The organism is Lysobacter sp. P5_C4 (genome assembly GCF_054049695.1).
In genome coordinates this window covers 54,857-258,315 of sequence record NZ_JBFULX010000005.1, presented here as the reverse complement: position 1 = coordinate 258,315, position 203,459 = coordinate 54,857, and the positions used below count along the sequence as shown (strand labels likewise).

General features: G+C 66.7%; 186 protein-coding genes, 3 tRNA genes, 3 rRNA genes, 2 pseudogenes and 2 riboswitches (1 of these 196 cut by a window edge). Of the genes and pseudogenes, 89 read left to right on the top strand and 105 right to left on the bottom strand.

Going from position 1 to position 203,459, the window contains the following annotated elements; genetic code table 11:
- Positions 1-2,462, top strand: a 2,462-nt coding sequence (gene putA, locus ACXJJ8_RS13760) for a bifunctional proline dehydrogenase/L-glutamate gamma-semialdehyde dehydrogenase PutA (protein WP_499031091.1), incomplete at its 5' end; no start/stop codon positions are given.
- A gap of 70 nt (positions 2,463-2,532) precedes the next feature.
- On the opposite strand, the gene ACXJJ8_RS13755 is transcribed toward putA, so the two are convergent.
- Positions 2,533-3,921, bottom strand: coding sequence for an OmpP1/FadL family transporter (locus ACXJJ8_RS13755; RefSeq protein ID WP_499031089.1), 1,389 nt, complete (start codon positions 3,919-3,921; stop codon positions 2,533-2,535).
- Positions 3,922-4,130: 209 nt separating this feature from the next.
- On the opposite strand from ACXJJ8_RS13755, the gene ACXJJ8_RS13750 reads away from it, so the two are divergent.
- Positions 4,131-4,823: a rhomboid family intramembrane serine protease gene (locus tag ACXJJ8_RS13750; protein ID WP_499031086.1), complete on the top strand. Its 693-nt coding sequence runs from the start codon at positions 4,131-4,133 to the stop codon at positions 4,821-4,823.
- Here the strand turns inward: ACXJJ8_RS13750 and ACXJJ8_RS13745 are convergent.
- The 3 genes and pseudogenes from ACXJJ8_RS13745 to gpmI all read right to left on the bottom strand — a co-directional run.
- Positions 4,709-6,206: pseudogene (locus ACXJJ8_RS13745) on the bottom strand (S41 family peptidase); the annotation flags it as partial. The gene ACXJJ8_RS13750 and the pseudogene ACXJJ8_RS13745 overlap by 115 nt on opposite strands.
- Positions 6,207-6,316: 110 nt before the next feature.
- Entirely contained in the window at positions 6,317-7,552 is a 1,236-nt protein-coding gene (locus ACXJJ8_RS13740) for a murein hydrolase activator EnvC family protein (protein ID WP_499031084.1), read from the bottom strand.
- Positions 7,549-9,090 (bottom strand): 2,3-bisphosphoglycerate-independent phosphoglycerate mutase, encoded by a 1,542-nt coding sequence (gene gpmI / locus ACXJJ8_RS13735; protein WP_499031081.1) that lies wholly within the window; start codon positions 9,088-9,090, stop codon positions 7,549-7,551. Before gpmI ends, ACXJJ8_RS13740 begins: the two co-directional genes overlap by 4 nt.
- A 112-nt stretch (positions 9,091-9,202) precedes the next feature.
- Between gpmI and ACXJJ8_RS13730 the strand changes: the two genes are divergently transcribed.
- The 4 genes from ACXJJ8_RS13730 (at position 9,203) to ACXJJ8_RS13715 (ending at position 12,901) form a co-directional block, all read left to right on the top strand.
- Positions 9,203-9,886, top strand: coding sequence for a DUF4097 family beta strand repeat-containing protein (locus ACXJJ8_RS13730; RefSeq protein WP_499031079.1), 684 nt, complete (start codon positions 9,203-9,205; stop codon positions 9,884-9,886).
- An 84-nt stretch (positions 9,887-9,970) separates the two neighbouring features.
- Complete coding sequence (locus tag ACXJJ8_RS13725; RefSeq protein WP_499031077.1) at positions 9,971-11,731, top strand: M28 family metallopeptidase; 1,761 nt, start codon at positions 9,971-9,973, stop codon at positions 11,729-11,731.
- Complete coding sequence (locus ACXJJ8_RS13720; RefSeq protein ID WP_499031075.1) at positions 11,728-12,147, top strand: MAPEG family protein; 420 nt, start codon at positions 11,728-11,730, stop codon at positions 12,145-12,147. The genes ACXJJ8_RS13725 and ACXJJ8_RS13720 overlap by 4 nt, the downstream gene beginning before the upstream one ends.
- A 4-nt stretch (positions 12,148-12,151) precedes the next feature.
- Entirely contained in the window at positions 12,152-12,901 is a 750-nt protein-coding gene (locus tag ACXJJ8_RS13715; protein ID WP_499031073.1) for a 2OG-Fe dioxygenase family protein, read from the top strand.
- A 61-nt stretch (positions 12,902-12,962) separates the two neighbouring features.
- On the opposite strand, the gene rrf is transcribed toward ACXJJ8_RS13715, so the two are convergent.
- The 5 genes from rrf to ACXJJ8_RS13690 form a co-directional block, all read right to left on the bottom strand.
- Positions 12,963-13,075 (bottom strand): 5S ribosomal RNA (gene rrf, locus ACXJJ8_RS13710).
- 155 nt (positions 13,076-13,230) lie between these two features.
- Positions 13,231-16,103: ribosomal RNA gene (locus ACXJJ8_RS13705) — 23S ribosomal RNA — on the bottom strand.
- A 222-nt stretch (positions 16,104-16,325) separates the two neighbouring features.
- Positions 16,326-16,402: transfer RNA gene (locus tag ACXJJ8_RS13700), tRNA-Ile, on the bottom strand.
- A 22-nt stretch (positions 16,403-16,424) separates the two neighbouring features.
- A tRNA-Ala gene (locus ACXJJ8_RS13695) sits at positions 16,425-16,500 on the bottom strand.
- Positions 16,501-16,573: 73 nt separating this feature from the next.
- A 16S ribosomal RNA gene (locus ACXJJ8_RS13690) occupies positions 16,574-18,118 on the bottom strand.
- Together the 16S, 23S and 5S rRNA genes with 2 tRNA genes alongside form the textbook arrangement of a ribosomal RNA operon.
- Positions 18,119-18,607: 489 nt before the next feature.
- On the opposite strand from ACXJJ8_RS13690, the gene ACXJJ8_RS13685 reads away from it, so the two are divergent.
- Positions 18,608-19,063 (top strand): DUF192 domain-containing protein, encoded by a 456-nt coding sequence (locus ACXJJ8_RS13685; protein WP_499031070.1) that lies wholly within the window; start codon positions 18,608-18,610, stop codon positions 19,061-19,063.
- Positions 19,064-19,109: 46 nt separating this feature from the next.
- The gene (locus tag ACXJJ8_RS13680; RefSeq protein WP_499031068.1) at positions 19,110-19,955 is read left to right on the top strand and encodes a SirB1 family protein; all 846 of its coding nucleotides are present in this window, start codon (positions 19,110-19,112) and stop codon (positions 19,953-19,955) included.
- Positions 19,956-19,968: 13 nt separating this feature from the next.
- On the opposite strand, the gene ACXJJ8_RS13675 is transcribed toward ACXJJ8_RS13680, so the two are convergent.
- Entirely contained in the window at positions 19,969-20,157 is a 189-nt protein-coding gene (locus tag ACXJJ8_RS13675) for a rubredoxin (protein WP_498962516.1), read from the bottom strand.
- Positions 20,158-20,241: 84 nt separating this feature from the next.
- Between ACXJJ8_RS13675 and thiE the strand changes: the two genes are divergently transcribed.
- The 3 genes from thiE to ACXJJ8_RS13660 are packed head-to-tail and all read left to right on the top strand — an operon-like array spanning position 20,242 to position 22,750.
- A complete protein-coding gene (thiE, locus tag ACXJJ8_RS13670) occupies positions 20,242-20,859 on the top strand; it encodes a thiamine phosphate synthase (protein ID WP_499031065.1) in 618 nt (205 codons plus the stop codon).
- Positions 20,859-22,142, top strand: a complete 1,284-nt coding sequence (hemL, locus tag ACXJJ8_RS13665) for a glutamate-1-semialdehyde 2,1-aminomutase (RefSeq protein WP_499031062.1) — start codon at positions 20,859-20,861, stop codon at positions 22,140-22,142. The genes thiE and hemL overlap by 1 nt, the downstream gene beginning before the upstream one ends.
- Positions 22,139-22,750 (top strand): HAD-IA family hydrolase, encoded by a 612-nt coding sequence (locus ACXJJ8_RS13660; RefSeq protein WP_499031060.1) that lies wholly within the window; start codon positions 22,139-22,141, stop codon positions 22,748-22,750. The genes hemL and ACXJJ8_RS13660 overlap by 4 nt, the downstream gene beginning before the upstream one ends.
- A 1-nt stretch (position 22,751) precedes the next feature.
- Here ACXJJ8_RS13660 and ACXJJ8_RS13655 read toward each other — a convergent pair whose 3' ends face one another.
- Together ACXJJ8_RS13655 and ACXJJ8_RS13650 are read right to left on the bottom strand one after the other, a co-directional pair.
- Positions 22,752-23,171 carry a VOC family protein gene (locus ACXJJ8_RS13655; RefSeq protein ID WP_499031058.1) on the bottom strand — a complete coding sequence of 140 codons (420 nt, stop codon included), beginning with the start codon at positions 23,169-23,171 and terminating at the stop codon, positions 22,752-22,754.
- Positions 23,168-23,983, bottom strand: coding sequence for an SDR family oxidoreductase (locus tag ACXJJ8_RS13650; RefSeq protein WP_499031056.1), 816 nt, complete (start codon positions 23,981-23,983; stop codon positions 23,168-23,170). Before ACXJJ8_RS13650 ends, ACXJJ8_RS13655 begins: the two co-directional genes overlap by 4 nt.
- 53 nt (positions 23,984-24,036) lie before the next feature.
- Between ACXJJ8_RS13650 and ACXJJ8_RS13645 the strand changes: the two genes are divergently transcribed.
- On the top strand, positions 24,037-26,010 hold the full coding sequence (locus ACXJJ8_RS13645) for a bifunctional DedA family/phosphatase PAP2 family protein (RefSeq protein ID WP_499031054.1): 1,974 nt from the start codon (positions 24,037-24,039) through the stop codon (positions 26,008-26,010).
- On the opposite strand, the gene ACXJJ8_RS13640 is transcribed toward ACXJJ8_RS13645, so the two are convergent.
- The 3 genes from ACXJJ8_RS13640 to ACXJJ8_RS13630 are packed head-to-tail and all read right to left on the bottom strand — an operon-like array spanning position 26,007 to position 28,557.
- Positions 26,007-26,585: an LON peptidase substrate-binding domain-containing protein gene (locus ACXJJ8_RS13640; protein ID WP_499031052.1), complete on the bottom strand. Its 579-nt coding sequence runs from the start codon at positions 26,583-26,585 to the stop codon at positions 26,007-26,009. The genes ACXJJ8_RS13645 and ACXJJ8_RS13640 overlap by 4 nt on opposite strands.
- A 9-nt stretch (positions 26,586-26,594) precedes the next feature.
- Complete coding sequence (gene mpl / locus ACXJJ8_RS13635) at positions 26,595-27,959, bottom strand: UDP-N-acetylmuramate:L-alanyl-gamma-D-glutamyl-meso-diaminopimelate ligase (protein ID WP_499031049.1); 1,365 nt, start codon at positions 27,957-27,959, stop codon at positions 26,595-26,597.
- A gap of 19 nt (positions 27,960-27,978) precedes the next feature.
- On the bottom strand, positions 27,979-28,557 hold the full coding sequence (locus tag ACXJJ8_RS13630; RefSeq protein ID WP_499031047.1) for an adenylate kinase: 579 nt from the start codon (positions 28,555-28,557) through the stop codon (positions 27,979-27,981).
- 140 nt (positions 28,558-28,697) lie between these two features.
- Here ACXJJ8_RS13630 and ACXJJ8_RS13625 point away from each other — a divergent pair, with 140 nt between their 5' ends.
- Complete coding sequence (locus ACXJJ8_RS13625) at positions 28,698-29,954, top strand: 6-phosphofructokinase (protein WP_499031044.1); 1,257 nt, start codon at positions 28,698-28,700, stop codon at positions 29,952-29,954.
- A gap of 90 nt (positions 29,955-30,044) precedes the next feature.
- Positions 30,045-30,518, top strand: coding sequence for a hypothetical protein (locus ACXJJ8_RS13620; RefSeq protein ID WP_499031113.1), 474 nt, complete (start codon positions 30,045-30,047; stop codon positions 30,516-30,518).
- A gap of 38 nt (positions 30,519-30,556) precedes the next feature.
- Here the strand turns inward: ACXJJ8_RS13620 and ACXJJ8_RS13615 are convergent, their stop codons facing one another.
- Entirely contained in the window at positions 30,557-31,072 is a 516-nt protein-coding gene (locus ACXJJ8_RS13615) for a hypothetical protein (protein WP_499031042.1), read from the bottom strand.
- Between the two features lie 189 nt (positions 31,073-31,261).
- Here ACXJJ8_RS13615 and ACXJJ8_RS13610 point away from each other — a divergent pair, with 189 nt between their 5' ends.
- The gene (locus ACXJJ8_RS13610; RefSeq protein WP_499031039.1) at positions 31,262-33,319 is read left to right on the top strand and encodes a sodium-translocating pyrophosphatase; all 2,058 of its coding nucleotides are present in this window, start codon (positions 31,262-31,264) and stop codon (positions 33,317-33,319) included.
- 60 nt (positions 33,320-33,379) lie between these two features.
- Here the strand turns inward: ACXJJ8_RS13610 and ACXJJ8_RS13605 are convergent, their stop codons facing one another.
- Together ACXJJ8_RS13605 and ACXJJ8_RS13600 are read right to left on the bottom strand one after the other, a co-directional pair.
- On the bottom strand, positions 33,380-33,676 hold the full coding sequence (locus ACXJJ8_RS13605) for a putative quinol monooxygenase (RefSeq protein ID WP_499031038.1): 297 nt from the start codon (positions 33,674-33,676) through the stop codon (positions 33,380-33,382).
- 61 nt (positions 33,677-33,737) lie between these two features.
- The gene (locus ACXJJ8_RS13600) at positions 33,738-34,439 is read right to left on the bottom strand and encodes an RNA polymerase sigma factor (protein ID WP_499031036.1); all 702 of its coding nucleotides are present in this window, start codon (positions 34,437-34,439) and stop codon (positions 33,738-33,740) included.
- Between the two features lie 123 nt (positions 34,440-34,562).
- On the opposite strand from ACXJJ8_RS13600, the gene ppa reads away from it, so the two are divergent.
- Positions 34,563-35,111, top strand: coding sequence for an inorganic diphosphatase (gene ppa, locus ACXJJ8_RS13595; protein ID WP_499031033.1), 549 nt, complete (start codon positions 34,563-34,565; stop codon positions 35,109-35,111).
- A 33-nt stretch (positions 35,112-35,144) separates the two neighbouring features.
- Here ppa and ACXJJ8_RS13590 read toward each other — a convergent pair whose 3' ends face one another.
- Together ACXJJ8_RS13590 and thiC are read right to left on the bottom strand one after the other, a co-directional pair.
- Positions 35,145-35,825: an ion channel gene (locus ACXJJ8_RS13590; RefSeq protein WP_499031031.1), complete on the bottom strand. Its 681-nt coding sequence runs from the start codon at positions 35,823-35,825 to the stop codon at positions 35,145-35,147.
- A 47-nt stretch (positions 35,826-35,872) separates the two neighbouring features.
- Entirely contained in the window at positions 35,873-37,750 is a 1,878-nt protein-coding gene (gene thiC, locus ACXJJ8_RS13585) for a phosphomethylpyrimidine synthase ThiC (protein WP_499031029.1), read from the bottom strand.
- A gap of 46 nt (positions 37,751-37,796) precedes the next feature.
- A riboswitch (TPP riboswitch) is annotated at positions 37,797-37,889 on the bottom strand.
- A gap of 74 nt (positions 37,890-37,963) precedes the next feature.
- Between thiC and ACXJJ8_RS13580 the strand changes: the two genes are divergently transcribed.
- Positions 37,964-38,899, top strand: a complete 936-nt coding sequence (locus ACXJJ8_RS13580) for a homoserine kinase (protein WP_499031027.1) — start codon at positions 37,964-37,966, stop codon at positions 38,897-38,899.
- 64 nt (positions 38,900-38,963) lie between these two features.
- On the opposite strand, the gene ACXJJ8_RS13575 is transcribed toward ACXJJ8_RS13580, so the two are convergent.
- Positions 38,964-42,023: an efflux RND transporter permease subunit gene (locus ACXJJ8_RS13575; protein WP_499031024.1), complete on the bottom strand. Its 3,060-nt coding sequence runs from the start codon at positions 42,021-42,023 to the stop codon at positions 38,964-38,966.
- Position 42,024: 1 nt separating this feature from the next.
- The gene (locus ACXJJ8_RS13570) at positions 42,025-43,119 is read right to left on the bottom strand and encodes an efflux RND transporter periplasmic adaptor subunit (protein WP_499031022.1); all 1,095 of its coding nucleotides are present in this window, start codon (positions 43,117-43,119) and stop codon (positions 42,025-42,027) included.
- A 147-nt stretch (positions 43,120-43,266) separates the two neighbouring features.
- On the opposite strand from ACXJJ8_RS13570, the gene ACXJJ8_RS13565 reads away from it, so the two are divergent.
- From ACXJJ8_RS13565 to ACXJJ8_RS13555, 3 genes are all read left to right on the top strand, one after another.
- A complete protein-coding gene (locus ACXJJ8_RS13565; protein ID WP_499031020.1) occupies positions 43,267-43,950 on the top strand; it encodes a TetR/AcrR family transcriptional regulator in 684 nt (227 codons plus the stop codon).
- Positions 43,951-44,074: 124 nt separating this feature from the next.
- Positions 44,075-44,731 carry a protein-L-isoaspartate O-methyltransferase family protein gene (locus ACXJJ8_RS13560; RefSeq protein ID WP_499031018.1) on the top strand — a complete coding sequence of 219 codons (657 nt, stop codon included), beginning with the start codon at positions 44,075-44,077 and terminating at the stop codon, positions 44,729-44,731.
- 37 nt (positions 44,732-44,768) lie between these two features.
- Positions 44,769-46,169, top strand: a complete 1,401-nt coding sequence (locus tag ACXJJ8_RS13555; RefSeq protein WP_499031016.1) for a TolC family outer membrane protein — start codon at positions 44,769-44,771, stop codon at positions 46,167-46,169.
- Between the two features lie 53 nt (positions 46,170-46,222).
- Here the strand turns inward: ACXJJ8_RS13555 and waaA are convergent, their stop codons facing one another.
- Entirely contained in the window at positions 46,223-47,533 is a 1,311-nt protein-coding gene (waaA, locus tag ACXJJ8_RS13550; protein ID WP_499031014.1) for a lipid IV(A) 3-deoxy-D-manno-octulosonic acid transferase, read from the bottom strand.
- A gap of 74 nt (positions 47,534-47,607) precedes the next feature.
- On the opposite strand from waaA, the gene lpxL reads away from it, so the two are divergent.
- Positions 47,608-48,522 carry an LpxL/LpxP family Kdo(2)-lipid IV(A) lauroyl/palmitoleoyl acyltransferase gene (lpxL, locus tag ACXJJ8_RS13545; protein ID WP_499031012.1) on the top strand — a complete coding sequence of 305 codons (915 nt, stop codon included), beginning with the start codon at positions 47,608-47,610 and terminating at the stop codon, positions 48,520-48,522.
- Here the strand turns inward: lpxL and ACXJJ8_RS13540 are convergent.
- Genes ACXJJ8_RS13540 through ACXJJ8_RS13510 form a run of 7 tightly spaced genes read right to left on the bottom strand, consistent with a single transcriptional unit; the run spans position 48,513 to position 53,937 of the window.
- Positions 48,513-49,274: a glycosyltransferase family 2 protein gene (locus ACXJJ8_RS13540; RefSeq protein ID WP_499031010.1), complete on the bottom strand. Its 762-nt coding sequence runs from the start codon at positions 49,272-49,274 to the stop codon at positions 48,513-48,515. The two genes, lpxL and ACXJJ8_RS13540, sit on opposite strands and share 10 nt — an antisense overlap.
- Positions 49,271-50,566: an O-antigen ligase family protein gene (locus ACXJJ8_RS13535; RefSeq protein WP_499031008.1), complete on the bottom strand. Its 1,296-nt coding sequence runs from the start codon at positions 50,564-50,566 to the stop codon at positions 49,271-49,273. Before ACXJJ8_RS13535 ends, ACXJJ8_RS13540 begins: the two co-directional genes overlap by 4 nt.
- Positions 50,567-50,576: 10 nt before the next feature.
- Positions 50,577-51,695, bottom strand: a complete 1,119-nt coding sequence (locus ACXJJ8_RS13530; RefSeq protein WP_499031006.1) for a glycosyltransferase — start codon at positions 51,693-51,695, stop codon at positions 50,577-50,579.
- Between the two features lie 13 nt (positions 51,696-51,708).
- Positions 51,709-51,924 carry a zinc-finger domain-containing protein gene (locus tag ACXJJ8_RS13525; protein WP_499031004.1) on the bottom strand — a complete coding sequence of 72 codons (216 nt, stop codon included), beginning with the start codon at positions 51,922-51,924 and terminating at the stop codon, positions 51,709-51,711.
- Between the two features lie 59 nt (positions 51,925-51,983).
- A complete protein-coding gene (locus ACXJJ8_RS13520) occupies positions 51,984-52,694 on the bottom strand; it encodes a pirin family protein (RefSeq protein ID WP_499031002.1) in 711 nt (236 codons plus the stop codon).
- Entirely contained in the window at positions 52,691-53,278 is a 588-nt protein-coding gene (locus tag ACXJJ8_RS13515) for a YceI family protein (protein ID WP_499031000.1), read from the bottom strand. Before ACXJJ8_RS13515 ends, ACXJJ8_RS13520 begins: the two co-directional genes overlap by 4 nt.
- A 50-nt stretch (positions 53,279-53,328) precedes the next feature.
- Positions 53,329-53,937, bottom strand: a complete 609-nt coding sequence (locus tag ACXJJ8_RS13510) for a malonic semialdehyde reductase (RefSeq protein WP_499030998.1) — start codon at positions 53,935-53,937, stop codon at positions 53,329-53,331.
- A 122-nt stretch (positions 53,938-54,059) separates the two neighbouring features.
- Between ACXJJ8_RS13510 and ACXJJ8_RS13505 the strand changes: the two genes are divergently transcribed.
- Positions 54,060-55,028 (top strand): mitochondrial fission ELM1 family protein, encoded by a 969-nt coding sequence (locus ACXJJ8_RS13505; RefSeq protein WP_499030995.1) that lies wholly within the window; start codon positions 54,060-54,062, stop codon positions 55,026-55,028.
- On the opposite strand, the gene glnE is transcribed toward ACXJJ8_RS13505, so the two are convergent.
- The 8 genes from glnE to groES all read right to left on the bottom strand — a co-directional run bounded on the left by glnE (position 55,025) and on the right by groES (position 65,101).
- The gene (gene glnE / locus ACXJJ8_RS13500) at positions 55,025-57,799 is read right to left on the bottom strand and encodes a bifunctional [glutamate--ammonia ligase]-adenylyl-L-tyrosine phosphorylase/[glutamate--ammonia-ligase] adenylyltransferase (protein WP_499030993.1); all 2,775 of its coding nucleotides are present in this window, start codon (positions 57,797-57,799) and stop codon (positions 55,025-55,027) included. The genes ACXJJ8_RS13505 and glnE overlap by 4 nt on opposite strands.
- A gap of 157 nt (positions 57,800-57,956) precedes the next feature.
- Positions 57,957-59,573 carry a flavin monoamine oxidase family protein gene (locus ACXJJ8_RS13495; RefSeq protein ID WP_499030990.1) on the bottom strand — a complete coding sequence of 539 codons (1,617 nt, stop codon included), beginning with the start codon at positions 59,571-59,573 and terminating at the stop codon, positions 57,957-57,959.
- A gap of 56 nt (positions 59,574-59,629) precedes the next feature.
- Positions 59,630-60,421 (bottom strand): TorF family putative porin, encoded by a 792-nt coding sequence (locus ACXJJ8_RS13490; protein WP_499030987.1) that lies wholly within the window; start codon positions 60,419-60,421, stop codon positions 59,630-59,632.
- A 9-nt stretch (positions 60,422-60,430) separates the two neighbouring features.
- Positions 60,431-61,666 (bottom strand): S8 family peptidase, encoded by a 1,236-nt coding sequence (locus ACXJJ8_RS13485; RefSeq protein ID WP_499030984.1) that lies wholly within the window; start codon positions 61,664-61,666, stop codon positions 60,431-60,433.
- A gap of 3 nt (positions 61,667-61,669) precedes the next feature.
- Positions 61,670-62,326, bottom strand: coding sequence for a zf-HC2 domain-containing protein (locus ACXJJ8_RS13480; RefSeq protein WP_499030981.1), 657 nt, complete (start codon positions 62,324-62,326; stop codon positions 61,670-61,672).
- Positions 62,323-62,907, bottom strand: a complete 585-nt coding sequence (locus tag ACXJJ8_RS13475) for an RNA polymerase sigma factor (RefSeq protein WP_499030978.1) — start codon at positions 62,905-62,907, stop codon at positions 62,323-62,325. The genes ACXJJ8_RS13480 and ACXJJ8_RS13475 overlap by 4 nt, the downstream gene beginning before the upstream one ends.
- Positions 62,908-63,119: 212 nt before the next feature.
- Positions 63,120-64,757 (bottom strand): chaperonin GroEL, encoded by a 1,638-nt coding sequence (groL, locus tag ACXJJ8_RS13470; protein WP_499030975.1) that lies wholly within the window; start codon positions 64,755-64,757, stop codon positions 63,120-63,122.
- Between the two features lie 56 nt (positions 64,758-64,813).
- Positions 64,814-65,101 (bottom strand): co-chaperone GroES, encoded by a 288-nt coding sequence (gene groES, locus ACXJJ8_RS13465; RefSeq protein WP_156639549.1) that lies wholly within the window; start codon positions 65,099-65,101, stop codon positions 64,814-64,816.
- 611 nt (positions 65,102-65,712) lie between these two features.
- Between groES and ACXJJ8_RS13460 the strand changes: the two genes are divergently transcribed.
- The 14 genes from ACXJJ8_RS13460 (at position 65,713) to purD (ending at position 80,047) form a co-directional block, all read left to right on the top strand.
- Complete coding sequence (locus tag ACXJJ8_RS13460; protein ID WP_498962599.1) at positions 65,713-66,141, top strand: helix-turn-helix transcriptional regulator; 429 nt, start codon at positions 65,713-65,715, stop codon at positions 66,139-66,141.
- A gap of 64 nt (positions 66,142-66,205) precedes the next feature.
- Positions 66,206-68,410 (top strand): protein-disulfide reductase DsbD, encoded by a 2,205-nt coding sequence (locus tag ACXJJ8_RS13455; protein ID WP_499030972.1) that lies wholly within the window; start codon positions 66,206-66,208, stop codon positions 68,408-68,410.
- Positions 68,407-69,003 (top strand): TlpA disulfide reductase family protein, encoded by a 597-nt coding sequence (locus ACXJJ8_RS13450; RefSeq protein ID WP_499030969.1) that lies wholly within the window; start codon positions 68,407-68,409, stop codon positions 69,001-69,003. The genes ACXJJ8_RS13455 and ACXJJ8_RS13450 overlap by 4 nt, the downstream gene beginning before the upstream one ends.
- Positions 69,004-69,129: 126 nt before the next feature.
- Positions 69,130-69,582: a type II 3-dehydroquinate dehydratase gene (gene aroQ / locus ACXJJ8_RS13445; protein ID WP_499030966.1), complete on the top strand. Its 453-nt coding sequence runs from the start codon at positions 69,130-69,132 to the stop codon at positions 69,580-69,582.
- A gap of 8 nt (positions 69,583-69,590) precedes the next feature.
- Positions 69,591-70,064 carry an acetyl-CoA carboxylase biotin carboxyl carrier protein gene (gene accB, locus ACXJJ8_RS13440; protein WP_499030963.1) on the top strand — a complete coding sequence of 158 codons (474 nt, stop codon included), beginning with the start codon at positions 69,591-69,593 and terminating at the stop codon, positions 70,062-70,064.
- A gap of 10 nt (positions 70,065-70,074) precedes the next feature.
- The gene (gene accC, locus ACXJJ8_RS13435) at positions 70,075-71,442 is read left to right on the top strand and encodes an acetyl-CoA carboxylase biotin carboxylase subunit (RefSeq protein WP_156639553.1); all 1,368 of its coding nucleotides are present in this window, start codon (positions 70,075-70,077) and stop codon (positions 71,440-71,442) included.
- A gap of 64 nt (positions 71,443-71,506) precedes the next feature.
- Positions 71,507-72,190 (top strand): energy transducer TonB family protein, encoded by a 684-nt coding sequence (locus ACXJJ8_RS13430; protein WP_499030959.1) that lies wholly within the window; start codon positions 71,507-71,509, stop codon positions 72,188-72,190.
- Positions 72,187-72,876: a hypothetical protein gene (locus tag ACXJJ8_RS13425; RefSeq protein ID WP_499030956.1), complete on the top strand. Its 690-nt coding sequence runs from the start codon at positions 72,187-72,189 to the stop codon at positions 72,874-72,876. Before ACXJJ8_RS13430 ends, ACXJJ8_RS13425 begins: the two co-directional genes overlap by 4 nt.
- 122 nt (positions 72,877-72,998) lie before the next feature.
- Positions 72,999-74,273, top strand: a complete 1,275-nt coding sequence (locus tag ACXJJ8_RS13420) for a hypothetical protein (protein WP_499030953.1) — start codon at positions 72,999-73,001, stop codon at positions 74,271-74,273.
- A 28-nt stretch (positions 74,274-74,301) separates the two neighbouring features.
- The gene (gene prmA, locus ACXJJ8_RS13415; protein WP_499030950.1) at positions 74,302-75,222 is read left to right on the top strand and encodes a 50S ribosomal protein L11 methyltransferase; all 921 of its coding nucleotides are present in this window, start codon (positions 74,302-74,304) and stop codon (positions 75,220-75,222) included.
- A 33-nt stretch (positions 75,223-75,255) separates the two neighbouring features.
- The gene (locus ACXJJ8_RS13410; RefSeq protein WP_499030947.1) at positions 75,256-76,731 is read left to right on the top strand and encodes a DUF3426 domain-containing protein; all 1,476 of its coding nucleotides are present in this window, start codon (positions 75,256-75,258) and stop codon (positions 76,729-76,731) included.
- 97 nt (positions 76,732-76,828) lie between these two features.
- Complete coding sequence (fis, locus tag ACXJJ8_RS13405; protein WP_499030944.1) at positions 76,829-77,095, top strand: DNA-binding transcriptional regulator Fis; 267 nt, start codon at positions 76,829-76,831, stop codon at positions 77,093-77,095.
- Between the two features lie 65 nt (positions 77,096-77,160).
- Positions 77,161-78,732: a bifunctional phosphoribosylaminoimidazolecarboxamide formyltransferase/IMP cyclohydrolase gene (purH, locus tag ACXJJ8_RS13400; protein ID WP_499030941.1), complete on the top strand. Its 1,572-nt coding sequence runs from the start codon at positions 77,161-77,163 to the stop codon at positions 78,730-78,732.
- A gap of 22 nt (positions 78,733-78,754) precedes the next feature.
- Entirely contained in the window at positions 78,755-80,047 is a 1,293-nt protein-coding gene (gene purD, locus ACXJJ8_RS13395; protein ID WP_499030939.1) for a phosphoribosylamine--glycine ligase, read from the top strand.
- A 7-nt stretch (positions 80,048-80,054) separates the two neighbouring features.
- Here the strand turns inward: purD and ACXJJ8_RS13390 are convergent, their stop codons facing one another.
- Positions 80,055-81,914: an MFS transporter gene (locus ACXJJ8_RS13390; RefSeq protein ID WP_499030936.1), complete on the bottom strand. Its 1,860-nt coding sequence runs from the start codon at positions 81,912-81,914 to the stop codon at positions 80,055-80,057.
- Positions 81,915-81,947: 33 nt separating this feature from the next.
- The gene (locus tag ACXJJ8_RS13385) at positions 81,948-83,372 is read right to left on the bottom strand and encodes a hypothetical protein (RefSeq protein WP_499030933.1); all 1,425 of its coding nucleotides are present in this window, start codon (positions 83,370-83,372) and stop codon (positions 81,948-81,950) included.
- A gap of 90 nt (positions 83,373-83,462) precedes the next feature.
- On the opposite strand from ACXJJ8_RS13385, the gene ACXJJ8_RS13380 reads away from it, so the two are divergent.
- A complete protein-coding gene (locus ACXJJ8_RS13380; protein ID WP_499030931.1) occupies positions 83,463-83,858 on the top strand; it encodes a helix-turn-helix domain-containing protein in 396 nt (131 codons plus the stop codon).
- A gap of 34 nt (positions 83,859-83,892) precedes the next feature.
- Here the strand turns inward: ACXJJ8_RS13380 and ACXJJ8_RS13375 are convergent, their stop codons facing one another.
- The 5 genes from ACXJJ8_RS13375 to ACXJJ8_RS13355 all read right to left on the bottom strand — a co-directional run bounded on the left by ACXJJ8_RS13375 (position 83,893) and on the right by ACXJJ8_RS13355 (position 87,392).
- Positions 83,893-84,807, bottom strand: coding sequence for a hypothetical protein (locus ACXJJ8_RS13375; RefSeq protein WP_499030929.1), 915 nt, complete (start codon positions 84,805-84,807; stop codon positions 83,893-83,895).
- Positions 84,808-84,880: 73 nt separating this feature from the next.
- The gene (gene nudC, locus ACXJJ8_RS13370) at positions 84,881-85,786 is read right to left on the bottom strand and encodes an NAD(+) diphosphatase (RefSeq protein ID WP_499030926.1); all 906 of its coding nucleotides are present in this window, start codon (positions 85,784-85,786) and stop codon (positions 84,881-84,883) included.
- Positions 85,783-86,148, bottom strand: a complete 366-nt coding sequence (gene erpA / locus ACXJJ8_RS13365; RefSeq protein ID WP_499030923.1) for an iron-sulfur cluster insertion protein ErpA — start codon at positions 86,146-86,148, stop codon at positions 85,783-85,785. Before erpA ends, nudC begins: the two co-directional genes overlap by 4 nt.
- A gap of 84 nt (positions 86,149-86,232) precedes the next feature.
- The gene (locus ACXJJ8_RS13360) at positions 86,233-86,652 is read right to left on the bottom strand and encodes a bactofilin family protein (protein WP_499030920.1); all 420 of its coding nucleotides are present in this window, start codon (positions 86,650-86,652) and stop codon (positions 86,233-86,235) included.
- A gap of 5 nt (positions 86,653-86,657) precedes the next feature.
- The gene (locus ACXJJ8_RS13355; protein ID WP_499030918.1) at positions 86,658-87,392 is read right to left on the bottom strand and encodes a DUF6776 family protein; all 735 of its coding nucleotides are present in this window, start codon (positions 87,390-87,392) and stop codon (positions 86,658-86,660) included.
- A gap of 93 nt (positions 87,393-87,485) precedes the next feature.
- Here ACXJJ8_RS13355 and ACXJJ8_RS13350 point away from each other — a divergent pair, with 93 nt between their 5' ends.
- The 3 genes from ACXJJ8_RS13350 (at position 87,486) to ACXJJ8_RS13340 (ending at position 92,810) form a co-directional block, all read left to right on the top strand.
- Positions 87,486-88,091: a DUF4126 domain-containing protein gene (locus ACXJJ8_RS13350; RefSeq protein ID WP_499030916.1), complete on the top strand. Its 606-nt coding sequence runs from the start codon at positions 87,486-87,488 to the stop codon at positions 88,089-88,091.
- Between the two features lie 106 nt (positions 88,092-88,197).
- Complete coding sequence (locus ACXJJ8_RS13345) at positions 88,198-90,375, top strand: EAL domain-containing protein (RefSeq protein WP_499030912.1); 2,178 nt, start codon at positions 88,198-88,200, stop codon at positions 90,373-90,375.
- Complete coding sequence (locus ACXJJ8_RS13340; RefSeq protein WP_499030910.1) at positions 90,375-92,810, top strand: ATP-binding protein; 2,436 nt, start codon at positions 90,375-90,377, stop codon at positions 92,808-92,810. Before ACXJJ8_RS13345 ends, ACXJJ8_RS13340 begins: the two co-directional genes overlap by 1 nt.
- 3 nt (positions 92,811-92,813) lie before the next feature.
- On the opposite strand, the gene bfr is transcribed toward ACXJJ8_RS13340, so the two are convergent.
- From bfr to ACXJJ8_RS13325, 3 genes are all read right to left on the bottom strand, one after another.
- Positions 92,814-93,284 carry a bacterioferritin gene (bfr, locus tag ACXJJ8_RS13335; RefSeq protein ID WP_499030908.1) on the bottom strand — a complete coding sequence of 157 codons (471 nt, stop codon included), beginning with the start codon at positions 93,282-93,284 and terminating at the stop codon, positions 92,814-92,816.
- Between the two features lie 120 nt (positions 93,285-93,404).
- Positions 93,405-93,611 carry a (2Fe-2S)-binding protein gene (locus ACXJJ8_RS13330; protein ID WP_036170609.1) on the bottom strand — a complete coding sequence of 69 codons (207 nt, stop codon included), beginning with the start codon at positions 93,609-93,611 and terminating at the stop codon, positions 93,405-93,407.
- Between the two features lie 58 nt (positions 93,612-93,669).
- A complete protein-coding gene (locus tag ACXJJ8_RS13325) occupies positions 93,670-94,275 on the bottom strand; it encodes an RNA pyrophosphohydrolase (protein ID WP_499030906.1) in 606 nt (201 codons plus the stop codon).
- 131 nt (positions 94,276-94,406) lie between these two features.
- Here ACXJJ8_RS13325 and ACXJJ8_RS13320 point away from each other — a divergent pair.
- Positions 94,407-94,483: transfer RNA gene (locus ACXJJ8_RS13320), tRNA-Met, on the top strand.
- 39 nt (positions 94,484-94,522) lie between these two features.
- Here the strand turns inward: ACXJJ8_RS13320 and ACXJJ8_RS13315 are convergent.
- Both ACXJJ8_RS13315 and ACXJJ8_RS13310 read right to left on the bottom strand, forming a co-directional pair.
- Positions 94,523-95,248, bottom strand: a complete 726-nt coding sequence (locus ACXJJ8_RS13315) for a DUF1214 domain-containing protein (protein WP_499030904.1) — start codon at positions 95,246-95,248, stop codon at positions 94,523-94,525.
- Positions 95,226-95,609, bottom strand: a complete 384-nt coding sequence (locus tag ACXJJ8_RS13310) for a DUF1254 domain-containing protein (protein ID WP_499030901.1) — start codon at positions 95,607-95,609, stop codon at positions 95,226-95,228. Before ACXJJ8_RS13310 ends, ACXJJ8_RS13315 begins: the two co-directional genes overlap by 23 nt.
- Before the next feature lie 90 nt (positions 95,610-95,699).
- Here ACXJJ8_RS13310 and queD point away from each other — a divergent pair, with 90 nt between their 5' ends.
- Positions 95,700-96,056 (top strand): 6-carboxytetrahydropterin synthase QueD, encoded by a 357-nt coding sequence (gene queD, locus ACXJJ8_RS13305; RefSeq protein ID WP_499030899.1) that lies wholly within the window; start codon positions 95,700-95,702, stop codon positions 96,054-96,056.
- A gap of 10 nt (positions 96,057-96,066) precedes the next feature.
- On the opposite strand, the gene ACXJJ8_RS13300 is transcribed toward queD, so the two are convergent.
- Positions 96,067-96,666, bottom strand: coding sequence for an RES family NAD+ phosphorylase (locus ACXJJ8_RS13300; protein ID WP_499030896.1), 600 nt, complete (start codon positions 96,664-96,666; stop codon positions 96,067-96,069).
- A gap of 74 nt (positions 96,667-96,740) precedes the next feature.
- On the opposite strand from ACXJJ8_RS13300, the gene ACXJJ8_RS13295 reads away from it, so the two are divergent.
- Complete coding sequence (locus ACXJJ8_RS13295; RefSeq protein WP_499030894.1) at positions 96,741-97,757, top strand: magnesium transporter CorA family protein; 1,017 nt, start codon at positions 96,741-96,743, stop codon at positions 97,755-97,757.
- Between the two features lie 39 nt (positions 97,758-97,796).
- Here ACXJJ8_RS13295 and ACXJJ8_RS13290 read toward each other — a convergent pair whose 3' ends face one another.
- Complete coding sequence (locus ACXJJ8_RS13290) at positions 97,797-98,093, bottom strand: KGG domain-containing protein (RefSeq protein ID WP_499030892.1); 297 nt, start codon at positions 98,091-98,093, stop codon at positions 97,797-97,799.
- A 104-nt stretch (positions 98,094-98,197) separates the two neighbouring features.
- Complete coding sequence (locus tag ACXJJ8_RS13285; protein WP_499030889.1) at positions 98,198-98,845, bottom strand: DUF4142 domain-containing protein; 648 nt, start codon at positions 98,843-98,845, stop codon at positions 98,198-98,200.
- Positions 98,846-99,013: 168 nt separating this feature from the next.
- Here ACXJJ8_RS13285 and ACXJJ8_RS13280 point away from each other — a divergent pair, with 168 nt between their 5' ends.
- Positions 99,014-100,399, top strand: a complete 1,386-nt coding sequence (locus tag ACXJJ8_RS13280) for a sigma-54-dependent transcriptional regulator (RefSeq protein WP_499030886.1) — start codon at positions 99,014-99,016, stop codon at positions 100,397-100,399.
- A 21-nt stretch (positions 100,400-100,420) separates the two neighbouring features.
- Here the strand turns inward: ACXJJ8_RS13280 and ACXJJ8_RS13275 are convergent, their stop codons facing one another.
- Entirely contained in the window at positions 100,421-101,461 is a 1,041-nt protein-coding gene (locus ACXJJ8_RS13275) for a BON domain-containing protein (protein ID WP_499030884.1), read from the bottom strand.
- 198 nt (positions 101,462-101,659) lie between these two features.
- On the opposite strand from ACXJJ8_RS13275, the gene ACXJJ8_RS13270 reads away from it, so the two are divergent.
- From ACXJJ8_RS13270 to ACXJJ8_RS13255, 4 genes are all read left to right on the top strand, one after another.
- Positions 101,660-102,205, top strand: a complete 546-nt coding sequence (locus tag ACXJJ8_RS13270; protein WP_499030881.1) for a hypothetical protein — start codon at positions 101,660-101,662, stop codon at positions 102,203-102,205.
- A 216-nt stretch (positions 102,206-102,421) separates the two neighbouring features.
- Positions 102,422-107,776 (top strand): HAMP domain-containing protein, encoded by a 5,355-nt coding sequence (locus ACXJJ8_RS13265; RefSeq protein WP_499030879.1) that lies wholly within the window; start codon positions 102,422-102,424, stop codon positions 107,774-107,776.
- Entirely contained in the window at positions 107,761-109,485 is a 1,725-nt protein-coding gene (locus tag ACXJJ8_RS13260) for a response regulator (RefSeq protein WP_499030876.1), read from the top strand. The genes ACXJJ8_RS13265 and ACXJJ8_RS13260 overlap by 16 nt, the downstream gene beginning before the upstream one ends.
- A complete protein-coding gene (locus ACXJJ8_RS13255; protein ID WP_499030874.1) occupies positions 109,485-110,150 on the top strand; it encodes a sensor histidine kinase in 666 nt (221 codons plus the stop codon). The genes ACXJJ8_RS13260 and ACXJJ8_RS13255 overlap by 1 nt, the downstream gene beginning before the upstream one ends.
- A gap of 6 nt (positions 110,151-110,156) precedes the next feature.
- Here the strand turns inward: ACXJJ8_RS13255 and ligD are convergent, their stop codons facing one another.
- Positions 110,157-111,026, bottom strand: coding sequence for a non-homologous end-joining DNA ligase (ligD, locus tag ACXJJ8_RS13250; protein ID WP_499030871.1), 870 nt, complete (start codon positions 111,024-111,026; stop codon positions 110,157-110,159).
- 3 nt (positions 111,027-111,029) lie between these two features.
- The gene (ku, locus tag ACXJJ8_RS13245) at positions 111,030-111,926 is read right to left on the bottom strand and encodes a non-homologous end joining protein Ku (protein ID WP_499030869.1); all 897 of its coding nucleotides are present in this window, start codon (positions 111,924-111,926) and stop codon (positions 111,030-111,032) included.
- 214 nt (positions 111,927-112,140) lie between these two features.
- Between ku and ACXJJ8_RS13240 the strand changes: the two genes are divergently transcribed.
- From ACXJJ8_RS13240 to ACXJJ8_RS13230, 3 genes are all read left to right on the top strand, one after another.
- Positions 112,141-112,533 (top strand): phasin family protein, encoded by a 393-nt coding sequence (locus ACXJJ8_RS13240; RefSeq protein WP_499030866.1) that lies wholly within the window; start codon positions 112,141-112,143, stop codon positions 112,531-112,533.
- Positions 112,534-112,665: 132 nt separating this feature from the next.
- Positions 112,666-113,016, top strand: coding sequence for a PadR family transcriptional regulator (locus ACXJJ8_RS13235; RefSeq protein WP_499030863.1), 351 nt, complete (start codon positions 112,666-112,668; stop codon positions 113,014-113,016).
- Positions 113,013-113,927, top strand: a complete 915-nt coding sequence (locus ACXJJ8_RS13230; RefSeq protein ID WP_499030860.1) for a hypothetical protein — start codon at positions 113,013-113,015, stop codon at positions 113,925-113,927. Before ACXJJ8_RS13235 ends, ACXJJ8_RS13230 begins: the two co-directional genes overlap by 4 nt.
- Before the next feature lie 39 nt (positions 113,928-113,966).
- Here the strand turns inward: ACXJJ8_RS13230 and ACXJJ8_RS13225 are convergent, their stop codons facing one another.
- The 3 genes from ACXJJ8_RS13225 to bioD all read right to left on the bottom strand — a co-directional run bounded on the left by ACXJJ8_RS13225 (position 113,967) and on the right by bioD (position 119,139).
- Complete coding sequence (locus ACXJJ8_RS13225) at positions 113,967-117,110, bottom strand: multidrug efflux RND transporter permease subunit (RefSeq protein ID WP_499030858.1); 3,144 nt, start codon at positions 117,108-117,110, stop codon at positions 113,967-113,969.
- A gap of 6 nt (positions 117,111-117,116) precedes the next feature.
- Positions 117,117-118,298 carry an efflux RND transporter periplasmic adaptor subunit gene (locus ACXJJ8_RS13220; RefSeq protein WP_499030855.1) on the bottom strand — a complete coding sequence of 394 codons (1,182 nt, stop codon included), beginning with the start codon at positions 118,296-118,298 and terminating at the stop codon, positions 117,117-117,119.
- A 133-nt stretch (positions 118,299-118,431) separates the two neighbouring features.
- Positions 118,432-119,139, bottom strand: coding sequence for a dethiobiotin synthase (bioD, locus tag ACXJJ8_RS13215; RefSeq protein ID WP_499031109.1), 708 nt, complete (start codon positions 119,137-119,139; stop codon positions 118,432-118,434).
- A gap of 114 nt (positions 119,140-119,253) precedes the next feature.
- On the opposite strand from bioD, the gene ACXJJ8_RS13210 reads away from it, so the two are divergent.
- From ACXJJ8_RS13210 to btuB, 3 genes are all read left to right on the top strand, one after another.
- Positions 119,254-119,736, top strand: coding sequence for a GAF domain-containing protein (locus ACXJJ8_RS13210; RefSeq protein ID WP_499030853.1), 483 nt, complete (start codon positions 119,254-119,256; stop codon positions 119,734-119,736).
- Complete coding sequence (locus tag ACXJJ8_RS13205) at positions 119,733-120,110, top strand: TfoX/Sxy family protein (RefSeq protein WP_499030851.1); 378 nt, start codon at positions 119,733-119,735, stop codon at positions 120,108-120,110. The genes ACXJJ8_RS13210 and ACXJJ8_RS13205 overlap by 4 nt, the downstream gene beginning before the upstream one ends.
- A 35-nt stretch (positions 120,111-120,145) precedes the next feature.
- Positions 120,146-120,376: riboswitch (cobalamin riboswitch) on the top strand.
- A 121-nt stretch (positions 120,377-120,497) separates the two neighbouring features.
- Positions 120,498-122,378, top strand: coding sequence for a TonB-dependent vitamin B12 receptor (btuB, locus tag ACXJJ8_RS13200; protein WP_499030849.1), 1,881 nt, complete (start codon positions 120,498-120,500; stop codon positions 122,376-122,378).
- 52 nt (positions 122,379-122,430) lie between these two features.
- Here the strand turns inward: btuB and ACXJJ8_RS13195 are convergent, their stop codons facing one another.
- The 3 genes from ACXJJ8_RS13195 to glmS form a co-directional block, all read right to left on the bottom strand.
- Positions 122,431-124,158, bottom strand: coding sequence for a S8 family serine peptidase (locus tag ACXJJ8_RS13195; RefSeq protein ID WP_499030847.1), 1,728 nt, complete (start codon positions 124,156-124,158; stop codon positions 122,431-122,433).
- 11 nt (positions 124,159-124,169) lie between these two features.
- Positions 124,170-125,915, bottom strand: coding sequence for a YadA-like family protein (locus ACXJJ8_RS13190; protein WP_499030845.1), 1,746 nt, complete (start codon positions 125,913-125,915; stop codon positions 124,170-124,172).
- Between the two features lie 166 nt (positions 125,916-126,081).
- On the bottom strand, positions 126,082-127,920 hold the full coding sequence (glmS, locus tag ACXJJ8_RS13185; RefSeq protein WP_499030843.1) for a glutamine--fructose-6-phosphate transaminase (isomerizing): 1,839 nt from the start codon (positions 127,918-127,920) through the stop codon (positions 126,082-126,084).
- A gap of 224 nt (positions 127,921-128,144) precedes the next feature.
- Here glmS and ACXJJ8_RS13180 point away from each other — a divergent pair, with 224 nt between their 5' ends.
- The 7 genes from ACXJJ8_RS13180 to ACXJJ8_RS13150 all read left to right on the top strand — a co-directional run bounded on the left by ACXJJ8_RS13180 (position 128,145) and on the right by ACXJJ8_RS13150 (position 136,005).
- A complete protein-coding gene (locus tag ACXJJ8_RS13180) occupies positions 128,145-129,452 on the top strand; it encodes an efflux RND transporter periplasmic adaptor subunit (RefSeq protein ID WP_499030841.1) in 1,308 nt (435 codons plus the stop codon).
- 89 nt (positions 129,453-129,541) lie between these two features.
- Positions 129,542-130,261 (top strand): ABC transporter ATP-binding protein, encoded by a 720-nt coding sequence (locus ACXJJ8_RS13175; protein WP_498962704.1) that lies wholly within the window; start codon positions 129,542-129,544, stop codon positions 130,259-130,261.
- Positions 130,262-130,274: 13 nt separating this feature from the next.
- On the top strand, positions 130,275-131,594 hold the full coding sequence (locus ACXJJ8_RS13170; protein ID WP_499030840.1) for an ABC transporter permease: 1,320 nt from the start codon (positions 130,275-130,277) through the stop codon (positions 131,592-131,594).
- Between the two features lie 10 nt (positions 131,595-131,604).
- Positions 131,605-132,834: an ABC transporter permease gene (locus ACXJJ8_RS13165; protein WP_499030838.1), complete on the top strand. Its 1,230-nt coding sequence runs from the start codon at positions 131,605-131,607 to the stop codon at positions 132,832-132,834.
- Positions 132,835-132,923: 89 nt separating this feature from the next.
- Positions 132,924-134,267: a sigma-54-dependent transcriptional regulator gene (locus ACXJJ8_RS13160; RefSeq protein WP_499030835.1), complete on the top strand. Its 1,344-nt coding sequence runs from the start codon at positions 132,924-132,926 to the stop codon at positions 134,265-134,267.
- Between the two features lie 9 nt (positions 134,268-134,276).
- Positions 134,277-135,587 carry a sensor histidine kinase gene (locus ACXJJ8_RS13155; protein ID WP_499030833.1) on the top strand — a complete coding sequence of 437 codons (1,311 nt, stop codon included), beginning with the start codon at positions 134,277-134,279 and terminating at the stop codon, positions 135,585-135,587.
- Between the two features lie 211 nt (positions 135,588-135,798).
- Positions 135,799-136,005 (top strand): hypothetical protein, encoded by a 207-nt coding sequence (locus tag ACXJJ8_RS13150; RefSeq protein ID WP_499030830.1) that lies wholly within the window; start codon positions 135,799-135,801, stop codon positions 136,003-136,005.
- Between the two features lie 31 nt (positions 136,006-136,036).
- Here the strand turns inward: ACXJJ8_RS13150 and glmU are convergent, their stop codons facing one another.
- The gene (gene glmU / locus ACXJJ8_RS13145) at positions 136,037-137,407 is read right to left on the bottom strand and encodes a bifunctional UDP-N-acetylglucosamine diphosphorylase/glucosamine-1-phosphate N-acetyltransferase GlmU (RefSeq protein ID WP_499030827.1); all 1,371 of its coding nucleotides are present in this window, start codon (positions 137,405-137,407) and stop codon (positions 136,037-136,039) included.
- Positions 137,408-137,492: 85 nt separating this feature from the next.
- Here glmU and ACXJJ8_RS13140 point away from each other — a divergent pair, with 85 nt between their 5' ends.
- Complete coding sequence (locus ACXJJ8_RS13140) at positions 137,493-137,876, top strand: GtrA family protein (protein WP_499030825.1); 384 nt, start codon at positions 137,493-137,495, stop codon at positions 137,874-137,876.
- Between the two features lie 60 nt (positions 137,877-137,936).
- Here ACXJJ8_RS13140 and ACXJJ8_RS13135 read toward each other — a convergent pair whose 3' ends face one another.
- The 12 genes from ACXJJ8_RS13135 to ACXJJ8_RS13080 form a co-directional block, all read right to left on the bottom strand.
- On the bottom strand, positions 137,937-138,362 hold the full coding sequence (locus tag ACXJJ8_RS13135) for a F0F1 ATP synthase subunit epsilon (RefSeq protein ID WP_499030823.1): 426 nt from the start codon (positions 138,360-138,362) through the stop codon (positions 137,937-137,939).
- A gap of 12 nt (positions 138,363-138,374) precedes the next feature.
- On the bottom strand, positions 138,375-139,778 hold the full coding sequence (gene atpD / locus ACXJJ8_RS13130; protein WP_499030820.1) for a F0F1 ATP synthase subunit beta: 1,404 nt from the start codon (positions 139,776-139,778) through the stop codon (positions 138,375-138,377).
- A gap of 51 nt (positions 139,779-139,829) precedes the next feature.
- Entirely contained in the window at positions 139,830-140,693 is an 864-nt protein-coding gene (atpG, locus tag ACXJJ8_RS13125; protein ID WP_499030817.1) for a F0F1 ATP synthase subunit gamma, read from the bottom strand.
- A 13-nt stretch (positions 140,694-140,706) separates the two neighbouring features.
- A complete protein-coding gene (atpA, locus tag ACXJJ8_RS13120; RefSeq protein ID WP_499030814.1) occupies positions 140,707-142,257 on the bottom strand; it encodes a F0F1 ATP synthase subunit alpha in 1,551 nt (516 codons plus the stop codon).
- 48 nt (positions 142,258-142,305) lie between these two features.
- On the bottom strand, positions 142,306-142,842 hold the full coding sequence (locus ACXJJ8_RS13115) for a F0F1 ATP synthase subunit delta (protein WP_499030811.1): 537 nt from the start codon (positions 142,840-142,842) through the stop codon (positions 142,306-142,308).
- 10 nt (positions 142,843-142,852) lie between these two features.
- Positions 142,853-143,323 carry a F0F1 ATP synthase subunit B gene (locus ACXJJ8_RS13110; protein ID WP_499030809.1) on the bottom strand — a complete coding sequence of 157 codons (471 nt, stop codon included), beginning with the start codon at positions 143,321-143,323 and terminating at the stop codon, positions 142,853-142,855.
- A 93-nt stretch (positions 143,324-143,416) separates the two neighbouring features.
- Entirely contained in the window at positions 143,417-143,692 is a 276-nt protein-coding gene (gene atpE / locus ACXJJ8_RS13105; protein ID WP_498979906.1) for a F0F1 ATP synthase subunit C, read from the bottom strand.
- A gap of 92 nt (positions 143,693-143,784) precedes the next feature.
- Positions 143,785-144,612: a F0F1 ATP synthase subunit A gene (gene atpB, locus ACXJJ8_RS13100; RefSeq protein ID WP_499030807.1), complete on the bottom strand. Its 828-nt coding sequence runs from the start codon at positions 144,610-144,612 to the stop codon at positions 143,785-143,787.
- A gap of 27 nt (positions 144,613-144,639) precedes the next feature.
- Positions 144,640-145,008: a hypothetical protein gene (locus ACXJJ8_RS13095; RefSeq protein ID WP_499030805.1), complete on the bottom strand. Its 369-nt coding sequence runs from the start codon at positions 145,006-145,008 to the stop codon at positions 144,640-144,642.
- 286 nt (positions 145,009-145,294) lie between these two features.
- Complete coding sequence (gene lpdA / locus ACXJJ8_RS13090) at positions 145,295-147,106, bottom strand: dihydrolipoyl dehydrogenase (RefSeq protein WP_499030802.1); 1,812 nt, start codon at positions 147,104-147,106, stop codon at positions 145,295-145,297.
- 16 nt (positions 147,107-147,122) lie between these two features.
- Complete coding sequence (locus tag ACXJJ8_RS13085; protein ID WP_499030800.1) at positions 147,123-148,667, bottom strand: dihydrolipoyllysine-residue acetyltransferase; 1,545 nt, start codon at positions 148,665-148,667, stop codon at positions 147,123-147,125.
- Positions 148,668-148,717: 50 nt separating this feature from the next.
- Positions 148,718-149,473 carry a DUF2884 family protein gene (locus ACXJJ8_RS13080; RefSeq protein WP_499030798.1) on the bottom strand — a complete coding sequence of 252 codons (756 nt, stop codon included), beginning with the start codon at positions 149,471-149,473 and terminating at the stop codon, positions 148,718-148,720.
- A gap of 183 nt (positions 149,474-149,656) precedes the next feature.
- Here ACXJJ8_RS13080 and ACXJJ8_RS13075 point away from each other — a divergent pair, with 183 nt between their 5' ends.
- A complete protein-coding gene (locus tag ACXJJ8_RS13075) occupies positions 149,657-149,920 on the top strand; it encodes a hypothetical protein (protein WP_499030797.1) in 264 nt (87 codons plus the stop codon).
- Between the two features lie 191 nt (positions 149,921-150,111).
- Entirely contained in the window at positions 150,112-150,759 is a 648-nt protein-coding gene (locus tag ACXJJ8_RS13070) for an OmpW/AlkL family protein (RefSeq protein ID WP_499030795.1), read from the top strand.
- Positions 150,760-150,816: 57 nt separating this feature from the next.
- Here the strand turns inward: ACXJJ8_RS13070 and ACXJJ8_RS13065 are convergent, their stop codons facing one another.
- Positions 150,817-151,713, bottom strand: coding sequence for a DMT family transporter (locus ACXJJ8_RS13065; protein WP_499030793.1), 897 nt, complete (start codon positions 151,711-151,713; stop codon positions 150,817-150,819).
- A 77-nt stretch (positions 151,714-151,790) separates the two neighbouring features.
- Here ACXJJ8_RS13065 and ACXJJ8_RS13060 point away from each other — a divergent pair, with 77 nt between their 5' ends.
- A complete protein-coding gene (locus ACXJJ8_RS13060; protein WP_499030790.1) occupies positions 151,791-152,534 on the top strand; it encodes a DNA-formamidopyrimidine glycosylase family protein in 744 nt (247 codons plus the stop codon).
- Positions 152,535-152,543: 9 nt separating this feature from the next.
- A complete protein-coding gene (locus ACXJJ8_RS13055) occupies positions 152,544-153,077 on the top strand; it encodes a DUF1415 domain-containing protein (protein ID WP_499030788.1) in 534 nt (177 codons plus the stop codon).
- Here ACXJJ8_RS13055 and ACXJJ8_RS13050 read toward each other — a convergent pair.
- The 4 genes from ACXJJ8_RS13050 to ACXJJ8_RS13035 are packed head-to-tail and all read right to left on the bottom strand — an operon-like array spanning position 153,074 to position 155,937.
- Positions 153,074-153,772 carry a pseudouridine synthase gene (locus tag ACXJJ8_RS13050; protein WP_499030785.1) on the bottom strand — a complete coding sequence of 233 codons (699 nt, stop codon included), beginning with the start codon at positions 153,770-153,772 and terminating at the stop codon, positions 153,074-153,076. The genes ACXJJ8_RS13055 and ACXJJ8_RS13050 overlap by 4 nt on opposite strands.
- The gene (locus ACXJJ8_RS13045; RefSeq protein ID WP_499030783.1) at positions 153,769-154,809 is read right to left on the bottom strand and encodes a class I SAM-dependent methyltransferase; all 1,041 of its coding nucleotides are present in this window, start codon (positions 154,807-154,809) and stop codon (positions 153,769-153,771) included. The genes ACXJJ8_RS13050 and ACXJJ8_RS13045 overlap by 4 nt, the downstream gene beginning before the upstream one ends.
- Before the next feature lie 10 nt (positions 154,810-154,819).
- Positions 154,820-155,305 (bottom strand): hypothetical protein, encoded by a 486-nt coding sequence (locus ACXJJ8_RS13040; RefSeq protein ID WP_499030780.1) that lies wholly within the window; start codon positions 155,303-155,305, stop codon positions 154,820-154,822.
- Positions 155,302-155,937: an RNA polymerase sigma factor gene (locus ACXJJ8_RS13035; protein ID WP_499030778.1), complete on the bottom strand. Its 636-nt coding sequence runs from the start codon at positions 155,935-155,937 to the stop codon at positions 155,302-155,304. Before ACXJJ8_RS13035 ends, ACXJJ8_RS13040 begins: the two co-directional genes overlap by 4 nt.
- Positions 155,938-156,086: 149 nt before the next feature.
- Between ACXJJ8_RS13035 and ACXJJ8_RS13030 the strand changes: the two genes are divergently transcribed.
- Both ACXJJ8_RS13030 and ACXJJ8_RS13025 read left to right on the top strand, forming a co-directional pair.
- A complete protein-coding gene (locus tag ACXJJ8_RS13030) occupies positions 156,087-156,419 on the top strand; it encodes a hypothetical protein (protein ID WP_499030775.1) in 333 nt (110 codons plus the stop codon).
- A 141-nt stretch (positions 156,420-156,560) separates the two neighbouring features.
- On the top strand, positions 156,561-156,821 hold the full coding sequence (locus tag ACXJJ8_RS13025) for a hypothetical protein (protein WP_499030774.1): 261 nt from the start codon (positions 156,561-156,563) through the stop codon (positions 156,819-156,821).
- 19 nt (positions 156,822-156,840) lie between these two features.
- Here ACXJJ8_RS13025 and ACXJJ8_RS13020 read toward each other — a convergent pair whose 3' ends face one another.
- The 6 genes from ACXJJ8_RS13020 to ACXJJ8_RS12995 form a co-directional block, all read right to left on the bottom strand.
- Positions 156,841-158,166, bottom strand: coding sequence for a PQQ-dependent sugar dehydrogenase (locus tag ACXJJ8_RS13020; protein WP_499031107.1), 1,326 nt, complete (start codon positions 158,164-158,166; stop codon positions 156,841-156,843).
- A 60-nt stretch (positions 158,167-158,226) separates the two neighbouring features.
- Positions 158,227-160,299 carry a TonB-dependent receptor domain-containing protein gene (locus tag ACXJJ8_RS13015; RefSeq protein ID WP_499030771.1) on the bottom strand — a complete coding sequence of 691 codons (2,073 nt, stop codon included), beginning with the start codon at positions 160,297-160,299 and terminating at the stop codon, positions 158,227-158,229.
- Between the two features lie 41 nt (positions 160,300-160,340).
- Positions 160,341-161,546 carry an EAL domain-containing protein gene (locus ACXJJ8_RS13010; RefSeq protein WP_499030769.1) on the bottom strand — a complete coding sequence of 402 codons (1,206 nt, stop codon included), beginning with the start codon at positions 161,544-161,546 and terminating at the stop codon, positions 160,341-160,343.
- A gap of 81 nt (positions 161,547-161,627) precedes the next feature.
- Positions 161,628-161,930 (bottom strand): carboxypeptidase-like regulatory domain-containing protein, encoded by a 303-nt coding sequence (locus ACXJJ8_RS13005; protein WP_499030768.1) that lies wholly within the window; start codon positions 161,928-161,930, stop codon positions 161,628-161,630.
- A gap of 110 nt (positions 161,931-162,040) precedes the next feature.
- On the bottom strand, positions 162,041-162,832 hold the full coding sequence (locus ACXJJ8_RS13000; protein WP_499030767.1) for an NRDE family protein: 792 nt from the start codon (positions 162,830-162,832) through the stop codon (positions 162,041-162,043).
- Entirely contained in the window at positions 162,832-164,724 is a 1,893-nt protein-coding gene (locus ACXJJ8_RS12995) for an ABCB family ABC transporter ATP-binding protein/permease (protein WP_499030765.1), read from the bottom strand. The genes ACXJJ8_RS13000 and ACXJJ8_RS12995 overlap by 1 nt, the downstream gene beginning before the upstream one ends.
- A 93-nt stretch (positions 164,725-164,817) precedes the next feature.
- Here ACXJJ8_RS12995 and ACXJJ8_RS12990 point away from each other — a divergent pair, with 93 nt between their 5' ends.
- From ACXJJ8_RS12990 to ACXJJ8_RS12970, 5 genes and pseudogenes are all read left to right on the top strand, one after another.
- Positions 164,818-165,102: a DUF4031 domain-containing protein gene (locus ACXJJ8_RS12990; RefSeq protein WP_499030763.1), complete on the top strand. Its 285-nt coding sequence runs from the start codon at positions 164,818-164,820 to the stop codon at positions 165,100-165,102.
- Positions 165,103-165,137: 35 nt separating this feature from the next.
- The gene (locus ACXJJ8_RS12985) at positions 165,138-165,401 is read left to right on the top strand and encodes a DUF3297 family protein (RefSeq protein ID WP_499030761.1); all 264 of its coding nucleotides are present in this window, start codon (positions 165,138-165,140) and stop codon (positions 165,399-165,401) included.
- A 142-nt stretch (positions 165,402-165,543) separates the two neighbouring features.
- Positions 165,544-166,668, top strand: a pseudogene (locus tag ACXJJ8_RS12980) (PilT/PilU family type 4a pilus ATPase); the annotation flags it as partial.
- Positions 166,669-166,952: 284 nt separating this feature from the next.
- Complete coding sequence (locus ACXJJ8_RS12975; RefSeq protein WP_499030759.1) at positions 166,953-167,327, top strand: YciI family protein; 375 nt, start codon at positions 166,953-166,955, stop codon at positions 167,325-167,327.
- The gene (locus ACXJJ8_RS12970; RefSeq protein WP_499030757.1) at positions 167,324-167,701 is read left to right on the top strand and encodes an HNH endonuclease; all 378 of its coding nucleotides are present in this window, start codon (positions 167,324-167,326) and stop codon (positions 167,699-167,701) included. Before ACXJJ8_RS12975 ends, ACXJJ8_RS12970 begins: the two co-directional genes overlap by 4 nt.
- On the opposite strand, the gene ACXJJ8_RS12965 is transcribed toward ACXJJ8_RS12970, so the two are convergent.
- The 3 genes from ACXJJ8_RS12965 to ACXJJ8_RS12955 form a co-directional block, all read right to left on the bottom strand.
- Complete coding sequence (locus ACXJJ8_RS12965; RefSeq protein WP_499031104.1) at positions 167,691-168,452, bottom strand: ABC transporter permease; 762 nt, start codon at positions 168,450-168,452, stop codon at positions 167,691-167,693. The two genes, ACXJJ8_RS12970 and ACXJJ8_RS12965, sit on opposite strands and share 11 nt — an antisense overlap.
- An 11-nt stretch (positions 168,453-168,463) precedes the next feature.
- Positions 168,464-169,414 carry an ABC transporter ATP-binding protein gene (locus tag ACXJJ8_RS12960; RefSeq protein ID WP_499030756.1) on the bottom strand — a complete coding sequence of 317 codons (951 nt, stop codon included), beginning with the start codon at positions 169,412-169,414 and terminating at the stop codon, positions 168,464-168,466.
- A gap of 303 nt (positions 169,415-169,717) precedes the next feature.
- Positions 169,718-170,818: a sensor domain-containing diguanylate cyclase gene (locus ACXJJ8_RS12955; protein ID WP_499030753.1), complete on the bottom strand. Its 1,101-nt coding sequence runs from the start codon at positions 170,816-170,818 to the stop codon at positions 169,718-169,720.
- Positions 170,819-170,959: 141 nt separating this feature from the next.
- Here ACXJJ8_RS12955 and ACXJJ8_RS12950 point away from each other — a divergent pair, with 141 nt between their 5' ends.
- A complete protein-coding gene (locus ACXJJ8_RS12950; protein ID WP_499030751.1) occupies positions 170,960-171,658 on the top strand; it encodes a glycosyltransferase in 699 nt (232 codons plus the stop codon).
- Between the two features lie 3 nt (positions 171,659-171,661).
- Here ACXJJ8_RS12950 and ACXJJ8_RS12945 read toward each other — a convergent pair whose 3' ends face one another.
- The gene (locus tag ACXJJ8_RS12945) at positions 171,662-171,823 is read right to left on the bottom strand and encodes a hypothetical protein (RefSeq protein WP_499030749.1); all 162 of its coding nucleotides are present in this window, start codon (positions 171,821-171,823) and stop codon (positions 171,662-171,664) included.
- Positions 171,824-172,264: 441 nt separating this feature from the next.
- On the opposite strand from ACXJJ8_RS12945, the gene ACXJJ8_RS12940 reads away from it, so the two are divergent.
- Positions 172,265-172,801: a DUF3016 domain-containing protein gene (locus ACXJJ8_RS12940; RefSeq protein ID WP_499030747.1), complete on the top strand. Its 537-nt coding sequence runs from the start codon at positions 172,265-172,267 to the stop codon at positions 172,799-172,801.
- A 9-nt stretch (positions 172,802-172,810) separates the two neighbouring features.
- Here the strand turns inward: ACXJJ8_RS12940 and ACXJJ8_RS12935 are convergent, their stop codons facing one another.
- The gene (locus ACXJJ8_RS12935; protein ID WP_499030745.1) at positions 172,811-174,748 is read right to left on the bottom strand and encodes a PAS domain-containing hybrid sensor histidine kinase/response regulator; all 1,938 of its coding nucleotides are present in this window, start codon (positions 174,746-174,748) and stop codon (positions 172,811-172,813) included.
- Positions 174,749-174,907: 159 nt separating this feature from the next.
- Positions 174,908-175,480 (bottom strand): EF-hand domain-containing protein, encoded by a 573-nt coding sequence (locus ACXJJ8_RS12930; protein WP_499030742.1) that lies wholly within the window; start codon positions 175,478-175,480, stop codon positions 174,908-174,910.
- Positions 175,481-175,660: 180 nt separating this feature from the next.
- Here ACXJJ8_RS12930 and ACXJJ8_RS12925 point away from each other — a divergent pair, with 180 nt between their 5' ends.
- The 5 genes from ACXJJ8_RS12925 to pdeM are packed head-to-tail and all read left to right on the top strand — an operon-like array spanning position 175,661 to position 182,182.
- Positions 175,661-176,473 (top strand): TspO-related membrane protein, encoded by an 813-nt coding sequence (locus ACXJJ8_RS12925; protein WP_499030738.1) that lies wholly within the window; start codon positions 175,661-175,663, stop codon positions 176,471-176,473.
- A gap of 28 nt (positions 176,474-176,501) precedes the next feature.
- On the top strand, positions 176,502-177,503 hold the full coding sequence (locus ACXJJ8_RS12920) for a ligase-associated DNA damage response exonuclease (protein WP_499030736.1): 1,002 nt from the start codon (positions 176,502-176,504) through the stop codon (positions 177,501-177,503).
- Entirely contained in the window at positions 177,503-179,107 is a 1,605-nt protein-coding gene (locus tag ACXJJ8_RS12915; RefSeq protein WP_499030734.1) for an ATP-dependent DNA ligase, read from the top strand. Before ACXJJ8_RS12920 ends, ACXJJ8_RS12915 begins: the two co-directional genes overlap by 1 nt.
- A complete protein-coding gene (locus ACXJJ8_RS12910; protein WP_499030731.1) occupies positions 179,104-181,551 on the top strand; it encodes a ligase-associated DNA damage response DEXH box helicase in 2,448 nt (815 codons plus the stop codon). The genes ACXJJ8_RS12915 and ACXJJ8_RS12910 overlap by 4 nt, the downstream gene beginning before the upstream one ends.
- Positions 181,544-182,182, top strand: coding sequence for a ligase-associated DNA damage response endonuclease PdeM (gene pdeM, locus ACXJJ8_RS12905; RefSeq protein WP_499030728.1), 639 nt, complete (start codon positions 181,544-181,546; stop codon positions 182,180-182,182). Before ACXJJ8_RS12910 ends, pdeM begins: the two co-directional genes overlap by 8 nt.
- On the opposite strand, the gene ACXJJ8_RS12900 is transcribed toward pdeM, so the two are convergent.
- From ACXJJ8_RS12900 to ACXJJ8_RS12890, 3 genes are read right to left on the bottom strand one after another with little or no spacing between them, the layout of a single operon-like run.
- On the bottom strand, positions 182,183-182,509 hold the full coding sequence (locus ACXJJ8_RS12900) for a PilZ domain-containing protein (RefSeq protein WP_499030726.1): 327 nt from the start codon (positions 182,507-182,509) through the stop codon (positions 182,183-182,185).
- Between the two features lie 40 nt (positions 182,510-182,549).
- Positions 182,550-183,254: a PIN domain-containing protein gene (locus ACXJJ8_RS12895; protein ID WP_499030725.1), complete on the bottom strand. Its 705-nt coding sequence runs from the start codon at positions 183,252-183,254 to the stop codon at positions 182,550-182,552.
- Positions 183,255-183,302: 48 nt separating this feature from the next.
- Positions 183,303-184,574 carry an aminopeptidase gene (locus tag ACXJJ8_RS12890; RefSeq protein WP_499030723.1) on the bottom strand — a complete coding sequence of 424 codons (1,272 nt, stop codon included), beginning with the start codon at positions 184,572-184,574 and terminating at the stop codon, positions 183,303-183,305.
- Positions 184,575-184,693: 119 nt separating this feature from the next.
- Here ACXJJ8_RS12890 and ACXJJ8_RS12885 point away from each other — a divergent pair, with 119 nt between their 5' ends.
- A complete protein-coding gene (locus ACXJJ8_RS12885) occupies positions 184,694-185,296 on the top strand; it encodes a DNA-3-methyladenine glycosylase (RefSeq protein ID WP_499030722.1) in 603 nt (200 codons plus the stop codon).
- Position 185,297: 1 nt separating this feature from the next.
- Here ACXJJ8_RS12885 and ltaE read toward each other — a convergent pair whose 3' ends face one another.
- From ltaE to ACXJJ8_RS12855, 6 genes are all read right to left on the bottom strand, one after another.
- A complete protein-coding gene (gene ltaE / locus ACXJJ8_RS12880; protein ID WP_499030719.1) occupies positions 185,298-186,314 on the bottom strand; it encodes a low-specificity L-threonine aldolase in 1,017 nt (338 codons plus the stop codon).
- Positions 186,315-186,328: 14 nt separating this feature from the next.
- The gene (locus ACXJJ8_RS12875) at positions 186,329-186,913 is read right to left on the bottom strand and encodes a hypothetical protein (RefSeq protein ID WP_499030717.1); all 585 of its coding nucleotides are present in this window, start codon (positions 186,911-186,913) and stop codon (positions 186,329-186,331) included.
- A 14-nt stretch (positions 186,914-186,927) separates the two neighbouring features.
- Positions 186,928-187,200, bottom strand: a complete 273-nt coding sequence (locus ACXJJ8_RS12870) for a DUF4242 domain-containing protein (RefSeq protein WP_499030714.1) — start codon at positions 187,198-187,200, stop codon at positions 186,928-186,930.
- Positions 187,201-187,290: 90 nt separating this feature from the next.
- On the bottom strand, positions 187,291-188,520 hold the full coding sequence (locus ACXJJ8_RS12865; protein WP_499030713.1) for a lipopolysaccharide biosynthesis protein: 1,230 nt from the start codon (positions 188,518-188,520) through the stop codon (positions 187,291-187,293).
- A gap of 88 nt (positions 188,521-188,608) precedes the next feature.
- Positions 188,609-189,811 carry a metallophosphoesterase gene (locus tag ACXJJ8_RS12860; RefSeq protein ID WP_499030711.1) on the bottom strand — a complete coding sequence of 401 codons (1,203 nt, stop codon included), beginning with the start codon at positions 189,809-189,811 and terminating at the stop codon, positions 188,609-188,611.
- Between the two features lie 96 nt (positions 189,812-189,907).
- Entirely contained in the window at positions 189,908-190,948 is a 1,041-nt protein-coding gene (locus tag ACXJJ8_RS12855; protein WP_499030709.1) for a WD40 repeat domain-containing protein, read from the bottom strand.
- A 176-nt stretch (positions 190,949-191,124) separates the two neighbouring features.
- Between ACXJJ8_RS12855 and ACXJJ8_RS12850 the strand changes: the two genes are divergently transcribed.
- Genes ACXJJ8_RS12850 through ACXJJ8_RS12840 form a run of 3 tightly spaced genes read left to right on the top strand, consistent with a single transcriptional unit; the run spans position 191,125 to position 193,975 of the window.
- On the top strand, positions 191,125-192,270 hold the full coding sequence (locus ACXJJ8_RS12850; RefSeq protein WP_499031102.1) for an NADH:flavin oxidoreductase/NADH oxidase: 1,146 nt from the start codon (positions 191,125-191,127) through the stop codon (positions 192,268-192,270).
- Positions 192,271-192,299: 29 nt separating this feature from the next.
- On the top strand, positions 192,300-192,698 hold the full coding sequence (locus ACXJJ8_RS12845) for a hypothetical protein (RefSeq protein WP_499030707.1): 399 nt from the start codon (positions 192,300-192,302) through the stop codon (positions 192,696-192,698).
- Positions 192,699-192,757: 59 nt separating this feature from the next.
- A complete protein-coding gene (locus ACXJJ8_RS12840; RefSeq protein ID WP_499030705.1) occupies positions 192,758-193,975 on the top strand; it encodes an aminotransferase class V-fold PLP-dependent enzyme in 1,218 nt (405 codons plus the stop codon).
- Between the two features lie 63 nt (positions 193,976-194,038).
- Here ACXJJ8_RS12840 and ACXJJ8_RS12835 read toward each other — a convergent pair whose 3' ends face one another.
- Positions 194,039-194,239, bottom strand: coding sequence for a hypothetical protein (locus tag ACXJJ8_RS12835; protein WP_499030702.1), 201 nt, complete (start codon positions 194,237-194,239; stop codon positions 194,039-194,041).
- 338 nt (positions 194,240-194,577) lie between these two features.
- On the opposite strand from ACXJJ8_RS12835, the gene ACXJJ8_RS12830 reads away from it, so the two are divergent.
- Together ACXJJ8_RS12830 and ACXJJ8_RS12825 are read left to right on the top strand one after the other, a co-directional pair.
- The gene (locus tag ACXJJ8_RS12830; protein ID WP_499030700.1) at positions 194,578-195,486 is read left to right on the top strand and encodes an HNH endonuclease; all 909 of its coding nucleotides are present in this window, start codon (positions 194,578-194,580) and stop codon (positions 195,484-195,486) included.
- A gap of 355 nt (positions 195,487-195,841) precedes the next feature.
- Positions 195,842-196,378, top strand: a complete 537-nt coding sequence (locus ACXJJ8_RS12825; protein ID WP_499030697.1) for a DUF6630 family protein — start codon at positions 195,842-195,844, stop codon at positions 196,376-196,378.
- A 26-nt stretch (positions 196,379-196,404) separates the two neighbouring features.
- On the opposite strand, the gene ACXJJ8_RS12820 is transcribed toward ACXJJ8_RS12825, so the two are convergent.
- Together ACXJJ8_RS12820 and ACXJJ8_RS12815 are read right to left on the bottom strand one after the other, a co-directional pair.
- Entirely contained in the window at positions 196,405-196,959 is a 555-nt protein-coding gene (locus ACXJJ8_RS12820; protein ID WP_499030695.1) for a hypothetical protein, read from the bottom strand.
- A gap of 131 nt (positions 196,960-197,090) precedes the next feature.
- The gene (locus ACXJJ8_RS12815) at positions 197,091-197,879 is read right to left on the bottom strand and encodes a hypothetical protein (RefSeq protein WP_499030693.1); all 789 of its coding nucleotides are present in this window, start codon (positions 197,877-197,879) and stop codon (positions 197,091-197,093) included.
- A 142-nt stretch (positions 197,880-198,021) separates the two neighbouring features.
- On the opposite strand from ACXJJ8_RS12815, the gene ACXJJ8_RS12810 reads away from it, so the two are divergent.
- Both ACXJJ8_RS12810 and ACXJJ8_RS12805 read left to right on the top strand, forming a co-directional pair.
- Complete coding sequence (locus tag ACXJJ8_RS12810) at positions 198,022-199,194, top strand: hypothetical protein (RefSeq protein WP_499030691.1); 1,173 nt, start codon at positions 198,022-198,024, stop codon at positions 199,192-199,194.
- A gap of 35 nt (positions 199,195-199,229) precedes the next feature.
- On the top strand, positions 199,230-199,661 hold the full coding sequence (locus ACXJJ8_RS12805) for a hypothetical protein (RefSeq protein ID WP_499030688.1): 432 nt from the start codon (positions 199,230-199,232) through the stop codon (positions 199,659-199,661).
- A 76-nt stretch (positions 199,662-199,737) separates the two neighbouring features.
- Here ACXJJ8_RS12805 and aceE read toward each other — a convergent pair whose 3' ends face one another.
- Positions 199,738-202,425: a pyruvate dehydrogenase (acetyl-transferring), homodimeric type gene (gene aceE, locus ACXJJ8_RS12800; RefSeq protein WP_499030686.1), complete on the bottom strand. Its 2,688-nt coding sequence runs from the start codon at positions 202,423-202,425 to the stop codon at positions 199,738-199,740.
- A 127-nt stretch (positions 202,426-202,552) separates the two neighbouring features.
- Here aceE and ACXJJ8_RS12795 point away from each other — a divergent pair, with 127 nt between their 5' ends.
- Positions 202,553-203,459 carry the 5' portion of a glycosyltransferase gene (locus ACXJJ8_RS12795; protein ID WP_499030683.1) on the top strand. It continues 65 nt past the right edge of the window, so only the first 907 of its 972 coding nucleotides appear in the window; its start codon is at positions 202,553-202,555; its stop codon lies beyond the right edge, outside the window.

The window sequence follows — 203,459 nt, the reverse complement described above, 5'->3', positions numbered from 1 at the left end:
GCACCGATGTGTTCGCCGCCCCGTCGATCTCGGTGAAGCTCTCCGCCCTGCACCCGCGTTATGAACTGGCCAAGCGCGCGCGCGTGATGGCAGAACTCGTCCCGCGCGTGCTCGAGCTGGCGCAACTGGCGAAGTCGCACGGCATCGGATTCACCATCGATGCCGAGGAAGCCGACCGCCTGGAGCTCTCGCTCGACGTCATCGGCGCCGCATACGAAGACAAGTCGCTCGATGGTTGGGAAGGTTACGGCCTCGCCGTGCAGGCCTACCAGAAGCGCGCGCCGTTCGTGATCGATTGGCTCGCCGATCTCGCGCGCCGCACCGGCCGCCGCATTCCCGTGCGTCTGGTCAAGGGCGCGTACTGGGACAGCGAAGTCAAGCGCGCGCAGGTCGATGGCCAGGCGGGCTATCCGGTGTTCACGCGCAAGCCGAACACCGACGTGAGCTACCTCGCCAACGCGCGCCGCATGCTTGCGGCAAGCGATGCGATCTATCCGATGTTCGCCACGCACAACGCGCACACGATCGCGGCGATCCATCGCCTCGCGCGCAACGGCGAATCGCGCAGGAACTTCGAGTTCCAGAAGCTGCACGGCATGGGCGACGACCTGTACGCCGAAGTCGTGCCGGCCGACCGCCTCGACGTGCCGTGCCGCGTGTACGCGCCGGTGGGTTCGCATGAAGACCTGTTGCCGTACCTGGTGCGGCGGCTGCTCGAAAACGGCGCGAACTCCAGCTTCGTCAACCGCATCACCGACGACAGCGTGGCGATCGATGATCTCGTGAAGGACCCCGTCGAAATCGTCGACGGGTTCGAAACCATTCCGCATCCGCGCATTCCGCTGCCGCGCGACGTGTACCGCAGCCAAGCGCACGACATTGCAGACGAACGGGACAACTCCATGGGCCTCAACCTCGCCAACGACGCGCAACTGCGCGCGCTCGCCGAACAACTCAACGCCGCGGTGACCGGCGACTGGCGCGCGATGCCGCTCGTGCCGGGCATCACGACGGGCGGCGCCGACATCGCCGTGACCAATCCCGCCGACCGCCGCGAACAAGTGGGCACCTGGCGCGCCGCGGATGCGGCGACGGTCGAACAGGCGTTGCGCAACGCCGTCGCCGCGCAACCCGCGTGGGATGCCACGCCGGCCGCTTCGCGCGCGGCGATCCTCGAGCACGCGGCCACCTTGCTCGAAGCGCGCATGCCGCAATTCATGGCGATGTGCACGAAAGAAGCCGGCAAGACCATTCCCGACGGCGTCGCCGAAGTGCGCGAGGCGGTCGATTTCCTGCGTTACTACGCCGGGCAGGCGCGCAAGCTGTTCGCGCATCCGGAAAAACTGCCGGGTCCGACCGGCGAATCCAACGAGTTGCACCTCGGCGGCCGCGGTGTGTTCGTCTGCATTTCGCCATGGAATTTCCCGCTCGCGATCTTCCTCGGCCAGGTCGCCGCGGCGCTCGCCGCCGGCAACAGCGTGATCGCCAAGCCCGCCGAGCAGACCAACCTGATCGGCTACTACGCGGTGAAGTTGCTGCACGAAGCCGGCGTCCCGGACAAGGTCGTGCAATTCCTGCCGGGCGACGGTGCGACGGTCGGCGCGGCGCTCACGAAGGATCCGCGCGTGGCCGGCGTTGCCTTCACCGGTTCGACCGACACCGCGCGCGCGATCAACCGTTCGCTCGCCGCGCGCGATGCGGCGATCGGCGTGCTCATCGCGGAAACCGGCGGGCAGAACGCGCTGATCGGCGACTCCTCCGCGCTGCCCGAGCAGTTGATCAAGGACGCGTTGTCGTCGGCGTTCACCTCCACCGGCCAGCGTTGTTCGGCTGCGCGCGTGTTGTTCGTGCAGGAAGACATCGCCGACAAGACGATCGCGATGCTCGCCGGTGCGATGGCGGAACTGCAGGTGGGCGACCCCGGCCTGCTGTCGACCGACGTCGGCCCGGTGATCGACAAGGACGCGTTCTCCATGCTCGAGGCGCACGGCAAGCGCATGCGCGGCGAAGCGAAACTCATCGCCGAAGCGAAGATGGACGCATCGACCCAACACGGGACGTACTTCGCGCCGGTGGCCTTCGAGATCGATTCGATCGATCGCCTGCACAAGGAAGTCTTCGGCCCGGCGCTGCACGTCGTGCGCTGGAAGGGCGACGAACTCGACAAGGTGATCGATGCGATCAACGCGACGGGCTACGGTTTGACGCTCGGCATCCATTCGCGCATCGACGAGACGATCGACCACATCGTCTCGCGGGTGAAGGTGGGCAATGCGTACGTCAATCGCAACCAGATCGGTGCGGTCGTCGGCGTGCAGCCCTTCGGCGGACAAGGGCTGAGCGGCACGGGCCCGAAGGCCGGTGGCCCGCACTACCTGCCGCGCTTCGGCACCGAGAAGACGGTGACGGTGAACACGACGGCGGCGGGCGGCAATGCATCGTTGTTGACGCTGGGCGAATAGTCCCCCGCCGATATGCGCACAAAAAAAGCCCCGCTTTCGCGGGGCTTTTTCTTTTGCAGTGTCGCTGCGATCAGAACTTGTACTGGCCGCTGAGGCCCCACAGGTTCACGCTCGCATCGTACGTGCCGAACAGCGTCGAGCCGCTGGTGGCCAGCGACGGCGCCAGGGCGACCTGCGGGTCGTCCGTCTGGATGCGCGTGTAGCCGGCGCTGACTTCCCAATGTTCGCTCGGGGCCCAGGTGGCGCCGATCGAGAGCCACTGGCGGTCGGCGTCGGGCAGGCGCGGCGTGCGCGTCGCGGTCTGCGTCGGCGACTGGTCCTGCGCGTAACCGGCGCGGAGCGACCACTGGTCGTTGAGTTCCCATTCGGCACCGAGCGACCAGAACGAGGTATCCGTCCACTGGAATTCCTCGACGGCCGGGTTCGGCTGCTGCGCCGGGTTCTTGAACTGGATCGCGACTTCCTGCAGCGAAGACCACTGCGTGTACGACCAGTCGGCCAACAGCGTGAAGGTGTCGGTGATGCCGTAGGAAACCGAGATCGTGTCGACCGCCGGGGTCGTCAGCGAAGCCAGGGCACCGGTGTCGACGAACTGGCCCGGCGCGGCGCCGGCAAGCAGCGCGGAGATGTTCGCCGGCAGGGTGAAGTCGGCATCGCCTTCGATGTCGTGGTCGATTTCCGAGCGGTGCGACCAGCCCAGCGCGAACTTCTCGCTCGGGTGGATATGCATGCCCGCGATCCAGCCGATGCCGGTGTCGTCGCCGTTGACTTCGATCGTGCCGTCGTTCTTCTGCGGGCCGAACGGCGCGGTGGCCGGCGTGGGATTGATGCACGCCTGGATGTTGATCTGGCAGATGCGCGAACCGAAGTCGATGGCCTTCGACAGCGTGGCTTCGGCGCGCTCGTACACCAGGCCCAGGCCGAAGGAGACGTTGCTGCCGAAGTCGAACGAGGCGGCGAGCGTCAGGTCGGCGGTCTTCACTTCCGACTTGATGGCGGTGTAGCGGCCGACCCAGTTGGCGTCGTATTCGGTCTTCAGGCCGAACGGCGCGCTGACCATGGCGCCCAGGGTCACGCCGGAGTCGCCCATCGGGAACACGGCCGACAGGGCCGGGATCGCGGTGCTGTCGCCGGCGTCGCCGCCGTTGCCGCCATGCAGGGGCTGCTGCAGCGGCGAGCCCGCTGCGGCCGAACCGGCGCCGGTGAAGTCCGCCGACAGGTCGACCATGGTGACGTCGGCCTGGATCGCCGCGGTCTTGAACGTCGACATGGCGGCCGGATTGTTGGCCACGACGGAGGTGTCGCCGCCGGCAACCGCGCTGCCCGCGAAGGCGCGACCCATCGCCTTGACGCTGTTTTCCTTGAGCTGGAAGCCGGACGCGTGCGCCTGGCCGATCGCAAGACCGCCCGCGACAGCGAGCGCGAGTGCGGAGATGCGAATGACGGTGTTCGTTTGCATTGCGAGTTGTCTCCGGTGACGAATTTTTGGTTTTTAGGGCTCGGGCGGCTCTGCGGCCTGCACCGGCGCGTGCCGGAACCCCTCCCGACGTACGACGCCGTAGGGAAGATACACAACTCGTTAACCCGTTGCTAACGCCATGCTGCTTATTTCGTAACGAACGCTCGTTCGCTTTTCGGCCTTCCCAATCCCGGTAGGATCGGCCGGCCATGTTCGTACCCCTCCCCACACGCCAGAAGCGTGGCCTGCGATGGGCGACGCCGCTGCTGGTCGTCCTGCTGACCGGCGCCTTCCTGTGGGCGACGATGGGGACGAGCGGCGAGCAGCGGGCGCTGGTGCTTGGCTGGGGTGCGCTGTCCGGTGGGTTCATGTCGCCCGACGCCTGGCCCGCGGCCCTGCAGGACGGGCGCGCCCTGCGGCTGGTCACGGCGCTGTTCCTCCATGCCGATTGGGCCCATCTGGTCGGCAATCTGGTGTTCCTGCTGATCTTCGGCCTGCCTGCCGAACGGGCGATGGGGCCGTGGCGGTTCCTCGCACTGTTCCTGCTGGGCGGCGCCGTCGCCAACCTCGCGGCGGCGCTGACCATCGGTGCGCCGGACCGGATCATCATCGGCGCCAGTGGCGCGGTGTCGGCGGTGATCGGCGCGTACCTAGCGCTGTTCCCGCGGGCGAAGCTCGGCGTGGTGCTGCCGCTCGGGTTGTTCCTCGAATTCGTGCGCGCGCCGGCCTCGCTGCTGATCGGCATCTGGGCCTTGCTGCAGGTCGTGTTCGCCTACATCGGGCCGACGCTCGGCGCGGTGGCGTGGTGGGCGCACCTGGCGGGCTTCGCCTTCGGCATCCTGTTCGCCGTGGTGGTCCGTGCGGCGATCGCGCGCCGCCTGCGACGGCAGCGCGGTTTTTGAGCCGCGCCGGTCGCGTCAGTTCTTCTTCGGCGATGTCGGGGAGGGAGAGGTCACCGCCACGTTCTTCTTCAATTCGGTCAGCGCGGCCGTGATCGGCGCATCGCCGTCGAGCACTTCGCCCGCGTTGGAGCCCGCCATTTCCTGCTCGCCGCGCAGGTGGCCCGGCAGCGTGGCTTCGCTGTAACCGGCCTTGCCGCCGTTGACTGCATCCTTGGCAGGGTGCAACACGACATCGGGCTGGATGCCGAGGGCCTGGATCGATTTCCCGCTCGGCGTGAAATAGCGCGCGGTGGTGAGCTTGACCGAATCGCCGTTGTCCAGCGGCAGCAAGGTTTGCACCGAGCCCTTGCCGAACGTGCGGCTGCCGACGACGCGCGCGCGATTGTTGTCGCGCAACGCACCGGCAAGGACTTCCGACGCGCTCGCCGAACCGGCGTCGACCAGCACGACGACCGGCGCGCCGTTGAGGCGATCGCCCGGCGTCGCGCTGAATTGCGCATCGCTCAGTGCCACGCGACCGCGCGTGCTGACGATCTTGCCCTTGTCGAGCAGTTCGTCGGCGATCTGCACGGCGGCGGTGAGCAAGCCACCCGGATTGCTGCGCAGGTCCAGGACCAGTCCGCGCAATTTTCCACCGGCTTCGAGCGTGTCGAGGGCGCGCGAGAAATCCGCCGCCGTATCGGCCTGGAACGTCGCCACGCGGATGTAGCCGTAACCCGGTTCGAGCGTGCGCGAGCGCACGCTGGCCACGCGGATGCGTTCGCGCGTGAGCGTGACATCGAAGGGTTTGGGTTTGCTTTCGCGCACGATGGTCAGCACGACCTTCGAGCCCGGCGGGCCGCGCAGCGGCGCTGAGTTGCCGTCGGCATCCTCGTCGTCGGCGCTGTCCTCGGACGGGGCATCGGTCACCGACTTGCCGTCGATCGCGATGATGATGTCGTTGGCCTGGATGCCCGCGCGCGCGGCCGGCGTTTCGTCGATCGGCGACACCACCTTGAGCGTGCGATCGGGCAAGGTCATCAACTCGACGCCGACGCCGGTATAGGCGCCCTGGGTCTGTTCGTCGAAGGCGCGCGCGTCGCGCTTGGGCAGGTAGGCGCTGTGCGGATCAAGGTCGAGCAGCAGGCCGCGCACCGCCGAATCCATGAGCTTCTTGTCGTCGACGGGGTCGACGTAGGCTTCTTTCACCGCGTTGTAGACCCACACGTAGCGACGGATTTCGTCGAGCGGAATCTTCGTGGTGCTTTCGGCGGCATCGGGGTCGTCGCTGGTGGAGACTTCTTTCTCTGCCTGATGCTCCGGCGCCGCGGCCGCAGGCGCTTCCTGCGCGAGCACGCAGCCCGAGGCGAGCAGCAGCAGGAGGGCGTAGGTCGGATTGCGCATGTGGGGGTCCGTGGCGTGGGGGCGCGGGGTGGTGCGCGGAGGATCTGACAGGGATTATGCAAGCGTGGCGCGTTCTGGCGTTAAGGGCGCGTGGCGTTGGTCATCCGCGCTTACTGACGTTTCAGCCACGCGTCGGGATCCACCGGTTGGCCATCGCGGCGCAGTTCGAAATACAGCGCCGCGCGGCCCTGCGCGCCCGAGTTGCCGACGCTGGCGAGGCTGTCGCCGCGATGCACGGCGTCGCCTGCATCCTTCAACAACGCATCGTTGTGCGCATACAGGCTCATGTACCCGTTGCCGTGGTCGACGATGAGGATCAGGCCGTAGCCGTTCATCCAGTCGGCGAAGACCACGCGACCATCGGCGACCGCCTTGACCGTCGTGCCCGCGGGCGCGGCGATCAGCACGCCCTGGCTGGTGCGTCCGTCCGGCAGCGGGCCACCGTAGCGTGTGAGCAGGCTGCCCGACACCGGCCAGCTCAGGCCGCCGACCTGGAGCGCCGGGCCGGAGGTGGTGTTCCGGCGCAGCGGCGTGCCGGCGCCGGCGGTGGTCTTGCCCGCGGCCTTCGCGGCCTTCGCGGCCCTGGCGGCGGCACGATCGGCCGCGGCTTTCTCGCGCGCGGCCCGCGCCGCGGCAGCGCGCAACTGCGCGAGCAATTGCTGCAGCGCCTTCGCATCCTGGCCGAGCGCGCGTTCGCGGCTCGCGCGATCCTTGTATTTCGATTCGATCTGCTCGACCAGCTTGGCGCGGTCGGTGCGCGCCCCCTGCAGCGACGCCAGTTGCGTGCGTTGCTCGCGACGTGCGGCATCCAGCGCGATGCGACGTTCGACGATCTGTTGCTGGAGCGTGTCGACTTCCTGGATCTGCGCGGTCAGTTCGCGGATCCGTTGCGCGCGATCGCGCTGCGCATAGCGATGGTAGGCGAGCGTGCGCTGCGCTTGCTCCACGCTGTCCTGCGCGAGCAGCGCCTTGAGCGCGGTGTCGTCGCCGACCGTGTAGGCCGAACGCACCAGTTGGCGAAGTTCGGTGCGGCGCGCGGCGAGCCCCGCGTCGAGCGTGTCGCGACGCTGTTGCAGGGCGGCGAGCGCCGCCTGGTCGCGCGCGAGCGCGTGTTCGGTGTCGCGCACCGCGCGACCGACACGGCCCACGGCTTCATCTGCATCGCGCAATTTGCGCGACGCATCGCCGCGCTGCCCTTCCAGTTTCCGCCGCTCGGCCGCGACGTCCTTCAGCTCGCTGCGCACTTTCTTCAGCTGCTGCTCGGCGTCCTTGCTGTCCTGCGAAGACGCGGCTCCGGCTGTCAACGACAGCGCAAAGGCGACGATGAACGCGAATGCGGGTTTCAAGCAGGTCCGATGAGGCTGTGGCCGGTCATCTCGGCCGGTTGCGGGAGGCCAAGCAGCGCGAGCATCGTCGGCGCGACGTCGCGCAAGGCGCCGCCGCTGCGCAGCGATGCGATGGGCGGGCCGACGAAGATCAGCGGCACCGGCCCGACAGTGTGGGCGGTGTGCGGCTGGCCGGTGTCGGGATCGCGCATCTGCTCGAGGTTGCCGTGGTCGGCGGTGATCAGCAAGGCACCCCCGGCGCGACGCACGGCGGCTTCGACCGCACCGATCGCGATGTCCACCGCTTCGGCGGCCTGGATCGCGGCGGCGATGTTGCCGGTGTGGCCCACCATGTCGGGATTCGCGATGTTGCACACGATGACATCGAAGGCCTGCGAATCGATCGCGGCGACGAGTTTCGCGGTCAGTTCGGGGCAGCTCATTTCCGGCTGGAGATCGTAGGTGGCGACTTTCGGGCTGGGGACGAGGATGCGCGACTCGCCCGGGTAGGGATCTTCGCGGCCGCCGCTGAAGAAGAACGTGACGTGCGCGTATTTTTCGGTTTCGGCGATGCGCAGTTGGGTCAGGTTGTTTTCTGCGAGCAGCTCGCCGAGCGTGTGCCGCAGGTCGTCGGGCGCGAAGGCGACGGGGGCGTCGAGCTTCGCATCGTATTCGGTGAGACAGGTGAAACGCGCCAGTTGCGGGCGGCGCGCCGTGAATCCGCTGAAGTGCGGATCGACGAAGGCCGCGGCGAGCTGGCGCGCACGATCGGCGCGGAAGTTCATGAACACCACGGCATCGCCGTCGTGCATCGGCGTCGCGCCGGCGAGCACGGTGGGCGCGACGAATTCGTCGGTCTCGCCGCGTTCGTAGGCGTCGGCCAGTGCGGCCAGCGCATCGTGTGCGCGATGGTCGGCGCGCGCGTCGACGATGGCATCCCACGCGCGGCGCACGCGATCCCAGCGTTTGTCCCGGTCCATCGCCCAGTAGCGGCCGCCGACGGTCGCGATGCGCGCGTTGCCGAGTGCGTCGCACTTGGCCTGCAAAGCGGCGAGGCTGGGTTGCGCGGATTGCGGCGGCGTGTCGCGGCCGTCGAGGAAGGCGTGCACGCGGACGCGTTCGACGCCGGCCTGCTTCGCCAGCTCGAGCATCGCGCCGATGTGCGCTTCATGACTGTGCACGCCGCCCGGCGACAGCAGGCCCATGACATGCAACGTGCCGCCACCGGCGCGCGCGGCGGCGCAACTGGCCAGCAATTCGGCATTGGCGAAGAAGCTGCCGTCTTCGATGGCTGCGTCGACGCGGGTCAGGTCCTGATAGACGATGCGGCCGGCACCGAGGTTCATGTGCCCGACTTCCGAATTCCCCATCTGGCCGTCGGGCAGGCCGACGTGGCGGCCTTCGGTATGGATGAGCGTGTGCGGTGCGTTCGCCCAGAGGCGACGCCAGTTCGGAATGTCGGCCTGGGCCAGCGCGTTGTCGGTCGGGTCCTCGCGATGGCCCCAGCCGTCGAGGATCAGCAGGACGACGGGCTTGGGACGGGAGGGGGCGACGGGCACGGCGACTCCGGCTGGAACGAGGACTGCGGAGGATTGTAACGAAGGGGGTTAAACCGAAGCCCCCTTGGCCGCATCAGTAGACGGACACCTGCCCATTCCCAGGATCCGCCCCATGAAGCACGCCCGCCTCACGCTCGCCCTCGTCGTCGCTGTCGCAGCCCTCCCCGCCTTCGCGCAGCACCACGAGGAGGTCGACAAGGTCAATGGCAGCATCACTGCGCTTTCGGGCCAGACCTACGACGACCTGAGCACCGTCAACGGCAGCATCAAGGTCGAATCCAGCGCGCAGGCCGACGACGTGGAAACCGTCAACGGCAGCATCGCCGGCGGCGACGGCATCCGCGTGCGGTCGCTCAGCACGGTCAACGGCGGCATCCGCGTCGGCACGCAGGCGCAGGTGTCGGACACCATCGAAACCGTCAACGGCAGCATTTTCGTCGACCGCGGCGGCAACATCGGCGAGGGCGTCACCACCGTGAACGGTGCAATCGGCCTGGTCGACACGGATCTGGGCGGCGGCATCGAAACGGTCAACGGCGACGTGACGGTGGGCGTGGGTTCCCACGTGCACGGCGGCATCCACGTGGAAAAGAACAACAACCATGGCTGGTTCCAGATGGGCAAGCAGAAGCCGCCGCGCATCGTGATCGGCCCGAATGCGCGGGTCGACGGCGCGCTGATCTTCGAGCGCGAAGTCGTGCTTTACGTGCACTCCACTGCGAAGGTCGGCCGCATCAGCGGCGCCACGCCGATCGCCTTCAGCTCGCAGACCGCGCCGGACGACCGTCGCGACTGATGACTCCCGCATCGCGGGCCGGCACGGGCCGGCCTGCGATGGGCGTGCTTAAATCGCCGGGATTGCCCCACCCGGAGATGGCGGATGCCGAGCACGCAGGTTCGACCCTTGCTGGTCTTGATGGCTGGCGCGATGGCGCTGGCCGGTTGCAACCGCCCGCCCGAAAGCGCGGCGCCCTCCACGCCCGCTGCGGCATCGACCGCAACTGCGACGGCGCCCGCGCCGGCTTCCACTCATGCATTCGTTCCAGCGATCGCAGCCGGCGATTTCGCCGAACACGTGCGCGTGCTGTCGTCCGATGCGTTCGAAGGGCGTGCGCCGGGCAGCCCGGGGGAGCAGAAGACCGTCGATTACATCGTGGCGCAGTTCAAGGCGATGGGCCTGCAACCGGGCAACGCCGGCGCGTGGACGCAGGTCGTGCCGATGACCGAAACCACGGCCAGCGACAAGACGACGATGCAGGTGGTCGTGAAGGGCAAGCCGCATACGCTGAAGTTCGGGCAGGACATGGTGATCGGCACCCGCACGGGGCAGAAGCACGTCAGCGTGCAGGACAGCGACGTGGTGTTCGTCGGCTACGGCGTCCACGCGCCGGAGCAGCAGTGGAACGATTACGCCGGGCTCGACGTGAAGGGCAAGACGGTCGTCATCCTCGTCAACGACCCGGGCTTCCATGCGAACGACCCGACCTTGTTCGAAGGGCGCCGCATGACCTGGTACGGGCGCTGGGTCTACAAGTTCGAAGAGGCCGCGCGCAAGGGTGCGGCGGCGGCGCTGATCGTGCACGACGATGCCGGTGCGTCGTATGGGTGGGATGTCGTGCGCGGTTCGTGGTCGGGCGCGCAGTTCGATTTGCGCGCGAGCGACGATCCGGCGCCGCGCCTGCCGGTGCAAGGGTGGATCACCGGCGAGCAGGCAAAGGCGCTGTTCGCCGATGCGGGGCTCGATTTCGGGAAGCTGCGTGCGGCGGCCAACAAGCGCGGGTTCAAGGCGGTGCCGCTGGACGCGAAGGCGTCGGTCACGCTGGACAGCACGATCGTCGAGAAGACTTCGCGCAATGTCGTGGCGAAGTTGCCGGGCACGCAGCGGCCCGATGAAGCCGTGGTGTACCTCGCGCACTGGGACCACCTCGGCAAACATCCCGACGAAACCGGCGACAACATCTACAACGGCGCGATCGACAATGCGACCGGCGTGGCCGGGATCATGGAGATCGCAGGCCAGTTCGCGAAGACGCCGCCCAAGCGCAGCGTGCTGTTCCTAGCGGTGACGTTGGAGGAATCGGGCCTGCTCGGTTCGAAGTACTACGTCGCGCATCCCGCCGTGCCGCTGAAGGACACCGTCGCGGCGATCAACATCGATGCGATGTCGACCTTCGGGCCGTCGAAGGACATCGTGGTGACGGGCCTGGGCAATTCGGAACTCGACGACGTGCTCAAGACGATCGCCGACAGGCAGGGCCGCAAGCTGCACGCGGAAGCCACGCCCGAGAGCGGGTTCTACTTCCGCTCCGATCATTTCAACTTCGCCAAGGCCGGCGTACCGGCGCTGTATGCCGAAGGCGGCGAGGATCTCGTCGAAGGCGGCACCACGGCGGGCCGCAAGGCCTCGGAGGATTACACCGCGAATCGTTATCACAAGCCGGCCGACGAATTCGACGCGAACTGGAACCTGAAAGGCACGGTGCAGGATCTCGACACGCTGTACGCGGTGGGCCGCGTGCTGGCCGACGGCACGACGTGGCCGAACTGGCGCGCAGGCAATCCGTTCCGCGCGGCGCGCGACGCGATGCGCGCGGACGCGAAGGCCCCTGATCCATCATTCACCGAGGGAGACGCGAGATGACGATGGCCCTGGCGTATTGGTGCGTGTTGGCGGCGGCGCTACTGCCTTACGTGTGGACGACCGTGGCGAAGGGGAGCGGCGAGCGTTACGACAACCGCGATCCACGCGGCTGGATTTCACGCCAGACCGATCCGAAAGTGCACCGCGCGAATGCGGCGCAGCTCAATGCGTTCGAGGCGTTCGCGCCCTTCGCCGCGGGCGTGGTGATGGCGCACCTGGCCGGCGTGCCGGAAATGCACGTCGCGTGGCTGGCGGTGGTTTTCCTCATCAGCCGGGTTCTGCACGGGGTCGTGTACACGCTGGGAATGAAGCATTCGCTGCGCAGCCTGGTGTGGTTCGTCGGATTCGCCTGCGCGATGGCGTTGATCGCGCTCGCGGCGCTGCACGTCGGCGGCGCGGTGCGCGCAGCGGCCTGATGGCGTGAGCGGCACGTTCGCCATGGATGCCGAAGGCGCACGTTGCGTCGACGTGGTGCGGGAACAGGGGTTCTGTTTCGTGCATGGCGATGCAATGCGGGCGACGCTCGCGGGCGTCGGCGGCTTGGAGGATTGGGCCGGGTTCGCCGCGAGTTGGGAACTGCTCGGGCCGGATCCTTATCTCGCGCGCACTGGGCGCGCGCGGCGGCGGCGGCATGCGGTCTTCGCGGCTACAGCGGATGGCCCCGTGGATCGCGCCCCGAACCAGCCGCATTTCCAGACAACCGAGTACAACGCGCTGCAGGGCGACATCGAACGATGGTTCGAGCCGGTGACCGACGTTGTCGCCGGCGGCCCCTGTTTGCAGACGATCCTGCGCTATTGCGTCGGATTCTTCGGTGGGCTTGCGCCGGATGTCGCGCAATGGCGAATCGAAGTGCACCAGTTCCGCATCGAAGCACGCCCCGGCGAAGCCGGCGAGCCAACGCCGGAAGGCGTGCACCGCGATGGTGTCGATTACGTGCTCGTCCTGATGGTCGATCGGCGGAACATCGAAAGCGGCACGACGACGATCCACCTCGCCGACGGCACGGAGGTTGGGGCATTTACGCTGCAGGCCGCTTTCGACGCGGCGCTCGTGGACGATGCGCGCGTGTTCCATGGGGTCACGGCCGTGACCGCGCTGGATCCGACGGAACCGGCGCACCGCGACGTGCTCGTGGTGACGCTCAAGCGCGAGACGCGCCCCAAGTAAGGGTTAGTTGCTGCCGCCCAAAGAAGAACCCCGCCATTGCTGGCGGGGTTTAGGTGTAAGGCCCTGGCGATGACCTACTCTTGCATGCGGATGCACACTACCATCGGCGCGGCTGCGTTTCACTTCCGAGTTCGGAATGGGATCGGGTGGTGCCACAGCGCTATTGTCACCAGGGAGAGGGTGGAGGGTCGCGGTTCGATCCGTYCTGGGGATGCCAGGGGACCGGTCGCGCTCACGCTCTCAAGGGGTGGGACGTAGCGAGTTTGGGTGTTGCTTTTGGAGACAAATGCCATCGACGTGTTGTCGAGGATAAGGCGGCTTGAGGTGATATGGTCAAGCCTCACGGATCATTAGTACACGTTAGCTCAACGGATTGCTCCGCTTACACACCGTGCCTATCAACCACCTGGTCTTGATGGTTCCTTCAGGGGACTTGTGTCCCGGGAGATCTCATCTTGAGGCGCGCTTCCCGCTTAGATGCTTTCAGCGGTTATCGCTTCCGAACGTAGCTACCCGGCAATGCCACTGGCGTGACAACCGGAACACCAGGGGTTCGTCCACTCCGGTCCTCTCGTACTAGGAGCAGCCCCTCTCAAATCTCCAACGCCCACGACAGATAGGGACCGAACTGTCTCACGACGTTCTGAACCCAGCTCGCGTACCACTTTAAATGGCGAACAGCCATACCCTTGGGACCGACTACAGCCCCAGGATGTGATGAGCCGACATCGAGGTGCCAAACACCGCCGTCGATATGAACTCTTGGGCGGTATCAGCCTGTTATCCCCGGAGTACCTTTTATCCGTTGAGCGATGGCCCTTCCATACAGAACCACCGGATCACTAAGACCTACTTTCGTACCTGCTTGAGCCGTCGCTCTTGCAGTCAAGCACGCTTATGCCTTTGCACACAGTGCGCGATGTCCGACCGCGCTGAGCGTACCTTCGTGCTCCTCCGTTACTCTTTGGGAGGAGACCGCCCCAGTCAAACTACCCACCATACACGGTCCCCGACCCGGATTACGGGCCCAGGTTAGAACGTCAAGCACATCAGGGTGGTATTTCAAGGTTGCCTCCACCGAAGCTAGCGCCTCGGTTTCACAGGCTCCCACCTATCCTACACAGACGAACTCAACGTTCAGTGTAAAGCTGTAGTAAAGGTTCACGGGGTCTTTCCGTCTTGCCGCGGGAACGCTGCATCTTCACAGCGATTTCAATTTCACTGAGTCTCGGGTGGAGACAGCGCCGCTGTCGTTACGCCATTCGTGCAGGTCGGAACTTACCCGACAAGGAATTTCGCTACCTTAGGACCGTTATAGTTACGGCCGCCGTTTACTGGGGCTTCGATCAAGAGCTTCGCCTTGCGGCTGACCCCATCAATTAACCTTCCAGCACCGGGCAGGCGTCACACCCTATACGTCCACTTTCGTGTTTGCAGAGTGCTGTGTTTTTGATAAACAGTCGCAGCGGCCTGGTTTCTGCGACCGCTCCCAGCTATAGCCCGCATGGGCCACCAGAAGCGGTGCACCTTCTCCCGAAGTTACGGTGCCATGTTGCCTAGTTCCTTCACCCGAGTTCTCTCAAGCGCCTTAGAATTCTCATCCTGCCCACCTGTGTCGGTTTACGGTACGGTCTGCGTCAGCTGAAGCTTAGGGGCTTTTCCTGGAAGCGTGGGATCAGTGACTTCGGCCTAATGGCCTGGTCTCGCTGCTCGGCGTATGACCCTCCGGATTTGCCAAGAGGATCCGCCTACCTGCTTTCCCCGGGACAACCAACGCCCGGTACACCTACCCTTCTCCGTCCCCCCATCGCACTGACGCGAGGTGCTGGAATATTAACCAGCTTCCCATCGACTACGCATTTCTGCCTCGCCTTAGGGGCCGACTCACCCTGCGCCGATGAACGTTGCGCAAGGAAACCTTGGGCTTTCGGCGTGGGGGCTTTTCACCCCCATTATCGTTACTCATGTCAGCATTCGCACTTCCGATACCTCCAGCAGACTTCTCAATCCACCTTCATCGGCTTACGGAACGCTCCTCTACCGCGCACATTGCTGTGCACCCCAAGCTTCGGTTCATGGCTTAGCCCCGTTAAATCTTCCGCGCAGACCGACTCGACCAGTGAGCTATTACGCTTTCTTTAAAGGGTGGCTGCTTCTAAGCCAACCTCCTGGCTGTCTGTGCCTTTCCACATCGTTCACCACTGAGCCATGAATTTGGGACCTTAGCTGTGGGTCTGGGTTGTTTCCCTTTTCACGACGGACGTTAGCACCCGCCGTGTGTCTCCCGGATAGTACGTGCTGGTATTCGGAGTTTGCCATGGTTTGGTAAGTCGCAATGACCCCCTAGCCATAACAGTGCTCTACCCCCAGCAGTATTCGTCCGAGGCGCTACCTAAATAGCTTTCGAGGAGAACCAGCTATCTCCGGGTTCGATTAGCTTTTCACTCCTAATCACACCTCATCCCCTACCTTTGCAACGGGAGTGGGTTCGGGCCTCCAGTTGATGTTACTCAACCTTCACCCTGGGCATGACTAGATCACCCGGTTTCGGGTCTACTGCCTGCGACTATGCGCCCTTATCAGACTCGGTTTCCCTTCGCCTCCCCTATACGGTTAAGCTCGCCACAAACAGTAAGTCGCTGACCCATTATACAAAAGGTACGCCGTCACCCTTGCGGGCTCCGACTGCTTGTACGCACACGGTTTCAGGATCTATTTCACTCCCTTCACCAGGGTTCTTTTCGCCTTTCCCTCACGGTACTGGTTCACTATCGGTCGGTCAGGAGTATTTAGCCTTGGAGGATGGTCCCCCCATGTTCAGACAGGGTTTCACGTGCCCCGCCCTACTCAATTTCATCCGTACGGCCCTTTCGCATACAGGGCTGTCACCATCTACGGCCACGCTTCCCAGCGTGTTCTGCTAAAACCGTACGGACTTTTGGGCTGCTCCGCGTTCGCTCGTCGCTACTGACGGAATCTCGGTTGATTTCTTTTCCTCCGGGTACTTAGATATTTCAGTTCCCCGGGTTCGCCTTGCATGGCTATGTATTCACCATGCAATACCCTTGCGGGTGGGTTTCCCCATTCGGACATCGTCGGATCAATGCTTGTTGCCAGCTCCCCGACGCTTTTCGCAGGCTGCCACGTCCTTCATCGCCTCTGACCGCCAAGGCATCCACCGTGTGCGCTTATTCGCTTGACCATATCACCCCAAGTCGCCTCGGGGTCATACGTCGTTTGCGAACGTAAAACGACTTATCACTTCAAATAAAGGTGCTCTCGCACCTCGCCTTAGCCTCTACGACACGTCATGGACATTCGTCTCAAAACGCTCGCTACATCCCGATTTTCAAAGAACACGTCCCGGGCCTCAGCGCCAGGGACGTCTCTAATCTTTTTGTGTGCGCAATTTGTCATTCAGAGTTGGTGGGTCTGGGAGGACTCGAACCACCGGCCTCACCCTTATCAGGGGTGCGCTCTAACCACCTGAGCTACAGACCCAAAAGTCTTCAGCCCAGGACAGTGGTGGAGCCAGTCGGGATCGAACCGACGACCCCCTGCTTGCAAAGCAGGTGCTCTCCCAGCTGAGCTATGGCCCCGTGTGCCGGGACGCTCTGAATGCAGGTCACTTGTGCGGACGCCTGACAGGCAATCGCGCTGTCTTTAGTCTCTAAAGGAGGTGATCCAGCCGCACCTTCCGATACGGCTACCTTGTTACGACTTCACCCCAGTCATCGGCCACACCGTGGCAAGCGCCCTCCCGAAGGTTAAGCTACCTGCTTCTGGTGCAACAAACTCCCATGGTGTGACGGGCGGTGTGTACAAGGCCCGGGAACGTATTCACCGCAGCAATGCTGATCTGCGATTACTAGCGATTCCGACTTCATGGAGTCGAGTTGCAGACTCCAATCCGGACTGAGAAAAGGTTTCTGGGATTGGCTCACCCTCGCGGGTTTGCAGCCCTCTGTCCTCTCCATTGTAGTACGTGTGTAGCCCTGGCCGTAAGGGCCATGATGACTTGACGTCATCCCCACCTTCCTCCGGTTTGTCACCGGCGGTCTCCCTAGAGTTCCCACCATTACGTGCTGGCAACTAGGGACAAGGGTTGCGCTCGTTGCGGGACTTAACCCAACATCTCACGACACGAGCTGACGACAGCCATGCAGCACCTGTCTCACGGTTCCCGAAGGCACCAATCCATCTCTGGAAAGTTCCGTGGATGTCAAGGCCAGGTAAGGTTCTTCGCGTTGCATCGAATTAAACCACATACTCCACCGCTTGTGCGGGCCCCCGTCAATTCCTTTGAGTTTCAGTCTTGCGACCGTACTCCCCAGGCGGCGAACTTAACGCGTTAGCTTCGATACTGAGTGCCTAGTTGCACCCAACATCCAGTTCGCATCGTTTAGGGCGTGGACTACCAGGGTATCTAATCCTGTTTGCTCCCCACGCTTTCGTGCCTCAGTGTCAGTGCTGGTCCAGGTAGTCGCCTTCGCCACGGATGTTCCTCCCGATCTCTACGCATTTCACTGCTACACCGGGAATTCCACTACCCTCTACCGCACTCTAGGTCGCCAGTTTCCAATGCCATTCCCAGGTTGAGCCCAGGGCTTTCACATCAGACTTAACGAACCACCTACGCACGCTTTACGCCCAGTAATTCCGAGTAACGCTTGCACCCTTCGTATTACCGCGGCTGCTGGCACGAAGTTAGCCGGTGCTTATTCTTCCGGTACCGTCATAACCCACGGGTATTAACCGCGAGCTTTTCTTTCCGGACAAAAGAGCTTTACAACCCGAAGGCCTTCTTCACTCACGCGGCATGGCTGGATCAGGCTTGCGCCCATTGTCCAATATTCCCCACTGCTGCCTCCCGTAGGAGTCTGGACCGTGTCTCAGTTCCAGTGTGGCTGATCATCCTCTCAGACCAGCTACGGATCGTCGCCTTGGTGGGCCTTTACCCCGCCAACTAGCTAATCCGACATGGGCTCATCCAGTCGCGCGACGCCTTGCGGTCCGCCGCTTTCACCTTCCGGTCGTATGCGGTATTAGCGTAAGTTTCCCTACGTTATCCCCCACGACAGGGCAGATTCCCATGTATTCCTCACCCGTCCGCCACTCGCCACCCACAGTATTGCTACTGCTGTGCTGCCGTTCGACTTGCATGTGTTAGGCCTGCCGCCAGCGTTCACTCTGAGCCAGGATCAAACTCTTCACTTAAGTTTTGCGGCTCGGACCGAAGTCCTCGCCAATTTCTTGAGTGCAGTCGTCGTCCCAGGCTCGAAATCACTCGCTGGCTCACAATTGCTTGTTTGCCATTTGAATTGACTTGTTGCTCTGTTACGAACGTCTGCAAGATGGACAACGTATCCACCCGCCAGACGCCCGCACAAGTCACCTGCGCACACTGTCAAAGATCAAGGGGATCGGCCTCAGCGCCTTCTCCCGTCCCCCGCCGCACCGAAGTGCCCGAGGGAGCCGCACATCATACAGCCCTCCCGGATTCCGTCAACACCCCGTGACGGGGTTTTTTTCGGTCCGCCGGGGCCGTTGAACAGGCACCCGTCGAAGGGGCGCGCATTGTGCATAAGGCTGCAGAGCTTGGGAAGGGGGTCTGCATAAAATTCGTTCAAATGCGCAGGGCCGCCGCCCTCTTGACGCGAGCGCCGGCCCTCACCGATGTTCAGCGCCCCTGAAGGAGACCCAACGATGCGCCCCCATCTGCGCCGAGCCGCCCTGCTGTCCGCTTCGCTCCTGCTGCTTGCCGGTTGCGCCAGCGCATCCGGGCCATGGGTCGAACTCAACGGCAAGCGCTACAACATCGAGATTGCCGACGACGACGCCGAGCGCGCGCGCGGCCTGATGTTCCGCGACGCGATGGACGCCGACCACGGCATGCTCTTCATCCATGAAGTGCAGGCGCCGCAGGCGTACTGGATGAAGAACACGCGCATCCCGCTCGACATCCTCTACTTCGACGACGCGCACAAGCTCGTGTCGATGCAGCGTGACGTACCGCCGTGTTCGCTCGGCGACCAGTGCCCGCCGTATCCGAGCGCCGCGCCGGCGCGCTACGTGCTGGAGCTCAACGCCGGCGAAGCGGCGAAACTCAAGCTGGAAACAGGCTCGGAATTGAAATTCGGGCCGGGCGTCGCACAACCCTGACCCGCGCGGACTTGCAACGAACGCAACGCAGTTGCAGGCTTGCGACATGCACGACCGCTTCCCGCTGCCCGACTGGAACGACCTCGCCGGTTCCGACGATCGCACGCTCCCGCTGCTGGGCACCGCGCTGCTGATCGCCCGCGACGAATATCCGCACCTCGACGCGGACCATTGCGACGCGCAACTGCAGGCTCACGTCGACCACCTGCGCGCACAGGTGGAGTCGGTCGAGCCCTGGCCGCAGAAGATGGCGGCGATCAACCGCCATCTGTTCGAGGAAGTCGGATACGCCGGCGACAGCGAGCACTACTACGACCCGCGCAACAGCTATCTCAACGAAGTTTTCGAACGGCGCCTGGGCAATCCGATTTCGCTCGCGCTCGTGCAGATCGAAGTCGCGCGACGACTGGGCATACCGCTGGACGGTGTGTCGTTCCCCGGGCATTTCCTCGTCCGGCTGCCGGTCGACGATGGCGTGCTGGTCATGGATCCGTTCAACCGCGGCCGCCCGCTCGATGAAGACGAACTGCGCCAGCGCGCACGCCCGCACCTCAATGGCGAAGCGCCGGACGACCGCGCATTGTTCCAGATCCTCAACCCCGCGACGCACCGCGCGATCCTGATGCGCGTGCTGCGCAACCTGCACGGTGTGTACGCCGAACGCGACGACTGGGAACGCGCCGCGCGCAGCGCCGACCGCATCCTGCGCCTGGTGGCCGACAACGCCGACGCCTTGCGCGACCGCGGCCTGGCGTACATGAAGATGGGGTATCGCCAGGGCGCACGCACGGATCTCGCGCGCTACCTGCAACTGAATCCCGAGGCGCAGGATGCCGGCCCGCTGCGCGAACGGCTGGTCGAACTCAGCAGCGGTCAGATGCGGATGAACTGACGCGCGCGGCGCGTCAAACCACCATCATTTCGAAGTCGTCCTTCGTGACGCCGCAATCCGGGCACGTCCACGTATCGGGCACGTCTTCCCAACGCGTGCCCGGCGCGATGCCTTCTTCGGGCAGCCCCTTCGCTTCGTCGTAGATGAAGCCGCAGACGACGCACATCCAGGTGCGGTAGGCGGTGGCGACGGCGTCGGTCATCGGAGTCCGTAGAATGCTGTTCTGTAGAAGCCGCCATTGTCCCACCGACGAGCCGGCTTCGGAAGCGCACGCCAGGGAAACCGCATGCAAGCCGGCCTGTACCTGATCACGCCCGACGAGGCGGACACCGAACGCCTCGTGGCGCGCGTGAAGCCGCTGCTGCCTTTTGCCGAACTCCTGCAATATCGCAACAAGACGGCCGATCCGGCGTTGCGCGGCGTGCAGGCCGCCGCGCTCGCGCCGTTGTGCCGCGCGGCGGGCGTCCCGTTCATCGTGAACGATGACGCACGCCTCGCCGCCAAGGTGAAGGCCAGCGGCGTGCACCTCGGCGAACACGACGGCACCGTCGCTGCTGCGCGCGCGATCCTCGGCCAGGCCGCGATCATCGGCGTCTCCTGCTACGACGACCTGCAGCGCGCGCATGCGGCGGCCGAGGCCGATGCCGACTACATCGCGTTCGGTGCCTTCTTCCCGTCCTCGACCAAACCCAATGCGCGCCGCGCGACGCCCGCGCTCCTTGCGTCCGCGGGTGCGCTTGGCTTGCCGATGGTGGCGATCGGCGGCATCACCCCCGACAATGCGCCTCCCCTGCTGGCCGCGGGCGCAGACCTGCTGGCGGTGGTCGGCGGCGTGTTCGATGCGCCCGACCCCGTCGCCGCCGCGCACGAATTCCGGTCGCTCTTCACCGCTTCGAGGCCCTGATGGACACCCGCCGATCGCAAGAACTGTTCGCCCGTGCGCAGCAACTGATGCCCGGCGGCGTGAATTCCCCCGTGCGCGCGTTCAAGTCAGTGGGCGGCGAACCGTTCTTCGTGCAGAGCGCGAAAGGCGCATACCTGGAAGACGTCGACGGCAACCGCTACATCGATTACGTCGGTTCCTGGGGCCCGATGATCGTCGGCCACAACCATCCCGACGTCCTCGCGGCCGTGATCGAAACCGCGCGCAACGGCCTGAGCTTCGGCACGCCGAATCCGCTGGAAGTCACGATGGCGCAAGCCATCTCGCGCCTCGTGCCGAGCTGCGAAATGGTGCGCATGGTGAATTCCGGCACTGAAGCGACGCTCTCCGCGATCCGCCTGGCACGCGGCGCCACCGGCCGCGCGCGCATCGTGAAATTCGAAGGCTGCTACCACGGCCACGGCGACAGCTTCCTCGTGAAGGCCGGCAGCGGCGCGCTCACCTTCGGCGTGCCGACCTCGCCGGGCGTTCCCAAGGCACTGGCCGACCTGACGCTCACGCTGCCGTACAACGATTTCGACGCGGCGACTGCGTTGTTCGACGAAACCGGCGACGACATCGCGGGCCTGATCATCGAACCGGTCGTCGGCAATGCGAACTGCCTTCCGCCGCGCGAAGGCTACCTGGAGCACCTGCGCGCGTTGTGCACGCGCCACGGGGCACTGCTCATCTTCGACGAAGTGATGACGGGTTTCCGCGTCGCGCTCGGTGGCGCGCAGCAGCGCTATGGCGTGGCGCCGGACCTGAGCACCTTCGGCAAGATCATCGGCGGCGGCATGCCCGTCGGCGCCTATGGTGGCCGCGCGGACCTGATGCGGCAGATCGCGCCGTCGGGCCCGATCTACCAGGCCGGCACGCTGAGCGGCAATCCGGTCGCGATGGCCGCGGGCCTGAAGATGCTGGAACTGATCCAGGCGCCGGGCTTCCACGATGCGCTGGAAGCGAAGACGCATGCGTTGTGCGACGGCTTGGAAAACGCCGCGCGCGAAGCCGGCGTGCCGTTCACGACGCAACGCGTCGGCGCGATGTTCGGCCTGTTCTTCAGCGCCGAAAAGGTCGACACCTACGCGCAGGCCATCGCCTGCGACACCGCGGCGTTCAACCGCTTCTTCCACGCGATGCTCGAACGCGGCATCTACCTTGCGCCCTCTGCGTTCGAAGCCGGCTTCATGTCCAGCGCACACGACGAGGCCGCCATCGCCGCGACCATCGACGCCGCGCGCGCCGCATTCAGGACCTTGTGATCGCCACGCCGCCGTCGCTGGTGCTGTTCGACCTCGACGGCGTGCTCGTGTCCTACTCGCACCAGATCCGCGTCGAAACGCTCGGCGCCGCGATCGGCCGGGCGCCCGACGCCGTGTTCTCCGCGCTGTTCGACACCGGCATCGAGCCGCGATACGACGCCGGCCTGATCGACGACGACGCCTACTTCTCCGCGTTGTCCGCAGCGTTGGGTTGCACGATCGAACGCCCGCAATGGCTCGCCGCCCGCAGCGCATCCATGCAATGCCTGCCGACCACGTGCGCGCGCATCGCTGCACTCGCCGGCCACGCCGATGTCGCCGTCCTCACGAACAACGGCCCGCTCGTCCTGGATTCGCTGCCGGCGCAGCTGACCGACGTCCTCCCGCGCGACCGCATCTTCTGCAGCAACGTCCTGGGCGTGGCGAAGCCGGCGCCGATCGCCTTCCTCCGCGTCGTCGAAACACTCGGCCATGCGCCGGGACGCACCCTGTTCCTCGACGATAATTTCGCCAACGTGCAGGGCGCACGCAGCGCCGGCCTGCAGGCCGAACAAGTCCATGCACCCGGCGAAATCGCCGGCATCCTGCGCGATTACGGCCTGGACTGACTCACCAGGAACCGGTGTTGGGCATCGACACCCACGGTTCGGTCGGCGGCAGATGCCCCTCCTGCAGCAACTCGATCGACACCTTGTCCGGCGATTTCACGAACGCCATGTGTCCATCGCGCGGCGGGCGATGGATCGTGTAGCCCATCGACTGCAACCGTTCGCATGTCGCGTAGATGTCGGGCACGCGAAATGCGAGGTGCCCGAAGTTGCGTGCACTCCCGTAATCCTCGTCCGAGCCCCAGTTGTAGGTCAGCTCGATTTCCGCATTCGGTGTTTCGTCGGCGGCGAGGAACACGAGCGTGTACTTGCCCGCCTCGTTCTCCATGCGGCGCGTTTCGCGCAAGCCAAGGCCATCGACGAAGAAACGCAGCGTCGCGTCGAGGTCGTGGACGCGGATCATCGTGTGCAGGTATTTCACAGGAACAAGTCCGGCAGCGGCGTCTGGGAAGGATCGACGGCGTAGGGCGAGAACTCGGTGACGCCGGCTTCGCGCAACACGTCTTCGTCGAGCAGGAAGCGGCCGTGGAAGCCGCGCGCCTCGCGCACGAGCACCGCATGCGCGGCATCGGCGACGATTTCCGGCTTGCGGCAGCGCGCCATGTCGATTCCGGGAATCATGTTGAGCGCATCGGTGCCGATGATCGTGCGCGGCCACAATGCGTTCACGGCGACGCCCTGCGGCCCGAACTCCGCGGCCAGGCCGATCGTCACGAAGCTCATGCCCATTTTCGCCAGCGTGTAGCCGGTATGCGGGCCCCACCATTTCGGATCCAGGCTCGGCGGCGGCGCAAGGGTGAGGATGTGCGGGTTGTCCGACTTCACCAGGTGCGGCAGGCAGGCCTGCGCGCACAGGAAGCTGCCGCGCGCGTTGACTTGCTGCATCAGGTCGAAGCGTTTCATCGGCGTGTCGAGCGTGCCGCGCAACCAGATCGCGCTCGCGTTGTTCACGAGGATGTCGATGCCGCCGAAGGCCGCAACCGTCGCGGCGACGGCCGCCTGCACCTGGTCTTCTTCCCGGATGTCGCAACGCAGGGCCAGGCCCTTGCCGCCCAGCGCGTCGACTGCGGCCGCGGCGGCGTGGATGGTGCCCGGCAATTTCGGATTGGGCACCGTGGACTTCGCGGCGATGGCGACATTCGCGCCATCGGCCGCCGCGCGACGCGCGATGGCAAGCCCGATTCCGCGCGAAGCACCGGTGATGAAGAGTGTCTTGCCTGCGAGCGTTGGCATCGTCCGTCACCGCTACGTTCTGGAACCGTCATTCTGCTCCCTATAATTGGCCCATGCCCACCCACTGGCTCGAGGCCACCATCGCCTGGATCACCGCGCACCCGCGCGCGGCCGGGTTGTTGATCTTCGCGATCGCCTTCTGCGACGCATTGGCGGTCATCGGCATCGTGGTGCCGGCCTCCCCCCTGTTGTTCGCGGTCGGCACGATGGTCGGCCTCGGGCATATCGACGGGATCTATGCGATCACGTGCGCCTCCGCCGGCGCGTTCGCGGGCGATGCGCTGAGTTTCTGGATCGGCCATCGCTACGGCGCGCAGATGCGCGGTTTGTGGTTGTTCCGCCGCTATCCGCAATTGCTCGATCGTGGCGAACGCGTGTTCCGCCGGCACGGCAGCAAGGGCATCGTGATCGCGCGCTTCGTCGGTGCGGTGCGGCCCTTCGTGCCGGCGATCGCGGGCATGTTGCGCATGCCCTTGCGCCGCTACGCGCCGATGAGCGTGGTCGCGGCAGTCCTGTGGGCCGTGACGTATCTCGCCCCGGGCTGGATCTTCGGAAAGTCGTACGAGGCCGTGGCCGCGGTCGCCGACAGGCTGGCGCTCGTGGTCCTCGCACTCATCGCGGCGTTGCTGCTGGTCTGGGCCGTCGTGTTGTACACGTGGCGGTGGTTCTCGCGCCACGCCGATCGCCTGCTCGCACGTGCATTGAAGTGGACGCGCGCGCATCCGCACCTGGGGCGTTACGCCGGTTCGCTGATCGATCCCAACCGGCCCGAATCGGCCTCGCTGCTGATCCTCGCCGTGTGGCTGTTCGCGATCGCCTGGGCGTGGGGTGCGTTGCTCGCGTTGTTGTGGGCGCGCGGCGGGCCGCTGCTGCTCGACCACACCGTGCGCGACGCGATGGCTGCGCTGCGCAATCCGCTCGCCGATCGCATGATGGCGGCGTTCGACACGCTCGGCGATGCGATCGTGCTGGGCCCCGCGGCCCTCGCGGCGTTGCTGTGGTTGTTGTTCCGCAGGCGATGGATCGCGGCGGCGCACTGGGTGGCGGCGCTCGCGTTCGGCTTCGCGTTGACCTCGGGCCTGGCGTGGTTGTTGCCGGGCGATGCGCAGGGCACCGCGTTCGGCGTGCCTTCGGTCGAAGTCACGATGGCGACGATCACCTTCGGTTTCCTCGCCGTGCTGATCGCGCGCGAACTGCCGGGCCGCGACCGCCAATGGCCGTACATGATCGGCGGCGCCATCACCACGCTGCTCGGCTTTTCCGAGTTGTACCTCGGCGCGCATTGGCTCAGCGATGTCATCGGCGGGATGTTGTTCGGCATCGTGTGGGTGTTGGTGCTGGGAATCGCGTATCGGCGGCACGTCGCGCGCTCGTTCTGGATGCGGCCGCTCGCGCTCGGGTTCTACGGCGTGTTCGCGATCGCGGCGCTGTGGCACGCACCGCGCAGCATCGAAGCGACGCTCGCCGAACACGCGCCTGCGCCGCCGCCGCGCACGCTTGCGCTCGATGCCTGGTGGTCCTCGGCCTGGACGCAGCTGCCCGCGCAGCGCACCGAGAGCGATCCGCTGCGCCGCTGGGCGCTGGACCTCCAATACGCCGGGTCGGCAGGCGCATTGCAGCGACGCCTCGAGTCGCGCGGCTGGCGCGTACAAGCGCAGGCGGGCTGGATCGCGACGCTCGGCCTGCTCGACGACGACAAGACGCCTGCGCAGCAACCGGTGCTGCCCGCGACGCTCGATGGACGTCCCGAAGCCTTGCTGATGCGGCGCGCCCTCGGCCCGAACGATGCGCTCGTGCTGCGCCTGTGGCTCGCGCCGGAACAATTGCAGGGCGCGACGCCGCTGTGGATCGGCGCGACGCAGCAGATGCATTATTCGCGGCCGCTCCGTTATTTCGGCCTGTGGCGCCCCGTGGCCGATGGCGGCGCGTCGCACGCCGAACTGGTGCAAGACCTCGCAGGTTTGCCGCAACACTCCGGGCCGCATCCCGCCAGCGCGCTACCCGTGTTGCGCGTGCGCGAACGCTAGCTGATCCAGCGCAGCATCCAATCCAGGCGTGCGTGCGGGTCGTCCATCTGCAACAGCGCCTGGCGCTGCGATTCCTGCAGCGGCAGCAATTCGGCGAGGCGCCAGCCGACCCACGAGGCTTCGTCCATGCGCGCCGCCGGTGGGTTGGCGTATTCGCCGCCGACCTGTTCGAGGATGCGTTCGAGGATCAGGCCCATCGTCGCGTGCTCGGGGTGCAGCTCGTCGTCGGGATCGAATTCGCACCAGTCGACATCCGCGAGCAGCAGGCCATTGTCGCGCACGTGGGTGGTGTCGACGCGGAAGCGCCGGCCGCCGCGGATGCGCAGGTGCAACAGGCCGTCGTCGCCGGTCGTGAAATCCTCGATGCGCGCCTGGGTGCCGAATTTCGCCGGCGTCGCCGGCGCGCCGACTTCATCGCCGATCAGGATCAGGCACACGCCGAAGCCGCGCGATTCGCGCGTGCATTCGCGCACCAGGTCGAGGTAGCGGCGTTCGAAGACGCGCAGCGAAAGCGTCGCGCCCGGCAACAGGACGCTATGGAGCGGGAACAGGCCGAGCGTCGGCGAGGTGGGCATGACGGCGGCTCAATGACCCGCGAGCGCGGCGAGGAAACGCCGCGGCGCGCCGTCGAAGCCCCCGTTCGACATGAACACCACGTGGTCGCCCGCGCGCACATGCGTGCGCAGGTCCGCGATCAGCGTGTCGACGTCGGGCGCGGTCACGCCCTCGCCCTTCAGGCCGGCGACCACCTTGCCGGCATCCCATTGCAGTTCCGGCCGATGCAGGAAGACGACGACGTCCGCGCCATCCAGCGAAGGCGCGAGCGCATCGGCATGCGCGCCCAGTCGCATCGAATTGCTCCGCGGCTCCATCGCCACCACGATGCGCGCACCCCCGACGCGTGCCCGCAATCCGGCCAGCGTGGTCGCGATCGCGGTGGGGTGGTGCGCGAAATCGTCGTACACGGTGATCCCGCGCGCATCGCCGATCACTTCCATCCGGCGCTTCACGCTGCGAAAGCGCGCGAGCGAGGCGAGGACCGTCGAGACGTCGATACCGACTGCATTCACTGCAGCGAGCGCGGCCAGCGCGTTCATGACGTTGTGCCGGCCGAGCAAGGGCCAATGCACGTCGCCGATCGCGCGGCCGCGATGCACGACGGTGAAGTGGCTGCCGTCGTCGGCGCGCAGCTTCGCGCTCCAGTCGAACGCATCGCCGAACAGGCCGAAGGTCTCCACCGGCGTCCAGCAGCCCATTTCCAGCACTTCGGTGAGGTGCTTGTCTTCGCCGTTGACGATCAAACGCCCGCGGCGCGGCACCGTGCGCACGAGATGGTGGAATTGGCGCTGGATGGCCGCGACATCGGGAAAGATGTCGGCGTGGTCGAATTCGAGATTGTTGAGGATCGCGACCGTCGGCCTGTAGTGCACGAACTTCGAGCGTTTGTCGAAGAACGCCGTGTCGTATTCGTCGGCCTCGACCACGAACTCGCGGCCCGTGCCCACGCGCGCGGAGACGCCGAAATCCTCCGCCACGCCGCCGATCAAGAAGCCCGGCGCGCGGCCCGCGTTTTCGAGCAGCCAGGTGAGGATGGTGGTCGTGGTCGTCTTGCCGTGCGTGCCGGCGACGGCGAGCGTTTCGCGGCCCGGCAGCACGCGTTCGCTCAGCCACTGCGCGCCGGAGATGTAGCGCCGGCCTTCGTCGAGCACCGCTTCCACCGCGGGATTGCCACGCGAGAGCGCGTTGCCGACGATGATCTCGTCGCAGTCCCCCGAGATATGTTCGGGCGCGTAACCCTGGCGCAGTGCGATGCCGAGGTGTTCGAGCTGCGTGGACATCGGCGGATAGACCGCCTGGTCGCTGCCTTCGACTTCATGCCCGAGCTCGCGCGCGAGCGCGGCGACGCCGCCCATGAACGTACCGGCGATGCCGAGGATGTGGACTTTCAATGCAACTCCCGTGCGGGGCTCAGCCCACTTCCTTGACCGGCGCGATCGCCTCGAGGATGCGGGTGAACACCTCGTCCAGCGAACCGACACCGTCGACGACGGTGAGTTGGCCGTGCTGGCGGTAGTAATCGATCACCGGCGCGGTGGAGGCGGTGTAAACCTCCAGGCGCTTGCGCACCGCGTCGGGGCTGTCGTCGGCGCGGCCTTCGGCCTTCGCGCGGCCGGCGATGCGTTCGACCAGCAATTCGGTCGGGCATTCCAGCTGCACCGCATAGTCGAACGGCGCCTTCAGGCGGCCGAGCAACGCATCCAGCGCGTCGGCCTGCGCCAGGTTGCGCGGATAACCGTCGAGGATGAAACCGTTGCGCGTGTCGGGGCGCGAGAAGCGGTCCTCGAGCATGCCGAGCAGGATCGCATCGGACACCAATTCGCCGCGCGCCATGACTTCCTTCGCTTCCAGGCCGAGCGGACTGCCGGCCGCGACTTCCGCGCGCAACAGGTCGCCGGTCGAAATATGCGGCACCTGCAGGTGCTCTTTCAGGCGGGTCGCCTGCGTGCCCTTGCCCGAACCGGGCGCGCCCAACAAGACCAATCGCATCCAGGACTCCCGAGAAAGCCATTCCATGTCGGCCGCGACGCGTTGACAGGGGGCGGCGCTACACTCGCCCGCCCACTCCCACGCATGCCGCCGTTTCGTCGGGCACTTTACCCCAACCCGGCCCCGGCCCACGACCTCACATGGCCAACGGAACCCTGCTGTACGCCCAGTCGGGCGGCGTCACCGCCGTCATCAACGCCACCGCGTCGGCCGTCATCACGGCCGCCCGCGCCCGCAAGGTGAAGGTGCTGGCCGCGCGCAACGGCATCCTCGGCGCATTGCGCGAGGACCTGATCGACACCTCGAAGGAGCCGTTGTCGGCCATCCGCGCCCTCGCCCATACGCCGGGCGGGGCGTTCGGCTCGTGCCGCGTGAAGCTCAAATCGCTGGAGGCCGACCGCGCGCGCTACGCGCGCTTGCTCGAAGTGTTCAAGGCGCACGACGTGCGGTGGTTCCTTTACAACGGCGGCAACGATTCGGCCGACACCGCGTTGAAGGTCTCGCGCCTGGCCGAAGAATTCGGATACCCGCTGACCTGCATCGGCGTGCCGAAGACGATCGACAACGACCTGGCGGTCACCGATTGCTGCCCGGGCTTCGGCTCGGCGGCCAAGTACACCGCGGTCTCGATCCGCGAATGCGCGCTCGACGTGGCCGCGATGGCCGACACCTCGACCAAGGTCTTCGTGTACGAAGCGATGGGCCGCCACGCGGGCTGGCTGGCAGCGGCCGCGGGTCTGGCCGGACAGGGCCCGAACGATGCACCGCACATCATCCTGTTCCCGGAGCGCCCGTTCGAAGAAGCGGCATTCTTCGCCGAAGTGAAGAAGACGGTCGAACGCGTGGGGTATTGCGTCGTCGTCGCGAGCGAAGGCATCCGCACGGCCGACGGCACGTTCGTCGCCGACGCCGGCGGCGGCAAGGACGCCTTCGGCCACACGCAACTCGGTGGCGTCGCCTCGCACCTGGCCGCGCGCGTGAAGGACACGCTCGGCTACAAGGTGCATTGGACCCTGCCCGATTACCTGCAGCGCTCGGCGCGCCATGTCGCGTCGAAGACGGATCTCGAACAGGCGCAGGCCGTTGGAAAGGCCGCCGTCGACTACGCGCTGAAGGGCATGAACGCGATGATGCCCGTGATCCAGCGCATGGCCGAAAATCCGTACCGCTGGAAGGTCATGCCCGCGAAGCTGGAAGACATCGCCAACCACGAAAAGACGATGCCCGCCAATTTCCTGCGCAAGGATGGTTACGGGATCACGACCGCCGCGCGCCGCTACCTCGAACCGCTGATCCGCGGCGAAGCGCCCCCGCCGTATGGGCGCGACGGGTTGCCGAAGTACGTCGTGCTGAAGAATGTCGCGGTGAAGAAGCAGTTGCCCGGGTTCGAAGGCTGAAGCGATGGGCGTGACCGACGGCGTTCACACTGCACGATGAATGCGCGGGGTTAGGCTCCCCTCTTCCCAAGGTTGAGCAAGGAGCCGCCCATGTCCCATCGCATCCTGAAATGCATCGCCGTCCTGGTATTTGCGGCGGCGGCGCTGCCGGCGTTCGCGCAGAAGGTCAAGATCGAAAACCAGGGGCAGGCCGCGGTCGATGAGGCCGCGCACGAGCTCAACGCCGCGGCGGTCGAGCAGGACATCGGCAAGGCGCCGGCCGGCAAGGCGCAGGTGGTGTTCTTCCGCTCGGCGACCTCGCCCGGCGATCCGATCGGCGTGCGCGACGCCGCCGGTGGCATGTCGCTGATCGACATCGAACCGGGCATGTACTTCAAGTCCACTCCGCCGCCGGGTCCGCGTGCTTACGCGACCGCCGACACCGGCCCGTTCTCGATGGACCTGGATGCCGGTCGCACGTACTACGTGCAGGTGATCCGGAAGCGGGGCGGTGCCGCGCAGTTGATTCGATCGAGCGCGGAGAAGTTCATGCGCGCGGGGAATGCGAACAAGGCAACGGATTGAAGCGACGCTCCCCGCCAGCAAGGCTGGCGGGGAGAAGGTCATTTGCCGCAGGCCTTTCCTTCAACGGCCATGGCCACCGCGAACATCGGAACAGACGGCGCCTTGGCCCGCGCCTTGTCCGTCGCGTCCTTCAGGTAGATCCGCGAACGCCCCTGCGCATCGAGGTCCGGCGGCGTGGCGTCGGCCGGTTTGCGCCACACGCGCACGACGGCTTCCTGCGACGGGCACGACGCGCTCGGCACGCGGATCACGTCGTTGAAGATCCATCCTTCCTTCGTCGAAGGCTTCACCTTCGCCGCATCCACCAGGCGTGCACGCGGCTGGCAGTTGGCGCTGGTGCGCGCCAGCGTGAACTTGTACGGGTCCGCCGCCTGGCCAGTGAACTGGCCTTCGATGCGCGCGCAGGCTTCGGGAATCGTGCGCAGCGTGTGCGCCTTCCCGTCGGCCTGCGCCGTCGATGCCTGGCGCGTGATTTCGGGTTTTGGGTCCTGCGCCGCGCACGCCAGGCAAGGCGCGAGGGCAAGCAGCAGCAGCGAGCGTAGGGGGAAGCGCATCGTGTCTCCGGGGGGCGCGATTCAAGGGCGGCAGGCTGGCATGCGCGGTCTGAACACCGGCTCACGGCACGCGGCCGCGCGGCTGTGCGATAGTCGGGCCGTTGCCGCCAAGTTCCACTGTTTTTGACGCGGCGCAACAACAATCCATCGAGTTCATCCGTCATCCCATTGTCGCCCCGGGGAGGGTTCATGCTGGAGCAGTACGGTTTGATCCTGGCGCTGTCCTGCGCCGTCGTCGCCATCCTGTACGGACTGTGGTCCGCTTCATGGATCAACTCTCGCCCCGCCGGCAACCAGCGCATGCAGGAGATCGCCGGCGCGATCCAGGAAGGCGCACGCGCTTACCTCAATCGGCAATACATGACGATCGCGATGGCGGGCGTCGTGCTCTTCGTCCTCATCGGCTTCTTCCTCGGTTGGCATACGGCGATCGGCTTCCTGATCGGCGCGGTGCTGTCCGGTGCGGCGGGCTACATCGGCATGAACGTGTCGGTGCGCGCCAACGTGCGCACCGCCGAAGCCGCGCGCAGCGGCATCGGTCCGGCGATGGACGTCGCGTTCCGCGGCGGTGCGATCACCGGGATGCTCGTCGTCGGCCTCGGCCTGCTCGGCGTCGCCGGTTACTACATGATCCTGCTGCAGATGGGCCTGCCGGAAGAACGCGCGCTGCATGCGCTCGTGGGCCTCGCGTTCGGCGCTTCGCTGATTTCGATCTTCGCGCGCCTCGGCGGCGGCATCTTCACCAAGGGCGCCGACGTCGGCGCCGACCTGGTGGGCAAGGTCGAAGCGGGAATTCCCGAAGACGACCCGCGCAACCCCGCGGTCATCGCCGACAACGTCGGCGACAACGTGGGCGACTGCGCGGGCATGGCGGCGGACCTGTTCGAAACCTACGCGGTCACCATCATCGCCACGATGCTCCTCGGCGGCCTGATGGCCACCGAAGCCGGGACGCACGCGGTGCTGTATCCGCTGGTGCTCGGCGGCGTGTCGATCATCGCGTCGATCATCGGCGCGTTCTTCGTCAAGGTGAAGGCCGGCGGTTCGATCATGGGCGCGCTCTATCGCGGCGTCATCGTCTCGGCGGTGCTCGCGGCGATCGCGTTCTACCCGATCACGCAGAACCTGATGGGCGACTTCGCGCAGGGTTCGCTGAACCTGTATTACTGCGCGCTCATCGGCCTGGTGCTCACCGGCGCGATCGTGTGGATTACCGAGTACTACACCGGCACGCAGTTCAAGCCGGTGCGGCACGTCGCGCAAGCCTCGACCACCGGCCACGGCACCAACATCATCGCGGGCCTGGGCGTGTCGATGAAGTCGACCGCGCTGCCGGTCGTCGCGGTGTGCCTGGCGATCTGGCTCGCCTTCCACTTCGGTGGCCTGTATGGCATCGCGATCGCCGCCACCTCGATGCTGTCGATGGCGGGCATGATCGTCGCGCTCGACGCCTATGGCCCGATCACCGACAACGCGGGCGGCATCGCCGAGATGGCCGAACTTCCTCCGGAAGTGCGCGCCGTGACCGATCCGCTCGATGCGGTCGGCAACACGACCAAGGCGGTGACGAAGGGTTACGCGATCGGCTCGGCCGCGCTCGCCGCGCTCGTGCTGTTCGCCGACTACACGCACAACCTCAACATCGCCGGTGCCGCCAAGGCCGCGGCGGCGGGTGTGTCGTTCGAGGCGTATCGCTTCGACCTGTCCGACCACGAGGTGATCATCGGCCTGCTGATCGGTGGCCTGATCCCGTACCTGTTCGGCGCGATGGCGATGGAAGCGGTCGGCCGCGCGGCCGGTGCGGTGGTGGAGGAAGTGCGCCGCCAGTTCCGCGACATCCCCGGCATCATGCAGGGCACGGGCAAGCCGCAGTACGACAAGGCGGTCGACATGCTCACGCGTTCGGCGATCAAGGAAATGATCGTGCCCTCGTTGCTGCCCGTCGCCGTGCCCGTCGTGGTCGGCCTGCTGCTCGGCCCGAAGGCGTTGGGCGGCGTGCTGATCGGCACGATCGTCACCGGCCTGTTCGTCGCCATCTCGATGACGACCGGCGGCGGCGCGTGGGACAACGCGAAGAAGTACATCGAGGACGGCAACTTCGGCGGCAAGGGCTCCGAGGCGCACAAGGCCGCGGTGACCGGCGATACCGTCGGCGATCCCTACAAGGACACTGCCGGCCCGGCCGTCAACCCGCTGATCAAGATCATCAACATCGTCGCGTTGCTGATGGTGCCGTTGCTCAACTGACGGCGATATGTGGCATGCGATACGGACGGCGGCCTTCGGGCCGCCGTTTTGTTTTTGCGGTCAGTTCTTCGCGGCCATCAAATCGATCTTGTCGATCGTCGGCGGCATGGCGAGCAGACGATCCGCGTTGTCCATCAGCGCCTTCGCGATCTGTCCCTGCAGGTGCGCCTCGCGCCCGTGTTCGTCCTCGAAGGTATCGAAGATGCCGAAGGAGGTCGGACCGGAGCGGAACGCATACCAGGTTCGCGTTTCGTGTTCGCCCTGCGCGATCGGCAACGCCCCGGCGAGCAGCGTCGCCACCTCGCGTTCCATGCCGGGCTTTGCCTCGAGTTTGGCGAGCAAACCGTACTTCAGCATGGCGGGGACTCCGGCGTGGGGAACCCGACGCTAGCAGGCGATACGTTGTTTCCGCGTCGAATCAATCGCGCAGGCGCGCGTCGATCCGCTCGAGCACGCCGTTGGTCATGCGGTCGCAACGCGCGCCAAGGAAGGGGAAGGCATCGGTCATCGTCGTGGCGAGGCGGTCGTGCAGCGCCGTGCGCAGCATCCGGCGCGCGCGATGCAGGCGCGTCTTCACCGTTTCAGGCTTGAGGCCCAGGCTCGCCGCGGTGTCCTCGACGCTGCACTCCTCGATCTCACGCATCACGAACACCAGGCGGAACGGCTCGGGCAACGCGTCCACCGCATGTTCGAGCAGGCGACGGATTTCGCTGCGCGCGGCGCTCGCGGCGGGGTCTTCGCTTCCGAAACGCGACGGGAATGCAATCACGCGCCCTCCTTGCTGCAGCGCTTCGATGGCGTCGAACTCGACCGTGGGCTTGCGCGCTCGCAAGCGGCCGTTGGCTTCGTTGAGGACGATGCGGGTGAGCCAGGTCGCCAGCGAGGCCTCGCCGCGGAAATCGGCCAGGTGTTCGAAGGCCGAGACGTAGGCGGCCTGTACCACGTCCTCGGCTTCGGCATCCTCGTGCACCGCGCCCCGCGCGATGCGGAACAGGCGCCGATTGCAGCGCTGCATGATCTGGCGGAAGGCTTCCCGCCGGCCGGCGCGCGCGAGCGCCACCAGGGTGGCGTCGTCGAGCTTCGCGAAATCGACCAGGGGGCCGTGATCCTGCGGAACCATGTGGTTTCTCCCGTCCTTTTCCATCCGATGCGCCGGAAGGCGGGAGGTTCCCGCCTATAATCCGCGCCCTCACTTCCCCCGCCGGCCCCCATGGGCCGCGCCAGCACGTCGGAGCAACACGCAATGGGCCTGGACCTCGTCCCCACCGGCAAGAACCCGCCGGACGAAATCAACGTCATCATCGAGATCCCGAAGGACGCCGAACCGGTGAAATACGAGGTCGACAAGGCCTCCGGTGCCATTTTCGTCGATCGCGTGCTGTCCACGCCGATGCGCTATCCCTGCAATTACGGCTACGTGCCCCACACCCTCTGCGGCGACGGCGATCCCGCGGACGTGCTCGTGTTGATGCCCCTGCAGCTGATCCCCGGTTCAGTCATCCGCGTGAGGCCGGTCGGCGTGCTGCGGATGCAGGACGAAGCCGGCAACGACGAAAAGATCCTCGCTGTCCCGGTCACCAAGGTGTACCCGGGTTACGCGCATATCGAAGGCCTGGACGACGTCCCGCAGCATTGGCGCGACCGCATCGCGTACTTCTTCGAGCACTACAAGGACCTGGAACAGGGCAAGTGGGTGAAGCTCGACGGCTGGGGCGACACCGCCGAAGCAAAGCAGATCATTGTCGACTCGATCGCGCGTTACAACGAAAGCGAAGAGAAGCCGAATTTCTGATCGGCGATCAAGGGGGCGCTCCGGCGCCCCTTTTCATTTTTGGCGCTGCTGGATGATCGTCAAACCGATCAAGCGCGACACCACCGTCGCGATGTACCCCACGCCCGCGATCTGCTCCAACATCGACAGCACGCGCGCAGGCGCATTCACCGGTAGCACGTCGCCCAGGCCCGTCGCCGACAGGTTGCTGACGCTGAAGAACAGCAACTCCAGCCAGGTGCGTTCGCGCTCGGGTTCGAAGCCGGTGAAGCTGTCGGGATACCACGCCTGGCAGACGAAGTACGCGTAGGCGAATCCCCACGCGATCAGCGTGAACGTCGCGCCCGCCGCGAACAGTTCGTCCGCGGTCACGCGAACGTCGCGCATCATATACGCGATCAACCCCGCGGCCGCATAGAAATACAACAGCGCTTCGAGGGCGGCAGCCAACGGCAACAGCCGCATGTCGTCGGTCCAGCACACCCAGACGGTGAGCAGCAACGACGGCACCGCAAGCATCCACGCGAGGATGTTGAGCGCGGGACCGCGGCTCACCGTCCACACTGCCAGCGGCACCACCACCACCGCGACGCCGCCGAAGAGCATGCGCCCCTCGGCGGACTGGTCCATCAGCGGATACAGCAACAGGCTGAGCAACTGCGCCGCCAGGAGGAAGGCGGACGGGTGGCGGCGCGCGAGCATGCGCCAGAGCGACCAACGGAGGGCGACGTGCATCGGGCGATCTTAGCGGCTCGCGTGAACGCCGCGTATTGCCCGAAGGGTCATTCCGGTCGGTAGACCTCCGCTCCTTGCGCGCGGAATTCTCCCGCCTTCTCCGCCATGCCTGCCTCGATGGCCTGCGCTTCATCCACGCCATGTTCGGCCGCGTAGTCGCGCACGTCCTGCGTGATCTTCATCGAACAGAAGTGCGGGCCGCACATCGAGCAGAAATGCGCGAGCTTGTGCGCATCCTTCGGCAGGGTTTCGTCGTGGAAGGCCTTCGCCTTTTCCGGATCCAGCCCGAGATGGAACTGGTCTTCCCAGCGAAACTCGAAGCGCGCCTTCGACAAGGCGTTGTCGCGCACCTGCGCACCGGGATGGCCCTTGGCCAGGTCCGCCGCATGCGCCGCGATCTTGTACGCCATGATGCCGTCGCGCACGTCCTCGCGATCGGGCAGGCCCAGGTGTTCCTTCGGCGTGACGTAGCAGAGCATCGCCGTGCCGAACCAGCCGATCATCGCCGCGCCGATCGCGCTGGTGATGTGGTCGTAGCCCGGCGCGATGTCGGTGGTCAGCGGGCCGAGCGTGTAGAACGGCGCCTCGCCGCATTCGGCGAGCTGCTTGTCCATGTTTTCCTTGATCAACTGCATCGGCACGTGGCCGGGGCCTTCGATCATCGTCTGCACGTCGTGCTTCCACGCGATCTTGGTCAGCTCGCCGAGTGCCTCGAGCTCGCCGAATTGCGCGGCGTCGTTCGCATCGGCGATGCAGCCCGGGCGCAAGCCGTCGCCCAGCGAGAAGGCGACGTCGTAGGCCTTCATGATTTCGCAGATGTCTTCGAAGTGCGTGTAGAGGAAGTTCTCGCGATGGTGCGCGAGGCACCACTTGGCGAGGATCGAACCGCCGCGCGACACGATGCCCGTCACGCGCTTCGCAGTCAGCGGCACGTGGCGCAGCAACACGCCGGCATGGATCGTGAAGTAATCCACGCCCTGCTCGGCCTGTTCGATCAACGTGTCGCGGAAGATTTCCCACGTGAGTTCTTCGGCGCGGCCATCGACTTTTTCCAGTGCCTGGTAGATCGGCACCGTGCCGATCGGCACCGGCGAGTTGCGCACGATCCACTCGCGCGTCTCGTGGATGTGTTTGCCGGTGGAGAGGTCCATGACCGTGTCGCCGCCCCAGCGGATCGCCCACACGAGCTTCTCGACTTCTTCGGCGATGCCCGAGGACACGGCGCTGTTGCCGATGTTCGCGTTGATCTTGGTGAGGAAGTTGCGGCCGATGATCATCGGCTCGCTTTCGGGGTGGTTGATGTTGTTCGGCAGGATCGCGCGGCCGCGGGCGATTTCGTCGCGCACGAATTCCGGCGTGATGCGTGCCTGGATCGACGCGCCGAACGCCTGGCCCTTGTGCTGCATGAGCAGCCCGGCGTCGCGCATCGCGTCGAGGCGCTGGTTCTCGCGGATGGCGACGAACTCCATTTCCGGCGTGACGATCCCACGGCGCGCGTAATGCATCTGCGTGACGTTGGCGCCACTGCGCGCGCGACGCGGCAGGATGCGGCCCGGAAAACGCACGGCGGCCAGGCGCGGATCGTGTTCGCGCGTGCGGCCGAATTCGGAGGACAGGCCGGCGAGTGTTTCGGTGTCGTTGCGTTCTTCGATCCAGCGCGCGCGCAGCGCAGGCAGGCCGGCGGCGAGATCGATGGCAGCGGCCGGATCGGTGTAGGGGCCCGAGGTGTCGTAGACGGTGATCGGCGGGTTGTCTTCGCCACCGAACAAGGTCGGCGTGCGCTGCTGCGCGATCTCGCGCATCGGCACGCGCAGGTCGGCGCGCGAGCCCTCGACGAAGATCTTGCGCGAGCCGGGGATGGGGCGAACGACTTCTTCGGACAACGCCTGCGCGTCGCGGATGAGATCTGAAGGCACAGCGTTCATGGGCATCGTCCAAGGGAGATTCACGGGACGAAGCGGGCGACGGACCCTGGGTCCGACGAAGGCTCCCTACGGCGGTTTCAACCGCGTCAGGTTCGAAGGGTGTGTCTCAACCGGCGTGCCGGTACCCCCGCTTCGGGGCCTATTCCAACACGCCGCGCCCCGCGGGGCCACCTTGGCGTCGATAATGGCCGCTTCCGGTCTTCACGCGCGCCCATGGCCACCAACCGTCTCCAAGCCACCGCGAGCGCACCCGCGGGCGTCGGCAACATCGGCGTCGGGTTCGATTTGCTCGGCCACGCGATCGCGGGCCTGTCGGACCGTGCGACCGTGCGCCGGATCGACGAGCGCGAAGTGCGCGTGGTCGCCGTGCGCGGCGCGGGGGATGTCTCGGCGATTCCACACGACACCGAGCGCAACACCGCCGGGCGCGGCGTGCGTGCGCTGCATGAAGGCCTCGCCTTGCCGTTCGGTTTCGAAATCGAACTCGACAAGGGCATTCCGATCGGCGCCGGCCTCGGTGGGTCGGCGGCCTCCTGCGTCGCCGCATTGATCGCGGCCAATGCGCTGCTCGATGCCCCGCTGACACGCGAGGGCCTGTATCGCTTCGCGATGGAAGGCGAGTACGCGTCCAGCCGTAGCCACCAGGGCGACAATGTCGGGCCGATGCTCATCGGTGGGATTGCATTGGCGACCGCGACACGACTGATGCCCTTGCACGCGCCGACGTGGTTGCACGCAGTCGTCGTGCATCCGGACCAGGTATTGGAAACGAAGCGGTCCCGCGAAGTGCTTGCCGATCCGTTCCCGCTGTCGACCGTCGTTGCGCACGGCGCGCGCCTCGCGCAGTTCCTGTTGGGCCTGGAACGCGGCGACGTGGATCTGATTCGCGATGGTTTGCAGGACGTGCTCGTCGAGCCGCGCCGCGCGCCGCTGGTCCCCGGCTTTTCGCAAGTCAAAGCCGCTGCGATGGATAACGGCGCGCTCGGTTCGAGCCTCTCCGGTGCAGGTCCCAGCGTGTTCGCGTGGTTCGCGTCCGAAGCCGAAGCGCGAATCGCGGCACCGGCGATGCAACGCGCCTTTGCCGATGCCGGGTTCGCTTCACGCGCTTACCTCTCGCCCGTCGCGGGACCACGGGCCGACGTCGTCTAGGAGACGGCGCGACGACCCCGGTGACAACGCTCACCGAAACATCGTGCCGCATCCGCGCGCGTGCTTACGAAACGTCCTCCGCGCGCGTCACCTTGAACCACGCTGCGTACAGCGCCGGAAGGAACAGCAACGTCAGCACCGTCGCCACGATCAGGCCACCCATGATCGCCACCGCCATCGGCCCGAAGAACGCCGAGCGCGTCAGCGGGATCATCGCGAGCACCGCGGCGAGCGCCGTGAGCACGATCGGGCGGAAGCGCCGCACCGTGGCTTCGATGATCGCGTGCCATCGGTCGTTGCCGTGCGCGATGTCCTGCTCGATCTGGTCGACGAGGATCACCGAATTGCGCATGATCATGCCGGCCAGCGCGATCGTGCCGAGCATCGCCACGAAGCCGAAAGGCACGCGGAACACCAGCAGGAACAGCGTCACGCCGATGAGGCCGAGCGGCGCGGTGAGCATCACCATCGCCGTGCGCGAGAAGCTGCGCAACTGCACCATCAGCAGCGTCACCACCACGAACAGGAACAACGGCAGGCCCGCGTTGATCGAGTTCTGCCCGCGTGCCGAATCCTCGACGGTGCCGCCGGTTTCGAGCAGGTAGCCTTCCGGCAGATCGGCGCGGATGCCCTCCAGCGTCGGCAGGATCTGCGCCACCACCGTCGGCGGCGTGAGCGCGTTGCGGATGTCCGCGCGCACGGTGACCGTCGGCAGGCGATTGCGATGCCACACGATGCCGTCCTCGAACACGTACTTCAGCGTCGCGATCTGCGAAAGCGGAACGACGGTGCCGTTCTGCGTCGGCACCGACAGGCTGCCGAGCAGATCCAGGCGCGTGCGCTCATCATCGGCGCCGCGCAGCAGCATCTCGATCAATTCGTTGCCTTCGCGATACGTGCTGACGTGCAGGCCGGACAGGGAGCCCGACAGGAACTTCGACAACCCCGCCGTGCTTACGCCGAGCGCGCGCGCGCGTTCCTGGTCGATCTCCAGTCGCACGACCTTGCTGGGTTCGTCCCAATCGAGGTTGACGTTGGCGACGTTCGGATTGGCACGCACCTTCGCTTCGACCTGCCTGGCGTATGCACGCACCCGATCGATGTGTTCGCCGGACACGCGGAATTGCAGCGGGTAACCGACGGGTGGCCCGTTCTCCAGGCGCGTGACGCGCAACTGCAGCGACGGGAATTGCGGTGCGACGTCATCGATCAGCCACTTGCGGACCTCCTCGCGCGCGTCCGAATCATGCGTGCGCACGACGAACTGCGTGAAGTTCGCCGCGGGAAGTTGCTGGTCGAGCGGCAGATAGAAGCGCGGCGAACCGGTGCCGACGTAGGCGACGTAATTGTCGACGCCCTCGCGCTTGCGCAGCAGCGCTTCCAGGCGCCTGGCCTGCGCTTCGGTGGCCTTCAGCGAAGAGCCTTCCGCCAGCTCCATGTCGACCATCAGCTCGGGCCGCGTGGAATCGGGGAAGAATTGCTGCGGCACGAAGCGGAACAGCAGGATCGATGCGACGAACGCCGCCACCGTCATCGCGATCACCGTCTTGCGATGCACCAGGCACCAGTCGAGCAGACCGCGGAATCGCTGGTAGAAGCGCGTGGCGTGCGGGTCGTGCGCCTGTGCATGCTTCTTGTGCAGGTCGGGTAGCAATCGATCGCCGAGATAGGGAATGAACAACACCGCCGCGATCCACGACACCACCAGCGCGATGGTGACCACCTGGAACAGCGACCGCGTGTATTCGCCCGTGCTCGAGGCCGCGGTCGCGATCGGCAGGAACCCCGCCGCCGTCACCAGCGTACCGGTGAGCATCGGGAACGCCGTGGTGTCCCACGCGTAGCTCGCCGCCTTCAGGCGCGAGAAGCCCTGCTCCATCTTGATGGCCATCATCTCCACCGCGATGATCGCGTCGTCGACGAGCAGCCCGAGCGCGAGCACCAGCGCGCCGAGTGAAATCTTGTGCAGGCCGATCCCGAAGTAATGCATGACCGCGAAGGTCATCGCGAGCACGAGCGGGATCGACACGGCGACCACCAGGCCCGTGCGGAACCCGAGCGAGAAGAAACTCACGACGAGCACGATCGCGACGGCCTCGGCGAGCACCTTGACGAACTCGCCCACCGATTCGCTCACCGCGTGCGGCTGGTCGGACACCTTGCGCAATTCCATGCCCGCCGGCAGCGAACCCTGCAGGCGCGCGAACTCGCGTTCCAGCGTCTTGCCCAGGCGGAGGATGTCGCCGCCGTCCTTCATCGCCACCGCGATGCCGATGGCGTCCTCGCCCATGAAGCGCATGCGCGGCGCGGCGGGATCGGAGAAACCGCGTTCGATCGTCGCGATGTCGCCGACGCGGAACGTGCGATCGCCCACGTGCACAGGGAAGTCGCGGATCTCGTCGACCGAGCGCAGCGCGCCCGTGACGCGGATCTGGATGCGGTCGCTCCCGGTTTCGAAGAAGCCCGCGGGCACGACCGCGTTCTGTTCGGACAAGGCGTCCTGCACGGCGCTGAGTGGAATGCCGAGCGTGGCCAGTTTCGTGTTCGACAACTCGATCCAGATCTTCTCGTCCTGCAGGCCGACCAGTTCGACCTTGCCCACGTCGGGGATGCGCTGCAATTCAAGTTCGACGTGCTCGGCGTAGTCCTTCATCACCGCATAGTCGAAATCCTTGCCGGTGAGCGCGTAGATGTTGCCGAAGGTATCGCCGAATTCATCGTTGAAGAACGGACCGACGGTCCCCTCCGGCAAGGTCGGCTTGATATCGGCGACCTTCTTGCGCACCTGATACCAAAGCTCGGGCACGTCCTTCGACGGCAGCGAATCGCGCGCCATCATGATCACCTGCGACTCGCCGGGCCGCGAATAGGCGCGGATGAATTCGTACTTGCCCGTGGTCATCAGGGCTTTCTCGATGCGGTCGGTGACCTGCTGCGAGACTTCGTCCGCACTCGCGCCCGGCCACACCGTGCGCACGACCATCGCCTTGAACGTGAAGGGCGGATCCTCCGATTGCCCGAGGCTGCGATAACTCATGAAGCCGAGCACCGCGAGCACGAGCATCGCGTACACGACGAGCGTGCGGTTGCGCAGCGCCCATTCCGATGCGTTGAAGGATGGCATGTCAGCGCGCCTTCGACAGCGGGCGATTCTCGCGATCGACCGGCGCGACGACCTGGCCTTCGCGCAACAGGTGCCCGCCCGCGGCGACGACACGGTCGCCCGCGTGCACGCCGGACAGCACGGGCACCGATTCAGCGCCGAAGGGGCCGACGCGCACGGGGACGCGCTTCAGCGCATTCGTGTTTGCATCGACGACCCACACCGACATCTCGCCCTTATCCCCGCGTTGCAGCGCGGACAACGGAAGACGCAGCGCGGTCGTCGTCGCGTTCGGTTTCGCGGCGGCGATGTACACGCGCGCGCTCTGTCCGAGTTCGACATTCTTCGCGGCGTTCGCGTCGAGCGCAATGCGCGTGGCGTACGTGCGCGCCTGCGGATCGGCGGCGGCGCTGATTTCGCGGATGCGGCCGGGCAGACGCTCGCCGGGCTGGCTCCACAATTCGACCAGCACCGGCTGGCCGACGGTGAAATCGCGGATGCGCGATTCGGTCAGCGCGATCGCCACTTCGCGGCCGGTATCGCCGGCGAGCGTGTAGATGGCCTGGCCGGCGGTGACGGTCTGGCCGGCTTCGGCCTCGCGCGTGGCGATCACGCCGTCGCGCGGCGCGCGCAATTGCGTGTACGCCGATTGGTTGCGCGCGACGTCGCGTTGCGCGCGCGCCGCACGCGCGTTGCCCGCGGCGGCCGCGTAGGCGGCGGTCTGCGCATCGAGCGTCGAGCGGCTCACCAGTTGTTCGTTCGCCAATCGCTCGTAACGTTGTTTGTCCGATGCGGCGCGTGCGAGCTCTCCTTCCGCGGCGGTGACTTGCGCCTGCGCGGCTTCCGCTTGCGCGCGCAAATCTTTCGGATCGAGTTCGGCGAGTACGTCGCCGCGATGGACGCGATCGCCGGAATCCACGAGTCGGCGGACGATCTGCCCACCCACGCGGAACGACAACGGGCTTTCTTCCCGCGCGCGTATTTCGCCGGCGAAGGCCAGCGGTGTCGCATCCGGGCCCTGGCCCGGCGTCACGACCAGCACGGGGCGCGGCTTTTCGACCGCGGCCTCATCCTTGCCGCAGGCCGCAAGTGCGACCGCGGTGCATGCGGCCAGCACGATGGATCGAAAAAATAGGCGATCGGTGGGGGGATGCCGGGGCATCCTGCGCAGCATGGCCATGAGGGTCTCGACGGGCGCTTATTGAACTGCCCGGTAGACTATAAATAGCGAACCCAACAGTCCAGTATTGATATAGTGCCGAGCATGTCGCAGCGATCGAAAAACAAGCCCACCTATGCCGATGCCCTGGTCGCGCCCGAGAAACGGCAGGCCGGTCCCGGCCGCCCGAAAGACCTCGGCAAGCGGGCCGCGATCCTCGAAGCGGCCAAGCGGCTGTTCGTCGCGCAAGGTTTCGCGGGCGTCAGCATGGATCAGATCGCAGCCGACGCGGGCGTTTCGAAACTCACGGTCTACAGCCACTTCGGCGACAAGGACGCATTGTTCGCCGCCGCCGTGCAGGCGCATTTCGAACAGCAGCTCCCCGAATCCCTTTTCGCCGCGGCCGATGCCGCACCGCTGCGCGACGGGCTGATGCAGATCGCGCGGGCGTTCTTCGCGATGATCATGGATCCCGATGCGCTGGCCGGGCATCGGATCATGTGCACGCCGCAGGTAGTCGAGACCGGCATGACGCAGCAGGCCTGGTCGGTCGGCCCACAGCGCGCGATCGACCGGGTGGCCGATGTGTTGCGGCACCACGTCGAGAGCGGGGAACTGGAAATCGCCGATGTCCCCCGCGCGGCGTCCCAATTCCTGAGCCTGGCCAAGGGCGACCTGCATCAGAAAGTCATTTTCGGCTGCGGCCCGGCGCCGGACGCGAACGAGGTGAAAGCCCAGTTGGAAAGCGCCGTGGACATGTTCCTGCGGGCTTACGCGACCCGGAAGTGACAGTCGCGGGGCACCGCATGACCATGGGCCCGCTGACTTCCGGCACTGAGTTGGAGTGTGCTACCACAGCGATGCTGTGCCTGCCGGGCGTAAAATGCCCGGCTTTCTTTGCGAGACGAACGAGATGACGATGGACTACGCCAAGGCCCGCGAGATGATGGTCGAACAACAGGTTCGCCCGTGGGACGTGCTCGATGCGCGCGTGCTGGATGCGCTCGTGTCGATTCCGCGCGACGCCTTCGTCCCCTCGGAACATCGCGCGCTGTCCTACGCCGACGTGGCGCTGCCGCTGGGGCACGGCGAATTCATGATGAAGCCCGTGGTCGAAGGCCGCGTGCTGCAATCCATCGCCGTGCAGGAAGGCGAGGACGTGCTCGAGATCGGCGCCGGCAGCGGGTTCCTCACCGCGTGCCTCGGCCGCCTGGCGCGCGAGGTGCACAGCATCGAGCTGCACGCCGACTTCGCCGACGCCGCGCGCGCCCGCCTGGATGCGCTGGGCCTCGGCGCAAACGTGCGCATCGACATCGCCGATGCCTTCGCCTTCGACACCGAGCGCCGCTTCGACGCCATCGTCGTGACCGGCGCCGTCGACACGCTGCCCCCGCGCTTCCTGCAATGGCTGCGGCCGGAAGGCCGCCTGTTCGCGGTCCGCGGCGCCTCGCCGGCGATGGAAGCGGTCGTGGCGCGCAACGGCGTCAACGGTCCGCGTATCGAATCGTTGTTCGAAACCGACCTGCCTTACCTAGTGGGCGCCGCTCCTGCGCCTGTCTTCAAATTCTGACCTCCCCTTTTTGTCATTTGATCCGGAAGGAACCCGCATGAGCCGTCGTCCCCTCGTCATGGCCTTAGCCTTCGCCTTGTTGCCGTGCGCCGTGCATGCCGAAGACCTGTTGCAGACCTACGAGCTGGCACGCGCCGGCGATCCGCAGTTCTCCGCCGCCGAGTCCAACCGACTCGTCATCAAGGAAGGCCGCGTGCAGGCGCGCGCGCTGTTGCTGCCGCAGCTCGGCGGCCAGGCCAGCTACTCCAAGTCGAACGAAGACAGCAGCGGCCAGCAGGTGTTCGCCGGCACGCCGCTGGGCAACAACGATTCCACCAGCGACTCCACCACCCGCCGCTACGGGTTGACACTGGACCAGATGGTGTTCGACGGCGCGCGCATCTCGCGCCTGCGCAGCGCGAACGCGCTGAGCGAAGCCAGTGACTACAACCTCGAATCGGCAGGCGACCAGCTGATCACGCGCACGTCGGCCGCCTACTTCAACGTGCTCGTCCAACTGGAAAACCTGGCTGCCGCGGAAGCCGCGGAGACCGCGCTGAAGAAGCAGTTCGACTTCGCGAGCAAGCGCCTGGAAGTCGGCCTCGCGCCGATCACCGACGTGCACGAAGCGCGCGCCCAGTACGACACCGCACGCGCCAACACCATCACCACGCAGAACCAGGTCGCCGACGCCTACCAGGCGCTGGCCGAAATCACCGGCCGCCCGGTGGCCAACCTCAAGGGCCTGCCGGAAGACTTCCAGCCGCAGTTGCCGGAACACGCCGACGAAGATGCGTGGGTGAAGACCGCATTCGACAACAACCCGGCCCTGCGCGCGAAGGAACTGCAGGTGAAGTCGGCCGAACAGGATGTCTCCACCGCGCGCGCCGGCCACCTGCCGACGCTGTATTTCGGCGGCGACTACGGCAACACGCACAGCGACGGCGACACGACCAACAACCTCAGTGGCGCGGAAACTGCGTTCGACAACGAAAGCCGTTCGCGCTCGTTCGGCCTGACGCTCAACGTGCCGATCTTCGCCGGCGGCGCCACGCAATCGGGCGTGCGCGAAGCGCTCGCCACGCGCGACATCCGCCAGGACGAACTCGAGCAGGACAAGCGCTCGCTGGAACGCGCCACGCGCAATGCCTACCAGGTGGTGGTCGCTGGCGTGAGCGAAGTCGAAGCCCGCCGCCTCGCAGTGGTCTCGGCGAAGGCGGCGTACGAAGCCTCGCAGGTCGGCCTGGAAGTCGGCACGCGCACCGTGCTCGACGTGCTCGTCAACCAGCGCAACCTGTTCCAGTCGCAGCAGGCCTTCGCGCTGGCGCGCTACAACTTCCTGCAGAGCGTGCTGAACCTCGAACAGGCCGCGGGCACGCTGGACGTCGATGACGTGCAGCGCGTCAATCGCTTCCTGACGGTCAACGTCTCGGCGGCGGTGCAGCAGCGGACGCAGTAAGCGTTTCGATTTTCGCTATCCCCGAAGCCCGCCGCAAGGCGGGCTTCGTCGTTTCAGCGTGCGCCGCCCGGCAGCACCGGCGCGACCATCGCCAGGCTGCGCGCGAGTGCGCCTCGCCCTTCCTGCACGAGCTGCAGGCCGGCGTCGACCATCCGTTTGCGCGCAGCGTCATCGCCGAGCAGCGCATCGACGTCGGCGAACACGCCATCGACGTCCTGCGCGATGCGCACCGCGTGCGCTTGTTCCAGACGCCGCGCGATGTCGGCGAAGTTGTGCAGGTGCGGCCCGGTGACGATCGCCGTGCCGACGGCCGCCGGTTCCAGCAGGTTGTGGCCGCCGATGGGTTGCAGGCTGCCGCCCACGAACGCCACCTGCGCGCACGCATAGAACGCCATCAACTCGCCGAGCGTGTCGACGACGAACACATCGTCCTCCGCGCCGGGCCATCGCGTGAGGCGGCGCGTGGCGACGTTCCATCCGGCCGCGTGCGCATGGTCGACCGCCGCGCGAAAACGTTCCGGATGCCGCGGCGCCCACAGCAGCAGCAGGCCCGGGTGTTTCTCGCGCAAGCGACGGTGCAGCGCCATGACATCGGCCTCCTCGCCCTCGTGCGTGCTCGCGGCGATCCACGCCAGGCGATCGCCCGCATGTGCGCGGAATTGCGCAAGCAAATCGGCGAGCCCTTCGGGCACCGGCGTATCGAACTTCAGGTTGCCCAGGTCGACGACCTGCTCCGGCCGCGCGCCCAGCGCGACGAAGCGCTGCGCATCGTCCTGCGATTGCGCGCCGACGCGACGCACCGTGCGCAGGGCGCGGCCGACGATCGGCGCGAGCACGCGATACCCACGCAGCGAGCGCGCCGACAGGCGCGCGTTGAGGATGTACGTCGGCACGCCGTGATCGCGCGCGCCGAACAACAGGTTGGGCCACAGCTCGGTTTCGAGGATGAGCCCCGCGCGCGGGCGGAAGTGTTCGAAGAAACGCCGCACCGCGCCCGGAATGTCGTAGGGCAGATAGACGTGCTGCACCGACTCGCCCCACAACGCGCGCACGCGCGCCGACCCGGTCGGCGTGATCGTCGTGACCAGCAAGGGCAGGTGCGGATGCAACTTGCGCAAGGCATTGACGAGCGGCGCGGCGGCGTTCACCTCGCCGACGGAGACCGCATGCACCCAGAGCGTGTCGCGCGGCGCATCGTCGTCCTGCAACCCGCGATACGCCGCATAACGCTCGTTCCAGCGGCGAAAGTAGGCCCGCTGCCGGAACCCGCGCCAGATCAGGTGATAGGCCGTGACCGGCAACAACACGTACAGCGCGACCGAATACAGGCCGCGCAACACGCGCTCGATGGGGTCGCTCCGCATCGCGGCAGGATACGGGGGAGCTTGCGTTGGCGGAAGCACGCTGCCTGCCGCGCGCGTCCCCTAGAATCCCCTGCATGACGCAACCGCCCCCCATCGATCGACCGCCGCTCGGCCCGAGGCATTGGCCGACCTGGATCGGCATCGGCGCGATGGCCGCCCTCGCGCGCCTGCCGTGGGGGCTGCAGCGCGGGCTCGGGCGCGCGATCGGCGCCCTGTTGCGCGTCGCGATGCCGGCGCGACGCCGCATCGCCGCACGCAACCTCGAACTGTGTTTCCCCGAGAAAGACGCCGTCGCGCGCGAGGCACTGCTGCGCGAGCACTTCGCCTCGCTCGGCATCGGTCTGTTCGAATTCGCGCGCGCCTGGTGGGGATCGGTCGACCCGATGCGCAAGAACCTTGTCGTCGAAGGCCTCGAACACGTGCAGGCCGCGCGCGACGGCGGACGCGGCGTCATCGTCGTCTCCGGCCACTTCACCACGCTGGAAATCTGCGGCCGCCTGATGTGCGACCACGTCCCGCTCGCCGGCATGTATCGCCCGCACGCGGAACCTGCGATGGAATGGGCGGTGAAGCACGGCCGCCTGCGCTACGCCGCCGCGATGTTCACCAAGCAGGAATTGCGCCCGGCGGTGAAACACCTCAAGCAGGGCGGCTTCCTGTGGTACGCGCCCGACCAGGACCCGAGCCGCGGCGACACGGTCTTCGTCCCGTTCTTCGACCAGCCTGCGAACAGCCTGTCCTCGACGCACCAACTCGCGCGCCTGTCGGGTGCGGTCGTCGTTGCCTTTCAGCACCTGCGCCGCGCGGACGGTGGCTACACATTGCGCATCGTGCCCGCGCTCGACGACATTCCGTCGAAGGATGCCACTGCAGACACCGCGCAAGTCATGGCCGCGATCGAATCGATGGCGCGCGCCGCGCCCGACCAGTACCTGTGGATCCATCGCCGCTTCAAGCGGCAACCCGACGGCAGCTCGCCCTACGCTTGATCCTTGCCGCGCTGCGATTCCAGCACCTTCGCGTACTTGAGGAACGTGTAGAAGGCCTGCGTGCGCGCCGCGAGGTAGCCGGCCCACCCGTCGAGGAAATAGCGCTTGCCCAGATAGAGCTTGAGGAAAGCGACCGTCGGCTGGAACAGGATGCGCGCCCCGAGCCCGCGGATGCCGCGGCGATGCTTGTGCACGACCAGTCCGCTCGAATAACGATTCACCTTGTCGACGCGGTCGGCCAGCCGCGGTTCGCCGTAATGGCGGAACGGCGCGCGAAGATCGCGTCGCACGCCATCGACGACGGGCGCGGCATGCACCGGCACATCGTTCATGCGACCGCGCGATTTGCGGAACAGGCGCAGCTGCCAGTTCGCGCGCGTCCCCAGGTGCGCCCACTTCCAGAACAGCCACTCCTGCCGCGGGAGTCGATAACCGTCGGCACGCGGCGCATGCAATTCGCGCTCGATCCGTTCGCGCCCTGCATCGGTGAGATGTTCGTCGGCGTCGAGCAACAGGATCCAGTCGTGCCGCGCCAGGTCGATCGCGCGTTGCTTCTGCAGACCGTAGCCTTCGAAGGGATGCTCGGCGATGCGGGCGCCGTGGCGTGCCGCGATCTCGCGCGTGGCATCGGTCGAACCCGAATCCAGCACGATGCGCTCGTCGCAGAACGCAAGGCTGTCCAGGCACGCATCGAGCGTGGTGGCGTTGTTGAACGTCGTGACCACGCCGGAGATCGGCGCGCGCGCGGTCACGCGCGCGCTTCCGCAGGCTCGGCGTCGCGCGCGAGCAGGCTGCCGGCGTAGAGCGCGGCGAGCAGCAGCACCAGCCCGCCCCAGAATGTCGAATACGACGCCAGATGCGTGTTGAACGGGAACAAGGTGACGACGAGCGCGAGCATCGCAGGCCGCGCGTGTTCCCGCGCCAGCGCGTCGGCGTACCGCCATGCACGCCAGCCGAGCGCGAGCCCCGCCAGCCACAGCACCAGGCCGAACGTGCCGGTTTCACTCGCCACTTCGAGGATCCACTGGTGCGCGTGCAACGCGGGGCCTTCGCCCCATGCCGCAAGGCTCCCCTTGCCCGGGTCGCAGGCGCCGAATGCATCGCGGAACCCGCGTGCGCCCACGCCGTTGAACCAGTGCGCGCGATACATGCACGTCGCCGCCGACCAGATGCGCGTGCGGCCGGACAGCGCCGTGTCGACGTTGGCTTCGTTCGTCGACGCCAATTGCGTCGTACGCTCGATGCGTTGCGCGACCTGCGGCACGAAGGTCCCGAGCACGACGAGCGTGATCGCACCGACGGCGAACACGACGAGCAGGCGCTTGAACCCGAGCACGCGCCAGCCCGACCACAGCAGCACGAGCGCAAACGTGATCCACGCCGCGCGCGCGCCGGCGAGCAACACGACGGTACCGATGCCGAGCGCCGCCACGCACCAGCCCGCGACGCCGAAGCGTTTGGCGGCGTAATACAAACCGAACGGCGAAAGGCTCGCGAGCATCGGCCCGAACTTGAGGTTGCACGGCCCGAGGATGCCGCTGAGGCGGTCGAGCGCCTGCTCGGCCTCGCTCGTGCACATGCCATGCCCGCTGATCGCATGCTTGACCGCATCGATCGCGAAGAACAGCGGGCTCGTGCCGACGACCGCCTGCAACAGCGCGTCGAGCGTCCAGATGCCGACGATGATCGCCAGCCCGCCGAAGGTGATGCGTCGGCCACGCGCATCGGCGACCGCGGCCGCGACGAGCCACAGGAACGGCAGGTAGCGCAGATCGACGGCCGCCTCGCGGAACGCGCGCGCCGGATCCACCGCGTCGAAGGCCGACACCGCTTCGGGCAACCAGTACGCGAAGAACAACACGCTGGTGAGCGCCCACGCGGGCGCGCTCAGCAACTGCGCGCCGCCGCGGAAGCGGACGAGGAGCAGCTTGAAGATCGCGGCGAGCGCGCCGAGCACGAGCACGCCTTCGGCGTAGCCGGGCGCAGGCCACAAGGCGACGAAGGCCAGCACCCAGGCCGGCGCCCAGCGCCAACCCCCAGCCATTTGCGCAGTGTCAGTTCCGTTCGAGTTCCGCATAGACCGCGAGCGTCGCCTCCTGCATCGCACGCAGGGTATGGGGCATCGTAACCGGACGCGGCGGCGATGCGTCGAGCAACGCGCTCGCCGTGCGTTCCAGCAGCGTCCCGTCGAAAGGCGGCACGGCCCCGCGCGGGTCGAAGCGATGCAGCAATTCGCCGACGCCGCCATGGTCCCAGCCGACCACCGAGCGCCCCGTCACGATGGCTTCGAGCACGGTGCGTCCGAAGGCCTCGGGCCGGCGCGAGAGCTGCAGGACCAGGTCGCTCGCGGCGTACGCGTCGGCGATCGCGTTCGTCGGCGGGGTGAAAGCCACGACTTCGCTGATGCCCAGCTGCGCGGCGAGCGCGTGCAACTCGCCCAGGTAGCGGGCGCGATCATCCTCGCGGCTGCCGGGCGACCACAGGCGCGCGTCGCGCCCGTTCGCGCGCAATGCCGCGAGCAGCGCCAAGGCATCGGAATGCCCCTTCAGCCGCGTGCCGCGGCCGGGCAACAACAGCAACGGGCCTTCGCCGCCGAGCGCGGGATGCAAGGTGGCCGCGCGACGCCGCGCATCGCGATCCGGCCACGGACGATGCGGGAAGGCGGCGACGTCGACACCGCGCAGGATCACGCGCAGCTTGTCCGGATCGGTGTGCGGATAATGCTGCATCACGAAATCGCGCACCGTCTGCGACACGCAGATCACGCGCTCGCCGCTGGTCATGATCGCGCTGTAGCGCGACGGCGAATTCAACCCGTGCACGCTGGTCACCCAACGGGGCGCGTCGGCGCCCATGCCACGGATCGCGCGCCAGCCGAGCCATGCGGGCAAACGCGAGCGCGCGTGCACGAGGTCGGCGCGTTCGCGTTCGAACAAGCGGCGCAAGGTCGACACGTGACGCAAGGTGAGTGGTGATTTGCGGCCGATGTCGAGGGTGACGTGTTCGGCGCCGACCGCGGTCAGCCGCGGCACCAGGCGCCCGCCGCCGGACACGACGATCGCGCGATGGCCGGCGCGCACCAGCGCGTCGGCGATTTCCAGGGTGGAACGTTCGACACCGCCTGCATCCAGTGCAGGCAGCAATTGGACGATCGTCCGGCGTGTGCCCGGCATCGCCCCGCGAACGTCAGTCGACCAGCACGAAGTGCGCGCCGCAATACGGGCACTGGCTTTCCCCGCCGTCCGCCTCGATGGGCAGGTAGACGCGCGGGTGCGAATTCCACAACGCCATCTCGGGCAGCGGGCAGCTCAGCGGCAGGTCGGCGCGGCGCACGTCGTAGCGCGTCTTCGCGTTGGCGGGGGCACCGGCGACGGACGGATGGGACTGCGGGGATTCGGCCATGGCGCGTGCACTTGTGTGGGAATGGTGCGGGCCGGGAGTCTAGCAGCCGGCCCGTTAGCTTATGCGGGCAGATCGAAGAACAGGACGTCGGCCGGTTCCGTGCCGCCGCCTTCCAGCCGATGTGTTCCGCTTTCGACGGCGAAACCGAGCGCATCGCCCGCGGTCAGCGCGCGGCCGTCGAACGCGACATCGCCGGTGGCCACGTGCAGCCAGTATTTGCGCGCCGGATCCAGGACGACATCGACCGATTGCCCCGCCGACAGCCGCACCGCGCGCAGCCAGGCTTGCTGGCGCACCGGAAGTCCACCTTCGGCGCCATCGGGCGCGGCGAGTGTCTGCCAGCGGCCATCCCGCGCGGCCGGGTCGAATGCGCGCTGCTCGTAGGCCGGTTGCGCGTTGAGCCGGTCGGGCTGGATCCAGATCTGCAGGAAATGCACCGGCGCATCCTTCGCACCGTTGAACTCGCTGTGCTCCACGCCGTGCCCGGCACTCATCCATTGCACTTCGCCGGGACGCAGCACGCCTTCGCCGCCACTGTTGTCCTTGTGCGCAAGCGCGCCCGCCAACACGACGCTCAGGATTTCCATGTTCGCGTGCCGGTGCGGCGGAAACCCGCCGCCCGGCGCCACGATGTCTTCGTTGATCACGCGCAGCGGCCCGAACCCCATCCATTGCGGGTCGTGGTAGTGGCCGAACGAGAAGGTGTGGCGGCTGTGCAACCAGCCGGCCGACACTTCGCCGCGGGCCGACGCGGGCCGCTCGATGATCATTTCTTCGCGTCCTCGGCCTGCGGCACGGTGGCTTCGGTCGTGATGCGCAGCTGGATGTCGTCGCTGACGTTCGGGATGAACTTCGCGATGCCGAATTCGCTGCGCTTGATCGTGGTGGTCGCGTCGAAGCCGACCTTCGCCTCGCCGTTGCGGCCCTGGCCGGCCTTGTTGAGCGTGACATCGAGCACGACCGGCTTGGTCACGTCGCGGAGCGTCAGATCGCCGGTGACCTTGAGCTTGTTGCCCGCACCCTTCTCGACCTTCGTGCTCTTGAACGTCGCGTTCGGCCATTTGCCGGCATCGAAGAAATCGGCGCTCTGGATGTGCTTGGTCAAGTCGGGAACGATCGCATCCAGGCCCGACAGCGGCAGCGTGACGGTCACGCTGGAAGCTTCGACCTTGGCCGCGTCGTACACGAGCGTGCCGTCCACGTCGCCGAAATTCGCCACCGGGTTGGAATAACCGAAGTGGCTCCAGCTCGCGATGACCTGCGTGTGGTTCGGATCGAGCTTGTAGGTGGCGGGCGCGGCCTGCGCGAGGCCGGCGGCCAGCAGGAGGGACGCGAAAAGCAACTTGCAGCGCATCGTGCGATTCCTTTGAAGGGGGTTGGAACAAGAGATACGAGGCGAGCGGTTCAATCGATGCGGCAGGCTTCGTCGAAATTCAAACGCGGCGAGCGCGGGAAGATCGATGCCGCATCGCCCTTGCCGAGGTTGACGAGGAAGTTCGAGCGCCACGACGTGCCGGGGAAGAACGCCGCATCGACCTTCGCGTTGTCGAAGCCCGACATCGGCCCGCAATCCAGGCCGATCGCGCGCGCGGCGAGCAACAGGTACGCGCCCTGCAGGCTGCCGTTGCGCAGCGCGATGGTGCGCAGGTCGCCCTCGGGCTTGGTGTCGAACCAGCCACGCGCATCCGTATGCGGGAACAACACGGGAATTTTTTCGAAGAACGCCATGTCGTAGGCGACGATCGCCGTGCACGGCGCGGCCATGGTCTTCTTGTAGTTGCCTTCGTCCAGCGCGGGGCCGAGCTTGGCCTTGGCTTCGGGCGAACGAACGAAGACGTAACGCGCCGGGCAGCTGTTGGACGTGGTCGGGCCCCACTTCAACAGGTCGTAAAGCCTGTGCAGGGTCGCATCGTCCACTTCGCCGGTGAACCGGTTGTAGGTGCGGGCCTGGCGGAACAGCTGGTCGAGCGATGCGTCGGGCAGCGTCGGCTTGAAGGCGTTGTCGTCTTGCATCGTGGTGAGCGGTCCGTGCCGTGGGGCGCAGTTCGCGCCGAGAGACGCAGTGTAGAGTGTCGCGCGTCAAGCGGCGCTGACGTGGCCGCAACGCACCCATACGACCGGTGGAACATGCACTGATGGCGCAGCCCCCTGCCGCTTGCTGGACGCTCACCGACGGCCGCGCGGGCAACGTGCGGCAGGCGCGCGCGCTGGCCACTGCGATGGGCTTCGCCGATGCGCGGGACGTCGCGCTGCGCCCACGCGCACCGTGGCGCTGGGGCGCGCCACGCGCCCTGCCCGGCAGCGACCACGCCTTCGCGGGCTTCGCCCCGCTGCTCGAGGCTCCGCCGTCGATCGCGATCGGCTGCGGACGCCAGGCGGCGCTCGCCACGCGCCGGTTGCGCGAACGCGGCGCGCGCGCGGTGCAGATCCTCGACCCGCGCCTGCCGCCATCCCTGTGGGACCTGGTCGTCGCGCCCGAACACGATGCACTCACCGGCGCCAACGTCGTCACGTTGGTCGGCAGCCTCCATCCCGTCGACGATCTGTGGCTCGCGCAAGCACGCAGCGATTATTCGATCCTCGCGCCGCTCGCCTCACCGCGCACCGCGTTGTTGCTCGGCGGGCCGAGCGATCACACTACCTACGACATCGCAGCGCTATCGCGCGACCTGCAACGTCTCTCCGCCCGCATCCGCGAGGACGGCGGCAGCCTGCTCGCCACTACTTCGCGCCGCACCCCGCCCGATTGGGCACAAGCGCTGCGCGCGCAGTGCGGCGAGATTGCGGGCCTGCGGTGGTTTGCACCGTCGAGCGCGAACGGCGACGACAGCGACAACCCGTATCCCGGCCTGCTCGCCTGGGCCGACCGCATCGTGTGCACGGGCGACTCGGTGAACATGCTCAGCGAAGCGTGCGCGACGCGTGTGCCGGTGTTCGTGCTCGGCGGCGATGCCGTGCGTGGCCGCGTGCAAGGTTTCCACGCAGCGCTCGATCGCATGCAGCGCGTGCGCCCCTTCGACGACACGCTCGCGCCCTACGCGGTCGAACCCTTGCGCGAAACCGCGCGCGTCGCCGCGGAAGTGCGCACGCGGCTGGGCCTTTAGTCAGCCTGCGAAAGCAGCAGCCCCGAACGCAACGTCGCTGCCTGGATCGCAACGCGCGCCGCGGCGATCGCCTCGGTCTGCGCCATGATCCGCGGCCTGCGATCCAGCGTGCATCGCAACCCCGCTTCCAGCAACGCCGCATGCGCCGCGAGCAATGCATCGCACGTCGCACGATCCACCGCCGCATCCTCGCATGCAGTCCGCAGCAATCCGGGCGTATCCCGTGGCGCAAGCCAACGCGCGTCGTCGTCAGCCCGATCGAGTACGCGCCACTGCAACAGGAATTCCAGGTCGACCAACCCGCCCTGCCCCTGCTTGAGGTCGAACCGCGCCGCGTCGCTGCGATCGAGCTCGGCCCGCATGCGTTGCCGCATCTGCACGACTTCGTCGCGCAAGGTCGCCGGATCGCGTGCACGCGCCAAGGTTTGCGCCCGCACCGTTTCGAAGTCGGACAGCAGCGACGCATCCCCCGCGACGCCGCGCGCGCGCACGAGCGCCTGGTGCTCCCACGTCCATGCGCGCTCGCGCTGGTAGTCGGCGTAACTGGCGAGGCTGGAGACCAACAAGCCTTTCGCGCCATCGGGACGCAAACGCACGTCGACTTCGTACAAGCGTCCCGCACCCGTAACCGTGCCGAGCAGTGCAACCACCTTCTGCGCCAGCCGAGCGAACCAGCGCGAAGCATCCAGCGCACGCGCGCCGTCGGACTGCGCATCGGGCGCTGCGTCGTACAGGAACACGAGGTCGAGGTCGGAGCCGAAGCCCAGTTCTTCGCCGCCCAGGCTGCCGTAACCGAGCACGGCGAAACGCGCATCGGGCACGCGACCATGCGCGTGTTCGACTTCGCGCTTCGCCAGTTCGAGCACGACGACGACCACGGCATCGGCCAGCCACGCCAGTTGCCGCGCGCTGTCGTGCGCGGACTGCCGTGCATCGAGGGTCGCCAGGGCGATGCGGAAGCTCAGCGCCTGGCGCACTTCGTTGAGCGCCATCAGGGCAGCTTCGGTATCGTCGTCGCGCAGCGCCTGGTTGCACGCGGCGGCCAGTGCTTCGCGATCCGGCAAAGCCTCCGCATTGCGGCGATCGAGGAGTTCGTCGAGCAACAACGGGTGCGCGGCGATGCGTTCGGCGAGCAACGCGCTGCCGGACACGACATCGACCAGTCGCGCGAGGGCGGCCGGTTGTTCGTCGAGCAAGGCCAGGTAACTCGCGCGGCGCAGCAAGGTGTGCAGCAGCGGCAGCAAACGACGCAAGGCCGCGTCGGGTTGCGAGGACCGTGCGGCCGACGCGAGCAGCGCGGGCAACACGCGATCCAGCCGCGCGCGCGTGGCATCGGATAGCGTACGCACGCCGGGGGCGCGCGCGAAATCGCGCAGGCTCCCGTCGAGGGTTTCGGTATCGCGAAAGCCCGCGTCGGCGAGCGCCTGCACGTCGCCGGCGTCGGGCAGCGCGCGCCAGTAGGTCGCGAGCTCGCTGGGCGCCACCGCGCGACCGCGCGGGGCGAGCAATGCTTCGAATTCCGTGGACACGCGGGCGCGATGCGTGTCGAGCGCGGTGCGCAGCGCCATCCAATCGACGAACCCGAGCCCGCGCGCGATGCGGTGTTGGTCCAGCGCGTTGGAGGGCAGTGCGTGCGTTTGCGCATCGCGCAGCATCTGCAGGCGGTTTTCCAACCGACGGTGGAAACGATACGCATCGGCCAGCGCGACGCCGGTTTCCGGCGCGACTTGTCCGGTCTGTACGAGCGCATCGAGTGCCGGCAACAACTGGCGTTCGCGCAACACCGGCTCGCGACCGCCGCGGATGAGTTGCAAGGCCTGCACCAGGAATTCGATTTCGCGAATTCCGCCGGGGCCGCGCTTCACGTCGTCGGCGAGTTCCTTGCGCGCGACTTCCGCGGCGATCGCCGCCTTCATTTCGCGCAGGCCATCGAGTGCGCCGTAATCCAGGTAACGGCGATAGACGAAGGGGCGCAGTGCTTCGAGGAAACGCAGGCCCGCGCCGATGTCGCCCGCGACCGGCCGCGCCTTCTGCCATGCATAGCGCTCCCAATCGCGTCCTTCGCGCTGGAAGTACTGCTCCATCGCCGCGAACGGCAGCGCCACGCGTCCGGCGTTGCCGAAGGGACGCAGGCGCAGGTCGACGCGATGCGAGAACCCGTCGGCCGTCGTTTCGTCGAGCAACTTCGCCAGTTGTTGACCGAGTCGCGCGAAGTGGTCTTCCGCCGCGAGCGCTCGTGCACCGTCGCTTTGCCCGTCGTGCGGATACGCGTAGACGAGGTCGACGTCGGAGGAGAAGTTCAGTTCGCCGCCGCCGAGTTTCCCGAGGCCGAAGACGACGAGGCGCTGGACGGTGCCATCGGCCGCGCGCACGAGACCGAATCGTTCCGCGAAATCACCTTCCAGCGCCGCCAGTGCCGATTGCAGGCAGGTTTCGGCCAATCGCGTCGTGCCGGCGAGTGTCGCGTCGACGTCATCCAGGCCCGCCACGTCGCGCCAGATCAGGCGCGTGGACTCGGCGGTGCGATGACGGCGCAGCATCGCCGGCCAGTCGTTGCGCGATTCGCGTGCGAGCACGAGCGGGGGCGTGGGCGCGTTGGATGCGAACGCCGCCACGAGCCCGGGCTGTTTCAACAAGGTTTCGATACCGAAGTCGCTCGCGCGCGCGAGGGCATGCAAGGTCGGTTCGATGTCCGGCGCCCAGGGCGTGGGCACGGTGGCGCGCAGGCGTTCGAGTTGGCGCGCGGCGTAGGCGTCGGCGGGGTCCGTCATCGCTCCATGATCGCATCGCAAAAGAAAAAGCCCGCCCCGGACGAACCGGTTGCGGGCCTGCTCCCTCCCCCACGTCGGGATGCGTGGCGAGAGTGAAGGAATCGTTAGGTGGATTGCACGCTGCACTGCAAAAAAGGACTATCGAGTACAGGAAGCCTTACGCCAGGCGCACCACTTTGCGCCCCTGAATGGGGGAAAGCGCGGCCGCGGCGATCCCCGTGACCTGCGCGATGACCGCTTCGGCGGCCAACTGTCCCGACTCGCAACCGCCTTCCATGAAGCCCTGCGTATCGAGTGCGCAGTGTTCGCCCGCGAAGAAAAGCGGTCCGACGGATTCGCCCATCACGCCACGCAGCGTCGACCAATCCCTCGGACGAAAGCATGCGTAGCTGCCCATCGACCACGGATGCGTCGGCCAATGGAAACGTGCTTCGCGCGGATTTGTGCGCAGGGCGGCGAGACCGGGCCACACGCGATCGAGCGCGGCCGTCGCCGCATCGGCCTGCGCGCGTGGCGTGCCCTGGCCCAAGGCCATGCCATGCCTGCCGCCGGTGAAGTTGGTCAGCGTGCCCGTCGGGCCGATCTGCTTGCGCGTGGTGTCCCACGTGGTCTGGTACGGCAGGTCCGACATCGAGGCACCGTTCGCGCCGTGCGTGCGCCATTGTCGACGGTCGTAGCCGATCATCAACTTCGCGTTGGTGCCGTAGGCCAGGTGCTCGATGGCGTTGCGTTTGCGCGCGGGCAGCGGGAAATCGATCCGCACCCTGCGCAACATCGTGAAGGGCAAGGCGAGGATCGCCTTTCCCGCACGCACCTCGACGCTCGCGCCGTCGCGCCGGAAGGTCAGGCGCACGCCGTCGCCGTCGGCGCGCACGGCCTCGAGCACGTGGCCGGTCTCGATCGACGCGGCCATCCGCGCGGCCAGCATGCGCGGGATCTGGTCGTTGCCCCCGCGCACGTGGAAGCGTTCGTCGCTTTCGCCGAAGACCTTGAACGCGTCCGCGTCCTGCGTGCCGATGAAGGTGAGGAAATTCAACGCGCTTTGCTGGTCGATCTCCAGGCCCATCTCCGTGGTGTAGGCCACGTCGATCAGCTTGCGCAGCCAGCCGGAAACGCCGTGCTTGTCCAGCCAATCGGCGATCGACATCGCATCGAGCGCGCGGAATGCGGGGTTCCTGTCGCTGTAGTCCAGCGCGCCTTCGCCCAGGGCCGCGACGTCGGTCGTGATGGCCGGCACCAGCGGGGCGAGGGCATGCACGATTTCCGCTTCGTCGATGCGTCGCCCATCGAACCACCACGTATCCGCGGCCGTTTCGCCTTCCAGCAGGTCGTCGAGCACGAGCCCCATGTCCTGCGCGAGCTTGCGCATGCGCACGTGGCCGGTGTCGATCAACTCGCCACCGAGTTCGATCACGTGCCCGTTCGGGAAATGGTTGCGCAGGCTGAGCATGCGGCCGCCGACGCGCGACTGCGCTTCGTAGATGCGCGACGCCATGCCGGCCTCGCGCAGCCGCCATGCGGCGCTCAGGCCCGCGATGCCCGCGCCGACGATGACGATGTCGTCGGTCGCGCGCGTCGGTTTGTGCGCAACAGGTGCGCACGCGGTGAGGGCGAAACCGGCCGCCGCGCCCTGCAGCAGGCGGCGACGCGTGGTGTCGACGCGGATCTGCGTTCCGCGCCCGTGGAATTCGTCGAGCGGCATCTCGAGGTTCGCCGCGTTGCGCGCGATGCGCGCGGCACGTTGCAGCAGGGCGAACAACGGCGTGCGTGCCATGGCGGGCTCCTCGGCGGTCGATACCTTCGAACGCAGAGCGTACGTGCGACGGGCCATTACCAGCGGTGCACGCAGCCCAGGACCCAGCCCGCGCGATCGCCGGGGTCGAAGGGTGCGGCGTATGCGGTGGCATCCTCGCCGTCGACATGTTGCCAGGTCAGTTGTACGTCGCAGGCCCGCGTGGTGAGCGCCAATCCGGTGCGGACATCGACGCGCGTGCGATCGTCGTTCGCTGCTTCCGGCCCGTAGGGCGCGTAGGTCGCGTGTTGCGCGCCGTAGGCCGTGGCCGGGTACGACCGCGGCACATACGCGCGTTCGTTCGATTCGCCGCTGCGCGAGACACCCGCATGCCACAGCCAGCGGATGCGCGCGCCGAGCGGCACGCTGCCGTCGGCTTCGAAATACCAATTGGACACCTGCCCGAAATAGTCGGGCGCGTAATGCGCGCGGAATGCGGCGTGGCGCAAGGCGACGCCGACGTGCGCTTCCAGGTAACTCGCTTGCGTCTCCGCGGAGAAGTGCGAGTAGCGAAGGCCGAGGTCCCAACTGCGGCCCTGCTTGTCGCGCCGCGCATAGCCCACGTAGGGAATGCCCTGCACGCCGGAAGCCCCGGCGTATTTCGTACTCGATGCGAACATGCCCGCGTAGGCGCCGCTCGCCCAATCGTAAGCAACGCTCGCCTGCACGGCGGGATCCGACGCGCTCAGCGAATAAGCGCGATAGCGATAGTCGGACACGACGCCGACGCTGCCCGATACCTGCGCATGCGCCGACCACGCGCAGCACAACGCCAATGCGGCGAACGCGCATCGCAGTCGGCGGGTCTTCCGTTCCCTGGCCTCGCGCACCACCTGCCCTCAGTGGCGCGGCGTCTCCTGTGCGTCGGCAAGCCTGCAGCCGCAGGCACATCCGGGGCCCGCGCGCGCGAAAGCGGCACAGGCGTCGATCGGCAGGGGTCGCGCCGTCGCCGAGACTAGCGCAGGTACGTCCGCAAGGGCGTCACGCACGCGGCTGCCGCGGAGCTTCGGTGCGGCGTCGCGCAACAAGGCGACGAGCCCGCTCACCTGCGCAGCGGCGAAGGAGGTGCCGTTCACCAGCCCCCACCCGCCATCGACGGTCGTGGTGGGCAAGGCGTCTGCAGGGGCAAGGAAGGTGCGAATGGGCCAGGCGCGCGAGGGATCGCCGGCCACCGCGATCACGCCCGGCTGCGAAGCCGGGAACCCCGCGTCGGGTGCGTGCGGATCGACGGCCGCGACCACCGATGCACCGCGTGCGAGTGCGACGTCGATCAAGCGTCCCAGCAAGACGTCCCGCGGGCCGCCGAGACTGAGGTTGATCACCTGCGCGCGCTCCTCGATCGCGAACTGCAACGCCTTTGCGAGCGTGAAACTGTTGCAGCGCGCGCGACCGTTGCCATCGGGCTGCCAGCACGCGCGCAGGGCGAGCAGCCGTGCCTGCGGTGCGACGCCGGCGATGCCCAGTGCGTTGTCGGCGCGCGCGGCGATCAGGCCGGCGACTTCGGTGCCGTGCGTTTCGGGGACCACGCGTGGGCTGTCGTCGTCGACGAAATCCCGCGACGCGGCGACCTGGCCGCGCAAGTCGGCATGCGCCGCCGCAACGCCGCTGTCGATCACGGCAACGGTGACGCCGCGTCCGGTCGCATGCCGATGCACTGCATCGAGGTTCCAGAGTTTCCGCGCAGGCTGCGCGGGCGCGAGGGGATCGTCGCCGAGCACTTCGAACTGTTGCATCGCCTGTACGGATTCGACGCGGGGATCGCGCGCCAGTGCTTCGACGGCCGCCGCGACCGCGCTTTCGTCGCGCGCCTGCAGCACGTAGCAGTCGACGCCGAGCGCGGGCATCGCCCAATCGTTGCGCATCGTCAAACCGTTCGCCTTCGCGAGTTTGCGCGCGATGCGTTCGCGCGCCTGGCGGCCCGGTGCGTTGCGATAGTCGCCGACGTAACCCGCTTCGGGCGTGTCGTGCACGGCCGGGGCGCGCAACATCACGAGCAGTTCGCGCGCCGGGTCCGGCGGCGACGCGAGCGCGCCACCGGAGCAGATCACGAGCAGCAGGAGGAGCAGCCCGCGCACGTGCTACTCCGGGGGCGCGAGGCGTTCGGCCATCGCCACGCCCGGCGATGCGCGCAAGGCGTTGCGCACCAGGTCGACCTGGCCCGGCGGCACGGCCACGACATAGGCGCCCGCCGCGTTCGGCCCATCGACGATGCGCGCGCGGCTCGCGCCGAGCAACTCCCGCAGCTGCGCATCGGTGGTTCGGGGGTCGAACACGACGAGCAGGGTGTCGCGCGAAGCACGCGGCGCCGGCGTCGCGGAGAGCGTCGTATAGGTGTGCGGCGCCGGTTGCGGGCCGCCGAGCAGGAACATCGCAAGCACCGCGATGAAGGCGAACTGCGCTGCGACCGCGACGCGCAACCACGCCGGCGTGCCGGACCAACCGGCGCGCACGCGGCGCCAATCCAGGCGCGCACCCGGCGTGCGGCGTGCGGCGTGCAGGCGTTGGTGCATGCGCGCCCAGCCGCGATCGATTTCGCGCGGGTCGTTGACGGCAGGCGCGAGCGCCATCACGCCGCGCAGTCCGGCGAGTTCGGCGCGACATGCGGCGCAGTCGATCAAATGTGCGCGCACGCGCGCTTCCTCGTCCGCATCGAGCGTCGCGTTGGCGTACCACGGCAGCAGGCGCTCGACGTCGCGATGCGCATGGCCTTCGAAGGGGAGCACGTGTCCGCTCACAGCGCCTGCGCTCCTTCTTCGCCGAGCAAAGTCTTCATGTGGCGGCGCGCATAGAACATGCGCGTCTTCACCGTCGCCACCGGGCAACCGACGACGTCGGCGATCTCCTTGCAGCTGTAGCCATGGAAGTAGGTCATTTCGATCACGGCGCGGTGTTCGGGCGAAAGCTGGGCCAGGACGGCGTCGAGGCGTTCGCGCAGTTGCGCGTGCGCCAGTTCGCGGTCGGGCTCGCCTTCGCGGGGTGCTGCGGGTTCGTCGACCGGATCGGGCATCGACCAATCCATGCGGCGCAGCGCCTTCAATGCCTGCCGATACGCGATGGCGAACAACCATGTCGATACGCGCGAGGTCGCATCGAAGGTGTGCGCCTTGCGCCATGCGACCAGCATCGTATCGTCGAGCACTTCATCCACCATCGTCGACTGGCGCAACATGCCGCGCAGGAAACGGCGGAGCCTGGGGTGATAGGCGCGGTAAAGCGCTTCGAACGCGCGCATGTCCTCCATCGCCACGAGGCCGACCAGGTCGGCTTCGTCCATCGCGATGGTGCGGTCGGTCCCGTCTTGTGGGCCCTGCGGCATTCGACCCTCCTGTCGCCCGTCAGTACCGTGGCGGGGGCGGCCGGTTCAAACCATACGCCCAAGCGTGAGGGCAAAAGAAAAGGCCCGCTTGCGCGGGCCTTCTCTCTGGAGCAGCGGCTCTTTGGACTAGCCCCCAAGTTGGGGGCGGTGCCGGCCGAAGGCCGGCAAGTCGGGGATGGCGCTGCGCACATCTCTGATCTTGCGAAGCAAGATCAGAAATCCATGCCGCCTATGCCGCCCATGCCGCCGCCCGGCATCGCCGGTTCGTCCTTCTTCGGCTGCTCGGCCACCATTGCTTCGGTGGTGATCATCAGGCCGGCGATGGACGCTGCGTTCTGCAGCGCGGTGCGGGTGACCTTGGTCGGATCCAGGATGCCCATGGCCACCATGTCGCCGAACTCACCGGTCTGCGCGTTGTAACCGAAGTTGCCCTGGCCTTCCTTGACCTTGTTGAGGACAACCGACGGCTCTTCGCCGGCGTTGGTCACGATCTCGCGGAGCGGGGCTTCCATCGCGCGCAGGGCGATCTGGATGCCGTGGTTCTGGTCTTCGTTGGCGCCGGTGATCTTGCCCACCGAAGCCAGCGCGCGGATCAGCGCAACGCCGCCGCCCGGGACCACGCCTTCTTCCACCGCAGCACGCGTGGCGTGCAGGGCGTCTTCGACGCGCGCCTTCTTTTCCTTCATCTCGATCTCGGTCGAAGCACCGACCTTGATCACGGCCACGCCGCCGGCGAGCTTCGCCACGCGTTCCTGCAGCTTCTCGCGGTCGTAATCGGAGGAGGTCTCCTCGATCTGCGCCTTGATCTGCTTGATGCGCGACTCGATGGCCGAGCTTTCGCCCGCGCCGTCGATGATCGTGGAGTTTTCCTTGGTGACCTGGATCTTCTTGGCGCGGCCGAGATCCTTGATCGTCGCCTTCTCGAGCGAGAGGCCGACTTCTTCGGAGATCACGGTGCCGCCGGTCAGGGTGGCCATGTCTTCCAGCATCGCCTTGCGACGGTCGCCGAAGCCCGGTGCCTTCACGGCGCAGACCTTCACGATGCCGCGGATGGTGTTGACCACCAGCGTGGCCAGCGCTTCGCCTTCGACTTCCTCGGCGACGATGAGCAGCGGCTTGCCGGCCTTCGCCACGCCTTCCAGGACGGGCAGCAGGTCGCGCACGTTGGAGATCTTCTTGTCGTGCAGCAGGATGAAGGGATCATCCAGCTCGGCCGACATCGACTGCTGGTTGTTGATGAAGTACGGCGAGAGGTAGCCGCGGTCGAACTGCATGCCTTCGACGACGTCGAGTTCGTTCTCGAGGCCCGAGCCTTCCTCGACCGTGATCACGCCTTCCTTGCCGACCTTCTTCATCGCGTCGGCGATGATGTTGCCGATCGACTCGTCGGAGTTCGCCGAGATCGTACCGACCTGCGCGATCGCCTTGTCGTCGGCGGTGGGCTTGCTGATGTTCTTCAGCTCGGCGACCGCGGCGACGACCGCCTTGTCGATGCCGCGCTTGAGGTCCATCGGGTTCATGCCGGCGGCGACCGCCTTCATGCCTTCGCGGATCAACGCCTGGGCCAGCACGGTCGCGGTGGTGGTGCCGTCGCCGGCGTTGTCGGAGGTCTTGGACGCGACTTCCTTCACCATCTGCGCGCCCATGTTCTCGAACTTGTCGGACAGCTCGATCTCCTTGGCGACGGACACGCCGTCCTTGGTGATCGTGGGGGCGCCGTAGCTCTTCTCGAGCACGACGTTGCGGCCCTTCGGGCCCAGGGTGGCCTTGACGGCATTGGCGAGCACGTTGACGCCGCGCACCATCTTGGCGCGCGCGTCCTCACCGAAACGAATTTCCTTGGCAGCCATTGCGAATTACCTCAGTAGAAGTTTGCTTGTGTACGTTGGAATGCGAAGGGCGACGCTCAGCCGAGGACGGCGAGGATGTCGTCTTCCTTCACCACGAGGTATTCGGTGCCATCGAGCTTCACCTCGGTGCCGCTGTACTTGCCGAAGAGCACCTTGTCGCCGGCCTTGACCTTCGGGCTGCGTACCGAACCGTTGTCGAGGACCTTGCCTTCGCCGACGGCGACGACTTCACCCTTGATCGGCTTCTCGGTGGCCGAGTCCGGGATCACGATCCCGCCGGCGGAGAGCTTTTCTTCTTCCATGCGCTTGATGACCACGCGGTCGTACAGCGGCTTGATGTTCATTGAAACCCTCGCAAGTGCTTGATGCGGTTGGTGAAAGACCGCGATTCTAGCAGTCGTCCGGAACGAGTGCCAAGAAATCGCGCAAATGAAACCCGCGGTGCGGGTCTGCGACTCTAATCGGGTTGCGGCAGCCCGCTTTCAAGGGCGCGATGCAATCGCAAACGAAGGGAACCCCTCCCCCGCAGGCGCAGGGGGGAAGGGCGAGAGAGGGGTTCCGCGGAGACGATGCTCCGAAAAAAGGGCGCGCACGTGGCCGTGCGCGCCCCGGGGTCGGGAGTTGCCGAGTCCGTGGCGGGCGATCCCTCGCCGTCCTCCACCCCCAGTCCGTTGCCTGGCCGAAAAGTTCCTTCGACGGCGCCGAGAATTGCGGACTTCGTCCCCGTTGTGAAGGGTGGTAGCGGCCGTGAAACGGTGCGCATTGGTAGCTAAAACCAGTGTTTACAGCCTGAGCTCCAGTCCCCGGCTCACGCCAGCTACCAAAAGTAGACAGGTTGCTGCCATTATCATTCACCCGGTGAACAGCGGTAACATTGGCGCTTCATACCAGCAGTTTGCGTGTGTAACGTGCGGACACGCCTTCACATGGCACAGATTTTTCTACGCAGCCCATCATGACGTCCCAGCAACGCATCCGTCTCGCGCGCCGACACGCCGCCATGTCGCAAACCCAACTCGCGCAAGCGGTGGGTGTGCAGCGCAGTGCCGTGAGCCACTGGGAAGCTCCGCAGGGCAAGAATCCGAGCGTCAAGCACCTGCGCGAAATCGCGATGGTGACCGGCGTGCAATTCGAATGGCTCGCCACCGGACGCGGGCAGATGGCGCCCTCGCGCGAAACGGTGCTCGACTCCGTCGCCGCGGTCGACGCCCTGCTCGTCGACGACTCGCTCGAACAACGCTTGCTCGTCGCCTTCCGCGAGGCGCCGGTGCGTGCGCGCCTGGCGCTCGTCGAGCTCATGGAAGAACTCGCCAGCCAGCGCACGGGGCGCCCGCGCGCGAAATCGCTCATGACCAGCGACGCCTATTACGACAGCCTCGACTGACGCCGGCACTTAGCCCGGCCCCGCGACACGAGTACGCTATGGCGCCCCGTTCGGCGCCTTTTTCGTGACCGCACTGTTCCGCCGCACCACCCGATTCGCCGCGCTGTCGCTGTTCGCCCTGTGGATGGGGACCGCGTCGCTTGCGGCGAACGCGGTCGACGAGAAAGACCTCCTGCCGGTCGACCAGGCCTTCGCGTTCGACGCGAAGGCGACCTCGCGCGAATCGATCGCGCTGACCTGGCAGATCGCGCCGGGTTATTACCTGTATCGCCATCGCACGAAGGTCGACTCCCCCGACTTCGCGGGCGCCGCGCTGCAGATGCCGGCCGGCAAGCACAAGCACGACGAATTCTTCGGCGACGTCGAAACCTATCGCACCTTGCTCGAAGCGAAGGTGGTGGGCGCGCCCGCCCCCGACGCGCGTTCGGTAACGCTGCAGGTGAAATACCAGGGCTGCGCGGATGCCGGCGTGTGTTATCCGCCGCAGATGCGAAGCGTGCAGGTGGCCTTGCCTTCGACGCCCGGCAGCCTGCTCGATGCGCCCGCCCCCGGCGGCCTGCTGCCATTGCGCGGCGGAAAAGGCGAGCCGCTGCCGGAACAACAGGCCTTCCGGATCGAAGCGATCGCCAACGGCGGCAACGCGCTGCTCGTTCGCTTCGCACCGGCGCCGGGCTATTACGTCTATCGCGACAAGACGCAACTGAAGTTCGATGGCGAGGGCATCACCCTGCGCGCGCCGCAATGGCCGCCGGGCAGGCAACACCGCGACGAACACTTCGGCGATGTCGTCGTGTATTTCGATCCGGTCGACGTCAACGTGCCGGTGCAGCGCGCGCATGCGGGCGCCGTCGACGGCACCTTGCGCGTCACGTTCCAGGGCTGCCAGGACGGCGGCATCTGCTATCCGCTGATGACGCGCAGCTTGCCGGTGTCGTTGCCGGCCGGCGCGGTGTCGGGCGCGAAGGTCGACGATGGCAGTCCGCTCGCCGAAGACCAGCGCCTCGCACAAAGCCTCGGCGGCCAACATCGCGCGTGGGCGTTGGTGTTGTTCTTCGCATACGGGCTGGGCCTGGCGTTCACGCCCTGCGTGTTGCCGATGGTGCCGATCCTGTCCGGGCTCATCGCCGGGCGCGGCGAGCGCGTTGGTGCATGGCGCGGGTTCTCGCTGTCGACCGTCTACGTGCTCGCGAGCGCGGTGGTGTTCACCATCGCCGGCATCCTCGCCGGCTTGCTCGGCGCGGCGGCGAACCTGCAGGCCGCGATGCAGAACGCGTGGGTGCTCGGCGCGTTCGCGTTGTTGTTCGTCGTGTTGTCGCTGTCGATGTTCGGGCTGTACGAGTTGCAGATTCCGGCAAGTTTGCGCGCCCGCCTGGGCGCGGCCAGCGATCGCCAGCGCGGCGGTTCGTGGGTCGGCGTCGCAGCGATGGGTGCGTTGTCGGCGTTGATCGTGGGGCCCTGCGTCGCGCCGCCCCTGATGGGCGCGGTGCTCTACATCGCGCAGGCGCGGGATCCGGTGTTCGGTGGCGCAGCCTTGTTCCTGCTCGCGCTCGGCATGGGCGCGCCCCTGGTTGCCTTCGGCATCGCCGCGGGGCGCGGGATGCCGACCAGCGGCCCGTGGATGATCGCGGTGCAGCGCGTGTTCGGTTTCGTGTTCCTCGGGCTTGCGATCTGGATGTTGTCGCGCGTGCTCCCCGCCGCGTGGACGCTGGCGCTGTGGGGCCTGCTCGCCCTCGGCGCGGCAACGTGGGCGTTCACGCTCGGCAGCAAGCCGGGTTCGAAGATGGCCGCACGCTTCGCCGGGTTGGTGCTGGCGGTCGTGGGTGCGGCGCAGTTGCTCGGCGCCTTCGCCGGTTCGCATGATCCGTTGCGCCCGCTCGCCGGGTTGCGCGGCGCGCAGGAAGAAGCGATCGCGTTCAAGCGCATCAAGTCGGTGGACGATCTCGACCGCGAAGTCGAAGCCGCACGCGCCGCGGGCAAGCCGTTGATGCTCGACTTCTATGCCGACTGGTGCGTGAGCTGCAAGGAGATGGAGAAGTACGTCTTCACCCAGCCGCAAGTGCACCAGGCGATGCGCGATTACGTGCTGCTGCAGGCCGACGTCACCGCCAACGACGCGCAGGACCAGGCCCTGATGCAGCGCTTCGGCATCATCGGGCCGCCGATGTCGCTGTTCTTCCACGACGGGCAGGAACGCCGCGGGCTGCGGTTGACGGGCTTCGAGGAGACGGACAAGTTCGTCGAACGCGTCCGGCGCGGGGCCGCGCCTTGAATGCGTCGACGAAGGTCGTGCTGGTCGCGATCCTGGCGGGAACGCTGGGGGTCGTCGCCAGCCTGCTGACGTCCGGCCCGGGGCCCGTGTGGCGCACTGAAGTCGGTCAGCGTGCGTTGAATTCCGCGATGCAGGCCTCGGCGCCACCGGTGCCGGAGGGCATCCCGGTCGCGAAACGCGGCGAACGCGTGCCGAACTTCCCGTTGGGCGCCCTGGATCGCACGCAGATCGACATACCGGCGCACTACGCCGGCCGGCCCGTGCTCATCAACGTCTGGGCCAGCTGGTGCGGCCCGTGCGTGAAGGAGATGCCCGCGCTGCAGGCCTTCGCGAAGGAACAAGGCAGCAACGGCGTGCAAGTGGTCGGCATCGCGCTGGATGACGCACCTGCGGTGCGCGCTTTCGTCGAGCGCACCGGCGTGACGTATCCGATCCTGGTCGACACCCCCGGCCCCGCCGATGCCGGCGTTCGCCTCGGCAATCCGAAGGGGGTACTTCCGTATTCGGTGTTGGTCTCTTCCGAGGGCCTGCTGCTGAAACAACGCATCGGCCCCTTCGAGGAAGGGGAAATCGCAGGCTGGGCAAGGGATTAGAGGGCTTACTCAAAGGTCGGCATAAGTCCCGCGAACTTCGTCGATACGGTAGAGAACTGCGGCTTGAGTTCTGGACACCCGGGGTCGGTTCCGCCAGACTGCGCGTCCGCACCCCCGGCCCCACCGATGGCGAAGCTGCTGGTCCTGCATGGCCCCAACCTCAACCTGCTCGGCACGCGCGAGCCGGAGGTCTACGGGCGCACGACCCTCGCCGAAATCGACGCCGACCTCGCGCGGCGCGCGCAAGCCGCCGGCCACGAACTCGAGAGCCTGCAGTCCAACGCCGAGCACGTGCTCGTCGACCGGATCCAGGCCGCGCGCACCGACGGCACCGCCTTCGCCCTCGTGAACCCCGCCGCGTTCACCCACACCTCGGTGGCGATCCGCGACGCCCTCGCCGCGGTGGCGCTGCCCTTCATCGAAGTCCATCTCTCCAACCCGCACGCACGGGAACCGTTCCGCCGGACCAGCTACTTCAGCGATCTCGCCATCGGCGTGGTCGCGGGGTTCGGCGCGGCGAGCTACCGGCTCGCGCTCGACGCCGCATTGCAGCGGCTTTCCACCGACACAGCACACTGAGGCCCGCCATGGACCTGCGCAAAATCAAGAAGCTCATCGATCTCCTGGAAGAATCCAACCTCGCCGAGATCGAGATCAAGGAAGGCGAAGAGTCCGTCCGCCTGGCGCGCGTGCCGCGCGGCAGCGTGTCCGTCGCCCCGCAGGTGATGCCGATGCACGTCGAATCGCGCCCCGCGCCGGTGATGCCGATGGCGGGCCCGACCGAAGGCGTCAGCGGCGGCAGCGCCAAGGCCGCCGACCTGCCGGAAGGCCACGTCGTCCGCGCCCCCATGGTCGGCACGTTCTATGCCTCGCCCTCGCCCGACAAGCCGGCGTTCGTCAGCATCGGCCAGGCGGTCAAGGCGGGCGACACGCTCGGCATCATCGAAGCGATGAAGATGTTCAACCCCATCGAAGCCGACGTGTCGGGCACGGTGCTGAAGGTCCTCGTGGAAAGCGGTCAGCCGATCGAATTCGACGAACCGCTCTTCGTGATCGGGTGAGGTCGCACTGATGCTGGACAAAGTCGTCATCGCCAACCGCGGCGAAATCGCACTGCGCATCCTGCGCGCGTGCCACGCGCTGGGCATCCGGACCGTCGCGGTGCATTCCACCGTCGACCGCAACCTCAAACATGTCGCCATGGCCGACGAATCGGTGTGCATCGGCCCCGCGCCGTCCACCGACAGTTACCTCAACATGGCCTCCATCATCGCCGCGGCGGAAGTCACCGACGCCCAGGCCATCCACCCCGGCTACGGCTTCCTCAGCGAGAACGCCGACTTCGCCGAACGCGTCGAGAATTCCGGCTTCGTCTTCATCGGCCCGAAGGCCGACACGATCCGCCTGATGGGCGACAAGGTCGAAGCCATCCGCGCGATGAAGGCCGCCGGCGTGCCGTGCGTGCCCGGCAGTGGYGGCCCGCTCGGCGACGACCCGGCCACCAACGTCAAGATCGCGCGCGAGATCGGTTATCCGGTGATCGTGAAGGCCGCGGGCGGCGGCGGTGGCCGCGGCATGCGCGTGGTGCATACCGAAGCGCATTTGCACAACGCGATCCAGACCACGAAGACCGAAGCGAAGGCCGCGTTCTCCAACGACATGGTCTACATGGAGAAATTCCTGGAAAACCCGCGCCACGTGGAAATCCAGGTGCTCGCCGACGGCCAAGGCAACGCGATCCACCTCGGCGAACGCGACTGCTCGATGCAGCGCCGCCACCAGAAGGTCGTCGAAGAAGCGCCTGCGCCGGGCATCACGCCCGAGCAGCGCGCGGAAATCGGCCGTGTCTGCGTGGAAGCGTGCATCCGCATCGGCTATCGCGGCGCGGGCACGTTCGAATTCCTCTACGAAAACGGGCGCTTTTACTTCATCGAAATGAACACCCGCATCCAGGTCGAACATCCGGTGACCGAAATGGTCACGGGCATCGACCTGGTGCGCGAGCAGTTGATGATCGCCGCCGGCCACAAGCTGTCGATTCGGCAGGAAGACATCGTGCTCAACGGGCACGCCATCGAATGCCGCATCAACGCCGAGGATCCGGACACGTTCATGCCCTGCCCCGGCCTGATCCAGCATTTCCACGCACCGGGCGGCCCGGGCGTGCGCGTGGATTCGCATATCTACGAGAGCTACCGCGTGCCGTCGAACTACGACTCGATGATCGGCAAGCTCATCGTGCACGGCCCCGACCGTGCGACCGCGATCGCCCGCATGCGCGTGGCGCTGAGCGAAATGGTCGTCGACGGCATCAAGACGAACATCCCGTTGCAGCAGCGCATCCTGGCCGACGGTGGATTCCAGCAAGGCGGCCAGAACATCCACTATCTCGAAAAGCGGCTCGCAGAACGGAAAGAGAAGTCGCTGTCGATCGTCTAACGCGTCGCGGACGGGGCTTGGAATGGCGAGATGGCTGCTGCTTGGCATCTTGTTTGCGACGGCCATGGCCGTCGCCGACGACACCGTGCCCCCGGTTTCCGCCGCGCCGACGGAATGGCGCACCGTGGTCCTGCATGCGGGCACCGACCTGGTGGGGTTCCACAAGGCCCTGACGCATTTGAATTCCCCGGATCGGGAGGATGTCTCCATCCTGTCCCGGCTCCAGGCGGACGGTGGTGACCCGCTTGCCGATGTCTTCGATGGATGGCGTTTCGTCGAGGACGAGACGAGAGAACATCGCCTCGGCTTGATCCGGCTGGTCGATCGGTCGACACCCGCGCATTACGCCGTCGAGCTCCATGTCTATTGCGACACGGAAGCAAACTGCGGGGCCTCGCGCGCCCGTGCGCTGACCTATGCCGCACCGAAGCCGAAATCCGCCGCGCCGGCATCGACGGTGATGCAGGAATGGTGGATGCTCGTGATGAACGAGGCGTGCGAACCGGGGCCGATTGCAATGCCGACACCGACACCCCCACTCCGGCGCGACAAGGACATTCCCGAAACGGGCATCGTCAGGATCGGTATCGTGAGCAATCCATGCGGTGAGATCCGTGACGCCTGGATCGTGCAATCCTCGGGCAACGACACCTTCGATCGTTCGACACTGCGCACGATGCGTAGTTGGCGAATCCCGCAGAAATCGGTGCGCGGCATAGTCCCCATCGAATATCACTTGCCTCAATGAGCCCCGGCGACTTCCGCCGCGAAGCCAAGACAGAACTCGACAAGACCGTCGTCGGCATCGAGCTGACGCTGATCTCGATCATCCAGGGCCTTGCGCTCGCCGTGCTGGCCACCGCGGCCGTGCAGCCGCTGCTGCAACTGCAATACACGACGTGGCCCTACATCTTCACCGGGCTGCTCGTGATCCTGATCTTCTGGTCGCGTTCGCTCATCCATACCCTGAGCTTCATCGGGTGGCCGCTCGAGTTCGGGCACACGTTCGGCTACTTCGGCGCGACATTGATCGAAGCCGCGGCACTGACGCAGGTGGCCGATCCCAGATCGTGGTTCGCGCTCAACGCCTGCTACGCGGCCGCGGTGTGGGGCCTGTATGCGTGGGACCTGCGCGTGGTGCGCAAGCAGGCGCACGACGCGACCGACGCAGAGCGCCTGCTCTACGCGGACATCGTGCGCGACCAACGCGCGAACATTCTGGCGTTGATGCCGGCCGCGGTCGCGTTCCAGGGTCTGGCGTGGTGGCTGGTGCATCGCTACCCCGATGCGATGCTGCGCGGCCATTGGCACCTGCTGCTCATCGGCCTGACGATCGCCTTCAGCCTGCACTACCTGCACGACGGCGTCCGGATCCTGCGACGCAGGCGCGATTGGATCCTCGCGCGCCAGGCGCAGGAGCGCCGCGAAGGCTGAACGAACCCCGACATTGGCCGGTGCCCGGCATGGCCGGTTCGCCCGTAAACGCGCGTTCCCCTGATCACACCCGCCAGCTTGCGGGTGTTTTCGTTCCCGGTCTTCAAGTCGAGGTCGTTCGCATGTCCCGCTCTTCGATCATCCGCAACACCAAACGCGCATTGCTCGCCACGGCCCTCGTCGGCGCGCTGATCACGCTGCCCGCCGCCAGCCAGTCGGGCAAGTTGCCGAAGACGCAACTGTGGATGGACGTGGCCACGCACACGATGTCCGGCGTGCCGGGCATGTCGGAAACGGGCGGCGGCATGGGCGGTTTCGCGATGCGCATGTTCGGTGGCGATGCCGCGCAGAACCATTACGGCGCCGCGCAGACGCCGGGCATGCCCGGTCGTTACCTCGATGTCGCGCTGCTCAACCAGCTCAATCCCGGCGCCGAGGCCGAAGACCTGATTCCCGCCGGAATGCAGCTCGGCAAGACCTTGCCGCTGGTCCCGCCGAAGGCGCAGGAGCCCTCGCAGCCCGGCGGTCATTCGACGCCCGGCATGAACGACGGCAACGCCAAGGCGCGCATCCTCATCTACTGGGGCTGCGGCACCGAAGTGCGCGCGGGCCAGCCCCGCGAGATCAAGTTCGAAATGAAGAACGGCAAGGTCACGACCAGCGGCACGCAGTACGCCAGTGCGATGTCCGGCCGTTACGCGCCCAACCGCGATGCGAAGGTCGATCCGCGTTACGCGCTGTGGCCCAACGAGAAGCTGCGCAAGATGGTGCCGGCCGGCGCGTCGCTCGTCGGCAACCACGACATCGACGGGGTGAAGGTCCCCGAGTCGATGAAGTTCGATCTCACGCAGCAACAGGATTTCATGCCGGCCATCGCACTGAGCAGCACCGGCACGCTGGCGACGGGGCAGACCTGGAACTGGAAGTCGGTGGATCGCGCGAAGGGCTATTTCCTCGCGGCCTTCGGCACGCAGGACGATGCGATGGTGTTGTGGAGCAGTTCCGAAGTGCCGGATGCCGGCATGCAGATCATCGATTACGTGGCGCCCAACACCGTCGAGAAGTGGATCAAGGAAAAGGTGGTCCTTGCGCCGACGGTCACCTCGTGCGCGATGCCGAAGGGCATCTTCGCCGGCAAGGAAGGGCAGCCGGGCGGCGGCATGCTGTCGATGATCGCCTACGGCCCGGAAACGAACATCGCGTATCCGCCGAAACCGGCCGACCCGAAGACGCCGTGGAATCCGGAGTGGAACGTGCGCGTGCGCAACAAGTCGACGACGATGGCGATGCTCGGCCTGTCGATCGATGCCGGACAGTCCGCGCAGCAGGAAGGCCAGCCGCAACAGCCGCCCGAATCCAAGGGCAAGCGTTTCCTGAAGGGCTTGCTCGGCCACTGATCGGCAGCGGGCGGTTAAACTGCCGCCCATGCCTTGGCTCGAACTCACGCTGCGCTGCCGCGAACAGGACCAGCCGCGTTACGAACGCGCGCTCGAAGACAGCGGCGCGCTGGCAGTGACGCTGCTCGACGCCGACGTCGATACCCCCAACGAACACGCGATCCTCGAACCCGGCGTTGGTGAAACGCCGCTGTGGGGCGAGATCGCGTTGTCGGCGTTGTTCGATGCCGACAGCGACGCACTCGTGCTGCTCGCCGCGCTCGAAGCCTTCGATCCGGAATTGGCGTGGTCGAACGCCAGCTTCCGCCGCGTCGAGGACCAGGACTGGGAGCGCGCTTGGATGGATCAGTACGTGCCGCTGGCCTTCGGTGCGCGCACGTGGATCGTGCCGTGGAATCGCGCGTTGCCGCTCGAAGCACAGGCACATGACGCCGCCGTCGTGCGCCTGGATCCGGGCCTGGCGTTCGGTTCGGGCACGCATCCGACGACGTCGTTGTGCCTGCAGTGGCTCGATGCGCTCGCCGATGCCGGGCAACTGGATGGGTTGACGGTGCTCGACTTCGGCTGCGGTTCGGGGATCCTCGCGCTTGCGGCCCTGAAGTTGGGCGCAGCGCGCGCGGTGGGCGTCGACAACGATCCGCAGGCTTTGCTCGCCACGGCCGACAATGCGAAACGCAACGGTGTCGACGAGCGAATGAACGTGTTCCTGCCCGACGACGAACCCGTCTCGCAGTATCCGATCGTCGTCGCCAACATCCTGGCCTCGGCGCTGGATGCCCTCGCCCAGACGCTGGCCTCGCGCGTGGCACCGGGCGGTCGGATCGCGCTGTCGGGCATCCTCGCCGGCCAGGAAGACGCGCTGCTCGACCGCTACGGGGAATGGTTCGACGCCCTGGCCGTCGCGCAGGAAGGTGACTGGATTCGCATCGACGGCGTGCGCGCGGCCTGAGCCCGGTGCGTCGCGGCGTGCTTGAATAGCCGCATGTTCGTCCTGTGTCCCCACTGCCAGTTCCTGGTGACGGTCGATCCGCGCAGCGGTCGGCCGCCGGAGGTCTGTCCGAATTGCGGGAAGCCGTTGGACGCGCAAGTGCAGGGAGCGGTCGAAACCACCGACGCGCCGTCCGAACGCCCCGCGCAAGTGGAGGCAGCTGCGGCACCCCCCGAGCCGCCGGCAGAATCCGAAGCCGCAACCGAACCCGAAGCCGCACCGCCGCAAGCCCAACGCAGCGAGGATGCGGTCATCGCCTTGATGGCGCAAAAGCCGCCGCACAAGGCGCGTGCATCGCAAGCCGCCGAGAAGCCCGCGAAGCGCAAGCGCGAAAAGCCGGCGACGCCGGCGCCCGTAGCGAAGCCACCCGCGCCACCGAAACCGCAGCGGCCTGCCGGCCCCACGATGTCCGTGCGCCTGGCGGCCTTGTGGTCCTCGATCAAACCCAAGGCCAAGCCGAAGGTCGAGAAGGCGGTGGTCGAAACGACGCCACCGGCGGAGGAGGCGAAGAAGAAAGCCACCGTAAGACCCGTGCCATCCTTGCGCGAGCGCGCCGCGAAGCGCGCGGCGGCGGCCGCGCAGGACGCGGCAGTCGTCGAAACGCCTGCGGTCGAGACACCGGGCGTCGCAACGCGCTCTGCCGAATCCCCCGATTCCGCAGCGCCGCTCGAACCGGCCGGCATCGAAGCCCCGCCCATCGAATTCATTCCGCTCGCGCAAACACCGGTCGAAGCCGCGCTTGCGGTCGAAGCCTTGCGCGCGACGGCAACACCCGTGGTCGCACCTGCACCTGCATCTGCACCTGCACCTGCACCGGAACCGAAACCGGAACCGGAACCGGAACAGCAGCGCACCGCGCCCGAAGGCGTCGCTCCGGTACCGGAACCTGCATTACCGCCCGTCGTCCCTCAGCCACCCGCGCTCTCCCCGGCACCGAAACCGCGCGCGGCGCTTAACGCTCCGAGTTTCGCGCGCACGCGTGCAGGCTTGCGCGGTGCGATGCCGACGCGCTGGACGTCTTTGGCCGCCATCGGCGCGTTGTCGTTGTTGCTGATGCTGCAATTGCTGCTCGCGCAACGCGATGCGCTCGCCGAAAACGCGCGCTGGCGCCCGGCGATGTCCGCGCTGTGCAGTCTGTTGCAATGCACGTTGCCCGCGTGGCGCGATCCTGAAGCCTTCACGATGCTCAGCCGCGACGTGCGCCCGCATCCGAGTGCAGCGGGCACGCTGCAGATCGACGCGAGCTTTCGCAACGATGCGCGCTGGGCGCAAGCCTGGCCGCGCCTGGTGGTGAGCCTGTCGGACATCGACGGGCGCGTGCTCGGTTCGCGCGCGTTCACTGCACGCGAATACCTGGGCGATGTTTCCACTACGCAAACGACGCTCGGCCCCGGCCAGACCGCGGCGATCACCCTGGCGGTTGTCGAGCCCGCGCCGGGTGTCGTCGCCTTCAGTTTCGAATTCCGCTGAGCGGTCATCGCGGGTGATGCAACGCGCCCCGCCGCCGCGCTAGACTCCCCCTCCCGTTCGGATCGAGCGGGCGCGCCATCGCAGCAGGGGAAGTCGTTTGAACGCCGCCGCCGACCGTCAAGACAACCGCGGCTCGCGTCCGCCGCTGCGCGAGCACGTCGCCAATTCCGTTCGCCGCTACTTGCGCGACCTGGACGGATGCGAAACCGAAGACCTGTACAACATCGCGCTGCGCGAGCTCGAAATCCCGCTGTTCGCCGAAGTGCTGAACCATTGCGAAGGCAACCAGAGCCGCGCGGCCACGATGCTCGGCATCCACCGCGCCACGCTGCGCAAGAAACTGCGGGATTACGGGCTCGGCTGAGCCCGCGCGGCGGGCGATGCGCCCACGCCGCTATAATTCGCGGCCCCACATCCCGGGTTCCCCCGATGTCCGCCGACCGACTGCCCGTTCGCCGGGCCCTGCTCTCCGTTTCCGACAAGACCGGCCTGGTCGAACTGGCGCGCGCGCTGGCGAAGCTGGGCGTCGAACTGGTCTCCACCGGCGGCACGTCGAAAGCCTTGCGCGACGCGGGCCTGGCCGTGCGCGATGTCAGCGAGCTGACGCAATTCCCCGAAATGATGGATGGCCGCGTCAAGACGCTGCACCCGCTGGTGCATGGCGGCTTGCTCGGCCGCAGCGGCACGGACGATGCAGTGATGGCGCAGCACGGCATCGCGCCGATCGACCTGCTGGTGCTGAACCTGTATCCGTTCGAAAAAGTGGCGATCGACCCGAACAGCACGATGGAAGACATCGTGGAGAACATCGACATCGGCGGCCCGGCCATGCTGCGCTCGGCGGCGAAGAATTTCGCGCGCGTCGCCGTGGCGACCGATCCGATGCAGTACGCCGGCCTGGTCGAGGAGCTGACGGGGCACGGTGGCACGCTGTCGGCGCGCACGCGTTTCACGATGTCGGTCGCCGCGTTCAACCGCGTCGCGCAGTACGACGCGTTCATCAGCGATTACCTGTCCTCGATCAACGAGGACGGCACGCGCGCGCATTTCCCGGCGCAACAGAACAGCAACTTCGTGAAGGTCATGGACCTGCGCTACGGCGAGAACCCGCACCAGCAGGCCGCGTTCTACCGCGACCTCTGGCCGGTGCCGGGCACGCTGGCGACGTTCACGCAGCTGCAGGGCAAGGAGCTCTCCTTCAACAACCTGGCCGACGCCGACGCGGCTTGGGAATGCGTGCGCCAGTTCGAACGGCCCGCGTGCGTGATCGTCAAGCACGCCAACCCCTGCGGCGTGTCCGAGGCGGTGGATGTCGGCACGGCATATGAATTGGCGTACGCCACGGATCCGACCTCCGCGTTCGGCGGCATCATCGCGTTCAACCGTGCACTGGATGGCGCCACGGCGAAGGCGATCCTCGACCGCCAGTTCGTGGAAGTGCTGATCGCGCCGGAGTTCGACGCCGCCGCGCTCGACTACGCGAAGAAGAAAGCGAACGTGCGCGTGTTGCGCATCCCGCATGGCGATGGCCGCAACAACGCCGACGTCAAGCGCGTGGGTTCGGGCCTGCTGATGCAGACCAGCGACATCCGCGAAGTCACGCGCGACGAACTGAAGATCGTCACCCGGCGCGCGCCGACCCCGCAGGAACTCGAAGACCTGCTCTTCGCCTGGCGCGTGGCCAAATACGTAAAGTCCAACGCGATCGTGTATGCCCGCGACCACCGCACCATCGGCATTGGCGCGGGCCAGATGAGCCGCGTGGTGTCGGCGAAGATCGCCGCGCTCAAGGCCGAGGAAGCGGGCCTGGCGGTGCCGGGATCGGCGATGGCCTCGGATGCGTTCTTCCCGTTCCGCGACGGCATCGATGCGGCGGCGGTGGCCGGGATTCGCACCGTGATCCAGCCGGGTGGTTCCATGCGCGACAGCGAAGTCATCGCCGCCGCGGACGAGCACGACATCGCGATGGTGTTCACCGGTATCCGCCACTTCCGCCATTGATACGCCAGCGACGGAGCAACGCATGAAGATCCTCCTCATCGGTTCCGGCGGCCGCGAACACGCGCTGGCCTGGAAGCTCGCGCAATCGGCACGCGCGACCGAAGTGCTCGTTGCGCCCGGAAATGCGGGAACGGCGACGGAAGCCAAATGTCGCAACGTCGGCGTGGATGCGCAGGACATTGACGGCTTGCTGGCGCTGGTCGAACGCGAAGGTGTCGCAATGACCGTCGTCGGGCCGGAACAACCGCTCGTGGCCGGCGTCGTCGATCGCTTTCGCGCCGCAGGCCATCGCATCTTCGGGCCGACCGCGGCCGCGGCGCAGCTGGAAGGCAGCAAGGCGTTCGCAAAGGATTTCCTGGCACGCCACGGGATTCCGACCGCGCATTACGCGGTGCACACGAAGATCGACGAAGCGCTCGCCTACGTGCGTTCGAAGGGCGCACCGATCGTGGTGAAGGCCGATGGTCTGGCCGCCGGCAAGGGCGTGATCGTCGCGATGACGCTGGCCGACGCCGAGCACGCGATCGAAGACATGCTGTCGGGCGAAGCCTTCGGCGCCGCCGGCGCGCGCGTGGTGATCGAGGAATTCCTCGAAGGCGAAGAAGCGAGCTTCATCTCGATGGTCGACGGCACGCATGCGCTGCCGATGGCGACCTCGCAGGACCACAAGCGCGCGCGCGATGGCGACACCGGCCCGAACACCGGCGGCATGGGCGCGTATTCGCCCGCGCCCGTGGTCACGCCCGAAGTGCATGCGCGCGTGATGCGCGAGGTGGTCGAACCCACCGTGCGCGGCATGATCGCCGATGGCGCGCCGTTCACCGGTTTTCTCTATGCAGGCCTGATGATCGATACATCCGGCGCGCCCAAGGTCATCGAATACAACGTGCGTTTCGGCGACCCGGAAACGCAACCGGTGATGCTGCGCCTGCGCTCGGACCTGGTGGACCTCGTTGAAGCGGCGATCGACGGCACATTGTCGACGACGCAAGCCGATTGGGACCCGCGCAAATCGCTCGGCGTCGTGATGGCGGCCGAGCACTACCCCGCCACGCCGCGCGTGGGCGACACGATCAACTCGATCGACGTCCCCGACGTGGAAGAGACGAAGGTCTTCCACGCCGGCACGCGCATCGAAGGCCAACACGTCGTGACCTCCGGCGGCCGCGTGCTGTGCGTTTGCGCCCTGGGCGATACGGTCGAACAAGCGCAGCAGCGCGCGTACGCGGAAATCGCGGGGATCTCCTGGCCGGGCGAATTCCATCGCCACGACATCGGGTGGCGGGCGATTGCGCGGGAGCGTGGGGAGGGGTGATCACCCTTTACGCCGCGTCCCCTCTCAACGCACGCACCTTCGCTTCCAGCAAGTCCGCGGTCGCGACCTGACCGGCGATCGGCGCATCGGCGATCACTTCGATATGCGCGCGGAAGCGCCTCGGCACGCGCATGCGCTGCAGGCGGCTGTCGCGCTTGCTCCACATGCTGGCCCACATGCCGCGCAGGGCCATCGGAACGACGGGGACTTCGCGGCGTTCCAGGATTTTTTCAATGCCCGATTTGAACTTGCTCATCTGCCCATCCTTGGTCAGCGCGCCTTCCGGGAAGATGCCCACGAGCTCGCCTTCGGCCAGCGCGGCGTCGATTTCGTCGAATGCGCGTTGCATCAGTTCCGGGTGCTCGCGTGCGCCGGCGATCGGGATCGCCTTCGCGGTGCGGAAGATCCACCGCATCACCGGGATGTTGAAGATCTTGTAGTACATGACGAAGCGCACCGGGCGCGGGATGGTCGCGGCCAGGATCAGTGCATCCATGTAACTGACGTGGTTGCAAACCAGCAACGCGGGACCCTCGTCCGGGACGTTCTCCTCGATGCCGCGTGCGCGCAGGCGATACAGCGCGCGCACCAGCACCCAACTGAGGAACCGCATCAGGAATTCGGGAACGACCGTGAAGATCCAGAGCGCAACGAGCGTGTTCGCGATCGCCAGCGCGAGGAACAACTGCGGGATCGTGAGGTGCGCGTACTGGAGGCCGACGATGCCGAGCACCGCGGCGAGCACGATGAAGCCCGCGTTCTGGATGTTCATCCCCGCGATCACGCGGGAAAGCTCGCCCTTGGGCGTGCGGCTCTGGATCAACGCGAACAGCGGCACGACGTAGAAGCCGGCGAACAGGCCGATGCCGCCGAGCGCGACGATCGTGTGCACCAGGCCATGCGCATACGTCGCGCCCGCTTCCGGCAGCCAGAGCGCCAGCACGAACAGGAACACGCTCATGCCGAAAGCGCCGAGCGGCACGAGGCCGATTTCGACCGTGCGCGCCGAGAGCTTTTCGCACAGCACCGAACCGATGCCGGTCGCGATCGAGAACACCGCGAGCAGGACGGTGTAGGTCGAGACGTCGCCGCCGAGGTTTTCGTCGCCGTAGGTCGGCAGTTGCGCAGTGAGCATCGTGCCGACGAACCAGAACCACGACACGCCGAGCACCGAATTGCGCACCGCGATTTGCTTGCGCACCAGCGCGAGGACGCGAATGGATTCGGGGATCGGATTCCAGCCGACCCTGAGGTCCGGTGCGGCGGCCTCGGTCGGGGGGATCGCGCGACTGACGAGATTGCCCGCGATGGCGAACAGGATGACCGCCGTCGCCGCGACGATCGGCCCGCTCTGGCCTGCCACCTGGAAGATCATGCCGCCGAGCAACATGCCGACGAGGATCGACACCGACGTTCCCATCTCGACCAGGCCGTTGCCGCCCGTGAGTTCCTCGGGTTTCAGCACCGAAGGCAGGATCGAATATTTCACCGGCCCGAACAGCGCCGATTGCACGCCCGTCGAGAACAACGCGATCAGCAGCAGCACCATGTTCTGCATCACGAAGCCGACCGCGGCCGCCGACATGATGACGATCTCCATCATCGTGGTGATGCGGATCAGGCGCGACTTCTCCAGCTTCTCGGCGATCTGCCCGGCCGTGGCGGAGAACAGGAAATAAGGAAGGATGAAGATCGCGGGCGCGAGGTTCGTATAGAAACTGCGCTCGCCGCTCGCCACCCCCATGTAGAACAGCAGGCCGATGATGGCCTGCCGGAAGACGTTGTCGTTGAAGGCGCCGAGCGACTGGGTCGCGAAGAACGGCAGGAAGCGCCGCTGGCGGAGGAGTTCGAACTGGTTGTGCGCCATTCCGTGCAACCGCCGCCGGGGATGGCGCGGAGCCTAGCAGAGCGCCTCGACCTGCGCGCTGGCCGGCGCCCGCGCGGGGACGGCATGCGCTTGCGCCGGTCCGGCAGCGGGATCGGCATGGACGACGAACAGCAACTCGCTCGCGCGCCCCTGGGCATCGAGCGCGCGGATGCACACGCGGCGTGGCGCGAGCTGCCATGGGAGGCGCAGTCGGACGGTGCGAACGCCGGCGTGCGCATCGCGCAAGGCATGCCACGCACCATGGAAGACGAGGCCGTCGTACGCAGGATCGACTGCCCACTCCACGGGCGGATCGCCGCGCGTTTCGCCAAGCTGCACGACGAGCCATTCGACATCGGGGGTGCCGCGCGAGCGTTCGCGGTCCACCCATGCCCGGGCCAACCCGCCGACCGCGGTGAACCCCCTCGGATCGACCCGCAACGATGGCCCGCGTTCGCCGCGGGGATGGCAGCGGATGCCGAGCACGTCGATGCGTGAATCGCAGCGCATCGCCAAGTGTTGCGACAACGTGGGCGTGAAGTGCCAGCCCAGCACGATCACGCGCGGATAGTGGCCATGTTCGCGGCGGGTGATCGCGCGGCTCAGCGTGGACTCGCCGGTGCGGCGATCGGGTGCGTCCACCCACACCAGCGTGGGGTCGCCGTCGCGCACGATTTCGCCGAGCAGGACGTCACCGCCTGCGCGGCGCCGCCCCGCGGGCGTCGTGCACACCGCCGGCAGCGGAAGCGCTTTCGCGCCGAACGCGACGAGCGCCGCATGCATGGCGTTGACCGGTTGCGCCGCGGCGTTCCGGCGCGTCCATTCGGCGGGCGTGGCGCCGACGGCGTCGATGCGGAACGTGGTGTCGCCACGCAGCAGCAACGTGCGACGCAACGCGGCGCAACCGGCAGCGTCGCGGGCGCAGGCGACCCACGCCGTGTGCGCAAGTGCAAGATCCGCCAGGCGCGCCGCATCGTCGGCGAGCAACAGCGCGGTGGCATCGCGCCCGGCCGCATTGCGGCTCGATTCCGGCCAACCGAATGCATCGAGCACCAGTTGCACGGGCGCATTCTCGTTCGGCGGAGGATCGATGAACAAGGCCGCCCGCGGCGCCAGCGTGCGCAACAATGCGAAACACGGTGTCCACCGCACCAGGCGCATCGCAAGCGTGTCGTCCTCGCCCGCCGGATGCAGGTCGAGCACGATGCGGCCCGGCGGGGCGCCGATGCCTTGCCGTTGTTCGGCGATCAGGGCGGCGACGCACAGTGCCGGTGCGCCGCACAACACGCGGCGCACGGGCGCGCGATGCTGTTGCGCGGGGTCGTCGGGCGCGTGCACCAATTCGACCGGCACCGCGCGTTCGCGATTCCGCCCGTCGGACGATTCCATCAGCCGTTGTGCTTGCCGGCGCCCATGCGCGACCAGGCGCGGCAGCCGTTCGAGAAGCGAGGTGGCCATCGCGAATTACCTGCCATGAACCCGATTGGTTCGATGAGGATAACGCGATAATTGCGAGGCGTTCGCGCGCCAGCGCCTAACGTCGGCGCCATGAAACGCGAACAGGCCCTGTTCGGCGAGCGCCTACGAAGTGCATTGAAAGCCGCTGGTTATAGGCAGAGCGCGTCGGAAATCGCTTACCTCCTTGCCAGGCATGGCGGTGATCCCACCACGCCGCAAGCGGTTTCGCGTTGGTTGAACGGAAAGAGCATCCCGCGTCAGCGCAATCTCATCGTGTTGGCGCACCTGCTCCGTATCGAACCTACCGCGTTGCAGTATGGAACGGAGGCGACTTCCCGCGTTCGCGAGACGCGCGTCGAATTTCGCATTCCGGCGATGGATCAACATGCGATCGACGCGTTCATCGCATTGCCGCCAAAGGCGCGCAAGGTCGTGCGGGAATTGATCGAGACGCTGCGCGAGAACGAGCAGAAGCGGAAACGCTGAGCGCGGCGCGCAGCCGACGCCGTTCAATGCGTGGTCACGCCACCCATCCGGCGATCACGAACAACGCCAGCACCGCCAGCCACAACAGCAGGATGCGCCACACCAGGCTCATCGCGTCGCGCAATTCGGGCAGGCCGGGCATGCCGCGCGAAACGGCCACGCCCCCGTCGGCAACGTATTCGGTATCGATCTCGTCCAGCGCTTCGTCCGCCAGCTCGCTGCGCACGCTGGCGCGCGCGGCGGCCGCGAGGAAGCGCGTGTCGCCCGTGTAACCCGCGCCGCCGGCGGTCTTCCAGGCCTGGAACACGCTGTCGAAATTGCCGACCAGCGCGAGCGACAGTGTCATCAATTGCGCGACGGGCCAATCCAGGAAGGCGAGCAGCGTGCGCGCCGCCTGCGACGCGCCCTCGGGCAAGCGCCTGCGCGCTTCGCCCTGCGCGCACAGGGACACCAGGCGATACAGCAGGGCGCCGAACGCACCGAGCAGCAGGAACCAGAACAACACGCCGAACCAACGCCACAGCGCACAACGGAACACCGCTTCGACCAGCGAACCGCCGTCGAGCACGGGTTCGACTTCGTCCGGGAACAGCCGCGCGGCGGCCTCGCGCCGCGCAACGGGATCGGCGGCGCTCACCACCGCTTCGACATCGTGGTCCAGGTCGCGCGGGCCCCACGCATAGAACAACGCGGCGAGCGCGAACAGGAAGGCGGGGAACCCGTAGAAATCGTGCCGCAAGGCGATTTGCAACAACGCGACCAGCAGCAGCGGCGGGCCGATCGCGAACAACATGCCGCCCGCACCGCGCCACGATGCGTTGTCGCCCAGTTGCGCAGCGAGCCATTCGAGCCAGCGGATGAACCAATCGTAGCGACGCAACGCGACCAGCGCCGGCATCGAATGGCCGACGATCAGCGCGATGACGACGGCGATCAACGTAATGGACATCGACGACCTCGGGCGAGCGGATCCGCGACATCGGACCCGTCAGCGGGATGATACGGAATCATCCCATGCGCATTCAGCGCGTGACGGATGCCAACCACGACTGGATCAACCAACGGGCGATGGAAATCGGCGCGGACAACGCGATGCCGCCTTCCTCTTCCTCCGGTCCCACGGCCCAGTCGCGCGCCAGTCCGGCTTCGATGGTATCGGCATCGAACCAGCGCGCGTCGTCCAGCTCTTCCCCCACCACGGGGACATCGGGGCCCGCTTCGGCGAGGAAACCCAGCATCAGCGAACCGGGGAACGGCCAGGGTTGCGATGCGACGTAACGACACGAGCGCACGCGCACGCCGGTTTCTTCGAGCACTTCGCGGGCGACGGTTTGTTCCAGCGATTCGCCGGGTTCCACGAAACCGGCGATCACCGACCAGCGCCGCGGCGGCCAGTTGCGCTGACGCCCGAGCAGCAGGCGCTTGCCGTCGGTAACCGCGGCGATGATCGCCTGGTCGGTACGCGGGTAATGTTCGCTGCCGCAGCGCGCGCACTGGCCGAGCCAGCCGGCGCGCACGAATCCGAGTTCGCCGCCGCACACGCCGCAGAACCTGTGGCGCGCGTGCCAGTGCAGCATCGCGCGCGCTTGCGCGAATACGGTGGCTTCGAAGATCGGCCATTGCGTTGCGGCACTGCGCAGGTCGATGCGCCCCGGTGCGTCGAACCCGACGGTCTTCGCCGACTGGGCAAACCACGCCTGCCCGTCTTTCAGGCCGAGGAAGATCGCGGTGCCGGGCCCGCCACCGAGCGACCAGCCTTCCGGCGCGAGCAGGGCATCGTCGCTGTCGGCGAATGCGCGGCCGTCTTCTTCCAGCACGACGATCCGGGCCTGCGGCCAGAGCGTTGCAAGGGTTTCGGCGTCGTCGCGAAGATGGTCGGCGCGATCGAGCGCGCCGTCGACGAAAGCGAAAGGCGACGGCTGCGTCACACCGTGAAGCTGCTGCCGCAGCCGCACGTGGTCTTCGCGTTGGGATTGCGGATGACGAACTGCGCGCCCTGCAGGCTCTCGCTGTAATCCACTTCCGCACCCATCAGGTATTGCAGGCTGAGCGGATCGACGAGCAGCGTCACGCCGTCGGTTTCCACGGCGATGTCGTCATCGCCGCGCGATTCGTCGAACTCGAACCCGTACTGGAACCCCGAACACCCGCCGCCCTGGATGTACACGCGCAGTTTGAGGTCGGCGTTGCCTTCCTCCGAGATGAGCTCGCGCACCTTGGCGGCCGCCGCCGGCGAGAACTGCACGGGGGCGTCCAGCTGCTGCCAGGTGGGGAATTCGATCAGTTCCATCGCGACAAGATGCGGGCCGAAGGCGCCGCAATCAAGCGGCGCGCGCGGAAACGCCGCGAAAACAGGAATTTACGCCCACCGGCTTCAGGCGACGGCCACGAGTGTCGGTGGCTCATGCGCGGCGGCAACGGTGGCATCGACGTGGACGAGCTGGCCCGTCAGCTGGGCGCCGGCATGCATCTCGACCACGCGGTAGTGCACGTTGCCCTGCACCCGGGCCTTGGCCGCCAGCTCGATGCGCTCGGAGGCATGGACATCGCCCTCCAGGCGGCCGTCGATCATCACGACCGGTGCGCGCACCTCGCCGACGATGCAGCCGTGTTCGGACAGCATGAGCACGGCCTGCGTGCCCTCGGTGGCGGTGACGCGGCCGATGATGCGGCCCTCGACGTACAGCCCGCCGCTGAATTCGATATCCCCGCGAACCGTGACCTGCGGGCCGATGAGCGTGTCGACGGCCTGGCCGTCGCGCGCGGAAGGCTTTGCTTGCGAACTCTTGAACATCCCACTTACTCCCCGGGTGTCGACATCTGTGTCCACGCGAGCGCCATGTCGACGTTCGCGCCCTTGCCGCGCAGCGCCACCTTGACGCGCTGCGGCGTGAATCCGGCGGGCAACACGATGCTGCCGCCGAGCCGCTGGAAATAGCGGAATTCGTATTGTTGCCCCGTCGCCGCGGGCTTTTGTTGCATCTCGTCCCACTTCACCGTCGTCAGGCGCCCTTCCCTCACCCCTTCGACGTCGAACTTCATTTCGCCCTGGCTCACCGCGCCGCGATTGAGGCTTTGCGTGAGCACCACCTGGTAGCGCCAACTGCCGCCGGCCTCGCGTTCGAATTCGGCCGAATGCACCGACAGGCCCTTGCGCTCGCCGCCGCTGCCGACGAAACGTTCGTAGAACGCGACATCCGCGCGCAGGCTCGAGATCTGTTCGTCCTTGTCGGCCAGCATCGCCTGCACGTCGCGGTTGGCGTCCCGGGTGATCTCGTCGGAACGTTTCAGGGTGCTGACGCGTTGTTCAAGTTCGGAGAGCTGGGCCTGCGCGGCTTTCAGGCGGCCCTCGCTTTGCGCGATGCGGGCTTCGGGCGACCCGATCGCGGGTTTGCCGAGCCACCACGCCAATCCGCCACCAACGAGCAGGCCGAGCACCAACGCCGCCACGAGCCAGCCCCAGGACGGCGGGCGGCCGCGGCCTTCACGCGGGACGATCTCGAATTGCGGGCTGGGCCTGGGGGTCGGCTCCATCGGCGGGCTCCACGGGACGACACGGGGACCGTGCCTATACTCGGGCCGGCGAGTGTACGGCCTTTGCCCGCCGGCCGATGGAGGAAAACTGCCATGTCCGAAGCGCACCTTTTCGCGATCGGGATCCTGCTGGCGTGGCTGGCGGGAATCCGCGTGTACCTGACGGTGTTCGGCATCGGCCTGGCCGGCGCGATGGGCTGGCTCGACCTCCCCACCGCGCTCGAGCCGACAACCTCCCCGTGGGTGCTCGGCACCTCGGGCGTGCTCGCGGCGGCGGAGTTCTTCGCCGACAAGATCCCCGGCGTCGACTCGGGGTGGGACCTGTTGCACACCGTGCTGCGCGTGCCCGTCGGCGCGTTTCTCGCCGCGGCGACGCTCTCGCCGGACGGCCACCTGGGGGCGGGCATGCTCGCCACCGGCGCGGGCGTGGCCTTGACCAGCCACGTGCTGAAGTCCGGCAGCCGCGCGCTACTGAACACATCCCCCGAACCGGTGAGCAATTGGACCGCCTCGGTGACCGAGGATGCCGCGGTGGTCGGCGGGCTCGCGCTCGCCTTCGCGCATCCCTGGATCGCGTTGGCGATCGTCATCGGGATCAGCGTGCTGATGGCCACCGCGGTGTGGTGGGTGTGGCAGCGCGTGCGCCGCGCGCTCTTCGGGCCCCGCACGGTGCCGGCGGCAACGAATGTGCCGCATTGAGCATCGCGTCACGGCTTGCAAGCGGCTGGCCGAAGGCGTATCCAGTTTCCGTGCTCTTCCCTTGATGGGGAGCAAGGGATAATGGCGGCACACGCCGGGGGAGCCGATGCCCGCCACCAAAAAACGCCAACAGGCGTCGACTGATCCGCTGTCGCAGTTCCGCGACGGCGTCGACGGGCTTGCGCAACATTTGCGCAGCCGCCGCGCGATGGGCTGGGACCCCGGCTCGTTCGAACAGATCGCGCACGAAATCGACCGCCTCCACGGGCAGGCCGTGCGCCTCGACCAGCGCTGGGCGGGCATGCTCGCGCAGTTGCACGCGCAGATGTCGTCGGCGCGCGTCTCGCAGCACATGCCGGACGCCGCTTCGACCGCGCAGCTGATCTCGGTCGCCGAAAACCTGCTGCTGCACTTGCCTTCCGCCACCAAGGCGGCCGAAGACGAGGCGGCCGCGCGCGCTGAAACGCCGCCGCAAGCCTATTGGCGCCGCTGGAGCGAAGACGCCCCGCCCGCGGGTACCGCGCAGGACGCGGCCTCGCAGGACGCCTCGCCCGAATCGTTGCAAGCCTCCGCTTCCGATGCATCGGCGTCGGCAACCGTTCCCGACAATGTCCCCCTTCCTCCGCTGGGCACGGGCGAAGAACCGCCCTACCGCGTGCTGATCGTCGAGGACGACCGCGCGCAGGCGATGTTCGCCGAAGGCGTGTTGAACGGCGCCGGCATCGAAGCGGTCGTCGCCGCCGAATCGCGCGACGTGCTGGACATGATGCAGCGCGTCAAGCCCGACCTCGTGCTGATGGACCTGCACATGCCCGGCATGTCGGGCACCGAACTGACGACGATGATCCGCGCGCACGAATCGTTCCTGCATACGCCCATCGTCTTCCTCACCGGCGATCCGGATCCGGAGAAGCAGTACGAAGTGCTCGAAGTCGGCGCCGACGATTTCCTGCAGAAGCCCATTCGCCCGCGGCATCTGATCGCCGCCATCGAAAGCCGCGTCAAGCGCGCGCGCATCCTCGGCAAGCAACGCATGACCGAAGGCAGCCGCCACCCGGCGACGGGGCTGATGGCGCGCCCGGTGTTGCTGCAGCAGTTGAGCACCGCGTTGCCCGCGAGCGCCGGCGGCATTTACTTCCTCGAGATCGAAGGCACCTCGACGTTGCGCGAACGCTTCGGCTACGCCGCCCTCGAACGCCTGATGACCGAAGCCGGCCGGCGCCTGGGCGCCCTCGCCGGGGCGCATCCGGCCACGCGCCTGAACGACCACTCGTTCCTGGTCTACACGCCCAGCCTGGAAGACCTGGCACTCGACCGCCAGGCGCGCGTGTGGCGCGACGGGCTGTCGCAGAAGCCCTTCGACGTAGACGGGCATGTCATCAAGTTGCGCGTCACGGTGGGCTACACCGCGCTGCGCCATGGGTTCACCGATGCCGGCGGCGCGCTGGAAGCCGCCGAACAGGCCTCGCGCCACGCGCGCTCGCAGGCGCTGGGCATCTTCGCGTTCGAACCGCCGGACCACGGCCAGACCAGCGACTTGTCCGACTACCTGCGCGACGCACTCGCGGATGATCGCTTCGAGTTGATCTACCAGCCGATCGTCGCCGTCGCCGGCGGCGACGAAGCGCAATACCAGACGCTGCTGCGCATGCAGGCCTCCGACGGCACCTTGCACAACGCCGCCGAGATCGTGCCCGCCGCCGAGCAGGCCGGCATGATCCACGACATCGATCGCTGGGTCCTGGAGCGCGCACTCGACGTGTTGCAACAGCGCCGTGCGCAGAGCCGGCCGGTGCGGCTGTTCGTGCCGCAGTCGTCGCGCACGCTTGCGCGCGATGCGTATTCCGAATGGCTCGCCTCCGCCATCGCGGTGCGCGGGCTCGAAGGCCCCTCGCTCGTCATCGACATCCGCCTGGCCGATGCCTTGATCCACGCGGTCACGCTCAAGACCTTCTGCGATCAACTCGTGCCGGTGGGCGTGCAGTTCTGCCTGAGCCAGTACGAGCATTCGCCGGATGCCGATGCGTTGCTGTCGCAGTTGCCGCTCGGCTACATCCGGCTCTCCGCGCGTTATGCGCACGCCGACGGCGGCGCATTGCGCGATGCCATGCGCACCTCCATCGATCGCGCGCATCGCCAGGGCCTGCAGGTGATCGGCCACAGCGTTGAAGATCCGCAAGCCGCGGCGACGCTGTGGATGAGCGGCATCGACTTCATCCAGGGCAACCTCGTGCAACAGGCGGCGAGCGAGCTCGACTTCGACTTCAAGAACGCGGTGCTCTGATGCCCGAACGCCAGGCCACGAGCCGCTGGCTCACGATGCGGTGGCTGGCGCTCGGCGCCGCCGCCGGTGCGGCGGTTTCACTGGCGCTGGAGGCGGGCGGGATCGAGGGGCCGTGGCAGTTCGCCGCGATCCTCTTCGTGCTGACCGCGCTGATCGCACTGATGGCGGTCGTTTACGTGTTGCATCGCCGCGACCAGCAGATGGCGGCGATGGAGGACAAGGCCGAGCGGGGACAGTTCCAGGTCGACCAGTTGCAGCGCGAAATCCAGCGCCACCACGAACTCGAACAGCAATTGACCAAGGCCAAGCAGGCGGCCGAATCCGCGGTCCTGGCCAAGGGCGAATTCCTCGCCACGATGAGCCACGAGATCCGCACGCCGCTCAACGGCATCGTGCCGATGCTCGACCTGCTGCTGCACGCGCGCCTGCTCCCCGACCAGCACGAACTAGTGCGCACCGCCTACACCTCGTCGCAGCAGTTGTTGCGCATCGTCGACGACATCCTCGACTACTCCAAGCTCGAGGCGAACAAACTCGAACTGGAAACCACGACCTTCAACCTGCGCGACCTGCTCGAAGCGGTCATGCAACTGATGGAGCGCCCGGCCGAATCCAAGGGCCTGCGCCTGCACCTGCACCTGGATCCGGGCGTGCGCCTGCCGGTGCGCGGCGATCCTGTGCGCTTGCGCCAGGTCCTGACGAACCTGATCAGCAACGCGGTGAAGTTCACCGAGCGCGGCTCGATTTCGGTCAGCGTGCGCCGCGTCGGCGAAACCACGAGCCAACATCAATTGCGCTTCGAAGTGCGCGACACCGGCATCGGCATCGCAGCCGATGCGCAATCGCGCTTGTTCCATGCATTCACGCAGGCGGATGCGTCGACCACGCGCCTGTACGGCGGCACGGGCCTGGGGCTGGCGATCTGCCATCGCATCGTCGACCTGATGGGCGGGCGCATCGGCGTGCAATCCGAAGCCGGCCACGGCGCGACCTTCCATTTCGAAATCCCGCTGTTGAAAGTGCTTGGCGACATGCCGACGCGCGAAGCCGACCTCAGCGGGCAGCGTTTGTTGCTGCTCACCTCCGATGCGCGCCTGCGTACGCGACTGAGCATGCTGCTGCCGAACTGGGGCCTGCGCGTCACCACGGTGGAGACGACGCAGGAGGCGCTGGATCGCCTGCGCGCAGCCGCAACGCAGGGGCCGCCGTGGACCTACGGCGTGGTGCTCGCCGACCTGGCGAGCATGCGCAATACCGCGATTGCGTTGCATCGCAACGTCGGCCGCCACGCGAGTTTCGGCGACGTGCGCCTGGTCTATCTGTATTCCGACGAGGAAGTGGCGCAGGAACTGCACACCGGCGCGACGCTGCTGCCCCGCCAGGCACCGGATGCGGAGCTGCGCGCGGCGCTCGCACTGCGCGCCACGCGCGGCGAGACGACCGAAGAGCGCAAGGCCAGCGACAGCGACAAGCCCGCCCGGCATTGGCAGGCGCGCGTGCTACTCGTCGAAGACAATCCCGTCAACCTGCTCGTCGCGCAGCGCCTGCTGAGCGTGCTCGGCCTGGAGTGCGACACCGCCACCAACGGCGAAGCGGCGTTGATGCGCATGCGCGATGGCAACTACGACCTCGTGCTGATGGATTGCCAGATGCCGGTGCTCGATGGGTACAGCGCCGCGCGCAAATGGCGCGAGATCGAACTGGCCGATCCGACCGGCCCCCATCTGCCGATCGTCGCGATGACCGCGAACGCCATGGCCGGCGACCGCCAGCGCTGCCTCGACGCCGGCATGGACGATTACCTCGCCAAGCCGGTGACGCGCGGCCAACTCGAACATTGCCTGCGACGCTGGCTGCAGGAAGCGCCGCGCGCGCGCGCGCCGTCGGCGGCTGCGTACGCGGATGCGAATGCGGGGCCGTCGATTCCCGCCACGCCGGTCGCGCCGATGCCGGCGCCGGCGCGCGCGCAATCATTCGCGATGCCGACCGTGGAGTCCGCCGACATGCCCGTTGCGCCGCCGAAGCCGCCTGCCGCACCGACCGAGCCCACGCCGACCGTGATCTTGTCGGCGCCGATCGATCCGATCATCGACGACAGCGCGCTCGACGAGCTCTACGCCGTCATCGGCGCGGACGCCTCGCGCATCGTGCAAGTGTTCCTGGAAGACGCGCCGCACCTGCTCGCACAGCTCGAACGCGCGGCGCTCGCGCCCGACTTCAATGCACTGCGCGAAGCAGCGCACTCCTTGAAATCCTCGAGCGCGAACCTGGGCGCGATGGCGTTGTCGGCCGCGGCCAAGCGCATCGAACTTGGCGCGCGGATGGAAACGCTGGATCGCCCCGCGGTCGCGGTGACGATGCTGACGGATGAATTCGAGCGCGCACGTGCGGCGTTGCAGTTGCGACTGCGCAAACGCCGCACGGCCGAAGTCTGAGGCTTACTCCTCGATCTTCGTCAGCAAGTAGTTCGCCTCGCCCAAGCGGTCGATCAACGCCAACTGCGTTTCGATCCAGTCGATGTGCTCTTCTTCCGAATCCAGGATGTCGGTGAACAACCGGCGGCTCACCGAGTCGCGGATGCTCTCGCAATGGGCGATCGCATCGCGCAGGGTCGGCAACGCTTCGAGTTCGAGCGCGAGGTCGGCTTGCAGCACTTCGCGCGGGTTCTCGCCGATGCGCAGTTTGCCGAGCGCCTGGAAGTTCGGCAGGCCTTCGAGGAACAGGATGCGCTCGGCCAGGCGATCGGCGTGCTTCATCTCGTCGATCGATTCCTTGTACTCGTGCTCGGCCAGTTCCTTCAGGCCCCAGTTCTTCAGCATCTTGGCGTGCAGGAAATACTGGTTGATCGCGGTGAGCTCGTTGTAGAGCGCCCGATTGAGATGTTCGATGACCTTGGGGTCGCCCTTCATGCCAGTGCTCCGTGCGGGAATGCGCGGATGCTAGCGCTCTGGCGCACGCGACGACGAAACGCGAGGCGTTTGCATCAACGCAGCGGAACCGGGCAGGTGGATGGCGAAGTGGCGGCCGCGTCAGGCGGCTTGCAGCACCGGGAGTTCGGCGAAGCCAGGCTCGGCCGGCGCGTGGCGGGCGAGCAGGTCGGCGGCCATGTCCATGCAGCTGCCGCAGGTGGAACCGGCGCCGGTGCGCATCGTCAGCTCGGTCACGCTCGTGCAGCCGTTTTCCGCGGCTTCGCGAATCGTGCTGTCGGTGATGCCGTGGCAGATGCAGACGAACATGGGGGAGAACCGCAGGCCGGGGAGGACGGCCACATTTCCCCATAAATGCGAATCATTGTCAATTCGCGTCGGGTGCGGATCCCCCGCTGCGTTCACCCAAGACCGCACGCCGACGGGGGCGCTGCCGGTTGTCGCCCCTCAGCTCGGCGCGCTGCTCCTTGGTCGGATGCGGAACGGCCGTGGCGCCCGCCACCTGCCGGGCGAACGGCGCCAGGTGCCCCAATGCGCTGGCATACACGCTGCGCTTGAAGTTCACCACGTGCTCGACCGGGTACCAGAAGTCCACCCAGCGCCAATGGTCGAATTCAGGTTTCTCGGTGCCGTCCAGGCACAGGTGGCATTCCTCGCCCGTGAACTGCAGCAGGTACCAGACCTGCTTCTGCCCGATGCAGACCAGCTTGTCGTTGCGGCGAATGGCCCGTTGCGGCAGGCGATAGCGCAGCCAGCCGGGCGTGACGCCCAGGACCGCGACATGGTCCGGCAGCAGGCCGGTTTCCTCACGCAGCTCGCGATACATCGCCTCGAGCGGCGTCTCGTCGGTATTCATCCCGCCTTGCGGGAACTGCCAGCCGTCGCGGTGGACACGGCGCGCCCAGAACACCCGTCCATCCGGGTGCATGAGCACGATGCCCACGTTGGGCCGGTAACCGTCCGGATCGATCACGATGCGGACTCCTCAATGCACTGCGACCGACTCTGACACGCCCCCGTCGCCCCCACAAGCGGACATTGGTGAAGCATTGCGAGCATTGACGCGGCAGGCCCCCGCCGTGAATAATTCGCGGCTCTCCGCGTGGCTATGTAGCTCAGCCGGTTAGAGCACAGCACTCATAATGCTGGGGTCGGTGGTTCGAGTCCACCCATAGCCACCACATGTCGAAGGCCGGCCTTGCGCCGGCCTTTTGCTTTTTTCAGCCCTGCACCGGCGTCGCTTCGGGGAATTTCCACGACCCGTCGAGCACGGCCGCACGCGGCCGATACAGCCGCACGAGGTAATTCCAGCCCGGCGTGATCGGCAGGCAATTGGGCACCTTGCCGTCGCAACCGCCGAACTGGATCGCGATGGAACCGTCCGGCGATTTGCGCGCGGTGAGGTTGTTGAAGGAATACGCGTTCAGCGGATTGGCCTGGAAGAACCCTTTCGCGTCGTACACCGTCACCGACCAGAAGCCATCGACGGGCACGTCTTTCACCACGAGCTCGTAAACCGTGTCGCCATCGTTCTTCGCCGGCGTGAAGTTGAGATACGTCGCTTCCTTCTCCGGATTCCCGCCCCACGCCGTCGCCACGCCGATCAGTCGCCGCACGGGATCCACGTCGGCCTTCCTTCCGAACATGCGGTTTTTGTCGGGCAGGGTGTCGCCGAGCACGGTCAACGCATCGGTGAGTTTCTTGTAGTCGGCCATGTTCCATTTCGGTATTTCGAACTGGCCCGGCCCGCCGGGCTGCTCGACCTTGATCGCGTCCTGCAGCGCGTGCACCGCTTGCACGTCAACGGGCTTGCTCGGATCGACCAGCGTTCGAATCGCGATGAGCGCATAACGCGTTCCGATCTCCTTGCGCGTGATCGCGTAGGGGCCTGGCTTGTAGGCCACCACGTGCGTGTACTGGTCTTCATCGAACACCTGCAGCGACATGTCGCCCGCCTGCATCGGGCAAGGTCACCGTCACGGGCCCGGCGTCCAGGTCGAACACGCCGGACGAGTACAAGGTGTCGCGGTTCTGGCGCACGACCAGTTGCTTGTCCAGCGGCGTGAGTTCGCGGTTGTGGTCCAGCTTGCCGAAGCCGCCGTGTTTCGCGGCGTTGGCGAATGCCAGGTCGCTTGCGGCACGGCCGAAGTTGTCAGCCGTGACCGGCACCGAACCGGGCTCGGCAACCGGCGCCTCCGCGATGGGCGCAGCGGGTCGCGTGGAAGTCGAGGGCGTCGCGGTTGGCGCTTGCGTGCGTTGGCACGCGGCGAGCGCGAGGACGAGGGACGAGATCAGGATTGCGCGCATGGGGCGAACGCCTGCCGGAACCGGTCGGCAGGATGACCGTGCGCCAACGTTTGCGCCTCAGTAGTTCTACGGAGAGATAGAATCGCCGCCATGGACATCTTCAAATCCTTCACGCTGGAAGCAGCGCACCGCTTGCCGAACGTCCCGCCCGGGCACAAGTGCGCGCGGTTGCACGGGCATTCGTTCCGCGTGGCGATCCACGTCTCGGGCGAGCCCGGCGCCGACACGGGCTGGGTCATGGATTTCGCCGACATCAAGTCGGCGTTCCGCCCGCTGTACGACCAGCTCGACCACCACTATCTGAACGACATCGAGGGCCTCGACAACCCGACGAGCGAAGTGCTCGCGAAGTGGATCTGGACGCGGCTGAAACCCGCGCTGCCGCAGTTGTCGGAAATCGTCGTCAACGAAACCTGCACGTCCGGTTGCCGCTACCGCGGCGATTGAGCCGCTCGCGTCAGATGCGCAACCGTGGATCGAGCTTGAGCGGCGTCAGGTGGTCCAGGCGCAGTTTCGCGAAGTCGGGATGCTGCGGATTCAGCACGATGTTGCACTCGCCGTCGCACAGTGCGCTCGGCACGCGAAGCGCGAGCGAATCCTGCGCCTTCGCCCAACGGTCGCCGATCTGTCGCACCGTGTCGCGATAGGGGCGTTCCTTCCAGTCGCTCGGCAGATCGAGTTGCGCGAGCACGCTGCTCATCGGCAACGTCGCCCGTGCGAGCAACAATTCATCCGGCGTCTCGCCTTCCAGGTGCACGAGGTATTCGAGCATCGCGGCGGCCGGCGACAACGAGGCGTACACGCCGGGCGTGCGGGGCGAGGTCCAGCGTCCACCCGAATCCGCACCGGAACCCGAAAACGGCTCCGACGCCTTGCGCGGCTCGATCACGCGATACACGTGCAATTGATCGCCCGTCAGGCCCAGTTCGTGCAAGGGCACCTGCGATTGCGTCGGCGTCGCGGTGACCGGTTGCGATTGCGACGGCGGATCGCTGGCGGGAAACGAATCGGCGATCGACATGTCCAGCGCCTGTTCTTTGGACTTGGTGGTGCTCATGCAGCTAGCGTCGTTCCGCGCCCGTTGCGCACGCGTGAATACGCCCTCGACAGGCGGCTGTTACAACGCGCGGGATGCACAGCCACGACGCTTCGGCCAATGATCGCCGACCGTCCGCGCGCGCCCTGCTGTTCGATGCGAACGGCGAGGACCGCCCGGTGGAAGATCCGCGCGCGCTCGACCTGGACGGTCTGACCGACGAAGAACTCGCGTGGATCGACATCGTCTCCGACGGCCGGGAGTCCACCGAAGCGCTCATGCGCGAACTCGGCCTGGAGCCGCACCTGATCGCACCGTTGTTCGACACCCACGGCGATCCGCTGGTCATGCGCAAAGGTTGGTACGCCGTGCGCGCCATCGCCCCGCGCTGGGTCGAGAAGGATGCGAACGTCCACGGCACGCCGTGGCTGCTCGTGGTCGGCCCCAATGTCGTGTTCACCGCGCATCGCGATCCGATCCCGTTCCTCGATGCGGTCGTCGCCCATCACGACCCGGCCTCGCACATCGGCGACCTGGACGCGGACAGCTTCGCCATTGCCCTGCTCGATCGCATGCTGACGGCGTACCACGCGGCGCTCGACGCGTTCGAAGCGCGCGTGGACCACATGGAGGTCGCGATGCTGCGCGGTGATGTCCGCGATGATTTCGCACGCGAACTCGGCGGCCTGCGGCGTGCGGTGGCGCGCTTTCGTCGCCTGCTCGGCTCGCATCGCGATCTGTTCGACGCGCTACGTCGCGCGGACTTCCGACCCGAGCAGGACGAACTCGTGCAGAAGCGCTTCCGCAGCGTCAGCGACCGCTACGAACGCGCGATGGACGCGGTGGAGAACGCGCGCAACCTGGTGGTCGGCAGTTTCGAATTGTTGGACACGCGGCTGTCGCAACGCACCAACGAAACGATGCGCCTGCTGACGTTCGTGACGGTGCTGCTCGGCACGCTTGCGGTGGTCGCGGGCATGCTCGGCATGAATTTCCACGCGAGCCTGTTCGACAGCGGCACGCGCGGCTTCTGGATCGCGGTGGGCGTGATGGTCGCGGTGCCGGTGTTCGCGCTTGCGCTCGCGCGATGGCGCGGGTGGTGGAAGCGGTGAAACATGGGGGCGGCGACATCGCGGTCGCCGCCCGCCCCATCACAGATGACCGCCCCTTGGCAGTTCATCGGACAACGTGTGCATCGGGCTGGCCGCCGGCGGTTCCTGGATGTCGCGATCGGCGCTTGCGAGGTTGGCGGCGCGCGAGGCGGCGCTCCTGCTGCTGCGCGCCTGCCCGCCCTTGCGTCCGGCGGCGCGTGCTTCTTCCGAATCGAACTCGTGGGCCACGCCTTGCGCATGGGCGGCTCGCCCGCCTTGCGCGGCGATGGTGCGTTGCTTCTCGGGATCCATCGATGCGAACCCGCGATTGCTGGTTCCTGTGCCTCGTGTTGCCATTGACGTTCTCCTTCACGCGCCCGGGGGATGGAGCGGCTCTTCAGTGACGCACGAACCGGGCCATTCATCCACGCGATGCGGAATGCGAGGCTCGTGCGGGAATTTCATTCCGCCGCTTCCGCCGCCTGGACGGCTGCCAGGTGGCTCTTCAGCTTCGGCAGGGTGTCGCTCGCGAGCAGGCGGACCGATTCGCTGAGCGTCCGGTCGGTGCTTGCCTGCGTGAACATCTGGATCGCCTTTTGGTGCTGGTCGCGGAACGTTGCGATCAAGCGTCCATCGAAGGCTTCGCCCTGCAGGTCGCCAAGATCCTTCGGCGCCTCGACGGTGGGCGGCGTGCCGAGCGTCGGCGCGATTGCAGTGACCTCGTCGCGCAAGGCGACGTGGTCGCCGTTCAACATGCGCGAAAGCTCCTTGTTTTTCGCGCTGCCGCGCGACATGCCGAGTTCGGTGGTGGCGATCTCTTCTTCGTTCGCGCGCGCTGCCGCCGACAGGAAGGACAGGTCTCCGGGATTGAGCTGCGCAGTCCCTGGCGTCGCGGCGCCCGGCGCCGCGGGTGCAATCGTCGAGGCTGTCGCGATCGTCGACGAGGACGCCGTGCCGCTGCGCGCGTCGCTGGTGGTGTCCGGCGCGGTGTTGCCGGTGCTGGGAGAAAGGTCGCCGTCCTCGCCCTGCTTGCGCCGATCGCAACCGCTCGTCGCAACGCACGTCGCCAGCAACAGCCACAGGTATTTGTGAGGGATGTGAAGACGCATCGGGCGGACTCCTGCTTTTCGGGGGATGCCTTCACGACGCAATCGCCATGCCTGCAGGCTGAATGCGCCGGAAAATAGTTCCGGGTGCGGAAAAAGTAGCTCGGCCTTCACCTCCGGATCGCTTACTGCGGAGTAAACCGCAACGCGTCCCCCGCCCCCGAGCCAGACATGGAAGCCTCCCAGTCGTCCGACAGGACGACGAGCGAAAACAACGCGATCCGCGCGCCGTCGCTGCTCATCGTCGACGACGATGTCGGCTTCGTGCACGCGACGGCGGAGGTCGCGCGGCTGGAAGGATTCGAAATCACCATCGCGAGCGAACTGAACCAGGCGCTGCATCGCATGCGCCAGCGCGACTACGATCTTGCGCTCGTCGACCTCGACCTGCCCGATGGCAACGGACTGCGATTGCTCGACGACATCGACGCGCAACGCACGCGCGCGGTGATCGTCACCGGCCGCCCTTCGGTCGAGTCGGCATTGCATTCGCTGCGCAGTTCCGTCGTCGACTATCTGGTCAAGCCCATCTGTCCCGAGCGACTGCGCGAACTGCTGCAGGCGGCCGCAACCGGCCGCCGGATCGCGCCACCGGTCGCCGCCACCCCGAACCACGGCATGGTCGGCGCCTCCCGCGGCTTCCAGTCGGTCTGCCGCATGATCGAAAAAGTCGCGCCGACCGACGCCGCCGTGCTCGTGCATGGCGAGAGCGGCGTGGGCAAGGAACTCGTCGCGCGCGCGATCCATGAAGCAAGCGGTTGCACGGGGCCATTCGTCGCGGTGAATTGTGGCGCGGTCGCCGGCGAGTTGCTCGCGAGCCAGCTGTTCGGCCACGAGAAAGGCAGCTTCACCGGTGCGTTCTCGCGGCACCTGGGCTTCCTGGAGCAAGCCGCGCACGGCACGCTGTTCCTCGACGAAATCACCGAGATGGCGCCGGTACTGCAGACGCATTTGTTGCGCGTCCTCGACTTCGGTTGCTACCGCCGCGTCGGCGGCCACGCGGACTTGCCGGTGGAAGTGCGCATCGTCTCGGCGACCAACCGCGACCCGCGCGATGCCGTCGCGAGCGGCCGTCTGCGCGAAGACCTGTACTACCGGCTCAGCGGTTTCGACATCGCGGTTCCGCCGCTGCGCGAACGCGACGGCGATGCGGTGCGACTGGCGAATGCGTTCCTCGCCGAACTCAATGCACGCGGTGGCACGCGCCACGCGTTTTCACCCGACACCATCGATGCGATCGCCCGGGCGGCGTGGCCAGGCAATGTGCGCGAGTTGCGCAACGCGGTGCAGCGCAGCTACATCCTCGCCGAGGACGGGATCGTGCGGCTCGCCCCACAGTCTTTCCCGAAACCGGCGGAGGAGTCGTCGCACACGATCACCTTCACGATCGGCACGTCGTTCGAGGAAATGGAACGACGGATCCTGCGCAAGACCTTGCAGCATTACGGGAACAACCGCCGGCGCGCAGCGGCTGCGTTGGGCATCACGGCACGGACGATCCGCAATCGCCTGGCGCGGGAACGTGGAGGCGTGGCGACGGAGGATGAGGAGGGCTAGGCGCCCTCCCCATCGATCGGATCAGTGGCGCTTGTTCTCTTCCTTCGTCTTGTCGGTTGATTGCGCCGCCGACGGCGCCTGCGAACGCGCCTGTTCCTGCGATTGCACGCGCAGCTGGTTGTTGATGTTCGACACACCGCCGATGCGCTCGACGAGGTCCTCCGCCGCATAGCGCATGCGACGTTCGTTGACGGTGCCGCTCAGGGTGACGTTGCCTTCGTTGACGTCGACCATGATCGAGCGCGCGTCGATGACGTGGCTGTCGGTCAGGCGTTCGTAGATGTCGTCGCGGATGCGTTCGTCGGAGCGCTTGTAATTCGCCGGTCCCATGCCGCGGAAGGAGGGCTTCGAGGGCGCGCCGCCGGTGTCGCGCTGTTGCGTGCCGAGATCCCAGCCGCTGCGGCTGCCGTAACCCGACGACGATCCATAACCCTGCCCGAACTCGGGTTCGCGTCCGGTCCGGCCACTCCCGGCCGATCCCAGGCCCATGCCGGTGCCGACGCGGAACTGGTCGTCGTTCCAGCGCTGCGCCCCGCTGTCGAAGTCGTCGTCCCAACCGGATGTCTCGTAACCGGTGTTGTAATCCTGCGGTGCATTGCGCTGCGGTTCGTTGCGCGACTGCGCGCCGTAGCCGGACGGGTTGGGTCGCCCGACGCCAGTGGTGCGCTGCTGGTAATCGCGTTCTTCGCGCATGCGCGACTGATCGCGTTCGCCGTAATCGCGCCCGCCGAAATCGCGGTTGGTGCCGGCGCCCTGGCGGCCGTAACCCTGCGTGTTCTCGCCCCACTCGCGACCGCTGCCGGCGTAGCTGCCGCGACCGCTGCCGCCGTACCCGTACTCGTTGCCGCCGTATTGGCTGCCGCCGATGCCGGATTCGAACTGCTGGTCGTCGCGTTGTTCGCGATCCTGCCGCAACCACTGCGGCTCGGGGTTGTAAGTGTCGCGCAAGCCCCGCGTGAAGCGCTGGTCGTCCTGTTGCGACCGTGCTTCTTCGTTGCGCTGGCGCTCCGTGTCGCGGCCGCCGTGACGGCCCTGCTGATGATCTCGATCTCGATGGTTCATGCAAATCTCCTGCTGGCGTTGTCGTGGACTCCGCGGGCCGAAAATACGAGCGGCGCGGTTACGCGCCGATGAGGTCATCCGGGTGCCGTCGCAACTGAATGCAGGGCGCCGGAAAGCGCTTCCGCCTCACGCCGGTTCCACATGGGGTTGGCGAAAGTGCACAGCTTCGCGAGACGAGCTCTCCACCGAGGGAACGCCGTGACGCAACCCGACGATGACCACGACGCCACCCCGCACTCCTTGCGCGATGGCGTTCACGACTTGCGCAACGTCCTGAATGCCGTCCAGATGAACGCCTACGCCGCGCGCCAACTCGTCGACGAGCCTGCACGCACCCTCGCCTGCCTGACACGCATCGAAGCGGCGGTCGAGCGCGGCAATGGCGTGCTTGCGCACCTGCCCGCGGACGAAACCCTGTCGACGGCCGCGCTGATCCTGCGCGAGCGCCTGCACGGCGACATCGATGTCGCCTGCGATGGCGACGAATCGGCGACCGTCCCCGGCTTGCTTCGCCAGGCCCTGTGCGTGGTTGCCGTCGAAAGCCAGGCCCTGGGCGCCAATGCATTCCGCCTGCGCGCGCGCGGCGGCGCGAACGGCGAACTCACCTGCGATGCGCACGGCCTGGCCGCGCCCGGCCCGATCGCAACGGCATTGGCCGGATCGAAAGTGACGGAATTGCGCGTCAGCGCCGAGCGCGCAGAGGGCGGATGGACATTCCGTTGGGCCCTGCCGCCCCTACAGTGAAGAGCGCCTTCACACCGCCCCTACCCGCGTGACGATAGCGTGCGCATCTGTTTGCCCGTGGGGACGGGCACCGGAGGTTCAGTGAACAACGAAAGCCAGCCCGCCCGGCGTCCACGTCGCGGCGCAGCCACAGCAACGCCGGCAGAAACCGTCGTTGCACCATCGCCTGCCGTCGACGCCAACGTCGCCGAACAACTGCAACAACTCCTGAGGGCCATGAACTCGGTCCGCGAAGGCGACTTCTCGGTCCAGTTGCCGCCGCATTGGGAAGGGTTGTCGGGCAAGCTCGCCGATGCCTTCAACGACATCGTCACCCAGAACAAGCGCCTGGCGAACGACCTTGCGCGCGTTGCGCAACGCGTCGGCGGCGAAGGCCGTACGCGCCAGCGCATGCCCGCGGCGAATCGCCAGGGTGCGTGGTCGGACATGGAGTCGTCGGTCAACGGGCTCATCCGCGACATGGCGCGCCCGATCGAAACGATGACCGAGGCGATGGCCGCGGTCGCCAAGGGCGATCTGTCGCGCACCGTGCCGCTGGATTCCGACGGCCGCCCGCTGCAGGGCGAATTCCTGCGCGCGGCCGGCATCGTGAACCGGATGCTCGAACAGATGTCCGAGTTCTCCTCGGAAGTGACGCGCGTGGCGCTCGAAGTGGGTACCGCCGGCCGCCTCGGCGGCCAGGCGAAGGTGAAAGGCGTGTCGGGCGTGTGGAAGGACCTCACCGACTCGGTGAACCAGATGGCCTCCAACCTCACCGCGCAGGTGCGCAACATTTCCGAAGTGACGATCGCCGTGGCGAACGGCGACTTGTCGCGCAAGATCACCGTGGACGTGCGCGGCGAGATCCTGCAGCTGAAGGAAGCCATCAACACGATGGTGGACCAGTTGCGCGGCTTCGCCTCGGAAGTGACGCGCGTGGCGCGCGAAGTGGGTACCGAAGGCAAGCTCGGCGGCCAGGCGATCGTGCCGGGTGTCGCGGGCACGTGGAAGGACTTGACCGACTCGGTCAACGCGATGGCCTCCAACCTGACCTCGCAGGTCCGCAACATCGCCGAAGTGACGACCGCCGTTGCGAAGGGCGACCTCTCGCGCAAGATCACGGTGGACGTGCGCGGCGAAATCCTGGAACTGAAGAACACCATCAACACGATGGTCGACCAGCTCAACGGCTTCGCGGCGGAAGTGACGCGCGTTGCGCGCGAAGTGGGTTCCGAAGGCCGCCTCGGCGGCCAGGCGCAGGTGCCCGACGTCGCCGGCACATGGAAGGACCTCACCGACTCGGTGAACTCCATGGCCTCCAACCTGACCTCGCAGGTGCGAAACATTGCAGAAGTGACCACCGCGGTGGCGAAGGGCGACCTTTCGCGCAAGATCACCGTGGACGTGCGCGGCGAAATCCTCGAGCTCAAGGACACCATCAACACGATGGTCGATCAGCTCAACGGCTTCGCGGCGGAAGTGACGCGCGTTGCGCGCGAAGTGGGTACCGAAGGCAAGCTCGGTGGCCAGGCGCAGGTGCCCGGTGTCGCGGGCACGTGGGCGGACTTGACCGACTCGGTCAACGCAATGGCCTCCAACCTCACCTCGCAGGTTCGAAACATCGCCGAGGTGACGACCGCGGTGGCGAAGGGCGACCTCTCGCGCAAGATCACGGTGGACGTGCGCGGCGAAATCCTGGAACTGAAGAACACCATCAACGTCATGGTGGACCAGCTCAACGGCTTCGCGGCGGAAGTGACGCGCGTTGCACGTGAAGTGGGCACCGAAGGCAAGCTCGGCGGCCAGGCGCAGGTGCCCGGCGTCGCCGGCACGTGGAAGGATCTCACCGACAACGTCAACTCGATGGCGTCCAACCTCACGGCGCAGGTGCGCAACATCGCCGAAGTGACGACCGCCGTGGCGAAGGGCGACCTCTCGCGCAAGATCGCGGTGGACGTGCGCGGCGAGATCCTGCAGTTGAAGGAAACCATCAACACGATGGTCGACCAGCTCAACGGTTTCGCGGCAGAAGTGACGCGCGTGGCGCGCGAAGTCGGTACCGAGGGCAAACTCGGTGGCCAGGCGCAGGTGCCCGGCGTCGCGGGCACGTGGAAGGATTTGACCGACAACGTGAACTCGATGGCGTCCAACCTCACCACGCAGGTGCGCAACATCGCCGAAGTCGCGACCGCGGTGGCGAAGGGCGACCTTTCGCGCAAGATCGCGGTCGATGCGCAGGGCGAAATCCTGCAGCTGAAATCGACGATCAACGTGATGGTGGACCAGCTCAACGGCTTCGCGGCGGAAGTGACGCGCGTTGCGCGTGAAGTGGGTACCGAAGGCAAGCTGGGCGGCCAGGCGCAGGTGCCCGGCGTCGCCGGCACGTGGAAGGACCTCACCGACAACGTCAACTCGATGGGCGCCAACCTCACCACGCAGGTGCGCGGCATCGCGAAGGTCGTGACGGCGGTGGCCAACGGCGACCTGCACCAGAAACTGACGGTGGAAGCGAAGGGCGAAATCGCCGAACTCGCCGACACCATCAACTCGATGACCGAGACGCTGGAAATCTTCGCCGACCAGGTGACGACGGTGGCGCGCGAAGTCGGCGTCGAAGGGCGCCTGGGCGGCCAGGCGAACGTGCCGGGTACCGCGGGCATCTGGAAGGACCTCACCGCGAACGTGAACCAGCTCGCGGCCAACCTCACCACGCAGGTCCGCGCGATCGCGGAGGTCGCGACCTCCGTGACGCAGGGCGATCTCACCCGTTCGATCCAGGTGGACGTGCGCGGCGAACTCGCCGACCTGAAGGACAACATCAACGCGATGATCGGCACGTTGCGCGCAACGACCGAATCCAACCGCGAGCAGGACTGGCTGAAGACCAACCTGGCGAAGTTCTCGGGAATGATGCAGGGCCAGCGCGACATGATCACGCTGGGCCACATGCTGTTGTCGGAACTCGCGCCGCTGGTCTACGCGCAGCAAGGCGTGCTCTACATCGTCGAAATCGACGAACGCCGCGGCCGCAATCGCCTGCGCCAGCTGGCCGGTTATGCCGACGCGAGCGCCAACGACGACGAACCGCGTTACGTCGAGTTCGGCCGCGGCCTGATCGGGCAATGCGCCGCGCAGGCCGAGATGATCGTGATCAACGACGTGCCGGCCGGGACGGTGCAGATCGAATCGGGCCTGATCAGCGCGGTACCACGGAGCGTCGTCGTGCTGCCGGTGCTGTTCGAAGACCAGGTCAAGGCAGTGATCGAACTGGCCTCGCTGACGGAGTTCACGCCTTCGCAGCGTGCGTTCCTCGAACAACTGTCCGGCTCCATCGGCATCGTGCTCAACACCATCGAAGCGACGATGCGCACCGAGCGCCTGCTCTCGCAGTCGCAGCAGCTCGCCGGCGAACTGCAGTCGCAGCAGAAGGAATTGCAGCAGACCAACGAGGACATCGCGCTCAAGGCCACGTTGCTGGCCGAGCAGAAGACCGAGGTGGAGCGCAAGAACCAGGAAATCGAACAGGCCCGTCGCGCGCTGGAGGAAAAGGCGGCCGAACTGGCGCTCACGTCGCGCTACAAGTCCGAGTTCCTGGCGAACATGTCGCACGAACTGCGCACGCCGCTCAATTCGATCCTCATCCTCGGCCAGCAGTTGGCCGAGAACCCGGACGAAAACCTCAGCGACCGCCAGGTCGAATTCGCCAAGACGATCCATGCCGCCGGTTCCGACCTGCTGCACCTGATCTCCGACATCCTGGATCTGTCGAAGATCGAATCGGGCACGGTCACCGTCGACAGCGAAGAGATCGCCTTCTCGCACCTGCGCGAAAACCTGGAGCGCGGTTTCCGCCACGAAGCCGAACGCCGCCGCCTGGATTTCTCGGTCGACTTCCCGACCGATGTCGGCCGCGTCTTCCATTCCGACCCCAAGCGCCTGCAACAGATCCTCAAGAACCTGTTGTCCAACGCGCTGAAGTTCACCGAGCGCGGCAGCGTGCGCCTCGCCGCGCGCGTGGCCACGCACGGCTGGACCGAAGGTCACCCGGTGCTCGACAGCGCGCCGACGGTCATCGCCTTCGACGTGACCGACACGGGCATCGGCATCTCCTCGGAGAAGCAGCGCATCGTGTTCGAAGCGTTCCAGCAGGCCGATGCGGGCACCTCGCGCAAATACGGCGGCACGGGCCTCGGCCTTGCCATCTCCCGCGAAATCGCGGGCCTGCTGGGCGGCGAATTGCGATTGCAATCAGCGCCGGGCAAGGGCTCGACGTTCACGCTGTACCTGCCGCTGGATTACGTGGGTTCGGGCGAACCGGTCCGCAACGTGCTCGGCCAACAGACGCAGGCGGTCACCGCCGACCAGAGTTTCCCCGAACTGATCGAAGTGGCGGACGACCGCGATCAACTGCATCCGGACAAGCCCATCCTGCTGGTGATCGAGGATGATCCGACTTACGCGGCGATCCTGCGCGACCTCGCACGTTCGCGCGGCTTCCAGGTCCTCACCGCCAACCGCGGCGCCGAAGCGTTGCGACTGGTGCGCGATTTCGCGGTCAATGCGATCACGCTCGACATCTTCCTGCCCGACATGCTCGGCTGGACGGTGCTGGCGCGCCTGAAGCAGGACTCCACGACCCGCCACATCCCCGTGCAGATCGTCACCATCGAAGAAGAGCGGCACCACTCGATCGAGCGCGGTGCATTCTCCTACCTCGCCAAGCCCTCGAACCCCGAGTCGATCGAACAGGCGCTGGAACGCATTCGCGAATACACGCTGCCGCGCACAAAACGGCTGCTCATCGTGGAGGACGATGATCGCGAACGGATGAGCATCGAAGAACTCTTGCGCCACGACGACATCTCCATCGACACCGCACAGACCGGCGAACAGGCGCTCCAGTCGCTCGCCGACAACGACTACGATTGCGTGGTGCTCGACCTGCGCCTGCCCGACATGACCGGCCTGGACCTGCTGGACCGCGTGCAGGAACAGCCGAAGCTGCACGAGCTGCCGATCGTCGTGTTCACCGGCAAGGAACTCACCGCTGCCGAAGACGCGTACCTGCGCAAGGCTGCGCGCAGCGTGGTCATCAAGGGCGTGGAATCGCCCGAGCGGCTGCTGGATGAAACCGCCCTGTTCCTGCACCGCGTGATCGCCGACCTGCCACCGCAGAAGCAACGCATGGTGCAGCGCCTGCACGAAACCGACGACGCGCTGAAGTCCAAGCGCGTGCTCGTGGTCGACGACGACGTGCGCAACATCTTCGCGCTGTCCAGCGTGCTCGAACGCCACGGCATGAGCGTCATCACCGCCGGCACGGGGCACGAAGCGATCGAAAAGGTCGCCGAAGACCCCGACATCGACCTGGTGCTGATGGACATCATGATGCCCGGCATGGACGGCTACGACACGATGCGCGCGATCCGCGGCATGCCCGACGCGCGCGCCTTGCCGATCGTCGCGCTCACCGCGAAGGCGATGAAGGGCGACCGTGAAAAGTGCCTGGAAGCCGGCGCGTCCGATTACCTCGCCAAACCCGTCGTGACCGACCAGCTGCTCGGAGTGTTGCGCCAATGGCTGCATCGCTGACACCCCTGCCCCTCGGGCCGGGCCATACGCCGGTCAACATCCTGCTGGTCGACGACCAGCCGGGGCGCTTGCTGACGTATCGGGCGATCCTCGAGCCGCTCGGCGAGCGGCTGGTCGATGCGAGCAGCGGCCCGGAGGCGCTGCAGAAACTGATGCAGGACGAGTTCGCGGTGATCCTGCTCGACGTCAACATGCCCGGCATGGATGGCTTCGAGACGGCGAGCCTGATCCACCAGCATCCGCGTTTCGAACGCACGCCGATCATCTTCGTCACGGCCGTCAACGTCTCCGACCTGGACCGCATGCGCGGTTACAAGCTCGGCGCCGTGGACTACGTGATGGTGCCGGTGATCCCGGAGATCCTGCGTTCGAAGGTGGTCGTGCTTGCCGAGCTGTTCCGCAAGCGCCGCGAACTGCAGCTGGCCAATGAGCGCCTCGCCGCCGCGAACGAAGCGCTGCGCACCGAAAAGGCGCGAGAGCTGGAGTTGCTCAACGAATCGCTGCGCCTGGCGAACGTGGAACTCGCGCAGCGCAACGTGGATCTGCAATCGGAGATCGGCGAACGCGCGCGCGCCGAAGCACAGTTGCGCGAACTCGATCGTCGCAAGGACGAGTTCCTCGCCACGCTCGCGCACGAATTGCGTAATCCGATCGCGCCGCTGCGCAACGCGGTCAGCATCCGCAAGCTCACCGGCAGCGACGATCCCTTCCAGGCCATGATGGAACGCCAGCTCGGTTTGCTGGTGCGCCTGATCGACGACCTGCTGGACGTCGCGCGCATCAGCCGCGGCAAGCTGGTGCTGAAACCCGAGCCGACGACGCTGCAGCAGATCCTGCACGCGGCGATCGAAACGGCATCGCCCGTCCTCGAAGCCGGCGCGCATCCCTTGCAACTGGCGTTGCCGGAAATGGCGTTGCCGATGCTCGCCGACGGCGAGCGCCTGTCGCAGGTGTTTTCGAACCTGCTCAGCAACGCGGCGAAATATTCCGACGCCGGGCGGACGATCGAAGTCGTCGCGCAGCGCGATGGCCAATTCGTCACCGTCAGCGTGCACGACCGCGGCATCGGCCTGACGCGACAACAGATCGACGAAGTCTTCGAACTGTTCGCCCAGGTCGACACGTCGGTCGAACGTGCGCGCGGCGGCCTGGGCATCGGCCTGACGCTGGTCAAGCAACTGGTCGAGATGCACGGCGGCGCGATCCGCTGCGAAAGCCCGGGCCTCGGCCACGGCAGCGTGTTCACCGTGACCCTGCCCTTGCGCGACGTCGCCATCGAGACGGCGCATGCACCCGCACCCGCGATTGCGGCACCCGCGCGTACGGTGCGCGCGCGTTCGCGCCGCATCCTGGTGCTCGACGACAATCGCGACGCGGCCGACACGCTGGCGATGATGCTGGAGATCCTCGGGCACGAAGTGACGCGGCTCTACGATCCGCACCAGGCGGTCGCGGAAGTCGAGCGCTTCGATCCCGACCTGGTGTTCCTCGACATCGGCATGCCGAGCCTGAGTGGCTATGAGCTTGCGCGCCAGTTGCGGGCGCTGCCGGGCGGCGCGCGCCGCGTGCTCGTGGCCGTCACCGGTTGGGGCCAGCCCGATGATCGCCGGCGAACGGCCGAAGCCGGCTTCGACCATCACCTGGTCAAGCCGCCGGACCTGGATATCGTGCGCAGCATCTGCGACGAAACCGAAACACGGACCGCGTGATGGCGCACGAAGAGCCTCGCAGCGGCAGTCCGTGGTTCAATCGGCTCGCACACGATCTGCGCAGCCCGCTTTCGTCGCTGCAGACCGCGGCCTACCTGTTGCGCACCGACCCCGGCGGCGCGACGGCGAAGGAGTTGTCGGACATCGTCGTGCGGCAGTCGCAGCGCATGGCGCGCATGATCGACGAGCTCGACGATTGGTCGCGCGCGCAACAACAACGGCTGGTGGATCGACGCGAACGCGTCGAACTGGGCGGCATCCTCGACATGGCGGCCGGTTCGGTGCACGGCAGCAACGTCGATCCTTGCTATGCCGACGGATCGGCGGACGCGATGATCCTTGCCGATTCGTCTCGCCTGGCCCAGATGTTCCGCACGTTGCTCGAACAGTCCCTGGCGCGCGATGCGCAGGGCGCGCGTGTCGACGTGTCGTCGAATGGCACCACCGTCGAAGTCGTGTTCGCCGACAACGGGCCTGCCGTGGACGAGGCCGTGCGTGCGCAATTGCTGGAAGCCCCACAGATTCCGCCGCCCGACGAAGGACTCGGCCTGCGGCTGCTGATCGCCAAGGCGATCATCGAAGCGCATGCGGGCACGTTCATGATCGAAGGGCCCGGCGAGGGCGCAATGCAGCGCTTGCGTTGCGTGCTGCCGGTCGCGTCGTAACGCGCTTCAAAGCTTCGGCAGCTTCTGGTCCTTCGCGCCGGCCAGATCCCAGATCGGCGCGTCGACGCGCTGCATCGCATCCTTCAACTTGAAGCGATCCGGCGCCCGCACCTTGGCGAACTCATCCCACGTCACCGGCATCGCCACCGGTGCGCCGGGCCGCGCGCGCAGCGAGAAGCTCGACACGGCGGTGGCGCCGCGCCCGTTGCGCAACCAATCGATGAAGACCCGTCCTTCGCGCTTGGCCTTGCTCATCGTCGCGACGTAGCGCTGCGGCGCGCGTTCTTCCATCGCATGCGCGAAGCGGTCGCAGAAATCTCGGGACTGGTCCCATGTGTACCGCTTCGCGATCGGCACGACCAGATGCACGCCCTTGCCGCCGCTCAGGCGCGGGAAGGATGTCAGCCCGAGATCTTGCAGTGCATCGCGCAGCTCGCGCGCCGCCGCCTTGATCTTCGGCCAGCCGATGCCCGGATCCGGGTCGAGATCGAAAATCAGGCGATCGGGCTTTTCGAGGGTCTTCACCTTCGAACCCCACGGATGGAATTCGATGACGTTCATCTGCGCGAGCGACAACACGCCGGGCAGGTCGTCGAGCCATGCGTATTCGGCGCGCTTGCCGTCGTTCTCGGCGATTTCGATGCGATGCAGGGCCTTGCCGAACGCGGGCCCCAAGTGTTTCTGGAAGAACCGCTCGCCCTGGATGCCGTCAGGACAACGCACGACCGACATCAGGCGCTCGCCCGAATCTTCCAGCAAGCGCTGCGCGACGGTTTCGTAATAGTTGAAGACCTGCCGCTTGGTGATGCCGACATCCGGATACACCACGCGGTCGGGCGAAGACAGCGTCGGCAGCGCCGGCTTGCGTGCGGCCACGCGTCAGGCGCTCTTCTTGCTCTTGCTCGTGGACTTCGCAGGCGCCTTCTTCGTCGCGGGCTTCTTCGAGGCCTTGCGCGCGGTCGCCTTGGCCGGCGCCTCGCCCTTCTTCTCCAGGCTCTTCTTGAGCAGGGACATGAAGTCGACCACGTTGGTCGTCGCTTCCGGGGCCGCCGCCTCTTCTTCGACCGTCGTCGTGGCGCCCTTCTGCTTCAGGCGCTTCTTGATCGCGGCCGACAGGCGTTCCTTGAATTCGTTCTTGTAGTCTTCGGGATTGAAGTCGCTGGCCATCGATTCGAGCAGCGTCGTCGCCATCTCCATTTCCTTCGGCGTGACATGCCACTTGGTCGCGTTGCCTTCGGGAATGTTGTACTCCTCGAGCGGGACGACCTCTTCCGGGAAGCGCAGCAGCATCAGCATCAGCGCGTCGTCCTGGGGAAGTACCATCGAGAGGTATTCCTTCGTGCGGATCACCACGCGGCCGATGCCGACCTTCCCGGTCTTCTTCAGCACTTCGCGCAGCAGCACGTAGCCCTTCTCGGCTTTCTTGCCGGGCACCAGCACGTAGGGTTTCTCGATGTACGCCGGGCTGATCTGTTCGCGGTCGACGAAGGCCTCGATGTCGATCACCTCGCGGTTTTCGCTCGCCGCGTTGGCCAGGTCCTCGGGTTCGAGCACCACGTAGTTGCCCTTGGAGTATTCGAAGGCCTTGACGATTTCCTTCCAGGGCACTTCCTCGCCCGTCTCGGCATTCACGCGCTCGTACTTCACCGGCGCCTTGTTGCGCGCATCCATCATCCGGAAATGCAGCTCGGTGCGTTTTTCGCCCGTCATCAGCTGGATCGGGATGTTGAGGAGGCCGAACGAGAGGGTGCCGTTCCAGATCGGGCGGGCTGCCATGACCGCGAACTCCAGGGGCGGGTGGGCTGTGAAGCGTCGCGCCGTGCAGGTGGGGGCGGCGTGAATGGCTCTGCCTGACGTAACAGGCTGATTTCACGCAGGTTACGGATTCCGGAACGAGGCGACGAACGGTTGTTGCACTGCACCATGGATCGGCCTATGCTGCGCCGCACCATTCGGTAATCCGCCGAGTGGACCCACGTGGAGTCCCCCCATGTACCAGCAGATCAACGAGCAGTTGGCTGCCGCCTCGCGCCAGTTCGCGGACACCGCGGCCCAGATCAACAAGCTCGCCCTCGACAACGCCACCCAGGTCTTCGGCCTGCAGATGGCCGCGCTCGAAGCCGGCGCCAACGCGACCTTCGCGTTCTTCGGCGAAGTCGCCGAAGCCCGCAACCCCGACCAGTTCAAGGCCGTTTGGCCGAAGGGCCTGCAGGTCGCCCGTGAGAACGCCGAGCGTTCGATCGCCACCGGCCAGGACGTCATCGGCCGCACGCTGAAGACGAACGAAGCCATCGGCCAGGTCGCCAAGGCGCAGTTCGAAGCGCAGGCGAAGAACGCGACCGACCAGGTCGCGAAGGCGGCGCAGGCCGGCAAGGCCAAGTAAGACCCGGTCCTTCCCGCGCAAGTGGGGATCGACCCCGAAAGCCTCCCCCGAAAGAGGGAGGCTTTTTGTATTGACGTACTGTGTGCCGCAATGTACCGTGCGCCGCAAGTCACAAGGCGAAGCACCGTGGACATGCGCGAGACCACTGCTGTCGAGAGCGCGGGACCGAAGCTGGAAGGCGAACTCCGCCGCGGCGCACTGGTGCTCGCCGTCCTCTCGCAACTGCGTGAGGTGCAGTACGGCTATTCGCTGCGGCAGGCATTGGCCCAGCGCGGCATGCCGATCGAGGAAGGCACGCTCTACCCGTTGCTGCGCAGGCTCGAGGCGCAGGGCGTGCTCGCGTCGGAATGGCGGATCGAAGAAGGCCCGCCCCGCCGTTACTACCGCTTGAACGACGCAGGCGAGGCGTTGCTCGCCGAACTGACCGGTACGTGGAATGCCCTGGTGCACACCATGGCCGGCCTGATTGGGAGCGGGAAATGAACCCGAACGCCGTCATCGAATCCTACGTGGAAGACGTCATGCGTCGCGTGCCGATCAAGGAACGCAACGACATCGGCTTCGAGCTGCGTGCACTGCTCACCGAAATGCTCGACGACCGCGCGCAGACCGCAGGCAAGCCCGCGGACGATGCCATGGTGCTGGCGATGTTGCGCGAATTCGGCCTGCCAGCCGACATCGCCGCGCGGTACCGCGCCCCTGGCTTCGTGTTGCTTCCGCCGGAACGCACGCGCGCATTCGCGTGGTTGTCGCTCGGCGGCATCGCGTTGCAATGGGCGCTCACCCTTCCGCGCGTCGCCGAAGGCGAATCCATCGGCACGTGGTGGCTGACCTGGGGCCTCGGCGCGTTCTGGTGGCCGGGCTTCATGTCGATGATGGCGTTGATCGGCGCCTGGATCCGCCAATGGCGCACGACGACGCCGGCGTGGTCGCCGCGCGACGTCGATCCGGATCGCGTGAACCGCGGCGCGCTTGCCTTCGGGCTGACATGGATCGCGATCGGCGTGACGCTGATGATCGGGCTGCCGTGGATCGCCGCGCAGTTGCCCGAACCCTTCCCGAAGATCTTCGCGTTCGACCCGGCGTTCCTGCGCACGCGCGCGTGGATGATCCTCGCGCTGTGGCTGGGTCACTTCGCGCTGTTGGTGTCCGTCCTGGCGAAGGGGCGCTGGTCGCCTGCGACGCGGCGCATCGACTTGTTCTCCAGTGTCGCGTGGCTCGCGATGCTCGGCTGGCTGATCGTGTCCGGGCCCATCTTCAGCGCGCACCTGACCACGCAGGGCGCGCGATTCGGGCTGTGCATCGTGTTCCTCTGCGTGCTCGTCGACGTCGGCGTCAAGGTGTACCGCATGCAGCCGCGCCTGCATGTACCGAAGATCGCCGCGCGGCACTGAAGAAAAAAACCCCGGCATTCGCCGGGGTTTTTCGTTGCGTCAAACGTCGTCGACGTGCTGCGTGATCTTCGGCGGCTCGTCCAATTTGTCGCCGAGTGCGCGGCGCACGATCGCGTAGAACACCGGGATGAAGAGCAAGCCGAGGAAGGTGGCCGCGAGCATGCCGCCGATGACGCCGGTGCCGATCGCGTGCCGCGCGTTCGCACCCGCACCGGTGGAGATCGCCAGCGGCAACACGCCCATGATGAAGGCCAGCGAGGTCATCAGGATCGGGCGCAGTCGCAGCTTCGCCGCCTCGACGACGCCTTGGGCGAGCGGCTTGCCTTCCTTGCGCTCCTGGATCGCGAACTCGACGATCAGGATCGCGTTCTTCGCCGCCAGGCCGATGACCGTGATCAGGCCGATCTTGAAGTAGATATCGTTCGGCAGGCCGCGCAACATCGACAAGGCCACCGCGCCGAGGACGCCGACGGGCACGACGAGCAGCACCGCCACCGGCACCGACCAGCTTTCGTACAACGCGGCCAGGCACAGGAACACCACCACGATCGACAGGATCATCAGCATCGTGGTCTGGCTGCCGGACAGGATTTCCTGGTGCGATTGCCCGGCCCAGTCGTAGCCGAACCCCGGCGGCAACTTGGTGTCGACGATCTTCTGCATCGAGCTCATCGCTTCGCCCGAGCTGTGGCCCGGCGACTGCGAACCCACGATCTCCACCGCCGCGAAACCGTTGTAGCGCGTGAGCGTCGGCTCGGCGACTTCCCACTTGGACTTCACCACGTTGGAGAGCGGGATCATCGTCGGCAGGCCGTTGGCCTGTTTGTCCGGCGATGGCGTGTAGAAGTGCGACAGCGACTCGGCGCCCGTGCGGTACGCCGCATCGGCCTGCATGTGCACGCGCTTGACGCGCCCGCCCTGCACGAAGTCGTTGACGTACACCGGCGCGAGCATCAACTGGATCGCGCTGTAGATGTCGCCGACGGACAGGCCCATCGCTTCGGCCTGCACGCGGTCCACGTCGAGCTTGAGCTGCGGCGAAGGCGCCAGCGAATTCGGACGCACGCCGACCAACGCCTTGTCTTGGGCGGCCTGTCCCAGCAAGGTGCCCATGGCCGCGTTGAGCGCGTCGCGCCCCTGGCCCGAGCGATCCTGCAGGTACATGTCGAAGCCGCCGAACTGGCCCAGGCCGTTCACCGTCGGCAGGTTCATCACGAAGATCTGCGCGTCGCGAATCGGGTACAAAGCGCCGTTGGCCTGCGCGATGAAGTCCGTCGCGGTGATCTTTCGTTGGTCCCACGGTTTGAGCTTGATGAACGCCATGCCGACGTTTTCGCCCTGGCCGATGAAGCTGAAGCCCGACACCTGCATCATGCCGTCGAAGCCTTCGAGCTTCGCGACAGCCGGCCGCATCTGGTCGAACACTTCGTTCGTGCGGCGCAGCGTCGAGCCCGGCGGCAGCTGCACGATCGCGAACGCGTAGCCCTGGTCTTCTTCCGGCAGGAAGCTGCCCGGCATCCGCCAGAACAGGAAGCCGCACGCGATCGCCAGGCCCAGGAAGGCGACCATCCATCGCGGCGCATGGCGCACCGCGCCGCCGATGTGGCGCACGTAGGTGTTGCTCATCTTCCCGTAGTACTTGTTGAAGATGCGGAACACCGGGTTGCGGCTTTCGTGGTGCGTGCTCGGCTTGAGCAGGCTGGCGCACAGCGCGGGCGTGAAGCCCAGCGCGAGGAAGGCGGAGAACAACATCGCCATCGCGATGGTCAGCGCGAACTGCTTGTACACCGCGCCGGCCGAACCGGTCTGCAGCGCACTCGGGATGAACACCGCCGCCAGCACGATCGTGATCGCGATGACCGCGCCGGTGATCTGGTGCATCGCCTTGCGCGTGGCTTCCTTCGGCGACAGCCCTTCCTCGGTCATGATGCGTTCGACGTTCTCGATCACCACGATCGCATCGTCGACCACGATGCCGATCGCCAGCACCATGCCGAACAGACTCAGCTGGTTGATCGTGAAGCCCAGCACGTACATGCCCAGGAACGTACCGAGCAACGCGACGGGAATGACCAGCGTCGGGATGAGCGTGGCGCGCAGGTTCTGCAGGAACAGCAGCATCACCAGGAACACCAGCACCATCGCTTCGGCGAGCGTCTTGATCACCTCGTCGACCGAGATGCGCACGAAATCCGACGTGTCGTAGGGCGAGAACCACTCCACGCCCTTCGGGAAGCTCGGCTGCAACTGCGCCATGCGCGCCTTGACGGCGGCGGCCACCGCGAGCGCGTTCTCGCCCGGGCCCAGCAACACCGCGAACGCAGCCGTCGGCTGGTCGTTCCACTTCAGGTCGAAGCCGTGCGCTTCACCGGAAATCTCGATGCGCGCAACGTCCTTCAGGCGAACGGCCGCGCCATCGGGCGTCGTGCGCAGCAGGATCTGTTCGAACTCTTCAGGATGCGAGAAACGCCCTTCGGCAGAGACGGGCGCCGTGAACATCTGCGTGTCCGGCGACGGCTCGCCGCCGACCTGGCCGGCGGAGAACTGCACGTTCTGCCCGCGTACCGCGGCGAGCACGTCGGTCGCCGACAGGCCATAGGCATGCAGCTTGTCCGGGTTGAGCCAGATGTTCATCGCGTACTGGCCGCCGAACAACTGCGTGCTGCCCACGCCCGGCACGCGCGCGACCTGGTCGAGCACGTTGGAGGCGATCAGATCGGACAGCTCGTCGCGGTTGATCGCCGGATCGTTGGACTTCAGCGCGACGACGAGCAGGAAGCCGCTGTTGGACTTCGATACGGTGACGCCCTGCTGCACGACGTCTTCAGGCAAGCGCGGCGTGGCCTGCGACACCTTGTTCTGCACCTGCATCTGCGCGGTGTCGGGGTTGGTGCCGGGCTTGAAGGTCAGGTTGAGCGAAGCGCTGCCGTCGGACCCGGACGAGGCGCTGAAGTAATCGAGGTTGTCGATGCCGGTGAGTTGTTGCTCGATGATCTGCGTCACCGCGCGTTCGACGGTTTCCGCGCTCGCGCCCGGATAGAACGCGTTCACGCCCACCTGCGGCGGTGCGATGTTCGGATACGACTCGACGCCGAGCCCGCGGATGGCGAGCACGCCGGAGATCACGATCATGATCGCGATCACCCAGGCGAAGACCGGATGGTTGATGAAATAACGGGACATGGTCGGTCAGCCCTGCGGTTGCGCGGCGGGGGCGGCGGTGTCGGCGGCCTGCTTGTCCGGCGTCCACGGCACGGCCTTCGCGGGCGCGCCGGGCTGCACGCGTTGCAGGCCCGAAACCACCACCTGATCCCCCGGCGCAACGCCGGAACCGACGACCCAATCCGCGCCTTCCTGGCGTTGCGTCGCGACGTTCTTGCGCGCGACCTTGCCGTCCTTGCCGACCACCATCACGTAGGAGCCCTGCACGTCGCGCTGCACGGCGATCGCGGGCACGCGATACGCGTTGTTCTGCATGCCGAGCGTGGCGCGCACGGTGACGAACGTGCCCGGCAACAGCAGGTGTTCCGGATTCGGGACGCGCGCACGCAATGCGACCGCACCGGTCGAGGGATCGACCGTATCGGCGCTGAAGTCCAGTGCGCCGTCGTGCTTGTACGTCGAACCATCGGGCAACAGCACCTGCACCCGGCGCGTACCGGTCGTGTTGGCCTGGCGCACCTGCGTGAGCTCGTCGACGCTCATCGAAAAATCGACGTACATCTGGTCGAGCTGGTCGACGGTGGTGAGCAACGTCGCGTCGGCCTGGCCGACGAGCGCGCCTTCGGTCACCTGCTGCTTGCCGGCGCGGCCGTTGATCGGCGAACGCACCGAGGCATAGCCCAGGTTGATGCGCGCGGCGGCGACCGATGCCTTCGCCGATTGCTGCGCGGCGGCGGCCGAACGTTCGGCCGCGAGCGCATTGTCGAGATCGGACTGCGAGATGAACTTCTGCGGCGCGAGGTTGCGCGCACGCGTCGCGGCGGCGCGCGCATTCGCGTAATTGGCTTCCGCCGACGCCTGCGATGCGACGGCCTGGCCCAATGCGGCCTGCAGCGGCGCCGGATCGATGACGAACAGCAGCTGGCCTTCCTTCACGTCGCTGCCTTCCTCGTACACGCGACGCTGCAGCACGCCGGGAACGCGGGCACGCACGTCGGCGCTGCGATACGCGGCGAGGCGGCCGACGAGATCTTTCACCAGCGGCACGGAGGCCGGGCGCACGGTGATGACGCCGACTTCGGGAGGGGGTATGTTGCCGCCGCCCGCTGCATTCGGGTCGTCCTTGCCGCACGCCGCCACCGCGATGGCGACTGCGAGCACACCCGCGATGCGAGCGTTCGTGCCGTTGCTTCCAAGCTTGCGGGCCATGCGCGGTGCCTCTCATTCCGTTTTCTGTACGCGAGAGTTTACCTTGCGCGCCGGGGCACGGAACCCCTGTCGTTCGTCACCCGTCCCAGCGGAACAATCGAATTGGTTGCGAATGCACCGCGTGGCGAACCCGTCAGCGCCCCATCGGTGGCCAGTGCAGGTGCCGCGACATGCGCGAAGGCACGGGCACGGTGACATGCGGCAGCACGCCCCAGCACGGCGCACGCAGGCGCGCTGCGAGCAGGGCGAGGTTGTCGTCGGCGCGCGCCATGTCCGGATCGATCGCGGTTCCGATCCATCCCGCCAGGCGGCATCCATCGGCGGCGATCGCGCGCGCGGTGAGATACGCATGGTTCAGGCAACCCAGCCGCAACCCGACGACGAGCACGACGGGAATCCCGAGCGCATGCACGAGATCGGCCTGCATCAGGTCGGTCGCAAGCGGTGCCATCCAACCGCCGACGCCCTCGACGACGACGCAATCGGCCTGCGCGCGCAAGCGGTCGTGCGCATCGAGGATGGGTTGGAGCGACACCGCGATGCCTGCATCGCGCGCGGCGAGTTCGGGCGCGAGTGGATGTTCGAGCGCGAAGGGATTGACGTCTTCGTAAGCCACGGGGAACGCGCCCGCATGTTGCAGCGCGAGTGCGTCTTCGTTGCGCCATGCGCCGTCGATGCGTTCGCAGCCGCTCGCCAGCGGTTTCATGCCCACGGCGCGAATGCCCGCATCGCGCATCGCGTGCAGCAACGCGGTGCTCGCGAGTGTCTTGCCGACGCCGGTGTCGGTGCCGGTGACGAAGAGGCCGGTGATCGCCTCCGCGCGCGTGGCCTGGCCGCGCATGCGGAAGCCTTGATCGACCGGCAATTGCGACGGATGCATCAGGCGCCCCTCGTCGCGACGCAGCGTCGCGGCCACGGCGCCATGGTAACGCCGGCGCGCTGCTAGACTCCGGGGATGTTCACCGCCTCCACGCTGTCCGGCAGCAAGCCCGAGCAATACGCCCAGCTCCTGGCGCAGGCGCGCGCCCTGCTCCACGGCGAGCCCGACCGCATCGCGAACGCGGCCAACCTCTCGGCGCTGGTCTACCACGGGCTGCCGCAACTCAACTGGGCCGGTTTCTATTTCTTCGACGGCACCGAGCTGGTGGTCGGTCCTTTCCAGGGCTTGCCCGCGTGCGTGCGCATCCCGCTGGACAAGGGCGTGTGCGGTGCGGCGGCCAGCACGCGCACGACGCAGCGCATCGAAGACGTGCACGCCTTCCCCGGCCACATCGCCTGCGATGCGGCCTCGCGTTCGGAACTGGTGGTGCCTTTGGTGCGCAACGGTACGCTCGTCGGCGTTTTCGACCTCGATAGTCCGGTTCCCGCGCGCTTCGACGTTGAAGATCAACAGGGGCTCGAAGCAATCGCCCGCCTGTTCGAGGAGTCGTTGATTTGAGCACCGCCAAGCTGCGCAACATCGGTCCGAAATCCGCCGCCTGGCTGCGCCAGGTGGGGCTGCGTTCGCGCGAGGATCTCGAGGCGGTGGGCGCGGTGGATGCCTTCATGCGCGTCAAGCGCGCAGGCTTCCGGCCCAGTCTCAACCTGCTGTATGCGCTGGAAGGTGCGTTGCTCGACTGCCACTGGCAGGAAGTCCCCGAAGCACGTCGCAGCGAACTGGTGAACGCCGCCGAGGCCGCCACGGCCCTGCTTCCGCCGCCCCGCAATCGCCCGGCCGCCGCGCCCGTCACGACCACGCAGATGGCCGACACCGAAGACGCCGCGCCGGCGTTCGATCTGCTCGACGAGCCCGCCGGGCACGACGCGGACTGACGCGGGGTCCTTCCGCGCTCGCAGCACCCCAGTTACACTCCCCGCCGCTTGAGGTGACCCGCGGACGTACGTCCAAGGGTTGAAACGGGAAGCCGGTGACCGATCGCATTCGCGACCGCATTCCGGCGCTGCCCCCGCAACGGTAAGCACGCAAGGCCAACGCATCCGCCACTGTGCACGCGCACGGGAAGGCGCCGCGGCCCGGATCGCCTTTCATCGGCGACCAGCGCGCCAGCCCGGAGACCGGCCTCGATGCAGTCCTGGTTGCGATGCGGAGGGCATCGCGGCGGCAGCGCCGTCGCACGCGCCTCCGCTGTGTTTCTCCTTCCCCGACGCGACTCCTTGTGAACCCAAGGCGCGCGGGCGTGCGCGCCGGAGAAACGATCCATGTCGCGCAAGACCCTCGCCGCCGCCGTCGCGGTGGCACTGAGCTTTCCTGCTTCGTTCGCGTTCGCGCAGGACGCCGATCAACTCGACAAGGTGCTCGTCACCGGAACGCGCACCGCGGTCACCGTCGATGATTCGCTGTCCGCCGTTGAAGTCGTCGATCGCGCGGAAATCGAACGCACGCAAGCGCAATCGGTACCGGACCTGCTGCGCGGCCGCGCCGGCATCAATCTCGTCAACCAGGGCGGCGCGGGCAAACTCACCACGTTGTTCCTGCGCGGGTCGGAATCCGACCACACGCTGTTCCTGATCGACGGCGTGCGCGTGGGCTCCTCCACCTCCGGCCTCACCGCGTTGCAGGATCTGCCGGTGGAATTGATCGAACGCATCGAGATCGTGCGCGGCCCGCGTTCGAGCCTGTATGGCTCCGATGCGATCGGCGGCGTCATCCAGATCTTCACCCGCCAGCCGAAAGCCGGCGGCGTGCGCCCGCGCTTCAAGCTCGGCGCCGGCAGCAACGACCTGCGCGAATTGAGCGCGGGTGTCGACTTCGGATTCGATCGCGCGTGGTTCGGCGCCGATTACAGCCACCAGTCGACCGACGGCCACAACTCCTGCACGGGCGCGACGACACCGGAATTCGCAGGGTGTTTCATGGACAACCCCGATCCGGATGCCGACGGCTACGAGAGCAACGCGGTGTCGGTGCGGGCCGGCGTGCGGCCCGTCGACGGCGTGACGATCGACGTGCACGCACTGCGCAACGAAGGGCGCAACGAAATCGACGCCGATCCGCAGTTCGGCCTCGGCGACGTGTCGAATACGACGCAGCAATTGGTCGGCGGCAAGGCACGGTGGGACATCGGCGCGGCGGCGCTCACACTGTCGGGCGGCAGCAACCTCGACCGCTCCCTGCAAACACGCGACGACGCATTCGCCGACTTCTTCGAGAGCCGTCGCGACAGCGCGTCGTTCCAGGCGGATTTCAAGGTCACCGACGGGCAGCTTGCGACGGTCGGTTACGACTGGCAGCGCGACAAGGCCTTCGCGAACGACGCGTTCGGCACGCTGGTCTCGCCGGACGAAGGGGCATTGCGCCACAACCGCGCGGCGTTCGCGCAGTACCAGGGCGCGTTCGGCAAGCAGGATGTCCAGGCAAGCGTGCGCCGCGACGACAACGAACAATTCGGTGGCCATACGACGGGCAACCTTGCGTGGGGGATGGACCTGCCCGCGCAGTTCCGCATCACCGCGAACGCAGGCACGGCCTTCAAGGCGCCGACGTTCAACGAGCTGTATTTCCCGTTCTACGGCAATCCGGAGCTGCTGCCGGAGACGTCGGACACGTTCGAAGTCGGCATCGGCCAGCGCCACGACGCGTGGCACTGGGACGTGCACGCCTACCAGACGCGCGTGGACGACCTGATCGTGTACGACGCCAGCATCTTCGTTGCGAACAACCTGGAACAGGCGCGCATCCGCGGCGGCGAGGTCACCGGTGGATTATCGCTCGAGGCCTGGAACATCAGCGGCGCTGCCAGCTTCGTCGATCCGCGCAACCGCAGCAACGGCGACAACTTCGACAAGGTGTTGCCGCGTCGTGCGCGTTCGAGCGGGCGCGTGGATGTCGATCGCGCGTTCGGTGATTTCTCGGTGGGCGCGACGTGGATGGCGGAAGGGCGCCGGTTCGAGAACGTCTCCAACTCGCTGGAACTCGGCGGATACTCGACGCTCGACCTGCGCGCGCAGTGGGCGCTCTCGGAAACCTGGACCCTGCAGGCGCGGGCGAGCAACGTGTTCGACCACGACTACGAAACGGCCGCGTATTACCCGCAGCCGGGACGCGCGTTCGGGTTGACGGTGCGGTACGGGTCGAAGTAGTCGGCGCATGCAGGAAGGGCGCGTCGATCCCGCGATCGACGCGCCCCGCGATTCAGTCCACCGTCGCGAGCAATTGCAGGCCGCTGAATGCCTTCGTGCCATGCACGGCGACGTAATACTCGCCGGGGGCAGGCGCATCGATCACGACGATCCCGTTGTTGCCTGGACGCTCGGACTTCGCGTCGTGCTCGCCCGGCAAGGCGTGGGCGCCACGACGTACGTAGAGGTCCGCATCGCCGGTCCCGCCGAAGCTGCGCACCGTCAGGCGCGTCGCATTCTCCGGCACGGAGACGACATAGTGACGTGCCAGCGCTTGCCTCGCGTAGATGTGCCGGGTTGGGCCGTACAGGCTCAATGCCAGCGGAGATGGCAGCGGCACTTCACCAAGGACGGCCGCAGCGACGGCTCGGCCCGCATCGACGATCCCCGCGCCGATCGGCTTGTCGATGGCCACCGGAAACATGCGCGTCGAGTCTGCGAGCAGCGTCGCGATCGCCGCCGGGGTATGCGGCGAAGGCGCCGCGCCCTGCATCATCGCGACGACCGCAGCGACATGCGGCGCAGCCATCGACGTCCCGACGTTCGCCCCGATGGCCGGGCCTTCCGGCCCTTCCTTGCCGACGTTGACCGTCGACCAGATGAACCCGTGCGGCAACCATTCCTCGCCATTGGCGTGGTCCTGGCGGAAGCGTCCCCCGCCGGGCGCCGAGACGCTGACGCCGTTGCCATGGTTGGAGTAGTACGCGCGCTTCCCGGTGTAGCCGCTCGACCCCACGACGATGACGTTGTTGCAATTGGCGGGGGCAAAGCTCGATACGTCGCGGTTGCTGTTGCCGGCCGCGACGACGATGGTCGTACCGCGCGCTACCGCGCCATCGATCGCTTCCTGCATGTACGGTTCGCAAGCTGCAGGTCCGCCAAGACTGAGGTTCACGACTTCCGCGGGCGTCGGGTTGTCGGGCACGCCTTCGACACTGCCGCCCGACGCCCAGGTGACCGCATCGGCGATGTCCGACATGTACCCGCCGCAATGGCCGAGCACGCGCACCGGCAGCACCTTCGCGCGATGGGCCATGCCGGCGATGCCGATGCCATTGTTGGCAACCGCGGCGATGGTTCCCGACACGTGCGTGCCGTGCCAACTGCTCGTGCGGGCAGGGCATTGACCCAGGTACGGCGGCAGGTGCGTCCAGTCGCCGGGATCCCAGCCTCCGGGGGTGCGCGATTCGTCGTCGCGGCCCGAAAAGAAGGTGTCGGTGATGAAGTCGTACCCCGCCCCTTCGACGATGTTCGCGTCCAGGTCCGGGTGCGCGGTGATACCCGTGTCCACCACGGCGACGACGATGCCCTCGCCCGTCGCGCCCTGCGCCCACGCGGCAGGCGCATCGACGCCGCCAAGGGGATCGTAGAGATCGGCCTGGAAACGGGAATACTGGTGAGCGCCGACTTGGACGTAGCCCTCGTACCACGGATCGTCGACGACGGCGCGCTGCAGCACCGGATCGCGCATCGCGTACTGCACGTCGGGATGGGCGGCAAGGCGAGCGATCGTCGCATCGGCATCGCCGGGATCGACGCGCAGCACCTGTGCGCCGTTGGCGAGGCGGAAGACGGGCCGCGATGTGGGTGCAAGCGTCCGCAATGCGACCGAAGGTTGCGCACGCGCCAGCGTGTGATCGTGGAATTTCACGACGACACGGCCCGCGGGATCGAAGGCGTGCGCACTGCCCGTGGCGCAAAGGACGGCGAGGGCAAGCCCGAAACGAAGTGTGTTGTGCATGTGTGGTGTCCTCACAGGTCGATGCCGAAGCCGACGCCCGCCGACTGTTCGTCGCTGCTGAACGCCCCGCCCAGGCTGAGCGAGACGCGATCGGAAATGTTGCGCGCGTAGCCGATCGACAACGCACTCTCTCCGTTCTGCCAGCCCGCGCCGGCGGCGAGCCGACCGCGGTCGCTGCGACCCTGCGCCGCATTGATGGCCATGCTGGACATCGCGGCGGACATCGCACCGATACGGTCGATGCGGTCGTCCTGCCGATCGACGCGATCGCTGAGGTCGACGAATTGATCGGACAGGGCCTGTACGCGCTGGTCGGTGTAGGCGCGGGCTTCGTTGAGCGTGGAGGCCTGGGCGGCCTGCATTTGCCGCAGGTTCACCGCATCGGTTGCGGCGATCGCGTCGTCGACGTGCACCACGCGACGTTCCGAACCCGCCGCCCCCACGGAAACCGTGCCGGCCTGGTCTGCGATCGATCCCTGCCCCAATGCCGCGGAGCCGGCGACCGCGCTACTGCCCGTGCCCAGGGCCGTGCCTTCGCCCGTTCCCACGCCGGGAATCGCCGGTGGCGTGGTCGGCAACTGGCCGAAGGCCGCCTCCAGTGCATCCATCCGCGAATGCAATCCGCCGAGCCCGGAACCGAGCGTGCCGTCCAATCCGGCGATCGCCTCGTCGAGCTGCGCCTTGATCACGACATCGTTGGCTTGCGTCCCCGCGGCGACGTTGACGATCTGCCGGAAGATCGGCCCGTGCTCGCCGTCGTCTTCATCCCACCATGTGGTCGAGGAGCCCACCGATACGGTGTTCGCGCGCAGCGACTGCGACCCATGTCCGATCGCGACGCTTCCGTCCGCGCGCGCGTCGCTGAACGCACCCAGTGCCGTGCTGCGCGCATTGATCGCGCGCGCATAGGCCCCGAAGGCCGACGCATCGACGTCCCAGCCGAGCGCGTGATTGCCGAACGCCGACGCATGCGAGGCGATCGACCATGCTTCGGCGCCCACCGCCGTGGCCTGGATCGCCGCGCGTGCGTTGGCGCCGATGGCGACCGCCGCGATTTCCGCATTGCTGCGGACACCGAGCGCAACCGCGAGATCGCCGGCGCGCGCAAACGCGCCCACCGACGTGCCGTCGTACTTCGCGTAAGTGGCATAGCCCAGCGCCGTGGTGTTGAAGCTGTCCGCGATGCTCCCCGCGCCGTAGGCTGTCGCGCCGCCGCCGGTGGCCTTGCTCGCGGTCCCGATGGTCGTGACGTACATGCCCTCGGCCACGGTGTCCGCGCCGATGGCGATGCTCGCCGTGCCCTGGTTGCTGACGCCACGGCCGATCGCGACGCTGAAGGGATACAACGCGAGCGCGTGGTGGCCGATCGCCACACCGGCCTCGCCGTGCGCCTCCGCGTGCATGCCGAATGCGAGCGCGGCGTTGCCCAGCGCGACACTGCTCTTGCCGAACGCCATCGCATACAGGCCCAGCGCGGCGCTGTCGGTGCCGAAGGCGAGACTGCCTTCGACGTCCGCCATCGCGTTGTAACCGAACGCGATGCTGCCGGCACCACCCGCGCGGCTCCATTCGCCGATGGCGATGGCCTGGTCACCTGGCGCTTCGCTGTCGTCGCCGATCTCGATCGCGCCGTCGCCCGGGTTCGCCGACTGCACGACGGCCTCCGGAGGCGCATCGACGGTCGTCGCCGCCCGCGCGACCCCCGTCCCCAACAGCGCGCACACCGCGCCGATCCATACGGCCCACTTCGCTTCCATGGCAGCCCCTCCGGCGGCGCCGGATGCCGAGGATCGGCATCACGACCGACGCACGCTCGGGACCATGCTCGACGCAACGCGGCGCGCGGCGTAAGCGGCGCCGAGCGCCGATGCGCTGCGGAATTTGCCTAGGAAACGCGCGACGCCGCAGTTGCGGCGCAAGCGATTATTCGACCGTCACCGACTTGGCGAGGTTGCGCGGCTTGTCGACATCCGTGCCGCGCGCAAGCGCGGCGTGGTACGCCAGCAACTGCACGGGGATCGCATGCACGATCGGCGACAACACGCCGACGTGACGCGGCGTGCGGATGACATGCACGGCTTCGGATTCGCCGAACTGGCTGTCGGCATCGGCGAAGACGAACATCTCGCCGCCGCGCGCGCGCACTTCCTGGATGTTCGACTTCACCTTTTCCAGCAGGCTGTCGTTCGGTGCGATCACCACGACCGGCATCGCGCTGTCGACCAGCGCCAGCGGACCATGCTTGAGTTCGCCCGCCGGGTAGGCCTCGGCGTGGATGTACGAGATTTCCTTGAGCTTGAGCGCGCCCTCGAGCGCGATCGGGTAGTGCATGCCGCGCCCGAGGAACAGCGCGTGCTGCTTCTCGGCGAACTTCTCCGCCCAGGCGACGATCTGCGGCTCCAGGTTCAGCGCGTGCTGCACGCTGCCCGGCAACTGGCGCAGGGCATCCAGGTGCGACTGCTCGCGTTGCGCGTCGAGCTTGCCGCGCAGCTTCGCGAGCGTGCACGTCAACGTGAACAAGGCGACGAGCTGCGTGGTGAAGGCCTTGGTCGAAGCCACGCCGATTTCCGCGCCGGCGCGCGTGTAGTAGACGAGCTTGCTCGCGCGCGGGATCGCGCTCTCGGGCACGTTGCAGATCGACAGCGTGCGTTCGTGGCCGAGGTTCCTGGCGTACTTCAACGCTTCCATCGTGTCGAGCGTTTCGCCCGACTGCGAGATGGTGACGACAAGCTGTTTCGGATTGGCGACGACTTCGCGATAGCGATATTCACTGGCGATGTCGACCGCGCACGGAATGCCGACGATCGATTCGATCCAGTACCGCGCGACGAGCCCGGCGTAATAGCTGGTGCCGCACGCGAGGATCTGCACGGCTTCGACGTCGCGCATGACGGCGTCGGCCTGCGCGCCGAACAGGGACGCGGAGAACCCGTTGTTGTCGATCACCGCTTCGATGGTGTCGGCCACGGCGCGCGGCTGCTCGTGGATTTCCTTCTGCATGAAGTGGCGGTACGGGCCGAGTTCCAGCGAGGCGAGCGAGACGTCGGAGACGTGCACGTCGCGTTCGACGGGCGCACCGCTGCTGTCGAACACCTTCGCGCCATCGCGCGTGAGTTCGGCGGTGTCGCCTTCTTCCAGGAAGATCACGCGGCGCGTGGAGGAGACGATGGCCGAGACGTCGGACGCGACGAAGTTTTCGCCTTCGCCCAGGCCCACCAGCAGCGGGCAGCCCATGCGCGCGGCGACCATGATGTCGGGATCGCGTTTGTCGATCACGGCGATGGCATAGGCGCCGTGCAACTCCTTAACGGCCTTCTGCAACGCGTGCAGCAGCGAGTCGCCCTGCGCACGGTAGTAATGGACCAGGTGCGCGATGACTTCGGTATCGGTCTGCGATTCGAATTCATAACCGAGCTTGCGCAGGCGATCGCGCTGCTGCTCGTGGTTTTCGATGATGCCGTTGTGCACCAGCGCGATTTCGCCGTGGCTCACGTGCGGATGCGCGTTGCCTTCGGTGACGCCCCCGTGCGTGGCCCAGCGCGTGTGGCCGATGCCCAGTCGCGAGGAAAAGTGTTCGGCCTGCGCGGCCGCTTCCATCTCCGCCACGCGACCGGTGCGGCGCACGCGGCGCACCTCGCCCGCGTTCGCGTCCACGACGGCGATGCCCGCCGAGTCGTAACCGCGATATTCCAGCCGCTTGAGGCCTTCGATGAGGACCGGAACCACATCGCGATCCGCGATCGCGCCGACGATGCCGCACATAAGGGGGTTCGACTCCTGCAGAAGGCCCACAGTCTAGTGGACGCGTGAATGTGTGGCCCGAACGCGGCCGCAATGGATGAGCTGCGGACACTGTCCGCCGGACGGTGTCGTGTCCGCGTGGACACCCGGACAGTGGCGTGTCCGGCCTTACGAATCAATGGCTTGGCGCTGGCACGTTTCGTGCTGCTAATCCCGTAGTCACTTTTTGCGAGCCGCCTCCCACCATGGCCATCCGCGACACCTCCGCACAGGATCGTCCGCTCTCTCCTCCCCCCGCCCGCGTCGCCGGCGGCACATCGTCGCGCCGCCTGCCGAAGATCAAGCGGTCCTGGCTGATCGCCGGTGGTGCGGGCCTGGGGTTGCTGCTGCTCGCTGGGTGGGTCGCCTCCGGTTGGAGTGCGGGCAATCGGTCGGTCGATGCCTCACGCGTCCGCATCGCGCAAGTCACGCGCGGCGACCTGGTGCGCGACATCTCCGCCGACGGCCGCGTCATCGCCGCCAACAGCCCGGTGCTCTACGCGATCGCCGGCGGCACGGTCACGCTCAAAGTGGTCGCGGGCGATGCAGTGAAGAAGGGCCAGGCGCTCGCCGAGATCGACAGCCCCGAATTGCGCAGCAAGCTGGCGCAGGAAGAAGCCACGCTCGCCAGCCTCGAAGCCGAAGCCAGCCGCGCCGGGCTCGATGCGCAGCTCGCGCGCGCCAATGCACGCAAGGCGCTCGACGAGGCGGAAATCCTGCGCCAGGCCGCCGCGCGCGACCTCGAGCGTTACCAGCGGGCGTTCGAAGGCGGCGCGGTGGCGCAGGTCGACGTGGCGAAGGCGCAAGATTCGCTGAAGAGCGCCGACATCGGCCTGGCGCACGCCAAGGGCGACGTTGGCCTGTCCGGCAAGGGCGCCACGCTCGACACCCAGAACAAGCGCCTGCTCGCCGATCGCCAGCGCGCGGTCGTCGTCGAAGTCCAGCGCCAGGTCGCCGCGCTGACCTTGCGCGCGCCCTTCGACGGCCAGGTCGGCCAGGTGCAGATCGCGCAGCGCGCGAACGTCGCGCAGAACGCGCCGGTGCTCAGCGTGGTCGACCTGACCGAATTCGAAGTCGAGATCCGCATCCCCGAAAGCTTCGCGCGCGATCTCGGCATCGGCATGCCGGCGGAGATCCGCAGCTCCGGTGGGGCGCCGTACGAAGCGCATGTCGCCGCGGTGTCGCCGGAAGTCGTGAATGGCGAAGTCACCAGCCGCCTGCGTTTCTCCGGCAAGCAGCCGCCGGGCCTGCGCCAGAACCAGCGCCTGTCCGCGCGCATCGTGATGGACACGCGCAAGAACGTGCTGCAGGTCGAACGCGGCCCGTTCGTCGATGAAGGCGGCGGCAACACCGCGTGGGTCATGGATGGCGACACCGCCGTGAAGAAGCCCGTGCGCCTGGGCGCCAGCAGCATCAGCGCGGTCGAGATCATCGACGGCGTCAAGGAAGGCGACCGCATCGTCGTCTCCGGCGCCGACCAGTTCGGCGACGGCGAACGCATCGCCGTGAATTAGCCCTCGAACGCGCAGCTCTCAAACACGCGGCAGCAACCCTTTTACCTCCCCAAGCATCCACGCACGAACCCAGAAGAAGGAACACCGTCATGCTCGACATGCGCCAGGTCACCAAGGTCTACCGCACCGAACTCGTCGAAACCCACGCGCTGCGCTCGCTGGACCTGCACGTGCGCGAAGGTGAATTCGTCGCCGTCACCGGCCCGTCGGGCTCGGGCAAGACGACCTTCCTCAACATCGCGGGCCTGCTGGAAACCTTCACCGGCGGCGAGTACCACCTCGACGGCCACGACGTGCGCGGCATGTCCGACGACCAGCGCAGCAAGCTGCGCAACCAGAAGATCGGCTTCATCTTCCAGTCCTTCAACCTGATCCCCGACCTCAACCTGTTCGACAACGTCGACGTGCCGCTGCGCTATCGCGGCATGACCGCCGCCGATCGCAAGGCGCGCATCGAAGATGCGCTCTCGCGCGTGGGCCTGGGCTCGCGCATGAAGCATTACCCGGCCGAACTCTCCGGCGGCCAGCAGCAGCGCGCCGCCATCGCGCGTGCGCTCGCCGGGTCGCCCCGCCTGCTGCTCGCCGACGAACCGACCGGCAACCTCGACTCGCAGATGGCGCGTGGCGTCCTGGAATTGCTCGAAGAGATCAACGCGGCCGGCACGACCATCGTGATGGTGACGCACGATCCCGAACTCGCCGCGCGCGCGCAGCGCAACGTGCACATCGTCGACGGCATGGCGACGGACCTGTCCGTCGAACCCAGCCTGACCCGCGTCGCCGCCGCCTCGCTCGCCGAAACGCCGTAAGAGGGCCGCAACCATGTTCGCCTATTACTTCGACCTCGCATTGCGCAGTTTCCGGCGCAACCGCGTCCTCACCGCACTGATGGTGCTGGCCATCGCGCTCGGCATCGGCGCGAGCATGACCACGCTCACCGTCTTCCACGTGCTCTCCGGCGATCCGATTCCGCAGAAGAGCGCGAGGCTTTTCACCGTGCAGCTGGATCCGCAGAGCATGGATGGCTACACCCCGGGCGAAGAACCCGAGGACCAGGTGACGCGCTACGACGCCGAGCAGCTCCTGCGCGAAGCCAAGGGCGACCGCCAGGTGTTGATGACCGGTGGCGGCGTGGCCGTGCAGCCGGAGAAGCAGGGCCTGACGCCGTTCGGCCTGGATGCGCGTTACGTCTCGGCGGATTTCTTCCCGATGTTCGAGCCGACCTTCCTCGCCGGCAACGGCTGGAGCAAGGCGCAGGACGATGCGCACGACCGCGTCACCGTGATCACGCGCAAGCTCGCCGAGAAGTTGTTCGGCACCGTGCAGGCGGTTGGCAAGACGGTGCGCATGGACAACGCCGACTTCCGCATCGTCGGCGTGATGGAGGATTACCGCCCGAAGCCGAAGTTCTACGATCTCAACTCCGATCGCTACGGCGAAGCCGAACAGATCTACCTGCCCTTTTCCACCTCGCGCGATCTCAAGATGGGTCGCAACGGTTCGATGAACTGCTGGGACGACCACAAGGACGGCCCGGACGATCCAGAAGGCGAAACCGGCGTCAACTCGCCGTGCACCTGGATGCAGTACTGGGTGCAGCTGGACACGCCGGAAAAGGCCGAAGCCTACAAGCGCTACCTCACCAACTATTCCGACCAGCAGCATGCCTCCGGCCGCTACCAGCGCCCGACCAACGTGCGCCTGCGCTCGGTGATGGAGTGGCTGGACTATCGCAAGGTCGTTCCGAGCGACGTGCGCCTGCAGGTGTGGCTCGCCTTCGGCTTCCTCGCGGTGTGCCTGCTCAACACCGTCGGCTTGCTGCTCGCCAAGTTCCTGCGTCGCTCCGGCGAAATCGGCGTGCGTCGCGCGCTCGGTGCTTCGCGCAGCGCAATCTTCTCGCAGTGCCTGGTCGAGGCGGGCACCGTCGGCCTGGCAGGCGGCGTGCTTGGCCTGGGTCTTGCGATGCTCGGCCTGTGGGCCGTGCGCCAGCAGCCGGTCGGCTACGCGGACCTGGCGCACCTGGACCCGACGATGTTCCTCGTGACATTCGCGCTCGCCATCCTCGCCAGCGTGCTCGCAGGCCTCGTGCCCGCGTGGCATGCGTGCCAGGTGACGCCGGCCGTCCAACTCAAGTCGCAGTGAGGGCATGACCATGGAACTCCGACCCATTCTTTCCACGCTGCGCCGCCACAAGACGGCCGCCTCGCTGATCGTGCTGGAGATCGCGCTGAGCTGCGCCATCATCTGCAACGCGCTGTTCCTGATCAGCGGGCGCCTGGAAGCGATCAACCGCATCAGCGGCTTCGACGAAACGCACATCGTGCGCGTGCAGCTCGGCGGCATCGGCACGGACGACAACGCCGGCGCGCTGACGCAAACCGACCTGGCTTCGCTGCGCACGCTGCCCGGCGTCAAGAACGCGACCGTCACCAACCAGGTGCCGTTCAACAACAGTTCCTGGAACAGCAGCGTCAACCTGACCAAGGACCAGACGCACCAGAACCTCAACGCCACCGTGTACATGGGCGACGTGCAGTTCCTCGACACGATGGGCCTGAAGCTCGTCGCGGGCCGCGACTTCACCGCAGACGACATCGTGACGTGGGAGGACATGGACAAGCCCGACAGCAAGGTGCAGCCGCACGCCGCGATCCTCACCAAGGCCACGGCCGACAAGCTGTGGCCGGGCGAGAACCCGATCGGCAAGCAGTACTACAGCTGGGGCGAGGAGCCCACGCGCGTGGTCGGCATCGTCGAGCACATGGTGCGCCCGAACAACAACGGCGGTTTCGGCGAGTTCGAGTACGCGCAGTTGCTCCCGGTGCGCGTGCCCTACACGGTCGGTGGCAACTACGTGATCCGCATCGACGATGCGGGACAACGCCAGGACACCCTGGATGCGGCGGAAAAGATGCTGCTGAAGAACGCCAACAACCGCCTGATCGTCGAAAAGAAGACGATGTCGGAAATGCGCGACGAGTTCTTCCGCGGCGATCGCGCGATGGCGTGGATGCTCGGCAGCGTGTGTATCGCGTTGCTGATCGTCACCGCGCTCGGCATCGTCGGCCTGGCGAGCTTCTGGGTACAACAGCGCACGCGCCAGATCGGCGTGCGACGCGCGCTCGGTGCGACGAAGGGGCAGATCCTGCGCTACTTCCAGACCGAGAATTTCCTGCTCGCCACGCTCGGCATCTTCCTGGGCATGGTGCTCGCCTTCGGCATCAACCAGTTGTTGATGGGCAAGTACGAGTTGCCACGGCTGCCGCTGATGTACCTGCCGGTCGGTGCGGTCGTGCTGTGGTTGCTCGGACAGATCTCGGTGTTCGGTCCCGCGCGGAAAGCCGCCGCGGTGCCGCCTGCGGTGGCCACCCGCTCGGTCTGACCTGCCAACTGGGGTTTCCCGGCCTCCCACGGGCCATCGGGGGCCGCGCCGGATGCGGCGCGGCCCCTTTCTTTCGGTACGCTTGCGCCATGCCCACGATCCTGGTCATCGACGACAACCCCGCGGTCGCCACGGCGCTGGAGACGCTGTTCTCCTTGCACGACATCGACACGCGCTCGGTCACCACGCCGGACGACGGGCTGAAGCTGCTCGCGCGCGAGCCGATCGACCTGGTGGTGCAGGACATGAACTTCCACGCCGACACCACCTCGGGCGAAGAAGGCGTCGCCCTGTTCGGCGCGATCCGCGAACGCCACCCCGACCTGCCCGTCATCCTGCTCACCGCGTGGACGCACCTGGAATCGGCCGTCGACCTGGTGAAGGCCGGCGCCGCCGATTACCTCGCCAAACCGTGGGACGACCGCAAGCTGCTCGCGACGGTCAACAACCTGCTCGAACTGGCGTCCACGCGCGACGAACTGCAACGCCATCGCAGCGGCGAACGCCGCCGGCGCGATGCGCTGCTGCGCGAACACGATCTGAAAGGCCTGGTGTTCGCCGATGCAGCGAGCGAAGCGACGCTGATGCTCGCCTGCCAGGTCGCGCGTTCCGATCTTCCGGTGTTGATCACCGGCCCGAACGGCACCGGCAAGGAAAAGTACGCCGAGATCATCCACGTCAATTCGAGCGTGCGGAACGGCCCGTTCGTCGCGGTGAATTGCGGCGCGCTGCCGGGCGAATTGATCGAAGCGGAGTTGTTCGGCGCCGATGCGGGCGCCTACACGGGTGCGAACAAGGCGCGCGAAGGCAAGTTCGAAGCCGCCGATGGCGGCACGCTCTTCCTCGATGAAATCGGCACGCTGCCGCTCGCCGGGCAGGTGAAGTTGTTGCGCGTGCTGGAAACGGGCCGCTTCCAGCGCCTGGGCAGCAATCGCGAGCGCGAAGTGAAAGTGCGCGTGATCAGCGCGACCAATGCGGACCTGGCCTCGCTCATCGGCGCCGCGCAGTTCCGCGAAGACCTGTTTTACCGGCTCAACGCGATCGAGCTGAAATTGTTGCCCCTCGCGCAACGGCCCGATGACATCCTCCCGCTCGCGCGCCACTTCCTGCCCGCGGGCAAGCGCCTGGGCGCGGCGGCGGAACGTGCGCTGCGCGCGCATGCGTGGCCCGGCAACGTGCGCGAGTTGCGCAATACCCTGCAGCGCGCGGGCCTGCTGGCGCGCGAAGACGAACTCACGCCGACCGACCTCGGTTTGCAGGCGCCGCCGGTCGCCGCACCGCCCACGTCGCCGAGCGACGAACCCGACCGCGGCGCGATCGAATCCGCGCTCGAGCGCGCCGGCGGCGTGCTGGCGCAAGCGGCGAGCGAACTGGGCATGTCGCGCCAGGCCTTGTATCGCCGGCTCGACCGCCTCGGCATCAAGCGCGACTGACGGCGCCCCGTGACTTCCCGCCGACTGACGCTCAGCGTGACTTTCACGATCCTGGCAGCGGCCTATCTGTTGCTGACGTCGATCGTGGCAGTGCTCCTGGCGGCAGTGCTCGAACAACCGTGGTGGGCGATCCTGATCGCACCGGCGGTGTTGCTGCCCTTGTTGTATTACCACGTGCGTCGCGCCTTCGCGCCGATGCGCTCATTGTTCCGCGCGCTGGCGGGTACGGTGGCGAGCTATCGCGACGGCGATTTCGGCTTCGGCCTGTCGTGGCATGCGAAGAACGAGCTCGGCGATCTGGTCGACGCGCACAACGCGTTGGGCGATGCCTTGCGCGACCAGCGCCTGGCGCTCGTGCAACGCGAGTTGCTGCTCGACACGATGGTGCAGCACACGCCGGTGGCGATGGTGCTGGTCGATCCGCACCATCGCGTCGTGCACGGCAATCTGGCGGCGCGCAAATTGCTCGGCGATGGCAAGCGGGTCGAAGGCCGGTCGTTCGACGACATCCTCGATCACGTGCCGGACGCCTTGCGCGAAGCGCTGCAGCGCGGCGCCGACGGCATGTTCACCGTCGGCGACGAAGAACACGAAGAGATCTACCACCTCTCGCGCCGCACCTTCCGGCTCAACGGCCGCAAGCACGAGTTGGTCCTGCTGCGCCAGCTCACCGCGGAACTGCGCCGCCAGGAAGTGCAGACGTGGAAGAAGGTGATCCGCGTGATCAGCCACGAGTTGAACAACTCGCTGGCGCCGATCGCGTCGCTCGCGCACTCGGGTGCGGAGCTGGTTCGCCGCGGCCAGTACGAGCGATTGCCGAATGCGCTGGCGACGATCGAGGATCGCGCGCGGCACCTGGAAGGCTTCATCCGCGATTACGCACGCTTCGCCAAATTGCCATCTCCGCGCGTGGAAGCGGTGGATTGGAAGCGCTTCGTTGCACAATTGCGCTCGCAGGTGGAGTTCGTCTACGACGGCGCGGACGAACCGGGCGTCGGTCGTTTCGATGCGGCGCAACTCTCGCAGTGCCTGCTCAATCTGTTGAAGAACGCGCACGAATCCGGTTCGCCATCGAGCGATGTTGCGCTGGCGCTCAAGCGCTTGCCGGAGACCTGGCGCATCGAAGTGCTCGACCGCGGCACCGGCATGAACGAAGCGGTGCTCGCCAACGCGTTGTTGCCGTTCTATTCGACCAAGCGCCACGGGACGGGGCTTGGGCTGGCGCTGGCGCGCGAGATCGCCGAAGCGCACGGTGGACGGATCGCGTTGCTCAATCGCCAGGGCGGTGGCCTGTGCGTGGCGATGACGTTGCCCGCCTGAGCGCGTTGGCCTGAAACTGTCGTTAGTTCGGCAGGGGACCGCTGCGCGTCTGGTTGTTCTTGCACGCAGCGAACAGCGCGAGCGCGGCGACGACCGCGATCAGGGAAGCCTTCAGCACGGCGCGCATGGCGTCCTCCTCAGGGCATCGCGTTGTCGGTGAACGGGTTGGCGTAAGCATTCCGCAACCGCCATCCCTGATTGCGCGACCGGCGTGATCGACGCGCACCCGGGTATTTCGCATCCGGCGTTGTGCGACGCGAACGGCTTCTTCTGCTGCGAACCGGGCCCCGCAGGCTCCGATTCGCCGCGCTGCGGCGGGATCGGCAAGATCGAATCGGCGCCGGATTGCCGCGGCAGCGGAATCAAGGCGCTGATGCGCCAGCCCGGCGGATGCTACGAGGTCGACGAGCCGTTCTGATCGGATCGTTCGCGCCGAAGGATCGGCGCGATCACTTCGGCTTTTTCACGGGTCGTTGCCAACCCTCGACCGTGTGCTGCTTCCCACGCGCGATCGTGAGCTGCGATTCGGGTGCATCCTTCGTGATCACCGACCCGGCACCGATCGTCGCATTCTTGCCGACCGTGACCGGCGCCACGAGCGCGGTGTTCGAACCGATGAACGCGCCATCGTGGATCGTCGTCGTCGACTTGTTCGCGCCGTCGTAGTTGCAGGTGATCGTGCCGGCGCCGATGTTGACGCCCGCGCCGACGATCGCATCGCCGAGATAGGTGAGGTGGTTTGCCTTGCTGCCGACGCCCAGTTTCGCGTTCTTGGTTTCGACGAAGTTGCCGACATGCACGCCGTCGGCGAGCACGGTGCCGGGGCGCAGGCGCGCGAACGGGCCGATCATCACCGTGCCTTCGGTGCGCACACCATCCAGATCGCAATGCGCGCGTACTTCGGTGCCGGCGGCGAGCGAGACATCCTTCAGACGACAGAACGGGCCGATGCGCACGCCATCGCCGAGGACGACGGTGCCTTCGAACACGACGTCGACGTCGATCTCGATGTCGCGACCGACTTGCACGTCCCCGCGAATGTCCACGCGTGCAGGATCGGCGAAGCGCACGCCTTCGACGCACAGTGCGCGTGCACTGCGCAATTGGAAGGCGCGCTCGAGTTGCGCGAGTTGCCAGGGGTCGTTGGCGCCTTCGGTTTCGAGCGGATCGGGCGCGACGACGATTTCGGCGGCACTGAACTCCGAGGCGGCTTCGCGGAAGACGTCGGTGAGGTAGTACTCGCCCTGCGCGTTGTCGTTGGACACGCGTTCGAGCCAGCGTTTCAGCGCCGTGGATTCGACCGCGATGACGCCGGTGTTGACCAGGCGAATCTGGCGTTCGTCTTCCGTGGCGTCCTTGTGTTCGACGATGGACGCGACGCGGCCTTCGGCGTCGCGCATGATGCGGCCGTATCCGGTGGGATCCGCGAGTTCCGCGGCAAGCACCGCAAGACGGCCGGGCGTTGCGAGCAAAGGCCGCAATGTCTGCGGCGTGATCAACGGGACATCGCCGTACAGCACGAGCACTTGCGCGCCGTCGGGCACGTTCGGCATCGCCTGTTGCACCGCATGTGCGGTGCCGAGTTGCCTGGCCTGTTCCGACCAGTGCAGGTCCGGCTGGTCTTCGAATGCGGCCCGCACCTGTTCGCCACCGTGCCCGTACACGACGTGGATGCCTTCGGGCGACAGCGCGCGCGCGGCGGCGATCACCTGCGCGAGCATCGGCTTGCCGCCGATGCGGTGCAGCACCTTCGGCAGCGAGGAGCGCATGCGCTTGCCTTCGCCGGCGGCGAGGATGACGACGTGCAGGGGTGCGGGCATTGGATCCGATCCGGGGAAACGTGTCGACGGATTCTAGCGGTGGTCGCTGCTAGGATGCGTCGGCCTTTCCTTCACGGACGAACGCATGACGCTGGGGCGGCACGCACGCGGATATCTGATCATCGGCATCGTGCAGTGGCTGGTGGACTGGGGCGTCCTGGTCGCACTCAGCGGCTGGGGGATGCCCATCAAGCCGGCCAACGTGCTCGGCCGCGTCGCCGGCGCGTGCCTCGGGTACTGGCTCAATGGGAAATTGACGTTCAGCGGCGACGACACCGTGGTCGGCCGCAAGCAGCTCGTGCGCTTCGTGCTGATGTGGATCGGCACCACCATCGTCAGCACGTGGTCGATGGGCATGATCGACCACCACCTGGGGTTGCAGTGGGCGTGGCTCGCCAAGCCGGGCGTCGAGGGCGTGCTCGGGGTGACGGGGTTCCTGTTGTCGCGGCACTGGGTCTACAAGAAGTAGTCGCGCAAACGAAAACGCCGGCACTGGGCCGGCGTCGTTCGTCGCAGTTTGTCGGCAACCTCAGTGCTTGAGGTTCTTGCGCAGTCGTTCCAGCGCCTGCAGCTGCGCGGTGACTTCCGCCAGGCGGGCCTGCGCTTCGGCGATTTCCATCGCTTCGCCACGGCGCGCGAGGATGCGCTCGGCTTCTTCCTTCGCGGCGCGGACCGCGGCTTCGTCGATGTCCTGCGCGCGCACCGCGGTGTCGGCCAGGACGGTGACGACCTGCGGCTGCACCTCGAGGATGCCGCCGGAGATGGCGAAGTCGAGCTTTTCGCCGCCCGGCAAGGTCACGACGACCTTGCCCGGCTTGAGGCGCGTGATGAGCGGGGCGTGCTTCGGCGCGATGCCGAGTTCGCCCAACTCGCCGGTCGCGACGATCAGTTCGGCTTCGCCGCGGAAGATCTCGGCTTCGGCGCTCACGATGTCGCAGCGGATGGTGGATGCCATGCCAGGTGCTCCTTAGGCCGCCATCTTCTTGGCCTTCTCGACGGCCTCGTCGATGCCGCCGACCATGTAGAACGCCTGCTCGGGCAGGTGGTCGAGTTCACCGTCGACGATCATCTTGAAGCCGCGGATCGTGTCCTTCAGCGACACGTACTTGCCCGGCGAACCGGTGAACACTTCGGCGACGTGGAAGGGCTGCGAGAAGAAGCGCTCGATCTTGCGGGCGCGCGACACGGCCTGCTTGTCTTCTTCCGACAGCTCGTCCATGCCGAGGATCGCGATGATGTCCTTGAGCTCCTTGTACTTCTGGAGCGTGGACTGCACACGGCGCGCGGTGTCGTAGTGTTCGTTGCCGATCACGTTCGGGTCGAGCTGGCGCGAGGTCGAGTCGAGCGGGTCGACCGCCGGGTAGATACCCAGCGAGGCGATGTTGCGCGAGAGCACGACGGTGGCGTCCAGATGCGCGAACGTCGTCGCCGGCGACGGGTCGGTCAGGTCGTCCGCGGGCACGTACACGGCCTGGATCGAGGTGATCGAACCGGTCTTGGTCGAGGTGATGCGTTCCTGCAGCACGCCCATTTCCTCGGCGAGCGTGGGCTGGTAGCCCACCGCCGACGGCATGCGGCCGAGCAGCGCCGACACTTCGGTACCGGCCAGCGTGTAGCGGTAGATGTTGTCGACGAACAGCAGCACGTCGCGGCCTTCGTCGCGGAAGTACTCGGCCATCGTCAGGCCCGTGAGCGCCACGCGCAGGCGGTTGCCCGGCGGCTCGTTCATCTGGCCGTACACCATGGCGACCTTCGACTTCTCCGGCTCGGCCACGTTGACGACGCCGGACTCCTGCATCTCGTGATAGAAGTCGTTGCCTTCGCGGGTGCGCTCACCCACGCCTGCGAACACCGACAGGCCCGAGTGCTCGGTCGCGATGTTGTTGATCAGTTCCATCATGTTGACGGTCTTGCCCACGCCGGCGCCGCCGAACAGGCCGACCTTGCCGCCCTTGGCGAACGGGCACATCAGGTCGATGACCTTGATGCCGGTTTCCAGCAGTTCGTTGCCGGCCGACTGTTCTTCGTACGACGGGGCCGCGCGGTGGATTTCCCACTGCGTGTCGGCCTTGACCGGGCCCGCTTCGTCGATCGGCGTGCCGAGCACGTCCATGATGCGACCCAGGGTGCCCTTGCCCACCGGCACGGAGATGCCGCGGCCGGTGTTGTCGGCGATCAGGTTGCGCTTCAGGCCGTCGGTCGAACCGAGGGCGATGCAACGCACGATGCCGTCGCCGAGCTGCTGCTGCACTTCCAGCGTGATCTCGGTGTTCTGCACCTTGAGCGCGTCGTACACCTTCGGCACGCTCTCGCGCGGGAATTCGACGTCGACGACCGCGCCGATGATCTGAACGATCTTGCCCTGGTTCATAGCCATAGCCTCAGTAATAACTCTTGATTGCTTGCAGAAGTGCAGCGCGGTTTACACCGCGGCCGCACCACCCACGATTTCGGAGATTTCTTGCGTGATCGCCGCCTGGCGGGCCTTGTTGTAGACCAGGTTCAGCGTGCCGATCAGCTTGGTGGCGTTGTCGGACGCGGACTTCATCGCGACCATGCGCGCGGCATGTTCGGAAGCCACGTTCTCGAGCACCGCCTGGTACACCAGCGATTCGATGTAACGCGTCAGCACGTGCTCCAGCACGGCCTGCGCGTCGGGTTCGTACAGGTAATCCCAATCGTGCTTTGCGACCTGCGTTTCCGACGCCGGCAGCGGCAGCAACTGGTCGAACGTCGCCTTCTGCGTCATCGTGTTGACGAAGTCGTTGTAGGCGAGGAACACCTTGTCGACCGAACCGCCCTGGTAGGCATCCAGCATCACCTTGATGACGCCCACCAGCTGCTCGACGTGCGGCGTGTCGCCCAGGTGCGTGACCGAGCCCAGCATGCCGACCTTGATGCGACGGAAGAACACCGACGCCTTCTGGCCGATGGTGACCACGTCGACCTCGACACCCTGCTGCTGCCACTGGCGGAACTCACCCAGCAACTTGCGGAACAGGTTGTTGTTGAGGCCGCCGGCCAGGCCACGATCGGACGAAACGACGATGTAGCCCACGCGCTTCACGTCCGCGCGTTGCACGAGGTAGGGATGACGGTATTCGGAGTTCGCCTGGGCGAGGTGGCCGATCACCTGCTTCATCGCACGCGCATACGGGCGCGAGGCCTTCATGCGGTCCTGCGCCTTGCGGATCTTGGACGCCGAGACCATTTCGAGCGCGCGCGTCACCTTGCGGGTGTTCTGCACGCTCTTGATCTTGGTTTTGATTTCGCGACCACCAGCCATCGTACGTCTCCGATTACCAGGTGCCGGTCGAGCGGAACTCTTCGATGCCCTTCTTGAACGAAGCCTCGAGCTCGTCGTTCCAGTCGCCGGTCTCGTTGATCTTCGAGATGACGTTGCCCATCGTGTTCGCGAAGTGGGCCTGGAGGGCGGCTTCGAACGCACCAATCTTGGCGACCGGCACATCGTCCATGTAGCCCTTGTCGACGGCGTAGATCGAGAGCGACTGCTCGGCGACCGACATCGGCGCGTACTGCTTCTGCTTCATCAGTTCGGTCACGCGCTGGCCGCGTTCGAGCTGCTTGCGCGTGGCGTCGTCGAGGTCGGAAGCGAACTGCGCGAACGCCGCCAGCTCACGGTACTGCGCGAGCGCGATGCGGATGCCGCCCGAGAGCTTCTTCATGATCTTGGTCTGCGCCGCGCCACCCACGCGCGACACCGAGATACCGGCGTTCACGGCCGGGCGGATGCCGGCGTTGAACAGGTCGGTCTCGAGGAAGATCTGGCCGTCGGTGATCGAGATCACGTTGGTCGGCACGAAGGCCGAGACGTCGCCGGCCTGGGTTTCGATGATCGGCAGCGCGGTGAGCGAGCCGGTCTTGCCCTTGACGGCGCCGTTGGTGAACTTCTCGACATAGTCCTCGGACACGCGCGCGGCGCGCTCGAGCAGACGGGAGTGGAGATAGAACACGTCGCCCGGATAGGCTTCGCGGCCCGGCGGGCGGCGCAGCAGCAGCGAGATCTGGCGGTAGGCGACTGCCTGCTTCGAAAGATCGTCGTACACGATCAGCGCGTCTTCGCCGCGGTCGCGGAAATATTCGCCCATCGTGCAACCGGAGTACGCGGCGATGTACTGCATCGCGGCCGATTCGGAGGCCGACGCGGCGACGACGGTCGTGTAGGCCATCGCGCCGAACTCTTCGAGCTTGCGCACGATGTTGGCGATGGTGGAGTTCTTCTGGCCGATCGCGACGTAGATGCACTTAACGCCGGAGTGCTTCTGGTTGATGATCGCGTCGATCGCCACCGCGGTCTTGCCGGTCTGGCGGTCGCCGATGATCAGCTCGCGCTGGCCGCGGCCGATCGGGATCATCGAGTCGATGGACTTGTAACCGGTCTGCACCGGCTGCGACACCGACTTGCGCCAGATCACGCCCGGGGCGATGGTTTCCACCGGCGCGGAGGTCTTGGCGTCGATCGGGCCCTTGCCGTCGATCGGCTCGCCCAGCGCGTTGACGACGCGGCCGAGCATTTCCGGGCCGGTCGGCACTTCGAGGATGCGGCCGGTGGTCTTGGCCGTGTCGCCTTCGCGCAGGTGTTCGTAGTCGCCGAGCACCACGGCGCCAACCGAGTCGCGCTCCAGGTTCAGCGCCAGTGCGTAGGTCGCGTTCGGCAGCTCGATCATTTCGCCCTGCATCGCGTCGGCCAGGCCGTGGATGCGCACGATGCCGTCGGACACCGAGGTCACGGTGCCTTCGTTGCGTGCTTCGGCAGCGAGCTTGACCTTCTCGATGCGGGACTTGATCAGTTCGCTGATTTCGGACGGGTTGAGCTGCGTGGTAGCCATGGTGTTTTTCCCGATGTACCGGCGTTGCCGCCGGCGATTAGCAAAGAATTAGTTGGACAGCGCGGCCTGGAGGCGACCGAGCTTTCCGCGCAGCGAGCCGTCGATGACCACGTCGCCTGCATCGATCACCGCGCCGCCGATCAACGCTTCGTCCACCGCGGTCTCGACTTCCACGTCGCGGCCGAAGCGCTTCACCAGCGCGGCCTTGATGGTGGCGAGCTCGGCGGCCGGCAGCGGCGTCGCGGACGTGATGCGCGCCTTGACGACGCGTTCGGCTTCGAAACGCAGCTCGTCGAACAGCCCGGCGATTTCCGGCAGCGCGGACAGGCGGCGGTTGTCGGCGAGCAGCGCGAGGAAGCGCGCGAAGGTTTCACCGTCGATCGCCACTTGCGGCGGCGTCAACAACGTCACCGCGTCGGCCGGCGTCAGCGCGGGATTGCCGAGGAGCGAGGCAACCTGCGGATCGGCCGCCACGCGCGCGGAAAAACCGAGCGCGTCGGACCAGCCGGCGAGCGCGTTGCCGTCGCGCGCCAGCGAGAACGCGGCGCGGGCGTAGGGACGGGCGAGGGTCAGGGCCTTGCTCATCGTTGCGTCCTCAGAGCTGCGCGGCCAGGTCGTCGATCAGCGCCTTGTGGGCGTTGGCGTCGATCTCGCGCTTGAGCAGCTTTTCGGCGCCGGTCACGGCGAGGACGGACACCTGCTTGCGCAGGTCTTCCTTCGCACGGTTCGCGGCTGCGGCGATTTCGGCTTCGGCCAACGCCTTCTGGCGGTTGGCTTCGGCGATCGCGTCGGTCTTGGCCTGGTCGACCATCTGGTTGGCGCGGGCGTGGGCCTGCTCGATGATCTCGTTGGCCTTGATGCGCGCGGCCTTGAGTTCTTCGTTGACCTTGTCCTGCGCCTGCGCGAGGTTCTTCTGGCTCTGGTCGGCGGCGGCGAGACCTTCGGCGATCTTCTGCTGACGGTCTTCGATCGCCTTCATCAGCGGCGGCCAGATGAACTTCACGGTGAACCAGATGAGGATCGCGAACGAGATCATCTGGCCAAGCAAGGTGATATTCGGATTCATGTCATGCCCTGCGAATCGAAGGCGACGCGGCCGGATGCCGCGACGCCGGGTCCAGCGACGCGCACGCCGTCATGGCGTGCGCGCGGGTGCTGCTCAGGCAGCGGCGCCCTGGAGGGCGGCCAGCAGCGGGTTGGCGAACGCGAACATCATCGCCACGCCGACGCCGATCAGGAACGCGGCGTCGATCAGGCCGGCGAGCAGGAACATGCGGCCCTGGAGCATCGGGACGAGTTCGGGCTGGCGGGCGGCGGATTCGAGGAACTTCGAACCCATGATGCCGATGCCGAGGGCGGCGCCGAGCGCACCCAGGCCGACGATGATGCCGATGGCGACGGCGGTGAGGCCCTGGACGTTGGCGATGAATTCCATGGTGGATCTCCGGATGACTGAACTAGTTGGTTTGAAGGGTGAAGCGGAAATACTGATGTGAAGCCGGTGGTGGTGCGAACCGCGGAAAAACCTCAGTGATGCTCGTGCGCCATCGCGAGGTACACGACGGTCAGCACCATGAAGATGAAGGCCTGCAGCACGATGATCAGGATGTGGAACACGGCCCAGATCGAATTGAAGATCACGCCGGGAATGAAGGTGATCCACGAGGCGAACAGCCCCGCGATCAGCATGAAGACCAGCTCGCCGGCATACATGTTGCCGAACAGTCGCATGCCCAGGCTCACCGGCTTGGACAGGTATTCGACGACGTTGAGGAAGAAGTTCGGGATCGCCAGGACGATCTTGGCGAAGGTGCCGTGCGCGTGGAACGGCGCGGTGAACAGCTCCTTCGTGAAGCCCCAGCCACCCTTGGCCTTGATCGAATAGAAGATGATCAGGAAGAAGACGGTGATCGACATGCCGAACGTGGTGTTGACGTCGGCGGTCGGCACCCAGCGCAGGTAGGTGTGGTGCGCGGTCTCGTGGCCGGCGATGGCGGTGACCGCGGCGCTCGGGATGTCGAGCGGCAGCAGGTCCATGGTGTTCATGAAGATCACCCAGACGAAGATCGTCAGGGCCAGCGGCGCGATGAAGCGGCGGTCGCCGTGGAAGGTGTCCTTGACCTGGCTGTCGACGAATTCGACGACGATTTCGACGAAGGCCTGCGGCTTGGACGGCACGCCGGCGGTCGCCTTGCGCGCCTGCGTCCACAGCAGGAAGCAGCCGAGCAGGCCGACGGTCAACGCGACCAGCCACGAATCCATGTGGAAGTCGTGGCCCAACACCTGCACTTTCCAGTGCGTCAGGTGGTGGACGATGTATTCGGTCAGGCCACCGCTGCTCTTTTCAGGACTCACGCCAGATCCTCAAATTCCAAAAGCCACTCAAGCCCAAAGTTTCGTCGCAACCAACATGGCGACCGCGGCCATCGCCGCACCGCCGAGCACCGCCAATGCAGGCAGGTGCCACACCGCGATCGCAAGGAACACCCCGACGACCACGACCACCCACTTCGCGGCGAGCCCGAGCAGCAGGCGCCCAAGCGCCATGCCCGCTCCCTGCACGCCACCTCCGAAGGCGCTCCATGCGGCCACCAGGCCACCGAGCGTCATCGCACCTCCGCCCAGCAGCGCACCGAGCGCGGCTTCACGGCCGGACATCAGGCAGGCCAGGGCTGTCGCCAGCGTCACGAGCGCCTGCGTGGCGGCCGTGCGCTGCGCCAGCCGCCGGCCGGCGGCGACGGTGTTCAGCACGCGCGTGATCCGGGGGAGGTGACGGAGGCTGCGGACCTGAAAGGGCTCCGCGAAGCCCCGAAAGTATAAAGCGACGCCGGACGGGCGGCAACCGCCGGAAGCACCGGAAATCAGACAGTTAGCGAGGTGAACGCATCGCCCGCACGGCGCGCGCGGACATCCGGAACCTTTGCCGGGGACGCCGGTCAGTGAACTCCGAGGCTGTCGCTACTTCCTCGTCGGTCCTCGCGGCAGGCTCACCGGAGCCCCGACGTCTCGTCGCGTCGGGGCTTCGCCTTTTGCGGGCTTACTTCTTTTTGGGCGCGTAGATATCCGTCGCCGTGCCTTCGAACACTTCGGCGGCGAAGCCCACCGACTCGCTCAACGTCGGATGCGGGTGGATGGTCGAACCGATGTCTTCTGCATCCGCCCCCATCTCGATCGCCAGCGCGATCTCGCTGATCAGATCGCCTGCATGCACGCCGACGATGCCGCCGCCGATCACGCGATGCGTGGCTTCGTCGAAGATCAACTTGGTGAAACCTTCGGTGCGGTCGATGCCGATCGCGCGGCCGCTCGCGGCCCATGGGAACTTGCCGACGCCGACTTTCAATCCCTTCGCGGCGGCTTCGGTTTCCGTCACGCCGACCCACGCGATTTCCGGATCGGTGTAAGCCACCGAAGGAATCACGCGTGCGACCCACTCGCGCTTCATGCCGCTCGCAACTTCGGCAGCGAGGCGCCCTTCATGCGCCGCCTTGTGCGCGAGCATCGGGTTCCCGATCAGATCGCCGATCGCGAAAATGTGCGGCACGTTGGTCCGCATCTGGCGATCGACAGGAATGTAGCCGCGATCGGTGACCTGCACGCCCGCGCGCGCGGCGTCGAGCTTGCCGCCGTTCGCGCTGCGGCCGACGGCGACGAGCACGCGGTCGAAGGTCTTGCGCTCGGGAATGCTTTCGCCTTCGAACGCAACGTCGATGCCGGCCTTCTTCGCCTCGCTGGAAACGACCTTCGTCTTCAGGTGCACTTTCGCACCTTGCTTCTTCAGGCGCGCCGCGAGCGGCTTGACGAGATCGGCATCGGCGCCCGGCATCAGCTGGTCGAGCAGTTCGACGACGGTCACTTCGCTGCCGAGCGCGCGATACACCGTCGCCATTTCCAGGCCGATGATGCCGCCACCGACGACGAGCAACGTCTTCGGAATGTCGATCAGTTCCAGCGCATCGGTCGAATCCATGATGCGCTTGTCGGTCCAGTCGAAACTCGGAAGCTTCACCGGCTGCGACCCGGCCGCGATGATGCAGTACTGGAAGCGCAGCAGTTGCGTGCCGCTCTCGCCCACGATCTCGAGTTCGTTCGGCGAAACGAACTTCGCCGTGCCCTGCACCTGCCGCACCTTGCGTTGCTTCGCCATGCCGGCCAGTCCCTTGGTGAGCTGGCCGACGACTTTGTCCTTGTACCTGCGCAGCGCATCGAGATTGACTTGCGGTTCTGCAAACGTGATTCCGAAGTCCTTCGCGTGCGCAGCTTCGTCGACCACGGCCGCCGCATGCAGCAATGCCTTCGACGGGATGCAGCCGACGTTGAGGCACACGCCGCCGAGCGCGGCGTAGCGTTCGACGATCACCGTGTCCATGCCGAGGTCCGCTGCGCGGAATGCGGCGTTGTAACCGCCAGGGCCCGAACCGATCACGACGATCTGGCATTCGATGTCGGCCTTGCGGCCGGTGGCGGCGGCGGGCGCGGGGCCGCTTGAGGGCGCGGCGGGCGACGGCGTGACCGGCGTTGCATGCGAAGGCGCCGCGGTTTGCGCGGGTGTCGACGCTTCCGACTTCGCGGGTGCTTCGGTCTTCGTGGGCGCAGTCGCTTCGGCCGCACCTTCGCTTTCGACGATCGCGACGACGCTGCCTTCCGACAATTTGTCGCCGACCTTCACCTGCAACTCGACGATCTTGCCGGCCACCGACGCCGGCACTTCCATCGTGGCCTTGTCGGATTCGAGCGTGACCAGGCCCTGGTCCAGCTTCACGGTGTCGCCGACGGCGACGAGCAATTCGATGACCGGAACGTCGTCGTAGCCGCCGATGTCGGGAACCTTCACTTCGGTGCGTGCCATGCGCCAATCTCCTCGGTCAGAGCGTCGCGCGACGCAGGTCGCCGAGCAGTTGCGCCAGGAACGCGGTGAAGCGCGCGGCGGCGGCGCCGTCGATCACGCGGTGGTCGTAGCTCAGGGAGAGCGGCAGCACCAGGCGCGGCTGGAACTGCTTGCCGTCCCACACCGGTTGCATCGACGACTTCGACACGCCGAGGATCGCGACTTCCGGCGCGTTGACGATCGGCGTGAACGCCGTGCCGCCGATGCCGCCGAGCGAGCTGATCGAGAAGCAGCCACCGCTCATGTCGGCCGGCGAAAGCTTGCCTTCGCGGGCCTTGCCCGCCAGCTCCGCGGTTTCCTTCGCGATCTGCAGCACGCCTTTCCTGTCGACGTCGCGCACCACGGGAACGACGAGGCCATTCGGCGTATCGGCGGCGAAGCCGATATGGAAATACTTCTTGAGCGTGAGGTTCTCGCCGCTGGCATCCAGCGATGCGTTGAAGGTCGGGAACTTCTGCAGCGCGACGACCGAGGCCTTCATGATGAAGGCGAGCATCGTGAGCTTGAGCCCCGCCTTCTCGTTTTCCTTGTTGATCGAAATGCGCAGCGCCTCGAGGTCGGTGATGTCTGCATCGTCGTGTTGCGTGACGTGCGGAATCATCGCCCAGTTGCGCGCTAGGTTGGCGCCGGCGATCTTCTGGATGCGCGTGAGCGGCCTGGTTTCGATTTCGCCGAATTTGCTGAAGTCCACGTGCGGCCACGGCAGCAGGTTCAGGCCGCCCCCCGCGTGCGTGGCACCGGCCGACGCTGTGGCACCGCCGGAGAGCGCACGCTTCACGAAATCCTGCACGTCCTGTCTTTCGATGCGGCCCTTGCGGCCGGTGCCCTGCAGTTGCGCGAGGTCCACGCCGAGCTCGCGGGCGAACAGGCGCACGCCGGGACTCGCGTACGGCACTTTTTCCGGCAACAGGCCATCGGCGTCGAAGGCGACCGGCGGCGAACGCGGCGGCTGCGCTTCGGCATCGATGCCGGGCTTGCTGTCCAGCGCGGCGCCCTGCACCGACGGCGCGGCCGCGATGCTCTGCTTCGCGATGTTGTCCGGCTGCGTCGAGGGCGCGACGGGTTCGACTTTCTCGCCGGTTTCCGCCACGGGCTGCGTCGGCGGTGGCGTGGGTGGATTCGGTGCCTGTGCCGCGGGGGCCTTCGGTGCTTCGGCCTTCCCGCTCGCCGCGTCCGTCGCTTCGATCAACGCAACCACGCTGCCTTCGGACAGCTTGTCGCCCACCTTGACCTTCAACTCGCGCACGACACCGGCGAAGGGCGCGGGGACTTCCATCGTCGCCTTGTCCGATTCCAGCGTGACCAGGCCCTGGTCGACCTTCACCGTGTCGCCGACGGCGACGAGGAGTTCGATGACCGGCACGTCGTCGTAACCACCGATGTCGGGGACTTTCGCTTCCTGGGTTCCGGCCATGGGGGACGACTTCCGTGGAGGTTGGCCGTCTATTGTGGCGGTCGCGGGACAGCGCGCCAACCGCGCTGCGCCGCGCGGCAAAAAAAAAACCGCCCGCTGGGGAGGCACGGGCGGTGGGAAGCGCCGGGGGTGCCGGCGCGATCCGGTCCGACGCCAGGTCAGCGGTGCGCTTCGCGCACCTTCACCTTGGCGTCGATCAAGTCCAGCGTGCGCCCGTCGGGCAGGCGATACGCGAGCGCGTTGTCGATGGCGTCCAGCGCTTCCATGCGGCGGCAGAGGCTTTCGGCGCGCGCTTCCAGCTGCTTCTCGCGCGGCTGGATGCGGCGCTCGATCTCCTTGTCGAGGTTGTTCATGCGATCGATGCGCGCCTGGTCGCCGCTGAACGCGGCCGAGATCGCGCCGCCCACGATGTCGCCGATGACCAGCGGCAGCACTTCGGAGATGGCGTGGGTGATGCTGTTGCCGAGTTCGTTGCCGTTGAAACGATTCGCGGCGACGGCATGCTCCAGGCGCTTGTCGATGTCGGCGCGCGACTTGGCGAGCGCCGCGCGCGTCTGCTCGGGATTCGCGCTCAGGCCGGTGGCCACTTCGCCGAGCGCAGTGAAGGCGATGTCCGCCGCATCGCGGCCGATTTGCGCGGCAAGCGGCAGCGTTTCGCGCACCTGCTTCTCGTAATCGGCGACGCGCTGACTGTCGTCCTTGCTGAGGTTGACCCACTTGTCGTCGATGAACATGCGCCCGGTTCGCATGACGATGGCCTTCGGGGTGCCGGTGTCGCGCGTGAATATCACCGACTTGTCGGTGACGCTGAGCTCGTAGTCGCTGTCGACATCGCACTGCAGGTCCTTCGCTGCCGCGGTGCCGCAGGCCACCGCGAGCGCCAGTACCAGGCCGCCGTTCAACGCAAGCTTCATGCCACGCATCCGTTCGTCTCCTCGTCGATGGACCCGATCATGCAACCCTCGTGCCGAAACGGCACGTGCCGGTGGGTGGCATGACTGACGTCATGGTGGCGCATGGGACTGCAACCATCGGTGCAGACGGCGCATCTTCCCTGACGTGGCAATCACTCCCCCGGCCACCGTGCGAGGTCCGTCATGTATTCCGTACAACATGTCCTGTGGCGTGGCGTGATGGCGCTCAGCCTGCTGGTCGTCGGCGGCGTTGGTGCCGGCGTGACTACGCAGTCCGTGCCCGCCGGCCAAGATGCGCTCGCTTGCGAAGATGCGGCATTCGTCTTCCATGGCGTGCGCGGTGCGGTGAAATCCGAGTTCGCGATCGTGCCGGGCGCGCAGCCGCCGCTGCAGATCTTCGACACCATCGTGGTGAAGGGCATTCCGCCGAAGCCCGAAAAGGCGTGAGGACGATGTCGCGCGGCGCGGTGCGCCGCGCGCGAAGCTGAACGTTCGCGTCATCCAGTTGCATCCGCGGTGAAATTCCGCCACCGATCTCGCGCCGTGCGCACGGTGCTCCCGTTGTCGTTCATGCAGGCCTCGCAACCATGGCCTCGCCCCATCTCCCCGGGGCTCAAGAACACAACGTGGAGAAATGCATGCGCAAGACTTATCGAACCCTCGCCATCGTCGCCGCACTCGCGGCCACGCCGATGGCTTTCGCACAAGACAATGGTTCGACTTCCGATGCCACGACGCCGAGGCACTTCAGCGTGGTGGGCGGCTACGCGCACATGGTGCCGAAGTCGAATCCGGGCACGATCGGCGGGCAGACGGCCGATCTGGACGGCAACGGTGCCGCGACGCTGAGCGGCGCGTGGCATCTCGACGATCATTGGGCGGTCGAGTTGTGGGGCACGCCCGACAAGATCAAGACCGACGTCGATCTCGCGAACGGCGCCCGCGGTTCGTTCAAGCAGCAGCCCGTCGCCGTGAGCGGGCAGTATCACTTCGGGCAGGCTGCGATGCCGATCCGCCCCTTCGTCGGCCTGGGTTATTACGAGTCGAACATCGACGATGAGCGTTTCGATCCGACGGTGGCCGGCGGCAATCATGTGGGCCTGGATTCGCCGAAGGGCGCGATCGCGACGGTCGGCGCGGATTTCAACGTCACCGATCGGGTGTTCGCGCGTGCCGATGCGCGGTATCTGAAGGGGAATGCCGAGGCGAACGTGGCCGGCGCTCCCGCGGGTGAGATCGACCTGGATCCCTGGGTCGTCGGTGTCGGCGTGGGTGCGCGCTTCTAAGCGTTCACCGCTTCGCCGGACCCAGCCCCTCTCCCGGACGGGAGAGGGGTTTTTACGTCAGGGGTGTTCGGCTTCCGCATGGATCTTTTCGCGGCGCAACAGATACAGGCCGCTGCCGATGATGATCGCCGCGCCGATCCACGTGACCGAATCCGGCAACACGCCCCAGAACGCCAGGTCCAGGCACACGCCCCACACCAGCGCGGTGTATTCCAGCGGCGCGATCAGCGAGGCTTCGCCCCACTTGAAGGCAAGCGTGATCGCGTATTGGCCGAACGCGCCCGCGACGCCGAGGCCTGCGATCAGCGGCCAATGTTCGCGCTGGATCGCGACCCAATCCGGATACGCGAGCGCACCGGCACCGATCGCCATCATGGCGAGCAACCACACCATCATCGATTGCACCGAATCGGTCTTGGCGAGCAAGCGCACCGTGATCGCCGAAATCGCGTAGCACAGCGCCGACAACAGCACGGCCATGCCCGCCAGGCTCAGCACGCCCTGCCCGGTCGGGCGCAACACGACAAGCACGCCGACCAGGCCGATCCCGATCGCGATCCATCGCCGCGGCCCGACGTACTCCTTGAGGAACGGGACCGACAAGGCCGTGATCAGCAGCGGCGCGACGAAGAAGATCGAGTACGTCGTCGACAGCGGCAAGGATTTGAGCGCGTAGACGAAGGCCACCATCATCACGATGCCGAGTACGCCGCGCAGCAGGTGCAGCGACCAGCGCACGCGGAACAGGTGCGGCAGCCCGACCGTCGCCAATGCCCATGCGAGCACGAGGGGGAGCGATGCGAGCCCGCGGACCGCCGCCACCTGGAAGGGCGGGTAATGCGCCGAGAGCATCTTCAGCGCCGAATCCATCAGCGCGAACATCGCGACGGCGACGAGCATCAGGCCGATCGCGCGGAGTTGGCGCCGGCGATCGGCGTGCACTTGTGCGTTCATCGCCCAAGCTTGGGGCAATGGCGTCCTCGACGCCACCCTGCACGCGACGCCCACGCGCCGCACGGCAGCCTGCAGCCGTGCCCGAAGGTCCCTCCATCGTCATCCTGCGCGAAGAAGCCGCGTCGTTCGTCGGCCGGAAAGTGCTGCGCGTCAGCGGCAACACGCGCCTGCTGGACGCGCAACGCATGCGCAACCAGACGGTGCGCAACGTGTGCAGCTGGGGCAAGCATTTCCTGATCGCGTTCCCGGGATTCGCGCTGCGCGTGCACTTCATGCTCTTCGGCAGCTATCGCATCGACGAGGCCAAGCCGAACGCCTCGCCCCGGTTGTCGCTGGGTTTCGCCAAGGGGCGCGAACTGAACTTCTACGCCTGTTCGCTGAAATATATCGAAGGCCCGCTGGACGACACCTACGATTGGAGCGTGGATGTCATGGCCGATGCATGGAATCCGCGTGCGGCGCGCAAGACGTTGCTGGTCCATCCCGACGCGCTCGTTGCCGATGTCCTGCTCGACCAGCACGTGTTCTCCGGCGTGGGCAACATCATCAAGAACGAAGTGCTGCACCGCATCCGCGTCCATCCGGAAAGCACCGTCGGCGCCCTGCCCTCGCGCAAGCTCGGCGAGATGATCAAGCAGGCGCGCGAATACAGCTTCGACTTCCTCGAATGGAAGAAGGCCTACGTGTTGCGCAAGCACTGGCAGGTGCATGCGAAGAAGACCTGTCCGCGCGACGGCACACCGCTGTCGTATCGCAAGCACCTGGGCCGCGCGCAGCGCCGCGCCTTCTGGTGCGAGACCTGCCAGCCGCTTTACCGGTAACCTTGCGCGATGGAACTGTCCGAAGACCCCATCGCCGACACGCGCCGCTGGCTCGAACGCGCCGTCATCGGGCTGAACCTGTGCCCGTTCGCGAAGGCCGTGCATGCGAAAGGCCAGGTGCGCTGGGTGTTGAGCGATGCCTCGACGCCGGAAGCCCTGCTCGCGGAGTTGGGGGAAGAACTCGGGTTGCTGCGCGACGCCGATCCCGGGGCCGTCGACACCACGCTCATCGTGCATCCGCAGGTCTTGCAGGATTTCGCGGATTACAACGATTTCCTCGGCGAGGCTGATGCCCTGGTCGAAGCGATGGACCTCGACGGCGTGCTGCAGGTGGCGAGCTTCCACCCGCAGTACCAGTTCGCCGACAGCGGCCCGGACGACATCGAGAACTACACCAATCGCTCGCCCTGGCCGACGTTGCACTTGCTGCGCGAGGACAGTGTGTCGCGCGCGGTGGAGGCGTTTCCCGACCCGGACGTGATCGTGGAGCGGAACGTGGAAACCTTGCGGAAGCTCGGGCGCGAGGGTTGGGAAGCGCTCTAGACCAGGGTGCCTGCGCGCTCGTCGTCTTCGACCAGGCGCCATTCGCCCGGCGCCAGGTCGCCCAACGTCAATCCACCGATCGCGCTGCGATGCAAGGCCTCCACGTGGTTGCCCACGGCCGCGAACATCCGCCGCACCTGGTGATAGCGCCCTTCGGTCAACACCACGCTCGCATGGCGCGCATCCCGGGCCTCGAGCGTCGCCGGTTTCAGCGGCGTGTCTTCCGTTTCCAGCATCAGCGTGCCGCTGGCGAAGATCGCCGCTTCATCGCCGCGCAAGTCCTGCGCCAGCGTGGCTTCGTAGCGCTTCGGCAGGTGCGCCTTCGGCGAGACGATGCGGTGCAGCAGCCCGCCGTCGTCGGTCATCAGCAACAGGCCGCTGGTGTCGCGGTCCAGTCGTCCGACGGTCGACAGCAAGGGCGCGCGCAAACGGAAGCGCGGTGGCAACAGGTCGTAGACGATGCGGCCCTTGTCCTTCGTCGAACACGTGTAACCGACGGGCTTGTGGAGCATCAGCAACAGGCCGGCGGGCGGATCGAGCGGCTCGCCGTCGACGCGGATCGCGGCGTGGTCGACCTGGTCGTCGGCGTACAACACTTCGCCGTCAGCGTCGGTGATGCGCCCTTCGCGGAACATCCACTGCACTTCCTTCCGGCTGCCGTAACCGAGGTTTGCGATGTGCCTGACCAGCTTCATGCGCGCACCGCCTCCAGTACCTTGAAGCCGCCGGCGTCGGCGAGCACGCGCACTTGCGCGAATTTCTCGCCGAGGACCGCCTCGTACGGCAGGTGTCGATTCGCGACGAGCACCAGTCGCCCACGCGCGCGCAGCGCCTGCGCCGCGACGTCGATGAAGCGACGGCCGAGGTCCGGCCGGTCCGCGCGCGACTGCGCATGGAAGGGCGGATTCATCACGATGAAGTCGTATTGTTTCGACAGGCCCTGGGTGACGTCGTGCCAGTGGAAGCCGACGTTGGCGTGTCCGGCGAGGTTCTGCCGCGCAAGCGCCAGCGCGCGTCCTTCGGCTTCGTAGAGATCCATCGCCTGCACATTCTTGCAACGCGCGAGCACGTCCATCGCAAGCACGCCGACGCCAGCGCCGAGGTCCGCGCCTTCGCCCGCAAGGTCCTTCGGCAGATGCTGCATCAGCAGCGCGGAGGCTTTGTCGATGCGGTCCCAGGCGAAGACGCCGGGCCGGCTCAACAACGTATCGCCCGCGACGAAACGCGGTGCATCGAGCGCGCGCCACTCGTCCAGCAACGCAAGATCCATCGCACGTGCACCGGTCCAGAACACGCGGCAGTGATTCTTCGACAACACGTTGACGTGGCCGGCGAGCCGCGCGAGATCCGCCTGTCCGGTCTTCGCGCCTTCGTCGTTCGGCATGCAGGCCAGGACGGTGCCCGAAGTCCCTGCGTGAAAGAGCGCTCGTGCCAAGAGGGCGCGCGCTTCGTCTCGCTGGCGCGGTGGCAGCACGAGCACGAGCGCAAAGGTGCCGTCGACGTCTTCGCCATGCACGTCGATGCCCGAGCGCTGCAACGCATCGAACGCAGGCTTGTAACTCTGCTCGGCGACCAGGCCCGGCAACGGACGTGCATGCAGCGGCCAGCCATCGCGCGCGCGGAGGAACAAGGCACCCTCTTCGACCGGCCAGGCGAGCGCGCCCGTCGCTAAGGGATGGAACAAGGTTGCGAGCGCGGCGTCTTCGTCGCGCGGACCGGAAAGGTTCGACATGCCGCCCAGTTTACGCGGCGTGCGCGGCCTGTTCCCGGTGACGACGCAAGTAATCGGTCATCCACGTCACGCCGATGCACGCGCCGAGCGCCAGCGCCCAATTCACGGCCGCGGCCGAATCCAGTTGCAGGAACGACGCTGTCGGCGCGATCCACGCTGGCCCCCAGATGCCCACGACCACCGCGCTGCCGACGCCGAACACGGCGACTGCGCCGCGCAGCAGGCTGCGCTCGAGCATGCCGGACCGCGCGGACTGGACAAGCGCGGGCTCCGGCGCGCGCGCGAAGGCTTCGGCGCGTCGTGCGACTTGCGACGCGAAGTCGGCGGGCAAACCGTCGGGCAGCGGCGCGCGCAACGCATCGGCGACCTTGCGGTAATGCAGTGCCAGCGGATCCGTGGACGGCACGCCGTCGCGCGCATCGCGCAGCGCGCGTTCCTGCGCCTGCCATTCGCGTTCGTCGATGCCGTTGCGGGGATCGTTGTGGTTGGTGTTCATGCGGCGACTCCCATGCGTCCTTCCAGCACCTGGCGAAGGCGCTGGCGGCTGCGGAACAGGTGACTCTTGATGGTGCCCTCGGCGAGCCCGGTCAGCTCGGCGATCTCGCCGATCGGCATCTCGTCCAGGTGATACAGCGTGAGGATCGTGCGCTGCAGCGGCGGCAGTGTTTCGATCGCCGCGTGCAGGCAGCGTGCGGATTCGGCGTCGGCCATCGACCCTTCCAGATCGAAATGGTCGCCGACGTTTTCCAGCAGCGATTGATGCGCGTCGGCGTCGGCGGCGTCCTGCAGCGGAATGCGCTTGCGCTCCAGGTGGCGCTTGGCCACCGAATACGCGACCTGCCCGATCCACGCCTGCAGTGAGCTGTCGCCGCGGTATTGATGCAGATAGCGGTGTACGCGCAGGAAGGCGTCCTGGCACAGCTCGCGCGTGTCGTCGGGCTGCCTGACCATGCGCTGGATCACGTGGAAGCACAGGCCCTGGTATTGCTTCACCAGGCGTTCGAAGGCGCCCGGCGCCTGGGCGAGCACGTCCGCCACCAGCGCGCGGTCGGCGTCCCGATCGGGCCCGTCGGCGGGCGGGGTCGCGGTTGCGGGCGCGTCGTGTTCCAGGGGTCGGCCTCCATCCATGCCAGTTCCAGATACGCCCGACGGGCCATCGGTTGCAACCCGGAGTCGGCGACGAACGGTCGACGCGGGTGCAACCGGTCCCGCGCCACGGGTATCTCCTGCTCCGTCACCCCACTCACGACCCGACCCAGACCCACCCGGAGCCCGCCATGGAACTCGAAGTCCTCATTCCCATCAGCTTTTTCGTCGCCGTCGCCTACGTCATCAAGGTGATCGTCGATGCACGTACCCGCCGTTCGCTGATCGGCGCCGGTGGTTCGGAAGAACTCGTCCGTTCGATCATGGTGGGCGAAGAAGCGCGCCAGAAGCACAGCTCGCTGCGCTGGGGCGTCACGTTGCTGGCCATCGGCGCGGGCTTCGGCCTGATCGAAGCCGGCGGCTGGGACCACGTCACGCCGGGCGTGATCGCGGTGCTCGCAGTGGCGACGGGTGCGGGGAACCTGGCGTATTACTTCATGACCAAGCGTATGCAGACGGCCTGATCCGTCGCTGGCGCCCAACCCCTTCCCTGCCGCGCGGGGGAGGGGTTTCGTATTTGTTACGCCGGCGATAACGCCGGCTTGATCGAATGTCCACGGCCGCTGGACGAGGATGACGCTCGACAATCTCTGCGGGAGCAGCGCATGCGAGCACTCTTCGTCGGTGGCACGGTCGACAATGCCGAACTCGACCTGGACGGCAATACGCCGCCGAAGCACTACCCCGAGAACACCGGCGCGGGCCAATCGCGCTACAACCTGCACCACGTCGGCCAACGCAGCGGCGGCGAGATCGCCTACGCGGTCTACGCGGCGCCCGACATGGCCTCCTCCGAAGTCCAACGCGTCGCCACCGAGCGCGATTACGCGCGCAGGTTCGAGGCACAGCCGCAGGAAATCGCCTGAGCGACGGCCACGCGTGGCGCTACGGCGCCACGCGCCACACCGTGTTGCCGACATCGTCGGCGACCAGCAACGCACCATCCTTCGCCATTGCCACGCCCACCGGGCGTCCGCGCGCGTTGCCCTGCGCGTCGAGGAAGCCGGTCAGCACATCCTGTTGGTCGCCCGCGGGTGTGCCGCCCGGGAACGGCACGAAAATGACCTTGTAACCGCTGGGCGGATCGCGATTCCACGAGCCGTGCAATCCGATGAACGCGCCCTTGCGCCACGCGGCGGGCATCTTGTCGCCCGACGAGAACGCGAGGCCGAGCGACGCGACATGCGGGCCGAGCGCGTAATCGGGTGCGATCGCCTTCGCGACCATGTCGGGGCGCGCAGGCGTCACGCGCGTGTCGACATGCGCGCCGTAGTAACTCCACGGCCAACCGTAGAACGCGCCCTCCTTCACCGACGTCAGGTAATCGGGAACCAGGTCGTTGCCCAACTCGTCGCGCTCGTTGACCACCACATACAGGGCCTTCGTCCCCGGTTCGAACGCGATGCCGACGGGATTGCGCAAGCCACTCGCAAAGACGCGCGATGCGCCCGACTTCGCGTCGATTTCCAGGATCGCCGCGCGGGTGTCCTCGATGTCCATGCCGTGTTCGGCGGCATTGCTGTTGGAACCGACGCCGACATAGAACTTCGCGCCGTCCGGCGACACGACCAGGCTCTTCGTCCAATGATGGTTGCGCGGCGCGCCGGGCAGGTCGGCGAAGTGTTCGGGCTTGGCCGGGATCTGCGTGTCGCCGGTCTTGTACGGCACCCACACCAGCGCGTCTGCGTTGGCGATGAACAGCTTGTCGCCGACCAGCGCCATGCCGAAGGGCGAGAACAGGTTCGACACCAGCGTGGTTTTCGTTTCCGCGACGCCGTCGCCGTCCTTGTCGCGCAGCAGCGAAATGCGGTTGGGGCTCGGGACTGCGGCGCCGGCTTTTTCGAATGCCTTGTCCATGAAGACCGCGCGGATCGGATTCTTCGGCTCGTCGGGCGTCGGCGGCCGATTGCTTTCGGCGACCAGCACGTCGCCATTGGGCAGGACGTAAAGCCAACGCGGATGTTCCAGGCCGGTGGCGAAGGCCTTGACCTGCATGCCGTTCGCAGCCGTGGGCGCTTCGCCGGCTTTCCATCCCGTCGCGGTTGCGATTTTCACCGTGGGCACCAACGCCTGGTCCGGCGCGGCCAACGGGGGCGAGGGGCCGCTGACGTCTTCGGCTGCGAACTTCGACGTCGGCGCGCAGGCGGTCGCGATGCACGTCGCGAGGATCGGCAAGACAAGTCGGACACGCATGGGTTGCTTCCGTGACAGATGCGTTCGCGTCGGTGTGCGTACAGTGCAATGCGCGCCGTGAGCGAGACGCGAGCGCGGCTAGCGCCAGTACAATTCGACGCCCACCGTGGCGCCGCGGCCCGGCGCGGGTTCGTAGTAACGGCGATTGGCTTCGTTGACGATCACCGAACCGGCGTAAGCGCGGTCGCCGAGGTTGTCGAGCGCGAGGAACACGCGGCCATTGTCGAATCCGTAGCCGAGGCTCGCGTTGAAGACGGCATACGACGGCGCGGCCTCGTCGCCGAAGTTGTTGACCGGCACCGAATCGACGTACACGCCCTCCACGCGCGCGTGCCAGCCGTGCGCGACCTCGCCCCAACGCACCGCCGCCTGCGCCTGCGTGCGCGGAATGCCGGGGATGCGCGTCCCCGCCGCGATCGGCAGCGTCGGCACGGTGCAAGGCGCGGCGGTGCATGCGAGGAAGCCATCGACGAATTTCGCATCGAGCCACGTCACCGCGAATTCCGCGACCCATGCATTCGCGAGCGGCAACGCGCCTGAAAGTTCGAGCCCGGTGCGTTGTGCGCGCCCCGCATTCTGGAAAGTCGTGCGGCCGCCCGCGCTCGTGCCGACGGTGAGTTCGTCCTCGGTGCGCGCCTGGAAAAGGGCGAGCTCCGTGCGCAGGCGTCCGCGCGATAGTTTCATCCCCGCTTCCGCACTGCGCGTGCTCGCGGCCTGCAGCGCGAAGTTGAGTCCGCTCCCACCGTCGCTGCGATACTGCAATTCGTTGAACGTCGGCGTTTCGAAGCCCTCGCCATAGGCCGCGTAGAACTGCAGCGCTTCGTTCGCCCGCCACCGCACGCCGAGAACCGGCGAAGTCGCCGAATACGTGACGCGACCGCTGTCGTCGGGATTGCCGGGGCGGATGTAGTGGTCTTCGGAACGGAAGCGAACGCGGCTGTGGCGTGCGCCGGCTGTGACTTGCCAGGCATCGCTCGGGATCCACGTGGCTTGCAGATACGGGTCGAGCGCATCGACGCGATCCACCTGGTCGGCACGCAATGCCCCGCGCACGCCGAGCGTGTCGCCGATGAAGTTCTCGTAGCCGCGGCGATCCTGGCGCATGGTGTCGTACGACAAGCCCGCCGTCAGCGACCAGGCATCGCCGAATTCGCCGGTCCAATGCGCGTCGAGGCCGGCGTAGGGCGAATGCAGGTCCACCACGCCACCGTTGCTCAGCGAATTGCCTTGCGTGCCAACGGGGATGGCGAGGAATTGTTCGACCTCGCGTCGGCCTGCGTATGCCGTCGCGGTGAATGCACCGCGCGCGAGGACTGCGCCAAGCTGGCGTTGCGAGACCGATTTGCGCGTGTTGAATGTCAGCGCCTGCGGCGCGGCCTGCGTTGGATCGCTGCGGAATTGCGCTCGATCCAGCCCCAACGGATCCTGCGTGCCCGGCGCATCGAGCGTATCGAGCACCAGCGTCGCCGTCGTGGCCTCATGTTCGAATCGCAATTTCCCATGCAGCAAATTGCGCTCGGCCGCCGAGTGCGCGCGGAAGCCATCGGTGCGGAAATGCTGCGCGCCGATCAACCCGCCGACGCTTTCGCCCGCACCTTGCACGGCGAGCGACAGCCGCCGCGATGCATCCGGGCCGACGTTCGCAGCCGCATCGATCGCCAATGGCCCTTCGGGGTCCGCGGTGAACACCTGGATCACGCCGCCGGCCGCGTTGCCGTACAGCACGGAGAATGGCCCGCGCAGCACTTCGATGCGGTCGGCGAACGCGAGGGGCAGATGGGACACCTGCCCCTGCCCGTCCGGCATCGTCGCGGGCACGCCGTCGATGGACAGGCGCACACCGCGGATACCGAAACTGGCGCGCGTACCGAAGCCGCGGATCGAGATCTGTTCGTCCTGCGCGTAATTGCGTCGATCGCGCGCGAGTACGCCGGGCACGCTGGCCAGTCGTTCGGACAACGCCACCCCGAGGACATCGGTGCGGCCGTCGTCGCGATCGATCACGCTCACCGATGCCGGCACGTCGCGCGCGGCAGCAGGTGCATGCGTGGCGGTGACCTGCACGCGATCGAGCTCGACGGGCGCGGTCTGCGCGCAGGCGATGGCAGGCGCCAGGCTCGCGAGAGCGATGAGCGGTCTGGAAGCGGGCATGCCGGCGATGGTGTGGCATGCCCGCGTGATGCGTGCGTGGATCAGGCGATCGCGGGTGCCTCCGCCTCGATCCCGCGCGCGGCATCGCCCGACAACACGGCGGCCACCGGTGCCGCCTGCCCGATCAGATATCCCTGTGCGTAACGCACGCCCATGGCGCGCAACCGCGCCAATTGCGCGTGCGTCTCGACGCCTTCCATCACCACGCGCGCGCCGATCGCGTGCGCCATCGTGACGATCGCCTCCACGATCGTCATCGCGCGCAGCGAATCGAACATGTGGCGCGCGAACGCCTGGTCGATCTTCACGAATTCGAAGTCGAGTGCGTGCAGGTGCGTGAGGTTCGAATAGCCCGTCCCGAAATCGTCGAGCGCGAAGGGAATGCCATGCGACCGGCAGTGCTGCATGACCGCGGCGACGGGCGCGTAGTCCAACATGCGACTTTCGGTCACCTCGAGTTTCAGCGTGCCGGGCGGCAACTGCGCGCGCTGCACGCGTTGCACGATCTGGCGGGCCATGCCCGGCTCGACGAGTTGCCGCGCCGAAAGATTCACCGCGATGCTCGGCAGCGGGGACACGCCTGCCTCGCGCAAGGCGATGAGCACTTCGATCACGCGGTCCAGGACGTATTCGCCCACCGGCACGATCAGCGAGGTCTCTTCGGCGAGCTTGATGAATTCCGCCGGCGAGACCGGCCCGCGATCGGGCAGTTGCCAGCGCACGAGCGCTTCGTACCCGCGCACGCAACCCTCGACGATGTCGAAGATCGGCTGGTAGCGCACTTCGAGCGTCTTCGTGTCGAGCGCGTCGCGCAGCCGCGCCTCGAGGCGGATCTTGTCCAGGCCTGCGCGCTCTTCGTTCGACTCGGTCGCAAGGTCTTCCGCCGGCAACGCGAGATCCGGCGGCAACGCGGCGAGGATGCTGCGCGTCCGGCGCAACAGGCTCAGCACCAGCGTGCGCACGATCGGGTCGCCGCCGTCGAGGCGTTCCAGGAATTGGTCGTGGTCGATCGCGAGCAGCGTGGTGTCGGCGCGTGCGGTGGCCGTTGCGCTGCGCGGCTGGCCGTCGAGCATGCCGAGCTCGCCGATCAATTCACCGGGGCCCAGCGTGCCGTGCAGCGTGGTGCGGCGGCCTTGTTCGGAGTGCAGTTCGATCGCGCCGCGTTCGATCAGCCAGGCGCAATCGGACGGGTCGTGTTGGCGATACAGGACTTCGCCCGCGAACAGTTCGCGGATTACGGTGCTCATGCCCCTTCCCCCTGTGGAAGACATGATGGATGTTGGCCGGGTATACGCAGTTCGGTGCGCAACCCGGCCGTCATCCCGCGATTACTTCACGTACGTGTTCGTCCCCACCTGCACCCGGATCTTCTTCGGCGCGTCCTGCGTCCCGTCGGCGTGCGTGATCGTGAGGGTATAGATGCCGACCGGCATGCGTTCGAAGTAGTACTTGCCGTCTTCGGTCAGCGTCTGTTCGCGCTTGGTGCCGATGTCGGTGTTCTCGATGCGAACGACGTCGCCCGACTTCGCGCGGCCCCAGAGGCCACCGCCGGAATGCTGCGCGTAGGCAGTGGAAACGAACAAGCCGAACGTCGCGATTGCGACGAGGAAGCGATGGGCGAATCTTTTCATGGCAATCTCCCGGGGAAGGTTTTTGGTGACGCGTTGACTTGCTGCGCCGGGATTCTAGGGATCGGGTCGTTTCGTGGACCGTGCCGGAGGTCACCGGACCTTTGGACCATTCACACGCCGTTTGCTTCGAACGGCAGTTGCACGAAGGTGGCGCCGTGCGCCATCGCATCAGGCCCGAAACGACGCTCGGCGAAAATGAATCCGTTGTCATCCACCAGCAACACCGTGCTGCAACGCGTGCCGTAACGCGCGCCGCGCACGAAGGGCGGCGACAGCAGGCGTTCCATTTCCAGGCCGACGCCCGTGTCGGGCAGGCGCGCGTCGGGTGCGGGCGTCGTGTCCGCGAGCGCGGAAAACAGGGGTGCGAGCGAGTTGTCGTCGATGCGCCCGGGCGCATGTGCGAGCCAGCGCTCCAACGCCTGCGTCGCATGGCCACTTTTCGGCCACGCCGCATCGAAGGCGCCATTGGACATCGCATGGAGACCGTCGCTCACCACGTGCGTTTCGAATCGCGGGTGGTTGGTGGCGAAATGCAGCGCGTCGCCATCCCAGCACAGCAGGTTGAATCGACCGTAATCGCCGGCCGTGTCGGCGAGTGACGCCATGTAACGATCCGCGGCGCCATCGCCCGTCGCGAAACCGCGCACGAGCGCACCGCGAGAACGCGGCGCCGCTTCGGGATTCAACCCGGCGCGGACATTCGTCACTGCAGTGAAACGCCGGCGCGTGGACGCGAGCAACCAGCTTCCACCCGCTTCCAGGTCGCGCCCACCGAACACTTGCGGAATGTCCGGATCGGGTCCCGCGGGCGCGGTCGGACGCCCGTGGAATTCATCGCGGTTGGCGATCACCGCGAGTCTCCAACGCGGGTGCGCGCGGAATCCGACGGCGATCAGGCACATCAGCCGGCCGCCTCGAGTTCGCGCTGGCGTTCCTGCTGCTGCAACTTCCACATCTGCGCGTAATGGCCCTGTGTCGCGACGAGCGCCGCATGCGTGCCGCGTTCGATGATGCGACCGGCATCCATGACCAGGATCTCGTCGGCGTTCATCACCGTCGACAGGCGATGGGCGATCGTCAGCGTCGTGCGGCCCAGTGCGATGCGGTCCAGTTCGCCCTGGATCGCCTGCTCCGAGCGCGAGTCGAGTGCGGAGGTCGCTTCGTCGAAGATCAGCACCGCCGGGTTCTTCAGCAGTGCGCGCGCGATGGCGACGCGTTGCTTTTCGCCGCCCGACAACTTCAGGCCACGCTCGCCGACTTCGGTCTGGTAACCGTCGGGCAAGCCCGCGATCAGATCGTGGATGTGCGCGGCGCGCGCGGCGTGTTCGACTTCCTCGCGCGTGGCGCCGGGGCGGCCGTACTCGATGTTGTAGTAGATGGTGTCGTTGAACAACACCGTGTCCTGCGGCACGATCGCGATCGTCGCGCGCACCGATTGCTGGGTGTAATCCCGCACGTCGTGCGCCGTGCCGCCCGCATCGGTGATGGTGATGCGCCCGCCGTCGACGTCGTAGAAACGGTACAGCAGCCGTGCGAGCGTCGATTTGCCGGACCCCGAGTGGCCGACCACTGCCACGGTCTCACCGGGCCGGATGGTGAAATCGACATCGCGCAGGATCTGTCGCCGCACGTCGTAGGCGAAGCGTACGTTCTCGAAACGGACTTCCGGCTGCGTGGCATGCAGCGCCACCGAACCGGGACGGTCCTGCACGTCCTGGCGTTCGTCGAGCAGGCCGAACAGCCGTTCGAGGTTGGTCATTGCCTGCTTCACTTCGCGATACATCATGCCGAGCATGTTCAGCGGCGCGGAGAGTTGCAGCAGGTAGGCGTTGACCAAAACGAGATCGCCGACCGTCATGTGGCCTGCGACGACGCCCGCCGCCGCGCGCCACATCATCGCCGACACGCCGAGGGCCACGATCGCGGTCTGCCCAAGGTTGAGCACGGCCAGCGTCTTGCGGCTCATGACCGACGCGTTCTCCAGGTGCTGGAGGTTTTCGTCGTAGCGGCGGGCTTCGTGGTCCTCGTTGCCGAAATACTTGACGGTCTCGTAGTTGAGCAGCGAATCCACTGCACGCTCGTTGGCCTTCGTGTCGGCCTCCACCGCGGCGCGGTAATAGCGCGTGCGCCATTCGGTGATCGACACGGTGAACAGGATGTAGGCGACCAGCGTGATGCCGGTGATTGCGACGAAGCCCCAGTCGTAAGCCCACGCCAACACCGCGGAGACCATGACGATCTCCAGCGCCGTCGGGATGATCGTGTAGATCGTCCAGTCGAGCAGGTCGGAGATCGCGGTGCCACCGCGTTCGACGTCGCGCGCCACCCCGCCGGTCCTGCGCGCGAGATGGAAGCGCAACGAAAGCGCGTGCAGGTGGCGGAACACCTGCAGCGTCACGCGCCGCGAGATGCGCGCCATCACGCGCGCGAAGACGACCTGTCGCAGTTCGGTGAACAAGGTGACCGAAACGCGCGATGCGCCATAGGCAAGCAGGAGCGCGACCGGCAGGACGAGCAGCGTCGGCGCCACGTTGAGGGAATCGACGATCTTCTTCAGCACCAGCGGAACGACGAGGTTCGCCAGCTTGCCGAGGACGACCAGCAACAGCGCGAACCCGATGCGGCCGGCGAAGGGCTTGAGGAAGGGGATCAGCGAACGCAGGACCTGCCAGTCGGCGCGCGCGCCGCTGGCCCGCGCGACCGGGGCGCTGCCGGCGACGCTGTCGGGCGCCGCGAGGATGTCGTCGGAGGCTTGCGTGGGCTGCGCTTGAGCTTGCTCGTCGGGGGTCTGCATGGGCATCCACATGGAGGCGCGATGGACAGGATGCAACGCCGGGGGCGATCCTGCGCGGCATGTCTCGGGCTTTTCAATGAGCGCGGTTTCTCAATGAGCGTCTACGTGGACGACGCGGTGACCCTCTGGCGCGACCGCCGCTGGGCGCACCTGATGGCCGACACCCTCGACGAGCTGCACGCGATGGCCGCCCGGATCGGCCTGCCGCGCCGCGCCTTCCAGGACAAGACCAGCGGCGCGCATTACGACGTGGACGCCGACATGCGCCAGGCCGCGCTTCGCCTGGGCGCCGTGGCAATTTCCCGCCACGACGACCGCGCGCTCGTCCGCCGGGTCATCGCGCGCGCCAAGGCACAGGGCCGGCACGAGGCACCGTAGAATGCGGCTCCACCGATCCACGCCGCGAGCACGCCATGACCGACACGCCTCCCGACCGCCTCTCCAACGATCCGAGCAGCAAGTTCTACGACGAACAGGCGCTCGAGCGCGGCATCGGCATCAAGTTCAACGGCACCGAGCGCACCAACGTCGAGGAATACTGCATCAGCGAAGGCTGGGTGCGCGTGCCTGTCGGCAAGTCGCTGGACCGTCGTGGCCAGCCGATGACGATGAAGGTGAAGGGCGCAGTCGAAGCGTGGTTCCGCATGGCCGAAGATGAACAAGACAGCCAGGCGTAAGTGAACGCCCGAAAGGTGACCGCCGGCAACGGGGTGACCGTGACGCGCATCCGGGTCGGCCGGCGCGACGATCCGTAGACTGCGCGGTCCAAGGGGACGCAAGACAGGGGAAGACCGTCGCGCAATGCGGCGGGTCGTACGCATGCTCAATGAAACGCAAGCCCGCGATTACATGCACAAGCTGCTCGCGGCGATGGCCAAGTCCGGTGGTTCCGACCTCTTCCTCTCCCACGACTTCCCGCCCAGCATGAAGGCGCACGGCGCGATGACGCCGCTCACGCAGCAGAAGCTGACGGGCGAAGTCACCGCCGTGCTCGCGCATGCGCTGATGAACGACAAGCAGCGCGCGGAGTTCGCGCAGGAGATGGAATGCAATTTCGCGATCGCCGTGCCGGGCGTGTCGCGGTTCCGCGTGAACGTGTTCGTGCAGCAGGGCCACGTCGGCCTGGTGTGCCGCACGATCGCGGCGGAAATTCCCGATTTCGAAAAGCTCCGCCTGCCCGAGGTCCTCAAGGACGTCGTGATGGAAAAGCGCGGCCTGGTGCTGGTGGTGGGCGGCACCGGTTCGGGCAAGTCCACGTCGCTGGCGGCGATGATCGACCATCGCAACCGCACGCAGGCCGGCCACATCATCACGGTCGAGGATCCGGTCGAATACGCGCACACCTCGCACAAGTCGCTGGTGACGCACCGCGAAGTCGGCGTGGACACCCACTCGTGGCACCACGCGCTGAAGAACACGTTGCGCCAGGCGCCCGACGTCATCCTCGTCGGCGAAATCCGCGATGCCGAGACGATGGAACATGCCATCGCCTTCGCCGAAACCGGCCACCTGTGCCTGTCCACGCTGCACGCCAACAGCGCGTCGCAGACGATGGAGCGCATCATCAACTTCTTCCCGGAAGAACGCCGGACGCAGTTGTTGATGGACCTGTCGGCCAACCTGCGCGCCATCGTCTCCCAGCGCCTGGTGCGCACCGAGGACGGCAAGGGCCGCGTGGCCGCGATCGAAATCCTGCTCAACACGCCGACCATCGCCGAGAAGATCTTCAAGGGCGAATTCAACGAGCTCAAGGGCGTCATGAACAAGTCGCGCGAGCTCGGGATGCGCACGTTCGACTGGGCCTTGTTCGAGTTGTACAACGAGGGGCAGATCTCCTACGAGGAGGCGATCCGCAACGCCGATTCGGCGAACGAGCTTCGCCTCAACATCAAGCTCAAGAGCCGTCGCGGCGAGCCGGCGTCGGCGTTGGCGTCGTCGTTCGAGCTCAAACACGAGCCGAACGCGCACGAAACCGAGATCCTGCGGCGCGAGGAACTGCGCAAGCAGCAGGACAAACGTGACGAGATCGAACTGGAACGCCTGCAGGCGCTCAAGCGCCAGGCGCAGGACGCGCAGCAGGCGGCGAACGGCTAGGCGATCGGCGCCGGCGGCATCGGATCGACTGCCGGAGCAGGTTGCGGCGTGGGCACGTTCGGTGGCGGCACCCCCGCATCATCGCGTGACGCCGTGCGTTAGCATCGTCGCTCGCACCCCAGCGGAGCCCCCGCATGCAATATCTGCTGCTCGTCTACACCGATCCATCGCTGATGGACGCACTGCCCGCCGGGCAATACGACGCGATGATGAAAGGATGCCTGGAGAAGGCCGACGACTTGCAGCGCGCGGGAACGCTGGTGTCGTTTTCGCAACTCGAAGATGCCGACACGGCGCGCTCGGTGCGCATCCGCGATGGCCAGGCGCGCGTGAGCGACGGGCCCTTCGCCGAAACGAAGGAATTGCTGGGCGGATTCAACCTGATCGAAGCCGACAGCATCGAGGACGCCGTGCGCCTGGCCGCCGAACTTCCCTGGGCGGCGACGGGATGCATCGAAGTGCGCCCCGTGCGGAACATCGACCTGGTGCGCAAACGCGTCGGCGCGTGAAACGACCGGCCATGCCGAACAACCACAAACTCCGGCGCTTCCGCAAAGTCGCCGCACGCCGGCAACAACACCGCTGCCACTACTGCGACGCCCCGATGTGGTCGAACAACCCCTGGGCCTTCGCGGAACGACACGGCCTGCGGCTGGAAGACTGCGTCCACTTCCAGTGCACCGCCGAACATGTGATCGCGCGCCGCGATGGGGGCGCAGAAGTGCGCAACATCGTCGCGGCGTGCCGGCATTGCAACTTGACGCGGCACGAGACCGAGGATCCGTTGCCGGCGGATGCGTATCGCGAACAAGTGCAGCAACGCGTCGCCGAGTCGCGGTGGTTCACGCGTGCCCTGATGCTGGGCGCCGCGATCACGCCTTGATCTTGTACCCCGTCTTGAAGATCCACCAAACCCCGATCAAACACGCGATCAGGAACCCGACGATCGCCCCGGCGCTCAACCACACGTTCACGTCGGCGATTCCGTAGAAGCTCCACCGCATTCCACTCACCAGGTACACGACGGGATTGAACAGCGTGAACGTCCGCCACGGTTCGGGCAGCATGTCGATCGAATAGAACGCGCCGCCGAGGAAGGTCAGCGGCGTCACGATCAGCAGCGGGATCACCTGCAGGCGCTGGAAGCTGTCGGCCCAGATGCCGATGATGAAGCCGAACAGGCTGAAGGTCACCGCCGTCAGCACCAGGAAACACAGCATCCAGACCGGATGCGCGATCTCGTAGGACACGAACGCGCGTGCCGTCACCAGGATCAGCAGGCCGAGCATCAGCGACTTGGTCGCCGCCGCGCCCACGTAGCCGATCACCGCTTCGAAATACGACACCGGCGCGGACAGCAGTTCGAAGATCGTGCCCGACCATTTCGGCAGGTAGATGCCGAAGGAGGCGTTGGAAATGCTCTCGTTGAGCAGCGACAGCATGATCAGGCCGGGAATGATGAAGGCGCCATAGCTCACGCCGCCCAGATCGCCCATGCGCGAGCCGATCGCCGCGCCGAACACGATGAAGTACAGGGAGGTCGACAGCACCGGCGACAGGATGCTTTCCAGCATCGTGCGGAACGTGCGGGCCATCTCGAAGCGGTAGATCGCCTTGATCGCATGGCGATTCATGACGGGCAAGTTCATGCCGGCGCCCTCACCAGGCTGACGAAGATGTCTTCCAGCGAACTCTCGCTGGAATGCAGGTCCTTGAAGTCGATGCCCTGCTCGTGCAATCGGCGCAACAACGGCGCGATGCCCGTTTCCTCCGATTGCGTATCGAAGGTGTAGACGAGCGAATGTCCATCCTCCGACAGCGAGAGCGGCAGGTCGGCCAATCCCGAAGGCACCTGCGCGAGCGGCGACTGCAAGGAAATCGCCAGCTGCTTGCTGCCGAGCTTGCGCATCAGCGTGTGCTTGTCCTCGACGAGGATCAGCTCGCCCTTGCGGATCACGCCGATGCGGTCGGCCATCTCTTCTGCTTCTTCGATGTAGTGCGTGGTGAGGATGATCGTCGTGCCGTTTTCGCGCAGGCGGCGCACCATCTGCCACATGTCGTGGCGCAGTTCGACATCGACGCCCGCGGTGGGCTCGTCGAGGAACAGGATCTGCGGCTCGTGCGCGAGCGCCTTGGCGATCAGCACGCGGCGCTTCATGCCGCCCGAAAGCGTCATGATCTTGTCGTTGCGCTTGTCCCACAACGAGAGGTCGCGGAGCACGCGCTCCAGGTGCGCGGCATCCGGCGGTTTGCCGAACAGGCCGCGGCTGAAGCGCATCGTGGAGAGCACCGTCTCGAACGTGTCGGTGGACAACTCCTGCGGCACCAGCCCGATCTTGCTGCGCGCGCCGCGATAGTCCGAGACGATGTCGTGCCCATCTGCGACGACCGTGCCCGAGCTTGCATTCACGATGCCGCAGATGATGCTGATCAGTGTCGTCTTGCCCGCGCCATTGGGGCCGAGCAAGGCGAAGATCTCGCCGCGCAGGATGTCGAGGTCGATGTGCTTGAGCGCCTCGAAACCGGAGGCGTAGGTCTTGCCGACGCCTTTGATCGAAACGACCGGCTCTCTCACGACGTGATCGCGTTGGGCCATGCGTGGCGCCTCGGCTCGATGGCGGGGGCGTCCATCGTAGCCGGGCGCCGCGGGGCCTGCGCCGTCCAACCCGGCGTCGGTCAACCCAGCTCGCCCGTTTCGCGCGCGGCGGCGCGGGGTCGGGCGAAGAATGCGCGGAGCGCGCGGTTGACGGTGTTGAAGAAACTGCGCTTGCGACGTCGCATGGGGCCTCACCGGGGGTCGTGGGGGAGGCTCAGGCTACGGGCCCCATGCGACGGCGATAAGACGGCAATGCGCGGAATCAGTGTCCCGGATGCGGGGCAATGGCCCACGGCCGAGCATTCAGTCGACTTGGGCGGCCACCACGCGGTTGCGGCCCTGCGCTTTCGCCGCATACAGCGCGCGATCGGCCGCCGCGATCAGGCGTTCGGGCGAACGCTCGCGGGTCGGCGTCACCGCGGCGACGCCGACACTCACGGTCACGTACGGCGCGATCGTCGAGTTGTCGTGGCGCATCGCGGCCGCTTCGACATCGCGGCGCAACGCCTCCCCCAGGGCCACGGCCGCTTCGAGCGAGCGGTCGGGCAGCAACAACACGAGTTCCTCGCCACCGAAGCGCGCGACGAGATCGTCGATGCCGTCTGCGAACCGCGTGCACAGGCGCGCGAGTTCACGCAGGCATTCGTCGCCGTACAGATGTCCGTGCGCATCGTTCAAGGGCTTGAAGGAATCGGCGTCGACCAGCACCAGCGCCAGTTCGCGATGTTCGACCGACTGCCATTCCCACTCGGCCGCGAGGCGTTGGTCGAAGCAGCGGCGGTTCGCGATGCCGGTCAGGCCATCGATCATCGACAAGGTTTCCAGCTTCCGATTCGCCGCTTCCAGTTCGGCGACGACGCGCGCCAGATGGATCGCGCCGGCGATCTGGTCGGCGATCGCGTCGAACACCTCGCGCGCTTCCGGGTAGAAGAAATCCGGCTGCGTGCTTTCGATGTTGAGCACGCCGTGCAGGCGCGCGCCATGGCGGATGGGCACCAGGTATTCCGAACGCACCTTGGTGTTCCCGGGCACGTAGTCCGGATCGGATTCGACGTCGGTGATCAGCTGCGCTTCGCCGGTGCGCGCGCAGCGCCCGGCGGCGCCGACGCTCACCGGCCACCCGTGCGCGAGCTCGGCGGGATACAGATCCAGGTCGCCTGCCCAGACTTCCTGCACGAAGTGCGCCCCGTCGTCGTCGAGCAGGATGATGCTGGCGATGGCCACCGGCAGGTTGCGCACCAGGCAATCCACGATGCGGCGCAACACGGCTTCGAGGTCTTCGCCCTGCAGGGCTTCGCGGGAGATCTCCGCCAGCAGGGCGGTCAGGCGCGCATGCCAAATGGGCGCGACGGTTTCCCGTGCGCCCGCAGGCTCAACCAAATCGATGTCGTCCGGCCCGTGCATGCTGCCCCCGAGGCGCCCCTGGGGCCGAGTCTAGCGCGGCGGCGGGGGCGACGTCGGACTCAGGCCTTTTCCCGGCCGATGACCGCGCCGGCCTTCGGTCCCGGCGTTGCGGTTGTGGCAGGCGCCGTGAAGAATGCACGGATGTGGTCTTTCATCGTCCCCGCCCATGACGAGGCGCCGTTGATCGGCGCGACGCTCGATGCGATCGGCGCCGCCGCGCGCGATTGCGGCGTCGCCTGCGAGCGCATCGTCGTCGACGATGACTCGACCGACGGTACGGCCGATGTCGCGCGTGCACACGGCGCGCAGGTCGTGTCGGTTGCGTTCCGCCACATCGCTGCCACGCGCAATGCAGGCGCTACGGCTGCCACTGGCACGCGCTTGTGCTTCGTCGATGCGGACACGCTGGTGGATGCGGGCGTGCTGCGCGCGGCAATCACTGCACTCGAGGCCGGCGCAGTCGGCGGTGGCTGCGCCGTGACCCTCGACGGCCGCGTGCGCTGGTCCGTGCGCCTGTTCACCGCTGCGCTGATGCAGATCTTCCGATGGATGCGCGTCACGCCGGGATGTTTCGTGTTTTGCACGCGTGATGCCTTCGTCGCCGCCGGTGGTTTCGACACGCGCTACTACGCAGGCGAAGACGTCGCCTTCAGCCGCGCGCTCGCCACCGTCGGCCCTGTGCACATCCTGCGCGAAGCGGTGCGCACCTCCGACCGGAAGCTGCGCACGTTCGGCGTGCTCGACCACCTGCGCCTGATGTTGCGATTCGCACTGCGCGGGCGGCGCATCCTGCGCTCACGCGATCACCTGGCGCTCTGGTACGACAAGCGACGCCACTGACGATCAACCGCCGCCGGACTTGAGTTCGCCGAGATCGAGCGTGCCGTCCTTGCTCGTGTCCAGGATTTCGAAGACCTGCTGCGCGCCGCGCGTGAGCTCTTCTTCGGTGAGTTCGCCATCGGTGTTGAGGTCGATGCGCCGGATGCGGTCGGCGGGCGACAACATGCCGTCCTGCTGCGGGCCGCTCGCGCTGCCCAATTCCTCGGCGCCGACCGATTGTTGTGGTCGGCGTCGAGGTCGCGGAAGACGCGGGTCATGGCGTCTTCGTATTCGTCTTCGCTGATCGAGCCATCGCCATTGCCGTCCATCGCGGCCATGCGCTGGTCGGCGTTCTGGGGGAGTCGCGCGGAGGACGGCACGGGGTTGCTGGTGCGTGGGGTGACGTCGGTTGCAGGGCTGGTTTGCGCAAAGCAGGGCGCGGCGCAGAGGGCGCCGGCGAACAAGGTTCCGATCAGGGACGAGCGGTTCATGGTGTGCTCCGGCATTCGTGGGCGAGGGGCCGGAGGCTGCGGCGACGCGCATTAAGCGGCCGTCAAGATCGCATTGAACCCGCGCTCCCGCGGTCGCACACTGACTCTCGTCCCCCCCCGGAATCCGAGTGCCGCCATGACTGCCCGACCCGCCCTGCTCGCGATGCTCCTGGTGCTGACGGCGTGCGCCACGACCGGCCCCCGCACCGTCACCGACCAGGCACGCCCCCACGCCGTGGGCGAAGGCAGCCCCGTCTCCGTGCGCTGGGGCGATCCGGCACAGTTCGCCGAGCTGCGTTACAGCCAGAACCGCCGCCTGTCCGCGGAAGGCGACTGGGTCGTCGAACTCGCCGACTACATGCAGGAAAAACTCGCGAAGGCCGTGCCCGCGGGCGAACGCGTGGACGTCGAGATTCTCGACATCCAGCGTGCGGGCCAATACGAATGGCTGCACAGCCAGACCGACGACGTGCGCGTGTTGCGCGACGTGTACCCGCCGCGCATGACGCTGCGGTTCTCGCGCAAGGCTGCCAACGGGAACGTGATTGCCGAAGGTGAGCGCAAGATTGCCGACCTCGCCTACCTGCAGACGCAGCCGCCGTTCCCCAGCAGCGATACGTTGCGCTACGACAAGCGCCTGATCGACACGTGGATCCGCCGCGAGTTCAAGTAAGGCGGCCGCTCACTTCAGCGCGTCCTGCGCTTCGGCCAATCGGCCCAATGCAGCGGACAGACCGTCGATGGTCAGTGGCTTGGTGAGGTGTTCGCGGAAGCCCGCGGCGAGCGTCGACTCGCGATCCTGCTCCTGGCCGTAACCGGTCAGCGCGACCAGCCCGATCGCATCGCCGAATTCGGCCCGGATCGACTTCGCCAACGCACGCCCGTCCATGTCGGGCAAGCCGATGTCGAGGAACGCGTAATCCGGTTGCGAAGCGCGCACTTCGGCCAGCGCGGTGGCGCCGTCGTAGGCCGTGCGTGCACGGTAACCAAGGCGATCCAGCAAAGCCGCCATCGTGTCCGCGGCGTCGCGGTTGTCGTCGACGACCAGCACGCTGTGGGCCCGGGGCTCGAGCGTCTCTTCCTCGGGATCGATGGTCGTCGCCGGCGCTTCGATCACCGGGACGCGCACCACGAACTCCGATCCCTTGCCGATGCCCGCGCTGTAGGCGGCGACATCGCCACCATGCAGCGCCACGATTTGCTGCACCAGGCTCAGACCGAGGCCGAGGCCGCCCTGGGAGTGCGCCAGGTCCTGGTCGCCCTGCACGAACAGGTTGAAGATGTCCTGCAGGCGCCACGGCGGAATGCCGGAGCCGTTGTCGCTGACCGCGATTTCCGCGAACGCGCGATTGCGCCGCAGCACGACCTTGATCTGTCCGCCACGATCGGTGAATTTCACCGCGTTGTTGAGCAAGTTGCCGACGACCTGCTGCAATCGCGCCGAATCGCCCGACACCCACGTCTGTCCGTCGGGTCGTTCCAGCGTCACGGTGTGCGCGCGGCTGCGTGATTCGGGCTCGCAGGATTCGATCACCGCGGCCAGCACCGCGCCGATCTCGACCGGCTTTTTTTCAAGATGGATCTTGCCGGCGGTGATGCGCCCGACATCCAGCAGGTCGTCGACCAGCCGCGTGATCTGCACCAGCTGGCGCGAGATCACGTCCCGGCACATGCGCAGGCGATCGGTCTCCATCGGTTCGAGTTGCATGATCGAAACGGCGTTGGTGATCGGCGCGAGCGGGTTGCGCAGTTCGTGACCGAGCATCGCGAGGAAAGTGGTGACGCGCTTGCCTTCGTCTTCGAGTGCGCGGACGCGGCGGCGGTCGGTGAGGTCGCGCGTGACCTTCGCGAAACCGATGTGCGTGCCCGACTCGTCGTGCAGCGAGGTGATGACCACGCTCGCCCAGAACCGCGAGCCGTCCTTGCGCATGCGCCAGCCTTCGTCTTCGCAACGGCCGTCTTCGAGCGCGATCTCGAGTTCGCGCGCAGGCCAGCCGGCGGCAGCGACTTCCGGCGGATAGAACACGGAAAAATGCTTCCCGATGATCTCGGAGGCCTGGTAACCCTTGGTCATCTGCGCGCCCGCGTTCCAACTGGCGACATGGCCGTCGGGGTCGAGCATGAAGATCGCATAATCCACGACGCCTTCGACCAGCAGGCGGAAACGCTCTTCGCTTCGGCGCAGCAGCTCCTCGTGGCGACGTCGGACGCTGAGGTCGCGCGTGATCTTCGAAAAGCCGATCAGGCGGCCATCGTCGTCGAGCACCCGGGTGATCACCACGTTCGCCCAGAATTGCGTGCCGTCCTTGCGCACACGCCAGCCTTCATCCTCGAACCGACCGGTTTGCGTCGCCACCTGCAACTCGTGTTCGGGCCACTTGGCGTCGATGCGTTCCTGCGGATAGAACGACGAGTAATGCCGGCCGATGATCTCGTCGGCGACATATCCCTTGATGCGCTGCGCGCCTGCGTTCCATGTCCTGACGATGCCGTCGGGATCGAGCATGAAGATCGCGTAGTCCGGGACTTCGCCGACCAGGCGACGATAAATGCTGTCGTCGTCCTTCCATTGCCTCGACGATGCCGGAACCACTTCAGGCAGCTTGTTGCGCGTATCCAATGAGGATGTCCCCTGTCCGGCCGGGCCGGTCTCCTGCATCGCGCCTCCCGTGGGATGCGCGCGAGCTTCCATTGGACCATCTGGCACGTTAATGGGCCTTCACACCGTCACCACGCCGCCCCGGGAGACCGAAGGGGCGGCGTGGCGTGGCTTGAAGCTTCAGCCGCCGTTGTCGTCCGCCGGCGGGGTCGAGCTCGACGCTGCCCCGTCATGGCCCGAATGATCGGACGCGTCCGCCGACGTGCCCTTGTCCTTGGTGCTCCAATCGTCCTTGCCGGACTTGTCCTTGCTCATCATCTTGTCGTGCCCCGACGCCATCTCGGCGCGCGAAAGCATGCCGTTGCCGTCGGCGTCCATCTTGCCGAACATTTCCTTCGCACCGGCGCCGTGTTCGGTGGCCGACAACTTGCCGTCGCCATCGGTATCCATCCTGCCGATCTTGTCGGCGGATTTCATTTCCATGTGCTCATCGTGCTTCATGCCCTTTTCCGAAGCCTCCATCGCTTCGTGCCTGGCGTCCATCTCGGCTGCGGTGACGAAGCCATCCTTGTTGGTGTCCATGTCGCCGAACATCTTCGTGACGGCGGCATCGTGCTCGGCCACGCTGACCTGGCCGTCGTTGTTGGTGTCCATCATCTTGAACATGTCCCCGCCCTCGTGATTCGCCGAGGCGCCGAACGCGACGCTCGCGAGTCCCGCGGCGAGGCACAGATGCAATGTCTTGCGTGTCATGGGGGGACGCTCCTGCTGTGGAATCCCGAGCCTGCGCGGCGGTTGGTGAGCGGCGGATCAATGCGCGATCCAAGCTCGGCAGTGCGGGACGGGATGATTCAGGAATGTGCAAGCGCCCGTTCGACGCGGCGCTCACGCCTGCCTGCTAGCGTCGCCGCATCGTCGGAAGGAGCCCACGCCATGCGCCTGCTCGTGCTGTTGTTCGCGATCGCGATGCCTGTCGTCGCGTGGTTCACCGAACGCGGGACGTTCGGGCCGCCGTCGGGCGCGGTGTCGGCGCAATTCCCGAACCTGCTGCTGCCCGCAGGATGGGCATTCGCAATCTGGGGCGTGATCTTCCTCTTCGACGTGTTGTATGGGGGATGGCAAGCCGCGCGCTCGCGACGCGACGATGCGACGCTGACACACATCGCACCGTGGACGGCAGCGGGATTCGCATTGACGACCGCGTGGATGCCGCTGTTCTCGATGGGCCTGTACTGGCTGGACCTCATCGTGATCTTCGGCGCGCTCGCGTGCCTGCTGCGCGCGGCCTTCGTGCTCACCGACGACCGCCAGCGCCTGCCGCAGCAATGGCTGTGGGCATGGACGCCGATCTCGCTGCATGCGGGCTGGCTGTCGCTGGCGGCGTTCGTCAACATCGCGCAGGTGGTCGTCGCATACCGCGTGTTGTCCACGACCGACATGCTGGCGTGGAGCATGGCCCTGTTCCTCCTGCTCGCCGTGCTGCTGTTGTGGGCGAACCATCGCATGCGCGGCAATCCCGATTACGCGGGCGCGGCGACGTGGGGGCTGCTCGCCGTGCACATCATGCAGTCGGATTGGGGCGTGCGCGGTGCGACGGCGGCCTCGTGGTCCGCGCTCGTGCTCGCGGTCGCGCTGGTTGGCCAGACGGTGTGGTTGCGCTTCAAGCATCGCGGCGGTTGGGTGACGAACGCTCCTGACAACAACACGCCGGGCAACAACACGCCGGACAGCAGCGCTCACGCGTAATCCGCAAGGGCGCTGCAAGACTGCCGGCATGCCGGCACCGCGCGATCTGATCGTCCTGCGCCCCGAGGGGCTGTATTGCCCCGCGGGCGGATTCCACATCGATCCGTGGCGCCCCGTTCCGCGCGCGGTGATCACGCATGGCCATGGCGACCACGCACGCGGCAGCATGGGCGAATATCACGCCACGCGCGCGGGACTGCCGATCCTGCGCTGGCGCCTGGGCCTGGAAGAACGCATCGCCGCCTACGAGTACGGCGAGTCCTTCATGCTGGGCGATGCCCGCGTGTCCTTCCATCCCGCGGGGCATGTGCTGGGGTCGGCGCAGGTGCGGATCGAAGTCGATGGCGAAACCTGGGTCGCTTCGGGCGATTACAAGCGACAGCCCGATCCCACGTGCGCGCCGTTCGAAGTCGTGCCATGCGATGTGTTCATCACCGAGGCGACCTTCGGTTTGCCGGTGTATCGCTGGCCCGGGACATCGGAGGTCGCGCGCGAGATCGTCGAATGGCGCGAAGAGTGCGCGTCGCGCGGCGCCTCGGCGGTGTTGTTCTGCTACGCGCTCGGCAAGGCGCAACGCATCCTCGCCGAATTGATGGCGCATACCGAGCGGCCTGCCTGGCTGCATGGCGCGATCGCCGCGGGCGTGCAGGTGTATCGCGAATGCGGCGTGCCCTTGCTCGAAACGCGCCTGGTCAGCGATGAACAACGCGGTGCGGATTTCGCGGGCGAACTCGTGCTCGCACCGCCGTCCGCCGCGGGCAGCGCGTGGATGCGGCGCTTCCGCCACGCGCAGACGGGGTTCGCCTCGGGGTGGATGCGCATTCGCGGCAACCGGCGGCGGCGCAACCATGATCGCGGGTTCGTGGTGTCCGATCATGCGGACTGGCCCGACCTGCTGCGCACGATCCGCGAAACCGGCGCGCGTCGCGTCATCGCAACGCACGGCAACACCGATGCCCTGGTGCGCGCCCTGAACGAACACGGCATTGCGACCGAAACCTTCTCGACGCAATTCGGCGGCGACGACTGATGCGCCGTTTCGCCGCCCTGTATCGCCGCCTGGATCGCAGCACGGCGACGTCCGACAAGCGCGCCGCCCTCATCGACTATTTCCGCGAAGCACCGCCCGAAGACGCCGCGTGGGCGCTGTGGCTGCTGTCGGGCGGGAAGATCGGCGGCGCGCGCGCGAAGATCGCCGGCACCAACGAGTTGCGCGATTGGATCGCCGAAGCGAGCGGCGACCCGGCGTGGTTGGTCGAGGAGAGCTATCACCACGTGGGCGATCTCGCCGAGACACTGACGCTGCTGTTGGACGATCCGCCGCCGGGCGCTCGCGACGACACGCCGCTGCATGTGTGGATCGAGCAACGCCTGCTCGGCGTGGCCGGGACCGATGCCGCCACGCGACACGACGTGATCGTCGGCGCGTGGCGCGCACTTGCCTACGACGAGCGCCTGGCGTTCAACAAGCTGCTCACCGGCGCATTACGGGTGGGCGTCTCGCAGCGCCTCGTACAGCAGGCGCTCGCCGAAATGAGCGGCATCGACATCGCACGCATCGCGCAACGCATGCTCGGTGCGTGGTCGCCCTCGCGCGCCTTCCTGCGCGACCTGCTGACCGAGGGCGAGTTGCCCGGCGATCGGGCGCAACCCTATCCCTTCTTCCTCGCATCGCCGTTGGAGGCCGCGCCCGAATCGCTCGGCCCGATCACCGATTGGCTGCTTGAATGGAAGTGGGATGGCATCCGCGTGCAGTTGATCCGCCGCGGCAGCGACGTCGCGTTGTGGTCGCGCGGCGAGGAACGCCTGGACGGCCGATTCCCCGAGATCGAACACGCACTCGCCGCGCTCCCGGGCGACGCCGTCATCGACGGCGAATTGCTCGGTTGGCGCGAAGGCGATGCGCCGCTTCCCTTCACCGCCCTGCAGACGCGCATCCAGCGTCGCAAGCCCGGCGCCAAGATCCTCGCGGACACGCCTGCTCGGGTCCTCGCGTACGACCTGCTGGAACGCGATGGCGTGGACCTGCGCGCGATACCGTTGCAGGCGCGACGCGCCGCCCTGGCCGAGCTGCTTGCAGCACACGCCGATCCGCGCGTGGTGATCTCGCCCGAAGTGATCGCGCCGGATTGGGATGCGGCCGCCGCCTGGCGCATCGGAGCCCGCGAGCGCGGCGTCGAAGGCCTGATGGTCAAGCGTCGCGCGTCGCCTTACCAGGTGGGCCGGCGTCGCGGCGATTGGTGGAAGTGGAAGATCGACCCGCTGACCATCGACGCGGTGCTGTTGTACGCGCAATCGGGCCACGGCCGGCGCAGTGCGCTCTACACCGACTACACGTTCGGCCTGTGGGACGGCGAGGCGCTCGTTCCCGTCGCCAAGGCCTACTCGGGACTGGATGACAAGGAGATCCTCCAACTCGATCGCTGGATCCGGGCGAACACGATCGAACGCTTCGGCCCCGTACGTTCGGTGACGCCGTTGCATGTGTTCGAGCTGGGGTTTGAGGCGGTGAATCGTTCGACGCGCCACAAATCCGGCATCGCCGTGCGCTTCCCGCGCATCCTGCGCTGGCGACGCGACAAGCCGGCGGCGGAAGCCGATCGTCTCGACACCTTGCAGGCGCTGGCGCGATGAAGGCGTTGAACGCGTGGTTCGCATCGCAGGGATGGACGCCGCTGCCGTTCCAGCGCGAGATGTGGAAGCGCTGGAAGGCCGGCGAATCCGGCCTGCTGCACACGCCCACCGGCAGTGGAAAAACGCTCGCGGCCTTCGGTGGACCGCTGCTAGACGCACTCGCCGACGCGCCGGCGACACCGCGCAAGAAGAATGCGACGCGGCCCCTGCGCTTACTGTGGATCACGCCCCTGCGCGCACTGGCGACCGACACGCTGCGCGCCTTGCGCGAGCCGGTGGATGCGCTCGGCCTGGATTGGCGCATCGGCTTGCGCACCGGCGACGCGAGCGCGCGCGATCGACGCCTCGCGCGCGCGGGGCAGCTCGATGCACTGGTGACCACGCCCGAATCGCTGTCACTGCTGCTCTCGTATCCGGACACGGCGGCGCAGCTGTCGGAACTGCGCACCATCGTCGTCGACGAATGGCACGAACTGCTCGGCAACAAACGTGGCGTGCTGCTGCAACTGGCCTTGGCGCGCGTGAGGGCCTTGGCGCCCGCACTGCGCATCTGGGGGTTGTCCGCGACCCTGGGAAATCTGCAGGAAGCCCGCGACGTGTTGTTGCCGCACGCGCCCGATGCCGCACTCGTCTCGGGCCTGCCGCCGCGCACGCTCACACTCGACACCTTGCTGCCCGAAGCCGGCGAACGGTTCCCGTGGGCCGGTCATCTCGGCCTCGTGCAACTCTCCCGCGTGGTCGAGCGATTGCTGACGACCGGCACGAGCCTGCTGTTCACCAACACGCGCTCGCAGGCCGAGCTCTGGCATCGCGCCTTGTCCGCCGTGTGGCCCGAAGACCAAGGCACGCTGCTCCTGCATCACGGATCGATCGACGCGAAACTGCGCCAGGCCGCCGAAATCGGCTTGCGCGACGGTACGGTGCGTTGCGTGGTCGCGACATCGAGCCTGGACCTCGGCGTCGATTTCCCCGCGGTCGACCAGGTGTTCCAACTCGGCAGCCCGAAGGGCATGGCGCGCCTGCTACAGCGCGCGGGCCGCGCGCGACATCGCCCCGGCGAGCCGGCGCATGTGGTCTGCGTGCCGACGCATGCACTCGAAATGCTGGAATACGCCGCGGCGCGCCAAGCGCTGGCCCATGGACGCGTCGAACCACGCATGCCACCGCGCCTGTCGCTCGACGTGCTCGCGCAGCATTGCGTGACGCTGGCGCTCGGCGGCGGATTCGGTGCCGAGGCCTTGTTCGACGAGGTGCGCGGCACGCACGCATTCTCCGAACTCGATCACGCGACGTGGCTGGCGGTGCTGGACTTCATCGTGCAAGGCGGGTCGGCGCTGTCGCATTACCCCGACTACCGGCGCGTCGTGGTCGACGAGGACGGCCGTTACGTCGTCGAGGATCGCAGGGTCGCGTACCGGCATCGCCTGTCGATCGGCACGATCACCAGCGACGGCAGCGTGGCGGTGAAGTTCCTGCGCGGCGGTGCGCTCGGTTCGGTGGAGGAAAGTTTCATCTCGCGGTTGCGGCCGGGCGATCGTTTCCAGTTCGCCGGCCGCACGCTCGAGTTGATTCGCCTGCACGAGATGACGGCGCAAGTGCGGCTGGCCAAGCGCAACGACGGCATGGTGCCCAAGTGGCAGGGTGGCCGCATGCCGTTGTCGGGCGAATTGGGGCGCGAAGTCGAACGCGTGCTCGCGGGCGTGGTTTCCGGCGAGACCGATTCTCCCGAAGTCCGCGCGTTGCAGCCGCTGCTGATGCTGCAGCACGCCTTGTCCGCGTTGCCAGGCCCGGATCATCTGTTGTGCGAGTGGGTGAAGACGCGCGACGGGCGCCATCTGTTCGTCTACCCCTTCGCCGGCCGCGCCGTGCATGAAGGGCTGGCTGCGCTGCTGGCCTTGCGCTGGGGACGGCGCGTGCCCAACTCGTTTTCGTTCGCGGCGAACGACTACGGCCTGGTGCTGTCGGCGCAGGCGGAGGTCGATGTCGAGTCGTCGCTGATCGCCGAACTGCTGCGCCCCGACGCCCTGCTCGACGATCTGACCGACAGCTTCAACCTCACGGAACTGGCGCGTCGCCAGTTTCGCGAGATCGCGCGCGTCGCAGGATTGCTGCCGCCGTCCCTGCCCGGTCGAACACCGCGCTCGATGCGCCAACTGCAGGCCTCCAGCGGTTTGCTCTACGACGTGCTCGCACGCCACGACCCCGGGCACCTGTTGTTGACGCAGGCGCAGCGCGAAGTCTTCGCGCAGCAGCTGGACGTCGTGCGGCTCGCGCATACGCTGGATGATTGCGCGCGCCGCCCCATCGCGCTGCATCGCCCCAAGTCGCTGACGCCGCTCTCGTTTCCCTTGTGGGCGGAAAGCCAACGCGGCCACCTGAGTACGGAAGACTGGCGCGCGCGCGTCGAACGCGTCGCAGCGCAACTGGAACGCCGCCATGGCTGATGCGATGGATGTCGTCATCGCAGGCGAACCGTTGCGCTTGCTCGCCGATCGTGCCCTCTACTGGCCCGCGCGCAATCGTCTGTTGCTCGCCGACCTGCACCTCGGGAAGGCCGACATCTTTCGGCGCTTCGGCATCGCGTTGCCCAGCGGCGGCACGCGCCTGGATCTGTCGCGCATCGCCGCGCTTGCGCAGGCCACGGGGGCCGACACCGCATGGGTCCTCGGGGACTTCCTGCATGGCGGCATCGAGTCGCCGCAATGGCGCGCGGGTTGGGAGGCCTTCCGCGCGGCGCATCCGCACTTGCGCATCGGCGTGCTCGCCGGCAACCACGATCGCGCACTCGTGCGTGCGAATCTCGACATCGACCTGCTCGGCGATGCGATCGACGATGGCCCGTTCTCGCTGCGCCACGCACCCGATGCGCGCGCTCCAGCGCACGTGCTGTGCGGCCACTTGCACCCGACGGTCCGCGTCGAAGGCCTTCCCGGCCGGTGGCCTGCGTTCTGGTTGCAAGCGCGCACTTGCGTGCTTCCGGCTTTCTCGGCGTTCACCGGCGGGCGGACGCCGGAGTTGCACGCGCGCGACGGTCTCGTCGCCTGCGTGCACGACGCGCTGTTACGGCTGGCTTAGTTACTGGCGAGGGCCGAGCGACGCAAACAGATCGCGGATGTCGCTCTCCTGCGATGGCTCGAATTCGACACCGAGATCATCCAGCCCCACGCGCGTGACATGACCGCGCAACGTGATCGATTCCTCGGCGTCGCCATTCTCGAAATACAGCCGCAGCGTCGCGCCGTTTTGCGGCGACCAGTGCTGCGGCAGCGTGACGCGCGCGCCGCCCAACGACAGATCCAGCAGGTGCGAATCGAGCTTGTGCCCGTTCGGCCGCACGAGGATGGCGCGCACCATCTGCTGGCGCGGATAGCGGCGGCGGTCGTCGTGTTGTTCGTCGCTCATGGCGCCGGCGAATCTAGCGCGGGCTGCGTGAAGCCGACGCTCAGGCGGGGTAGACCAGTTTTCGTCCTTCGACCAGCAGCACGCCTTGCGCCTGGAGCGCCTGCAACATCGTATCGATCTGCGCTTCTTCGAACGGTGGGTTGAAGGCCGACAGCCAGGAACGCAGCGTCTTCACCGTCCGCGGCACGGCATGTTTCATGCCTTTCAGGCGATCGACCACTTCCTGCAGGCGTGGCGGCGTCGCGGACTTCTTCGCGGCGGCCTTCTTCGCCGGTTGTCTTGCGGCTTGCTTCGCAGGCTGCCTGGCGGGTGGCTTGGCCGGCGTTTTCGCAACGGCCTTCGCCGCTTTCGCCACGGGTGCAGGCTTCGTCGCAGGCAGCTTGACCAATGCGCCCGGGATCGTCGCCACGCGCTTGCACGCGATGCCGAGCTTGTCGAGGTGCTTCACCAACGGATCGAAACCGGTGTCCCTGGAGACGATGACGAAACTCGCACCCGGCTGCTCGGCCGCCAACTTCCCCATGTAGAACGCGATGTGGAAATCGAGCGCGTCCTTGCCGTTGCCGACGATCGGGATGTATTGCGCATTCGGCCCGAAGGCCTGCACCGCCTGCACGAGCCCGAGTTCCAGCCGCGTCTGGTGCTGCCCGAGGAAGACCAGGATGCGCCACTCGCCCGGCTTCAGTGCGCCGAGGTTGTCGGGCTGCACGTTCTCGAAATCGACGAGGAGGTATTGGTTGGCCATTGCGACTTCCGCGGCGGTGACCGCGGAAGTCTAGGCCAATGCGCGTTCTCAGATCTTCAACGCGCCGCCTTCGATGATCGGTTTGCCGTCCAGCGTCACCGTGCTGCCCGGCAGCGAGACGGTCTGGCCGTAGGACACGGTGTTGTCGCCGCCGGCCCACGTGTTGTTGCCGGTGCCCACGGTGATCGTGCCCGCGGGCACCCAGTTGCCGACGGTCGCGTTCGCGGGGAACTTGATGTTCGGGTTGATGCCGAAGTCGACGAAGCTGAAGTCGTCCTTGTGCGTATCGTCGACGGCGTCGTATTCGGCCTTCATGCCGGCGAAGCCCGGGCCCGTGCCGGTCATGCCCGTCACCTTGCCGTCCTTGAAGGTCAGCGTGAGGTTGTCGATCTGCTGCCCGCGATAGAAGGCGCGCGTGTTGACGAGCTTGCCGTTGGCAGTGCCCGCGACGGGCGTGGTGTAGACCTCGCCCGCAGGCAGGTACACCGCATTCGCCGCGCCACCGGCCTGCATGTCTTCGGCGGAAATCACGCCGTCGCTCACGCCGACGGGACGTCCCTTGACGTTCACCGTGAGGTCGGTGCCGTTGGGATGGGTGATGTGGATTTCGCTGCCGCCGGCGAGGATGCCCTTCACCTGCGCGCCGCGTTTGACGAGGTCGGCGTAGTCCAGGTTCACGCCGCCCCAGAACAGCTTCGACAGTTCGTCTTCGGTGACACCGTAGCGTTCGGCGCGCCATGGCGTCGGATACAGCGAGTTGCCGACTTCCAGCGTGCGCACGCCCTTGCGCTGGTAGAGCGCACCCATGCCTTCGTTCGCCTTGCCGCGCGCGGCCATGCGCTTGGGGTCGGCGCCTTCGAACAGATTTTCCGTTGCGCCGTTGCCCAGCGTGATGATCACGTCGACCACGTCGGCCAGGTCCGCCGACAACTTGTCCTGCTGCGAATCCCACTTCTCCGGCACGTCGAAGAACATGCGCCTGGCCAGGCGATCGCTGCTGTAATCGATCATCGGGAAGGCGCCGACCTTGCGCGCGGCGATCGCGATGTCTTCCAGCAATTCGGCATCCGTCGCGCGGCCGGTGATGAACACCACTTCGCCTTCCTTCACGGCCGCGTTGGCGACGAGGCGGTCGGCGAGTTTGTCGAAATCGGTGGGCGCGGGTTTCGTCGCGGCGGCGGTGGTCGTGGCCGGCGCGGGCGCAGTGGCGGTCGAGGACGAAGGCGTCGTCGACGTGGGCGTCTCGTGCTTCTGGCAACCGGCGATCAACGTGGTCGCGAGGGCGGCCGCCAGGGCGGTCGTGGTCAGATGGCGTGTCATGGCGGGGACCCTCATCACCCGGGGCGGGCGATTGGGCCAACGCATGCGCCGCGGCCGGTCGGACACCGCCGGTCGTCGCGGTGAACGCGCGCCGACGCACGGTTCCCTAGACTGGCTGCATGGCTCGCCGCAAACGTTTGCCCCGCGCGTTCTACCGCCGCGACACCCTCCACGTGGCGCGCGACTTGCTCAACAAGATCCTCGCGATGCCCGACGGCCGCGCAGGCCGCATCGTCGAGGTCGAGGCGTATCTGGCGGGCATCGACCCGGCCGCGCACACCTTCCGCGGGCGCACGCCGCGTAACGCCACGATGTTCGGCGAGCCCGGCCACATGTATGTCTACTTCACCTACGGCATGCACTGGTGCGCAAATGCGGTCGCGTGGGATCAGACACCCGGCGCCGGCGTGCTCATCCGTGCGCTGGAACCGATCGCGGGCCTGGATCTCATGCACGATGCGCGCGGCGGCGTTTCCGAACGTTTGTTATGCAGCGGACCGGCGCGCCTCACGCAGGCACTCGGCATCACCGGCGTGCAGAACGGCGCGGACCTGGTGAAGGGCGATGGCCCGCGCATCCTCGACGACGGCACCGCGCCGCCCTTGCACCCCATCGCGACGCCGCGCATCGGTATCAGCGCCGGACAGGAACATCTGTGGCGGTTCGTGGTGCCGCACAACCTGCATGTGAGCCCGGCGCGCGTGAAGCAGGTGCAGGCCTGACTCAGTCGCGATCGAAGGCCTGGAACGCCGCGATCGCGCGCGCGATGCCGTCATCGTCGACGTCCAGGTGCGTGACCATGCGGATGCGCGGCATGTAGCCGATCGACATGCGGATGCCGGCGTTGTCCATGTGTTTGCGGAAGGCGTCGAGTTTGTCCTTCGGCACGTCGATGAACACCATGTTGGTGTGCTGGGCGGCGACGGTGACGTGCTTCAAGCCTTGCAGGCCATCAGCGAGGGTTTTTGCGCGGCGGTGATCGTCGGCCAGGCGTTCGACATGATGGTCGAGCGCGTGCAGGCACGCCGCAGCCAGCAATCCCGCCTGGCGCCAGCCACCACCGGCGACCTTGCGCCAGCGCTTCGCATCGTCGATCAACGCGCGTGAACCGACGAGCACCGAGCCGACCGGCGCCCCGAGGCCTTTCGACAAGCACACGGACACGCTGTCGAAGTGCTTCGCGATCTCCCGCGGCGCCACGCCGTCGGCAACGGCGGCGTTGTACAAACGCGCACCGTCCAGATGCAGCTTCAATCCGCGGCGGTCGCACAGCGCGCGCGCTTGCGCGAGGTACGCACGCGGCAGCACACGGCCATTCCACGTGTTTTCGAGGCACAGGATCTTGGAACGCGCGAAATGCGGATCGACCGGCTTGATGGCGCTCTCGACTGCCGTCAGCGGCAACGTGCCGTCCTCCTCCTGCACGATGGGCTGCGGCTGGATCGAACCGAACACCGCCGCGCCGCCGCCTTCGAACTTGTAGGTGTGCGCATCCATGCCGACGATGTATTCATCGCCGCGCTGGCAATGCGCGAGCAACGCGAGCAGGTTGGCCTGCGTTCCGCTTGGCGCGAACATCCCCGCTTCGAAACCGAGGTCGTGCGCAAGGCGTTCCTGCAGTGCGTTGACGGTCGGATCTTCGCCATACACGTCGTCGCCGACGGGCGCGCGGAGCATCGCTTCGCGCATGGCGGTGGTGGGGGCGGTGACGGTGTCGGAGCGCAGGTCGATGGGGTTCATCGGCGCAGCTTACTTCAGACGGTTTCGTGCGCCAGCCCCATCAGCCGTTTGTGCACCGGCTTGCCGTGGTCGGTGATCACCATGACGCCGGTGAAGCGCAAGTCTTCGGCCAGCGCCGCCAGGTGTTTGTCGACTTCCTTCGCCAGTTCGAAGACCTCGGCGTCGTCTGCGCGGCGGCCCTGCGTGGTCATCTGCGCCTGCAGGTCGCTGCGGAAATCCACGAAGGCCGAGAGGCGCCGCACGTCGTCGAAGAACTGGCTGAGGATCACGCGCTGGTCGACGTTGCGGCACAGCGAGGTGAAGTGCCCGTGGCTTGCGTACCACACGGCGGTTTCCAGGTCGGCGTGCAGCAGCCGCGGGCAATGCGTGCTGCCGACCAGGCGCAGGATGCGCTTGGCCTCCGCCGTGTTTTTCACCACCGAGCCGAGGATCGAGTCGATCACGCGTTCGTATTCGGCGAGCTGCAGGGCATCGCGCTCGACGGTGTCCTCGTGCTTGCGCCGGCGCTCGAAGATCAGCGCCAGCCAGATACCGACGAACACGGCGAGCACGCCGCTCAACGTCTGCACGATGAACGACCACGCCATCTCGCTGAACATGACGGCTCCGCGCGTTATTCCGCGGTGGTCGGATCGATGATGGTCGCGACCTGGGTGACGCGCGTCACCGGGAAACTGCCGAGGCGGCCGTGCTCGCGCACCATCTCCTCGTCGGGCGCGACATACACGCAATACAGGGCGTCGCCGGTGACGTAGCTTTGCACCCACTGGATTTCGGGGCCGAGCTGGCGCAGGACGCCGACAGAGCGACGCGCCAGGCTCTGCAGTTCCTGCTCGGTCAGGTTCGATGCACCGGGGACTTCACGTTCGATCACGAACTTGGGCATTGGGAATTACCTCCGTGACTAAACAACGCGCCGGGGGTATTGGACAGGCCGCGCTGTGGCCACGGCCGTTCGCCTGCCGTTCGAATTCCCTCACGACCCCGCGATGACGCCTTGCGATCTCCGCCGCGCAAGGACGGCGGCGCGCCCGGCCGAAGCGAGCAGGTAGAGGAGCGTGGCCACCTCGGCGATCACCAGCCCCGCCACCGCGCCTTGCCAACCGAAGGGCGACACGAGGACGACCGCCGCGACCACGCGCAAGGCCGCGCCCAACCACAGGCCATGCGTGAACGCGTCGCCGCGCCCGGCGAGGATCGCGGCGTTGCCGAGCATGCCACGTGCGAAGTCGAGCAACGGCAGCCAGCACAACCACGCGAGCACGTCGGCCGCGAGTTCGAACTGCGGCAGGAACGCCCGCAACAACGGCGACAGCCCGAACAGGGCCGCCCCCGCCAACACCGCGTACGCCGCGGGCCACCACAGGGCGCGTCGCCAGAAGGCCCGGCGCTTGCCCGGCGCGGCATGCAACAACCCGGGCAGTGCGCTCGCGATCGACGCCTGCAGCGGGAAGCTCACCAATTCGACGACACGCTGCGCGAGGAAGAGCATCCCGGCCGTGGCCGGGTCGATGATCCGCATCACGATGGGCTTGTCGCCGTGGGCGAAGATGCGGTCGGCCATGCCGCCCTCGCCGTAACGGAAGCCGACGCGCACCAGGCGCCGCACCGCATCCCAGGAGCGAGGCGCGTCCTTGCGCGGAACGACGTACGCACCGCAAGCGACCAGCGTCGAGATCCCCAACGCGGTCGCGACCCACGCATCCAGCGTGAGAACGACACCCCAGGCGAGCACCGCGAGCACCGCCAACAGGCGCAGCGCATGGGGCGCGGCCTGCCAGAACAACCGGTGCGATTCCCGGCCCTGGCCATGTTCGAAGCTCGCGCGCATTTCGGCGAACCCCATCATCACGATCTCGGCCAGGCCCACCGCGAACCACAGTCCCCAACCGCGCCCGTCGTTCGCGATCAGCACCATCGCGCCCATCACCACCAACGCACACGGCAACCCGATGACGATGAGCGTGCGCGTCCACAAGGTGGCGATCTGTTCGCGCGTACTGCCGAACGCGCGATGGCTGTTGTGGTAGACGACCGCGGGCCCGCTCACCAGCAGCGGCGCAAGGCACGCTGCGATCGCCACGGCGGTGACGTAGCGTCCGTAGTCTTCGGGGTTGAGTGCGAGCGCAAGCAGCAACAGGGTCGCCGCGTGGACACAGGTGCGCGTCCATTGCCACGCGCGCAACTGGAGCAACGGTGCATTCATCGAGCCAGATCCTTTGGCCAGTTCGTCCGGCGTCCCGTCGAACGTCCCCGATGCGATGTGCAACGCGCGCGAACGCGAGCGCCGTCGTTTATTTCACGATCAGGTTGAAGCCCACCTGGCGCACAACGCCGTTGGATTCGCCGCGAACGACGAGTGGATAGGTGCCCACCGCAGCTTGTGAACTGGAGACGCGCAGCGCCACGCGCGAGGTGCCGTTGCCGTCGGCCGGGGGCGTGAGCGGGTCGATCGACCACGTGGCCGTCACACCGGCGGGCAACCCCGTGATCGACAAGTCGACCGGCGCATCGAAGGCGCCATAGCTTCCGAGCGTGATGATCTTGCCGCCCGTGCTGCCGCGCGTGACTGCGATCGATGGCGAGGCCTGCAGCAGGAAATCGCCGATGGTGCCGCTCGCCCGATGGCAGGTGCCGGCGACGCTGTCGGTGAAGGTCTTGCCCGCGATGGGCACGAATTCGGCGAGCCAATCCGATGCGGACAAGGTCAACTTGAGAATCCCGTACGTGCTGCTCTGCTTGCGTTCGAGCATCGGCGAGGTGCCGTTGACCGGATACATCGAACCGCCGCCCGTGCCGACGACGAGTTGGCGCACGCCATCGGTTTGCTGCACCTGGTTGCCATCCATCGGCGACCACCGTTGGTAATTGTGGTCGTGTCCGACGAGCGCGAGGTCCACGCGCGATGCATACAGGCGATCGAAGAACGCCTTCATCGCCGGGTAGCCGCTGTAGTTTCCGCGGCTGATGAACACGTGGTGCCAGTAGGCGGCGGTGCACGGTTTCGTGTTCGCGCGCAGGTCCGCGTCGAGCCACGCCAGTTGCGCGGCAGACACCGTGTTGCCGGTCTTGCTGTTCAAGGCGATGAAATGCCAATCGCCGACGTCGAAGCTGTAGTAGCCCTTGCTGCGGTCGCCCGCGGGGCCGGTCTGGTTGCCGACGCCGTTGAAGTAGTCGTAGTAACCGGAGGCCGTGGTCGTCGTGTACTCGTGGTTGCCGGGCACCGGCTGGGTGATCGCCTTGAAGCGGCCCCAGTTGGGCGCGTAACGCGTGTTGTAATCGACGAGCGAGCCGTTGTTGTACGCGTTGTCGCCCAGCGTGAGTGCCACGACGGGATCGATGGCAACGACGAGATCGGCGGTGCGGCCGCAGTTCGACGGCGCCGTCGCGCTGCAGATGTCGCCCGCCGCGGTGACCACCACCGTGTCCGCACCGTTCGCGTCCAGCGCCGCCAGGAACAGCGCGACAACGAGCGCCCCCCATGCCCCGAGTTTCATCCCCGCCTTCCTCCGTGTGCATTGCGTGTACACGGATCAACGGATGCGACGGCGCATCACAGGACAGGCGCGCGAGATGAATGCGCAACGCTGCGATCACGGCGCCGGCACGTTCGCGACCACGGCCGTTCCTGCATACGTGCCGTACGCGAAACGCGTGAAGCCCGGCGAGAACGCAACGGCCGAGGTCACGGCCAGACCGGTGCCCGCTTCGAACGTCTGCCGCAGCGCGCCGTCGGACACGCGCCAGAAACGGATCGTGCCGCGCTGATCCCAGCCTTGCGGCGTTTCGAATGGACGGTAGCCGGTGGTGATCAATCGCGCGCCGTCAGGTGAGAAGCGCACCGCGGCGACGCCTTCGTTGGACTGCGCATTCGGGAAGCGGCGGAGCACCGCGCCATCGCTGACGCGGAACAGCGTGGTTTCATTCGGCGCGGAGGCCCAGGCCGCGAGCGATGCGCTGTTCGGCGCGAATTGCATCGGCGTCGTGCTGCGCAGATTGCCGGCGGTCAACAACCGCGTGATGGCCCCGTCGCTGCGGCGCTGGAGCGTGATCGTGCCTTGCGAGGCGGAGGCCTGCAGCAGGCCATCCGGCGAGAACACCCAGTTGGTGGAGATCTTGTTGTAGCCGCTGCCGACGAGTTGCACGACGGCGAAACTGGCGATGCGCCAGCGCGCGGCGGTGGTGTCGCCGGTCGATGCGGTGAGTTGCGCGTCGGGCGTGAAGGTCACGACCCCGTTCGGCTGGATCGTGATGACCAGCGAACCGAGGAACAGCCCATCGGAGGCACGGTGAATGCGATACGCCCCGCCGCGACTGCTGTTGTGGACGGCGAGCTGCGCGCCGTCATTGGAGTAAACGACCTGATCGGCCGTGCCCGAGCGATGCGGCTGCAGCACCGAAAACACGAGCGCGCCATTGGAGGCCGCACGCGCACGCACCCAACGATCCGTCGAGCCGACAGCGACGCGCGCACCGGTGCCTGGCGACCACGCCACGCCGATGATGGAGTTCGCGAGACCGCTCGGCGTGGGCGCCGACCAGACGATCTGGGGTGCGGACTGCGCACGCACGCTGGCGCCGATGGCGAGCGACAGGACGAGCAGCCCGAAGGCGAATTTGCGTGACGTGTTCATGCTGGGTCCTCCGCGACGCTCGGCAGAGGTGGATGCCTGCGCGCGCCCCTCCGGTTCGACGCCCCAACTCAGCCGCCGCTTCGGCGACGCACGCGGAACACGGTGAATGCGAGGATGGAACGCCGCGCCCCCGCTTGACGCGCGAACATGTGGGCCGCGATTCCAAGGACGACAAGATGGCGAAGCCGAAGCTGTTCGAACCCCTGCGCGTGCGCAATCTCGCGCTCGACAACCGCATCGTGATCGCGCCGATGTGCCAATACTCGTGCGACGGCGACGGACGCGCGAACGACTGGCATGCGATCCACCTGGGGCACCTGGCGCTGTCGGGCGCGGGCCTGCTGACGATCGAAGCGACCGCCGTATTGCCGGAAGGCCGCATCACCTGGGCCGACCTCGGCCTGTTCGACGACGCCACCGAAATCGCGCTGCGCGACGTGCTGCATCGCGTGCGCGCCTGGTCGGACATGCCCATCGCGATCCAGCTCGCGCATGCAGGACGCAAGGCGAGTTGCGAAACCCCGTGGGCGGGTGGGCACCAGCTTCCCGCCGACGACACGCATGGATGGCACACCGTCGCGCCGAGCGCGGTGCCGCACTATCCGAAGGATCAAGCGCCGGCGGCACTCGATGCCGCCGAGATGCGGCGGATCCGCGACGCCTTTGCAACCGCTGCGAAGCGTTCCGCGCGCCTGGGGATCGACGCCGTGCAGATCCACGGCGCGCACGGCTATCTCTTGCATCAATTCCTGTCACCGTTGAGCAACCAACGCGACGACGAATATGGCGGCAGCCTCGAAAACCGCATGCGTTTCCCGCTGGAGGTGTTCGACGCCGTGCGCGCCGCGTTTCCGAGCGATCGCACGGTGACCGTGCGCGTGTCGGGCACCGATTGGGTGGAGGGCGGATGGGATGTCGCGCAGACCATCGCATTTGCGAAGGCGCTCGAAGCACGCGGCTGCGATGCGATCCACGTGAGCAGCGGCGGTATCTCGCCCGAACAACACATCAAACTCGAACCTGGCTACCAGGTGCCGCTGGCGCGTGCGGTGAAGCAAGCGGTAGACATCCCCGTCGTGGCCGTCGGCCTGATCACCGAGCCCGAGCATGCGGAGGCGATCGTCACCAATGGCGATGCCGATATCGTTGCCCTCGCCCGCGCGATCCTCTACGACCCGCGCTGGCCGTGGCATGCGGCGGCGAAACTGGGTGCGACGGTGCGCCCGCCGAAACAATACCTGCGTAGCGAACCACGACAGGATCGCGGCGTGTTCCCGCACGGCACGTTCGACCCACCGGCGCGATGGAAGGCGGACCGATAAACTCACGCATCGTTCTCGGGGGAAGACCGATGCAATCGGAGTCGTTGCGGTTCTGGATCTTCGTACTGGTGTCGCTGGTGGCGTTCGTCGCCATCCTGCGATTCGTTACACGTCATCGCAGCGAACGCCCGCGGGGAGCCACCGTGTTTGCGGTGGCAGCCGTCGTCGTGATCGGCGGCATGGTGTTCGCGAAATACGGCCACAACATCGGCCTGCCGTGGTGGATCTACTACACCGTGCCTGCAATGGCGACGCTGCTGCTGCCGCCGATCGTGTTTCGACTGGGCGGCAGTGAACTCGCGTGGTACCTGGGCCTGGCCTTCCTCTCGTCCCCGGTGATCCACGTGTTGTTCTCCTTCCTGCTGGGGTGGAAGGAGTACATGCCGTTCATGCCGGTGCCGTCGTGGCGGGAGTTGTTGGGCCAGTAACGACCGCCCCCGGCAGGGCACCGCGTTGTAGCGGACAGCCCGCCGAGGAAGCGCAGCGAATGGCCCCCGAACTCACGCGTCGCCACTTCATCGCCGGGTTCGGCGCCGCCTCGTTGCTGGGCGCCGGGTCCGCAGTCTCCAGTGCCGATCCCGCAACGACCTACGCATTGGCGCCCGGCGTGATCCACCTCAATACCGCCTCGCTCGGCGCGACATCGAACGCGGTGCTCGACCGCACCCTCGCCGCCTGGCGCGAACTCGAATCCAGCCCCGTGCGCATGGCCTACGGCAAAGACGGCCCACCCACCTTGCTGCAAGCATGCGAAACCGTGCGCGCGCAGGCCGCCGCGTTCCTCAACTGCGATGCCGACGAACTCCTGATCACCCGCTGCACGACCGAAGGCATGAACACCGTCGCGCAGGGCATCGCGTGGAAGCAAGGCGACCGCATCCTGACGACCGACCAGGAACACCACGGCGGCAGCCTGTGCTGGGAGTACGCCGCGCAACGGCACGGGGCCGCGATCGATCGCGTTGCCATCGCGCCCGAAGAACACGACGTCGACGCGATTGCGCAACGCATCGAGGCCGCGATGACGCCACGGACGCGCGTGATCAGCGTCAGCCATGTGATCTCGACGACCGGACTGCGCATGCCGGTTGCCGCGATCGCGAAGATGGCCCGTGCGCGCGGCGTGTTGTGCGTCGTCGATGGCGCGCAAGCCGTTGGCCAGATCCCCGTCGACGTCAAAGCCCTCGGCTGCGACGCGTATGCGACCAGTGGGCACAAATGGCTGATGGGCCCCAAGGGGACGGGGATGTTGTACGTGTCGCGCGACGCGAGCGACGCCATTCGGCCGATTCAATGGCAGGACGCGCATCGGTATGGCGCGGAGTCGGCGGGGGTTGGGCCGCAACCGCTGGTGATCGGATTGGGGGCGGCGATACAGCGCGTGCAGGAGATCGGCATCGACGCGATCGAACGCCATAACGCGGCGCTGCGGAACAAGGCTTACGCCGGATTGCAGGAGATTGCGCAGGTGCGCGTGGTCGGGCCGCCGCCTGGACCGTTGGCGGCGGCGATGGTGGCGTTCGTGTTGCCCGATGCGATCGATAGCCAACGGGTGCTGGAAACGATGCTGGAGAAGCACCGGATCATCGTGAAGAAGGTGGAGAAGCGGTGGTTCAATGGGATACGGGTGTCGCCGCATGTATTGAATGGCGAAGGGGAGATCGATGCGTTCCTAGATGCCTTGCAGACGATGTTCCCCGCTTAAGCCCCTCTCCCTCCTGGAGAGGGGTTGGGCAGAGGGCCCGTCGGAGCGACGAAACCCCCTCCCTCAATGCACGTAACCCGACTCCCGGCACGTCGCCCGGACCTCCTGCTCCACCATCGCCCAGGACGGTGATCCTTCTTCTCGCAGCGCGTCCCAGCTTTTCTGCAGCACCGGCGACAACTCATCCCAGGTGCCATGTGCGCATTCCTCCCGCGCGACCTTGAGAACGGCTTGGAACAGATGCGCATCGATGTTGCGGATCATGGGCATGAGGGGGTCCTCCCGATCCTTGTTGCTCAGGAGGAAAGGTGCGCGGGGTGGCGTCAAGGATGAGGCTGGGAAGGGTGAGGGTGTCTGACTGGTTCAGGCCAACTGGGGTGCCAAGTAGAAGCGACTCGATACGCAGTGAAGAATGGTGGCGCAGAGACTAAAGGTGGCCTTTGCGGCTAAAGGCAGATGTTGCTAGTAGTCTGGCGTCATGGCGTCGATTGGGTGGGTGAAACAGGCGCAGGGGACCCTACTTCAATAGCGGTAGGGAAAATGCAGGGACAGCCAGGGATCGGCGCATCAGTCGCGCGCAAGGGCGCGGCGAAGGGGCTTGCGTGTCCGACATTCCATTTGAGCTTGGTGCTCTCTACAACCGAGTTGCGCAAATACACGAAATTTTTGGCGGCCAGCGGCAAGGCGGCATTTCAACGCCGACAAGTGCACCTTATGTCTTTATCTTTACCGGCGATTCCGGAAAAGCCCACGGGTACGCGGATCGATGGGACGAATTAGATGGTCTCTTCCACTATGTCGGAGAGGGACAGAAAGGCAACATGCGGATGAAAGGCGGCAACAGCGCCATCCTTCGTCACTCAGTGGAAGGAAAGCGATTGCTGCTATTCCGCATGCTCGGCAAAGGCCGACCGTATCGCTACGAGGGCGAATTCGCAGCCGTTGATCACTACGTGTTACCAAACGTTCTGGACACGAAGGGATTGCTACGCGATGCATTAGTCTTTCGGCTCAAGCCTCTCAATGAAGATCCGTTGTTCGATTCTGCAGAGGACCCCTCCGAGCTTGTCGTGCCGGGAAGCACGTCCTCTCAGCGCATCGTCGAGGTTCGTACTAAGCAGCAGCTATTTCGACGCCGGTTGTTGGGATTTGAGCGCGAATGCCGCCTAACAGGAGTCCGCGACCTCCGCTTCGTCCGCGCAAGCCACATCAAGCCCTGGTCGAAGGCGACGGCTGGAGAGCGGGTTGATGGCTGCAATGGCCTCCTCCTTACGCCTAGCGCCGACCATCTCTTTGACCAAGGCTGGATCTCATTTGCCAACGACGGGCGGTTGCTTTGTTCCCGCCATCTCCCAGGCGACATCGGCAAGAGATTGGGATTCAACATTCGAAGTGGGAAAAAATGCGGCCAACCGTTCGTATCGAAGCAGTGCGCATTTCTTGAGTTTCACCGAGACTACATTTTTGAACAAAGGCATGCGCCGCCTGTTAAGACTTTCGTCGATCGCTAAGCTAGAACCGGTGTTCAGGGGCAAATTCGCGATACAGCAAGAAGTCTTCAATCTCACGGTAAACCTGCGCAGCAGCCTTCCCACCAGCGATATATGCAGAAAACTTCGCAGATCCAGCTCGCGATCAACCGGACGAAATCCGTGTAAATACTCGCCGTAGGAGCGATTAAATACGGTCACGCATGCAGGTGTTAGGAGCGGAAGGGTTTCGCTCCAGAAGCTATGAAATCCCGCCGCAATTTCATGTTCGCCATTGAAGGTCATCCGTGCGTCGATCCCGTCCCCGACCCTCTGCCCCAACCCCTCTCCCGGGGCAGAGGGGCTAATCCCCCGCCCCAGGCGTACCCTTCCCCCCATGCTCCCCGACTTCGACAACTTCGACCCCGACGACAACTTCTCCGCGTCCTTCTCCCCGTCGTCCGAACTCGACGAGGACGCCGCGCTCGAGACCGTCGCCTGGCAGCTCCTCCTCCTGATCAATCCGGGGGACGAGGATTCGGCCCAGCTGCAGTTTTCCGAGATCCGCGAGGCCCTCGGCTCAGGCGCGGAGCCCATCGACGCCATCCGCGATGCGATCGACTGGAAGGCGGGGTTCTTCCTCGCCGAGGACGATGCGGCCGGGGTGGTCGAGGTGATCGACGAGCTCGCGGCGCGGGTCGGGGTGCGGGTGGATTGGGACCTGGACGACGAGGCCGACGACGCGCTCGCCGATGCGGATGTCGGTTCGCTGCTCTCGCGGGCGGCGGTGCAGTTGCGGGAGCGCGGTTACTCGCTGTGGTCGTGGGAATCCGGCAGCGAGCATGTCGCGGGGTGGATCGCGGCGCGGTCGGACGACGAAGCGGTGCCGGCCGTGGCCGGTGCGCTGGGGTTCCACGTTCGCGCAGTCATCTGATCCTGTAGTCCGACAATCTCCAGCGGTCAACCTTCGTCGGAAGCGGTCCTTTTCGATTCCTCGGACGTGTCTTGCTGCTGCTGTTGTTCTTGCTGCGGCTGCGGCTGTGCCTGCTGTTGCGGCTCCTGCGGCGCCAGCTCCGGCGCAGCCACCGCGCCCGGGCAATCGCCGCCGGCCTGCACCCATCCGTTGGCCACGCGCTTCATGCGCTGGCCGTTGACGCAGCGTTCGTCCTGCGCAGGTTTGTCCGCGGCCTGGGTCCGCTCGCGGTTGTCCTGGCGGAGCCGCTGCTGGACCTGGAGGGTTTGCTCGCGCGCGGCGCGGGCAGCGGCGTCGCGGGCTTCGGCTTCGTCCATGAAGGTCGCAGTCGGCGTGGCTGCCCTGGCAACGGTGGCGGGCGTCGGCGGTGGCAATGGCACGGGTTGCACGACGGTGGCCGCGGTGGGCGCAGCGTGCTGCGCTGGCGGTTTGATCGGAAGGTGGCCTTTCCAGTACTGCAGGCCGACATACCCCAGCACGCCCACGACGATGAGCGCGATCGTCCAACGCAATCCACTGTTTTTCTTGCGACGACGCCGCATGCCCCTGTCTCCGAAACCGGTTATCCGCCCCTGTGCGGAGCATAGCGGGCTGGCCGGCGGGAAACGTGTTGCGGTGCAATGTTCGGGCGCTTGGTCCGACGGGTGGAGACTGCCCGGAAACCTGGTCGGGATCAGGGCGTGGGTGGAATCAGACTCAAGTCGCTGCGATAGCTCCAGATTTCCGACTGCACTTCGTCCACGGACGCGGCATACCCTTCTAGCAACTGCTGGCGCACCGTCGGGTCTTCCACCGATGCGAGCACGCCTTCCAATCCCCCGCGGCCTTCGTCGAAACTTGCCCAGCCGTCGCGCGAGACCATCAGCATGTAACCGGGCGACGGCGTGCCGCCGATGCCTTCGTACCAGGTGAACGACGATCGGGGTTTCGCGGCGTCGAGCGTCGCGCGCATGCGCTTGACGATCTTCTCGAAGCGCTCGCTGCGGCCCAGGCGCACCTTGTACGTGTAGACCTGCAGCATGCGCGCGGGCTGCCACTGCTCGAGCGGCGTGCCGTTGCTCAGGTCGCGGCGCACGCGGAACACGGTGCGCGCGTCGGCCTGCCCGTAAGGCAGGAAGGTGCGATCGGCGTCCTTGCCGTCCTCGGCGGGCGCGACGCGGTTGTCGAACGCCGCGAACGGTGCACCGAAGGTGCCGTCGATGAACATGCCCATGCGCGGGCCGTGCGTCACGTACCAGCCGTACCAGGCGAGCGGATCGTCGTGCGTGCGATGCCATTCGAGGTGGCGTTTGTAGCCGGCGTCAAACTGGGTCTCCATGCCGTCCTTCGGGCGATAGGCGAAGAGCTGTGCGGCGTCGCCGGAGTCGCGCAGGGATGGGGTGGCGTCGGCCGCGAAGGTGGGAAACGCGGCGCAGGCGATCGCGACGGTGGCGATGGCCTGGAGCAAACGGAGACGCGGCATGTGGTGGGGCACGTGTCGACGGGGGAGGTCGAGTGTATCGCCCTGCCTTTGCGGCGCCGGAAAGGCGCCCTTTTTCGTTCAACCCGTTGCGCGCTGCGGCATTCACAGCACAATCCCGGCATCCGCCCACCGGAATGCCCCCATGGCGATCTCGAAGTGGCTCTCCCTGCTGGCGCTCGTGCCGGCCGTTTCGCTCGCGGTGGAGACGACCGCGCCCCCTGCCCTCGACGACTACATCGCGCATTGCGATACCGCGGGCCGCACCGTCTGGAACGTCTCGCTCTGCGCCCCGGTCGTGCTGGTCGCGCAGGACGGCACGATCATCTGGACGAGCATCACCCCTTCGTCCGCCCCCTTGCCTTCCACGCGCGCCAACACGTCCGTCGAATGGGGCGGCCGCAAGTGGGTGATGTTGCTCGCGCCCTTGCCCGATGGTGACGCCGCGTTGCGTCGCCTCGTGTATCACGAGTCGTTCCACGTGCAGCAGGCTGCGCTCGGTTTGCCCGACAACATGGCGGTCGCCTCGCATCTCGAATCGGAGCAGGCGCGTGTGTCGATGCGCCTGGAATGGAAATCCCTCGAGCGCGCGCTCGCCACGAGCGGTTCCGAACGCAAGCGGCACGTCGCGCAGGCCCTCGCCTTCCGGCAGCAGCGGCTGTCCGACGCCACCGCGCGCAACGACGAACGCGCGCAGATGCGGCACGAAGGCCTGGCCGAATACACGGGGACGGTGTTGTCGGGCGATCCGAAGGCGCTCGCCATCGACAGCCTGCAACACGGTAACGACCGGCCGTCGTTCGCGCGCAGCTTCGCTTACGTGAGTGGTCCGGCGTGGGGCCTGTTGCTCGACGCGTACGCGCCGAACTGGAAGACCACGATCGCGAAGACGCCCGAGGCCGACCTGCCGGACCTGATCCCGCTGAAAACCTCGCGCAAACCCATGCCGGCCGCGTACGGTGGCGAGGCCATCGCACGCGAGGAAGCCGGGCGCGCCGCGCGTCGCAAACAGATCATCGACGATGCCACGCAACGCACGTCCGAAGCCGGCGGCCTGCACCTTCCGCTCGCGAAGATCCAGCTCGACTTCGACCCCAACCGCGTCACGCCGATGCCCGACGGCTCGCAGGTCTACGACAAGATCACGCTGACCAGCGACTGGGGCACGATCCAGGTGGAAGGCGCGCCGCTGCGCATCGTCAAGGACTGGAACGCGGCCTACGTGCCGTGGCCGCTGCCGGATAAAATGACGCTGAAGCTGGACGAGGGATGGAAGATCCAGCGCGGCGACGATGGCAGGATGTCGGTGGCGCGCTAGCGCATCGCCGGCGCATCACCACCAAGGGGCAACGCATGCAGCACAAACCTGGCGCACTCGCGATCGCGTTGGCGACGCTCGCGGCCGCCGCAGTTCCGACACTCGCCGTGTGTTCGCTGATGCTGTTCTTCCGCGACGAAGACGGTTGGGCCACGTGGCTCGCCTACGTGGCCGCGCTGACGTTCGGCATCGCACTGGTGCACCTGGCGTTGCTGGGGTTGCCGGCGGTGGCCTGGTTGGTTGCGAAGCAGAAGTTCCGCGCATGGACGATGGTGGCGGTGGGCGCCGTCGTCGCGATGGTGCCGGTGTCGTTGCTCGCGTTGCCCGGCGCGCCGTGGGGCGACCAGGGCGATACGTGGGGCGATTGGGTGCAGATCTTGTTGGTGTTTGCGCCGATCGGTGCGTTGAGTGCGTTGGCGTTTTATTACGTGTGTCGGGCGATGACCAAGGCGCCGGCGGGGGCGTAAAAAAAGAGGCCAACCTTTCGGCTGGCCTCTTTGGTAGCTCAACGCTGGCCTTGCGGCCGCCTTTCGTTTGATCCATTTACGCGCTCAGCGGATTCCCCCGCTCCACGTCGATCTTGTACAACTTGATCGCGCGGGCCACATCCTTCCCCGCCATCTTCCCTTCCGCGGCAAGCGCTGCGATCGCGGCGTGCGCGATGTAGTTGCGGTCGACTTCGAAGTGGCGGCGCAGGTTCGCACGCGTATCCGAGCGGCCGAAGCCGTCGGTGCCCAGTACCGTGTAGCGCGTCGGCACGAACGCACGAATCTGCTCGGCGAAGGTGCGGATGTAATCCGTCGCCGCGATCGCCGGCCCTTGGCGCCCTTCCAGGCACTCCGTGACGTACGCCTTGCGCGCCTTGTCCTCCGGATGCAGGCGGTTCCAACGCTCCGCATCGAACCCGTCGCGCGCGAGTTCGTTGAAGCTCGGGCAGCTCCAGATGTCGCTGGTCACGCCGAAGTCCTTATCCAACAACTCGGCGGCCGCGATGGCTTCCCGCAGGATCGTGCCGCTGCCCATCAGTTGGACGCGCAGCTCGCCCTTCTTCGGCTTGCCGGCGTCGCGCAGCAGGTACATGCCCTTGATGATGCCGGCTTCGGCGCCTGCGGGCATGTCGGGATGCGCGTAGTTTTCGTTCATCAGCGTGAGATAGAAATACTCGTCGCGCTGTTCTTCCACCATGCGCTGCATGCCGTGCTGCAGGATCACCGCCACTTCGTAGCCGAAGGTCGGGTCGTAGCTCTTGCAGTTAGGGATGACGCTCGCGAAGACCTGGCTGTGGCCGTCTTCGTGTTGCAGGCCTTCGCCGTTGAGCGTGGTGCGGCCCGCGGTGGCGCCGAGGAGGAAGCCGCGCGCGCGCATGTCGGCGGCTTGCCAGGCGCTGTCGCCGACGCGCTGGAAGCCGAACATCGAGTAGTAGATGTAGAACGGCACCATCTGCAGGTCGTTGGTGCTGTAGCTGGTGGCCGCGGCCATCCAGCTGGAGAACGCGCCGCATTCGGTGATGCCTTCTTCCAGCACCTGGCCGGCGGAATCCTCGCGGTAATACATCAGCTGGTCGCGGTCGACCGGCTTGTACTTCTGGCCGTGCGGGGCATAGATGCCCAGCTGGCGGAACATGCCTTCCATGCCGAAGGTGCGCGCTTCGTCGGCGACGATCGGCACGCAGCGCGGGCCCACTTCCTTGTCGCGCAGGATGATCGACAGGCTCTGCACGAAGGCCATCGTCGTGCTGATTTCGCGGTCGCCGCTGCTCTTGAGCAAGCGATCGAACACTTCGAGCTTCGGCGCGGTGAGCGATTGCGTCGCCTTGCGGCGGCGCGCCGGCAGGTGGCCGCCGAGTGCGCGTCGACGTTCCTGGAGGTATTCCACTTCCGGCGATTTCTCGCCCGGGTGGAAGAACGGCACGGCGCTGTCTTTCAGCTGGTCGTCGGTGACCGGGATGTTGAAGCGGTCGCGGAAGATGCGCACGGCTTCGTCGTCGAGCTTCTTGGTCTGGTGCGTCGGATTGAGCGCTTCGCCCGCCGCGCCCATGCCGTAACCCTTCACCGTCTTGGCGAGGATGACGGTCGGCATGCCCTTGGTCTTCGTCGCCTGGTCGTAGGCGGCGTACACCTTGTGGGGATCGTGGCCGCCGCGGTTGAGGCGCCAGATGTCGTCGTCGGAGAGATTGGCGACCATCGCCTTGGTCTCCGGGTACTTCCCGAAGAAATGCTCGCGCGTGTACGCGCCGCCGAAGGCCTTGCAGTTCTGGTATTCGCCGTCGACGGTTTCCATCATCAGCTTCTTCAGCACGCCGTGGGTGTCGCGCGCCAGGAGCGGATCCCAGTAGCTGCCCCAGATGAGCTTGATCACGTTCCAGCCGGCGCCGCGGAAGCTGCCTTCGAGTTCCTGGATGATCTTGCCGTTGCCGCGCACCGGGCCGTCGAGGCGCTGCAGGTTGCAGTTGATGACGAAGACCAGGTTGTCGAGGCCTTCCCGGCCGGCGACGGAGATCGCGCCGAGGGATTCGGGTTCGTCCGTTTCACCGTCGCCGAGGAAGCACCAGACCTTGCGGTCGGTCTTCGGCATCAGGCCGCGGCCTTCGAGGTATTTCCAGAAGCGCGCCTGGTAGATCGCCGAGATCGGGCCCAGGCCCATGCTGACCGTCGGCGTCTGCCAGTAGTCGGGCATCAGCCAGGGGTGCGGGTAGGAGCTGATGCCGCGGCCGTCGACTTCCATGCGGAAGTTGTCGAGCTGCGATTCGCTGATGCGGCCTTCCAGGAAGCTGCGCGCGTAGATGCCGGGCGAGCTGTGGCCCTGGATGTAGAGCAGGTCGCCGGGGTGTTCGGCGGTCGGGCCGCGCCAGAAATGGTTGAAGCCCACGTCGTACAAGGTGGCCGCCGAGGCGAAGGACGCGATGTGGCCGCCGAGGTCGCCGGGCTTGCGGTTGGCGCGCACGACCATCGCCAGCGCGTTCCAGCGGATGATCGAACGGATGCGCCATTCCATCGCCGCGTCGCCGGGCGACTTGCCCTCCAGCGCCGGCGGGATGGTGTTGATGTATTCGGTGGTCGGCGCGAAGGGCAGGTGCGCGCCCGCGCGGCGGGTGAGCTCGACCATGTTGTCGAGCAACTGGTGCGCGCGCTCCGGACCGTCGTTGTCGATGACCGCCTTGAGCGATTCGACCCATTCACGGGTTTCGGAGGGGTCCGGGTCGTTGAGAAGCAGATCGTTGAGCCAATTCATGGGGGTTCGAACGGTGCGGTTAGAGCCGGGATTCTAGCAGCGGCCCCGTGGACGCCACTTTTCGCTTTCCGGTGAAACTAACCGGCGGCGACGCCACCCTTTGGGGTCGCCCCGTAAGATCGGCGCAATGAACATCGTCCTGCCCCGCGTTTCAGTCGCCCTCTGCGTGCACAACGGCGCCCGCTGGCTGCGTGAGCAGCTGGACTCGGTGCTGGCGCAGGAAGATGTCCTGCTCGAAGTGGTGGCCCTGGACGATGTCTCCAACGACGGCTCGCTCGCGATCCTGCGCGAGTACGCCGCGCGCGACCCGCGCGTGCGCGTGGAGTTCAACGAAACCAACCTCGGCCACGTGCGTTCGTTCGAGAAATGCATGGCGCTGTGCACGATGCCCTTGATTGCGCCGTGCGACCAGGACGATGTCTGGGAGCCGCGCAAACTCGCGACGCTCGCCCGGGCGCTGGGCGACGCGGACCTGGCGTATTGCGATTCGGCCTACATCGATGGCGACGGGCGTTCGCTCGGCCGGCGCCTGTCGCAGGATCTCAACGTGATGTTGTCGGGCCGCGATGCGTTGCGCTTCGCATTCGGCAACACGGTGTCGGGGCATGCGCTGGTGGTGCGGCGCGACGTGTTCGAAAGCGCGCGGCCGTTCCCGGGCCTGCTGTACCACGACTGGTGGTTGGCACTGTGCGCGGCGTCCGGCGGTGGCGTGGTGTATGTCGACCAAGCCCTCGTGCGTTTCAGGCGCCATGCGGATGCGGCTTCGCCCGCGGGAAAGAACGTCGCGGCCGGCGTGCGCCGCAAGCGCTCCTCGTCGCACAACAAGCGGTGGCTCGCGCAGCAGTCGTATGTGTTCGAACAACTCGGATATGCGCAGTGGTTTCCGCCGCTGGTGGCCGGGCGCTGGTTGTTCGCGATGCTGGCTGCCGAAGATGGAAGGACCTGGCCGTTGGCGAAGGCGGTGTGGCGCGATCGCCGATCGGTGCCGCCGCACGCTGCGCCGCGAATGATCGCTGCCCTGCGCTATTACACCC

Coding starts and splice junctions, on each gene's coding strand:
- ACXJJ8_RS13755 (WP_499031089.1), bottom strand. CDS start 3,921: ATGCAAACGAACACCGTCATTCGCATCTCCGCACTCGCGCTCGCTGTC.
- ACXJJ8_RS13750 (WP_499031086.1), top strand. CDS start 4,131: ATGTTCGTACCCCTCCCCACACGCCAGAAGCGTGGCCTGCGATGGGCG.
- ACXJJ8_RS13730 (WP_499031079.1), top strand. CDS start 9,203: ATGAAGCACGCCCGCCTCACGCTCGCCCTCGTCGTCGCTGTCGCAGCC.
- ACXJJ8_RS13725 (WP_499031077.1), top strand. CDS start 9,971: ATGCCGAGCACGCAGGTTCGACCCTTGCTGGTCTTGATGGCTGGCGCG.
- ACXJJ8_RS13720 (WP_499031075.1), top strand. CDS start 11,728: ATGACGATGGCCCTGGCGTATTGGTGCGTGTTGGCGGCGGCGCTACTG.
- ACXJJ8_RS13685 (WP_499031070.1), top strand. CDS start 18,608: ATGCGCCCCCATCTGCGCCGAGCCGCCCTGCTGTCCGCTTCGCTCCTG.
- ACXJJ8_RS13680 (WP_499031068.1), top strand. CDS start 19,110: ATGCACGACCGCTTCCCGCTGCCCGACTGGAACGACCTCGCCGGTTCC.
- ACXJJ8_RS13675 (WP_498962516.1), bottom strand. CDS start 20,157: ATGACCGACGCCGTCGCCACCGCCTACCGCACCTGGATGTGCGTCGTC.
- thiE (WP_499031065.1), top strand. CDS start 20,242: ATGCAAGCCGGCCTGTACCTGATCACGCCCGACGAGGCGGACACCGAA.
- hemL (WP_499031062.1), top strand. CDS start 20,859: ATGGACACCCGCCGATCGCAAGAACTGTTCGCCCGTGCGCAGCAACTG.
- ACXJJ8_RS13650 (WP_499031056.1), bottom strand. CDS start 23,983: ATGCCAACGCTCGCAGGCAAGACACTCTTCATCACCGGTGCTTCGCGC.
- ACXJJ8_RS13645 (WP_499031054.1), top strand. CDS start 24,037: ATGCCCACCCACTGGCTCGAGGCCACCATCGCCTGGATCACCGCGCAC.
- ACXJJ8_RS13640 (WP_499031052.1), bottom strand. CDS start 26,585: ATGCCCACCTCGCCGACGCTCGGCCTGTTCCCGCTCCATAGCGTCCTG.
- ACXJJ8_RS13630 (WP_499031047.1), bottom strand. CDS start 28,557: ATGCGATTGGTCTTGTTGGGCGCGCCCGGTTCGGGCAAGGGCACGCAG.
- ACXJJ8_RS13625 (WP_499031044.1), top strand. CDS start 28,698: ATGGCCAACGGAACCCTGCTGTACGCCCAGTCGGGCGGCGTCACCGCC.
- ACXJJ8_RS13620 (WP_499031113.1), top strand. CDS start 30,045: ATGTCCCATCGCATCCTGAAATGCATCGCCGTCCTGGTATTTGCGGCG.
- ACXJJ8_RS13615 (WP_499031042.1), bottom strand. CDS start 31,072: ATGCGCTTCCCCCTACGCTCGCTGCTGCTGCTTGCCCTCGCGCCTTGC.
- ACXJJ8_RS13610 (WP_499031039.1), top strand. CDS start 31,262: ATGCTGGAGCAGTACGGTTTGATCCTGGCGCTGTCCTGCGCCGTCGTC.
- ACXJJ8_RS13605 (WP_499031038.1), bottom strand. CDS start 33,676: ATGCTGAAGTACGGTTTGCTCGCCAAACTCGAGGCAAAGCCCGGCATG.
- ACXJJ8_RS13600 (WP_499031036.1), bottom strand. CDS start 34,439: ATGGTTCCGCAGGATCACGGCCCCCTGGTCGATTTCGCGAAGCTCGAC.
- ppa (WP_499031033.1), top strand. CDS start 34,563: ATGGGCCTGGACCTCGTCCCCACCGGCAAGAACCCGCCGGACGAAATC.
- ACXJJ8_RS13590 (WP_499031031.1), bottom strand. CDS start 35,825: ATGCACGTCGCCCTCCGTTGGTCGCTCTGGCGCATGCTCGCGCGCCGC.
- thiC (WP_499031029.1), bottom strand. CDS start 37,750: ATGAACGCTGTGCCTTCAGATCTCATCCGCGACGCGCAGGCGTTGTCC.
- ACXJJ8_RS13580 (WP_499031027.1), top strand. CDS start 37,964: ATGGCCACCAACCGTCTCCAAGCCACCGCGAGCGCACCCGCGGGCGTC.
- ACXJJ8_RS13575 (WP_499031024.1), bottom strand. CDS start 42,023: ATGCCATCCTTCAACGCATCGGAATGGGCGCTGCGCAACCGCACGCTC.
- ACXJJ8_RS13565 (WP_499031020.1), top strand. CDS start 43,267: ATGTCGCAGCGATCGAAAAACAAGCCCACCTATGCCGATGCCCTGGTC.
- ACXJJ8_RS13560 (WP_499031018.1), top strand. CDS start 44,075: ATGACGATGGACTACGCCAAGGCCCGCGAGATGATGGTCGAACAACAG.
- ACXJJ8_RS13555 (WP_499031016.1), top strand. CDS start 44,769: ATGAGCCGTCGTCCCCTCGTCATGGCCTTAGCCTTCGCCTTGTTGCCG.
- waaA (WP_499031014.1), bottom strand. CDS start 47,533: ATGCGGAGCGACCCCATCGAGCGCGTGTTGCGCGGCCTGTATTCGGTC.
- lpxL (WP_499031012.1), top strand. CDS start 47,608: ATGACGCAACCGCCCCCCATCGATCGACCGCCGCTCGGCCCGAGGCAT.
- ACXJJ8_RS13535 (WP_499031008.1), bottom strand. CDS start 50,566: ATGGCTGGGGGTTGGCGCTGGGCGCCGGCCTGGGTGCTGGCCTTCGTC.
- ACXJJ8_RS13530 (WP_499031006.1), bottom strand. CDS start 51,695: ATGCCGGGCACACGCCGGACGATCGTCCAATTGCTGCCTGCACTGGAT.
- ACXJJ8_RS13525 (WP_499031004.1), bottom strand. CDS start 51,924: ATGGCCGAATCCCCGCAGTCCCATCCGTCCGTCGCCGGTGCCCCCGCC.
- ACXJJ8_RS13520 (WP_499031002.1), bottom strand. CDS start 52,694: ATGATCATCGAGCGGCCCGCGTCGGCCCGCGGCGAAGTGTCGGCCGGC.
- ACXJJ8_RS13515 (WP_499031000.1), bottom strand. CDS start 53,278: ATGCGCTGCAAGTTGCTTTTCGCGTCCCTCCTGCTGGCCGCCGGCCTC.
- ACXJJ8_RS13510 (WP_499030998.1), bottom strand. CDS start 53,937: ATGCAAGACGACAACGCCTTCAAGCCGACGCTGCCCGACGCATCGCTC.
- ACXJJ8_RS13505 (WP_499030995.1), top strand. CDS start 54,060: ATGGCGCAGCCCCCTGCCGCTTGCTGGACGCTCACCGACGGCCGCGCG.
- glnE (WP_499030993.1), bottom strand. CDS start 57,799: ATGACGGACCCCGCCGACGCCTACGCCGCGCGCCAACTCGAACGCCTG.
- ACXJJ8_RS13495 (WP_499030990.1), bottom strand. CDS start 59,573: ATGGCACGCACGCCGTTGTTCGCCCTGCTGCAACGTGCCGCGCGCATC.
- ACXJJ8_RS13475 (WP_499030978.1), bottom strand. CDS start 62,907: ATGCCGCAGGGCCCACAAGACGGGACCGACCGCACCATCGCGATGGAC.
- groL (WP_499030975.1), bottom strand. CDS start 64,757: ATGGCTGCCAAGGAAATTCGTTTCGGTGAGGACGCGCGCGCCAAGATG.
- groES (WP_156639549.1), bottom strand. CDS start 65,101: ATGAACATCAAGCCGCTGTACGACCGCGTGGTCATCAAGCGCATGGAA.
- ACXJJ8_RS13460 (WP_498962599.1), top strand. CDS start 65,713: ATGACGTCCCAGCAACGCATCCGTCTCGCGCGCCGACACGCCGCCATG.
- aroQ (WP_499030966.1), top strand. CDS start 69,130: ATGGCGAAGCTGCTGGTCCTGCATGGCCCCAACCTCAACCTGCTCGGC.
- accB (WP_499030963.1), top strand. CDS start 69,591: ATGGACCTGCGCAAAATCAAGAAGCTCATCGATCTCCTGGAAGAATCC.
- ACXJJ8_RS13430 (WP_499030959.1), top strand. CDS start 71,507: ATGGCCGTCGCCGACGACACCGTGCCCCCGGTTTCCGCCGCGCCGACG.
- ACXJJ8_RS13425 (WP_499030956.1), top strand. CDS start 72,187: ATGAGCCCCGGCGACTTCCGCCGCGAAGCCAAGACAGAACTCGACAAG.
- ACXJJ8_RS13420 (WP_499030953.1), top strand. CDS start 72,999: ATGTCCCGCTCTTCGATCATCCGCAACACCAAACGCGCATTGCTCGCC.
- prmA (WP_499030950.1), top strand. CDS start 74,302: ATGCCTTGGCTCGAACTCACGCTGCGCTGCCGCGAACAGGACCAGCCG.
- ACXJJ8_RS13410 (WP_499030947.1), top strand. CDS start 75,256: ATGTTCGTCCTGTGTCCCCACTGCCAGTTCCTGGTGACGGTCGATCCG.
- purH (WP_499030941.1), top strand. CDS start 77,161: ATGTCCGCCGACCGACTGCCCGTTCGCCGGGCCCTGCTCTCCGTTTCC.
- purD (WP_499030939.1), top strand. CDS start 78,755: ATGAAGATCCTCCTCATCGGTTCCGGCGGCCGCGAACACGCGCTGGCC.
- ACXJJ8_RS13390 (WP_499030936.1), bottom strand. CDS start 81,914: ATGGCGCACAACCAGTTCGAACTCCTCCGCCAGCGGCGCTTCCTGCCG.
- ACXJJ8_RS13385 (WP_499030933.1), bottom strand. CDS start 83,372: ATGGCCACCTCGCTTCTCGAACGGCTGCCGCGCCTGGTCGCGCATGGG.
- ACXJJ8_RS13380 (WP_499030931.1), top strand. CDS start 83,463: ATGAAACGCGAACAGGCCCTGTTCGGCGAGCGCCTACGAAGTGCATTG.
- ACXJJ8_RS13375 (WP_499030929.1), bottom strand. CDS start 84,807: ATGTCCATTACGTTGATCGCCGTCGTCATCGCGCTGATCGTCGGCCAT.
- erpA (WP_499030923.1), bottom strand. CDS start 86,148: ATGGAACTGATCGAATTCCCCACCTGGCAGCAGCTGGACGCCCCCGTG.
- ACXJJ8_RS13360 (WP_499030920.1), bottom strand. CDS start 86,652: ATGTTCAAGAGTTCGCAAGCAAAGCCTTCCGCGCGCGACGGCCAGGCC.
- ACXJJ8_RS13355 (WP_499030918.1), bottom strand. CDS start 87,392: ATGGAGCCGACCCCCAGGCCCAGCCCGCAATTCGAGATCGTCCCGCGT.
- ACXJJ8_RS13350 (WP_499030916.1), top strand. CDS start 87,486: ATGTCCGAAGCGCACCTTTTCGCGATCGGGATCCTGCTGGCGTGGCTG.
- ACXJJ8_RS13345 (WP_499030912.1), top strand. CDS start 88,198: ATGCCCGCCACCAAAAAACGCCAACAGGCGTCGACTGATCCGCTGTCG.
- ACXJJ8_RS13340 (WP_499030910.1), top strand. CDS start 90,375: ATGCCCGAACGCCAGGCCACGAGCCGCTGGCTCACGATGCGGTGGCTG.
- bfr (WP_499030908.1), bottom strand. CDS start 93,284: ATGAAGGGCGACCCCAAGGTCATCGAACATCTCAATCGGGCGCTCTAC.
- ACXJJ8_RS13330 (WP_036170609.1), bottom strand. CDS start 93,611: ATGTTCGTCTGCATCTGCCACGGCATCACCGACAGCACGATTCGCGAA.
- ACXJJ8_RS13315 (WP_499030904.1), bottom strand. CDS start 95,248: ATGTCGCTGCAGGTGTTCGATGAAGACCAGTACACGCACGTGGTGGCC.
- ACXJJ8_RS13310 (WP_499030901.1), bottom strand. CDS start 95,609: ATGCGCGCAATCCTGATCTCGTCCCTCGTCCTCGCGCTCGCCGCGTGC.
- queD (WP_499030899.1), top strand. CDS start 95,700: ATGGACATCTTCAAATCCTTCACGCTGGAAGCAGCGCACCGCTTGCCG.
- ACXJJ8_RS13300 (WP_499030896.1), bottom strand. CDS start 96,666: ATGAGCACCACCAAGTCCAAAGAACAGGCGCTGGACATGTCGATCGCC.
- ACXJJ8_RS13295 (WP_499030894.1), top strand. CDS start 96,741: ATGCACAGCCACGACGCTTCGGCCAATGATCGCCGACCGTCCGCGCGC.
- ACXJJ8_RS13290 (WP_499030892.1), bottom strand. CDS start 98,093: ATGGCAACACGAGGCACAGGAACCAGCAATCGCGGGTTCGCATCGATG.
- ACXJJ8_RS13285 (WP_499030889.1), bottom strand. CDS start 98,845: ATGCGTCTTCACATCCCTCACAAATACCTGTGGCTGTTGCTGGCGACG.
- ACXJJ8_RS13280 (WP_499030886.1), top strand. CDS start 99,014: ATGGAAGCCTCCCAGTCGTCCGACAGGACGACGAGCGAAAACAACGCG.
- ACXJJ8_RS13275 (WP_499030884.1), bottom strand. CDS start 101,461: ATGAACCATCGAGATCGAGATCATCAGCAGGGCCGTCACGGCGGCCGC.
- ACXJJ8_RS13265 (WP_499030879.1), top strand. CDS start 102,422: ATGAACTCGGTCCGCGAAGGCGACTTCTCGGTCCAGTTGCCGCCGCAT.
- ACXJJ8_RS13260 (WP_499030876.1), top strand. CDS start 107,761: ATGGCTGCATCGCTGACACCCCTGCCCCTCGGGCCGGGCCATACGCCG.
- ACXJJ8_RS13255 (WP_499030874.1), top strand. CDS start 109,485: ATGGCGCACGAAGAGCCTCGCAGCGGCAGTCCGTGGTTCAATCGGCTC.
- ku (WP_499030869.1), bottom strand. CDS start 111,926: ATGGCAGCCCGCCCGATCTGGAACGGCACCCTCTCGTTCGGCCTCCTC.
- ACXJJ8_RS13240 (WP_499030866.1), top strand. CDS start 112,141: ATGTACCAGCAGATCAACGAGCAGTTGGCTGCCGCCTCGCGCCAGTTC.
- ACXJJ8_RS13235 (WP_499030863.1), top strand. CDS start 112,666: ATGCGCGAGACCACTGCTGTCGAGAGCGCGGGACCGAAGCTGGAAGGC.
- ACXJJ8_RS13230 (WP_499030860.1), top strand. CDS start 113,013: ATGAACCCGAACGCCGTCATCGAATCCTACGTGGAAGACGTCATGCGT.
- ACXJJ8_RS13225 (WP_499030858.1), bottom strand. CDS start 117,110: ATGTCCCGTTATTTCATCAACCATCCGGTCTTCGCCTGGGTGATCGCG.
- ACXJJ8_RS13220 (WP_499030855.1), bottom strand. CDS start 118,298: ATGGCCCGCAAGCTTGGAAGCAACGGCACGAACGCTCGCATCGCGGGT.
- bioD (WP_499031109.1), bottom strand. CDS start 119,139: ATGCGCGGCCAGGCCACGCGCGCGGAGGCGATCACCGGCCTCTTCGTC.
- ACXJJ8_RS13210 (WP_499030853.1), top strand. CDS start 119,254: ATGTTCACCGCCTCCACGCTGTCCGGCAGCAAGCCCGAGCAATACGCC.
- btuB (WP_499030849.1), top strand. CDS start 120,498: ATGTCGCGCAAGACCCTCGCCGCCGCCGTCGCGGTGGCACTGAGCTTT.
- ACXJJ8_RS13195 (WP_499030847.1), bottom strand. CDS start 124,158: ATGCACAACACACTTCGTTTCGGGCTTGCCCTCGCCGTCCTTTGCGCC.
- ACXJJ8_RS13190 (WP_499030845.1), bottom strand. CDS start 125,915: ATGGAAGCGAAGTGGGCCGTATGGATCGGCGCGGTGTGCGCGCTGTTG.
- glmS (WP_499030843.1), bottom strand. CDS start 127,920: ATGTGCGGCATCGTCGGCGCGATCGCGGATCGCGATGTGGTTCCGGTC.
- ACXJJ8_RS13180 (WP_499030841.1), top strand. CDS start 128,145: ATGGCCATCCGCGACACCTCCGCACAGGATCGTCCGCTCTCTCCTCCC.
- ACXJJ8_RS13175 (WP_498962704.1), top strand. CDS start 129,542: ATGCTCGACATGCGCCAGGTCACCAAGGTCTACCGCACCGAACTCGTC.
- ACXJJ8_RS13170 (WP_499030840.1), top strand. CDS start 130,275: ATGTTCGCCTATTACTTCGACCTCGCATTGCGCAGTTTCCGGCGCAAC.
- ACXJJ8_RS13165 (WP_499030838.1), top strand. CDS start 131,605: ATGGAACTCCGACCCATTCTTTCCACGCTGCGCCGCCACAAGACGGCC.
- ACXJJ8_RS13160 (WP_499030835.1), top strand. CDS start 132,924: ATGCCCACGATCCTGGTCATCGACGACAACCCCGCGGTCGCCACGGCG.
- glmU (WP_499030827.1), bottom strand. CDS start 137,407: ATGCCCGCACCCCTGCACGTCGTCATCCTCGCCGCCGGCGAAGGCAAG.
- ACXJJ8_RS13140 (WP_499030825.1), top strand. CDS start 137,493: ATGACGCTGGGGCGGCACGCACGCGGATATCTGATCATCGGCATCGTG.
- ACXJJ8_RS13135 (WP_499030823.1), bottom strand. CDS start 138,362: ATGGCATCCACCATCCGCTGCGACATCGTGAGCGCCGAAGCCGAGATC.
- atpD (WP_499030820.1), bottom strand. CDS start 139,778: ATGAACCAGGGCAAGATCGTTCAGATCATCGGCGCGGTCGTCGACGTC.
- atpG (WP_499030817.1), bottom strand. CDS start 140,693: ATGGCTGGTGGTCGCGAAATCAAAACCAAGATCAAGAGCGTGCAGAAC.
- atpA (WP_499030814.1), bottom strand. CDS start 142,257: ATGGCTACCACGCAGCTCAACCCGTCCGAAATCAGCGAACTGATCAAG.
- ACXJJ8_RS13115 (WP_499030811.1), bottom strand. CDS start 142,842: ATGAGCAAGGCCCTGACCCTCGCCCGTCCCTACGCCCGCGCCGCGTTC.
- ACXJJ8_RS13110 (WP_499030809.1), bottom strand. CDS start 143,323: ATGAATCCGAATATCACCTTGCTTGGCCAGATGATCTCGTTCGCGATC.
- atpE (WP_498979906.1), bottom strand. CDS start 143,692: ATGGAATTCATCGCCAACGTCCAGGGCCTCACCGCCGTCGCCATCGGC.
- lpdA (WP_499030802.1), bottom strand. CDS start 147,106: ATGGCACGCACCGAAGTGAAGGTTCCCGACATCGGCGGCTACGACGAC.
- ACXJJ8_RS13080 (WP_499030798.1), bottom strand. CDS start 149,473: ATGAAGCTTGCGTTGAACGGCGGCCTGGTACTGGCGCTCGCGGTGGCC.
- ACXJJ8_RS13075 (WP_499030797.1), top strand. CDS start 149,657: ATGTATTCCGTACAACATGTCCTGTGGCGTGGCGTGATGGCGCTCAGC.
- ACXJJ8_RS13070 (WP_499030795.1), top strand. CDS start 150,112: ATGCGCAAGACTTATCGAACCCTCGCCATCGTCGCCGCACTCGCGGCC.
- ACXJJ8_RS13065 (WP_499030793.1), bottom strand. CDS start 151,713: ATGAACGCACAAGTGCACGCCGATCGCCGGCGCCAACTCCGCGCGATC.
- ACXJJ8_RS13055 (WP_499030788.1), top strand. CDS start 152,544: ATGGAACTGTCCGAAGACCCCATCGCCGACACGCGCCGCTGGCTCGAA.
- ACXJJ8_RS13050 (WP_499030785.1), bottom strand. CDS start 153,772: ATGAAGCTGGTCAGGCACATCGCAAACCTCGGTTACGGCAGCCGGAAG.
- ACXJJ8_RS13045 (WP_499030783.1), bottom strand. CDS start 154,809: ATGTCGAACCTTTCCGGTCCGCGCGACGAAGACGCCGCGCTCGCAACC.
- ACXJJ8_RS13040 (WP_499030780.1), bottom strand. CDS start 155,305: ATGAACACCAACCACAACGATCCCCGCAACGGCATCGACGAACGCGAA.
- ACXJJ8_RS13035 (WP_499030778.1), bottom strand. CDS start 155,937: ATGGATGGAGGCCGACCCCTGGAACACGACGCGCCCGCAACCGCGACC.
- ACXJJ8_RS13030 (WP_499030775.1), top strand. CDS start 156,087: ATGGAACTCGAAGTCCTCATTCCCATCAGCTTTTTCGTCGCCGTCGCC.
- ACXJJ8_RS13025 (WP_499030774.1), top strand. CDS start 156,561: ATGCGAGCACTCTTCGTCGGTGGCACGGTCGACAATGCCGAACTCGAC.
- ACXJJ8_RS13015 (WP_499030771.1), bottom strand. CDS start 160,299: ATGCCCGCTTCCAGACCGCTCATCGCTCTCGCGAGCCTGGCGCCTGCC.
- ACXJJ8_RS13010 (WP_499030769.1), bottom strand. CDS start 161,546: ATGAGCACCGTAATCCGCGAACTGTTCGCGGGCGAAGTCCTGTATCGC.
- ACXJJ8_RS13005 (WP_499030768.1), bottom strand. CDS start 161,930: ATGAAAAGATTCGCCCATCGCTTCCTCGTCGCAATCGCGACGTTCGGC.
- ACXJJ8_RS13000 (WP_499030767.1), bottom strand. CDS start 162,832: ATGTGCCTGATCGCCGTCGGATTCCGCGCGCACCCGCGTTGGAGACTC.
- ACXJJ8_RS12995 (WP_499030765.1), bottom strand. CDS start 164,724: ATGCAGACCCCCGACGAGCAAGCTCAAGCGCAGCCCACGCAAGCCTCC.
- ACXJJ8_RS12990 (WP_499030763.1), top strand. CDS start 164,818: ATGAGCGTCTACGTGGACGACGCGGTGACCCTCTGGCGCGACCGCCGC.
- ACXJJ8_RS12985 (WP_499030761.1), top strand. CDS start 165,138: ATGACCGACACGCCTCCCGACCGCCTCTCCAACGATCCGAGCAGCAAG.
- ACXJJ8_RS12975 (WP_499030759.1), top strand. CDS start 166,953: ATGCAATATCTGCTGCTCGTCTACACCGATCCATCGCTGATGGACGCA.
- ACXJJ8_RS12965 (WP_499031104.1), bottom strand. CDS start 168,452: ATGAATCGCCATGCGATCAAGGCGATCTACCGCTTCGAGATGGCCCGC.
- ACXJJ8_RS12960 (WP_499030756.1), bottom strand. CDS start 169,414: ATGGCCCAACGCGATCACGTCGTGAGAGAGCCGGTCGTTTCGATCAAA.
- ACXJJ8_RS12955 (WP_499030753.1), bottom strand. CDS start 170,818: ATGCACGGGCCGGACGACATCGATTTGGTTGAGCCTGCGGGCGCACGG.
- ACXJJ8_RS12950 (WP_499030751.1), top strand. CDS start 170,960: ATGTGGTCTTTCATCGTCCCCGCCCATGACGAGGCGCCGTTGATCGGC.
- ACXJJ8_RS12945 (WP_499030749.1), bottom strand. CDS start 171,823: ATGTTGTCGCCCGCCGACCGCATCCGGCGCATCGACCTCAACACCGAT.
- ACXJJ8_RS12940 (WP_499030747.1), top strand. CDS start 172,265: ATGACTGCCCGACCCGCCCTGCTCGCGATGCTCCTGGTGCTGACGGCG.
- ACXJJ8_RS12930 (WP_499030742.1), bottom strand. CDS start 175,480: ATGACACGCAAGACATTGCATCTGTGCCTCGCCGCGGGACTCGCGAGC.
- ACXJJ8_RS12925 (WP_499030738.1), top strand. CDS start 175,661: ATGCGCCTGCTCGTGCTGTTGTTCGCGATCGCGATGCCTGTCGTCGCG.
- ACXJJ8_RS12920 (WP_499030736.1), top strand. CDS start 176,502: ATGCCGGCACCGCGCGATCTGATCGTCCTGCGCCCCGAGGGGCTGTAT.
- ACXJJ8_RS12915 (WP_499030734.1), top strand. CDS start 177,503: ATGCGCCGTTTCGCCGCCCTGTATCGCCGCCTGGATCGCAGCACGGCG.
- ACXJJ8_RS12910 (WP_499030731.1), top strand. CDS start 179,104: ATGAAGGCGTTGAACGCGTGGTTCGCATCGCAGGGATGGACGCCGCTG.
- pdeM (WP_499030728.1), top strand. CDS start 181,544: ATGGCTGATGCGATGGATGTCGTCATCGCAGGCGAACCGTTGCGCTTG.
- ACXJJ8_RS12900 (WP_499030726.1), bottom strand. CDS start 182,509: ATGAGCGACGAACAACACGACGACCGCCGCCGCTATCCGCGCCAGCAG.
- ACXJJ8_RS12895 (WP_499030725.1), bottom strand. CDS start 183,254: ATGGCCAACCAATACCTCCTCGTCGATTTCGAGAACGTGCAGCCCGAC.
- ACXJJ8_RS12890 (WP_499030723.1), bottom strand. CDS start 184,574: ATGACACGCCATCTGACCACGACCGCCCTGGCGGCCGCCCTCGCGACC.
- ACXJJ8_RS12885 (WP_499030722.1), top strand. CDS start 184,694: ATGGCTCGCCGCAAACGTTTGCCCCGCGCGTTCTACCGCCGCGACACC.
- ltaE (WP_499030719.1), bottom strand. CDS start 186,314: ATGAACCCCATCGACCTGCGCTCCGACACCGTCACCGCCCCCACCACC.
- ACXJJ8_RS12875 (WP_499030717.1), bottom strand. CDS start 186,913: ATGTTCAGCGAGATGGCGTGGTCGTTCATCGTGCAGACGTTGAGCGGC.
- ACXJJ8_RS12870 (WP_499030714.1), bottom strand. CDS start 187,200: ATGCCCAAGTTCGTGATCGAACGTGAAGTCCCCGGTGCATCGAACCTG.
- ACXJJ8_RS12865 (WP_499030713.1), bottom strand. CDS start 188,520: ATGAATGCACCGTTGCTCCAGTTGCGCGCGTGGCAATGGACGCGCACC.
- ACXJJ8_RS12860 (WP_499030711.1), bottom strand. CDS start 189,811: ATGAAACTCGGGGCATGGGGGGCGCTCGTTGTCGCGCTGTTCCTGGCG.
- ACXJJ8_RS12855 (WP_499030709.1), bottom strand. CDS start 190,948: ATGAACACGTCACGCAAATTCGCCTTCGGGCTGCTCGTCCTGTCGCTC.
- ACXJJ8_RS12850 (WP_499031102.1), top strand. CDS start 191,125: ATGGCGAAGCCGAAGCTGTTCGAACCCCTGCGCGTGCGCAATCTCGCG.
- ACXJJ8_RS12845 (WP_499030707.1), top strand. CDS start 192,300: ATGCAATCGGAGTCGTTGCGGTTCTGGATCTTCGTACTGGTGTCGCTG.
- ACXJJ8_RS12840 (WP_499030705.1), top strand. CDS start 192,758: ATGGCCCCCGAACTCACGCGTCGCCACTTCATCGCCGGGTTCGGCGCC.
- ACXJJ8_RS12835 (WP_499030702.1), bottom strand. CDS start 194,239: ATGATCCGCAACATCGATGCGCATCTGTTCCAAGCCGTTCTCAAGGTC.
- ACXJJ8_RS12825 (WP_499030697.1), top strand. CDS start 195,842: ATGCTCCCCGACTTCGACAACTTCGACCCCGACGACAACTTCTCCGCG.
- ACXJJ8_RS12820 (WP_499030695.1), bottom strand. CDS start 196,959: ATGCGGCGTCGTCGCAAGAAAAACAGTGGATTGCGTTGGACGATCGCG.
- ACXJJ8_RS12815 (WP_499030693.1), bottom strand. CDS start 197,879: ATGCCGCGTCTCCGTTTGCTCCAGGCCATCGCCACCGTCGCGATCGCC.
- ACXJJ8_RS12810 (WP_499030691.1), top strand. CDS start 198,022: ATGGCGATCTCGAAGTGGCTCTCCCTGCTGGCGCTCGTGCCGGCCGTT.
- ACXJJ8_RS12805 (WP_499030688.1), top strand. CDS start 199,230: ATGCAGCACAAACCTGGCGCACTCGCGATCGCGTTGGCGACGCTCGCG.
- aceE (WP_499030686.1), bottom strand. CDS start 202,425: ATGAATTGGCTCAACGATCTGCTTCTCAACGACCCGGACCCCTCCGAA.